Annotated in this window: 217 protein-coding genes, 5 tRNA genes, 1 pseudogene and 4 riboswitches (1 of these 227 cut by a window edge); of the genes and pseudogenes, 190 read left to right on the top strand and 33 right to left on the bottom strand. The window is 45.3% G+C overall.

Annotated features, from left to right (window positions below; all coding sequences use genetic code 11):
• A protein-coding gene (locus Tfer_RS00520) for an NAD(+) synthase (protein WP_052216420.1) crosses the window boundary here: on the top strand, positions 1-252 show its final stretch. 1,695 nt of this gene lie to the left of the window's left edge; the window shows 252 of its 1,947 coding nt (coding positions 1,696-1,947); its start codon lies off the left edge, out of view; it ends in the stop codon at positions 250-252.
• 139 nt (positions 253-391) lie between these two features.
• Here the strand turns inward: Tfer_RS00520 and Tfer_RS00525 are convergent.
• A tRNA-Leu gene (locus tag Tfer_RS00525) sits at positions 392-478 on the bottom strand.
• A gap of 162 nt (positions 479-640) precedes the next feature.
• Here Tfer_RS00525 and Tfer_RS16425 point away from each other — a divergent pair.
• Together Tfer_RS16425 and Tfer_RS00530 are read left to right on the top strand one after the other, a co-directional pair.
• Entirely contained in the window at positions 641-799 is a 159-nt protein-coding gene (locus tag Tfer_RS16425; RefSeq protein ID WP_157723941.1) for a hypothetical protein, read from the top strand.
• A gap of 252 nt (positions 800-1,051) precedes the next feature.
• Positions 1,052-1,315 carry a ferritin-like domain-containing protein gene (locus tag Tfer_RS00530; protein WP_013120037.1) on the top strand — a complete coding sequence of 88 codons (264 nt, stop codon included), beginning with the start codon at positions 1,052-1,054 and terminating at the stop codon, positions 1,313-1,315.
• 69 nt (positions 1,316-1,384) lie between these two features.
• On the opposite strand, the gene Tfer_RS00535 is transcribed toward Tfer_RS00530, so the two are convergent.
• The 3 genes from Tfer_RS00535 to Tfer_RS00545 all read right to left on the bottom strand — a co-directional run bounded on the left by Tfer_RS00535 (position 1,385) and on the right by Tfer_RS00545 (position 1,861).
• Positions 1,385-1,460 (bottom strand) — tRNA-Gln (locus tag Tfer_RS00535).
• 78 nt (positions 1,461-1,538) lie between these two features.
• A tRNA-Tyr gene (locus tag Tfer_RS00540) sits at positions 1,539-1,624 on the bottom strand.
• Positions 1,625-1,783: 159 nt separating this feature from the next.
• Positions 1,784-1,861, bottom strand: a tRNA-Asp gene (locus Tfer_RS00545).
• Between the two features lie 335 nt (positions 1,862-2,196).
• On the opposite strand from Tfer_RS00545, the gene Tfer_RS00550 reads away from it, so the two are divergent.
• From Tfer_RS00550 to Tfer_RS00620, 14 genes are all read left to right on the top strand, one after another.
• Positions 2,197-3,411 carry an LTA synthase family protein gene (locus Tfer_RS00550; protein WP_052216421.1) on the top strand — a complete coding sequence of 405 codons (1,215 nt, stop codon included), beginning with the start codon at positions 2,197-2,199 and terminating at the stop codon, positions 3,409-3,411.
• Positions 3,412-3,744: 333 nt separating this feature from the next.
• Positions 3,745-4,518, top strand: coding sequence for an ATP-binding protein (locus Tfer_RS00555; RefSeq protein WP_052216580.1), 774 nt, complete (start codon positions 3,745-3,747; stop codon positions 4,516-4,518).
• Positions 4,519-4,618: 100 nt separating this feature from the next.
• Entirely contained in the window at positions 4,619-6,637 is a 2,019-nt protein-coding gene (cooS, locus tag Tfer_RS00560; protein ID WP_052216422.1) for an anaerobic carbon-monoxide dehydrogenase catalytic subunit, read from the top strand.
• A 32-nt stretch (positions 6,638-6,669) separates the two neighbouring features.
• Positions 6,670-8,874, top strand: a complete 2,205-nt coding sequence (acsB, locus tag Tfer_RS00565) for an acetyl-CoA decarbonylase/synthase complex subunit alpha/beta (RefSeq protein WP_152908930.1) — start codon at positions 6,670-6,672, stop codon at positions 8,872-8,874.
• Between the two features lie 124 nt (positions 8,875-8,998).
• On the top strand, positions 8,999-10,327 hold the full coding sequence (gene acsC / locus Tfer_RS00570) for an acetyl-CoA decarbonylase/synthase complex subunit gamma (RefSeq protein ID WP_013120042.1): 1,329 nt from the start codon (positions 8,999-9,001) through the stop codon (positions 10,325-10,327).
• A 136-nt stretch (positions 10,328-10,463) separates the two neighbouring features.
• Entirely contained in the window at positions 10,464-11,408 is a 945-nt protein-coding gene (locus tag Tfer_RS00575; protein ID WP_052216582.1) for an acetyl-CoA decarbonylase/synthase complex subunit delta, read from the top strand.
• 28 nt (positions 11,409-11,436) lie between these two features.
• Positions 11,437-12,234, top strand: coding sequence for a methyltetrahydrofolate cobalamin methyltransferase (locus Tfer_RS00580; protein WP_013120044.1), 798 nt, complete (start codon positions 11,437-11,439; stop codon positions 12,232-12,234).
• 85 nt (positions 12,235-12,319) lie between these two features.
• Complete coding sequence (locus Tfer_RS00585; protein WP_052216423.1) at positions 12,320-14,002, top strand: CoB--CoM heterodisulfide reductase iron-sulfur subunit A family protein; 1,683 nt, start codon at positions 12,320-12,322, stop codon at positions 14,000-14,002.
• A 2-nt stretch (positions 14,003-14,004) separates the two neighbouring features.
• Positions 14,005-14,430, top strand: a complete 426-nt coding sequence (locus tag Tfer_RS00590) for a hydrogenase iron-sulfur subunit (protein ID WP_052216424.1) — start codon at positions 14,005-14,007, stop codon at positions 14,428-14,430.
• The gene (locus Tfer_RS00595) at positions 14,427-15,110 is read left to right on the top strand and encodes a methylenetetrahydrofolate reductase C-terminal domain-containing protein (protein WP_052216425.1); all 684 of its coding nucleotides are present in this window, start codon (positions 14,427-14,429) and stop codon (positions 15,108-15,110) included. Before Tfer_RS00590 ends, Tfer_RS00595 begins: the two co-directional genes overlap by 4 nt.
• Positions 15,094-16,014 (top strand): methylenetetrahydrofolate reductase, encoded by a 921-nt coding sequence (locus tag Tfer_RS00600; protein WP_052216426.1) that lies wholly within the window; start codon positions 15,094-15,096, stop codon positions 16,012-16,014. The genes Tfer_RS00595 and Tfer_RS00600 overlap by 17 nt, the downstream gene beginning before the upstream one ends.
• Before the next feature lie 27 nt (positions 16,015-16,041).
• Positions 16,042-17,082 carry an FAD-dependent oxidoreductase gene (locus tag Tfer_RS00605; RefSeq protein ID WP_052216427.1) on the top strand — a complete coding sequence of 347 codons (1,041 nt, stop codon included), beginning with the start codon at positions 16,042-16,044 and terminating at the stop codon, positions 17,080-17,082.
• A 475-nt stretch (positions 17,083-17,557) separates the two neighbouring features.
• Positions 17,558-17,977, top strand: a complete 420-nt coding sequence (locus tag Tfer_RS00615) for a zinc metalloprotease (RefSeq protein WP_052216428.1) — start codon at positions 17,558-17,560, stop codon at positions 17,975-17,977.
• A gap of 30 nt (positions 17,978-18,007) precedes the next feature.
• Positions 18,008-18,706 (top strand): HAD family hydrolase, encoded by a 699-nt coding sequence (locus tag Tfer_RS00620; protein ID WP_052216429.1) that lies wholly within the window; start codon positions 18,008-18,010, stop codon positions 18,704-18,706.
• Positions 18,707-18,718: 12 nt separating this feature from the next.
• Here the strand turns inward: Tfer_RS00620 and Tfer_RS00625 are convergent, their stop codons facing one another.
• The 3 genes from Tfer_RS00625 to Tfer_RS00635 form a co-directional block, all read right to left on the bottom strand.
• The gene (locus Tfer_RS00625) at positions 18,719-18,901 is read right to left on the bottom strand and encodes an H-type small acid-soluble spore protein (RefSeq protein ID WP_013120053.1); all 183 of its coding nucleotides are present in this window, start codon (positions 18,899-18,901) and stop codon (positions 18,719-18,721) included.
• Between the two features lie 126 nt (positions 18,902-19,027).
• Entirely contained in the window at positions 19,028-19,639 is a 612-nt protein-coding gene (locus Tfer_RS00630) for a DedA family protein (RefSeq protein ID WP_052216430.1), read from the bottom strand.
• Positions 19,640-19,663: 24 nt separating this feature from the next.
• A complete protein-coding gene (locus Tfer_RS00635; RefSeq protein WP_052216431.1) occupies positions 19,664-20,089 on the bottom strand; it encodes a hypothetical protein in 426 nt (141 codons plus the stop codon).
• Between the two features lie 147 nt (positions 20,090-20,236).
• Positions 20,237-20,344, top strand: a riboswitch (SAM riboswitch).
• Positions 20,345-20,483: 139 nt separating this feature from the next.
• Between Tfer_RS00635 and Tfer_RS00640 the strand changes: the two genes are divergently transcribed.
• Genes Tfer_RS00640 through Tfer_RS00650 form a run of 3 tightly spaced genes read left to right on the top strand, consistent with a single transcriptional unit; the run spans position 20,484 to position 22,895 of the window.
• Positions 20,484-21,680: a homocysteine biosynthesis protein gene (locus tag Tfer_RS00640; RefSeq protein WP_052216432.1), complete on the top strand. Its 1,197-nt coding sequence runs from the start codon at positions 20,484-20,486 to the stop codon at positions 21,678-21,680.
• Between the two features lie 46 nt (positions 21,681-21,726).
• Positions 21,727-22,140 carry an NIL domain-containing protein gene (locus Tfer_RS00645; protein WP_013120057.1) on the top strand — a complete coding sequence of 138 codons (414 nt, stop codon included), beginning with the start codon at positions 21,727-21,729 and terminating at the stop codon, positions 22,138-22,140.
• A gap of 14 nt (positions 22,141-22,154) precedes the next feature.
• Complete coding sequence (locus tag Tfer_RS00650) at positions 22,155-22,895, top strand: UPF0280 family protein (RefSeq protein WP_013120058.1); 741 nt, start codon at positions 22,155-22,157, stop codon at positions 22,893-22,895.
• Positions 22,896-22,933: 38 nt separating this feature from the next.
• Here the strand turns inward: Tfer_RS00650 and Tfer_RS00655 are convergent, their stop codons facing one another.
• Positions 22,934-24,031, bottom strand: coding sequence for a D-alanine--D-alanine ligase (locus tag Tfer_RS00655; protein WP_052216433.1), 1,098 nt, complete (start codon positions 24,029-24,031; stop codon positions 22,934-22,936).
• A gap of 245 nt (positions 24,032-24,276) precedes the next feature.
• Between Tfer_RS00655 and Tfer_RS00660 the strand changes: the two genes are divergently transcribed.
• The 13 genes from Tfer_RS00660 (at position 24,277) to Tfer_RS00720 (ending at position 35,027) form a co-directional block, all read left to right on the top strand.
• Positions 24,277-25,029, top strand: a complete 753-nt coding sequence (locus Tfer_RS00660; protein WP_013120060.1) for a YebC/PmpR family DNA-binding transcriptional regulator — start codon at positions 24,277-24,279, stop codon at positions 25,027-25,029.
• A gap of 81 nt (positions 25,030-25,110) precedes the next feature.
• Complete coding sequence (locus Tfer_RS00665) at positions 25,111-25,740, top strand: hypothetical protein (protein WP_013120061.1); 630 nt, start codon at positions 25,111-25,113, stop codon at positions 25,738-25,740.
• Positions 25,741-25,901: 161 nt separating this feature from the next.
• A complete protein-coding gene (locus tag Tfer_RS00670) occupies positions 25,902-26,093 on the top strand; it encodes an ATP-binding protein (protein ID WP_013120062.1) in 192 nt (63 codons plus the stop codon).
• A gap of 317 nt (positions 26,094-26,410) precedes the next feature.
• A complete protein-coding gene (gene ruvC, locus Tfer_RS00675) occupies positions 26,411-26,911 on the top strand; it encodes a crossover junction endodeoxyribonuclease RuvC (protein WP_052216434.1) in 501 nt (166 codons plus the stop codon).
• 15 nt (positions 26,912-26,926) lie between these two features.
• Positions 26,927-27,529 carry a Holliday junction branch migration protein RuvA gene (gene ruvA, locus Tfer_RS00680; RefSeq protein ID WP_013120064.1) on the top strand — a complete coding sequence of 201 codons (603 nt, stop codon included), beginning with the start codon at positions 26,927-26,929 and terminating at the stop codon, positions 27,527-27,529.
• A gap of 15 nt (positions 27,530-27,544) precedes the next feature.
• The gene (gene ruvB / locus Tfer_RS00685) at positions 27,545-28,573 is read left to right on the top strand and encodes a Holliday junction branch migration DNA helicase RuvB (RefSeq protein WP_052216435.1); all 1,029 of its coding nucleotides are present in this window, start codon (positions 27,545-27,547) and stop codon (positions 28,571-28,573) included.
• A 59-nt stretch (positions 28,574-28,632) separates the two neighbouring features.
• Complete coding sequence (locus tag Tfer_RS00690) at positions 28,633-29,160, top strand: epoxyqueuosine reductase QueH (protein ID WP_013120066.1); 528 nt, start codon at positions 28,633-28,635, stop codon at positions 29,158-29,160.
• 11 nt (positions 29,161-29,171) lie between these two features.
• Complete coding sequence (locus Tfer_RS00695; RefSeq protein ID WP_052216436.1) at positions 29,172-29,393, top strand: DUF2905 domain-containing protein; 222 nt, start codon at positions 29,172-29,174, stop codon at positions 29,391-29,393.
• Between the two features lie 74 nt (positions 29,394-29,467).
• Positions 29,468-30,226 carry an RNA polymerase sigma factor SigI gene (gene sigI / locus Tfer_RS00700; RefSeq protein ID WP_013120068.1) on the top strand — a complete coding sequence of 253 codons (759 nt, stop codon included), beginning with the start codon at positions 29,468-29,470 and terminating at the stop codon, positions 30,224-30,226.
• Positions 30,227-30,241: 15 nt separating this feature from the next.
• Complete coding sequence (locus Tfer_RS00705; RefSeq protein WP_052216437.1) at positions 30,242-31,402, top strand: anti-sigma factor domain-containing protein; 1,161 nt, start codon at positions 30,242-30,244, stop codon at positions 31,400-31,402.
• A gap of 133 nt (positions 31,403-31,535) precedes the next feature.
• A complete protein-coding gene (locus Tfer_RS00710; RefSeq protein WP_052216438.1) occupies positions 31,536-33,014 on the top strand; it encodes a SpoIID/LytB domain-containing protein in 1,479 nt (492 codons plus the stop codon).
• Between the two features lie 25 nt (positions 33,015-33,039).
• Positions 33,040-34,065: a tRNA preQ1(34) S-adenosylmethionine ribosyltransferase-isomerase QueA gene (gene queA / locus Tfer_RS00715; RefSeq protein ID WP_052216439.1), complete on the top strand. Its 1,026-nt coding sequence runs from the start codon at positions 33,040-33,042 to the stop codon at positions 34,063-34,065.
• A 17-nt stretch (positions 34,066-34,082) separates the two neighbouring features.
• Complete coding sequence (locus Tfer_RS00720) at positions 34,083-35,027, top strand: DMT family transporter (RefSeq protein WP_052216440.1); 945 nt, start codon at positions 34,083-34,085, stop codon at positions 35,025-35,027.
• 2 nt (positions 35,028-35,029) lie between these two features.
• Here Tfer_RS00720 and Tfer_RS00725 read toward each other — a convergent pair whose 3' ends face one another.
• Positions 35,030-35,950, bottom strand: coding sequence for a DMT family transporter (locus Tfer_RS00725; protein WP_052216441.1), 921 nt, complete (start codon positions 35,948-35,950; stop codon positions 35,030-35,032).
• Between the two features lie 222 nt (positions 35,951-36,172).
• On the opposite strand from Tfer_RS00725, the gene Tfer_RS00730 reads away from it, so the two are divergent.
• The 3 genes from Tfer_RS00730 (at position 36,173) to Tfer_RS00740 (ending at position 38,435) form a co-directional block, all read left to right on the top strand.
• Positions 36,173-36,958, top strand: a complete 786-nt coding sequence (locus Tfer_RS00730; RefSeq protein WP_052216442.1) for a basic amino acid ABC transporter substrate-binding protein — start codon at positions 36,173-36,175, stop codon at positions 36,956-36,958.
• An 87-nt stretch (positions 36,959-37,045) separates the two neighbouring features.
• Positions 37,046-37,732, top strand: coding sequence for an amino acid ABC transporter permease (locus Tfer_RS00735; RefSeq protein ID WP_052216443.1), 687 nt, complete (start codon positions 37,046-37,048; stop codon positions 37,730-37,732).
• The gene (locus tag Tfer_RS00740; RefSeq protein ID WP_052216444.1) at positions 37,716-38,435 is read left to right on the top strand and encodes an amino acid ABC transporter ATP-binding protein; all 720 of its coding nucleotides are present in this window, start codon (positions 37,716-37,718) and stop codon (positions 38,433-38,435) included. The genes Tfer_RS00735 and Tfer_RS00740 overlap by 17 nt, the downstream gene beginning before the upstream one ends.
• A gap of 49 nt (positions 38,436-38,484) precedes the next feature.
• Here the strand turns inward: Tfer_RS00740 and pduL are convergent, their stop codons facing one another.
• Entirely contained in the window at positions 38,485-39,723 is a 1,239-nt protein-coding gene (gene pduL / locus Tfer_RS00745) for a phosphate propanoyltransferase (RefSeq protein ID WP_052216445.1), read from the bottom strand.
• A 340-nt stretch (positions 39,724-40,063) separates the two neighbouring features.
• On the opposite strand from pduL, the gene Tfer_RS00750 reads away from it, so the two are divergent.
• The 15 genes from Tfer_RS00750 (at position 40,064) to Tfer_RS00820 (ending at position 58,513) form a co-directional block, all read left to right on the top strand.
• The gene (locus Tfer_RS00750) at positions 40,064-41,698 is read left to right on the top strand and encodes an ATP-binding protein (RefSeq protein WP_152908932.1); all 1,635 of its coding nucleotides are present in this window, start codon (positions 40,064-40,066) and stop codon (positions 41,696-41,698) included.
• A 13-nt stretch (positions 41,699-41,711) separates the two neighbouring features.
• Positions 41,712-42,410 carry a response regulator transcription factor gene (locus tag Tfer_RS00755; protein WP_013120079.1) on the top strand — a complete coding sequence of 233 codons (699 nt, stop codon included), beginning with the start codon at positions 41,712-41,714 and terminating at the stop codon, positions 42,408-42,410.
• Positions 42,411-42,547: 137 nt separating this feature from the next.
• On the top strand, positions 42,548-42,991 hold the full coding sequence (gene nrfH, locus Tfer_RS00760) for a cytochrome c nitrite reductase small subunit (protein ID WP_052216448.1): 444 nt from the start codon (positions 42,548-42,550) through the stop codon (positions 42,989-42,991).
• Between the two features lie 82 nt (positions 42,992-43,073).
• Positions 43,074-44,318: an ammonia-forming cytochrome c nitrite reductase subunit c552 gene (locus Tfer_RS00765; protein WP_052216450.1), complete on the top strand. Its 1,245-nt coding sequence runs from the start codon at positions 43,074-43,076 to the stop codon at positions 44,316-44,318.
• Positions 44,319-44,789: 471 nt separating this feature from the next.
• Positions 44,790-45,914, top strand: coding sequence for a tRNA guanosine(34) transglycosylase Tgt (tgt, locus tag Tfer_RS00770; RefSeq protein WP_013120083.1), 1,125 nt, complete (start codon positions 44,790-44,792; stop codon positions 45,912-45,914).
• A 70-nt stretch (positions 45,915-45,984) separates the two neighbouring features.
• Complete coding sequence (yajC, locus tag Tfer_RS00775) at positions 45,985-46,257, top strand: preprotein translocase subunit YajC (protein WP_013120084.1); 273 nt, start codon at positions 45,985-45,987, stop codon at positions 46,255-46,257.
• Between the two features lie 100 nt (positions 46,258-46,357).
• Positions 46,358-47,017, top strand: a complete 660-nt coding sequence (locus tag Tfer_RS00780) for an HD domain-containing protein (RefSeq protein WP_052216452.1) — start codon at positions 46,358-46,360, stop codon at positions 47,015-47,017.
• Positions 47,018-47,136: 119 nt separating this feature from the next.
• A complete protein-coding gene (secD, locus tag Tfer_RS00785; RefSeq protein WP_052216453.1) occupies positions 47,137-48,375 on the top strand; it encodes a protein translocase subunit SecD in 1,239 nt (412 codons plus the stop codon).
• A gap of 12 nt (positions 48,376-48,387) precedes the next feature.
• Positions 48,388-49,290, top strand: coding sequence for a protein translocase subunit SecF (gene secF, locus Tfer_RS00790; RefSeq protein ID WP_052216455.1), 903 nt, complete (start codon positions 48,388-48,390; stop codon positions 49,288-49,290).
• Positions 49,291-49,486: 196 nt separating this feature from the next.
• Positions 49,487-53,188 carry a single-stranded-DNA-specific exonuclease RecJ gene (gene recJ, locus Tfer_RS00795; RefSeq protein WP_052216456.1) on the top strand — a complete coding sequence of 1,234 codons (3,702 nt, stop codon included), beginning with the start codon at positions 49,487-49,489 and terminating at the stop codon, positions 53,186-53,188.
• Positions 53,189-53,257: 69 nt separating this feature from the next.
• On the top strand, positions 53,258-55,426 hold the full coding sequence (locus Tfer_RS00800) for a RelA/SpoT family protein (RefSeq protein WP_013120089.1): 2,169 nt from the start codon (positions 53,258-53,260) through the stop codon (positions 55,424-55,426).
• A gap of 416 nt (positions 55,427-55,842) precedes the next feature.
• On the top strand, positions 55,843-56,292 hold the full coding sequence (gene dtd / locus Tfer_RS00805; protein WP_052216457.1) for a D-aminoacyl-tRNA deacylase: 450 nt from the start codon (positions 55,843-55,845) through the stop codon (positions 56,290-56,292).
• A 51-nt stretch (positions 56,293-56,343) separates the two neighbouring features.
• A complete protein-coding gene (locus Tfer_RS00810; protein ID WP_052216458.1) occupies positions 56,344-56,964 on the top strand; it encodes an MBL fold metallo-hydrolase in 621 nt (206 codons plus the stop codon).
• Positions 56,965-57,106: 142 nt separating this feature from the next.
• On the top strand, positions 57,107-57,958 hold the full coding sequence (locus Tfer_RS00815) for a delta-lactam-biosynthetic de-N-acetylase (RefSeq protein ID WP_052216459.1): 852 nt from the start codon (positions 57,107-57,109) through the stop codon (positions 57,956-57,958).
• Positions 57,959-58,039: 81 nt separating this feature from the next.
• Positions 58,040-58,513, top strand: a complete 474-nt coding sequence (locus Tfer_RS00820; protein ID WP_052216460.1) for a hypothetical protein — start codon at positions 58,040-58,042, stop codon at positions 58,511-58,513.
• Positions 58,514-58,665: 152 nt separating this feature from the next.
• Here Tfer_RS00820 and Tfer_RS00825 read toward each other — a convergent pair.
• Positions 58,666-58,741: transfer RNA gene (locus Tfer_RS00825), tRNA-Trp, on the bottom strand.
• 83 nt (positions 58,742-58,824) lie between these two features.
• On the opposite strand from Tfer_RS00825, the gene Tfer_RS00830 reads away from it, so the two are divergent.
• From Tfer_RS00830 to Tfer_RS15770, 6 genes are all read left to right on the top strand, one after another.
• A complete protein-coding gene (locus Tfer_RS00830) occupies positions 58,825-59,658 on the top strand; it encodes a PHP domain-containing protein (RefSeq protein ID WP_052216461.1) in 834 nt (277 codons plus the stop codon).
• Between the two features lie 302 nt (positions 59,659-59,960).
• Complete coding sequence (locus Tfer_RS00835; protein ID WP_052216462.1) at positions 59,961-60,326, top strand: ion channel; 366 nt, start codon at positions 59,961-59,963, stop codon at positions 60,324-60,326.
• Positions 60,327-60,341: 15 nt separating this feature from the next.
• Positions 60,342-60,962, top strand: a complete 621-nt coding sequence (locus tag Tfer_RS00840) for a potassium channel family protein (RefSeq protein WP_282432029.1) — start codon at positions 60,342-60,344, stop codon at positions 60,960-60,962.
• 73 nt (positions 60,963-61,035) lie between these two features.
• Complete coding sequence (locus Tfer_RS00845; protein WP_052216464.1) at positions 61,036-61,602, top strand: GDSL-type esterase/lipase family protein; 567 nt, start codon at positions 61,036-61,038, stop codon at positions 61,600-61,602.
• Positions 61,603-61,670: 68 nt separating this feature from the next.
• On the top strand, positions 61,671-61,961 hold the full coding sequence (locus Tfer_RS00850) for a late competence development ComFB family protein (protein ID WP_052216465.1): 291 nt from the start codon (positions 61,671-61,673) through the stop codon (positions 61,959-61,961).
• A 68-nt stretch (positions 61,962-62,029) separates the two neighbouring features.
• Positions 62,030-62,197 carry a DUF2197 domain-containing protein gene (locus Tfer_RS15770; protein WP_013120098.1) on the top strand — a complete coding sequence of 56 codons (168 nt, stop codon included), beginning with the start codon at positions 62,030-62,032 and terminating at the stop codon, positions 62,195-62,197.
• Between the two features lie 282 nt (positions 62,198-62,479).
• On the opposite strand, the gene Tfer_RS00855 is transcribed toward Tfer_RS15770, so the two are convergent.
• A complete protein-coding gene (locus Tfer_RS00855) occupies positions 62,480-63,493 on the bottom strand; it encodes a LysM peptidoglycan-binding domain-containing protein (protein WP_052216466.1) in 1,014 nt (337 codons plus the stop codon).
• A 215-nt stretch (positions 63,494-63,708) separates the two neighbouring features.
• On the opposite strand from Tfer_RS00855, the gene Tfer_RS16255 reads away from it, so the two are divergent.
• On the top strand, positions 63,709-63,873 hold the full coding sequence (locus Tfer_RS16255) for a Flp family type IVb pilin (protein ID WP_152908933.1): 165 nt from the start codon (positions 63,709-63,711) through the stop codon (positions 63,871-63,873).
• Between the two features lie 81 nt (positions 63,874-63,954).
• Entirely contained in the window at positions 63,955-64,791 is an 837-nt protein-coding gene (locus Tfer_RS00860; protein ID WP_052216467.1) for a hypothetical protein, read from the top strand.
• A gap of 114 nt (positions 64,792-64,905) precedes the next feature.
• Here Tfer_RS00860 and Tfer_RS00865 read toward each other — a convergent pair whose 3' ends face one another.
• Complete coding sequence (locus Tfer_RS00865) at positions 64,906-65,340, bottom strand: YckD family protein (protein WP_052216468.1); 435 nt, start codon at positions 65,338-65,340, stop codon at positions 64,906-64,908.
• Between the two features lie 171 nt (positions 65,341-65,511).
• Here Tfer_RS00865 and Tfer_RS00870 point away from each other — a divergent pair, with 171 nt between their 5' ends.
• A complete protein-coding gene (locus Tfer_RS00870; RefSeq protein ID WP_013120103.1) occupies positions 65,512-66,204 on the top strand; it encodes a response regulator transcription factor in 693 nt (230 codons plus the stop codon).
• Between the two features lies 1 nt (position 66,205).
• Positions 66,206-68,002, top strand: coding sequence for an ATP-binding protein (locus Tfer_RS00875; protein ID WP_052216469.1), 1,797 nt, complete (start codon positions 66,206-66,208; stop codon positions 68,000-68,002).
• A 180-nt stretch (positions 68,003-68,182) separates the two neighbouring features.
• Here the strand turns inward: Tfer_RS00875 and Tfer_RS00880 are convergent, their stop codons facing one another.
• Positions 68,183-71,257 carry an FAD-binding and (Fe-S)-binding domain-containing protein gene (locus Tfer_RS00880; RefSeq protein WP_052216470.1) on the bottom strand — a complete coding sequence of 1,025 codons (3,075 nt, stop codon included), beginning with the start codon at positions 71,255-71,257 and terminating at the stop codon, positions 68,183-68,185.
• Positions 71,258-71,545: 288 nt separating this feature from the next.
• Between Tfer_RS00880 and Tfer_RS00885 the strand changes: the two genes are divergently transcribed.
• From Tfer_RS00885 to Tfer_RS00985, 20 genes are all read left to right on the top strand, one after another.
• Entirely contained in the window at positions 71,546-72,028 is a 483-nt protein-coding gene (locus tag Tfer_RS00885) for a hypothetical protein (RefSeq protein ID WP_052216471.1), read from the top strand.
• Between the two features lie 114 nt (positions 72,029-72,142).
• Positions 72,143-72,595: a hypothetical protein gene (locus Tfer_RS00890; RefSeq protein WP_052216472.1), complete on the top strand. Its 453-nt coding sequence runs from the start codon at positions 72,143-72,145 to the stop codon at positions 72,593-72,595.
• A 241-nt stretch (positions 72,596-72,836) separates the two neighbouring features.
• The gene (locus tag Tfer_RS00895) at positions 72,837-73,475 is read left to right on the top strand and encodes an energy-coupling factor ABC transporter permease (RefSeq protein ID WP_052216473.1); all 639 of its coding nucleotides are present in this window, start codon (positions 72,837-72,839) and stop codon (positions 73,473-73,475) included.
• Between the two features lie 11 nt (positions 73,476-73,486).
• Entirely contained in the window at positions 73,487-73,792 is a 306-nt protein-coding gene (locus Tfer_RS00900) for a PDGLE domain-containing protein (RefSeq protein ID WP_052216474.1), read from the top strand.
• 22 nt (positions 73,793-73,814) lie between these two features.
• Positions 73,815-74,234 (top strand): DUF3842 family protein, encoded by a 420-nt coding sequence (locus tag Tfer_RS00905; protein ID WP_013120110.1) that lies wholly within the window; start codon positions 73,815-73,817, stop codon positions 74,232-74,234.
• Between the two features lie 3 nt (positions 74,235-74,237).
• Positions 74,238-74,432 (top strand): CooT family nickel-binding protein, encoded by a 195-nt coding sequence (locus tag Tfer_RS00910; RefSeq protein WP_013120111.1) that lies wholly within the window; start codon positions 74,238-74,240, stop codon positions 74,430-74,432.
• A 468-nt stretch (positions 74,433-74,900) separates the two neighbouring features.
• Positions 74,901-76,487 carry an ABC transporter substrate-binding protein gene (locus tag Tfer_RS00920; RefSeq protein WP_013120112.1) on the top strand — a complete coding sequence of 529 codons (1,587 nt, stop codon included), beginning with the start codon at positions 74,901-74,903 and terminating at the stop codon, positions 76,485-76,487.
• Positions 76,488-76,525: 38 nt separating this feature from the next.
• A complete protein-coding gene (locus Tfer_RS00925; protein WP_152908934.1) occupies positions 76,526-78,112 on the top strand; it encodes an ABC transporter substrate-binding protein in 1,587 nt (528 codons plus the stop codon).
• Positions 78,112-79,089 carry an ABC transporter permease gene (locus Tfer_RS00930; protein ID WP_052216477.1) on the top strand — a complete coding sequence of 326 codons (978 nt, stop codon included), beginning with the start codon at positions 78,112-78,114 and terminating at the stop codon, positions 79,087-79,089. Before Tfer_RS00925 ends, Tfer_RS00930 begins: the two co-directional genes overlap by 1 nt.
• Positions 79,090-79,095: 6 nt before the next feature.
• Complete coding sequence (locus Tfer_RS00935) at positions 79,096-79,953, top strand: ABC transporter permease (protein WP_052216478.1); 858 nt, start codon at positions 79,096-79,098, stop codon at positions 79,951-79,953.
• The gene (locus tag Tfer_RS00940) at positions 79,923-80,957 is read left to right on the top strand and encodes an ABC transporter ATP-binding protein (protein WP_052216479.1); all 1,035 of its coding nucleotides are present in this window, start codon (positions 79,923-79,925) and stop codon (positions 80,955-80,957) included. Before Tfer_RS00935 ends, Tfer_RS00940 begins: the two co-directional genes overlap by 31 nt.
• The gene (locus Tfer_RS00945; RefSeq protein WP_052216480.1) at positions 80,950-81,951 is read left to right on the top strand and encodes an oligopeptide/dipeptide ABC transporter ATP-binding protein; all 1,002 of its coding nucleotides are present in this window, start codon (positions 80,950-80,952) and stop codon (positions 81,949-81,951) included. The genes Tfer_RS00940 and Tfer_RS00945 overlap by 8 nt, the downstream gene beginning before the upstream one ends.
• The gene (locus Tfer_RS00950) at positions 81,938-82,696 is read left to right on the top strand and encodes a class I SAM-dependent methyltransferase (protein ID WP_052216481.1); all 759 of its coding nucleotides are present in this window, start codon (positions 81,938-81,940) and stop codon (positions 82,694-82,696) included. The genes Tfer_RS00945 and Tfer_RS00950 overlap by 14 nt, the downstream gene beginning before the upstream one ends.
• A 225-nt stretch (positions 82,697-82,921) precedes the next feature.
• On the top strand, positions 82,922-83,473 hold the full coding sequence (locus tag Tfer_RS00955) for a formylmethanofuran dehydrogenase subunit E family protein (protein WP_052216482.1): 552 nt from the start codon (positions 82,922-82,924) through the stop codon (positions 83,471-83,473).
• 302 nt (positions 83,474-83,775) lie between these two features.
• Positions 83,776-84,348: a class I SAM-dependent methyltransferase gene (locus Tfer_RS00960; RefSeq protein WP_052216483.1), complete on the top strand. Its 573-nt coding sequence runs from the start codon at positions 83,776-83,778 to the stop codon at positions 84,346-84,348.
• Between the two features lie 40 nt (positions 84,349-84,388).
• Positions 84,389-85,000 carry an FmdE family protein gene (locus Tfer_RS00965; RefSeq protein WP_052216484.1) on the top strand — a complete coding sequence of 204 codons (612 nt, stop codon included), beginning with the start codon at positions 84,389-84,391 and terminating at the stop codon, positions 84,998-85,000.
• A gap of 14 nt (positions 85,001-85,014) precedes the next feature.
• Complete coding sequence (locus tag Tfer_RS00970; RefSeq protein WP_052216485.1) at positions 85,015-86,637, top strand: ABC transporter substrate-binding protein; 1,623 nt, start codon at positions 85,015-85,017, stop codon at positions 86,635-86,637.
• Positions 86,638-86,683: 46 nt separating this feature from the next.
• Positions 86,684-87,688, top strand: a complete 1,005-nt coding sequence (locus tag Tfer_RS00975; protein WP_052216486.1) for an ABC transporter permease — start codon at positions 86,684-86,686, stop codon at positions 87,686-87,688.
• Entirely contained in the window at positions 87,646-88,491 is an 846-nt protein-coding gene (locus tag Tfer_RS00980) for an ABC transporter permease (RefSeq protein ID WP_052216487.1), read from the top strand. The genes Tfer_RS00975 and Tfer_RS00980 overlap by 43 nt, the downstream gene beginning before the upstream one ends.
• Positions 88,484-90,163, top strand: coding sequence for an ABC transporter ATP-binding protein (locus Tfer_RS00985; protein ID WP_052216488.1), 1,680 nt, complete (start codon positions 88,484-88,486; stop codon positions 90,161-90,163). The genes Tfer_RS00980 and Tfer_RS00985 overlap by 8 nt, the downstream gene beginning before the upstream one ends.
• A gap of 77 nt (positions 90,164-90,240) precedes the next feature.
• On the opposite strand, the gene Tfer_RS00990 is transcribed toward Tfer_RS00985, so the two are convergent.
• Positions 90,241-90,474: a hypothetical protein gene (locus tag Tfer_RS00990; RefSeq protein WP_052216489.1), complete on the bottom strand. Its 234-nt coding sequence runs from the start codon at positions 90,472-90,474 to the stop codon at positions 90,241-90,243.
• A gap of 125 nt (positions 90,475-90,599) precedes the next feature.
• Here Tfer_RS00990 and Tfer_RS00995 point away from each other — a divergent pair, with 125 nt between their 5' ends.
• The 39 genes from Tfer_RS00995 (at position 90,600) to Tfer_RS01170 (ending at position 126,477) form a co-directional block, all read left to right on the top strand.
• On the top strand, positions 90,600-91,160 hold the full coding sequence (locus Tfer_RS00995; RefSeq protein ID WP_052216490.1) for a hypothetical protein: 561 nt from the start codon (positions 90,600-90,602) through the stop codon (positions 91,158-91,160).
• Between the two features lie 168 nt (positions 91,161-91,328).
• Positions 91,329-91,673 (top strand): DUF5320 domain-containing protein, encoded by a 345-nt coding sequence (locus Tfer_RS01000; protein WP_052216491.1) that lies wholly within the window; start codon positions 91,329-91,331, stop codon positions 91,671-91,673.
• 69 nt (positions 91,674-91,742) lie between these two features.
• Positions 91,743-91,913 carry a 4Fe-4S binding protein gene (locus Tfer_RS15775; RefSeq protein ID WP_083436693.1) on the top strand — a complete coding sequence of 57 codons (171 nt, stop codon included), beginning with the start codon at positions 91,743-91,745 and terminating at the stop codon, positions 91,911-91,913.
• Between the two features lie 112 nt (positions 91,914-92,025).
• Positions 92,026-93,363 carry an FAD-dependent oxidoreductase gene (locus Tfer_RS01005; protein WP_052216492.1) on the top strand — a complete coding sequence of 446 codons (1,338 nt, stop codon included), beginning with the start codon at positions 92,026-92,028 and terminating at the stop codon, positions 93,361-93,363.
• A gap of 283 nt (positions 93,364-93,646) precedes the next feature.
• Positions 93,647-94,120: a DUF134 domain-containing protein gene (locus Tfer_RS01010; protein ID WP_013120130.1), complete on the top strand. Its 474-nt coding sequence runs from the start codon at positions 93,647-93,649 to the stop codon at positions 94,118-94,120.
• A 12-nt stretch (positions 94,121-94,132) separates the two neighbouring features.
• Complete coding sequence (locus tag Tfer_RS01015) at positions 94,133-94,603, top strand: HAD family hydrolase (protein ID WP_052216493.1); 471 nt, start codon at positions 94,133-94,135, stop codon at positions 94,601-94,603.
• A 260-nt stretch (positions 94,604-94,863) separates the two neighbouring features.
• Positions 94,864-95,253, top strand: a complete 390-nt coding sequence (locus Tfer_RS15780; protein ID WP_242843532.1) for a zinc ribbon domain-containing protein — start codon at positions 94,864-94,866, stop codon at positions 95,251-95,253.
• 250 nt (positions 95,254-95,503) lie between these two features.
• Positions 95,504-95,687: riboswitch (cobalamin riboswitch) on the top strand.
• A gap of 130 nt (positions 95,688-95,817) precedes the next feature.
• Positions 95,818-95,949, top strand: coding sequence for a hypothetical protein (locus Tfer_RS17040; protein ID WP_282432030.1), 132 nt, complete (start codon positions 95,818-95,820; stop codon positions 95,947-95,949).
• A gap of 95 nt (positions 95,950-96,044) precedes the next feature.
• Entirely contained in the window at positions 96,045-99,575 is a 3,531-nt protein-coding gene (locus Tfer_RS01025) for an S-layer homology domain-containing protein (RefSeq protein ID WP_052216495.1), read from the top strand.
• Positions 99,576-99,659: 84 nt separating this feature from the next.
• The gene (locus Tfer_RS01030; protein WP_052216496.1) at positions 99,660-100,901 is read left to right on the top strand and encodes a DUF4430 domain-containing protein; all 1,242 of its coding nucleotides are present in this window, start codon (positions 99,660-99,662) and stop codon (positions 100,899-100,901) included.
• Positions 100,902-100,923: 22 nt separating this feature from the next.
• A complete protein-coding gene (locus Tfer_RS01035) occupies positions 100,924-102,288 on the top strand; it encodes a stalk domain-containing protein (RefSeq protein WP_052216497.1) in 1,365 nt (454 codons plus the stop codon).
• A gap of 43 nt (positions 102,289-102,331) precedes the next feature.
• Positions 102,332-103,261: an energy-coupling factor transporter transmembrane component T family protein gene (locus Tfer_RS01040; RefSeq protein ID WP_052216498.1), complete on the top strand. Its 930-nt coding sequence runs from the start codon at positions 102,332-102,334 to the stop codon at positions 103,259-103,261.
• A complete protein-coding gene (locus Tfer_RS01045; protein WP_242843530.1) occupies positions 103,225-104,952 on the top strand; it encodes an ABC transporter ATP-binding protein in 1,728 nt (575 codons plus the stop codon). The genes Tfer_RS01040 and Tfer_RS01045 overlap by 37 nt, the downstream gene beginning before the upstream one ends.
• A complete protein-coding gene (locus tag Tfer_RS01050; RefSeq protein WP_052216500.1) occupies positions 104,945-105,694 on the top strand; it encodes an ECF transporter S component in 750 nt (249 codons plus the stop codon). Before Tfer_RS01045 ends, Tfer_RS01050 begins: the two co-directional genes overlap by 8 nt.
• Complete coding sequence (locus Tfer_RS01055) at positions 105,694-106,779, top strand: adenosylcobinamide amidohydrolase (protein WP_052216501.1); 1,086 nt, start codon at positions 105,694-105,696, stop codon at positions 106,777-106,779. Before Tfer_RS01050 ends, Tfer_RS01055 begins: the two co-directional genes overlap by 1 nt.
• 92 nt (positions 106,780-106,871) lie before the next feature.
• Positions 106,872-107,057, top strand: a riboswitch (cobalamin riboswitch).
• Positions 107,058-107,439: 382 nt separating this feature from the next.
• The gene (locus Tfer_RS01060) at positions 107,440-108,186 is read left to right on the top strand and encodes an energy-coupling factor ABC transporter permease (RefSeq protein ID WP_052216502.1); all 747 of its coding nucleotides are present in this window, start codon (positions 107,440-107,442) and stop codon (positions 108,184-108,186) included.
• 1 nt (position 108,187) lies between these two features.
• Positions 108,188-108,475: an energy-coupling factor ABC transporter substrate-binding protein gene (locus Tfer_RS01065; RefSeq protein ID WP_052216503.1), complete on the top strand. Its 288-nt coding sequence runs from the start codon at positions 108,188-108,190 to the stop codon at positions 108,473-108,475.
• Positions 108,469-109,251, top strand: coding sequence for a cobalt ECF transporter T component CbiQ (gene cbiQ / locus Tfer_RS01070; RefSeq protein WP_052216504.1), 783 nt, complete (start codon positions 108,469-108,471; stop codon positions 109,249-109,251). Before Tfer_RS01065 ends, cbiQ begins: the two co-directional genes overlap by 7 nt.
• The gene (locus Tfer_RS01075) at positions 109,248-110,180 is read left to right on the top strand and encodes an energy-coupling factor ABC transporter ATP-binding protein (RefSeq protein WP_052216505.1); all 933 of its coding nucleotides are present in this window, start codon (positions 109,248-109,250) and stop codon (positions 110,178-110,180) included. Before cbiQ ends, Tfer_RS01075 begins: the two co-directional genes overlap by 4 nt.
• Positions 110,110-110,880, top strand: a complete 771-nt coding sequence (gene cobK / locus Tfer_RS01080) for a precorrin-6A reductase (protein ID WP_083436695.1) — start codon at positions 110,110-110,112, stop codon at positions 110,878-110,880. Before Tfer_RS01075 ends, cobK begins: the two co-directional genes overlap by 71 nt.
• 160 nt (positions 110,881-111,040) lie before the next feature.
• Entirely contained in the window at positions 111,041-111,217 is a 177-nt protein-coding gene (locus tag Tfer_RS16430; protein WP_013120148.1) for a hypothetical protein, read from the top strand.
• A gap of 113 nt (positions 111,218-111,330) precedes the next feature.
• Positions 111,331-111,939 (top strand): NAD(P)H-dependent oxidoreductase, encoded by a 609-nt coding sequence (locus Tfer_RS01085; protein WP_052216506.1) that lies wholly within the window; start codon positions 111,331-111,333, stop codon positions 111,937-111,939.
• Positions 111,940-112,228: 289 nt separating this feature from the next.
• Positions 112,229-112,444, top strand: coding sequence for a hypothetical protein (locus Tfer_RS01090; protein WP_052216507.1), 216 nt, complete (start codon positions 112,229-112,231; stop codon positions 112,442-112,444).
• 30 nt (positions 112,445-112,474) lie between these two features.
• The gene (locus tag Tfer_RS01095; RefSeq protein WP_052216508.1) at positions 112,475-113,827 is read left to right on the top strand and encodes an FAD-dependent oxidoreductase; all 1,353 of its coding nucleotides are present in this window, start codon (positions 112,475-112,477) and stop codon (positions 113,825-113,827) included.
• A gap of 211 nt (positions 113,828-114,038) precedes the next feature.
• Positions 114,039-114,227 (top strand): hypothetical protein, encoded by a 189-nt coding sequence (locus tag Tfer_RS01100; RefSeq protein WP_052216509.1) that lies wholly within the window; start codon positions 114,039-114,041, stop codon positions 114,225-114,227.
• 286 nt (positions 114,228-114,513) lie between these two features.
• The gene (locus Tfer_RS01105) at positions 114,514-115,434 is read left to right on the top strand and encodes a magnesium transporter CorA family protein (RefSeq protein WP_052216510.1); all 921 of its coding nucleotides are present in this window, start codon (positions 114,514-114,516) and stop codon (positions 115,432-115,434) included.
• Positions 115,435-115,592: 158 nt separating this feature from the next.
• Positions 115,593-115,850, top strand: coding sequence for a hypothetical protein (locus Tfer_RS01110; RefSeq protein WP_052216511.1), 258 nt, complete (start codon positions 115,593-115,595; stop codon positions 115,848-115,850).
• Positions 115,851-115,873: 23 nt separating this feature from the next.
• The gene (locus Tfer_RS01115) at positions 115,874-116,164 is read left to right on the top strand and encodes a hypothetical protein (protein WP_052216512.1); all 291 of its coding nucleotides are present in this window, start codon (positions 115,874-115,876) and stop codon (positions 116,162-116,164) included.
• A 147-nt stretch (positions 116,165-116,311) separates the two neighbouring features.
• Entirely contained in the window at positions 116,312-117,343 is a 1,032-nt protein-coding gene (gene recA / locus Tfer_RS01120) for a recombinase RecA (RefSeq protein WP_052216513.1), read from the top strand.
• A complete protein-coding gene (locus Tfer_RS01125; protein ID WP_052216514.1) occupies positions 117,336-117,809 on the top strand; it encodes a regulatory protein RecX in 474 nt (157 codons plus the stop codon). The genes recA and Tfer_RS01125 overlap by 8 nt, the downstream gene beginning before the upstream one ends.
• Before the next feature lie 370 nt (positions 117,810-118,179).
• Complete coding sequence (rny, locus tag Tfer_RS01130) at positions 118,180-119,703, top strand: ribonuclease Y (RefSeq protein ID WP_427916549.1); 1,524 nt, start codon at positions 118,180-118,182, stop codon at positions 119,701-119,703.
• 221 nt (positions 119,704-119,924) lie between these two features.
• Positions 119,925-120,446 carry a hypothetical protein gene (locus Tfer_RS01135; RefSeq protein ID WP_013120160.1) on the top strand — a complete coding sequence of 174 codons (522 nt, stop codon included), beginning with the start codon at positions 119,925-119,927 and terminating at the stop codon, positions 120,444-120,446.
• 44 nt (positions 120,447-120,490) lie between these two features.
• A complete protein-coding gene (locus Tfer_RS01140) occupies positions 120,491-121,270 on the top strand; it encodes a TIGR00282 family metallophosphoesterase (protein ID WP_052216515.1) in 780 nt (259 codons plus the stop codon).
• 145 nt (positions 121,271-121,415) lie between these two features.
• A complete protein-coding gene (gene spoVS / locus Tfer_RS01145; protein ID WP_041587715.1) occupies positions 121,416-121,676 on the top strand; it encodes a stage V sporulation protein SpoVS in 261 nt (86 codons plus the stop codon).
• Positions 121,677-121,803: 127 nt separating this feature from the next.
• Complete coding sequence (locus tag Tfer_RS01150; protein WP_242843531.1) at positions 121,804-122,790, top strand: dipeptidase; 987 nt, start codon at positions 121,804-121,806, stop codon at positions 122,788-122,790.
• 21 nt (positions 122,791-122,811) lie between these two features.
• On the top strand, positions 122,812-123,978 hold the full coding sequence (locus Tfer_RS01155) for an LL-diaminopimelate aminotransferase (protein WP_052216517.1): 1,167 nt from the start codon (positions 122,812-122,814) through the stop codon (positions 123,976-123,978).
• Positions 123,979-124,073: 95 nt separating this feature from the next.
• Positions 124,074-124,343, top strand: coding sequence for a translation initiation factor 2 (locus tag Tfer_RS01160; RefSeq protein WP_052216518.1), 270 nt, complete (start codon positions 124,074-124,076; stop codon positions 124,341-124,343).
• Positions 124,344-124,617: 274 nt separating this feature from the next.
• Positions 124,618-125,580, top strand: a complete 963-nt coding sequence (locus Tfer_RS01165; protein WP_052216519.1) for a LysM peptidoglycan-binding domain-containing protein — start codon at positions 124,618-124,620, stop codon at positions 125,578-125,580.
• A 204-nt stretch (positions 125,581-125,784) separates the two neighbouring features.
• Positions 125,785-126,477: a thermonuclease family protein gene (locus tag Tfer_RS01170; RefSeq protein WP_052216520.1), complete on the top strand. Its 693-nt coding sequence runs from the start codon at positions 125,785-125,787 to the stop codon at positions 126,475-126,477.
• Positions 126,478-126,493: 16 nt separating this feature from the next.
• Here the strand turns inward: Tfer_RS01170 and Tfer_RS01175 are convergent, their stop codons facing one another.
• On the bottom strand, positions 126,494-127,900 hold the full coding sequence (locus tag Tfer_RS01175; RefSeq protein WP_052216521.1) for an amino acid permease: 1,407 nt from the start codon (positions 127,898-127,900) through the stop codon (positions 126,494-126,496).
• 127 nt (positions 127,901-128,027) lie between these two features.
• The gene (locus Tfer_RS01180; protein WP_052216522.1) at positions 128,028-128,492 is read right to left on the bottom strand and encodes a hypothetical protein; all 465 of its coding nucleotides are present in this window, start codon (positions 128,490-128,492) and stop codon (positions 128,028-128,030) included.
• Positions 128,493-128,683: 191 nt separating this feature from the next.
• Between Tfer_RS01180 and Tfer_RS01185 the strand changes: the two genes are divergently transcribed.
• Complete coding sequence (locus Tfer_RS01185) at positions 128,684-129,724, top strand: ABC transporter substrate-binding protein (RefSeq protein WP_052216523.1); 1,041 nt, start codon at positions 128,684-128,686, stop codon at positions 129,722-129,724.
• A gap of 16 nt (positions 129,725-129,740) precedes the next feature.
• Complete coding sequence (gene dinB, locus Tfer_RS01190) at positions 129,741-130,913, top strand: DNA polymerase IV (RefSeq protein WP_083436696.1); 1,173 nt, start codon at positions 129,741-129,743, stop codon at positions 130,911-130,913.
• Here the strand turns inward: dinB and Tfer_RS01195 are convergent.
• The gene (locus tag Tfer_RS01195; RefSeq protein ID WP_200900993.1) at positions 130,884-131,831 is read right to left on the bottom strand and encodes a DMT family transporter; all 948 of its coding nucleotides are present in this window, start codon (positions 131,829-131,831) and stop codon (positions 130,884-130,886) included. The two genes, dinB and Tfer_RS01195, sit on opposite strands and share 30 nt — an antisense overlap.
• Positions 131,832-131,974: 143 nt before the next feature.
• Here Tfer_RS01195 and Tfer_RS01200 point away from each other — a divergent pair, with 143 nt between their 5' ends.
• Positions 131,975-132,229 (top strand): DUF4145 domain-containing protein, encoded by a 255-nt coding sequence (locus Tfer_RS01200; RefSeq protein WP_052216524.1) that lies wholly within the window; start codon positions 131,975-131,977, stop codon positions 132,227-132,229.
• A gap of 16 nt (positions 132,230-132,245) precedes the next feature.
• A pseudogene (locus Tfer_RS15785) lies at positions 132,246-132,947 on the top strand (DEAD/DEAH box helicase family protein); the annotation flags it as partial.
• Positions 132,948-132,995: 48 nt separating this feature from the next.
• On the opposite strand, the gene Tfer_RS01210 reads toward Tfer_RS15785, so the two are convergent.
• On the bottom strand, positions 132,996-133,532 hold the full coding sequence (locus Tfer_RS01210; RefSeq protein ID WP_052216526.1) for a hypothetical protein: 537 nt from the start codon (positions 133,530-133,532) through the stop codon (positions 132,996-132,998).
• 233 nt (positions 133,533-133,765) lie between these two features.
• Here Tfer_RS01210 and Tfer_RS17045 point away from each other — a divergent pair, with 233 nt between their 5' ends.
• A complete protein-coding gene (locus Tfer_RS17045; protein ID WP_282432032.1) occupies positions 133,766-133,900 on the top strand; it encodes a hypothetical protein in 135 nt (44 codons plus the stop codon).
• A 144-nt stretch (positions 133,901-134,044) separates the two neighbouring features.
• On the opposite strand, the gene Tfer_RS01215 is transcribed toward Tfer_RS17045, so the two are convergent.
• Positions 134,045-134,392, bottom strand: a complete 348-nt coding sequence (locus Tfer_RS01215; RefSeq protein ID WP_052216527.1) for a hypothetical protein — start codon at positions 134,390-134,392, stop codon at positions 134,045-134,047.
• Between the two features lie 260 nt (positions 134,393-134,652).
• On the opposite strand from Tfer_RS01215, the gene Tfer_RS01220 reads away from it, so the two are divergent.
• A complete protein-coding gene (locus tag Tfer_RS01220; protein WP_013120175.1) occupies positions 134,653-135,294 on the top strand; it encodes a LysE family translocator in 642 nt (213 codons plus the stop codon).
• A gap of 21 nt (positions 135,295-135,315) precedes the next feature.
• Here Tfer_RS01220 and Tfer_RS01225 read toward each other — a convergent pair whose 3' ends face one another.
• Complete coding sequence (locus Tfer_RS01225; RefSeq protein ID WP_052216528.1) at positions 135,316-136,548, bottom strand: ABC transporter permease; 1,233 nt, start codon at positions 136,546-136,548, stop codon at positions 135,316-135,318.
• Positions 136,549-137,217, bottom strand: coding sequence for an ABC transporter ATP-binding protein (locus Tfer_RS01230; RefSeq protein ID WP_052216529.1), 669 nt, complete (start codon positions 137,215-137,217; stop codon positions 136,549-136,551).
• 140 nt (positions 137,218-137,357) lie between these two features.
• Here Tfer_RS01230 and hypF point away from each other — a divergent pair, with 140 nt between their 5' ends.
• From hypF to Tfer_RS16435, 6 genes are all read left to right on the top strand, one after another.
• The gene (hypF, locus tag Tfer_RS01235; protein ID WP_052216530.1) at positions 137,358-139,649 is read left to right on the top strand and encodes a carbamoyltransferase HypF; all 2,292 of its coding nucleotides are present in this window, start codon (positions 137,358-137,360) and stop codon (positions 139,647-139,649) included.
• Positions 139,650-139,874 (top strand): HypC/HybG/HupF family hydrogenase formation chaperone, encoded by a 225-nt coding sequence (locus tag Tfer_RS01240; protein WP_013120179.1) that lies wholly within the window; start codon positions 139,650-139,652, stop codon positions 139,872-139,874.
• Positions 139,861-140,952 (top strand): hydrogenase formation protein HypD, encoded by a 1,092-nt coding sequence (hypD, locus tag Tfer_RS01245; RefSeq protein ID WP_052216531.1) that lies wholly within the window; start codon positions 139,861-139,863, stop codon positions 140,950-140,952. Before Tfer_RS01240 ends, hypD begins: the two co-directional genes overlap by 14 nt.
• Positions 140,953-140,955: 3 nt before the next feature.
• Complete coding sequence (gene hypE / locus Tfer_RS01250; protein WP_052216532.1) at positions 140,956-141,966, top strand: hydrogenase expression/formation protein HypE; 1,011 nt, start codon at positions 140,956-140,958, stop codon at positions 141,964-141,966.
• Positions 141,967-141,993: 27 nt separating this feature from the next.
• The gene (locus tag Tfer_RS01255) at positions 141,994-142,398 is read left to right on the top strand and encodes a DUF3842 family protein (RefSeq protein WP_013120182.1); all 405 of its coding nucleotides are present in this window, start codon (positions 141,994-141,996) and stop codon (positions 142,396-142,398) included.
• A 491-nt stretch (positions 142,399-142,889) separates the two neighbouring features.
• A complete protein-coding gene (locus tag Tfer_RS16435; RefSeq protein ID WP_160315506.1) occupies positions 142,890-143,051 on the top strand; it encodes a hypothetical protein in 162 nt (53 codons plus the stop codon).
• Between the two features lie 100 nt (positions 143,052-143,151).
• On the opposite strand, the gene Tfer_RS01260 is transcribed toward Tfer_RS16435, so the two are convergent.
• Complete coding sequence (locus Tfer_RS01260; protein ID WP_160315507.1) at positions 143,152-143,676, bottom strand: HDIG domain-containing metalloprotein; 525 nt, start codon at positions 143,674-143,676, stop codon at positions 143,152-143,154.
• Between the two features lie 164 nt (positions 143,677-143,840).
• Positions 143,841-144,018, top strand: a riboswitch (cobalamin riboswitch).
• A gap of 103 nt (positions 144,019-144,121) precedes the next feature.
• Between Tfer_RS01260 and cobU the strand changes: the two genes are divergently transcribed.
• The 11 genes from cobU (at position 144,122) to Tfer_RS01320 (ending at position 154,405) form a co-directional block, all read left to right on the top strand.
• Entirely contained in the window at positions 144,122-144,730 is a 609-nt protein-coding gene (cobU, locus tag Tfer_RS01270; protein ID WP_052216534.1) for a bifunctional adenosylcobinamide kinase/adenosylcobinamide-phosphate guanylyltransferase, read from the top strand.
• A 1-nt stretch (position 144,731) separates the two neighbouring features.
• Positions 144,732-146,270, top strand: coding sequence for a cobyric acid synthase (locus Tfer_RS01275; RefSeq protein WP_013120185.1), 1,539 nt, complete (start codon positions 144,732-144,734; stop codon positions 146,268-146,270).
• Between the two features lie 5 nt (positions 146,271-146,275).
• Positions 146,276-147,259, top strand: coding sequence for an adenosylcobinamide-phosphate synthase CbiB (gene cbiB, locus Tfer_RS01280; protein WP_052216535.1), 984 nt, complete (start codon positions 146,276-146,278; stop codon positions 147,257-147,259).
• Positions 147,256-148,650: a cobyrinic acid a,c-diamide synthase CobB gene (locus Tfer_RS01285; protein WP_052216536.1), complete on the top strand. Its 1,395-nt coding sequence runs from the start codon at positions 147,256-147,258 to the stop codon at positions 148,648-148,650. The genes cbiB and Tfer_RS01285 overlap by 4 nt, the downstream gene beginning before the upstream one ends.
• A complete protein-coding gene (locus tag Tfer_RS01290; protein ID WP_052216537.1) occupies positions 148,647-149,240 on the top strand; it encodes a cob(I)yrinic acid a,c-diamide adenosyltransferase in 594 nt (197 codons plus the stop codon). The genes Tfer_RS01285 and Tfer_RS01290 overlap by 4 nt, the downstream gene beginning before the upstream one ends.
• A gap of 29 nt (positions 149,241-149,269) precedes the next feature.
• A complete protein-coding gene (locus Tfer_RS01295) occupies positions 149,270-150,226 on the top strand; it encodes a GHMP family kinase ATP-binding protein (RefSeq protein ID WP_052216538.1) in 957 nt (318 codons plus the stop codon).
• Positions 150,163-151,254, top strand: coding sequence for a threonine-phosphate decarboxylase CobD (cobD, locus tag Tfer_RS01300; protein WP_052216539.1), 1,092 nt, complete (start codon positions 150,163-150,165; stop codon positions 151,252-151,254). The genes Tfer_RS01295 and cobD overlap by 64 nt, the downstream gene beginning before the upstream one ends.
• A 104-nt stretch (positions 151,255-151,358) precedes the next feature.
• Complete coding sequence (gene cobC / locus Tfer_RS01305; protein WP_052216540.1) at positions 151,359-151,976, top strand: alpha-ribazole phosphatase; 618 nt, start codon at positions 151,359-151,361, stop codon at positions 151,974-151,976.
• A 50-nt stretch (positions 151,977-152,026) separates the two neighbouring features.
• Positions 152,027-152,314, top strand: a complete 288-nt coding sequence (locus tag Tfer_RS01310) for a YkvA family protein (protein ID WP_052216541.1) — start codon at positions 152,027-152,029, stop codon at positions 152,312-152,314.
• A 17-nt stretch (positions 152,315-152,331) separates the two neighbouring features.
• Positions 152,332-154,032 carry an adenine deaminase gene (ade, locus tag Tfer_RS01315; protein WP_052216542.1) on the top strand — a complete coding sequence of 567 codons (1,701 nt, stop codon included), beginning with the start codon at positions 152,332-152,334 and terminating at the stop codon, positions 154,030-154,032.
• Positions 154,033-154,180: 148 nt separating this feature from the next.
• Positions 154,181-154,405, top strand: a complete 225-nt coding sequence (locus Tfer_RS01320; RefSeq protein ID WP_052216543.1) for a helix-turn-helix domain-containing protein — start codon at positions 154,181-154,183, stop codon at positions 154,403-154,405.
• Here Tfer_RS01320 and Tfer_RS01325 read toward each other — a convergent pair.
• A complete protein-coding gene (locus tag Tfer_RS01325; RefSeq protein WP_052216544.1) occupies positions 154,402-154,602 on the bottom strand; it encodes a hypothetical protein in 201 nt (66 codons plus the stop codon). The genes Tfer_RS01320 and Tfer_RS01325 overlap by 4 nt on opposite strands.
• Positions 154,603-154,691: 89 nt before the next feature.
• Between Tfer_RS01325 and Tfer_RS01330 the strand changes: the two genes are divergently transcribed.
• From Tfer_RS01330 to Tfer_RS01365, 9 genes are all read left to right on the top strand, one after another.
• The gene (locus tag Tfer_RS01330) at positions 154,692-155,084 is read left to right on the top strand and encodes an FxsA family protein (protein WP_052216545.1); all 393 of its coding nucleotides are present in this window, start codon (positions 154,692-154,694) and stop codon (positions 155,082-155,084) included.
• Positions 155,085-155,187: 103 nt separating this feature from the next.
• Positions 155,188-156,642: an IMP dehydrogenase gene (gene guaB / locus Tfer_RS01335; RefSeq protein WP_052216546.1), complete on the top strand. Its 1,455-nt coding sequence runs from the start codon at positions 155,188-155,190 to the stop codon at positions 156,640-156,642.
• Between the two features lie 83 nt (positions 156,643-156,725).
• Positions 156,726-157,022: a hypothetical protein gene (locus tag Tfer_RS01340; protein WP_052216547.1), complete on the top strand. Its 297-nt coding sequence runs from the start codon at positions 156,726-156,728 to the stop codon at positions 157,020-157,022.
• Positions 157,023-157,096: 74 nt separating this feature from the next.
• Positions 157,097-157,960, top strand: a complete 864-nt coding sequence (locus Tfer_RS01345; RefSeq protein ID WP_052216548.1) for an AAA family ATPase — start codon at positions 157,097-157,099, stop codon at positions 157,958-157,960.
• A 42-nt stretch (positions 157,961-158,002) separates the two neighbouring features.
• A complete protein-coding gene (locus Tfer_RS01350) occupies positions 158,003-159,418 on the top strand; it encodes a VWA domain-containing protein (protein WP_052216549.1) in 1,416 nt (471 codons plus the stop codon).
• 147 nt (positions 159,419-159,565) lie between these two features.
• Positions 159,566-159,724 (top strand): aspartyl-phosphate phosphatase Spo0E family protein, encoded by a 159-nt coding sequence (locus Tfer_RS15790; RefSeq protein ID WP_013120201.1) that lies wholly within the window; start codon positions 159,566-159,568, stop codon positions 159,722-159,724.
• 155 nt (positions 159,725-159,879) lie between these two features.
• On the top strand, positions 159,880-160,101 hold the full coding sequence (locus tag Tfer_RS01355) for a FeoA family protein (protein ID WP_013120202.1): 222 nt from the start codon (positions 159,880-159,882) through the stop codon (positions 160,099-160,101).
• A gap of 45 nt (positions 160,102-160,146) precedes the next feature.
• Complete coding sequence (gene feoB, locus Tfer_RS01360; protein WP_052216550.1) at positions 160,147-162,108, top strand: ferrous iron transport protein B; 1,962 nt, start codon at positions 160,147-160,149, stop codon at positions 162,106-162,108.
• 186 nt (positions 162,109-162,294) lie between these two features.
• Positions 162,295-162,726: a Fur family transcriptional regulator gene (locus tag Tfer_RS01365; protein WP_013120204.1), complete on the top strand. Its 432-nt coding sequence runs from the start codon at positions 162,295-162,297 to the stop codon at positions 162,724-162,726.
• Between the two features lie 4 nt (positions 162,727-162,730).
• On the opposite strand, the gene Tfer_RS01370 is transcribed toward Tfer_RS01365, so the two are convergent.
• Entirely contained in the window at positions 162,731-163,177 is a 447-nt protein-coding gene (locus Tfer_RS01370; protein ID WP_052216551.1) for a pyridoxamine 5'-phosphate oxidase family protein, read from the bottom strand.
• 278 nt (positions 163,178-163,455) lie between these two features.
• Between Tfer_RS01370 and Tfer_RS16685 the strand changes: the two genes are divergently transcribed.
• Positions 163,456-163,725 (top strand): ATP-binding cassette domain-containing protein, encoded by a 270-nt coding sequence (locus Tfer_RS16685; protein WP_052216552.1) that lies wholly within the window; start codon positions 163,456-163,458, stop codon positions 163,723-163,725.
• Here Tfer_RS16685 and Tfer_RS15795 read toward each other — a convergent pair.
• The gene (locus tag Tfer_RS15795; RefSeq protein ID WP_083436698.1) at positions 163,618-163,974 is read right to left on the bottom strand and encodes a sulfite exporter TauE/SafE family protein; all 357 of its coding nucleotides are present in this window, start codon (positions 163,972-163,974) and stop codon (positions 163,618-163,620) included. The genes Tfer_RS16685 and Tfer_RS15795 overlap by 108 nt on opposite strands.
• Positions 163,974-164,333, bottom strand: coding sequence for a sulfite exporter TauE/SafE family protein (locus Tfer_RS01380; protein WP_013120207.1), 360 nt, complete (start codon positions 164,331-164,333; stop codon positions 163,974-163,976). The genes Tfer_RS15795 and Tfer_RS01380 overlap by 1 nt, the downstream gene beginning before the upstream one ends.
• 124 nt (positions 164,334-164,457) lie before the next feature.
• Between Tfer_RS01380 and Tfer_RS17220 the strand changes: the two genes are divergently transcribed.
• The 6 genes from Tfer_RS17220 (at position 164,458) to Tfer_RS01410 (ending at position 170,418) form a co-directional block, all read left to right on the top strand.
• Positions 164,458-164,574: an RCKP-type rubredoxin-like domain-containing protein gene (locus Tfer_RS17220; RefSeq protein ID WP_041587722.1), complete on the top strand. Its 117-nt coding sequence runs from the start codon at positions 164,458-164,460 to the stop codon at positions 164,572-164,574.
• A 54-nt stretch (positions 164,575-164,628) separates the two neighbouring features.
• A complete protein-coding gene (locus tag Tfer_RS01390) occupies positions 164,629-165,738 on the top strand; it encodes an MGDG synthase family glycosyltransferase (protein ID WP_052216553.1) in 1,110 nt (369 codons plus the stop codon).
• A gap of 85 nt (positions 165,739-165,823) precedes the next feature.
• Positions 165,824-166,447 (top strand): DUF3786 domain-containing protein, encoded by a 624-nt coding sequence (locus Tfer_RS01395; protein ID WP_052216586.1) that lies wholly within the window; start codon positions 165,824-165,826, stop codon positions 166,445-166,447.
• A 96-nt stretch (positions 166,448-166,543) separates the two neighbouring features.
• Positions 166,544-167,680, top strand: coding sequence for a putative lipid II flippase FtsW (gene ftsW / locus Tfer_RS01400; protein WP_052216554.1), 1,137 nt, complete (start codon positions 166,544-166,546; stop codon positions 167,678-167,680).
• 98 nt (positions 167,681-167,778) lie between these two features.
• Entirely contained in the window at positions 167,779-169,866 is a 2,088-nt protein-coding gene (locus Tfer_RS01405) for an N-6 DNA methylase family protein (protein WP_052216555.1), read from the top strand.
• A gap of 9 nt (positions 169,867-169,875) precedes the next feature.
• Positions 169,876-170,418 (top strand): NUDIX domain-containing protein, encoded by a 543-nt coding sequence (locus tag Tfer_RS01410; protein ID WP_052216556.1) that lies wholly within the window; start codon positions 169,876-169,878, stop codon positions 170,416-170,418.
• Positions 170,419-170,516: 98 nt separating this feature from the next.
• On the opposite strand, the gene Tfer_RS17245 is transcribed toward Tfer_RS01410, so the two are convergent.
• Both Tfer_RS17245 and Tfer_RS01415 read right to left on the bottom strand, forming a co-directional pair.
• Entirely contained in the window at positions 170,517-170,621 is a 105-nt protein-coding gene (locus Tfer_RS17245; RefSeq protein ID WP_157723950.1) for a DUF1858 domain-containing protein, read from the bottom strand.
• A gap of 46 nt (positions 170,622-170,667) precedes the next feature.
• On the bottom strand, positions 170,668-170,850 hold the full coding sequence (locus tag Tfer_RS01415; RefSeq protein ID WP_013120215.1) for a small, acid-soluble spore protein, alpha/beta type: 183 nt from the start codon (positions 170,848-170,850) through the stop codon (positions 170,668-170,670).
• Positions 170,851-171,020: 170 nt separating this feature from the next.
• Between Tfer_RS01415 and Tfer_RS17050 the strand changes: the two genes are divergently transcribed.
• Positions 171,021-171,152, top strand: a complete 132-nt coding sequence (locus Tfer_RS17050; RefSeq protein WP_282432034.1) for a hypothetical protein — start codon at positions 171,021-171,023, stop codon at positions 171,150-171,152.
• Between the two features lie 87 nt (positions 171,153-171,239).
• Positions 171,240-171,419 carry a 4Fe-4S dicluster domain-containing protein gene (locus Tfer_RS01420; protein WP_013120217.1) on the top strand — a complete coding sequence of 60 codons (180 nt, stop codon included), beginning with the start codon at positions 171,240-171,242 and terminating at the stop codon, positions 171,417-171,419.
• A gap of 37 nt (positions 171,420-171,456) precedes the next feature.
• Here Tfer_RS01420 and minC read toward each other — a convergent pair whose 3' ends face one another.
• The gene (minC, locus tag Tfer_RS15805; protein ID WP_083436700.1) at positions 171,457-172,182 is read right to left on the bottom strand and encodes a septum site-determining protein MinC; all 726 of its coding nucleotides are present in this window, start codon (positions 172,180-172,182) and stop codon (positions 171,457-171,459) included.
• 209 nt (positions 172,183-172,391) lie between these two features.
• Positions 172,392-173,540, bottom strand: a complete 1,149-nt coding sequence (locus tag Tfer_RS01430) for a sensor domain-containing diguanylate cyclase (protein WP_052216557.1) — start codon at positions 173,538-173,540, stop codon at positions 172,392-172,394.
• Between the two features lie 103 nt (positions 173,541-173,643).
• Between Tfer_RS01430 and Tfer_RS01435 the strand changes: the two genes are divergently transcribed.
• The 5 genes from Tfer_RS01435 to Tfer_RS01455 all read left to right on the top strand — a co-directional run bounded on the left by Tfer_RS01435 (position 173,644) and on the right by Tfer_RS01455 (position 177,286).
• Complete coding sequence (locus Tfer_RS01435) at positions 173,644-174,060, top strand: hypothetical protein (protein WP_052216558.1); 417 nt, start codon at positions 173,644-173,646, stop codon at positions 174,058-174,060.
• A 143-nt stretch (positions 174,061-174,203) separates the two neighbouring features.
• Positions 174,204-174,464, top strand: coding sequence for a putative Se/S carrier protein (locus Tfer_RS01440; protein WP_013120221.1), 261 nt, complete (start codon positions 174,204-174,206; stop codon positions 174,462-174,464).
• Between the two features lie 144 nt (positions 174,465-174,608).
• Positions 174,609-175,298, top strand: coding sequence for a response regulator transcription factor (locus tag Tfer_RS01445; RefSeq protein WP_052216559.1), 690 nt, complete (start codon positions 174,609-174,611; stop codon positions 175,296-175,298).
• A complete protein-coding gene (locus tag Tfer_RS01450) occupies positions 175,295-176,716 on the top strand; it encodes a sensor histidine kinase (protein ID WP_052216560.1) in 1,422 nt (473 codons plus the stop codon). Before Tfer_RS01445 ends, Tfer_RS01450 begins: the two co-directional genes overlap by 4 nt.
• 72 nt (positions 176,717-176,788) lie before the next feature.
• Positions 176,789-177,286, top strand: coding sequence for a hypothetical protein (locus Tfer_RS01455; RefSeq protein WP_052216561.1), 498 nt, complete (start codon positions 176,789-176,791; stop codon positions 177,284-177,286).
• On the opposite strand, the gene iadA is transcribed toward Tfer_RS01455, so the two are convergent.
• Positions 177,283-178,476 (bottom strand): beta-aspartyl-peptidase, encoded by a 1,194-nt coding sequence (gene iadA, locus Tfer_RS01460; protein WP_052216562.1) that lies wholly within the window; start codon positions 178,474-178,476, stop codon positions 177,283-177,285. The two genes, Tfer_RS01455 and iadA, sit on opposite strands and share 4 nt — an antisense overlap.
• Positions 178,477-178,638: 162 nt before the next feature.
• Between iadA and Tfer_RS01465 the strand changes: the two genes are divergently transcribed.
• The 3 genes from Tfer_RS01465 (at position 178,639) to Tfer_RS01475 (ending at position 181,234) form a co-directional block, all read left to right on the top strand.
• Positions 178,639-179,037 carry a PilZ domain-containing protein gene (locus tag Tfer_RS01465; RefSeq protein ID WP_052216563.1) on the top strand — a complete coding sequence of 133 codons (399 nt, stop codon included), beginning with the start codon at positions 178,639-178,641 and terminating at the stop codon, positions 179,035-179,037.
• A 135-nt stretch (positions 179,038-179,172) separates the two neighbouring features.
• Positions 179,173-180,312 carry a DUF362 domain-containing protein gene (locus tag Tfer_RS01470; RefSeq protein WP_052216564.1) on the top strand — a complete coding sequence of 380 codons (1,140 nt, stop codon included), beginning with the start codon at positions 179,173-179,175 and terminating at the stop codon, positions 180,310-180,312.
• Between the two features lie 31 nt (positions 180,313-180,343).
• Positions 180,344-181,234 (top strand): damage-control phosphatase ARMT1 family protein, encoded by an 891-nt coding sequence (locus Tfer_RS01475; protein ID WP_052216565.1) that lies wholly within the window; start codon positions 180,344-180,346, stop codon positions 181,232-181,234.
• Positions 181,235-181,326: 92 nt separating this feature from the next.
• On the opposite strand, the gene Tfer_RS01480 is transcribed toward Tfer_RS01475, so the two are convergent.
• Positions 181,327-181,779 carry a DUF441 domain-containing protein gene (locus Tfer_RS01480; RefSeq protein WP_013120230.1) on the bottom strand — a complete coding sequence of 151 codons (453 nt, stop codon included), beginning with the start codon at positions 181,777-181,779 and terminating at the stop codon, positions 181,327-181,329.
• Positions 181,780-182,076: 297 nt separating this feature from the next.
• On the opposite strand from Tfer_RS01480, the gene rpsB reads away from it, so the two are divergent.
• From rpsB to Tfer_RS01585, 21 genes are all read left to right on the top strand, one after another.
• Positions 182,077-182,796 (top strand): 30S ribosomal protein S2, encoded by a 720-nt coding sequence (gene rpsB, locus Tfer_RS01485; protein WP_013120231.1) that lies wholly within the window; start codon positions 182,077-182,079, stop codon positions 182,794-182,796.
• A gap of 87 nt (positions 182,797-182,883) precedes the next feature.
• Positions 182,884-183,531, top strand: a complete 648-nt coding sequence (gene tsf, locus Tfer_RS01490; protein ID WP_013120232.1) for a translation elongation factor Ts — start codon at positions 182,884-182,886, stop codon at positions 183,529-183,531.
• Positions 183,532-183,684: 153 nt separating this feature from the next.
• Complete coding sequence (pyrH, locus tag Tfer_RS01495) at positions 183,685-184,425, top strand: UMP kinase (RefSeq protein WP_013120233.1); 741 nt, start codon at positions 183,685-183,687, stop codon at positions 184,423-184,425.
• Positions 184,406-184,963 (top strand): ribosome recycling factor, encoded by a 558-nt coding sequence (gene frr / locus Tfer_RS01500; protein WP_052216566.1) that lies wholly within the window; start codon positions 184,406-184,408, stop codon positions 184,961-184,963. The genes pyrH and frr overlap by 20 nt, the downstream gene beginning before the upstream one ends.
• Before the next feature lie 2 nt (positions 184,964-184,965).
• Positions 184,966-185,196: a hypothetical protein gene (locus tag Tfer_RS01505; protein WP_013120235.1), complete on the top strand. Its 231-nt coding sequence runs from the start codon at positions 184,966-184,968 to the stop codon at positions 185,194-185,196.
• A 5-nt stretch (positions 185,197-185,201) separates the two neighbouring features.
• Positions 185,202-185,366: a DUF362 domain-containing protein gene (locus tag Tfer_RS01510; protein ID WP_013120236.1), complete on the top strand. Its 165-nt coding sequence runs from the start codon at positions 185,202-185,204 to the stop codon at positions 185,364-185,366.
• A 68-nt stretch (positions 185,367-185,434) separates the two neighbouring features.
• On the top strand, positions 185,435-186,214 hold the full coding sequence (uppS, locus tag Tfer_RS01515; RefSeq protein WP_052216567.1) for an undecaprenyl pyrophosphate synthase: 780 nt from the start codon (positions 185,435-185,437) through the stop codon (positions 186,212-186,214).
• 20 nt (positions 186,215-186,234) lie between these two features.
• Entirely contained in the window at positions 186,235-187,023 is a 789-nt protein-coding gene (locus Tfer_RS01520) for a phosphatidate cytidylyltransferase (RefSeq protein WP_052216568.1), read from the top strand.
• An 11-nt stretch (positions 187,024-187,034) separates the two neighbouring features.
• Positions 187,035-188,102, top strand: a complete 1,068-nt coding sequence (ytvI, locus tag Tfer_RS01525) for a sporulation integral membrane protein YtvI (protein ID WP_052216569.1) — start codon at positions 187,035-187,037, stop codon at positions 188,100-188,102.
• Between the two features lie 29 nt (positions 188,103-188,131).
• Positions 188,132-189,277: a 1-deoxy-D-xylulose-5-phosphate reductoisomerase gene (locus Tfer_RS01530; RefSeq protein ID WP_052216570.1), complete on the top strand. Its 1,146-nt coding sequence runs from the start codon at positions 188,132-188,134 to the stop codon at positions 189,275-189,277.
• A gap of 33 nt (positions 189,278-189,310) precedes the next feature.
• Complete coding sequence (gene rseP / locus Tfer_RS01535; RefSeq protein ID WP_083436702.1) at positions 189,311-190,411, top strand: RIP metalloprotease RseP; 1,101 nt, start codon at positions 189,311-189,313, stop codon at positions 190,409-190,411.
• Between the two features lie 11 nt (positions 190,412-190,422).
• Positions 190,423-191,490 (top strand): flavodoxin-dependent (E)-4-hydroxy-3-methylbut-2-enyl-diphosphate synthase, encoded by a 1,068-nt coding sequence (gene ispG, locus Tfer_RS01540; RefSeq protein WP_013120242.1) that lies wholly within the window; start codon positions 190,423-190,425, stop codon positions 191,488-191,490.
• Positions 191,487-193,226 carry a proline--tRNA ligase gene (locus Tfer_RS01545; protein WP_052216571.1) on the top strand — a complete coding sequence of 580 codons (1,740 nt, stop codon included), beginning with the start codon at positions 191,487-191,489 and terminating at the stop codon, positions 193,224-193,226. Before ispG ends, Tfer_RS01545 begins: the two co-directional genes overlap by 4 nt.
• 59 nt (positions 193,227-193,285) lie before the next feature.
• Positions 193,286-193,915: a glycosyltransferase family 2 protein gene (locus tag Tfer_RS01550; protein WP_052216572.1), complete on the top strand. Its 630-nt coding sequence runs from the start codon at positions 193,286-193,288 to the stop codon at positions 193,913-193,915.
• A gap of 48 nt (positions 193,916-193,963) precedes the next feature.
• Complete coding sequence (locus Tfer_RS01555) at positions 193,964-194,635, top strand: MgtC/SapB family protein (protein ID WP_083436703.1); 672 nt, start codon at positions 193,964-193,966, stop codon at positions 194,633-194,635.
• A 43-nt stretch (positions 194,636-194,678) separates the two neighbouring features.
• On the top strand, positions 194,679-199,007 hold the full coding sequence (locus tag Tfer_RS01560; protein WP_083436709.1) for a PolC-type DNA polymerase III: 4,329 nt from the start codon (positions 194,679-194,681) through the stop codon (positions 199,005-199,007).
• Between the two features lie 195 nt (positions 199,008-199,202).
• Entirely contained in the window at positions 199,203-199,664 is a 462-nt protein-coding gene (rimP, locus tag Tfer_RS01565; protein WP_052216574.1) for a ribosome maturation factor RimP, read from the top strand.
• A 35-nt stretch (positions 199,665-199,699) separates the two neighbouring features.
• A complete protein-coding gene (nusA, locus tag Tfer_RS01570; RefSeq protein ID WP_052216575.1) occupies positions 199,700-201,307 on the top strand; it encodes a transcription termination factor NusA in 1,608 nt (535 codons plus the stop codon).
• Between the two features lie 62 nt (positions 201,308-201,369).
• Positions 201,370-201,651, top strand: a complete 282-nt coding sequence (gene rnpM, locus Tfer_RS01575) for an RNase P modulator RnpM (protein ID WP_052216576.1) — start codon at positions 201,370-201,372, stop codon at positions 201,649-201,651.
• Complete coding sequence (locus tag Tfer_RS01580; RefSeq protein WP_052216577.1) at positions 201,632-201,940, top strand: L7Ae/L30e/S12e/Gadd45 family ribosomal protein; 309 nt, start codon at positions 201,632-201,634, stop codon at positions 201,938-201,940. Before rnpM ends, Tfer_RS01580 begins: the two co-directional genes overlap by 20 nt.
• 39 nt (positions 201,941-201,979) lie before the next feature.
• Positions 201,980-202,406, top strand: a 427-nt coding sequence (locus Tfer_RS01585; RefSeq protein WP_200900994.1) for a translation initiation factor IF-2 N-terminal domain-containing protein, incomplete at its 3' end; no start/stop codon positions are given.

Genomic DNA, 202,406 nt, shown 5'->3' on the forward strand with positions numbered 1-202,406 from the left:
TATACAGTCAGGTTTGGCATGCATCCGAAAAAAGTACTTTTCCTGGCTGATTGTGCCTTTAAAGAGAAATATAGCCGGGAAGAAATAAAGAAATGGTTAAAGGTCTTTTATAATAGGTTTTTCAGCCAGCAATTTAAACGTTCATGTTTACCTGATGGGCCCAAGGTAGGGACTGTCAGCCTGTCACCGAGGGGCGACTGGCGTATGCCGAGTGATGCGGAAGTTCGCCTCTGGCTGGCAGAATTAGACTAATGGTGATACGGCCTCATCCGAACCTTCTGTAGTGCTGGTTACGACATAGTAACGGTCACTGCTATTCAAGGTGCAAAAACAAAAAACAGCCCATGATTTGGGCAACAAAAAAAGGGCTGCAAGCCCTTGTTTTTCTAAATGGTGCGGTCGAAGGGACTTGAACCCCCACAGGCCAATGCCCACTAGAACCTGAATCTAGCGCGTCTGCCAATTCCGCCACGACCGCGTTTGATACATAAACGATAATAGCACAAACGAAACAAAAAGTCAATATTAACGATGTCTGGTAAGTTCAACTTTTATCACTATTTTTTTCATGGACGAGAATTTTTTATGGTTCCTGTGGAAGACTAAGTTGGGAACACCAGTATTACAGGGAGGTGATAGCTTGGTCAGACGGGTTGTGGGCAGAATTAGCAGGGAGATGCAGAAAGAAAGTGTGGACTACAAAGGACCGAAAACTCAAACCGGAGCGAGGCTTCGTTCCAATCGAACGGTGAGGTCCCCCAGGTCATCAGGTATCGGGCCCTATTATAGAGACGAATGAATATAGTTGGGATAGAGCCAGGAGTATCCTGGTTAATATCGATAAAAAACAGGCTGTAGAACGGAGATTGCGGTTGGATGGCGCAACAAACAGTTTTCTCCTCTACGGCTTATTTTTTTGTAGGTATTTATGGAAGATAAAATAATCTTTGCGGTCTGATTGTTAATTTATAATTACCTTGGCCAAAAAGCACATTTAAGTTGAGGGATGCGTATACTAAGGAAGGGCGGGGTCCGGTTAGGAGGTTTTAATATGAGTTTTATAGAGGACTTGACCAGTTGCCTGCAGGAAGAAAACAATGCCGTTATCGATTACCTACACTTGGCTGCCAATGCGCCTGACGAGGTATCCAGAAGAGTTATTCTTCGCATTAGTAGGGAAAAACAACGACATGCCGATTTTCTTGCCTGGCTGTTAGAAGGTTGCGAAAAGAGCTGCGCGAAGGCTCAGGATGAAGATAAACAGGACAAAAATGCTCGTCCGAGGTCTAGGGTACAAAGAACTCTTAAAAAGTAATTTAATCACAAAGTTTAAAGAGCTACCATGACAAAAAAACAGGTCTTAAGACCTGTTTTTGTATTCTTATGGCTGGGGCGGCTGGACTCGAACCAACGCATGCGGGAGTCAAAGTCCCGTGCCTTACCAACTTGGCTACGCCCCAATGTGGAGTTATCAGTAAGCTGTAAGCTGTAAGCTGTAAGCACTGTTAACTACCAACTGTTAACTTTCAACTAATAAATGGTGGAGGGAGAAGGATTCGAACCTTCGAAGGCTGTGCCGGCAGATTTACAGTCTGCTCCCTTTGACCAACTCGGGCATCCCTCCGTGAATAGCAGTTGTTAGTTAACAGTTATTAGTTGGCAGTTATTAGTTAACAGTTATTAGTTAACAGTTATTAGTTGACAGTTATTAGTTGATAGTACTAACTATAAACTATTGACTGTTAACTGTAAACTGTAAACTGTTGACTGTTAACTAAAATACTGGCGGAGCAGACGGGATTCGAACCCGCGACCTCCGGCGTGACAGGCCGGCATCCTAGACCGACTAGACCACTGCTCCGCATTTTTGAGCCACGAAATTCATTATAATCAAATCTCCAGGGTTAGTCAAGCATCAATTATTATTTTTCTATGGCTGTTACCAATATACTGATCGCCGGTTACCGGTCACTGAAAAAAAGAGGTCCAGTGTGTAACACTGGACGGGGAGAGATAGAACTCACCAAAGCGGAGTATCTATAGTTTTAACGTTTCAGCAAAAAATATACATGGTAGAACAAAAAACTTTAAAAATTTTTTTAGGGCGTTTTGCACAAGTAATCTGGGAAAACTTTGCATACTTAAGGGACTGGCCTAATATATTATAGCGATGTACAAACGGGGAGGTTATCCGCAATGAAATTTCGCCAATTATCTTTTATAGTATTGATATGTTTTGCAATTAACCTAATTTTAGGCGGTACCGGCTATGCTGCTCATGAGGGCCAGTCACAAAAAAACGAAGATACGGAAAAAGTGCTCAAACATGTCTTTTTTATTATTTTAGAAGGAGTGTCCAGTAAAGATCTAAGATCGGCTTATACGCCAAACATATCAGGAATTGCCGCCAGCGGAATACAAGGGTCGGCCATTGGGGTTCTGCCGGAAACAACGGAAGCTTTTCTGGTGGCACTGTTAAAAGGACAAATGCCTGAAGTAAATACGGGTAATGCTATCAGGAATGACCAGTTAGCTGTTGGGTCATTGCCGGCTCTTCTGGATAGCAGCGGGAGAAGCTCTGTATTTATAGACGACGGCAGAAAAAGTTTTGATGCGCTTTTCAGAGGTTTAAAGCGGTACCGGGTAAAAGAACAAATAAATATAAAAGAAATTGACCAGGCAGTTGTGGATTTAGCCATAGATAAATTTAGTCAGAAGCACCCCTTTTTTATGGGCTTAATTTTGCCGGGCACAGAACTGACACGAAAAAGCCGTGATTCTACGACTAAGAAAACTATGGTCGCATTAAATAGAGCAGATGAACAAGTAGGTAAGCTCCTGCGGGAACTACGCAGCCAGGGATTATTTGAAAACAGTCTGATAGTCATTACAGGTTCGGCTACATATAATGACGCTGGGCAAGGGGATTGGACTATTGAAAACAATATGCTTCCTTTAATCATGACAGGGCCGGGGCTAAAAACAGGGATACAGGCTCCTCCGGCGAGAATTATTGATGTTGCTCCAACTGTTGCCTTATTGGTAGGAGTATATTTAAATCCGCATCCTGATGGGTTGGTCTTGTGGAATTTCTTACTAGCGGGAGAAGGATTTACGGAAGCCAATTTAATGAAGAAAAGATTGACGGAGCTTAGTTCTGCCCATATAGATTCGATAACTGAGATTTACAGGTTGAACCACGAAAAAGCCAGCATTAATATTGCCAAGGAGAGAATTAATAAAGAAAAGAGAGAGGTTGAAGATAAAATTAACAGAAAGCAGGAAGAAGTGAACAGGTTAAGATTCAAACTAAACGCATTTAAAATGACCGGCATAATGTTTCTTCTGGTTGTTGGAGCTGGTTACATTGTAGAATATTATATATTAAGAAGAAAATTTCTTATGTTTTAAAGGTGAGACTCTTACCAGATACCCCTCCGGGGTTTTTATTTTTCCGAAAGCGGTGGACATAGTGATTCTGTAAGGAAATGTGAACTAAATAACTTACATATTTTTTTACATGCGAGAAGGAATTTAGAATTTTCTGTCGAAATCCTCTTAGTATAACGCAAGAAATTACCTGAATAACGCAAAATTATCCCTTTAAATTTTCTTTACATCGAAGGAAGGAATTGAGTAAATTTTGTAGAAAAGTTAAAAATGTGTGAATATTTAAAAAAGACTAATCAATATATTTTTATGTACAATGTGTCCTATAATTTTCAGCATTGGGGTGAAGACATAATGAAAATAGCAATATCTGGAAAAGGCGGCGTGGGGAAGACAACTGTCGCATCAACTCTAGTCAGGCTTTTTGCCGAAACTCATAATACCGTTTTTGCCGTTGATGCAGATCCCGACGCTTGTTTGGCTGCAGCAGTCGGAATTGACGACGAGCAAATCGAATCTGTAAAGCCTTTGGTTGAACTAAAGGAAGTAATTGATGAAAGGATGGGAACAGGCGCTTTATATCCCATAAACCCAAAAGTGGACGATGTTCTGGATGATTATAGTATTCCATTGGGCAATATCAGGTTTTTGAGAATGGGCGCCATCAAGCAGGGTGGCTCTGCCTGTTACTGTCGGGAAAATAACTTTTTGAGCGCCGTTATGAGTGCGCTGTTACTTGATAAAGATGATGTCGTGGTGATGGACATGGGAGCCGGCATTGAACACCTCACCCGGGGGACGGCCAGAGGGGTTGATGTGATGCTGGTAGTGATTGAACCAAGTAAAAACAGTGTAAATACTGCCAAGACAGTGAAGCAACTGGCAAAAGATTTAGGAATCGAAAAAGTCAGGTTTATTGGAAATAAGATAAGGAACCAAAAAGAAAAGGAATTTGTTCTGAACCAATTCGATGCCGATGAAATACTGGGTTTTATACCTTTTGACGATGACGTTTGGGAAAGTTCCATGGATAAAGGGCCAGCTGCTGAACCCGGGGGGGAACTTCTCCGGAACATGAAAAAAATTAAAGAAAAACTATTACAGGAGGTGGCGAAAGGAAGGGATTAGGAGGACAAAAGGCGAATTACTTTCTTCATAACACTATTTATTTTTTTAATGTGTAGGGGTGAAGGGAAAGCCAAAAAAATTATTAAGGAGGTTAAAGTTAATGCCAAGATTTAGAGATTCAAAACACACCCATTTTCCGTCAGATGCTCCAAGAGTGTTTGAGCCTAAAAACGTAAAACGCTCAAAAGATCCTGCTGTTCTTGAAATGATTGAAAAGACGCAGGAAAAAGGCATTATTACCGCTTTTGATCGGGCTGTTGCCCAACAACCGCAATGCCAATTTGGATACAAAGGTACTTGCTGCCGGTTCTGTATGATGGGCCCCTGCCGGGTAACCGCTGATACAGGTCCGAAGAGCAAAGGTATTTGTGGCGCTGACGCCTGGACAATCGCTGCCCGGAGTACGGGTACAATGTTGTTAACCGGTACCGGTGCCCACTGTGAACATGCCCGCCATATTGCGGAAACTGTTTTGGAAGTGACGGAAGGAAAAGCTGCCGATTATAAGATTACTGATACCAAGAAGCTGCATAAAGTGGCTAAGCGTCAGGGTATTGAAACCGAAGGTAAGTCCGATACGGAAATTGCCAAAGAGCTGGCCGAACAGGCTCTTGATGATTTCCGTCTGCTTACCGGCGAAGGTGGCTGTAAGTTCTTCCTCAACACCGTTACTAAAGGCAGGGTTGAGAAGGCTGAAGCTTGCGGTATTGTACCGAACGGTATCCAGTCTGCTATGGCTGACTTGTTGGCTCAGGCTCATGTCGGACAGGATAACGACCCGGTAAACATTACTTTTAGCGCTCTGCGCTCTGCGTTGGCGGATTATACCGGAATGCATATAGGTACCGATTTCTCCGATATTCTGTTTGGGACTCCCGCCCCGGTTCTTTCTGAAGCTAACCTTGGTGTAATAGATAAAGATAAAGTTAACATCATTCTCCACGGTCATAACCCACTGTTAAGCGAAATGATTGTTGCGGCAGCCCGTGAACTTGAGGGAGAGGCAAAGGAAGCCGGTGCCGCCGGTATTCAGTTAGCCGGTATATGCTGTACCGGAAACGAAGTTCTGATGCGTCAGGGTGTACCTATCGCAACAGGCTTCAGTTCTCAGGAAATGGCTATTGCTACCGGTGCTGTAGATGCTATGGTTGTGGACGTTCAGTGTATCATGCCTGGTTTAACAACCATTGCCAAGTGCTTCCATACTCAAATCATAACTACGCAGTCAATTGCCAAGCTGCCCGGAACAGCCCATGTTCCGTTTAATGTTGAAACGGCTATGGAAGACGCCAAAGAAATAGTTCGGATGGCTATCGCAAACTTCAAGAACCGTGATCAAAGCCAGGTACACATTCCGAATGTTAAATACAAAGCCGCTGCCGGCTTCAGCTTAGAAGCAATTTACGATCTCTTTGCAACTATAAACCCTGAAAGACCCGTGAAGGTTCTTACCGATGCCATTCTGTCCGGACAACTGAAAGGTGTTGCCCTCTTTGCAGGTTGCAATAACCTGAAAGGTGTGCAGGACGAAAACCATACCGGTATTATCCTGGAACTCCTCAAAAACGATGTATTCGTAATTTCCACCGGGTGTGCAGCTCAATCTGCTGCTAGGTTCGGCATAATGGATCCTGATAAACGAGACGAGTTTGTTGGCGAAGGCCTGAAGGCATTCCTGAGCCAGTTTGACAACAAGGCTGGTCTGAAAGGTAAAGTGCCTGCCGTTCTCCACATGGGATCCTGTGTTGACAATACCAGGGCTTCGGACCTCCTGATGGATATGGCTAATGAATTAGGTGTAGACACTCCGAAGGTTCCGTTTGTGGCTTCTGCACCTGAAGCTATGTCCGGAAAAGCAGTTGCTATTGGATGCTGGGCGGTAACTCTGGGCCTGCCGACTCATGTTGGTGTACTGCCGCCGGTAGAAGGCAGCGACCTGTTCTTCAGTATTTGTACCCAGATTGCCAGCGACGTTTACGGCGGTTACTTCATCTTTGAAGTAGACCATAAAGTTGCTGCCGAAAAACTTCTCAGCGCATTAGAGTACAGGACCTGGAAACTTGGCGTCCACAAAGCTACTGCCGAGAAATTCGAAACCAGTCTGTGCCAGAATTACTAATGTAATTTCCCAAATCGAAAGGAGGAACACGAATGTCTGAAGAGTTGAACTTTGATCAAATATATGCGGACGCAGAAAAGGCTATGGAAGGCAAAGAGCCTATTAAAATGTACAGAAGAGCTTACAAGGGCGCTATCACCGCTGTAAGTTACGCTGAAATTCTCCTTACCCAGGCTATTAAAAAGTACGGGAAGGATCAGAAAATCGGTTATCCTAACACTGCTTATTTCGTACCTGTAATCCGCTGCTGGTGGGGAGACGAATGCACCACATTAGGCGACTTGGTTCCTGTCTTAAACAGAGCCAGAAATCAAATTACGGAAGATTTAACCTTTGAACAATACCGTCTGAACGGTATGTCCACCTGGATTGCTGCCGATATTATTGAAGTAGTACAATATATCGGTTATGATGAAAGCAATCCAAGGTTTCCTGCTCCTTGGACCGGATTTATCGGCGACCCGGTTGTACGTCAGTACGGTATTAAGATGGTTGACTGGACTATCCCCGGTGAAGCTGTTATCGTTGGCCGGGCCAAAGACAGCAAGGCTGCTGCCAAGATTGTTGCCGACCTGATGGGTAAAGGTTTAATGATCTTCCTCTGCGATGAAATTATCGAACAACTGCTGGAAGAAAATGTTAAGTTGGGTGTAGATTATATTGCTTACCCGTTGGGTAACTTCACTCAGGTAGTTCATGCAGCAAACTACGCTTTGCGGGCCGGTATGATGTTTGGTGGTATTAAGCCGGGCCTCACCGATGCTCAGAGAGATTACCAGAGACGTCGTATCTTAGCCTTTATTCTGTACCTTGGCGAGCATGACTTTGTTAAGGATGCTGCCTGTGCAGGGGCTATTTATACCGGTTTCCCCGTCATCACTGACCAGGAACTGCCAGAGGACGAGCAAATTCCTGATTGGTTTGTCTCTTGTCCCGATTACGATAAAATCGTGCAAACCGCTCTTGAGGTTCGTGGAGTTAAACTGACCAACATTGAGATAGACATTCCCATTAACCATGGTCCTGCCTTTGAGGGAGAAACAATCCGGAAGGGCGATATGTTCCTTGAAATGGGCGGCGGTCGGACTCCGAGCTTCGAATTAGTGCGTATGGCTGATGATACCATTGAAGATGGCAAAATCGAGCTTATCGGTCCCGATATCGATTCTTTGCCGCCGGAAGGTGGACGCCTGCCCATTGGTATCGTAGTTGATATTTACGGACGTAAGATGCAGCCTGACTTTGAGCCTGTTCTTGAGCGGCGCATCCACTACGGTATCAACTACGGTGAAGGTTTATGGCACGTTGCTCAGCGTGACCTGAACTGGATGCGGGTAAGTAAGGATGCTTATGCAAAAGGCTTCCGCCTGAAGCACCTGGGAGACCTGCTGTACGCCAAGTTTAAGGCAGAGTTTGCTTCGATTGTTGACCGGGTACAGGTTACCATTTATACCGATGAGCAAAAAGTTCTCGAAATGCGTGAAGTGGCCCGTGAATATTACCGGAAGCGTGACGCTCGTCTGAAAGAGCTCACTGACGAGGGTGTTGAGGAATTTTATTCCTGTACGCTTTGCCAGTCCTTTGCCCCGACCCACGTCTGCGTTGTTGCTCCTGAGCGGGTTGGTCTGTGTGGCGCTGTTAGCTGGCTAGATGCTAAGGCTGCTTATGAAATTGACCCGCACGGCGCAAACCAGCCTATTCTTAAAGGCGAATGTGAAGACGAAGTTAAAGGATCCTGGAAGTCCTTCAACGAATTTATTTATCAACACTCCCAGAGAACTGTAGAGAAGGTTAACTTCTACACCATTATGGAGAATCCGATGACTTCCTGTGGTTGTTTTGAAGTTATCCTGACCATGGTTCCTGAATGTAACGGCTTCATGGCAGTTAACCGTGAACACTCCGGTATGACTCCATGTGGTATGAACTTCTCGACTTTGGCCGGTACCTGCGGCGGTGGCGCTCAGTTGCCTGGCTTCATGGGTATAGGTAAAGCTTACTTTGGTTCCAGGAAGTTTATTAAGGCTGACGGTGGTTTGGCCCGTATCGTATGGATGCCGAAGGCTCTTAAAGAGCAGCTTCGTCCTATCCTCGAAGAGAGGGCTGAAGAGGACGGCCTTGGCAAGGATTTCGTAGATAAGATTGCCGATGAGACTGTCGGAGTAACCGGTGAAGAAATTCTGCCGTTCCTGGAGGAAAAAGGCCATCCGGCTCTTACCATGCCTCCGTTACTCTAAATGAGATGTAAAAATGGGTATGAGGATGCAAAAAAAGTTCTAGATTGATGTGGCCACTTACTGTGGTCACATCAATCAAGTTATAAATTAATTAAATTAATTATAAAAGAAAGGAGATTGGGGAATGGGTTTAACAGGTTTAGAAATTTTCAAACAACTACCCAAGAAGAATTGTAAGGAATGTGGCCAGCCAACTTGTTTAGCATTTGCTATGCAATTGGCTGCCGGTAAGGCAAGCTTGGACGCTTGTCCTTATGTAAGTGATGCTGCTAGGGAAGCATTGGATTCTGCTTCGGCTCCGCCTGTTGCTTTAATTAAAATAGGCGTTGGTGAAAAGGCAATCGAGCTCGGTAATGAAACCGTACTGTTCAGGCATGATAAGAGATTTGAACATCCTACCGCGATCACCATTCGGGTTAGCGACAACGAAGATGTAAAAGCTAAAGTGGAAAAGATCAATAAATTAGTATTTGACCGTGTTGGTCAAATTCATGAAGTTAGTATGGTTGCTATTACCAATGATTCCGGTGACGCAGCCAAGTTTGCGGAAGCCGTAAAAACAGCCCAGGATAATACTGCATATCCTTTAATGCTGGTAACTTCCGATGTTGCTGCCATGGAAAAAGCCCTTGAGGTTGCAGGAGCTAACAAGCCGCTGGTTTACGCTGCTGATGCCAACAACTATGAGGCTATGACCAATCTGGCCAAGAAGTATGAAGCTCCGCTGGTAGTTAAGGGAACCGACCTTAATAACCTGGCCGAAGTTGTTGAAAAAGTTGTTGCTCTTGGCTACAAAAACCTTATGCTGGATTCCGGCGCAACCGAGATTTCCAGAATGGTTGCTGACCAGGTTCAAATCAGAAGGTCTGCGCTGAAACTGTTCCGTCCTTTCGGTTATCCGACTGTTGCATTTGCAACCAATGATGACCCGATGATGGAAGCTATGAATGCAGCTACTTTGATTGCAAAGTATGCCGCTGTTGTAGTGGTTAACAGTGCTGAACCAGAACACATACTGCCTCTCATTACATTACGTTTGAACATATACACCGACCCGCAGAAACCGATTGCTGTGGAGTCCAAGATTTACGAAATCCTCAATCCGGGTCCTGATGCACCTGTACTTATCACAACAAACTTCTCACTCAGTTACTTCTGTGTTGCCGGTGATACTGAAGCTGCAAGAATGCCAGCTTATATTATCCCCGTTGATACTGACGGTATCTCCGTACTTACTGCTTGGGCTGCCGGTAAGTTTACTCCGGAAAGCATCGCTGATACCATTAAGAAACTTGGCATTATGGAAAAAGTTAATCACAACAAGATTATTATCCCTGGTGGCGTAGCGGTATTAAGTGGTAAGACTGCTGAACTGACCGGTTGCGAAGTAATTGTTGGACCTCGTGAGTCTGCCGGACTGCCTTCCTTCTTCAAACAAAGGTGGAATAAGTAGTAAAATAGCTTCTGGTTAAAATGGTCTTGACGCCGAATATTTAAAGAGAAAATTTGGCGCAAGAAATGTAACGGGAGAGATTTTGTTCGGAAACCGAGAGTATAAATTATTAAAAATGGCGAAAGGAGCGGGAGAAATGGCTGTAAATATAGTTAAGGAAAGATGGACCAGTAAGGTAGCAGAACTTACTATTGGTACTGGTCCGAATGCAGTTAAGGTTGGAGGTGAAACTACACTTCCATACCTGCAATTTGAAGGAGAATTACCAAATAAGTCTCTGGTAGCTTTGGAAGTTTTCGATATGGCACCCCAAGATTGGCCTGAATTATTAACATCCGCTTTTGCAGATGTACTTAACGACCCGGTTGCTTGGGCCAAAAAATGTGTGGAATTAGGCGCCGGCGCAGTAGCATTAAGATTGATGAGTGCTCATCCTGACTGGAAAAATGCTTCCGGTGAAGAGGTTGCTAAAACAGCTAAGGCTGTTGCCGATGCTATTGATGTACCTCTGATTGTTATCGGCTGCGGTGTGGAAGAAAAAGACGGCGAAATCCTTCCCGTTGTCGCAGACGCATTATCTGGCAAGGCTTGCCTGATTGGTTGCGTAACTCCTGAAAACTATAAGACCATTACAGCCGCTGCCATTGGTGCGGGACATAGCCTTATAGCTTCCTCTCCGTTGGACATTAACCTTGCCAAGCAGTTAAATATCCTGCTGAATGAAATGGCTATGCCGTTAGACAGGATTGCGATTGACCCGTTGGTTGGCGCTCTTGGATACGGTATTGAATATGCTTACTCCATTATGGAACGTGCCCGTATGGGAGCTCTTACCGGTGACAAGATGCTGGCTATGCCAATTTGCTCCTTCGTAGGTCAGGAAGCTTGGAAGAGCAAGGAAGCAAAAGATCCCGATGTTGCTGAGTGGGGTCCGATCCATGACCGCGCTATTCTGTGGGAAGCTATAACAGCATCTACTTTTGCTGTTGCCGGTAGTTCCATTATGATTATGCGCCATCCCGAGGCAATGAAACTCTTCTATGCTTGGGAAAACGAAATGAGGAAGTCCAACGCTTATTAATATAAAGAAAAAGGAGGCATGAAAATTAATGTTTGAAATTATCGGTGAAAGAATTAACGGTCTTTTCACAGACATTCGTGAGGCCATTGCCAACAAAGACCCGAAACCTATTCAGCAGTGGGCTGTAAAGCAGGCTGAGAAGGGCGCTGCCTGGTTGGACATTAATACCGGGCCTATTTCCAGTAAAGAGGAACAAGCTGAAGTAATGGAATGGTTAGTAAAGACTGCCCAGGAAGCCGTTGACCTTCCCTGTGCTATCGATACTACTAACCCCTTGGCTATGGAAGCAGGGCTCAAGGTTCATAAGGGTAAAGCCATGATTAACTCCACAACGGCAGAACAGGCTAAAATGGAAGTATTTTTTCCCATGGCAGCCAAATATAATGCGGCTCTGGTAGCACTGGCTATGAATGAGAAAGGTGTTCCCAAGAGCGCCGAAGACCGTACAGCGCTTGCTATGGAATTAGTTGCTATGGCTGATGCATACGGGATACCCTTCCAGGATCTGTACATAGATCCCCTTGTATTGCCTGTAAACGTTGCTCAGGAGCACGCTCCGGAAGCTTTGGAGGCTCTCCGCCAGGTTAAGCTTCTCTCCAACCCGGCTCCCAAAACCACTGTTGGCTTGAGCAACATTTCCCAGAAGGCTCCTAACCGTCCGCTGATCAACCGTACTTTCCTGGCTATGGCAATGGTCTGCGGTTTGGATTCCGCTATTATGGATGCTGATGATGATGACCTGGTAGATACCGCAGCTACTGCCAGCATCATTCTGAATCAGTCTATTTACTGCGATTCCTACCTTAAGATTTTTAGACAGAAATAGATAAAACTGTTACAAGATAATTTAGAGAGCTCCCTCTTAAGGGAGCTCTCTAAAATTAAGTTCTCTCTTTAGGAGGGGAGCTTAAATGGGGAACAAAGCAAGAGTGGGTGTTTTTCTCTGTGGCTGTAAGGAGGTTATTACCGATACTGTAAATTTTGGCCGGATAATTGCCGAAATTAAAAAGACTTCCTTCGTTCAGTACATACGGGAAAGCCAGCACCTTTGCGCCTGCCTTGAGGGTGAACTTATGGCTGCGGAAATTAAAAAATACCGATTAAACCGCATCGTTGTAGTTGGTTGTTCAGGTCCCCGGCAGGAGAAATTTTTTACATCTATTTTGGAGAAAGTTGGCCTTAATTTACATTTTTTTACTATGGTTAATCTGAGGGAAGAATGCAGTTTAGTACATCCGAAAAGCGTTCAGGCGACCGCAAAAGCGTTGCGGCAAGTAAAAAGGGGTATTGCCCGGTTAGTTAAAATGGATGAAGTATCTTGTGAAGTAGTTAAGGTTAACCGGACTGTCCTGATTATCGGCGGTGGGATAGCCGGAATAGAAACAGCTCTGGAAGTAGCGGCCAAGGGGTTAAAAGTGATTATTATAGAACGAGAAGAGTTTCCTGGCGGTAACCTAACAAAGATTAATTCAGTATATGGAATAGATTCAAAACCTTCTGAAATTTTGAAAGAAAAATTAGCTTTATTAAAGGCTAATTCTGACATAAATTTGATGACATCTACCAAAGTGATTGATATTGACGGTAATATTGGTAATTTCACTGTTTATCTGGAAAACGAGGGACAGGAATTTTCTGTTAAGGTTGGTTCCATTGTAGTGGCCACCGGGTTACAAACCATTTTCTGTTCCGTTAAGTATGGTTTAGGAATTGCCGATAATTTACTGGGGCTAGCGAAGTTAGAGCATTATTTATTACAGGGAAAAGATTTCACGAAAAAGAAAATATCTTTCGTTATTGGTAAAACGGGCGAAAATTTCAATTTACCTTTTATTGTGGCTCTGAAAAATGCCTTATATCTGAAGACGAGATTCGATGCAGAAATATATGTATTTTACTCTAATATTAAGGTTGCCGGCGATAACTGGGAGGCTTTATATACCGAAGCAAGGGATGCCGGAATCAGATTTTATAAATTTACAGAAAAGCTTAATATAACCGTTGATAACGGAGAAGTGACTATCAGTTATGAGGATCCTTTGCTGGCCGCTAAGATTCCCGGAAATTACAGGATTGTATGTGATCTTGCCATACTGCCTGAAGAAATTGTACCCTCGGACGGAACGGAAGAACTGGCCGGGATGCTGGACATCGAACTGGGGCCCGACTATTTTCTGGGGCCTGATAATGTTCATCTTTTTTCGGAGTATACAAGCAGGGAGGGCATATACCTGGCAGGCAGTTGTCAGAAGCCCAGCCTCCTTCCGGAAATTATGATACAGGCTAAAACAGTGGCTGCAGATATATATAAGAAATTGAGAACGGAAGAGGTTAAAGTTGAATATATGCAACCCTATGTAGATGCTTCAAAATGCGTGGTATGTCTAACCTGTTATCGCTGCTGTCCCCATAAAGCCATTACCATTGCATACGATCGGCAGTTCAATAACTTGTATAGATCTGCGGCACAGGTAAATCCTCTTGCTTGCCGGCGCTGCGGAATATGTGCTGCGGAGTGTCCGGCTAAAGCCATTCATTTACCCGGTTATACTGATTTGCAAATTTTGGCCCAACTGGATGCCCTGGAGGTCTAACTATGAATAACCAGAACAGCTTTGAGCCAAAACTTGTTGTTTTTTGTTGTGAGAATTCGGGTCTTTTGGCGGCGGAGCAGGCAGGTAAAATGCAGTTATGCTATCCTGACAGAGTAGATTTGATAAAATTGCCGTGCGCTGGAAAAATAGATGTTATATATTTTTTGAAGGCCTTGGAAAAAGGGGCTGACGGAGCTATTTTACTGGCGTGTCACCAGGAAAATTGTAGATTCCTTAAAGGCAATTCCCGAGCGGGTCAACGCGTTGTGCAGGTTAAAAAAATGCTTAAGGAAATCGGTATTGAAGAAGAACGGGTTGGCATTTATTATATCGCTGGAAATATGGGCCACGAGTTTGTAGAGATAGTCCGGGGAATGTATGACAGGCTTAGGGAGATGGGGCCAAATCCCGGGAAGGTGATAAAATGATTGTTGCCGAACGAAAACCCATTGAAGAAATTCTGAAAGTCGTTAACAGCCACGGGAAAGTATTGATTTTAGGATGTCGTGGTTGTGTTACAGTATGTTCAGCCGGCGGGGAAAAGGAAGTTAGCATTCTTGGTTCCCAGTTAAATCTGGCCTGTAACAAAGAAAAACGCCGTGTAGAGTTTTTTGAAAAGACTGTAGAGCGGCAGTGCGACTTTGAGTACCTGGCTGGTTTGCGGCATGAGGCGAAAGAAGCGGAGGCAATTCTGTCTATGGCCTGCGGAGTGGGTGTGCAGCTATGTGCCGAGTATTTCAGGAATAAACATGTTTATCCGGCTCTTAATACTAAATTTTTAGGTGCCAATATTGCTTTAGGTAAGTGGGAGGAAAGGTGTCAGGCATGCGGAGATTGCGTGTTGGGACAAACAGGCGGCATTTGCCCGGTTTCTCGTTGTTCGAAAAGCTTGTTTAACGGGCCTTGCGGTGGATCGCAGCATGGCAAGTGCGAAGTGGGGAAGGGCGAAATTGAATGTGGTTGGGCCCTGATTATAGAACGCCTTACCCGCTTGAGGAAACTGGATAACCTGAAGGAAATAATGGGCATGAAAAACTGGCGTTTTAGTCGTGATGGCGGCCCGAGAAAGCTGGTAAGGGAGGAATTATACCTTGAAGGCAGGAAGTAGACTGGAAAAGGTATTAAATGCCGGTCATTTTGCTGTTACCGGTGAAATAAATCCTCCCCAAAATGCCGAAGGCAAAGTCATTGCTCATCACGGCGAAATGCTCAGAGATTATTGTGATGCAATAAACCTTGCTGATAACCAAACTGCCGTGGTACGCCTATCCAGTATCGCTTCAGGCATTGTTTTACAGCAAATGGGCATCGAGCCGAACATTCATATTGTAGCCAGGGACAGGAACCGCATAGCTATCCAGAGTGATGTTCTGGGAGCGGCGGCTTTTGGGATTAAGAATGTTCTCTGCCTGTCCGGAGACCACCAGACCTTGGGTAACCATCCTACTGCTAAAAACGTCTATGATATAGATTCGATTCAGATGTTAAAAATGCTGGACGGCATGAGAAAAGGCTATTTTGCTAACGGTGAAGAAATTAAGGGCCCACGGCCGGAACTTTTCCTGGGCTGTGCAGCTAACCCTTTTGGCGATCCTTTTGAGTACCGTGTATTGCGCTTGGCCAAAAAGATTGAAGCAGGAGCAGATTTTGTACAAACCCAGAGTATTTTTGATATGGAAAGGTTTGAAAGATGGATGGAAATAGTCAGGGCTGCAGGGCTGCATAAAAAGGTTAAAATTCTGGCTGGGGTAACCCCTCTAAGGTCCTGGAAGGCCGCTGATTTTATCAAAAATAAGGTGGCCGGAATGATTGTTGACGACAGACTCATTGAACGGCTTAAGGCTGCGAAGGACCCACAGGAAGAAGGCATCAAGATATGCGTGGAGCAAATAAATTACCTGAAGACCATGGAAGGTATTGCCGGAGTGCACATAATGGCTGTTGCCTGGGAAGAAATTATTCCTGAGATTGTTAAGAGGGCCAACCTCTATCCAAGACCTCAAATAAATTAACCCTATGTTTGGCGGAGGAGAAATACTTTGCATAACAAACGAGTTCTTGTTATTGGCGGCGGTACCGCTGGGATGGCTGCTGCATTAGAAGCTGCCGACCAGGGACTTTTGGTATTTCTGGTAGAAAAAAATAGGGATATGGGCGGCTGGGCCTATACTTACTGTTGTAAAGCCACAGAAAAATGTAATAAGTGCGGGACCTGCTTGGTGCTGCAGTTAAAAGGACATGTTGAAAGACACCCACTGATTACCGTTTTTTGCAATAGCCATGTTATAGGAATGACCGGCAGGGCAGGAGCCTATACGGTGCAAATAGGAACAGAACAGGGGGAAATAAAACTTGACGTGGCTGCCATAATACTGGCTACCGGATTTAAACCTTTTAATGCAGCATTAAAAGGAGAGTTTCACTATGGCAAACACCCTAATGTAGTTACTGCACTGGAATTAGAGCAAACTTTAAGGACAAAAGGCTCAGTGGTACGAGCCTTTGGTGAAGTCAGAAAGATAGGGTTTATCCAGTGTGTCGGCAGCAGGGATTTGGCATTGGGCAATAACTATTGTTCCAGGGTGTGTTGCATGTATGCCGCCAAGCTGGCCAAACTCTTACGGGCGGAACTACCCCAAGCGGAAATATCGATTTTCTTTATGGATTTGCAGACCTTTGGTAAAGGGTTTGATGATTTCATTAAATCTTGCAGGTCAGATGACAAAATCCATTTTATCAGGGGAATTCCGGCCAAGATTTTCAGTTTCCCCTATGACAGGTTAACTGTAAGGTATGCTGATTCAATAACGGGTGAAGCTATTGAAGAAAAATTTGATATCATAATCCTTTCGTCGGCTATCTTGCCGGGTGAAGATACGGCAAAACTGGCCGAAATTTTTGGTCTGGAAACTGATGAACATGGTTTCTTTGCCGTGAACCCGTTAAATCCTGTTGCTACAAATAAAGAAGCGGTTTTTGTTGCCGGAACGTGCGAGTCTCCCAAAGATATACCGGGGAGTATTGAACAGGGAAAGGCAGCTGCCGGCGCTGTAGTTGATTTTCTTTGTTCCACATTATGAACAGCGAAACATTGTTCGCTTTATAGCCCAAATCACCGTCTCGATTGAATGGCCATCCATGGCTCACAGTCGCTCGGCCTTCCATGGCCTCTGCCGGTGATTTGGGCCATTCCGCTTACAAAGGTTTTTGGTACAAAATTTATGAACAGTTCGCCAACACCTTTGCTGAACTATTTTCCACAGGCTGCAGGCAATATATCTCGGCCTGTAATCGCTAATCCACTTTGGGTATGCAGATCTTACTGCCTATTTGGAGATTGCGGGGGTCCACATCAGGATTTGCCGCAAGAAGTTTTTTTAATGGAATATTCAATTTTTTGGCGATCAAGTATAATGTATCTCCGGGGCTAACCTCCCAGTAAATGCCGCTCGGGCAGGGCACAGAATGTTTAAATGGAAATTTGCGAAAACTTAACATGGACATCTTAATCTTCCCTTCTTTTTGTAATATTTTATGTTCCGGAGTGTGGCCAACGTGCATCATTTTGTTTATAATCTTATAATTATTGGGGCAGCCTTTGTTTTATTTTTAATAGGGTCAACCTTTTTACATGAGCTGTCTCACTATGTGGCCGCCAGGTTGGCGGGTTTTAAAATAGTTGGTTATCAGCTTTGGACAATTCCCTTCAAGCGCCGAGGATATGTTGATGTATTTATCAGCAGACATACTAAAAAGCTTATGCTGAAGAAAGGATTTATGCACGGTTCAGGTTTAATGGTACACCTCATCATTTTAATTATAGCTTTATTCGCTGCCTATCATAGCTCTGTAAGCTGGGGAAGAGCTGGATGGTTGACCGGCGCCTTTGTTAACGCTTATCTGTTTCTGCTTAACCTGATTCCCGAGGAATCTGACGGCCGGAAATTAATAGCCCTGTTTAAGGCCAGGGCATAAAACAAGGCATTGGAGGGGAGGTACTTTTCTTTGCAGGGGATTATATTTGATTTTGATGATACACTGGTTGAGACAACCATTTATTTTGACCAGGCCAAGGAAAAATTTGCGGCAAAAATGAAAGAACTGGGTTTTCCTATCCCAGAGGCGTTGGATACTTTAAACAAGTTTGATATTCGGAATGTTCTCAACTGCGGTGGGTTTTTAAAAGAATGTTTTCCTAAAGCATTGGTTGAAACATACGAGTATTACTGTTCTCTTCATAATTTGAAGGCCTGCCGAACAACGGCTGCTTGGCTGGAACAGCTTGGTTGGAAGGTATTTGATGCCCCTGTGGTTCTCATTGATGGAGCAGAGAAAGTGGTAAAGGAACTGGCACGTGATTATCGGCTGTTTTTGGCTACCAAAGGCGAACCGGAAACGCAGGTTAAACGCCTAAAGGCAACAGGGTTGGCGCAATATTTTGAAAAAGTTTATGTGGTTCCGGATAAAACTCCCGTCGAGTATAAGAGAATTGCGGCGGAAAACAGACTTGAACCTGCGCAGTCCTGGGTAGTGGGGAACAGTATGAAAGGTGATATTAACCCAGGCTTAAAGGTGGGGTTTAACTGTATTCATGTTTACCACCGACATACATGGGATTTTGAAGAAGAACCGCCAGTCGGGGACTTCGTATCTGTCCAAAGCCTTGAAGAGATACCAGATATTATAAAGAATGGCGAAAAATAAAACACAACCGTCCTAGTGTTTCTCTGTTAACTGCCGCACAGGGACGGTTTTTACAGGTTCCGCAAAAACATCGGAAGAAATCACTGCTGTTTGTTGTTCGGGATTTAAGCCTTCAATCCATACTGGGGCGCCGTTATACCTTACGTCAATCATTTCCGGTGAATTGACTATTTCTTCTGCGCGTTTATAATCCATAGTACCTCGTCTCCTTTTACATTTTTTATTACAATATTTGTTCTTATATTGCCACAGAGAAATATCTATTATTCATTTGTTCACCGGCTTAAGAATTGAGGATAAACTTTCACGCAGTAATCGCCATTAGCGCCAGCACCTTTTCTTTTTCAGGTAGTAGCCGATGAGAGTTATTGCAATGGCGATAATAATGAAAATATCTGCTTCATGGAACCAAAGGCGAATGCGCTCCCAGTGCTCTCCCATTTTGTACCCCGCATAGACCAGGGCCACGGACCATGGTAAAGAGCCAAGAAATGTATAAAGGAGAAATTTGGTAAAATTCATTTTGCCTATACCGCAGGGTAATGAGATAAAAGTGCGAATAATGGGGAGTAGCCGGGTAAAAAAGGCTGTGGCTTCGCCGTATTTGGCAAACCATGTTTCTGCTTTTTTTAGGTCTTGCGGGGAAATAAAAAAATACTTGCCAAACCTGGTGATAAAAGGACGTCCGCCAACCCGGCCCACCAGATAGGCCAGGGCAGAACCCGCTGTTCCGCCCATAGTTCCTGCTAATACGGTCCCCCAAAAGGATAGTTTTCCGGTGGAAACCAGGTAACCGCCGAAAGGTAATATAATTTCGCTGGGAATAGGTATACAGGCGCTTTCCAGGGCCATACCTATACCAATGCCCCAATAATGCATTTTGACAATGGCCAGAATGACTAATTTAAAAAAATCTGATAAAATTTCAGTCATTTGTGCCTCCTGGTTATATTGAATTTAGTCAACCGGGAATAGTTTGCCGTTAATTTTCGCTTTACGATACAAGACGTGTCTTTTCAGCGACTTCTGTAACTGGTCGAAATCGGGGTTTAAGTTAATCTGGCTGACACACCTTGCCCAGTAGTCTTCAAACGGGGTGAGGGCGCGGGCTAATGCGTAGTAAGCGTGGTGGCCTTTTTCCGTCAGCTTGATGGTTTTTCTGTCCATCAATTCTCCTTGTATAAGTTCTTCTATGATTGATTGCAGAGAAAAACTGTAAACTCCCGAAGCAGTGCGGATAAAATCGTAAAACCCAATATCGTGTTTTTCCAGATTATTGGCAGAGGCCAGGTACAGCAAAGTATGAATAGATTTAAAGGATGGGAAGTTAAATTGTGTAACCAACCGCATAATCAGGATGTGTTGAACTGTAAAATGTGCCATCTTACCCTCCGGATACGCTGTGCGGTAATAAAATCATTCTTTATTACTTAGATTAATATTAGCCCATATCCTCTTGAATTACAAAAAATGATTGACATTTAATATAATAGTTGCTAACATAAATTTAAAACAGCTAAATATTTTAGTCTCTTATCAAGAGAGGTGGAGGGACTGGCCCAATGAAACCCGGCAACAACGTCTGAAGAGACGGAATGTGCCAATTCCTGCAGAAGTTCGGCTTCTGGCAGATAAGAGGATGTATAACTGAAGTTATAACCTCTTTTTGACCAGAAAAGAGGTTTTTTATGTTTAGGGAATTTTGCTTTGAGGGAAAGTTTCCTTGAGGTTTTGATAGAAACTTTTGTTATTTTTCGCTAAATTAGGAGGGAAGGAAATGGGTATTAAGCGGACCTATGACGAGATTAATGAAAAAATAAAAGCCGGTAAGGTGGTAGTTGTTACAGCAGAGGAAGTTATTTCTATGGTTGAAGAGCAGGGCGTGCAGAAAGTAGCTGAGGAAGTGGATGTAGTTACTACAGGGACCTTTGGGCCCATGTGTTCTTCCGGAGCCTTTTTTAATTTTGGTCACCCGAAACCCAGGATTAAGATGCAGAAAGTTTGGATGAATGGAGTTCCTGCCTATACAGGTATTGCTGCAGTCGATGCATACCTGGGGGTAAACGAACTTCCAGAATATGATCCCCTGAACAGCAATCACCCGGGCGAATTTCGGTATGGCGGCGGACATGTTATTGAGGACCTGCTTCTGGGTAAGAAAATTAAATTTGAAGCTATCGGCTACGGTACTGATTGTTATCCCAGAAAAAAGATTGAGACTTATATAACCCTTGACGATATAAATGAAGCGACTCTTTTTAATCCGCGCAATGCTTACCAGAACTACAATTGTGCCGTAAACCTTTCTGATAGGACCATTTATACATATATGGGAGTTTTAAAGCCTAACCTGGGTAATGCCCATTACTGCAGCGCCGGTCAGCTTAGCCCTTTGTTAAATGACCCATACTACCGGACCATCGGTATTGGAACAAGAATTTTCCTTGGGGGCGGTATTGGCTATGTGGCCTGGCACGGTACTCAGCATAATCCCTGTGTGCCCCGTGGCGAAAATGGCGTGCCTTTGGGTGGAGCGGGGACCATCGCTGTCATTGGCGACCTGAAGCAAATGGATGCCCGCTGGCTAAGAGGTACGAGTTTCCTCGGTTATGGCTCTACTCTTACGGTGGGATTGGGTATTCCTATCCCCATACTTGATGAGGATATGCTGCGTTTTACGGCGGTGAAGGATGAGGACATTTTCTGTCCGATAGTGGACTATAGCGAAGCCTACCCACAGGGAACGGGAGAAATTCTCGGCCGGGTAAGTTACGCTCAGTTGAAGTCAGGCAAGATAGAAATCAACGGGAAAGAAGTCCCCACAGCGCCCCTTTCCAGTTATCCGAAAGCCCGGGAAATAGCTAATATTTTAAAAGACTGGATCAAACAGGGTAAATTTACTTTGACGGAGCCCGTGCAAAGCCTGCCGGGAGCAGATTCCGGCATCCAGTCCAAACCTTTGAAAGAAGTGTAGGCGTAGGCGCGGCGTTCGAATGTGAATTAGAAAGGAGTGCGGAAAATTGACAAAGAGGATAGTCCTGAGGTTTCCTTCTCAGATTGTAGATAAACCTTTATTGTACCATCTGGTCAAGGATTTCGGTTTGATGGTTAATGTGCTGAAAGCAAATGTTAACCCCCGTAAGGAAGGGTTTATGGTTATGGAACTATCGGGTGAAACATCCAGCTACGACCAGGGAATTGATTTTTTGAAAAAGCAGGGTGTTACCGTAGAAAAATTGGCGGAAGATATTGTCCGCGATGTTGACAGATGTACTCATTGTGGTCACTGCACCAGTTTATGCCCTGTGGGCGCCCTTTATATAATCAGGCCCTCCATGGAAGTGGCTTTTGATGAAGAAAAGTGCATAGTATGCGGTTTGTGTCTCAAGGCGTGCCCGGTGAAAGCTATCGAACTTAATTTTAACGGCAGGTAACAGGAAGGTAAATTATGTATGTAGACCGTACTTACCGTGAAACGTTTTCCGCCAAGGACCTGGTCCCATTCCGGGTCGTCATTAAGGATAGCGACATGATGATTTTGGTGGATAAGGAAAGTTATGTTCCCGAGTTGCCTAAAAAAGCCGAACAAATAACCAGGTTTTACCGCACCCAATTAGAAGATTACATTATGCGCGACCCCATTTTCAAAACAACTCTCGAACCGCATTTAGCTTATGAAGATGCGCCGCCCATAGCCTTGGAAATGGTAAAGGCGGGCAACTCCTGCGGAGTGGGCCCAATGGCAGCCGTGGCAGGAGCCATGGCCGAGCGGGTGGGCAGAGCCTTACTGAAGAAGGTAAAAGAAGTAATAGTTGAAAACGGTGGCGACTTGTTTTTATGTATTAAAAAGCCCAGAATCGTCGGAATATTTGCAGGTCAGTCGCCTTTTTCCGATAAGTTGGCCTTGAAAGTTTACCCTGGGGAAAGTCCCCTGGGCTTGTGTACTTCTTCGGGAACCGTTGGCCCATCCCTGAGTTTTGGTAAAGCTGATGCCGTGGTAATTGCTGCCCCTTCGGCGGCTTTGGCAGACGCTGCGGCCACTGCTGTCGGCAACCTGATCCAAACGAAAGACGATGTGGTAAAAGGCGTTGAAGCCGCCAAACGAATTAAAGGAGTAACCGGGGTTCTGGTGATAAAAGACGACCGGTTATCGGCCTGGGGAGATATAGAAATAGTGCCCAGGGCCTAACAAAGGGGCTGTCTCGACAGCCCCTTTTTGTGAGCGTGTTATTCGGAGTATACGGTTTTGTTTCTGTTTTTATCCTGATGACGTTCGATGGCCAGTTCAATTAGCCGGTCTAACAGCTTATCATAGGGTAGACCGGTGGCAGCCCATAATTTGGGGTACATGCTGATTTCTGTAAAACCGGGCAGGGTGTTAATCTCGTTGATTAAAATTTCCCCGGTATCCTTTTTTATAAAGAAGTCAACGCGGGAAAGCCCGGCTCCATCGATCGCCTTAAAGGCCTTGACGGCCAATTTTCTTACTTCGTTCATAGTTTTATCATCCAAAGGGGCCGGAATTTTCAATTCCGAAGTCCCGCTGATATATTTGGCCTCGTAGTCATAAAAGTCATTACAGGGGACAATTTCTCCGGCAATGGAGGCTTCCGGTTCGTCGTTGCCGAGAACGGCTACTTCAATTTCCCGGCCATTGATATTTTCTTCCACTACAACCTTGCGGTCGTAAAGACACGCCAGGTGCATGGCTTTTACAAGCTCATCCCTGTTGGCTGCTTTGGAAATACCTACACTGGAACCCAAATTTGCCGGTTTTACAAATACGGGATAACCGAGAGCGGTTTCTATTTTGTTGCATATAGGGTCTTGGTCTTTTTCCCATTCCTTGCGGAGAAATGTCAGGTATTTTCCCTGGGGAAGGTTATGTTGGGCAAACATGGCTTTCATCATGGCTTTGTCCATGCCTACCGAGGATGCGGCAACTCCACAGCCCACATAGGGGATATTGGCTAATTCCAAGAGTCCTTGCAGTGTGCCGTCTTCGCCGAAGGTACCGTGTAAAACCGGTAAAACCACATCCACAGATTCGCGGGTAAAGAAAATTTGGCCCGGCTCTTTTTCCTGTAAGTTAACCAGGTTATCCCCCGTGGGGTCGGCCAGGATGGCTGCTTCGCATTTGATGTTGCTGTCAAATGTATTAAGTGAGGATAGAATGTACCATTTTCCTTCCCGGGATATTTTTATGGGAATTATCTCATACTTTTCCTTGTTTAAAGCCTGCAAAACAGAATTGGCCGAGGCAAGGGATACTTCATGCTCGCCCGATTTACCGCCGAAAATTACTGCTACTCTGTTTTTTTTCATCGGATGACCTCCTTAATTTAATCCGCCGGTGAGCCACTGGTGTCTACAAGATATGATTTATTCAACAAGAGTCGGTTTATTCCTCTGTGGTTTCCTAAAATCACAAACTTTTCATCCAATATTAATTATATGATACAAAGGCTTTTGGCGGGAGGCGGAATGACATAATATATCTTTTTCCTTTGAAAGACAGGGTTTTTTATGCTAAAATAATTTCGGCTAATTCAGAAAGAGGAGGATTGGATATGGCCGGTCATTCTAAATGGGCTAACATTAAACATAGAAAAGCCAAGCAGGATGCTCAGAAAGGCAAAATTTTTACCAAGCTGGGTAAAGAATTAATTGTTGCTGTAAAGCAGGGCGGGGGTGACCCCGAAGCCAATCCCAGGTTGAAAGCGGTAATTCAGAAGTGCCGGGAAGCTAACATGCCCATGGACAATATTAACCGGACCATTGCCAAGGCTACCGGGGAATTGGCCGGTGTAAATTACGAGGAAATTGTCTATGAAGGCTATGGTCCCGGCGGTGTGGCCGTTCTGCTTAATGTCACTACCGATAACCGGAACAGGACAGCAGGAGAAATTCGCCACCTTTTCTCTAAACACGGGGGTAACTTGGGTGAATCGGGTTGTGTGGCCTGGATGTTTGAAAACAAGGGTTTAATTACCCTGAATAAAGAAGAAGTGACTATGGACGGAGACGATTTAATGCTGCTCGTGTTGGATGCCGGAGCGGAAGATATGAAAGAAGAGGACGATATGATAGAGATTATCACTGCTCCGGAAGACCTGCACAAGGTTAAAGAAGTCCTGACAGCCCAGGGGTTGAAACCTGAGGTAGCCGAGTTAACCATGCTGCCAAAGAGTACGGTGGCCGTACAAGGCGACGAAGCCGTAAAGATGATGAAATTGATGGATTTATTGGAAGACCATGATGATGTACAGGCAGTCTATGCCAACTTCGAGATTTCTGACGAGCAAATGGAAATGATCGGGTAGTTTGATTACTTCCTCATGAATAATTTCCCTCCTTTCTGGCAATACTTATTAGTCAACAAGAGTATTGAAAGGAGGGGTAAGATGAGGCAAGGGAGTTGGCAAAAGAAACTGGCTGTTGCGCTGGGGATTCTGTTTGTTTTAAGTTTTACAGCCTGTTATGCCTTTTTTGACGGATGGCTGCCGGGCATATATACTTCGGAGTCTGCAGCCAAAAAACCGGTGGAAAGGAAACCGCGTATCAAGGCCGATACCAGGATAGCCAAAGCGCTGGTTTTTGCGTGCAATGATAAAGTTTATACTACCATACCCACAACCAGCAAATATATAGGCATGGATTTTGAGGCCCTGGCGAAGGAGTTTCCCCCCGAAGAGGGTTGGGAAATAGATGATTCTGTGCCAAACGAACTTATTATTACCCGGCACGAAAACAAGGTCTGTCCTTATCATAGAGAATTCAGGCATTTAGGGATAGATGAAGGTTTCCTGGCCATTTATGAGGGCCCCCTTGGTTACAACGATAAGGTTTTGCAACGGGAAAACGTAGCCGTTTACCTGCTGCCTCCTGAAATCCAGGAAGACTTGAACATGGCAATGAATTATAACCAACAGGACCCCGATACCCAGGCCAGGTTAAAAAGCCAGTTGGAATTTGAAGATGAGAATAAATTGAGCGCCGTGCTGGAGAACTTTGATGAATATAAAGAAGAATAATAAATAGGGTTTGCGTTGCAAACCTTCCTTTAAACCCCCGAGCGAAGCGACGGGGTTTTGATTCTGTTAATATGAACTTTGTTATTGACAGTATATCGGGCAGAGTTTAAAATATGAATAGATACCCCAACGGGGTATAAAGATTGGGGAGGGAGATTCTGATGGACAACAGAAGAGCTGTAATTGATGCGGAGAAATGCGATAGATCGCCGTGGTGCCCGGTAAAAAGGGTGTGCCCGGCCAATGCCGTCGAACGGGAGGATGATAACGACCCGTATTTTGTGAATGCTTATTGCCAGGGTTGCGGTAAATGTGTCCAGTACTGCCCGAGACGTGCTGTTTCCATGGTTTAGTTAACAAATAGTTCCGCTCCAATATTTCTAAGCCAGTCTATTGGAGGGGTAGGTGGGCTCACCGCTACCCCACCCACCCCTCCATAAAAAACGGCGGATTGAACCGGAGCCCCGCTCCGGAAACGTTTACTTTCCCCGAATATTTTAGGTCGATAGCCTCAGAGGGTAAATGAGCTGTAATATACCCTCTTTTTTCTTTGCGGTAATATAAACCACTAATTATCTAGGCTACCAATATTATACTCGGTTTCCTTTTCTGTTGGGGGGAGGATAATGTTAGGAAGGTGTCGAAATAGGTTTTTAGGGAGGTTATGCATGTGTTGATATTAGGCGTGGACCCTGGAACAGCTATTACGGGCTATGGACTGGTCAGGGTTCAGGGTAACAAACTGGATGCCGTTTCTTACGGTTGTATCCGTACAGATGCAGGGTTGCCTTTACATCAAAGACTACAGAAAATTAATTCGGAAATATCCAGGTTAATAAGGGAGTTCAAGCCAACTCATTTTGCCATAGAAGAACTTTTTTTCAACAAAAACACACGTACGGCCCTTTCCGTGGGGCAGGCAAGAGGTGTGGCTTTATTGGCTGCCGCCAACGCCGGCCTGGAAATTGCAGAATACACGCCGCTGCAGGTGAAACAGGCAGTGGTTGGCTACGGGCGGGCTGATAAAAACCAGGTGCAGTACATGGTCAAAACAATTCTTTGTTTGCCGGAAATACCGAAACCTGATGATACTGCCGACGCTTTGGCTGTAGCAATTTGTCACAGCCATTTTTATAAGATGGAAGATATTTTCCTGATAAGGGGAAAATAAGATGAAGGGGAAAATATGATGATATCTTTTTTAAGAGGAGAACTGAATTATATTGGCGAAGACTACATAATCATTGATGTGCACGGGGTTGGATACAAGGTTTATGTTCCGGCGTCGTTTATCGGTAAACTCCCTGCCTGCGGCCAGCCGGTAACAGTATTTACCCATTTATATGTCCGGGAAGATGTTATGCAGCTATACGGTTTTCCGGATAGAGAAGAATTGGAGCTTTTTGAAGTTCTCCTCCAGGTTTCCGGAATAGGACCAAAGGTAGCTGTTTCCGTTCTTTCTGCTGTACCCGCCTCTTCTTTTAAGCAGGCTATTGTAAATGAACAGGTAGGAGTACTTACGCAGGTCCCGGGGATAGGTAAGAAAACAGCCCAGCGGATGATATTGGAATTAAAAGATAAATTAGGTAAATTGCCGGGAAGAGGTCAGGCCCCGCCTGTTTCTGCTAATTTTGCTCCCAACACCGAGGAGGCAGTTCAGGCCCTGATAGCTTTGGGCTATGCCCCCAATGAGGCCAGAAAGGCTGTCAACAAAGTAGTTAACACTCATCCTGAGCTGGGAGTGGAAGAGTCCATAAAGAAAGCCTTGCTGGAATTGGCCAGGTTCTAAATAAGGGGGAAAAGCATGGAAGAAAGAATCGTTTCCACCAAACCGAGAGAGGAAGATATGGAAGGGGATTACAGTCTAAGGCCCCGCAGAATTTCGGAATACATTGGCCAGCAAAAGGTCAAGGAAAATCTCCGGGTCTTTGTGGAGGCTGCCAAACAAAGGTCGGAATCGTTGGACCATGTGTTGCTTTTCGGGCCTCCCGGGCTGGGAAAAACAACTCTTGCGCATATTATTGCCAACGAAATGGGTGTCAATATAAGGATTACATCGGGACCGGCCATTGAAAGGCCCGGCGACCTGGCTGCCATTTTGACCAATTTAAGCCAGGGTGATATTTTATTTATAGATGAGATTCACCGTTTAAACCGAAGTGTGGAGGAAGTTCTTTACCCGGCTATGGAAGACTATGCCCTGGATATTATTATTGGTAAGGGCCCCAGCGCCCGGTCCTTACGCATTGACCTGCCCAAGTTTACCCTCATCGGGGCTACCACCAGGGCCGGTATGCTGACGTCACCTTTAAGAGATAGGTTCGGGGTTATTTTAAGGCTGGAATTTTATACTGCTGAGGAATTGATGGAAATAGTGCGGCGTGCGGCTGCCATATTGCAGGTAACCATTGATGACGAAGGCGCTTACGAAATAGCCCGCCGTTCCAGGGGTACCCCCAGGGTGGCCAACCGTTTGCTGAAACGGGTGCGGGATTTTGCCCAGGTAAAAGCCAACGGGCATGTTTCCAAGGAAGTTGCCGACATGGCGCTAAATTCGCTGGACGTTGATTTTTTGGGGCTCGACAGCATTGACCGTAGGTTGCTGACGACTATTATTGATAAATTTGGGGGCGGTCCTGTCGGCCTTGATACTTTAGCGGCTTCTATCGGTGAAGAAGCCGATACTATAGAAGATGTGGTGGAACCCTTTTTATTGCAGTTGGGATTCCTCAACCGGACCCCCAGGGGGCGACAGGCCACGCCATTAGCCTATAAGCATTTAGGCAGGACCTGTGCAGAGGAAGTGGCCAAGCAGACAGAATTATGGAGTTAGTAGTTTTAGATTGTATTGGTATATAATTTTAAGGAAAAAATAAGCTTTGGTGGTGTTGCATGAATATACTGTTACATATATGCTGCGGGCCCTGTTCCATATATCCGGTTAAAAAATTACGGGAGGAACAGCACCGGGTTAGGGGGTATTTTTATAATCCGAATATCCACCCTTATACGGAGTGGAAAAAACGGTTGGATACCCTTAAAGAGTATGCAGAAAAAATAGATTTGCCGTTAATAGTTGATGAAAATTATGAATTAGAAGACTTTTTACAACAAGTTGTATACCGGGAAAAAAACCGCTGCCGTATATGTTATTACATGCGGCTTTTGCGGGCGGCTAAAATAGCGAAAAAAGGCAAGTTTGATGCTTTTACCACTACTTTGCTGGTAAGTCCTTTTCAAAAACACGAAATGATCAAGGAGATTGGTGAAGAGGTTGCGGAGAAAACCGGTATACCTTTTTATTATCAGGACTTTCGGCCCGGGTTTAAGGAAGCCACGGCCGCGTCCAAAGAAATGCAGATGTACCGGCAGCAATATTGTGGATGTATTTTCAGTGAAAAGGAACGCTATTGCCGATAGGAGGTTTTTTTATGGAATTTGGAAATATGGGCCGCCTAATGATGCTGATTGGCGCATTTTTGCTTCTTTTTGGCGCTTTGATTACCTTTGGCAGCAGGTTTATTCCTTTTGGCAGACTACCCGGGGATATTTTTTATCAAAAAGGGAACTTTTCCTTCTATTTTCCCATCGTTACCAGTATAGTACTAAGTATCCTGTTAACATTGATTCTAAACTTGTTAGCAAGAAAATAAAATTTATTTTTTCAAACCCTTAAAAAAGAAATTACATTGCCGAAGACTATAATATCGGGGAGGTGTAAACCACCATGGGGTTTCTCTTCCGAAATTCTTCTGACAAGGGGGAAAGTTCCGATTATAAAACACTGGTCCGGGAAGCCAAAAACGGTAACCACTTTGCTCGGGAACGGTTAATCAAAAGGTACTCCCCATTTGTATTGAAGATAACCTCGAAAGTATGCGGCAGATTTGTGCATATGGGAGAGGATGACGAAGTAAGTATAGGTCTAATGGCTTTCAATGAAGCTATTGACTGTTATGATGATAATAAAAACATGTCTTTTCTCAGTTTTGCCGAGACGGTCATCAAACGAAGGCTGGTAGATTATTTCCGAAAGGAACAGCAAAACAAAAACGCGGTTCCTTTATCGAGTTTTGAAACTGAGGATGAAGACGAATCGGAGGGTACTCTTTACCACATAGAGGCAAAACGATCCCAGGAAGTTTATCAACAGGCATCTTTGGCTGCAGAAAGAAAAGAAGAAATATTTATTTATAACCAGAAACTGCAGGAATTTGGGTTAACCTTTGCGGAACTGGTAAAGATTTCACCGAAACACGAAGATGCCCGGGTGCGGGCTATAGAGGTGGCGCACCTGATTTCCAGGGATGAAGAAATAAAGGAATACCTGCTTAGAAAAAAAGAGCTGCCTTTGAAAACTATTGAACAAAGGGTCGATATAAGCAGAAAGACACTGGAAAGACAGCGTAAATACATAATTGCCGTGGCATTGATTTTAATCAATGATTTTGCGCATTTGAAACAGTATGTGGAAAAGGCTGTGTAGAAAGGAGGGGACATGATGAACAGAATGACGGGAGTTGTTTTGGAACAGGAAGGTACACATGTGATTGTATTGACTTCGACGGGTGAATTTAAGCGTATAAGGTGTCGGGGAAGGCTGCCGGAAATAGGCGAAGAAATATTCTTAAAAACCAATACGTATAGACCCTTTGTAACAAAATTTTCCTGGATTGCAGCTGCCGCCGCCATTCTGGTCTTGGCCCTGATGTCTCCTTTCGCTGCTATGGTAAATCAACCACCAGAAAAAGCTGTTGCCTGGATAACCGTTGATATAAATCCCAGCCTGGAGCTTACCATAAGCAACAGAGAACGTATAATCAGCGCCATTGGTCTTAACAATGACGGGCGGAAACTGCTGAAACGGGTTGACATTATAGGTATGAAACCTGAAGAAGCTCTCATTGCATTGACCGATGAGGCCACCAATATGGGTTATATCAAGCAGGCAAAGGAGAATAACGTGGTCATTTCGGTGGCCAGTGCCGATAAGGGTTTTAACAGCCAGGAACTTGAACAAAAACTGGTGGCAGCCACCCAGGACGTGCTGTCAGAGAAGCGAATGGCAGCAGTTGTACAGACTGTGAAGGTAACGCCGGAATTTCGTGAAAAAGCCAAAAAGAAAGAAATCTCTACTGGAAAATATGCGGTACTGATAGAAGCTGTTAATTCCGGTATATTGATCAGCGAAGATGAAATAAAAGACAACAGTATAACCGACGCTATCAAAAAGGCTGGTGGCAAACCGGAAGAAATATTGCAAAAAGCCCATGAAGAGAAAATAGAGCAATTGCCGGAAAAAGAAAAGAAATACTTGATGATTGCCGGCCGGATCGACAGAAACAGGAGCAGCAAGGAGGAGCAGGGTAAAGATAAACCTGCTGCAGCAGAAGACGGTAAAAATACCTCCGGAAATAATGAAGACCAGACACTTACGAAAGATAATCCTGCCCGGGAAAATGACACTGAAAAACCGGGTAACGAACAGGGGAACAGTGGCGCCAAACCGGCGGAACAAAATGAAAAGCCTGCTGCCGGCGGGCCGGGAACCCAGAAACCCGCTGATACCGGTAATTCGACGAATAATGATTCTCAACGGGAGACCAACACGACCATCATTATCGACAACAATACAAGAAACCGTGATAACAGCATGAATTAGGCCTAAGGAGCTGCTTAAATAGGGCAGCTCTTCGTTATTTATGTTTTTTCTAGGATTTTGCTAAAACAGGGAGGAAGGGCGTTGCTTTTTGTCGAACTCCTATTGGCAACAATTTTCCAAGAGGAGGACTGAAATGCTGCCGATGTCCAAGGCTCTAAAGTATGCCATCAAAAAAGGAACAATTGCTCTGGCCCTGATGTTATGTGCTTCATTCCTATCAGGAAATACCGGTTCTGCGGAAGCTGCGATACCGAAAACAATCAGGATAGGTGTTATTGCCAGTACAGGCAAAGCTGCTTATAAAAACGCCGGGATCGTTAAATTTACGGTGCAGGGAAATTACCAGGTCATAGATGCAGGCGCTTTGCCTCCATTGAATGTCTTGGGTGATATGGAAGAAGGCTCTTCGTGGCAGGTAGCTTACCTGACTACCGGAATTCAGGTTATCCGGGACGGACAGCCGTTAATCATTACGCCCGGGCCGATAGTCATACAGGAAAAATCCCATTCCGGCAGCAACCTGGTTGTTTTGCAGAGTTATACGCCTAACGGCAGTAGTGAAACAGCCATAAATAAAAGATACCGCGGGAACATGGAGTTTAAGCTCGGTTCCGGCTATTTAACTGGTATTAACGACTTGCCTTTGGAAGAATATTTATATGGTGTTGTACCTAGAGAAATGAGCAATAACTGGCCGATTGAAGCGCTGAAGGCGCAGGCCCTGGCGGCCAGAACTTATGCTGTTGTCAATTACAATAAAAGAATTGCTCTTGGTTTCAACCTGCTGGATACCCCCGATGATCAGGTTTACGGCGGCTATGACAGCGAGGGGGCGCAGGCTACTCAGGCTGTGCAGGAGACGCAGGGGGAAATTATCACTTACCGGGGGGAACCAATTTCTGCTGTTTACCATTCTAATAGCGGTGGACATACGGAAGATAACGAAAATGTCTGGTCCGGACCGGCGCTGCCTTACCTGAGAGGGAAACCGGACCCATATAGTCTGAAAGGCAAGTTTGGCAGTTGGACCTATGAAACTGTTGCTACGGGAACCGATGCTTTGGGCAGGCTTGGAGTGCAGGATAAGTTGCGGCAGATTGACCCCAATTTCGGTACGTTGGCAGACATTGAACTCATTAAGTACCCTTCCGGCCGGGTGAAAAAGATAGTAATTACTGATTCAATGGGTTATACTATTGAAAAAACGGGTAGTGAGTTTGGCAAGCTATTTAACCCAAGTTTTTATACTTATTTAAATGAGCAAAGTTTTATGTCCAACTTTTTCAGTGTGGAATTCCTGCAGCAAAATTCCTTGACAGTTGTGGATGCAGCGGGGAATACCAGGTCTGTAACAGGCCAGTCAGGCCTGATGGCAGTAAGCGGGGATGGGACAGTCAGTTCCCTGGACGGCGGTTCCGCAGGCGTTTATGGGACTGATGGAACCAACACTGTTAAGTTAACCGTCTTTCCTGAGCAGATTGTTTTCAAGGGCCACGGCTGGGGGCATGGAGTGGGTATGTCCCAGTGGGGCGCTTACCAGATGGCGAAAGAAGGAAAGACATATAGGGATATAATCACCTTTTATTATACCGGAGTGGAAATAAGCAAATAAATTATGCATAACAGAAAGGAATATTATGAAAGTCGCTGATTTCGATTTTGAACTGCCGGAAGAGCTTATCGCCCAGGAACCGGTTGAGCCAAGAGACCACTCACGGTTGCTGGTTGTGAACAGGGATAACGGGAATATCGAACATAAAAGGTTTTATAATTGTATCGATTATATAGAGCCGGGAGACGTGCTGGTGGTCAATAATACCAGGGTTCTTCCGGCCCGGTTGTTTGGGGAGAAAAAAGGCAGCGGTGCGAAAATCGAATTTGTCCTGCTAAAAAGGATTGACCGGGACAAGTGGGAGGTGCTGGTCAAGCCGGGTAAGCGGGTCAAGCCCGGTACCGTAATCTTCTTCGGCGGTGGATTACTGGAAGCCTTTGTTCTGCAAACTACGGAATCAGGGGGACGGTTAGTGGAATTTAGATACGAAGGTATTTTTGAAGAACTGCTGGACAGGTTTGGTCAGATGCCGTTGCCGCCTTATATTAAAAAGCAGCTCGATGATCGGGAACGTTATCAGACGGTCTATGCCAGGGCAAGCGGTTCCGCTGCCGCCCCTACGGCCGGACTCCATTTTACTGAGGAACTGTTAAAAAAAATGCATGAAAAGGGCGTAGTTATTGCCGAAGTTATGCTGCACGTGGGTCTGGGTACCTTTCGGCCTGTGAAGGTAGATAACGTGGAAGACCACCGGATGCATGCCGAGTATTATGAAATAAATGAAGAAACAGCTAACCTGATTAACAGACAGCGGGACCGGGGTCATAAAATTATCGCTGTCGGGACGACCAGTTGCCGGGCGCTGGAAACTGCTGCGGATTCTTCGGGTAATTTAAAACCTGGCTGCGGCTGGACAGATATATTTATTTATCCGGGGTACCGGTTTAAAGCCGTCGACAGGTTAATCACCAATTTTCACCTGCCCAGGTCAACACTGATTATGCTGGTCAGCGCTTTTGCGGGCAAGGATTTGATTATGAGGGCATATCAGGAGGCCATAGCCGAAAAATACAGGTTTTTCAGTTTTGGCGATGCCATGATGATTTTATGAAGAAGGAGAAATCTTCCATGACGAAAAAACGTTTTTGGCCTTTCGCGGCAATAACCTTGGTTATGATTTTCTGGGGGCTGTCCTTTTTAAGCATTAAGGTATCAGTTGCGGCCCTGGGTCCGATGAGCCTGGCCCTAAGCAGGTTTGCAATTGCTTCTTTGTTGTTGTTTACCTTTCTTAAAATCAGGGAACCCGGGACCAGATTGGAACGCAAGGATACTTTATTGATGGCAGTTTCCGGAATTATAGGTATCACCGTTTATTTCTTTTTTGAAAACAACGGAGTCAAGCTGACTGCCGCTTCTACTGCTTCGATTATAATCGGTACCATACCGCTGTTAACAATTCTGGCTGATTTTATTTTTTGCGGTAATCGGGTCACCTGGTCCAAAGGATTTGGCGTGGCCATGTCCGTTATCGGGGTATACCTGATAGTTAAAGAAAGTGGAGATTTAAGTTTTGCTTCCCGGCATTTTATCGGCAACCTGATGATGTTTGGCGCCGCTTTTTCCTGGGTATTTTATAGTTTGCTCACACGGCCGTTGGGCCAGCGTTATTCCCGTCTGGCTGTTACTACATACCAGACTTTATTCGGTACGGCTGCTATTGTGCCTTTTGCCTTGTTTGAAACTAATGAATGGGACGCCCTCAACTGGGTTGTGGTTGGCAACGTTCTTTTTCTAGGGTTTTTCTGCTCGGCACTGGGTTACTATTTTTACGTTTATGCCATGGGGGAACTGGGGGTAGATATTTCTTCCCTTTTTATTAACCTTATACCGGTTGTTACGGTAGTCAGTAGTTATTTTATTTTGGGAGAAAAAATAACCTCCACCCAGATGATTGGTGGAGGGATTATTGTTTTAGCCGTGTATTTTGCCGATTTGAGTAATTGGCTGAAAAAAGATGACCGGAGGAAACAAACAGGACAGAAAACTAATCCCATCGAAAACGTAAAAGCATAAGGTTATGTTTTAAGATTGTTTTCAGCCGCTTCTTCCGGAATCCTTTCGTTACTTTTTTCATGACCGCCCAGTTCTGCAGCTAACATTCCCGCCAGGATAAAAACTGCCCCGATTCCTTGTCGGAGGGTGAAAGATTCACCACCGATGAAATAAGCAAAAATAGCGGCAAAAACGGGTTCCATAGTAAAGATAATGGCGGTATGGGTAGGAGAGGTATACTTTTGGGTCCAGGTCTGTACAAAGAAGGCCAGGGCGGTAGCAAAAACTGCCGTGATCAAAATAGCGCGCCATACCTGTGCATTAAAAGCTTCCGCCGTTGGAGCTGTCTCTTTGATCAGAGCTGCAACAAAACTTGCTAATGCCACGGTACCGATTTGTACTGTGGCCAAAATAAAGGCATCGTGGTCCGGGGAATATTTTCCTACCAACAAAATATGCAGCGCATAAGAAAAGGCACAAAACAGCACCAGCAGATCACCGTAGTTAAAAGTAAGGGTGGCATTAATGGTCAGAAGCCCCAGTCCTACTGTTGCGCTGATAATGCCCAGGGCTGAAATTATGCCAGGGGGTTTCTTCTGAATAAAAGTAACAGTGACGGGGACAATGACAACGGATAAGCCGGTAATGAAACCCGCATTGGAAGCGGTGGTATACTGTAGGCCAAAGGTCTGGAAGGAGTATCCGGCAAAAAGCGCCAGGCCAATCAGGATACCTTTCCATAAAGTGGACCGAGTAGTTTGGACGATACGTTTATTGGTGATGAGCAACATTAATAAGGTGGCTATACCAAAGCGGATAGCCAGAAAATAAAAAGGCTCCACACGAGTGATGGCTTCTTTAACGGATACAAAAGTTGCCCCCCATACGGCGGTAACAAATACAAGGGCTAAATCTGCCAAAAGTTGGTTTTTTCTGCTGTTCATGTCTGCCTCCTTAGAAAAGTACGTATCCATTGTTGCATATTAGCTGCCATGTGTCAACAATCAGAGACAACAAGCTGGAAACTACTTCGGTGAAAATTTATGCTACGAAATTTCGAGAAAAAATAACACCGCAAGCAGGATTTTTGAGCTTTAGAACGAATTAGAATTAGCAATTTATTGTTGCAAGAAAATGAATTTTTTAAACAATGAAGGAGGCCTAATATGAAAAAGTACCTGAAAATTTTTGTCTTGAGTATCCTTGCGCTGAGTTTGCTTTTTGCTGTAGGATGCGGTACAAAAGCAACTACGGAAGAGGGCAAGGGGGAAGATGTAAAAACCTATAAAGTTGGTACCGATGCTGCTTACGCACCCTTTGAATCTGTTGACCCCAGCGGCAAAATTGTTGGTTTTGATATCGACGTATTAAGCGCTATAGCAGAAGCTGAAGGATTTAAAGTTGAATTTATCAATACCAAATGGGACGGTATTTTGGCCAACTTAGCCACGAATAAAATGGACATTATTGTTTCCGCAGTTACAATCGATGATGAACGTAAAAAAGAGGTTGATTTCAGTGACCCCTATTTTGAGTCAACCAATTACATTTTGGTTCCCAAAGATTCACCTATAAAATCTATGGTTGACCTAAAAGGGAAAAAAGTTGCCGTACAGCAGGGTACTACAGGTGATATGGCTATCACCAAGTTCCTTGGCAAGAATTACGATGGTATTAAGCGTTTCGGTGGCAATCCGGAAGCGTTTCTTGAGCTGAAGAATGGCCGGGTTGATGCTGCAGTTGCCGATTCAGGGGTTGTCGTAGAGTATGTAAAAGCCAATCCTGATCAAAACTTGAAGATTGTAAAAGACGAGAAGTTCCCGAAAGAATATTATGGTATCGCTGTTAAGAAAGGCAACACTGAACTTTTAGAGAAGATAAACAGTGGTTTAAAGAAGATTAAGGAAAACGGCGAATACGATAGGATTTATAAAAAATGGGGCTTTCAGTAGAATTAACACCTTTAGTTAATTATGATGGCGTGGTGCTTAGCCGGCATCACGCTGTTTTTGTGAAGATTGAAAGGAGAGCTTAGGGGAATGTTCACAATCGGAGCAATAAGATACGACATTATTATAGAATATTTGCCTATGTTGCTAAAGGTAGGAGTATTGACCACCCTTGAGCTGACCATTATTTCTGTTACGGTGGGCACAATCCTGGGATTGTTTATCAGCCTCCTGAGATTATCTAAATTTCGTCCTTTTTCTATTTTCGGATCTGTATATGTTGACTTTTTTCGGGGCACACCTTTGCTGGTACAGATCTTCATGATTCATTTTGCCATTTTGCCATTGATAATTCCCGGTCAATACCCAAACATTATTTCCGGTTTGGTAGCGTTAAGTCTCAACAGCGCTGCCTATGTTGCCGAGATTTTTCGGGCGGGTATTCAGTCTATTGACCGCGGGCAGATGGAAGCTGCCAGGTCATTAGGGATGACCCACGGTCAAGCAATGCGCTATGTAATTATTCCCCAGGCATTTAAGAGGGTTATTCCTGCCTTGGGTAACGAGTTTATAGCCATGTTAAAAGACTCATCGCTGGTTTCCGCAATTTCTGTACAGGAATTAGCTATGACAGGTACTATAATTGCCAATCGGACTTACCGGCCTTTCGAACCATGGATTGTTGTAGCTATTTTGTACCTGATTATGACATTGGCCCTTTCACAAATTGTAGCTTACCTGGAAAGGAGGTTTGGCAAGAGTGATACACGTTCGTAACCTCCACAAAAGTTTTGGTAAACTGGAAGTTTTAAAAGGGGTTAACTGCCATATCAGACCTAATGAGGTGGTAGTAGTCATTGGCCCCAGCGGGTCAGGCAAAAGCACCTTTTTAAGATGTCTTAACCTGCTGGAAGTGCCAACCAGCGGTGAAATAATTGTAGATGGCCATAATTTAACCGACCCGCATCTAAACATCAATAAAGTAAGGGAAGAAGTAGGGATGGTGTTTCAGCATTTCAACCTTTTTCCCCATATGACGGCGCTGCAAAATGTGGCTTTGGCCCTTGAAAAGGTACGGAAAATGTCTAAAGAACAGGCCGAGGCCATGGCTTTGGAAATGCTTGAGCGGGTAGGGTTGAAAGATAAGGCGTCCAATTATCCGGCCCAGTTATCAGGCGGCCAGCAGCAGAGGGTGGCCATCGCCAGGGCTTTAGCTATGAAGCCTAAAGTTATGCTTTTTGACGAACCGACTTCCGCTCTTGACCCGGAAATGGTCGGGGAAGTTTTGGCGGTAATGAAGGAATTAGCCCACCAGATGACAATGGTAGTAGTATCCCATGAGATGGGTTTTGCCCGGGAGGTAGGGGATAGGGTAATTTTCATGGATGAAGGGAAAATGCTGGAAGAGGGTACACCTCAACAGATATTTAACAATCCCCAGCACGAAAGAACAAAAGCATTCCTCAGTAAGATTTTATAATGACGAAAGACGAACGGGGCTGTCCCAATAAGAGGACAGCCCCGTTATTCTAACCTAAAACTTCAGCCAGGTCATGGAATGCTTTTTCCAGTGTTTTGGTGTTTAGGCTGGCATCAACCATTAAAGGCTTAAACATTAAAAGGACTTCTTCGGCAAATTTAAATTTCTCTTCTGGATAGAATTTAGTGTCAACAGGAATGGCGCCCAAATTGAGGAAGAAGGATTTCCTGTTGTCCATATCCTTACCGCAGGTTTTTCTTACCTCCAGTAAAACACCTTCTATATCGGGGTGTTCTTTTTCCAGTATTGATGTAACTTTATGATACAGGAAGCTACCGATACCCCTGTTGCGGAATTCCGGGGTAATGCCTATATTTTCAACATAACCGAGATTTGCATCAGCCAGGTAATAGAAGGTGGCAATCCCCACTACTTTGTCTTCGGCCAGCGCAGTTAACAGATAAAACTTATGGGGAGCGATCTTATTGGGATTGAGCAGCTTTTCCACAATCAGCCGCTGCATGGCATAAGGGTATTCAAAGACGTTGCGCAGTAGGCGCAGGCCTTCTTGGGTAGCATAATCATGCGGTTTTTTGCCCCGAATGAACTTGATATTGTCCACACCTAATTCGACGATGTTACCGTAATTATCTTTTATAATGATTTCTTTGTGCTTAATCATAGCCAGGTCGCCGGTGTCCACAAAAGCAGCGTTGGCTTCATCTGTATCGATATGAAATTCTGTTTCGCCCGTTTCGGTGATTCTTACCAGTACATCATGATAGCAGACGACTTTGGTGCCTTTAATTAACACACTGACTTTTTCCCTATCAGAGATTTCCAGCAAATCAGCTTTGCTTTTGGCCATGTGAATATGAGCGCGGGGAACAATGACGCCTTTTTCGATTATTACCGGTCCCCTGGGTCCCATAAGAACTACGCCGGGCGTGCCTTCCAAGTCTCCTGAATCTCTAATGACCGGCTCAACGCCAATTCTTACTGCATCTGTACGGCTTAGCTCTACCTGAGTCTCTTCCCGGGCCGGTCCAACAATACGCACCCGTTCCAATACGCCTTTTGAACCGATAACATTGACCGTTTCCTTGGCTGCAAAGTTTCCACGTTGGGCTAAGTCTTTGGCTACTGTAAGTTCATAGCCCGGTCCAAACAGTTTTTCTATATCCTGTTTGGATAAATGGACGTGGTGATTTGATACGCCAATGGGGACTAACCACTTATTTTCCTTTTTGAAATCTACTTTTCTAGGGTCAACTTGAAAGCTCAGCATTTTGTCCTGCCTCCCCCAATAAAGCAAATAAAATGTCTAAATTCCTGTACACATAAAAATTATAGCAGGCAAGGGGCTGGTAGGACAATGAGCTAATCTTTTCTGTTTCGGCATTTTTTGACACTTTTCGCTATATTTCACTTGATTTCACAGGTTTTCGTTTGTTCACAAATTCACAAATTGGCCGGAATTGTCTTAATTTATGGATTATTTTCTAAAATATTTCCTGGTTTCCTTAATTTTTAATAGTTAAAACGTACGATTTATTCGTTAACCGGCAGGAATCGACAATTGATATGGTTAAGTAAAATAAATATTATGGACAAAAGAAGTGGTATCTGTGGGAGCAAATACTAAAGTGGGCACAAAACTGGTCCGCAGCACCAGTCTGGTGTTGTTTTTCATGATGGGCATAGGCATTATATGGAATATATATAGCCAAACGAAACAAGCTCGTATAGAGCTGCTGGAACAGGGCCGTGTTTTGGCTGCTCAGGTTTTGGCTGTACGCAGAGTAATGGCTGAAAATCAACATAAAATCAATTACGACGCCCAGGGTCACTTTGAGTTTAAGCATCTGAACCCTGCGTCCGTTATCCAGCAGGTTGACAGGGTTTTTAATGCTTCCACGCGATACCGGATTCGCCAGGTGAGTCTGCACCCCAGGCTCTTGGAAAATAAACCCGATAGTTATGAAAGAGAACAGCTTTTGTTATTTGCGCGAAATAGGGACGCTAAGGAATCATGGGGAGAAACAGTTATTAACGGACAACGTTATTTCCGTTATATGGTGCCTCTGTACGTGGACTCGTCGTGCTTGCAGTGCCACGGTGAACCCCAGGGCGAATTGGATATCAGCGGCCATCCCAAAGAGGGGTATAAGGTCGGTGACCTGGCCGGTGCTCTTACCATCAGTATACCAATGGAATTGATGAAAGCAAATCTCAATAAGTCGATTCTGGAAAGTGTATTCCTTACTGTACTGATAGTCTTTTTCACTGCCTGCGTGATTACGTTCCTTACCAGGCGCTTTATCACGATACCTATCAGTAAGCTGACCGGTTTTGCTCAGGAGCTTGGTCGGGGTAACCTTACTGCGCAACCGGAATACTACAAAAGTTATGGTGAAATCAAGGAGCTAACAGAGCGGTTCACTGACATGGCCCATAAACTGCATGATATTTACGAACAGTTAGAAAGCAAAGTTGCTGAACGGACAGCGGAACTGGCGGCCGCTAACAAGGAATTGGCGGAAATAAGCCAGTATAAAACGGAATTTTTGGCAAATATGAGTCATGAACTGCGCACCCCACTGACAGCTATTTTAGCCTTTACGGAAGAATTGCTGACGAAAAGCATGGGAGAATTAAATGCGGAGCAAGAGGAGTATTTAAAAGATATAAGGGACAGCGGGCGGCAACTGCTGAATCTGATTAATGACTTACTTGACCTGTCGAAAATAGAATCAGGGAAAATGGCCCTTAATTTAACGGAGGTAAATGTAGGGAAAGCAGTCCGTGGGGTGGAAAAACTTTTACGGCCCCTGGCTCAGCAAAAGAATATAGAGATGCAGTCTGCCATAACGGGTACCAATATGATAATTGCTGATGAAGAAAAGGTCCGCCAGGTTATCCGCAATTTACTCGGTAATGCTATTAAGTTTACTCCCGCCGGCGGCCGCATTGAATTATATGTAAGAGATACTGACCGACCTGATGAAGGAGTCCTGTTGACCGTGAAAGATTCAGGCCCCGGAATTCCGGCAAAAGACCGCGCGCGTATTTTCGATTCCTTTTACCAGGGACACCGGGGACGGAACAAAGAATATGGCGGTACCGGTTTGGGCCTGGCGTTGGTGAAAAGAATTGTGGAAATGCATTTAGGGGAAATTACCCTGGAGTCGACAGAAGGCCAGGGTTCCGCTTTTACGGTATATCTTCCGGCTTATCCGCCGTATGATGATAACCTTGAATAAAGAGGTGGAGTGAATGGAAAGAAAGAAAATCCTCATTGCCGACGACGAACCGAAAATCTTAAAATTCCTGGCCGGTTTTTTACAACGGGAAGGTTTTGCAGTGGCCACCGCCGCTAACGGTTTTGATGCCCTGGCGGAATTTAACCGCTGGCAGCCGGATTTGCTGGTGCTTGACGTCATGATGCCAAAAATGGACGGTTATGAAGTATGTCGGAAAATACGTGAGCAGAGTAATGTCCCTATTATTTTTCTTACTGCCAAAAACGAGACCTTCGATAAAATTATGGGTTTAACATTAGGCAGTGACGATTACCTGACCAAACCTTTTGACAGCGCCGAGTTATTGCTCAGGATAAGGGCTATTTTGCGACGGGTGGCTGATAATAGCAGTGTTGAAAATAAAGATGTTATCAAAGTACCCGGTCTAGTGATAAACAGGGCAACCAGGACGGTGGAATTTGAGGGCAAGGAGATTGAACTGACACCAAAAGAGTTTGACCTGTTATGGTTGTTGGCCAGCCACCCGAATCAGGTCTTTACCCGCGACCAGTTGATATACCAGATATGGGATACGGAATACTGCGAAGACACCGGTATCGTCACCACACTGGTGAAAAGGTTGAGGGAAAAGATTGAACTTGATACAGCCAATCCCCGGTATATTAAAACAATCAGGGGAGTAGGGTACAAATTTGGCGTCAAACCTTGTTGATATTAGAAGGGCTGCCTAAAAGGCAGTCCTTTTGTTTTTGTCACAAAAATGTCATCCTAGCGTCATTTCAAAATCATTTTATCCCAATAGAATGAAGATAAAAGGGCGTAAGAATTTAGAAGAAAGGAGGGTCTGGTATGGAAAAAAGGGTTTCAAAAATAATTATTACAGTCGGTTTAATTGTGGGTATGATGAGTTTTCTTTTTGTTGTTACCGATGCGGCTATAAGTTATTCCGACAACCCGGAGTTTTGTATTAACTGCCATTCTATGGATGAAGCTTATATGACATACCAGCATTCAACCCACAAACAGTTTAAGTGCACTGATTGCCATGCTCCTCACTCTTACTTGGCAAAAGTTGCATTTAAGACCAAATCAGGATTGCGAGACCTTTATGTCACTACTTTGGGGGAGATTCCGCCGGTAATTAAAGCTACCGACAAAAGTAAGGAAATTATTAAAGAGAACTGTATCAGGTGCCATCTGTCCACGGTAGAAAACACAGAAATGGGCGAAGGGCGGTTTTGTAGCGACTGCCACCGACAGTTACCCCATAAAAAAGTTGAAAAAAATATTTAAAAATATAACTCTATAGAAGGTTGGAACGAACAGGAGAAGTTGCAGATTTTTAGTTACTAATTCAGGGAGGAAGGTGTTCAAAATGAAAAACAGCCGGTCAATAGGCCTGCTAATTATAGTTTTTTTGGCCTTATCAGTATTTGTTATCGGTTGTTCAGGTAATACCAAAGCAACCTCTGCCAAATCGAGCATTGGTGAAAACGAATTTGATCCTGCTGTCTGGGGTAAATATTATCCGCTGCAGTATGAAAGTTACCTGAAAAACAACGAAGGCGCCAAAACAGAGTTTGGCGGTTCGGTGAAAGAGTCCAAATTCATTGCCGAGCCGGAAATAGTAGAGCTTTTTAAAGGGTATGGATTTAGCAAGGAATATAATGAAGACCGCGGGCATACCTACGCTTTAAAGGACCTTTTAAACAGCAAACGGGTTGGCCCCAAGACGCCCGGGTCCTGTTTGTCATGTAAAACCCCAACTGCTCCTGTACTTATGCAGCAGATGGGAGCGGCTTATTATACCACCCCGGTAATAGAATTGGCTAAAAAAGCAAAGCATGCTATTGCCTGCGCTGACTGCCATGACCCTAAAACCATGCAACTCAGGGTAACCAGGCCCGCCTTCATCCAAGCCATGAAGGCCAGGGGAATAGATGTGAACAAGGCTTCGAAAAAGGAAATGCGCAGCTATGTTTGCGGGCAGTGCCATGTAGAATACTACTTCCAGACGGATACCAAGGAAGTTATATACCCGTGGGCAAACGGTATTGAACCGGCCCAAATTGAGGAATATTACGATAAAATAAACTTTTCTGATTGGGAACACCCCGATTCCAAGGCCAAAATGAGAAAAGTCCAGCATCCTGAGTTTGAAACATGGAGTACCGGTGTGCACGGCTCGGCCGGGGTAAGCTGTTCTGACTGCCACATGCCATACATGGTCAAGGACGGCAAAAAATACTCGTCTCATTGGTGGACCAGCCCCCTGAAAACTATTGATATATCATGTCAGGTATGCCACCAGCAGGATGCCAAATGGCTTAAAGAACGTGTGCATAATACCCAAATCAGAACTTTCAATATGCAGACCAGAGCAGCCAAGACCCTGGTACAGGCTCATGAGGCCATAAAAACGGCTTTTGCTAACCCGAAAGCAGATTTAAACAAACTGAAAAAAGCCCAGACAATGGTAGTTAAAGCGCAATGGTATTGGGATTGGGTAGCTGCTGAAAACAGCCGCGGTTTCCACAATCCAGTCCAGGCCCTTGATTCTCTTGGCCAGGCCATAGATTATGCCTACCAGGCCATTGAACTGGCCCGCAGTGCATATTAAAAACCGGTGGCTGGCAGGTATTCGGTCATAGAGATCAATCTCCGCAGTATTGCTTTACGCCGCCAGCCATGTACCCATGGCCCAGCCGAAAAACGTCTCAGAATTACTCCTTCGTATTCATGCCTGTAGTCATTGGCGCAATCATCCTGGTAGCTATAGCGCTACTGATTCATAACACGGGCGGGCAGAGAAGGTACCCGATGCGCAGAGGTGTTTCCGCAAGGGTTCCTGTTGCAGCAGAAGTAGGTATAGAAGGCCAGAGTAGATTTAACTTAAAGGAAAAGGATTTATAAAAAATGACATAAAGAGGAAACGGGCCGACAGAAGAAAATGTCGGCCAATTTTTTCGACGCCTGTAGCCCAAAGCAGTTTTATTTGCCCTGAAGGAAAAATTTTGATATAATGATGCAAGTGAATCATTTTAAATTGTCAAAGTTGAATATTTATAATACGGAAGAGGAGCAGTGCAGGTTGGCAGTAAAGTTTGAACTAATTAAAGAATGCAAACAGACGAAAGCGCGGTTAGGTAGACTGCATACGCCTCACGGAATTATCAACACACCTGTTTTTATGCCTGTGGGTACTCAGGCCACCGTAAAAACTATGACTCCCGAAGAATTAAAAGATATAGGGGCCGAGATTATCCTCAGCAATACATATCATCTTTACTTACGGCCGGGATCGAAACTAATCAGGGAAGCCGGAGGACTGCACAAGTTTATGAACTGGGACCGGCCTATCCTTACTGATAGCGGGGGGTTTCAGGTATTCAGCCTGGGTCCGTTGCGTAAAATTACGGAAGACGGCGTCGAATTCCGGTCCCACCTTGACGGATCCAAACATTTTATGACGCCGGAACTGGCCACAGAAGTGCAGATGGATTTAGGTTCTACCATCGCCATGGCTTTTGATGAATGCGCCCCTTATCCATGCACCTTTGAATATGCCAGGGAAGCATTGGAACGGACTACCCGTTGGGCTGAAAGGTGTAAGAAAGCCCACAACAGAATGGACCAGGCTCTTTTCGGTATTGTTCAGGGTGGGATGTACCGGGAGCTTAGGGAACAAAGTGCCCGGGAATTAGTTGAGCTGGATTTTCCGGGCTACGCTATTGGCGGGTTAAGCGTGGGGGAACCGAAACCTCTGATGTATGAAGTGCTGGACTATACCACACCTTTGCTGCCTGCCGATAAGCCCCGTTACCTGATGGGTGTCGGCTCGCCGGATTGCATAATCGAGGGAGTCATCAGGGGCGTTGACATGTTTGACTGTGTACTGCCGACCAGGATTGCCCGCAACGGCACAGCAATGACCAGCGGGGGCAAAGTCGTGATACGAAATGCGGTCTATGCCAGGGATTTTACACCCCTGGACCATGAATGTGATTGTTATACGTGCCGGAATTATAGCAGGGCCTACATAAGGCATCTTTTTAAAGCCGAAGAAATACTTGCTTTGAGATTAGTGACCATCCATAATTTATATTTTCTGCTCAGGCTCATGGAACACCTGCGCAAAGCCATTGCTGAAGACTGTGTGCCGGAGTTCAGAAAAAGGTTTTTTGAAAAATATGGGTACGATGGAGAAGAAATATAAAATCTTTAGAGGTTTTTTCCGCTTTTAAGCAGAATAAAGAGTTGAGACGAAAAACTAGGGAGGCGTGTAAATGAAAGATTTTGGACCAATACTTTATCTTATAGCCCTGTTAGCTATTTTTTATTTTATGATTATCAGACCCCAGCAACAGAGACAGAAAAAACACCAGCAGTTAATCAACAGCCTGCAGGAAAATACGGAGGTAACTACAATAGGCGGTATTCTGGGTACAATTGTTAAAGTAAAGGACAAGACCGTGATTTTAAAAATTGCTGATAACGTAAAAATAGAAATTCTAAAAACAGCCATTGCCTACCGCAATGACAAGGAAGAAAAGAAATAAAACAGTTGGCGTCGGGTCATGCCCGGGCCAACTGTTTTCGAATGTAAGGAGTATGCAAAGTATAGAATAAGATATATTCATTTGAAAAGGAGGACCGGGTTTGATTACACTTGCAGACGTAAAAAAGGATCCAGTGGTGGATACTTTTATCCGCAAGGGAAATGAATATTTAGGTGTCATGGGCTTTACGGAACATGGTTACAGGCATATTAATCTGATATCCAGCATTGCCCGGCATGTGCTGGAAAAACTAAATTATTCAAAGCGGGAAGCTGAATTAGCCGCGATAGCAGGTTACATGCATGATCTGGGGAATGTTATCAGCCGGTATGACCACGGGCAGTCAGGCGCCACCATAGCTTTTTATGTTTTAACCAGGATGGGCATGCCTCCCGATGAAGTAGCCACGATAATTTCTGCCATTGGCAACCACGAGGAAGAATATGGCCATCCCGTCAACAGCGTTGCGGCAGCCCTGATTCTGGCTGATAAGTCCGACGTGCATCGTTCCAGGGTAAGGAACCAGGACTTTGCCACTTTTGATATCCACGACCGGGTAAACTATGCGGTAGAGCATTCTTTTTTAAGGGTAAACACTGAAAAGCGGACAATTACCATGGAACTGACCATTGACATAGATATTGTACCTATCATGGAATATTTTGAAATATTTTTAAGCCGGATGATATTGTGCCGCAGGGCAGCGGATTTTCTGAATGCGAGTTTCGAGTTGGAGATTAACGGGGCCCGTTTGTTATAGATTCATTGACACATCTAATGAGCAGTTATATAATAGACCCTAGGGGTTTTCTGCCTCTGGGGTCTTTATATATGGTTTCCGTAATTTGTAAAAGGAGCCAAAGCGAGGGAGGTTAAACAATGCGAACCAAAAGTCTCATATCCCTGTTGTTAACGATTGCACTCATAGCTGTTTCAGGGTACCTATTAATTCATTTTAAAGTTTTCCAAAAGCACATTAATCTCGGACTTGACCTGCAAGGTGGTCTTCATGTGGTAATGGAGGCTGTTGACACTCCGGAGGCTCCGGTTACTGATGACTCCCTTGACAGGGTGAAGGCTGTCATTGAACGACGGGTTAATGAAACAGGGGTCAAAGAACCCATCATACAAAGAGAAGGAAAAAGAAGACTTATTGTGGAATTGGCCGGTATTAAAAACCCAGATGCGGCTATTGATTTAATCGGTAAAACAGCGGTTTTGCAGTTTAAAACATCCGACGGTAAGGTGGTAGTATCCGGCAGTGATCTGAAGGATGCTCAGGCGGCAAAAAACCCTACTACGGGAGAAATTTATGTAGCATTGGAATTTAACAAGGAAGGTACCAAAAAATTTGCCGACGTAACATCTGAACTGGTACAAAAATACAGTGAGAGCGACCCAAGGAGAAGAATCGGCATTTACCTTGACCAGCAACAACTGCAAAATCCTGTGGTCAGGGAGCCCATTCCTAATGGACGAGCCCAGATAAACGGCTATAACACACTGGAAGAAGCAGCCAAAATGGCAGTTCTCCTTCGCTCGGGTGCGCTTCCTGTGAAGATGGAAAAAGTTTATACCCAAACCGTTGGTCCTACCCTGGGCGCCGATTCCTTGGCTAAGTCCACTAAGGCCGGTATTGTTGGTATTATCGCCATTTTAATCTTTATGATTGCCTATTACCGGATACCGGGTCTGATTGCTAATGTGGCTCTTGCCGCTTATGCCTTGATAGTGTTAGGTCTTTTTGCTGCGTTGCAGGCTACCCTGACGCTGCCCGGCATTGCCGGATTCCTCTTGTCAATAGGGATGGCCGTAGATGCTAACATCATTATATTTGAACGGGTTAAAGAAGAGCTGCGGGAAGGCAACTCCCTGCGCCGGTCTATTGAATCCGGGTTTTCCAGGGCCTTCTGGACCGTATTCGATTCCAACGTAACTACGCTGATTGCCGCGGCTATCCTGTATTATTTCGGTACAGGCGCTATTCGCGGGTTTGCCATAACGTTAAGCATCGGTATTTTGGCGAGTATGTTTACGGCAATTACCCTGACCCGGTTCATGCTAAGAAACCTGGCCGATTCGAAACTCATAACCAACAAGAAATTATACGGTGCGTAGGGGGTGGCTCGGATGACACTGGATATTATCGGAAAAAGGAAAATCTGGTTCGCGATTTCATTAATTATTATATTGGCCGGTATTGCTTCAATGATCATCAAGACCTTTACTCTTGGAGCGCCCCTTAACCTGGGAATAGACTTTACCGGTGGCAACATTATTACTGTTTCCTTTACTAAAAACGTTTCTGTCTCCGATGTGAGACAGGCACTGGACAAACTAGACCTGGGTAACAGTGTTATTCAAAAGACGGCAACAGGGGAATTTATCATCAGGACTAAACCCTTGACCGACAAGGAATATAAACAGGTTCTGGATGCCTTCAAAAACGATGTGGCGCCTTATCAGGAAGGTAAACTGAGCCGCAATGAAGTGAAGCCTGTCATAGGAAAAGAACTGACTTTAAATGCTATTTGGGCTTTAGCTATTGCTTCGGTATTAATGGTGATTTACATCACTTTTCGGTTTGAATTTAAATTTGGTATTGCGGCTATTATAGCTTTGTTACATGACGTTTTTGTAACTATGGGTATCTTCTCCATCTTCTGGTGGGAAGTAGACAGCGCTTTTGTTGCCGCTATTCTGACCATCATTGGTTATTCCATCAATGATACCATCGTTATTTTTGACCGGATCAGGGAAAACCTGCACCGTAAGAAAAAGGACGAGAACTTTGAGGAACTGGTCAACAAAAGTATCATGCAGACCATGGCCAGGTCTATCAATACCGTTCTCACCGTTATTATCGTCCTGGTTGCTCTGTTGATTTTCGGAGGTTCTACAATCCGTTACTTCACGCTGGCTATGCTCATTGGTGTCATTAGTGGGGCCTATTCCTCAATATTTAACGCCAGCCCGTTATGGGTGGAATTTAAGTATTGGGAACAACGCCGGCGTAAATTGGCCAAGACCTAAAGCAAATCTAATAATGGCCCGACCGCACTGACCGTTAACCGGTCACGAGCGGCTGGGCTTTTTGTTTAACAAAAAAGGAATAACTAACCGGAAGTCGAAATCATTATAATGGAGTGTTTTTCCAAGAGAATAGCCTTTACGCTTCGCGCCGGCGAAGCATTTTTCTTAAGTCGATAGGTGAAATTGGGGAGGAAAAATGGAGCATTATAAAACGATCTGGTCTTTTCACAATAACAACACTTTTATCCAGGAACTTTTGGCCCGCCGGTTAGGTATTTCTAAAATAACGGCCCAAATTTTAGCTAACAGGGGCATCTGTTCTGTTGAGGAAGCCCGGACTTTCCTTTTCGGTTCTCTGGAAGACCTGTACGACCCCTTGCAGATGCACGGCATGGAGGAGGCAGTACAGCGAATAAAGCAGGCTATCAAAGAAAATCAGCGTATTTTGGTGTATGGTGACTACGATGTGGACGGCATAACCAGTACGGTATTACTGCTTGACACTCTTGAATTTCTGGGCGCTGCTTGTGACTTTTACATACCGCACCGGCTGACAGAAGGCTACGGGTTAAATATAAATAGCCTGAAAACGATTAAGGAACAAGGTTTCAATTTAGTTATTACTGTTGATTGTGGAATATCTTCCGCTGATGAAGTGTCCTGGGCCCGGGACAACGGATTGGAGATTATTATTACTGACCACCATGAGCCGCCGGAACATATCCCGCAGGCTTATGCCGTGATCAACCCCAAACAGGCCTGGTGTACATACCCTTTTAAAGAATTGGCCGGCGTGGGCGTGGCCTTTAAACTTGCCCAGGCGCTTTTACGGGCCCATGAAAAAGAATACTTGGCCCCCAAATTGCTGGACCTTGTAGCTTTAGGCACGGTAGCTGATATGGTTCCGCTAGTCGGGGAAAACAGGATTACTACTAAGCAGGGTCTGCAATTAATTAATGCCGGCCATCGGGAAGGACTGGCAGCCCTGATTGAGGTGGCCGGTCTGGCGGACCAAAGCATTGATTCTGAGCAGATTTCCTTTGCTCTTGCGCCCAGGCTAAATGCCGTGGGCAGAATTGACCATGCAGCTAAAGGTGTAAGGTTACTGCGGGAAAAAAACAGGGAAAAGGCTGTCAGTATCGCCAAAGCGCTGGACAGGGCCAACAAGGAAAGACAGGCCATTGAAAATCTTATTTTTACGGAGGCTGTGGAAATTATCGAAAGTAATAGTCTTTTAGACAACAAAGCGTTTGTTTTGGCTCGGCCTGACTGGCACCTGGGAATAGTCGGGATTGTTGCTTCCAAATTGGTTAACAGGTACTGTCGGCCGGTGATTTTGTTGTCTGTGAACGGCGAGGTTGCTAAAGGTTCAGCCAGAAGCATACCGGGCTTCAACTTGTTTGCGGCCCTGCAGTCGTGCGAGGCGTTTTTAAAGAAATATGGAGGCCACAGCCAAGCTGCCGGTTTAACTTTGAACGTTGATGATATTTCTGCTTTTACCGCTGCTTTCAATGAAATTGTAGATCAACAGATTACTGCAGAGCATATGGCCGAAACGCTCCCAATTGATGGAGAAATCTCTTTCAAGGATGTGACCTTTGATTTATATAACCAACTGGTGGCGTTGGAACCTTTCGGGTTTGGCAACCCGACGCCGCTCTTTGCTTGCCGTCAGGCGGATATTATTGATTGTCGGAAGGTCGGTAGCGATGGTAAGCACCTGAAAATGAAAATAATGAACGAAAAGCTGCTGATGGAAGCTATTGGTTTTAATTTATCGGCATGCAAAAATTCAATAAATTTCGCAGACAAAATAGATATAGTTTTTGAACTGAAGAAAAATGACTGGAACGGCAGGTCCAACCTGCAGTTAAACGTCAGGGCCATAAAACAGGCAGGTTCTCCCGACAATCCTTTTAGAGCCAGCTCCCCATCCGCAGAACAGGAGACGCCGAAAAGCTTTCTTGACGAGCTGTTTGACCATGCGGCAGAGTACCTTGTTGACGACTACTACCGCAATATTGGTGAAAAGGAAGAGTTTTATACTAAAGTTGTCGGTGTTAGTTTTGATAATAGGCAGGAAATTGTGGCCAGGCTGAGAGAAGGAGAAAAATTGTTCCTGGTCCGGGAACACAATAACCCGCATGACCCAAATGCAGTGCGGGTTGAAAACAGGAGCGGGGAACAGGTAGGATATCTCAATGCCCGTTTAGCCAAACATTTTGCGCCGTTGCTGGATAAAGGGGAACAATACCTGACCCTGGTTTCCAATGTAACCGGCGGACAGGATAAAAACTACGGGCTGAATATTATTATTCAAAAGGTTCAGGATAAATCTTTTGCTGAGAAACGGGCTATTCTTGCAGACATCAGGAAACGCCTAAAATCCTTGGACGAAAAAAAATTGTTGGAAGCTGTCCGGGGAGCACTCCTGGGGCCTTACCCCTATCGGGAGTCGCAGCTTGCGGCTTTGCAGAGCCTTTTGGAAGGTAACAATACCTTGGCTATTTTTGGAACGGGCAGAGGTAAATCCGCTGTCTTTCAATCCATGGCTGTGTATAAAGCTATTAAAGAAGATGCTCTGACTATCATAGTTTATCCTCTGCGCGCTCTGGTTAATGACCAATATGAAGCCATGTTAAACAAACTTTCAGCGCTGGGCATGCGCATTTATAAGGGCAACGGCACCCTCAGCGCCGGCGAAAGGGCGATGCTTTTTGCCGTATTGGAGGCCGGTGATATAGATATTTTGTTAACTACGCCTGAGTTTTTGTCTTTCCACATGGAAAAAATCTTGGCCATGCCCAAAAAAATAGGACTGTTTGTGGTGGACGAAAGCCATCATATCAGCATGTCTTCGTTGTCCCACCGGCCTGCATACAAACGTATTTCCCATATAGCGGAAGGCCTGGGCCGGCCTCTTACTCTTGCCGTTACCGCAACAGCCAACGATGAAGTTGCGCAGGAAATAATTGCTGTGCTGGCAATTAACCAAGTGGTCATCGACCCATATGTGAGGAAAAACTTACAGTTAATAGATAAACGAGGGATTGAGGATAAAAGCGCTTATATTAAACAGGTGCTGGCCACCGGCGGAAAAACGATTATCTATGTTAACAGCCGTCTGAAAGCTGTTGAACTGGCCCTGATGCTAAGGGAAGCTAATCCTCATCTAGCCGATAAAATTGCCTATTACCATGCCGGACTGAAGAATGAGCACCGGCATACAATTGAAAAAATGTTTAAGGAAGGCGAGCTTCTGGCTATTGTGGCAACTTCTGCCTTTGGTGAAGGAATTGACATCCCTGATGTACGGCATGTAGTATTGTACCACCTGAATTTCAATTTTACCGAGTTTAACCAGCAGAGCGGCCGGGCCGGTCGCGACGGGGGTACAAGCCATATTCACCTCCTTTGTGGGCCAAAGGATATCAGGATTAACGAATTTATCCTGGAATTGGCGGCGCCGGGGCGGGATTTTCTGGCTGCGCTTTATACAGCGCTGCAGCAGTTGAAAAATGATTGGGGAGAAATCAGGTTAACCAACAAAGAAATTGCTCACAAAATGGAAAAGGCGGGGATGCGCCTGGCCAAGGACAGTTCTGTATCCTGCGGTCTGGGCATACTGGAAGAATTAGGACTTATACGCCGGGAATCGGTCGGAAGAGAAAGGCAAATATTTGTCAACCCGCCGCCGGGAAATAAAATAAACCTGGAGAACTCGTTGCGATTTCTTGAGGGACAGGAAGAGAAAGCGGCTTTTCAGGAATTTCAGCAGGCGTTTTTTGACGCTTCATCAGAAGAACTGCTCAATCAGGTAAACCGGGCGATTTTTCCGAGTAAATATGCAACAAATTCCGGAATTGAAGGGCAGATGCTCAATAGCACATTGGGATAAATTTATGTTATAATAAATAATTAGGTAATCACGGCGAAAAGTGAACTCTCAGACGGAGATGATGGCTTTATGGGCCTGGATAAACTTTTGGCAAAAATAAAACAGTACAACCCTCAAGTTGATGAAAAATTTATTGAAGAAACATACAGGTTTGCGGAAAAGGCCCACGAAGGTCAGACCAGGATTTCGGGGGAACCTTACATTATACATCCGCTCAGTGTTGCGCACATTCTGGCTGATTTAGAACTGGATGTTGTTACCATCGCGGCCGGATTATTGCACGATGTCGTTGAAGACACGGATAGTCCTCTAGAAACCATTGAGGAGAAATTCGGAGTTGAAATTGCCCTGCTTGTTGACGGCGTTACCAAGTTAAGCCGTATTTCATATAAAAACAAGATGGAACAACAGGTTGAAAACCTGCGCAAAATGTTTTTGGCCATGGCTAAAGACATTCGGGTTATATTGATAAAATTGGCTGACCGCCTTCATAATATGCGCACACTCAAACATCTGGCGGAACCCAAGCAAAAGGAAATATCCGAAGAGACCCTTGAGATATTTGCGCCATTGGCCCACCGGCTCGGTATTTTCAAAATAAAGTGGGAACTTGAAGACCTGGCCCTCAGGTACCTGGAGCCTAAGAAATATTACGAACTGGTTGACGGTATTGCCCAAAAACGGGCAGAGCGGGAAGAATATATCGCCCGGGTGACCCAAATATTGGCGGAAAAGCTTGAAAACGTCGGGATAAAAGCCGATATCCAGGGCAGGCCGAAACATTTTTACAGTATTTATAAAAAAATGCTGGAGCAACAGAAGGAACTGGCAGAAATTTATGATTTACTGGCGGTACGGGTTATTGTCGATACAGTAAAAGACTGCTATGGCGCTCTCGGTATCATTCATACCCTTTGGAAGCCCATACCGGGGCGTTTCAAGGATTACATTGCCATGCCCAAGTCAAATATGTACCAGTCACTGCATACAACGGTTATCGGTCCGAACGGCGAACCTTTTGAAATTCAGATCCGGACCTGGGAAATGCACCGCACCGCCGAATACGGTATCGCGGCTCACTGGAGGTATAAAGAAGGTGGTGGCCGTGGCGATGAAGAATTCGAGAATAAGCTGGCCTGGTTGCGGCAATTGTTGGAATGGCAGAATGATATGCGTGACGCCAGGGAATTTATGGAGACTCTTAAGATAGACCTGTTTTCCGACGCAGTATTTGTATTCACTCCCAAAGGCGATGTTGTAGAACTGCCTGCCGGCGCAATACCTATAGACTTTGCTTACCGTATTCACACACAGGTAGGTCACCGCTGTATCGGCGCCAAAGTAAACGGCAAGATAGTGCCTCTTGATTATAAGCTGGCCAATGGCGATATAGTGGAAATATTGACGCAGAAGCAGGCAGCCGGGCCCAGCAGGGACTGGCTGAATATAGTAAAAACTTCGGAAGCCAGGAGTAAAATTCGGGCCTGGTTTAAAAAAGAAAAAAGAGAGGAAAATATCATCAAGGGGCGGGATGCCCTTGAAAAGGAAGTTAAAAAAGCAGGTTACGATGTAGCAGAATTTTTAAAGCCTGAAAGACTATCAGAGCTTCCGCGGAAATTTAATCTCGTCACCCTTGATGATTTATACGCCTCCCTGGGTAATGGGGTTTTTACTCCCCAGCAGGTTATAGCCAAACTGAAGGATGAACAGCAGAAGCAGGGTAAGAACGTCAAGATAGAGGAATTATTAAAGAAAGAGCATTCCAAAAAGAAGAAAGCGTCAAGCCAGGGGATTAAGGTAGAAGGGCAGCAGGATGTTATGATCCGCCTGGCCCGGTGCTGCAATCCTGTACCCGGCGACCCCATCATTGGCTATATTACCAGGGGACGGGGAGTTTCAGTGCACAGGAAAGACTGTCGAAACCTTGTCAACCACAGCCTGAGTGAAGGCGAACGGATGATTCAGGTTAGTTGGGACGATACAGACAGGGGTTCTTATCATGTGCATTTGGAAATATCAGCTATGGACCGGGCCGGTCTGCTTACAGATGTTATGCTCATTTTGTCTGAAATGAGAATAAGCGCTGATTGGGTGAATGCCCGGGGGACTAAAAACAAACAGGCTACCATTGATCTGGTGCTGGAAATCGGCAGCCTCGAGCAATTGGAAAACATTATGAGCAAAATTCGCCGCGTGAAAGATGTTTACGATGTTTGGCGGGTCACTCCAAAGGTTTAACCCGTGACCGGTAACCGGTAACCCGGTAACGGCTACTGTCACTATATGGTGGAAATCCAGCTATAAAGCATACTTTTTTAAACCACAGAGTCCACAGAGATTAAGTTTCAAAAGTTAAGTTTCCGGCTTCTCCGGTCATTGAATTTCAAATGCTTTCTTTGTTATTTTCCTGTTTACTCTTTTCTCAATGTTTCCTCAGTGTTCTTCGTGCCCTCTGTGGTGATTTTTTTAAAACTACAAAGTACGCCGAGGAAAAAGAAGATTTTAGTGTAATAAATTCTCTGTGGTAAACGATTTCCGCCCGTAGCTTCGGAGCAACGATTGTTTCACTACTAAAGTGGTAATCAAAAAATACATTGAAATCAACAGCCACGGGTTACCGGGGTTACCGGTAATAAAGAAGCAGGAGGAGAACTGTGAGAGCAGTAGTTCAAAGGGTTACGCATGGAAAAGTAACGGTTAATTCGGAAGTTGTCGGCGCAATAGGCCAAGGTTTAGTAGTATTATTGGGTGTCGGTAATGGCGATACTGTAGAAGATGCCCGGTATATGGCTGACAAAATTGTTAACTTACGCATTTTTGAAGATGCCGGCGGCAAGATGAACCTGTCCCTGCTGGATATTGCGGGAGAGGTCCTGGCCGTTTCACAATTTACTTTATACGGAGACTGCAGAAAGGGCAGAAGGCCGGGGTTTGCGGAGGCCGCTCCACCAGCGGAAGCAGAAAAACTTTATTTAAAATTTGTAGATTTCGTTCAGGGTTATGGGGTTAAGGTAGAGCAGGGAAGGTTTAGAACCCATATGGTAGTTGATATCCAAAATGACGGTCCGGTAACCCTGCTGCTGGACAGTAAAAAGAATTTTTAAAAACATTGACCGGGCCGATTGGCCGGAGACCACTGATTAAGGAGGACACATATGAATATCAAAAGTATGGCCGTGGGGCCTATGGGGGCAAATTGTTATATCGTCAACTGCGAGGAGACAAAAGAGGCGGCTGTCATTGATCCCGGCGGAGATGCTGCGAAAATTATATCTTACCTCAACAATCAGGGTTTACAGTTAAAATATATCATTAACACTCATGGGCATATAGACCATATCGCTGCCAATGAGGAGTTAAAGGAAAAGACAGGCGCTGAACTGCTGATACATACGCAGGATGCGGCTATGCTGGAAAACCCCAATTTGAATCTTTCGGCTTTTATGGGTGTGCCTGTTAGACAGCAGCCGGCAGACCGTTTGTTGAATGATGGTGACGAAATCGAGATAGGTAATGTAAAACTAAAGGTTATCCATACTCCTGGGCACACCAGGGGAGGTATCTGTCTCCTGGCCGGAGACGTAGTCTTTACCGGCGATACGCTTTTTGCCGGTTCCATTGGGAGAACCGATTTTCCCGGCGGTTCCTTTGACGAAATTATCAGGTCCATTAAGACCAAATTAATGACCCTACCCGACGATACGGAAGTGTACCCCGGGCATATGGGGAAATCCAGTATCGGGCAGGAGAAAAAGTATAATCCATTTCTTGCCTAATGCCCTTTTTGCATATTTTACGCAGAAAAATTATCAATAAACTTAATTTTCCTGCGTTAAATCCCCCTAAAATTGAACAGAATAGTCAATAGACCTAGCAGTTAAACAATTTTACACGGCAATGATAATAGGGGGAAATAAGATGCAGAAAAAAAATTTGGTCCTGATTATTGGGGTTCTGGCTTTTGGATTTATTTTGGGGTTAAATGTTCGCTGGTTTGACCAAAAGGAGTTTATTAATGAAAACCGTTTTTCCCTGCCAAATTCGGTACAACGGAAACCTGAACCGGTTTCACCTACCCAAAGGGTGCCCGAGGGTTGGGGGTTTGTAAAATCCCGGGACGGTAAAACACCGGAAATAACTGTTCGCCAAAAACAGTTGATTAAAAAATACGGTGCCCTTTTTGTCGGCAATACCGGCAAAAAACAGGTTACTCTGACTTTCGACATGGGTTACGAAAAAGAAGGATTAACTCCTGCTATGCTGGATACTCTGAAAAAACATAATGTTAAAGCCAGTTTCTTTGTTACTGCTCACTGGCTGAGATCAAATCGGGAGTTGGCTAAAAGAATGGTGGCCGAAGGCCATTTATTAGGCAATCATACCTGTTCCCACAAAAGCCTACCTACCCTCAGTGAAGAAAAAATAAAAGCCGAGATTCGCGGCTGGGAGAATGTGGCCAAAGAAGTAACAGGTAGCCTGCCAAAATATAAATACATGCGACCGCCGATGGGGGAATACAGTGAAAAAAGTCTCAGGGTAACTCAGGAACTAGGGTATACCACTGCTTTCTGGAGTATCGCTATGCGCGACTGGATGCCGATGGGAGGCGCCCATAAAGCTGTTGAGGGAGTGGTAAACTATCTGCACAATGGAGCAGTAGTTCTCCTCCATGGCAACTCCGAAGAGGTTGTCCAGGGGCTGGAACAAATTATTTTACAGACCAGGGCTAAGGGTTTTAAAATTGTTCCTATTTATGAAATAGATAAATAATGGTCTGTCTATGCTAGTCCCCCTATCTATAGTATAATAATTTAAAATAATTAGGTTTGCTTTATTACAGGGGAGAGGCTTATGTTGAGAAAAACATTGATTCTTACAATATTTTTCTGCTTCGTGTTTTTAATCGGATGTGGAAGCAGCCAGACTGCCAAAGATGTTGAGCAGGTTATCAACGATGCTTTTAAGGCCCGGGCGGAAGCTGTTTTTAAATATCAGGATAAACAGCCTTTAACAAAATATTTCAGTCCGGAAGCGCTGCAGCAGAGTAAAGGGTTGTTGGATTGGTCGCCAAAGGGACAGTGGGATAATGTCAAGGATTTAAAGTATTCCTATTCCATAAGAATAGAAAACTTAAAGATCAGCGGTAAACAGGCCAGGGCGGAAGTATACGAAACTGCGGTGGTGTCATGGGATTATATAGATCCGGGCAGAGTAAAAGGCACCGATTTTGCGAAAGAAGATGCTTGGGCCAACCGGCGCCATGACATAGTGGTAAACCAGGAACCCGACGGTCGTTGGGTTATTGTGCAAGATTTAATACGATAATGCTATAGGGCGCCTAAAAAGCGCCCTGTTTTGCTTAGGAGTTAAAATAACAGTTTTTTGGACAAACGGATTTTCATGGGTATGCATTAATGGTATAATGAAGTATCGAAAAATAAAAAAACACTGCAATAATTTGCAGTGTATGTTTTTTATGGCAGGGGAGACAGGACTCGAACCCGCAACCAACGGTTTTGGAGACCGCTACTCTACCAATTGAGCTACTCCCCTGTATCTTGTTGCATTAAATAGTATAACCAAAAAGATGGCATTCGTCAATAGAAAAACACTGACAAATCTTGGGGAGAAAACTGATGGCTGTTGATTTACACATTCATACCAGCGCTTCTGACGGAAATATCAGCCCTGCGGAGGTTGTTGACCTGGCGGTACAAGCAGGTCTAAAAACAATTGCTTTTGCCGACCATGAAAATACGGCCGGATATACTGCAGTGAAGGATATGGCAGAGGGTAAAGGACTGGAAATTATACCTGCCCTTGAGCTGCAGACCTGGCATAAAAACAAAGAAATCCATATTTTGGGATATTTTATTGATGTAAACGATATTAATTTTCAAAAACGCTTAACCGAACTGCGAAAGGATAAAAACCGGTGTGCCATGGCCATGGTGGAAAAAATTCGCCGTTGTGGTTTTGACATAGAATGGGATGAAGTAGAAAGACTTAGTTGTTTTGGCGGGCCTATATCAAAAGGGCATATCATGCAGGTTTTAAAATTAAAGGGCTACATTAAAACCAGGGAAGATGCCGCTAGGATATTGGGATTATATTTTAACCAGGAAGGAAAAGCCTACAGTTGTTATAATTTCCCTTCTGCCGAGGCGGTAGATTTAATTAAATCAGCAAGGGGAATTCCTATCCTGGCTCATCCGGGGTTAATAGGAGACGATAATCTGGTATTGGATCTCATTAAAATGGGCATATCGGGTCTGGAAGTGTATTATAATTATTTTGGGCCCAACAAGAATAACTATATAGCCAAATATGAGAAAATGGCTTTAGACCATGGTCTGCTGATGACAGGCGGAAGCGATTACCATGGTACCATTACTCCGGTGGTTTTGGGCGAGACAGAAATACCCGATGCGGTAGTAGCATCATTAAAAGAAAGTAAGAAGCTTTTTTAAGTGTTTGTTAAAAAAGGTATATTTTGGTTGAAAAAGGTATATAGAATACAAAAAAGTACGAGAATTTTGTTTCTGTTGCAGGAATTTATATCATTATGTAGAAATCTTTTAAGTGCATCGTCTATTTTAGCCCGCCTTCACCTTAAATTATTAAGGTGTTTGCCTTAAGCCCGTCTTAAGGCATATTTTTTTTGCTGAATAGAAGTTATTGAAGTAAGTTACATTAAAAAAGTCGAAATTGGTAAAATCTGAAGGAAATAGGACTGTGTGGGGAGAATACCTTTTTCAAAGAGGTGGCGTTTTTGAATCCGATAAAAAAGATTGTTTTTGCCCTGAGTACTATTCTTTTAATTATTATTACAGGTACCATCGGGTTTATGTACCTTGAAGGGTACAATATACTTGATGCTATTGCTGTCACGATAGCAACCCTGACCACCAGTACGGTGGGTTTCGGTAATTTGGTACCACATACCGTTTCCGGTAAAATCTTGACATTGATGATTATAACACTGGGAGTTAGTTTAGTTGCTTATGTTTTTGGCAGTGTGGTAGGTATTATACTGGAAGGACAATTAAAAAACATAGTGGGGCGAACAAAAATGCTAAAAAAGATTAGTTCTCTGGAAAACCATATAATCGTTTGCGGGGCCGGGCGGGTAGGATAGCACGTTATCAGTCGGTTGGTTAAGGAAGATGTCCCCTTTGTGGTAATTGACAAGAACCCGGAAATTATTGCCAAGTTAACGGCAGAGGGCATTTTGGCTATAGAAGGAGATGCTGCGGAAGACGAGGTATTGGAAAAAGTCGGGATCAAAAAAGCCAGGGGATTAATCACGGCTCTGCCCGGTGATGCAGACAATGTTTTTGTGTCATTGACCAGTAAAGAATTAAATCCGCACATTAAGGTTGTAGCCAGGGCGAATCATGTGGAATCTCAAAACAAGCTAATCAGAGCCGGGGCCGATAAAGTTATATCGCCGTCGGTTATAGGCGGCCGGAGAATGGCAATTTCCATGTTAAAACCGGTGAGCGTGGATTTTGTAGAAACCTTAATTCACCAGGGATTTGAGATAGAGATAGAAGAAATCGTACTTGGCAATAACTCACCTCTTGCGGGCAAATGCCTGAAGGAATCGGGTATTAAACAAAAGACCGGCGCTATGGTGGTTGCCATCAAGCGCGGTGAAGACATTATCAACAATCCATCAGCCGACGATGTTATCATGGGGGGAGACTTATTAATAGTTTTGGGTACCAGAAGTCAGTTGGCGGAATTGGAAGCAATGGCTTCGCCGCGCTGAGAAGATTATCTTATTTAACAACAACATGGACAAAAAACATCGACAAAAAACTTTTTCAAACGAGTGGTTGAAAATGAAACTGGTTTGCTTTGGCGACAGCATTACATACGGATTTCCTTATGGCCCAGACGCTTCCTGGGTTAAATACACGGGTGAACATATCGGTCTGGAAACTGTCAATGCCGGCGAAAATGGCGATACTTCGTTTGATCTGTTGCGCCGGGTGCAAAAAGATGTCATAATGGAAAACCCCAGCTATACCTTTATAATGATAGGAACTAATGACGCCGACCTGGGCTTGGACGTTACCGCATATGCACAAAATGTTGCTAAAATCGTAGAAATGCTTGAGGGAGCAAGCATTACCACGCTGATTGGCCTACCCATTCCTTCTGCTGATTCATATCTGGAAAAAAGACTGGCGCCCTACAGGAGTTTTCTTACTGGTTTCGCCTTGCAGAAAGGGTTGAGTTACCTGGATTTTAGCCCTGTTATGCTTGATAAAAATAATAGGTGCCGGACCGAGTATTACCTGGATGAGGTTCATCCCAGCGCAGACGGTTACCGTGCCATGGGAAAATTGGCCGTTGATTTTCTGAAAAAGGCCTTACGGTCGAGTAATGGAGAAATTACACCCTAAAAGAAGGATTTTTTACGTTTGTTGCTGAAATATATATAAAAAATACGATGCTGGATGGTGTTGTTGGGATGAAAAAATTAAATAACTATACGGAAACTGTGGTGGAACAGGTACTTAAAGAAATCCTGGCCGACAGGGATGATATCTGCAAGTGCGAAACTTGCCAGTTAGATATTATGGCCAAGGCTTTGAACAATCTGCCGCCGCAGTATTATGTTACCGACAGGGGCGAAGTCTTTTCCAAACTGCTGGCCTCTTACCTGGATACAAGAACAAAAGTGGTTACAGAAATTACGAAAGCCATCATGCAGGTTTCCCGACAACCACACCATGCTGCAAACGAAGTTGCTGACAAGTAAGAACAGAAATAGGATAGGCCTACATAAAATAATATAAGAGAGCGATTTTATTTGAGGGAGGGGTCAGGGTGGAAGTAAGGTGTATGATGTGCGGTAAAAAAGAAAGCATCGGCAAAGATCATGTTGAATATAATAAGTTATCCAAAAATCCGAAAGCTGTATATATCTGTACCCTCTGCATGGCTCGTACCTATCATGAAGCCAAAGAAGGCCAAAAACCCAACAAGCCAATGTAAGCCTTTGCGAATTCTTCTGTATGGTAAATTGACGAAATATTCAAAAATAACAGTTCGTCTAAAAGGGGGGAGAAGGTTGTTTACCAGTACACTTAGCGGATTGGTTTTTGGTGTCATTGTTACTTTTTTCTCACTTTTGGCTGTTTTGTTAATAGGGAGAGCGAATACAAAAAAGCTTAATTTTTAATTTTAAATATCCAACGCTTCGCTATAGAGCGAAGCTTTTTTTTGTGCATGTGATTTAAGAAATTAAAAATGGCAAAAACAATAAGTTGCAGCTTTTTACTCTTTTGGAATAATTAATACCTGACCTACATGCAGGGTATTTGGGTTGATTATTTTATTTTCCCGCATGATTTTATAAAAACTAAAGCCGGTACCATAGTACTTTTCGCTGATGGACCACAGGGAATCGCCTTTTTGTACAACATATGTGGCGCCGCCCTCCGGGGTAAAGGGTTTACCTGCAATGGAATCAGGCGGAACGGCAGACTCAGAAGGTATTTCGTGAGTAGACGATGAAGTGGTCCCTGGTTTTTCAGAAGATGCCTCGGAAGCTTTTTTATGGGTTAGTGTGGAGCTGTTGTCTGCTACCGGCAAAGATTTCCGGGACCCTGATTGACCTGCTTTCCTGGTTTCATCTGTGTTACTGGCGGTTATCCGGGGCCTTTCATCCTGAACAACATTATCTTCTCTTACTGGCTTTGTTAAGTCCCGGTACATGACGCTGAGCAAGCAGATGGTAAAAATAGCGGTAAAGGCTAAAATCTTTTTCAGGGCAAGTGGAATCCTACCCGGCCTGTCCTGTGGGATTGGTTTGTTTTCAATTGTATATGCAAGGTCATCGACGGCATTAATATGATTGTCAAAGGTTTCAGCGACGGGGCATTTAAGAAAGCCGGCGTTTTCATACCGGAAAGCATTGATGCTTTGCTGTGGCGTAGAAATTAGGAAGACCTGGTTAGGATCGGTAAAGAAACGCCGATGAATTTCTTTTTCTTTATCAGAAGGTGTTTCCTTTGTTGAGAATAGGTACCAACCTATTATTTTTTTGGCGGGGAAATCGGTGCTTTTTTGTTGGTACATATCTTTCCATAAGTTGGCCGAGAATTTCACTTCCTCAACAAAATCATGGGTTATTTTTGCTGCGATAAAATCTTCAGCACAAACTGTAACATACGCATCCTGCACAGAAATGTTACCGATTAAAATTCCTCCCTGAACAATCGTTTTGTCTTTAGGGGGAGTTTGGAGAAAAGTCTTCACCTTGGGGGACAACTCTATTCGTATATCCATCGGTTCCACCTCATTGTCAATAAAGTGAAAAAGTTTTCCAATCTTAAATAACTTGTTCGAGGAAGTGCTTTTTTTTCCTGCTAAATAGATGCAAAGAGCAATATTTAATTAATAAGCAAACAGTGAATATGATTAATATGCTTTGTTATAAAGAAGGATAAAAAGACAATTTGTAGAAATATAAAACAGATGAAATTGTCAGGGGGGCAGTGATTATGTTAACGGTTACCCGGTTTCTTGTTGAGGAAAACGGACAAAGTTTGACCGAATATGCCCTGGTATTAAGCCTTATAGTTGTTACAGTTGCAGCAGTTTTATTGTCTTTCGGTTTTCGCATTTCCAATCTGTTCAGTAATGCTTCCGCCCAAATTAACCAGTAAAACCTTTATGAGCCGGATTCCTTTGGAACCCGGCTTATTTTTAATGTTAATGAAAGCAGATTTTATTTGGGGGCAGCTTAAATGTCAATTCAGTATGTTATTGACAGGCCATGCAGGTTAAAAGAGGAAATCCCTTTGAAAGAAATCTTTAAATTAAGAAAAATTAAATCAATTTTAGATGTAGTTGACCAGAGTACCTTTATGCCTGTAAGTGAAACAAAACGTTTTATTGTTGACCATTTAGAGGATGGAGTAATCAAAACAGAATCCATTACCGTTGCCGCCATGCGCGAGTACATACTTCCCCTGCTTAAGTACAAAAATTTCTGCAACAAGTGCCCAGTCAATATTTTCCAGCGCGAATGCGGATGCTGTGGGGAAATTCAATTTCCTGTTGAAAAAGAAGTGGAGTATGTTTTATACCATACAGTTCGGTTGGTTATCGAAAACCACTGGGAGGACGCCGCCGGTTATTTTATCAAAGAATTAGCTTGCAAAGTTATTAATACCCAGCAGATAAAACAAATGCGTAAATGTTATACGGAACCGGTAGGCAGCGGGCAGAGATACCCTGTCTATTTCGAGCTATCCGAAGGAATAGAATATTCCTGGGGCGGTAAATGGATTTTTTGCAAAAATAATTTATCGACCGATGATATATTTCAATATGCCTTTTTTTCGGGAACATTGGGAGACCGGTCTCTGGTTATGCTGGCTTCTTTTTTCTCTTTATTTTACGATGTGGCCAAAATGGAACTGGATGATTTACGCCTGAAAGATAAAATAATGGCCAACCGCTTCTATAATGCTGTTTATGAGTTCCAGGATTATGCTGCTGCTTTGACCAAGGCTGCCAAAAACAACTACACCTTTACAGTGGTTTGTGAATACTCGCCAAATGGGGAACAACAATTTTGACCGCTGCGGAACAACGATTGTTTCACCACTACGGTGCTATAACGAAAAAGAACGAGGGATAACCTCGTTCTTTTTTTGTGCAAATCCTGTTTTGCTAAATAAGCTGTGATCAAATTAAAGCTGGTTGGTAGTGGGCGCCGGAGCAGATGGAGGATTGCCATAGTAAACACATCCGGCTCCGCCGCAGCCGTAGCCTCCACAGCCGAAACCTCCACCGAAACCTCTAACACCTCTGCCTCTGCCCATGCCAAGGCCAGGTACATAACCGCTTTCAATACGGGCGTTATGGTTTTGTTCCATCCACTGAATGCGGGCGTCAGCGTCTTCCTTGGTGATTTTGCCCATATCTACGTATTTTTGCAGCAACTCTTTCCTCAATTCCAGCATCTTATCCAGGATCGGTTTAACCTGCTCGACCTGCTCTTTGGTCAGGGCTCCCGGGTAAGTGGAGGTGGTGGGAGCAGGCGTGGTGTCGGCAAATGCCACCGGAACTATCATAGCTACTAAGAGTACGGCTGCAACAGCGATAAGCATTTTTCTGGCTGTCATTTTTGTCACCACCTTTCATGGGCTCAAGTTTTATTTCTGATTTGAGTATAACTCTTTAATTTGACAAATCTAGGACACAAATGTGAACTTATTGTGAACAAATGAAGTTTTTTTATTTTTCCCGGTTGAATCTGATATAATTTAATCAGACAAACTTTTGGAGGTGTAGGTATGAGCAAAATACTCGTTGCTGATGACGACCCGAACGTCATTGAGCTGTTAAAGATATACCTGCAAAAGGAAGGATACGAGGTATTTTTTGCTGAGAATGGCAGGGAGGCCGTGGATAAAGCCAACAGCACAAAACCTGATCTGATTGTATTAGATTTGATGATGCCGGAAATAGATGGGCTGGAAGTATGCCGGCAAATAAGGATGCATTCCAGAGTACCAATTATTATGCTGACGGCCAAGGACGAAGATATGGATAAAATCCTTGGCCTGGAAATGGGAGCCGATGATTATATAACGAAGCCCTTTAACCCAAGGGAAGTGGTAGCAAGAATCAAGGCTGTTTTGCGCAGGGTAAGCGATATTTCCACAGATTCCGGAAAACAGCAGGTACTGAAATATAACGGCCTGGAAATAAACATTATGGATTTTACCGTCAAACTCCAAGGCCGGGAGATTCCTTTTACCCCTAAGGAACTTGAGTTACTATGGTTGCTGGCCAGTAATCCCGGCCGGGTGTATACAAGGGAGCAACTGTTGGAAAAAGTGTGGGGCTATGACTATTTTGGTGACAGCAGGACAGTAGATACTCACATAAAAAGAATCAGAAAAAAAATTGGTTCCGCTGAAGAAAGCACATCTTTTGATATTAAGACCGTTTGGGGCGTGGGGTATAAATTTGAGGTGAGTTAAAGTGAGCAAGACTTTATTTAAAAAACTGATGGTTACTCACCTGGTGGTAATATTAATAAGTATTGCCGTATTGGGCGTTTTTTTGTCGCAGTTGATGAAAAACTATTTCCTGAATACGAAGGAGGACGAACTGACTACCAAGGGACAGGAAATCAGCAGTATTACCGCCCAATACCTGAAAGGAGAACTGAATGAGGATACAACCAGGTATATAATCAACAGCCTGGAACGATTTGTTGACGCCCGTGTATGGGTGGTTGACAAGAACGGACTTATCCGCATGGTTTCCCGGGGAAGCCAGTGTGGTCGGGGCCGGATGATGATGCGGCAGGGTTTTCAACTTCCACCCGAGGAAACAAACCGGGTACTTAACGGTGAAACGGTAAAACAGGTAGGGGAGTCCCCACATTTCACCGAGCCCATGGTATCTGTAGCTGTGCCTATTGTTGACCGTGCGGCCGGCAGGCATGAGGTTATCGGGGCTGTTTTTTTACATGCCCCGGTAACGGGAGTTACAGTCACTTTGCAAAAGGTCTATACTTTTCTTATTATCGCGACACTGGTAGCCGTTATATTGGCCGGGTTACTGGCCGTTTATTTGTCCAAGGCCATTTCCAATCCTTTACATCAAATAACGGCTGCTGCCCTGGCCATGGCCAAGGGCGATTACCAGACGCGCGTCAAAGTGCAGTCCAGTGATGAAGTGGGGGAACTGGCTGCATCTTTCAACTACATGGGTGACAAGCTTTCCGAAACCATAGATGCCCTACACCAGGAAAAAAGCAAAATAGAATCCCTCATCATGTCATTGGGGGAAGGTGTTATTGCCACAGACAGGACGGGAACTGTGGTACGTGTCAACACCATGGCCAGAAAACTGATGCAGTTTGCCGAGGACCCCATTGGCCGGAATATAAAGGAATGTTGTTCCGGTGGGGTCGCCGAAATTATTCAAAAGGTATTGGAAGAGGGAATCGGTAAATCGGCCACCTTAAAAAAAGAGAATATTACTGTCCTGGCCCTGGCTTCTCCTATCAAGGACAGTCGGGAAAATATTTCCGGCACCGTTTGCGTTCTGCAGGATATCAGTGAAGCCGAGAAACTTGAACAGATGCGTAAGGACTTTGTCAGTGATGTTTCCCATGAATTAAGAACTCCGTTAACTGCCATCCGGGGCTACAACGAAGCGTTGTCGGACGGTACTGTTGAAGATCCGGAAATCCGCCAAAAGTATCATAATATAATAAGGGAAGAGACCCAGCGGCTGGAGAGGTTAATTCACGATTTACTGGATTTAAGCCGCCTGCAATCGGGGAAAATATCCCTTGAACTGGAACCTCTTGATGTAGGAGCAGTTATTAGGAGCACTGTTGAAAAACTGGAGCCGCAGATTAATATCAAAGGCATTGCCGTAGAGCTGGATATTCCGCAGAATATCCCCTATATCATGGGTAATGAGGACCGGCTTGTTCAATTATTGATAATCCTTCTGGATAATGCTGTGCGTTATACCGACGCCGGTGGAAAGATTTTCGTTTCCGTAGGCGATGTGGGCCTCAAAGGTGTAGAAATAGCCATCACCGATACAGGCAAGGGGATACCCAAGGAAGATATCCCTTTCATCTGGGAGCGGTTCTATAAAGTGGATAAATCACGTACGCGGACAGGGGCCGGCACGGGCTTGGGCTTAGCCATAGCCAGGCAGATTGTGGAACTGCATCACGGGACTATCGAGGTAGAAAGTGAATTGGGCAGGGGGACCACGTTTAAAATAGTGTTTCCCCTGGCTGAATCATGATTTGTATTAATACAGCGCCAGTCAAATTAAAAAGCAATCAGAATGGCAGGAGGGCGTATTATTCCGGAGCAGGACTAAAATTGTCCTCCGGCCCGCGGTCCAAATAGTGGGAGCGGTTGCCGGAGGAGATTTCGTCCTTGGGCGGAAGTAATATACCCTCTTTTTTTTTAATTTGCTATATTACATAGCTTTCTTCATTGTTTTTGCGTTTTTCATATACTCGGTCATCTTCGGCGCCAGTTTGGGAGCTACCTGCGGCAGCATAGCCGGCATTATTTTCTCCATTACCTTAGGCAGCATAGTCGGGAGCTTTTCTTCCATCTGAACCGGCATATGCGGAATATACTGTTTCATCAATTCAAGCACTTTTGGCATAAGTTTTGGCATCATTTGCGGCAGTAGCATGGGCATCAGGGTAGGAATCATTTTTTCCATCATGGCCAGGGCCGGGCCTTGTACGGGGCCGGGCAGGGATTCCATACCCTTCATCATCGGTTGCATGGAAGAAGGCATTGCCGCCATGATTTCCGGCATCATATCGGCCATCATATCCACTATGCCATCGACGGTCATTATTTCCAGGGCTTTTTCGAAAACGCTCCACATGTACAGGGTGTATTCTGAACTGTCCTGGTATTCGTATCCCAAAGCCTCCAGGATGAAGTCGGTGAAATCAAGAATCGGCATGTCTTTGCCGGCATGTTTTGCGGAAGCACGCAGTTGTACTTCACAGCACGGACAGGTAGCTATCATGGCATCAGCTTTTACATCAACAGCTTCCTGTACCCGCATATCGCCAAGCTTATCTGCTACTGGCGGCGCGGCAATCCTGGTCAACACACTGCCGCAGCACAAAGCATCTTCACGGTGATGCTCCATTTCAACGAATTCAACGCCGGGAATTGATTTCAACACATTCCGTGGAGCGTCATAGATGCCGCTATGGCGTCCGATATGACAGGAATCGTGCCAGGTCAGCCGTTTATTGACCGGCTTTTTAAATTTCAGTTTACCCTCTTTAATCAGTTCTTCCGTTTTTTCAGAGATGTGTTTTAGTTTAAATTCATAAGGGTAACCGAGCTTTTTCGCCCAAATGGGATACTGGTGGGCAAAGGCCATATAACAGCCGGGGCAGGAAATAACAATTTCTTTGACCCCGCGTTTGAGCAACCCTTCAATGTTATTTCTGAAGATAAACTCAAAGGTGTCCAGTTTACCAGCCACCAGCATTGGCGTTCCGCAGCAGCCCTCGTCTTTGCCCAGAGTGGTAAATTCCACGCCGGCTTCTTTAAGGATTCTGGCAGCGCCTACCGCCGTATTTGTGGTAACCAGGGAGGCGGTGCAACCGGCCCAGTAAGCTATTTCAGCCTTATCCTTAATTTCGATATCTTTCGGTATCCACGCATCCCTTTCATTTCTCCGGCCGGCCCAGATGTTCAGGTCACTTTCCACGCTGGCAGCCATCATTTCAAAACCGTTATAGGTGGAGAAGCCCATGTCGTTAACCAGCATAGGCCTGAAGGCATCCCAAAGTTCCATAATGGGCAGGTTAACCTGACAAACAGGGTTGCAGCGTTTACAGGTAGTACACATAAGGAACATATCCACTGTTTTTTGGTCCAACTGCAGGTTTCCTTTCAGATATTCTCTCAGGATATACCACTTGCCCCGTGGTGTTGAGCTTTCCCAGCCAAAGCCCATGTTCAAGGTACAGGTATCCACACAGTACCCACACTGGGCGCAGGCAAAGGAAGCGCGCGCCATAACTTCGGCTAAACGTTTTTTTACTTTGGGTTTATCGCTTAAAAACTTTTCCGCAATGTTCAATAACGGTTCGGTGGCCCTGGCTGCTTTCATGGCAGTCCTCAGAAGAACGGGGTTGCCTGTGGAGGAAAGAACCTTACCGGGGTTAAAGATATTATCAGGGTCAACGGCTTTTTTATATGCTGACATTTTTTCGAATACATCTTTACCCAGGGCTTCTTCCGCTTCATCGGTAAAGTATAAACCGGTGGAGTAAGTGCGACCTCCGTGAGCCTTGGCAATCTCCATCATAACAAGAGATTTCGCAAAACCGATGTTGTAAGCGGCGGTCCTTTCATCACCGGTCAGGAAGGCTAACAGGGTAACGCTGTCTTTTTTTACCAGACTACCTTCGATGGAAATGCCTTCAAGTTTTTTACCCGCTTCCTCCACCACATCGGCGATGGTATCTAAAGGAATGATAGCCTCACTCGGTATCAGGGACGGGCCCAGGTTTTTCACGCGCATGGTATAGAAGCGCTCAGACCATTCATGTTGGGCTACCTTATCCGGCAGTATTTCTCCGCCTGAACTGTTAAGAATGGAAACAAGCTTGTCAGCTACCATGCTTTCTCGGGAACCAGGGTAGACGACCATAAGCAGGTGTTTGCCGTGTGGTGGGTGAGTAATTTCCCTGTTGTTTTCTGCATGAACGCCTTCAATGTTATATTGGGAGGCAGTTTCCACCGCATCGACTTTATTCTTAATGAAATCGGCTGTGGTAAAGCTGATATGCCACACAGGGAGGGAAGCCGCCGTAATTTCTTTAATGGTTGCCACTAACCGGCGGAAATCATCGAAGGCGGCGAGAATAAGTTTTTCTTCCGACAAGTCACGGACAGGGAGAGTAACTTCGACGATAAATCCGGTGATGCCCTCGGCCTGGTTAATTAGCGCAATTTCCTCGCCTTTAAATGTTTTTACCTCGCCGGAAGGGATGACCACTTTGGCTTCGACAATGTTATCACCGATAAATCCGTACTCGAAGCTGCCTATACCGGAGCCGCCCTGCGCGAGCCAGCCACCAACAGTGGCGCCGGGGGCGCTGGAAGGATAGAGCCTGAGGGAAAGGCCTTCTTTTTGCAGCTCTTGCTCAAGTTTTTCCCAGATTACGCCAGGTTGCACAGTAACGGTTTTCTTTTCCTTATTTATACCAAGAACCTTATTCATCCTGGTGAAGGCCACAACAATACCGCCCTTAATCGGGATAACTCCGCCGTAGCCGCTGGTAGCAGCGCCGCGGGGAACTAAAGGAATCTTCTTTTCCCGGGCGTAGCGAACCAACTCCACAATTTCTTCAGTTGAAACAGGTTGTACAACGGCATCGGCAGTTTTCAGGACCATCTTTTCGACTGCTGCGGGTAGGTTAGCCACGTCGTGGGAATAGAGCGTCCTTTCTACAAGATCGAAAGATACTCTTCCGGGAAAAATTTTTTCCAGCCTGCTTTTCATGAGAAAGACCTCCTTAAGTATGATCAAATATAACAATAAAAATTTATATACCATTACCCCCTTGGGGTATTTCTATTATAATGCAAATACAAAAAATATGCAACACTTTTAGAAAGGAAGATTTTATTCCCTTGACTTGATAAATAAAGTAAAAAAGAAATAAATACCAAAAATATTACTGTTAAGAAAAATTTGGTCTTGTTTTTAAGGAGAAGAGGAATAAGATGAAAAATGTCGAAAATAAGTCACTAATCAGTATAACAGTAGATTTGCTTTGGAGGGGTTTGATTGAAACAGACCAAGTTATTCAGCGCTATTGTTTTTCTTCTGGAGCTAGGTACTATGCTCTATTTTATTCCACTGTTGATTTACCTGGCTGAGTTCAGTTTCGGTATTCCGGCGATAGGTTTTCTGGTTGGTGTTTTAGCCATCGTTCACTATTATATTTACAGGTGGTATCATAACAGGGGTTCTTTGGTTTATTTCGGCTTATCCATCACCGGCGGCGCCCTTGCCGCAGCTCTGACCATGTTTTTTGACTTGTTTAAGAAGGTGTTTTTCCCGGCAATTTACCTCTCCGAGTACAGCCATATATTTTTGCCAAAGATCACTGTGACCGATGTTTCAGCAGTGTATTACTACTTCGTCTTTTTGACTGGCATTGTTTATGTGGCGGTTTTACGGATTATCCTTACGAAAATATGCGGGCTTTTGGGCGTGGAAAATTGCCCGATTAAAAAAATATGTGGTTCTGACCGCCAGGGCATTTAATACGCAAAGTTTAAGGAGAAATTTACGGAATTCGCAAATAAAGCGACAAATATCTGTCCCGGTTTGAATAACTTTCACCTTTCTACAAAAAATATTGGTTGGAAGGTGAATTGGATGGAGGATCGATTAATAGCAGGGGGAGTTGCCGGACTCGCCGGGTCTCTGGTAATGGTCGGGCTGGATTACCTGGTGAATTTGATCCCAGGTGTATCGACAAATCTGTTACTTGCTGCTTCTGCCATAGTTTCAACAGATGTTGAACTGGGCACTGTAACGGGAAATGTAACAGGGTTTATCATACATTTGATTTGTGGCTCCATCCTGGGAGTGATATTTATTTTTTTGTTGGAAATCACGAAATACCGTTTTGTCTTGCTGAAGGGATTTTTATTTGGTATTGGTGCATGGTTTATAGTATGTGGTATGATTGCCAGGTTGTTAAACCTACCCATCAAGGACAAGTTTATTGATAATCTTTTTATGCTGCTTATCCATATATCTTTTGGCCTGACCACTGCCTTTGTTATAAAAAATTACGTTAAATACAGTGTGCGGGAAACTGAATAAGTTTTCAAAAAATTTTTTAAATATCTTGCAGGACTTGATTATTTGTTGTAGAATTAAATACGTAAAGGGTAAAGTTCTTAGCACATGTTGCATTGATATGATTGCCAGGAAGGCAATTTTGCATGGGTGAAGAACAGACATTGTTGATACTGAACAGGAGGCCATGAAGGTCATTACCGGATGAACCGGTTAGATACTTTCGTGGCTTTTTTATTTATTAATCAACGGAGGTGTAGTTATTATGCATATTCCAGACGGGTTTCTGGATACCAAAACATGGCTAAGCGCTTATGCTATAAGCGGTGGCAGTCTTCTCTACTCGGCAAAAAAAGTCAAGGAAACTTTAAATGAACGGATGGTACCGAAAATGGGTGTTATGGCAGCGTTTATCTTTGCTGCCCAGATGGTCAATTTTCCTGTTGCGGGTGGAACATCAGGCCATTTAATCGGGGCGGCGCTGGCGGCTATTACTCTGGGACCTTGGGCAGCTACCCTGATAATGAGCGCAGTTCTGATTGTGCAATGTTTCTTTTTCCTGGACGGCGGAGTGACGGCACTGGGTGCCAATATTCTGCTGATGGGTATTGTAGCGCCCTGGGTGGCATATGGCCTTTACAGAATTATTGCCGGCGGCGCGCCGACAAAAACAAGGTTTTTAATTGCTTCTTTTGTGGCTTCGTGGGCTTCGACATTTGTTGCTTCTCTGGTGTGTACTGTCCTGCTGGCTCTTTCAGGAACCATACCCATGCAGGTCGGCTTGCCGGCGATGGCCGGGTGGCATGCGCTGATAGGTATAGGAGAAGGTATAATAACTACCGTTGTTTTGGGATACCTGACTCAGGTTAAAGCTGAGATAGTAAGCCAGACTGAAAGTGTGTGAGGTGAAAAGTTATGTCTAAGAAAATAATTATTGCCTTGTTGTTTGCTCTGGCGGTTGCTGCTTTTCTTTCACCTTTTGCTTCTTCCCATCCCGACGGTCTGGAAAGAGTGGCGCAAGACAAAGGTTTTTTGCATAAAGCTGAGGGGAAAGAAGTTATTCAGTCGCCGATGCCCGATTACACAGTGCCCTGGATAAGAAATGAAAAGATTTCCGGCAGCGCTGCCGGCGTTATCGGTACAATTTTGACTTTTGGCTTAATGTATGGGGTAGCTAAACTGGCAACCACAAGGAAGTTAAAAAATTCGAAAATAGAATAAAACAAGGGTAGGGAGGCCCTGGATGAAAATTGCTGTTATTGACGGACAAGGCGGGGGAATAGGCAGGGTATTAGTGGAAAAAATTCGCAAGGCCTTTGGCGATAAGGTTGAAATATGGGCTTTCGGTACCAATTCGGCTGCGACGGCGCTGATGTTGAAGGCAGGCGCCGACGAAGGCGCTACAGGTGAAAATGCCATCGTTAACAGCATGGGCAAAGTAGATATTATAGTCGGTACTGTGGCCATACTGGCGGCCAATTCAATGTTGGGTGAACTTACCCCGGCAATGGCAGCCGCTGTGGCCGACAGCAGTGCGGCTAAAGTATTGCTTCCTATTAACAGAGGGCGCATTACAATTGTCGGCGCAAAAACCGAACCCCTGCCCCATATGGCAGATTGTTTGGTCAAACAACTGCAGTCAATCATTGAAAAGGAGGTATGACCAATGTGTGAAGCCAATGCATATATAAGAACCAGGGATAATGAAGAATTGCTCTTATCTTCTGTAGACAAAGTGATACCCAATGGGGATGAGCTGCTGCTGGAAAATATTTTCGGTCAACGGAAGATAATTAAGGGAAAGATTGTGGAAATGGCTCTGGTTGATCACAAAATAATTATTGAGAAAACCGAACAGTAAGATGGCAAGATAATTGCTGTGAAAAAATTTGTGAAAAAATTATAGAAATGTGGAAGGATGGCCATGAAGGTTGTCTTGCGGAAAAGAAGCCGCACAGGCACTTTATGGTCATTTTGTTTTTGTCATAGATTTTCCGGTTTCCTTGGCAGGACCGGAATTAACCTCCTTAATAATATATTGTTTTTTTATACCTCCTTTCGATTGGCAGGGAGGATGCTGGCACTTCTCCCTGCCGGGGATCTTTTTTACCCAAGTTTTCCTAAAAACTATTTAAGCTGGAAATTATGTATAAAACCTCCAACGACTTTATTTGCTTGACAAGGAGGCATTTATGTCCTTCCTGTCGCTCCCCTTCTTTTTGAGATAAGTTTATTGAAAATTGAAAAAACTCAGCGGAGGTGATAGTACGTTATAAGGTATTTAGTCAATCCGGAATTAATAAAAGGTTAAGGAAAGGAGAAACCGGTAATGAAGATTATGAAAAGATCGTTGTCTTTGATTTTAGTGTTTGTTGTTTTGGTGGTAATTGCAGCCGGTTGCGGCAGCCAGGGAGGAAAAGAGGCATCTAAAACATCTGTTTCCGGTAAAACCTTAATATATGGCGCCGAATCGGAATTTGAAAAAATTAATCCCGTTTTGGATGACAGCCCGGTCGATACCATGATTTTCAGTGGTTTGACCAAGTTTGACGAAAACAACAGGCCTGTGCCGGATTTGGCTACCAGTTGGGATATTTCTTCCGATAATTTGACTTACACCTTTCACTTGAGGAAGGATGTCAAATGGCATGACGGCCAGCCTTTTACCGCAAACGATGTCAAGTTTACCATTGACAGTATCCTGAACCCAAAGAACAATTCTCTTATTAAAGAGCAGTTTGAAGAAATCAAGAGTGTGGACGTGATAGACAATTATACTGTGAAAATTTCGCTGAAAAAACCGTTTCCGCCTATCCTGGACAACCTTACGCGGGGGATAGTGCCAATCCACATTCTGTCCGGAAAGGATTTAAACAGTGTTGATTTTAATTCCGGTCCCATAGGAACCGGCCCCTTTAAGTTTGCGGAGTGGAAAAAAGGGGAGAGTTTTACACTACAGGCCAATACCGGTTATTATGGGGGAAAACCCAAGCTTGACAAAATTGTCATTAAATTTATTCCCGATATGAATGTGCGGGCGATACAGCTAGAGACCGGCGAAATTGATGTGGCTTTGCTAGAACCCCAGCAGTTAGCCCGGGTTGAAAAAAGCGAAAAAAACAAAGTTTATCTGATCCCCACGGCTGACTACAGGGCAATGATGTACAACTTCCGCAAACCCCTCTGGCAAGATGTAAAAGTTCGCCAAGCCATCAATTACGCTGTGAACAGGGACAATATCCTGCAAGGAGTATTGCTGGGTCACGGTAAGGTGGCATATGGACCTCTGCAGTTAAATTGGGCCAATAACGAGAATGTGGAAAAATACGGGTATAACCCGGAGAAAGCCAAAGCATTACTGGCTGAAGCCGGCTGGAAACCGGGACCGGACGGGATTTTGACAAAAAACGGGCAGAAATTTTCTTTCCGTTTGACTACTTTTAATAATGACCCCATCAGGGTTGCTATTGTCAATGCTTTAAGCACTGAATTGAAAAAGATTGGGGTCGAGGCCATTCCTGATCCCAGGGCCAGGGGGACCTTTAAGTGGCCGGAAGTGGATGCATTCCTGCTAGGTTGGGGAAGTCCCTTTGACCCTGATGACCATACATATAAGCTGTTCCACAGCAGCCAGATTGAAAACGGCTGGAACCTGGGCGCTTACAGGGATGCGGAAATTGACAGGTTGCTGGAAGAAGCCAGGACTACCCTGGACGAAAACAAGCGAAAAGAATTGTACGGCAAGTTCCAAAAGCGTTTGGCTGAAAACCCGCCCTATAACTTTTTGGTCTATCTGGATGCCGTGTGGGTAGTGAATAAAAATGTTACGGGCATAAAACCTAAAACCCTGGGCCATCATGGGGCCGGGTTCCTTTGGAACATCCAGGAGTGGGACAAAAATAACGGGCAACTATAAGCGCAAGCTTAATTATTAAGCGCTGGGAGGAGATAAAGGTGAAAATAAGAAGAGTGTTGGCCGCACTTATGGTATTAATGCTCGTGATGTTGACTGTTGCGGCTGCCGGATGCGCGGGTAAAAGTGAAAAAGCCGTTACCGGTAAACAGTCGGAAAACAAAGAAAAAGTGTTAGTTTACGGCGCGGAGTTTGAATATGACAAGGTCAATCCGGTACTGGCGACCACTAATGTTGATAACCTGATTTTTACCGGTCTGACCAAATTTAACGAAAAAAATGAAGTGATACCGGATTTAGCTGAGTCATGGAGTATTTCTTCCGATGGTCTTACATATACATTCAAATTGCGTAAAGATGTGAAGTGGCATGACGGACAACCTTTCAATGCCGGTGATGTCAAGTTTACCCTGGACACGATCCTGGACCCCAGAACAAATACTCCTGTGAAGTCTGAATTTGAACAGGTTAAAGAAGTCAAGGTCATAGATGATTATACTGTGGAACTGAAATTGGCCAAACCCTTCCCGCCGCTGCTGGACAAACTTAGTATAGGGATAGTACCAAAGCACCTGCTGGAAGGGAAGGATATTAACTCTGCCGATTTTAACAATAATCCTGTTGGCACAGGTCCCTTTAAATTTAAGGAATGGCAGAGGGGTAAAGCCTTTACGGTGGTAGCCAATGACAGTTTCTACAACGGCAGGCCCAAGTTGGATAAAGTAATCTTCAAGTTTTTGCCTGATCCCAACGTGCGGGCGCTGCAATTGGAAACCGGCGAAATCGACCTGGCCTACCTGGAACCGGACCAGCTTGAAAGAATGCAAAAGGTAGATAGAATTAAAGTTTATCAGGTACCAACCGCCGATTACCGGGTAATGATGTACAACATGAAAAGTCCGTTGTGGCAGGATGTCAGGGTGCGTAAGGCCGTAAATTATGCTATTGACCGCCAGGCCGTGCTTGATGGTATCCTGAAGGGCAAGGGACAGGTCGCGTATGGCCCTCTGCAATTAAGCTGGGCAAATAATCCTAATGTGACAAAGTATGATTACGACCTGAATAAGGCTAAAGTCCTGCTGGCCGAAGCGGGTTGGAAACCGGGGCCGGACGGCATCCTGGTGAAGAACGGTAAAAAGTTTGAGTTTAAAATTACCTGTCCGGTAACAGATCCGGTGAGGGTGAGCATTGCCAATGCCCTGGTTACCGAACTAAAGAAAATCGGTATCGCCGCCACTCCGGAACCGCTGGACTGGAGTGTTATTAAAATCCCAGAGTGTGAAGCATTTATCCTGGGCTGGGGCAGTCCGTTCGACCCCGATGACCATACCTATAAACTATTCCACTCCAGCCAGATTGCCAATGGCGGTAATAACCACATGTCTTACCGCAATCCCAAGGTTGATAAACTTCTTGAAGAAGCGAGGACGACAGTAGATAAAAATAAGCGTAAAGAACTGTACGGGCAGTTCCAGCAGGAACTGGCCAACGACCCACCTTACAACTTTATTGTATATCTGGATGCTCTGTATGGGGTTAATAAAAACATTACCGGAATCAAGACCCGTACCCTGGGCCATCATGGTGCCGGGTTCCTCTGGAACATCGAGGAGTGGGACAAACAATAATGGGACGGTATATCGTTTCCAGATTAACCGAGAGTATTATCGTGCTGTTTATCATCAGTATAGTGGCCTTTGGCCTGGTTCACCTGGCTCCCGGTGACCCGGCCATGGCCCTGTACGGGGACCAGGTGCAAAAGATGCGGCCGGCGGACTGGGAGCGGATCAGGGAAAACCTGGGTTTAAACCGGCCGTTGCCTGTCCAGTATTATAAATGGATTTTCAATGTGCTTAAAGGTGACATGGGCCGTTCTTTTATGACCGGCCGGGATGTTAAGACCATGCTATTGGAGCGGTTTCCGGGGACATTGCTGTTAAGCGCCACGGCGACGGTGATTATTATCGGCCTGACCCTGGTTGTCGGGATATATGCCGGTATGCGCCAGTATTCATTTTTTGATTATGCGAGTACAACAGTATCTTTTATCTTGATGTCGGTTCCGGGTTTCTGGTTTGCCATGATGCTGATACTGGTGTTCAGTGTCGGATTAAAATGGCTTCCTTCGTCAGGGATGACCTCTATCGGAACCAAATTCAGTATTCCCGATGTTTTGAAGCATTTAATCCTTCCGGCGGTGGTATTATCCTTTACCCATCTGGGCTACTATATCAGACTTTTAAGGGGCAGTGTGGCCGTTGCCAAAGAACAGGATTTTGTTACGGTGCTTAAGGCAAGAGGAATCAAAAACAGCGTAATTGTTGCCAGGCATATACTTCGCAATGCCATGATTCCCTTCGTTACCTACCTTGGTGTATCCATTTCCATCATGCTGGCCGGCTCTGTTGTAACAGAAGCAATTTTTGCCTGGCCGGGCCTGGGGATGTTGTCTGTGGAAGCCGCCAATAACAGGGATTACCCGGTTTTAATGGGTACAATCCTGTTCAGCGGCGCCCTGGTTGTAGGAGGCAGCCTTGTGGTCGACCTGTTCTGTGCCTGGCTGGACCCCCGGATTGCCCTGAAAACCAGGCCGGAAAGCAGGTGATGCGGTTTGTCAAAATATAAGACTGTAACAGTTATATCCTTTATGGTATTGATGGTAATGGCGATTATGGTAATCGGAGCCCCTTTATTTACCGCCAAGGATCCTACCGCGGTTGAACTGACAAAAACATTGAAACCGCCCGGACAGGGCAACTGGCTGGGGACCGATGAAATGGGCCGGGATATCTGGACCCGCCTGTTATACGGGGGGAGGGTGTCCCTGCTGGTGGGGGTGGCTTCTGTCGCTGTTTCCACTGTTCTCGGGGTTACGTACGGCGCCGTAAGCGGTTATGTTGGAGAATGGATTGACCGGGTGTTAATGAGGATTATTGATGCCCTGTTATGTTTACCCAGCATGTTGATTATGCTGGTAATCCAGTCTATGACCAAGCCATCCCTGACAAATGTGGTACTGGTAATCGGTTTTACCACCTGGATGCAGATGTCGAGATTGGTCAGGACAGAAGTATTGTCCCTGAAAGAAAGGGAATTTGTCCTGGCTGCCAAAGCCGCCGGTACCCCGGTTTGGAAAATTATCCTCCGCCACTTGGTACCCCATTGTTCGCCAACCATTATAGTTATGGCCACAGTGGGAGTGGGACATGCTATTCTTTCCGAAGCATCGCTCAGTTTCCTGGGCCTTGGTATCCCGCCCCATCAGCCTTCCTGGGGGAATATGCTTATCGGGGGGCAAAACCAGATCCTGGCCGGGGCCTGGTGGATTCCGGTTTTTCCAGGAGCGATGATAATATGCACGGTACTGGCTATCACCTTTGCCAGTGACGGGCTGCAGCACATGCTGTTGCCGATGAATGTAAAGGAAGGTGTCAATAAATGGCCAAAAATGTTAAAGAAGGCGGCTTGATAAAGGAAAGTCAAAATATCACGCCGATTTTAGAGGTAAATGGCCTGAGCACAAGTTTTTTAACGGCGATCGGAGAAATAAAAGCTGTCAGAGATGTTAGTTTTTCTCTCTATAAGGGAGAGGTTTTGGCTGTTGTCGGTGAAAGCGGCTGCGGCAAGAGCGTTACGGCCAGGTCTGTTTTACGGTTAATCGAACCCCCGGGATACATCAAAAGCGGGCAGGTTTTATTGAACGGGGTGAATTTGCTTAACCTGTCGGAAAATGAAATGCGCAGGATAAGGGGCGCTGAAATCAGCATGGTTTTTCAAGACCCTATGACTTCCTTTGACCCGGTATATACTGTAGGACAGCAGTTTACCGAAGCGCTGCTGGCACATAAGAGAATTTCCCGTTATGAAGCAAAACAGAAGGCTTTGCATATGTTATCCGCGGTAAGTCTGCGTGAGCCGGAACGGGTGTTTAAGTCATACCCCTTCCAGTTAAGTGGTGGCATGCGTCAACGGGTGATGATTGCCATTGCCTTGGCCATGGATCCCCAGGTTCTTATCGCCGATGAACCGACAACAGCGCTGGATGTTACAGTACAGTCCGGTATTTTGACTGAATTGCGGCGGTTAAACAAAGAAACCGGGTGTGCCATTATATTGATTACCCATGACCTAGGGGTTGTTGCCGAGTTGGCTGACCGGGTAGCGGTCATGTATGCCGGCCGGATTGTGGAGACTGGCAGTGTATATGACATTTTTGACCATGCCCAACACCCGTATACCAGGGCTTTACTGGCTTCAATCAACCCAGCGAAGGAGGACGGCTGGCTCATAACAATTCCCAGCCAGCCGCCCGACATGGCCGGTTTACCGCCGGGCTGTTCTTTTGCCGGGCGCTGCCCGGAAGCATCCGGCCTGTGTGTGCATAGTGAACCTAAACTATATCCGGAGACTTCGGAACACAGGGTTTCCTGTTGGCATACGCAAAGTGAAGAGAGGAAGATAGCCGGTGCTTGAATTACGTGACGTATACAAATACTATTCAGTGGGCAGAGGCTGGGTTTTTGGGCGGGAAAAGGTCAAAGCCGTGGACGGGGTTTCCCTCGCTGTAGCAAGTGGTGAAACACTGGGACTGGTGGGAGAAAGCGGCTGCGGCAAAAGTACCCTGGGTAGGGTGGCGCTATTGCTGGAACGGCCGGATTCAGGCCGGGTTTTCTTCGACGGCAGGGAACTGACCCGGTTATCTGGCAGGCAACTGCGCATGCACAGAAAAAATATGCAAATAGTATTGCAGGATTCTTTGTCATCATTTAATACCAGGTTTACCGTGGAAGAGATAGTCAGCGAACCTTTGCTTAATTATGAAAAATTAAACAAAGAAACTGCTCGGGAGAGAGTAAAAGAAGTTTTGCGAGCTGTCGAACTGGATGAAACTTTCCTGGACCGTTACCCCGGTGAATTAAGCGGCGGACAGCGGCAGCGGGTCGGCATCGCCAGGGCGCTGGTCCTAAATCCGCGCCTGATTATACTTGATGAGCCATTATCTTCTCTGGACGTGTCAGTACAGGCGCAAATTCTGAACCTGCTGAAGAAGCTGAAACTTAGTTATGGGCTGGCGTATCTTTTTATTTCTCATGACTTGAGGGCGGTGGAGTTTTTATCAGACCGGATAGCGGTAATGTACAGGGGCCGGGTGGTTGAGATTCTGCCCAAAAGAAGCATCAATATGCCAGTGCATCCGTATTCAAGGTTGTTGCTATCATCCGTTCCTGTTAAACATCCCCGTTTTAGAACCAACCAAAACATTTATGAGACGAACAAAGGTGAAGATGAAAACTCCCGGTTTCCGACTGACTGGCAGGATCCGGGTTGCACTTTCAGGTTTCGTTGTCCGCATGTTATTGAAAAGTGCAGTGATGAAAAACCTGAGTTGTTGCATATTAACGGGGAACAACAAGTTGCTTGTTTTAATATTTCCGTGGGAAGGAGGGTGGGCAATGGAGCTGACTGAGGCCAAGCGTTACATTGCCGAACAGTGGAATCACTGGTCCGTTTCTTATGATGAACAGTATGCCCATGGGGTAAAGAGCCATGCTGAAGTTGAGGCGTGGAAAAAGGTGCTGGCCACGGCGATAGGCACCACGCCGTGCCGGATTCTCGATGTGGGAACAGGCACCGGGTTTCTGGCCTTGCTTTTGGCCGAAATGGGGCATAACTGCACCGGTCTGGATATTTCGGCTAAAATGCTCGAACAGGCGAAAAAGAAAGGGTCAAACTTGAAAAACCGGCCGGTATTTGATTTCGGTGATGCCGAGGCGCTGCCTTTGCCTGATAACTGTATGGATGTAGTGGCAAATCGGCATTTACTGTGGACTTTGCCCGACCCCCAAAAAGCGCTTACAGAATGGTTAAGGGTGCTCAAACCTGGCGGTAAGCTGGTTGTCATTAACGGGGTATGGGGAAGTATAGGGCTGCCGGCAAAGGCAAGGAGACTGATAGGCAATATCATGATTATGCTTGCTGAGCGTCGTAACCCGTGGAAGGATGGTTATTCCAACGAAATAAAAGAGCAGTTGCCACTTTACGGCGATGTGCCGCCGGAAGAAATTATCAGGCTAATGCGGGAAGCAGGTGTCGAAGATGTGCAAATAGTTGATATGAGCAACGTTGAAAGGGCAGAAAATGCGGCTATGCCGCAGAGGTACAGAATAGCATATAGCCATAAGCGTTATTTGATAGTGGGCAAGAAAAAATAACCGAAACAATGGGACTATGGAGGAGGCGAAGGGGATTTCCGGCCTATTCGCCTATGACCTGGAGGAATTAGTGAAGGTTAACAATTGGCCATTTAAGACAATTTTGAATATAGAAGAAAACAAAAATTAGATTGATAAAGATTAGGACCATGAAGGTTTTAGTTCGGCTCACAGAAGTTGGGTTTGCCTGCAAGGTCCTTTTTGTAAAGACGGGAGGTGATTAAAATGTGTAATGCGGATTCCCTGACCATCGGCACTGTGCTGGTATCCCATGAACTTATGTGCTTGGTGCAGTATCACGGTCATCTCTGCCCGGAATTGGCTATCGGCTACCGGGTCAGTAAAATTGCCATGGCAGAACTGGGCATTACCAGGGAAAACTCGCTGAATTTTATTGCCGGGGCGGCTAATTCTACCAGCGCCGTTGACGCTATCCAGTACATGACCGGCTGTACCATTGGTAAACAGAGTTTTTTTATTGAAGATACTGGAAAACACGTATATTTCTTTGCCGGGAAACCACTGCATCCGGTGGACGGCAGGGGTTTAATAATCAAAATGAAGACTCCCGTTTATAACCCCCAGTTGCTAAACTATGAAATGACCAAAGATGTGGAAGCGCAATTGCAGGACCCGGCTAAACTACTACAGTACAGAGCGGCCATTGACGTGGCGATAAGAAAGATTCTAAATTGGCCTGATAAAAGGCTTTTTGATGTTTTTTATGCTAACTTAAACGGGGGAATATTGAAGCCGACGAAAAAATGGTATAATTAATGTTATGGGCATCGATGGAGCCCCGCAGGTTATGTAAAAGTTGACGGCTTTGAAAAGAAATGGTTTAGAAAATTCTAAAAAATTTTTAATCAAGAAGGAATTTGTAGAATTAAATAGAATAGGTATAAAAGGAATAAGGTATCAAGAAGATACCGTGTGATATTTAAAGTGACCGGTTACGACAAGACAGGCTCAATAGTCAGGATTTCAGGCCATGAAGGTCTTGCCCGAAACAGCGGGCAGATTTTCATGGTTTTTGTTTTGAAGGGGGGAATGTTTAAGGTGGAAAGGAGCTGACTTTTATGACAAAAGGAAAAGAGTATTTCGATAATATTGCGGTGTCCTGGGATGAAAAATTTAAGCCGGATGTGAATAAAATTGAGAAAATCCTAGATATAGCTAATATTCCTGATGGTTCTACTGTCCTCGATGTGGGAACAGGCACCGGAGTATTGGTTCCATTTCTGAATGTGGCTGGATGCCGGATAGATGCCGTCGATATTTCTGAAAAAATGCTTGAGGTTGCCCGGGCCAAATTTCCCGGTATGGCTAACTTTATTGTTGCCGACATGCAAAGTGCGGACCTACAAAAGAAATATGATGTTGTGATATGCCATAATGTCTATCCACATTTTAGCGATAAAGAACTTACCCTGAGGAATATATTTAAACATTTATTGACCGGCGGCAGGCTTTTAATTGCCCATTCCGCCAGCAGGAAGGAAGTTAACAGCCGTCACCAAGCTAACCGGGAGGTAAAGGATGATGTTTTGCCTCCTGTAACAGAACTTGCCGGGTTGGCGGAAAGATCCGGATATAAAACCATTTATACCGAAGACGCAGAAGTTTATGTTTATATGGGAGGCAAGGAGTAAAAAACGTTTAGAAACCAATAGTTGAAAGGAGCGGGTTTAAATGTGCAGAGAATTAACCCCATGGGAAAAGTGTGTGGAATTTCACGGGCATATCTGCCCCGGACTGGCGTTGGGTTTTAAGGCGGCGGTCATAGCTCTTAACGAACTTGGTGTTGCCAGGGCTGCCGATGAGGAATTGGTAACAATTGTGGAAAACGATGCCTGCGGCGTTGATGCTATCCAGGTTTTAACGGGCTGCACCATCGGCAAAGGGAACCTGATCTACCGGGATTATGGCAAACAGGTTTATACCTTTGGCAACAGGAAAACCGGCGAGGCGGTGCGGGTTTCTGTGAAACCCGATGTCATGGGACGCGACCCCGAGCACCGGAAATTGATGGACCTGGTCATGAAAGGCGAAGCAACTGATGAGGAATGTGACTGTTTTAAGGAAAAGCACCTGGAGAGGTCGCAAAAAATCCTGGAATTATCTGCTGAGGAGTTCTGCAAGGTGGAGAAGGTTAAACTCGACTTTCCCAAGAAAGCGCGCATATTTGACACAATCATTTGTGCTGAGTGTGGTGAAGGAGCCATGGAACCCCGCGTGCGGGTCAAAGACGGCAAGATGGTATGCCTGGAATGTGCGGGAGAAGAATACAGCAGAGGTTGGTAAAGGAGGTTTATCAGTTGTCAGCATGCGGATTATTTGTAAGGAAAAAATTATTTTTGCCGGTTTTGTTTGTTCTGATAACCGGTCTTATCTTTACCGGTTGCGGCAAAACAGCATCAACTGAAAAAGCGCAGACGGAAGGCATGCAAAGTGTCAGTTCACAGGACAAAATACCTGTTTACACTGTAGCTGACCCTACCGGAGACTGGGGCTATCCCACGCCTTACAGCCATTACCAGCGGGGTCCTGGGTATGTCAGGATGAGTTTTATCTTTGATACCCTTGTATGGAAAGACGAGAAGGGTTATATACCGGCCCTGGCTAAAAAATGGGAATATATCGAAGGAGAAAATGCCTATTACTTTGAGCTCAATGAAAAGGCGAAGTGGCATGACGGACAGAAATTCACCGCCAGGGATGTTGCTTTCACCTTTGATTATACCAGGGAACACCCTTATAACTGGGTTGACACTACCAAGATAGCCAGGGTTGAAATCATTGACGACTACAAGGTGAAGGTGTACCTCAAAGAAAAATATGCTCCTTTTTTAAATAATGTGGCCGGAACGCTGCCTATATTGCCGGAGCATATCTGGAAACAGGTCGAAAAACCTGAAGAGTTTCAGGGACCCGAGGCGGTAATAGGTACCGGACCTTTTAAACTGGCGGATTACAACAAAGAACAGGGGACTTACCTGTACGAGGCCAACCGTGACTATTATTTGGGCAGTCCGCGAGTGGAAAAACTTAAATTTGTTAAAGTCAGTAATGAAATGGCGGCGGCCGCTTTGGAGCGGGGGGAGGTTAATTTTGCTCAGATTCCGCCTGACCTGAAAGATGAGGTTGTCAGCAAAGGATTTTCGGTAATAAAAATAAAATATGACTGGGCCCTGAAACTGTTATTCAACCACCGAAAGGAACCTTTTTCGGCCAGGGAATTCCGGCAGGCCTTGGCTTATGCCATTGACCGTGAACAACTAGTAAAAACAACCAAGAGAGGGTATGCCCTGGCGGGTAAACCGGGACTCCTTTCCCCTGATTCGGAATGGTACAACCCCAATGTAAACAAATACGATTATAACCCGGAAAAAGTGAAGGAGCTTTTAAGTGGGCTTGGATATGAACTGAAAAACGGCTATTTCGTCAAAAACGGGCAGGAGTTGACCGTTGAGCTGCTGATCAGCCCCGACTACGAAAGAGACGGGCAGTTTATCAAACAGCAGTTGGAAAAAGTGGGAATCAAGGTTAATCTGAAAAGTCTGGAAGCCAAAACTCTTGACTCCATGGTGCAGGACTGGAAATTCGATATGGCCCTGTCCGGGCACGGAGGACTGAGGGGCGACGCCGAGATTTTAAACAAGGTGACCATAGGCAAAGGGGTTACCAGTATAAGATATACCGGCAGCAAGATTTTAACCGGTCTGCTGAAGGAACAGGTGGCGACGATGAATCCCGACCAACGCAAGGCAAAAGTGGAAAAAATCCAGGAGCTTTATGCGGAGGAAATGCCTGGTCTAACCCTGTATTATCCGGACTGGTATTATGGCCACGACGGAAAAATCAGGCTGTTTAACACAAAGAAAGGAATCGGTTTTGGAGTGCCCCTGCCGTTAAATAAATGGGCTTTTGTGCGCCGGTAGCGGCCGGGTGCAGGTAACGGTCGGACAGTAAAACCCGGAGGGGAAAATGTTTAAGTTAAAAGATGTGGTCAACTATTTGGTTGCTTTTTTCATCATTCTGTCGTTAAATTTCCTTCTTCCCCGGTTGATGCCGGGAGACCCTTTAACAGCTATTTACGGAGAGGAGGCCATGATTCAGATGACCCCGGAGTTGAAGGCGCGGCTGGTCGAGCGGTTTTCCCTCGACCGGCCCCTCGCGGGGCAATTTGGAGCATATTTGTTGTCGCTGTTGAAAGGAGACTTAGGCTATTCCTATTTTTATAATGCTCCGGTAACCAAAGTTATATTGGGAGCCCTTCCCTGGACTTTCCTTTTGGTAGGAACAGCAATAAGCATTTCGACAATTATCGGTACCCTGTTGGGGATAGAATCGGGCTGGCGGCGCGGCCAAAAGATTGACCGGGCCTTGCTTGCCGGAACCATGTTTTTGGACGGTTTACCCGATTTTTTTCTCGGGATGGTTTTTTTGATTCTGTTCGGGGTGGTTTGGGAAGTTTTCCCCCTTAATGGGGCCATGACTCCCTATGCCGGTTATGAGGGGATAACTCTTGTAGTTGATGTATTAAAACACCTTGTATTGCCTGCCCTTTCACTGACTCTGGTAAACCTGACCGGTTCTTATCTCCTGGCCAGAAACAGTATGGTAACCACCCTTGGTGAGGCTTTTATCCTTACCGCCAGGGCCAAAGGCTTAAATGATCAGGTGGTAAGATACCGGCATGCCGGAAGAAATTCCCTGCTGCCGGTAATTACCCATACGGGTATGCAGGTCGGCAGGATGCTGACCGGGGCTCTGTTTATCGAAACGGTTTTTTCCTACCCTGGGCTGGGGCTCTTGATTCAAAAAGCCCTGCAGACCAGGGATTATCCCCTTTTGCAGGGAGTTTTCCTTGTGGTAACAGTTTTTGTTTTAACAGCCAATTTTTCTGTTGATATGTTATATAAAAATATTGACCCGAGGTTAAAATCATGCACATTAAATACTGGCAGGAGATTAAATCCAACAACCTAGGCCGCCTTGGTCTGATTTTATTGACGCTGATAGTTGGCGCTGCTGTTTTTGCGCCTGTACTTGCTTCTTTTAATCCTACAGAACAGACAACGGCTTCTTTCCGGCCTCCTTCCAGGGAACACTGGCTGGGCACCAATGATGTCGGGCAGGACATTTTTGCGGGGCTGTTATATGGCGCTCGAACTTCCCTGCTGGTAGCCGTTACCGTAGCTTTTTTCTCTACGGCCATAAGTAGTGTTGTCGGGGCGACGGCGGGGTTTCTGGGCGGGTTTTACGAAAAAGTGGCAATGCGGGTGGTAGATGCCCTGCTGGTAATTCCCCCAATGCTAGTGGTTATCATAATAGCCGCTTATATCCAGCCAAGCTTGTGGTGCCTGATACTGTTGCTATCATTGCTTACCTGGCCCGGCGGCGCCAGGATTATCAGGTCCCAGACCCTGGTTTTAAAAGAAAAAGCCCATGTCCGGGCTGCCCGAACTTTTGGAGCCGGGCCGTTGTATATATTAAGACGCCATATTATTCCTGACCTCGGCCCTATACTTGTGGCCAACCTGGTTCAGGGAGCGCGGCGGGCCGTTTTTATGGAGGCAGGACTTTCCTTTTTGGGCGTCACGGACCCAACGACCGTAAGTTGGGGGAAAATGCTGTATCATGCATTAAAATACGTTTATCTTGATGTGTGGCAGTGGTGGCTTATACCGGTAGGGTTATCCCTGTCGGCGACTGTTATGGCTTTTACATTTATCGGTTATGCCCTGGAAGAGGCCATGGACCCGAGGTTGAGGAGGGGAAGGTATGCTTGAAATCAGAAATTTATCGGTAAGTTTTGGCCAGACCAGGGTTTTGAACAACATCAACCTGACCCTGACCAGGGGTGAATGCCTTGCCCTGATAGGGGAATCAGGCACAGGAAAAACCACTTTGGGCCGCAGCATTATCGGTCTCGGCGATGGGGAATGTACCGGTGAAATACTTTACCGGGGCCGTAACCTGCTTGGGTTGACTGAGAGGGAAATGTCTGAAATCAGATGGAATCAGATTGCCATGGTCTTTCAAAACGTAGAAAATGCCCTGAACCCTTTGTACACTATACTTGATCAGGTTATGGAGCCCATGGTGGAACACGGTTTGTATACCAGGCCGGAAGCAAAAATAAGAGCCGGGGAGTTATTAAAAAAGGTCGGGATTTCCCCTGACTTTCATTTCTTCTACCCGCACCAGTTAAGCGGTGGACAGAAGCAACGGGCGCTTATTGCCATGGCTCTGGCTAATGACCCGGAGCTGCTGATCATGGATGAGCCCACTTCTGCGCTGGACCCCATTACGAAGGCAGAGATTATTAAATTGTTGCAGCAAATTGGCCGGCAGCACACGATGCTGGTGATTACCCATGATTTTTCCACGGCAGCCACACTGGCCCAAAAAACTGCTGTTTTATATGGGGGCAGAATAGTGGAACTGGGTCCTACGGGCCTAATCCTGTCCAGCCCTAAACACCCGTATACCAGAGGACTGTTGCGTGCCTATCCGAATATGACCACTACCAAGGACTTGCAGGGTATTCCCGGCCGGCTTTCGCGGCCGAACAGGGGTTGCCCCTTTGCGCCGCGGTGCACCCAGAGTATGCCCGCATGCAGTCAGACATGCCCTGAGTTAATAGAAAACGGCGGGCGTATGGTGGCCTGTCATTTGGGGGGAATAGTTCCGCTGCTGGAAGTAAAAAATGTAGGTAAGTCTTTTGGCCGTCTGCGCGCAGTGGAAAAAATAAATTTTACCCTGTATGAGGGGGAAACGGTAGCCCTTGTTGGCGAAAGCGGATCGGGAAAAACGACGTTGGCCCGGATTATAACAGGCAGCAGTGAACCGTCAGAGGGGCTAATTTTTTTAAACGGCCGGCCGGTTGAGCGCCGCGGTAAAGATTTTTACCGGCAGGTACAAATGATTTACCAGAACCCCGCCGAATCCATAAGTCACCGGCAAACGGTCCTGGAAGCTGTGAGTGAACCGTTGGAGATACATGAAGTAGGTGACCGAATGGAGCGCAGGGAAAAGGTAAAACGCGTGCTGGAAGAAGTGGAGTTACCCGCTACGGAGGAGTTCCTGCTGACCTACCCGCACCACTTAAGCGGCGGCGAAGCTCAGCGGGTGGCTATTGCCAGGGCATTGATACTGGCTCCCAAATTACTCATAGCCGATGAGCCGACTTCGGCCCTGGATCCCAGTGTCCAGGCCAAGATACTGAAACTGCTCCTTAATCTCCAGGAAAAAAAGGGGCTAAGTTTGCTGTTTATTACCCATGATATTGCCCTGGCCCGGAAGGTGAGCGACCGGATTATTGTTCTCAGGGAGGGCAGGGTCGTGGAAGAAGGGCCTTCCCACCGTGTCACTTCTATGCCCAAACACCCGTATACCAGGAGCCTGTTGGCAGCCGCTCCCTCATTGGATGTTAAGGGAATGGTTTGCTTTGCAGTATAATGTTGAGAATTGTTCAACCGCATAGGTATTTTGTTTTGCGGGACCAGAGTAAGAAAAAAGAAGAGGAGAACCTCTTCTTACTGCAGGGTCATATTTCTTAATTCCGACAGTATCTGTTCGCCGTCTTTGATATGCTCCTGCAAATGATTGATCCGGTTCTGGTCACCGGTTTTTTGCAGTTCCTGCAGTTCCAACCTGTGGGCATCAAGGGAACCCAGAAGGTCATTATAAAGATTTATGGCTTCATCAAAATTTAGACCGCCTTGATTTTTCAACTGGTCGAATCGGTGTTTGATACTGGAGCAGCTCATAGTTTAACCTCCTTAAGATTGGTTTAGTTTACTTTTACTATAGCTTTTGCAAAAATAACAGGCTTATACCCGGAAATTTACCGGCGGCCTGCTCCGGCAATGAAAATGTGACTGGGGAGGTAATCATGCCATACGGAAACGAATTTGAGAAAAACAAAATGGTTGATTTCTGGGCGGAAGCCTGGGAACAGGCCGGGAATATCCGCTCAAAACAAAAGCAACCTGCCAAAGACCTGCAAAGAACGGTGGCAATGTGGAATAACCGGGCCGGCAGTTTTGCCAAAAACAGGGCCCTTGCTCCTGCATCCAATATGCTGGAGATAATTAAAGAAAGAGCCGAAAAAGAAGGGGTTTTCAATATTGCTTTCTTGCAGGAAAAGTTATGGCCAAAACTGTTTCAGGAAGCCTGGTCGGATCTCTCCATGGATATCATTTTTCCTTTTAACCTGGTCTATGCCATGGGATATTTTCCTTCACTAAAGTTTATTAACGCCAAATGGGTCAATGAAGAATCTGTGGAGGAAACGACCGGGAAACTAAGGGACTGGTTTGCCGGTTACACCGACATTACACCTGCAGTACTGGAAAGCTTACATGAATTTGTTGTAAATGAGTCTGTTAACGGTCTGGTGAAGGAAGAAGTGGAAACCAATATCGGTATGATGGTTTGGCAGGTACGAAGATAACTTTATTAGAAACCATTATAAACCCGAATTTTTTGTCGGACTTAAGTAAGCATAGAATTTTTTTGAGTTTTTATTTTGGGCATTTGACAAAAACCAGAAAAAGGAGTAATATAATAATGGGCATATGCCCTAAACAAATATGCTCGGATTAAGAAAGGGGGTATCAGTATGCCGGGTTTTGACGGTACAGGGCCGCTTGGTCAAGGTCCGGGAACAGGTGGCGGTTTCGGTTACTGCTCCTCGTCGGTGGGACAGGGTAACTATTCTGCTAGTTATGGCACCCTGTGCGGAGTAGGCCGGGGAGGAACTCCTTACGGCGGGGGACGCGGCCGTTGCTTTGGCGGAAGCCGGAGGTTCGGCGGTAAGCGGCTGCCGTCTGTATGGCGTAACCATGTTTCCGCACCGGTAAATGAAAAAGAATTTTTACAGGGTAGAATTAAGGCATTACAAGCTGAAATTGAAACTATTAATAAGAAGATTTCTGAACTAAATCAGGCAGAAGAAAATAAGTGATTATAATCATTTGTAGCATACACCGGGTAACAAGGTGGAGTATTTCGGAATGTGGGGGGAGATTTTAGTATGGCGGCTATTGTTGATGAAGAAAAATGTACGGGTTGTGCTTCGTGTGTGGAGGTATGTCCGGTAGGAGCGATTAGTGTGAATAGTGTGGCTCATGTTGACACAAATACATGTGTAGACTGTGGAACATGTGTTGATGAATGTCCCCACGGAGCAATTTCTATAGAGTAATCTGCTTAGTATAAAAACTTGTCAAGTGTTATTGCCTTCCGTAAATGATACGGAGGGCATTTTGGTTTAACTAGTTTAACTATTTGCCTAATTTTTGTAAGGGGGAAAAGATGTGGAAACTGAAATACTTGTGGTTGGCGGTAACGTAGCGGGGAGAGGGTTTGTGTCTTCAATATTAAAAATAAATCCGCAAACCCAAATTACATTGGTTCGCAGAGAAAACAAGGCGTTGGTTCCTTGCGGAATTCCGTATATCTTTGGAACTTTAAAGTTGCCGGATAATAATGCCGTTTCCGATGAAAGCATGGTGGAAAAGGGAGTTAACATATTAGTTGACGAAGTAACAGCAATTGATAAAGAGCGAAAATTAGCCGTAACAGCAAGTGGGGAAAAAATTATTTATAATAAACTTGTTCTGGCCACGGGTTCTTTACCGGTTGTTCCGGGAATTGGGGAAGGTGGTAATTTTAACAATATTTATTTTATTTTTAAGGATTTGGATTACCTTACCCTACTTAAGAATTATTTAAAAGAAAAGAAGAAGGTTGTAATTGTCGGCGGCGGGTTCATTGGTGTTGAGTTGGCGGAAGAGCTTTCAAAATTGATCGATGGCAGCATAACCATAGTGGAATGCGGTCCCACATGTCTTTGGCAGTCGTTTGACCTCGAGTTTGCACAAATGGTAGAAAAAATACTCTGCGAAATAGGTATTAAAATCTACAAATTGGAAACTGTCAAGAAATTCATTGGCCATAAAGGAAATGTAAAACAAATTGAGTTGACCGGTGGAGGCAAATTGGACGTTGATGCTGTGATTTTTGCTGCAGGAGTTTACCCCAATACAACATTGGGAAAGGCGATAGGTTTGCCTCTTGATAAATTCGGCGCCATTAAGGTGGACAAATATATGAGAGCAGATAAAGACATTTATGCTATCGGCGATTGTGCCTCAAAACAGGATTACTTTACAGGGGAGCCTGTTTCTGTAATGTTGGGGTCAATTGCTGCCACGGAAGCGAAAATTGCCGCTCATAACCTTTATAATTTGACCGGAATGTTTAGAAATGGGACATTAAGTATTGTTTTAACAAGTCTGAATGGAATTTCTTTCGGTTCGGTGGGGTTAACTGAGGGAAATGCCAGGGTGCGAGGATTTAACACAAAAATAGGATCAGTACAGGTTTATGATAGGCATCCCGCTTGCTTACCGGGGGCTGTAAAGCAAATAGTCAAGTTGGTCTTTGACAAGGAAACCGGGGTTATTTTAGGAGGGCAGGCCTGTGGCGGTCAATCGGTCGGTGAGTTGGTAAATATAATTGGTTTAGCTGTGCAAACCCGTATGACGGCATCACAAATTCTTGCTCTGCAAATGGGGACGCACCCTTTAATGACCCCGGGTCCAACAATGTATACTATCACCAATGCGGCAGAAAATTCATTGGTTAAATAAACTGGAGATATTATACGGCAGTGTGAAGAGGCCAATGTCAGAGTATTAGATAAGGTTCCCTTTGACAGGGAAGTAAATAAGTCACTTGCTGAAGGGATACCGGTAGTAAATTTCCCATAATATTGCGAGAATAGCTATCAGGGGGATTTGGGGCGAATTACAGATTTTTGATGATTTTAACTGTCTGGGATAAAATATAGTATTTTCTTCCGGGCAATTTTTTTTGTATAATAAGACTTGTATAATATAGAGCAAAGAAGCTCTATAGACGGGGGTTATAAAAGTGCCTAGACCAAGAAAATGGCGGAGAGTCGAATTTGTTCCCGGCGAGATATGTTTTGTTCCTGCTGGTAGGCCCAGGTGTGGTCTGGAGGAGGAGATCCTGAAGGTCGAAGAGATTGAGGCCATAAGGCTGAAAGATATTTTGAATCTCAATCAGGATGAGTGCGCTGCAAAGATGCAGATATCCCGCCAGACTTTTCAACGAATTTTGAGCGATGCCCGTACGAAAATAGCCACCGCCCTTATTCACGGGAAAGCTTTAAGGGTACAGGGCGGGGATTTTACCAGGAACATTTGTAGGGTTACGTGCCGGAATTGTGGAAAACAATGGGAAGAAAGTTACGAAAATTATCAAAAGGTTTTGGATAACGAGTGTCAGTGTCCATACTGTGGTTCCAAAGAAATCTTTTGTTGTAAGCGCAACAATGGGTTTTGCGTTAAAGGATGTCGGAAGTGGCGGGAAATGGAAAGGTAGCGTGGTGATTGGATGATTGAGATATCAATACCGGGTTACAGGAGTCTTATATTAGAAAATCTTGTCCTGGATTTCAACGGTACCCTTGCATTTGACGGTAAGCTTGCAAATACCACCGGAAAAATTATTAATGAACTGGCCGGAGTACTCAAAGTCTATATCTTAACGGCAGATACCTTTGGTACTGTTGCTTTGGAGTGTGCCGGTATCCAGGCGGAGGTTGTGATTATAGACCAGGAAAACGGCGGCTCGGATAAAGCGGCCTTTGTTGAAAAGATCGGTGCTTCCCGGACCGTTGCTGTCGGAAACGGGGTGAACGATGTCGCCATGCTGAGCAGGGCCGCTCTGGGTATTGCTGTTCTTGGGCCGGAGGGTTGTGCCGGCCAGGCTTTGGCACAGGCGGATATAGCAGTTAAAAATATAGATGAAGGATTAAGTTTGCTCTTGAATCCTAAAAGAATAACAGCAACTTTGCGTAAATAGACGGTGTCGGACTTATCGCAGAGAAGCCGTAATTTTATAAAAATCCGCCCCCGAAAACCTACCCCCTTGTGGGGTAGGATGAAGGGGGCCTTTTAAATCGCTTAAGTTAAACATATAAATCAAACCTTTGTTCTTGTGGTAAAATAAGGGTATGGAAAGAAAAATTAACCATTGCGTAGAGCAGGGGTTATTACATCGGTACTGCTGGCAATGTCAGCACTGAAACTATTCGTAAATATATCGGAGCCCCAAAGGTCTACATCGGCGACCCGCAGGGCGTAAGGAAACAGGAATGCGGCCGGCACCACAACCAACGGATGAGCCAGTGGAGCTTCGGCCGGCTGCGGGATCTTCTGGAATATAAGCTCAAGCGGCATGGCATCACCCTGGAGAAAATCGAAGAACGGGGCACCTCCGGCACATGCCCGATATGCAACAAGTATACGAAGCAAACTGGCCGGATTTACCGGTGCGGCAACAGGGAATGCGGTTTCAGCGGAGCGCACCGTGACGTAATAGGTGCTACGGGCATACTGGACTTAGCAGTAAACGGCCAGTTCACCCCGGGTCGTAGGTTGCCGGAGATGGTGTCTTACTCGCGGCCTGTGGTGTTAGTTCCGATGCGGAGCCATAAAAAGAAAGCCGCATAAAGACGTATCTACGCTGAGTAGTAGACGCCCATGGACCGGGCCATCCAGCGTCTGGGGTTAACTTGGGCGCCAGGATGTAGCGCATTGAGGGGGAGTAAGACCTGCCTTCAGACAGGCGTCTCCCGATGAGGTGCTAAGGACTGTCCGGGCGGACCCGGCTGCTTTTAAGAAGCCGCCGGGCTTGTCCCGGCGGAGGTTCACTCTAAATATTCTGGACAATGCGGACAATTTCATGCTATTATATCATCAAACAGAATATTATGGAATAAGTGGTCCTTCTTGAAAGGACATAATAGGGAAGCCGGTGCAAATCCGGCGCGGTCCCGCCACTGTAAGAGGAAATCACTTTGCAATATGCCACTGGGTTTAACCTGGGAAGGCGTAAAGTGGTGATGATCTCGAGCCAGGAAACCTGCTTATTCTGAACTCGCCGTAAGTACCCACGATGGATGGGAAGGGAGAGACTCAGGCTTTTTTGCCCTCTGCATCGTCGTGCGGAGGGCATGTTGTTTTTAAAAAGAAATATACAGGAATAGGTGTTTTACTCCGAGGGGTAAAACTTAAATGATTACGACCGTGTTGATTGCTTTAGACCGTGGAATGAATGTAAATTCAGACAGATTTACTTACATTCATGATGACCCGGCCTTAAAGCAGACGGCCTATTCTAATACACCGCAGGCTGTAGGGAGGTGATTAGATTAGGCCGTTTTTATTATCACTTCCCTGGTCTGGATAGACCGGGGATTTTTTAAATTGTTCTTGAAATTTAGGGAAAGGGGCTGGGAAGAATGGGAAAATATAAGTTAAAATTACGCCCGATTGCTCTGTGGGTAGCTATCTGTTTTCTTTTAAGCAATGTGATTACTATGAGCGTAATAAACCAGGCGGCAGCCGCGGAACAAACGGCTCTCTATTCGGCCGGTGAGATGGCCGGTAAGGCCGTAAAATTCATTAACCACAAATATAAATCCGGAGAAAGAATTGACGGGTATACCGCCTATGTGCTGACTTTGGCCGGGGAGGACCTGGCAGGTGAAAAGTGGACCAATAACGGCAAGACATTAAAAAGTGAAATAGAAAACCTGGCCGACCAGTTGGGGGACAGCAACAGTTTAATTTCATACATTATAGCCACTCAGAATACCGACGGCAGTTTTGGTCCTTATGCCAACGAGTACGGTACCAAAGTGCCCTTACAGGCTTTGGCAATGGTTAAAAATGACCTTACGGTCGGTACAGATGTCTATGGTCAGGTGCATGAGGCAATTGCCAAAGCCGTCAATTATTACAAGAACAAATACCGGAACGGAAATATGGCCTATAATGTTAACGGTTGGGATTTTGATTACCGGTGCGTGGAAGCGCTGGTCGCAGCCGGTGAGGACATTTCCACCGGTGAGTGGGTGTATAACGGGACCTCGCTTAAGGATGTCATAATAACGTCTGCCAACGCCGCTGCAGATAATGCTGCCGATTTGGATGCTGTACGCCTGGCCAAAGAACTTATCGCTTTAAACGCTGTTGATCCCTATTCGGTACATATTGATACCCTGGCTGCTGCCATTAGAAGTAAAGCATCAACTGTTGCTGACCAAGTTTACTTTGGCAACAATATTTATGACCATGTAACTGTCTTGACGGCCCTGGGGAAGACCGGTAAACTTGCCGGAATTGACCAGGCCAAAGCCCTTGAGTACCTTAATAATTTCAAACATGCTCACAGCAATAGTTGGGGCAGCCCGGCCGGGACGGCCTGGGGCGGATTTTCTCCCGAGGAAGCCGACCTGACGGCGCAGGTTATCACCGCCCTCATCTATTTTGACGGGGCTGACACGCCGGATAGTCCTGTTTACAGTGCCATTCAGGACGGCTTGACCTATCTTATGGACATCCAGGATGCCGATACGGCAGCCATACCCTCCCAGTGGGACAATACCTTTTCCACCGCCGAGACTTTAATTGCCTTAAAATCTCTTGGAAAAACGTACAATGACTATGCCGGTAATGATTCCCTTTGGATTAAAAAGTCCCGGACCAAAACCATCGCCCAGTGTTTACTGGCCGTAAATATGTGGAAAGATTCAGCCCGCCGGGACCGGCTGGCCAACCTCCTGATTAACAGGCAAAGGGCGGAAGAACCCGGTAAAGGTTCCTTTGATAACAGCGTTTACAGCGATATGTGGGCCTATATCGCCCTGGGCGAAGCGGGTAAGATCAACAGCGGAAGTTTTCATACCGAAAATGCCAAAGCATATATTTTATCCAAACAGAGCGTGGAGCAAGATGTTTACGGATCCTGGGGAGAGAAGTTCGGGGATACATACTATCCTGATGTTTTGTCCACCGCCCAGGCCATCCGGGCGCTCACTTACCTGCCTGACGCCGCGGTGGATGCCGGGATTCAGGCGGCTGTTGACAGGGGTGTTGCTTATCTGAAAGGGCTCCAGCAAGACGATGGCGGTGTTTACGTGTCGCCATGGGATGACCCTGCCGTGGATAACTCTGAACTTATTATAACCCTGCGCCAGCTCGGTAAAGACCCTGAAAGTACGGAGTGGACCAGGAACGTTGACGGCAAAAGGGTTAATCCGGTCGCATATCTGATGACGAAAACCATGAACGAAGACGGCAGTTTTGGGACATCGAGAAATGTTTTTGGAGCTGCCGAGGCCCTTTATGCATATGTTCTCCAGAGTGCTGCCGGTACAGAGGCCAGTGGCAGCAATAACAACAGCGCCAACAACAACAGCAGCAGTAGCAATAGCAATAGCAATCCGTCTGTTCCGTCTTCTCCAAATGAATACAGTGTCAGTATTGCGGTGGTTGGTAAAAACGGTGAACGTCTCTATGGCCCAGGCAGTGTCACGGTGAGCAAAAACGGCGAGTGGGGCCTGACGGCTCTGGGCGCTCTTCATGCCACCGGACTCAGCTATACAGAGGACAAGGGTTTTGTCAAAAGTATTGCCGGTCAGGCCAACAGCGGAGTGAACGGGTGGATGTACAGTGTCAATAATTCAGTACCCAGCGTGCTGGCCTGCGATAAAACCGTCAATGAAGGTGATCGTATCATCTGGTGGTACAGTACTGAGATGAACTCCAACGGTCCTTCCTGGGATAGCCTGTTTAAGAGTTCAACAACAGGACAGCCCCAGAATACTTCATTTGCAACACAGATTTCCGGTGAAGTTGGGACAGCGCTGGATAAACTGGCTGAAACGCTGGGGCTAAAAGGGGATACCGGAGAGTTAGGGCCCCTGAGTGAATCAGCCAAAGCCGTAGTTGTGGTGAACAGCGACAAACCCATAAGCCTGGCCGAAATAATTGCCCTGAAAAAGAGACTGGCGCAAAATACGGTGGAACTGTCCAAGAAAGCAGAGGCCAATCAAGGAACTACCATAACCGATACATTAGGCGAGGTGGGGATGAGTGTTCCGGCCAAAGCGCTTGACCGTGATACGGAAATAACTGTTAAAGAGATTACCATACCAGGCGCTGGCGGAATCAACGGTGCAGAGGCGCGTACTCCCGCAGGTTACCGGCCGGTATCGTCTGTTTATCAATTCGGACCCGATGGGACCAGTTTTAAGGTTCCGGCGACATTGGTTCTGAAAGTGGCAATCCCGCGCCTTACCAAACCGGAGAACCTGGCCCTGGCCTGGTACGACAAGGTTAACGGCGCATGGGTCGCTATCCCCGCGGTAGTGGATGCGGCAAACGGGCTGGTTGTGGCGAAAATTCGCCATTTTTCCGATTATGCCGTATTTGCCAAAGAGACAAAAAGGTCTTTTGCCGATGTAACTTCCACTTCTTATGACTGGGCGCGCCACAGTATTGAAACACTGGCGGGGGCCGGGATAGTCAATGGAGTTGATAAAGTCCGTTTTGCGCCGGCCCGCCCAATTACCAGGGCAGAATTGGTCAGCCTGCTGGTCAAAGCGCTGGCTCTGCCGAAAAAAACGGAGGATAAAGCGGTCTTTAACGATGTACCGGCCGGCGCCTGGTATGCTCAGGACATAGCCGCGGCTGTCCGGGCCGGGCTGATTAAGGGATTTGGCGACGGTACCTGCCGTCCGGACCGTCCTGTTACGCGCGAGGAACTGGCTGCCATTTTAGCGCAGGCGCTTAACCTGCAGACTTCTGGGAAGGAGTTACATTTCAACGACCAACGGGATATTTCGTCCTGGGCCAAAACAGGTGTGGCTGCTGCGGCGGCGCACGGCCTGGTAAAAGGTTTCCCCAACGGGGCATTCAGGCCTGCTGCTCCGGCGAGCAGGGCGGAATGCGCGGTAATGATTTATCGTATGCTTGAATCGGTGTAGGGGTTATGTGAATGCGGAAAATCTCGTTTACTCCTGGGTAAACGAGAGTAGAGAGCAGAATCAACTTCTCAGGAGGGGTAGACGGTGAAAAGTAGAGGGCTTTATTTACTGGGAATCCTGGTTATTTTACTGGGGTTGTTGGGGCCGATTGTTTATTCCGGTAGGCTTACCGGGCGGCAGGGGCCGTCAGATCCTGGGCAAGCTTTATCCGGCGGTATTAAAGACGGCAGCGCTTCATGTGATGCCGGCGGTGCCCGCAACGCCAGGATTATGCCCTATGATACCGGTTCGGGCGTTGTTAATGTTGATTCCGGTGATGTAAATGTTGGTTCCGGCGTTAAAAAAGCCGGGACAAAAAATACTGCCGGTTCGGCTGCGGAAAAAGGGCAGGTAACTGGCGCCGACTTGTCGGGCAAATTAACTATAAAGAAAGTACCGGAGAGTAATCCGCCGAAAAACGAGGCAGGCGTTCAACTATGGGTGACGGAGGATTTCGGCCGCCGTTCAATGTATGCGGAAACGGTCGGTTTCCGCCCCGGGGATGCGGTGCTGGACATCTTAAACCAAAATCTGAACATAGAAACAGCCAATGGGGGAACTTTTGTTAAATCCATCAACGGTGTGGCTTCCGGCTATACAGGTAAATCGGGCGGCAAGCGCACGAAAAAGGACTGGTTTTATTGGGTGAACGGGGTTATGGCTTCTGTCGGCGCCGACCAGTATATCCCTGGCCCGGGAGATGTCATCTGGTGGGATTACCATGATTGGAGCGGGACCATGTTTATTCCGGCAGTGATTGGGGCATACCCGGAGCCGTTTCTGCGCGGTTACAGCGGGAAAAACAAGGGGGCAGTAATCTTCTATGCCGACGGTTATGAAGACCAGGCGCAAAAAATAAAACGCGGACTGGAAAAATTTAGGGTAACGCCGGTAAGCGTGGCGCCTTTTAATGGGGAAGGAATCTCAAAAAGAAACGGACCGGCTATGGTGGTGGGTCCCTGGACTGTTCTAAAGCAGAGCGAAATACTGAACGGAATGAACGAAAGGGGTATAAAAAGCGGCCTATATGTTAATTTTTCAGATGATCGGTTTAACCTGCTGACACCTTCCGGTCAAATTGCCGGAGCCTGCGGGAAGGGCAGCGGCGCAATTGTGGCGGTTGGTGTAGGTAGCGGAGACGCAGGCGTGTTATGGTTGGTAACAGGGGTTGACCGCCAGGGTCTGGAAAATGCCGTGACTGTTTTGAGTGAACGCCCACAGGAAATAAAGTATTGCTTTGGCGCCGCCGTTGATTCGGGGAAGGTAATTCCTTTACCCATACAATAAAATCCAAAGGAGGTCAAAGGGTATGAAAAAGAAGTGGTTCTGTATGGCGCTGGTCTTGATTCTGCTGGCCGGCATTTTGTCTCCCATGGCAGCATATGCTGAGCCTGCTGCAGATAAAGGCCCAATTAAAACGGCAATGGATAAGGCCGCTGATTGGTTATGGCAAAAAGAGAAAAAAGAGGGCGGCCTATTGCCATGGAGTTATATTGCTTTGGCTGCGGCGGGGAGGGATTTGGGGAATACATCCGTGGGCCTGGCATGTGAAAAATTGTTTGCGAATCTTAAAGCAGGAGAGACAAACGATTACAGTACCCTTGTTTTAACCCTGTTTGCCGCAGGCCAGGACCCTTATAACTACAAAGGGCAAAACTTGGTGCAGAAACTCCGGGATGCCCGGCTCCCGAGCGGCAAGTATGCCGATAATGTGATTAACGGGGGAGAAGACCTGGTTAATGCCCATATATGGGCTGTCTTGGCTTTACACACGGCCGGCGCGAGCAGTAAAGAACAAGCAAAAGCGCTGCAGTGGCTGGTTAATCAACAACATGCCGACGGGTCTTTTTATTGGGATGCAGCCGACAGGGATACTGCCGATGTGGATTCAACCGGCATGGCTCTAATGGCTCTGGGCGCGCTGGGCGAAAAAAAGGACAGCCCGGTGATGCAAAAAGCCGTGGCTTACTTGAGAAGTGCGCAAAAAGATAGCGGCGGGTTCAATTCCTGGGGTACGGAAAACCCTGAGTCATGTAGCGTGGTTATCCAGGGATTGACTGCAGTCGGAGTTGACCCCACCGGACAGGAATGGTTGAAGTCCGGCGGAAACCCGGTAACCGCCCTCTTGAGTTTTCAACTGCCTGATGGTTCTTTTAGTCATCTAAAAGGCGGCGTCGCCAGTGAAATGGCTACCCAGCAGGCTTTAATGGCATTGGCAGACGTTTATTATGGGGATACCTTGTTTAACAGGCTCCGCTCACAGCCTTCCGCTGCCTTGCCGGAGCGGACCGTACGCTTTGAAGCCGGCAAAAAACAATATGTTGTTACTATTGGCGGGCAGCCGCAGAAGCATGAAACCGATGCCGCGCCTTTTACTCAAAACGGCCGCATTTATGTACCGGTGCGCTATCTGGCTTATGCCCTGGGGATACCTGAGAGTGGGGTTAACTGGGACAGTAAGTCCCGTACTATTACATTATCACTGAACGGCGCCTGCGTTAGGCTGGCCGTTGGCAGCCTTCTAATTTACACAAACAATGCCCCGCGTCAGATGGATGTGGCGCCGGTGCTGCGCCATGGCCGTACTTACCTTCCTGCCCGCTATGTAGCGGAGTCCTTTGGGTTCCGGGTAGACTGGGACCAGGCAGCCCAGGCCGTAATCATAACAAAATAAGTAAGGTATTTACGATTAAAATTTTAGCAGAGGTGGTTAATCCGTGTTTGACCAGTTGTTTTACCGGGAAAAAGGGCTTTTTTTGCAGAGTTTGCATTCGGTGGCCGCGCTAACTTATATAGCAGTATTATTTCTCCTGGCCTTTGTCTTTTCACACCCTTTCTACCTGGCTGGGCTCCTTCTCGTTACTGCGCTGGCCATTTGGGCTGCCGATGGATTAGAAGCATGGGAATCCTATTTAAAAGTTAGTTTGGGTATGATCGTCTTGATTATTATTGTCAATCCTCTTATGGTCCATGCCGGGGAAACCGTCCTTTGGTACGGCCCCAGGATTCCTGTTCTGGGGCGTTTGGTAATAACGCTGGAAGCCATCTGCTACGGGGCGGCGATGAGCGTGCGGCTGTTGGCTGTGATAAGCGTTTTCTGCCTATATAATCTCATTATGCATCCCGATAAAACATTACAATTATTTTCCCGCCTTGCTCATAAGTCCGGTTTGATTATATCCCTGGCTACCAGAATGTTTCCTGCTATGGTCAGAGATGTAAATAGTATCAGTGAAGTACAGCGGATGCGGGGAGTAGATTTTGCTTCGGGGAATTTGAAGGAAAAGATAAAAAAATACGCGTCCTTGCTCAATATCTTGCTCTTATCTTCTCTAGAGGGTTCTTTACAAATCGCGGAGGCCATGCAGGCAAGGGCTTTCGGCAGCGGGCCCCGTTCCAGCTACCGGCGGGAATTGTTCCGGCCGCGGGATTTGCTTTGCCTGTCAGGATGTGGTTTAGCGTTAACTTCCGGGCTATACGGTTTCTTCAAAGGTTATGGCACATATGAATATTATCCGCAACTGGGATATCTGATTGACGGAAGTATGAACTTGTTAGTTTTGGCCGTCTTGTTGATAGGTTTACTTGTTCCGGTTGCGTTAAGCTGGGGGTGGAAACATTGCCGCTATTTGAAATCAAAAATCTGATTTACTATTACCCTGACATTGAAAAGCCGGCTCTAAACAACATTAACCTGATTATTGAAGAAGGAGAGTTCCTGCTTGTAGCTGGCGGTTCAGGCTCGGGCAAGTCTTCCCTGGCGCGGGCGCTGGCCGGATTAATACCTGATTTTTACGGCGGAAAATTCGGGGGCAAGGTTTTGTTTCAAGGTAGGAACTTGCGTGAAATAGACCGGCGTAGTTTGGCCAGGGAAGTCGGTATTGTTTTTCAGGACCCCGAGAAACAGTTGGTAATGACCAGTGTGGAAGCTGAAATAGCTTTTGGTCTGGAAAATCTATCGCTGCCGCAGGATGAAATGTTCCGCCGGGTAGCCGAAGTGATGAGTTTTCTTGATTTATCGGCAGTGAAAGATGAGTTTACCGGCAATCTGTCGGGGGGTCAAAAACAGAGACTGGCTCTGGCTTCTGTCCTGGCTATGCAGCCGAAGGTACTAATCTTGGATGAGCCCACCTCACAGTTGGATCCGGTTGCTGCCGAGGAACTGCTTAATTTAGTTAAACGGTTAAATGAAGAAATGGGGTTAACGATTATTTTAATCGAACAACGCCTGGAAAGGTGTTTTCACGTGGCTGACCGGTTGATAATTATGGAATGCGGGGAAATATTAAAGGGCGGCCCGGCGGACGAGGTGGCCCGGTGGGAAGTAGAGAAATCCATTCCTTTTATCCCGCCGGTGGCAAAATTTTTTGCTTCTCTCGGCGCTTCCACCATACCGCTTACTGTTAAAGAGGGACGTAAGGCGTTAAAACCGTATTATTCAATGCCGGGGGCCCGGGCCAACCGGACAGCGTCTGCGCCCTTACCAAATAAGAGAGACTTAAAGGTTAGAAGCAAACCGGGACAAGAAAACAGAGAAAATACCATGGTTGAACTGAAAAATGTCTGGTTTACCTATCCGGGTGGCCGGGAGGCGCTGCGCAACGTCAACTGCCGCATTGAACAAAAGGAATTTGTAGTTATTCTGGGAGAGAATGCAGCCGGAAAATCTACTTTACTTAAACATGTGGCAGGATTGCTGAAACCGGGGCGCGGCAGCGTGTCGGTAATGGGCAGGGAGACCGGAAAAACACCGTTAGCGGAGTTGGCCCGGTATGTGGGCTACCTATCCCAAAACCCAAACGACTACCTGTTTCAGGATACAGTGGAGGAAGAACTGCTGTTTACTCTCAAGAATTTTGGGCTGTCAGATTTTGGGCGTATCGAGAATCTTTTAGATAAACTGAATTTATCTCACTATCGTACCGCCAACCCGAGGGATTTGAGCAGCGGTGAACGGCAGCGGGTTGCCCTGGCGGCAGTATTGGCATCGCGGCCGCTACTGCTCTTGCTGGATGAGCCTACCCGCGGCATTGACTATCGCCTGAAAAATGAATTGGGTGATTTGCTCTCGGAACTCAGGGAAGAAGGGATTACAATAATTATGGTTACGCATGATATCGAGTTTGCGGCGGAATACGCCGATCGCGTGATTTTGATGTTCGATGGCCGGGTAGTCAATACAGGGTCAAAACGCGAAGTTTTGGGAGGCTCGGTTTTTTATTCGCCCCAAATGAGCAGGCTGTTCAGAGGGACTGTTGACGGCATCCTCACAGTGGCCGAGGCTATTGAGGAAATGCGGGAATTGCAGGGCATGGTGCGGGATGGTACTCATGCGTGAAAGTGGGTTGAGATGGCGCTTCCCTTTATTTCTGTCAGTAGTGGCGGTGTTATTGATACTGAGTATACGGGGCGACAATTCTGTCTCCGGGCAGAATTGGGGCTTATTATCCGCTGAAATTGTAGCTGCGGCATTGGCGTTTTTATACTGGGACTTTGAAAAAAGTACTGCTTCATCCCGTGAAATAGCGGATATTGCCGTACTCGGCGCCATAGCCGCAGTGGGAAGGGTGCCTTTTGCGGTGCTGCCCAATGTTCAGCCGACTACGTTTATAGTTATAATCTCTGGTTTTGTGTTTGGGCCGCGGGCAGGGTTTATGACCGGCTCAACCGCCGCGATTGTGGCTAACCTTTTTCTGGGCCAGGGGCCGTGGACGCCGTGGCAGATGTTTGCATGGGGTCTGGCCGGAGCTACCGCGGGTGTGCTCAAGAGTTTCTATCCCCGTATAGGCCGCCGGGCCATGGTAATCTTTCATATTGCCTGGGGTTATTTGTTTGGTTGGATCATGAATCTGTGGTTCTGGACGGCCTTTATTTACCCGCTGAACTGGCAGTCATTTTTGGCCGCTTATGCCGCCAGTTTCTGGTTTGACACCTTCCATGCCTTGGGGAATGCCGTCTTTTATTTGCTTTTTGGGGCCGGTTTTACCAGGATTTTAACCCGTTTCCGCAGAAAGCTGGAGGCGAGTTATTTGCCTGAGACTCCGGCTCAACAAAAAAACAAGGCGCAAGGTGATATGTGATGCTAATTTATGAAACGAAAAGCGGGGAAAAAGTATACCGGATGGATAATACGATAATTGTTTTTTTCCCCGGCCCGCGCCTGGTTATAAGTACGTCCAGGATTAACGGCGGTATTCGGGAAGATCTTGAGGCAGTGTTTAATCACTGCCTGCCTCCGGAAAAGTGTCTTGTGAAAAATCTGCCCAATGGTAGCGCAGAACAGTATTTGGAACAATTGGCCGCTAAACTGCATTTACCCCCCAAACGTACCGCTGGTCTATTGACTGCTGCCAGAATGGAAAATATAGCCATAAAGGCAGCGGGTTTTCAACAGTTAGAGGTTACAGCCCTGGTAACTGCCGGAGTGGATGTTAACGGGGGCCGGGCCGGCGACCCGGCGGCCTACCACGAGGCGGACGGGCAGTATACTGTCCTGGGCGGGACCATAAATATTATACTTATCATAAATGGCAACCTGTCGCCTTATACTTTGGTGCGAACTGTTGTGACGGCTACTGAAGCGAAAACAGCCGCTTTACAGGAACTCATGGCGCCCAGCCGTTACTCCCGGGGTATTGCCACCGGTTCCGGCACTGACCAGATTATTGTGGTATCTAATCCATCAAGCCTATACAGGTATACAGATGCCGGAAAACACTCAAAATTAGGAGAGTTAATCGGGTCAGCCGTTAAAGATGCTGTCAAGGAAGCCTTGTATAAGGAGACCGGCCTCGGGCCGGAACGCCAGCGGAATTTCCTGGCGCGTTGGGCGAGATACGGGATTAAGGATGAGGATTTCTGGCAGGAAGCTCGGCGGGATGGGGCCATTCTGAGCCGGGAAATGTTCATCGAAAGACTAAACCGGTTGGCTGGGGAAGAACGGTTAGTAACTTTGGCTGCGGCTTTGATACATCTGCTGGACGAGTATACATGGGGATTGTTGTCTGCCGGGTTGGTAATGGAAATTGGAGAAAAGCTTATTCAATCGTTCGCCGGGAAAGTCTCGACCTGTAATAGGGTACATGATCCCCCTGACTATTTGAGCCGGTTGTTTATCGAATTGACGATAAAACTGTTGGATAGCAGTGCTGAGTTTAATTGTTAAGAACTGATTGAATCAGCATGATGACAGGTAACACGTTCGGAATACGAAAAGTTCTGGACAATGCGGACAATTTTATGTTATAATAACCTCAAACAGAATATTGTGGAATAAGTGGTCCTTATTAGAAGGACATAATAGGGAAGCCGGTTAGAATCCGGCGCGGTCCCGCCACTGTAGGAGGAAATCGTTCTGCATTATGCCACTGGGCGGTAGCCTGGGAAGGCGCAGAAACGGTGATGATCTCGAGCCAGGAAACCTGCTTATTCTGAACTCACCGGTAGTACCCACGATGGATGGGGAGGTTGAGAGTGCGAGCTGAGCTTGCTTTTTAACTCCTGTCCTGTAGTGGCAGGAGTTTTTTGATGTAACAATTTAATAATTCAAATAGGTGTTTTATCCCGAGGGATAAAACTTAAATGATAATAACTTTTTACATGGACGGGGAATGGAATTAAAATATACTTAATTTCATGATGACCCGGACTTGTAAAAGCGGCCTATTCTAGTTCACCGCGTCATTTCCGGGAGGTGGTTAGATTAGGCTTTGTTTAAAACGCTTTTCTCCCTGGCTGACGACCAGGGTTTTTCTTTGAAACTGAAAAAACATTTTGAATTGGTTAAAACTTATAAAGCATAATCTGAAAATGAGGAGTGATTTCTGTGAATCGTTACACGACACTCATATTAACGGGTTTATTTGCCTTAATTCTGTTCAGTGTGCCGGAATATGCTTATGCCATGCATATCATGGAAGGTTTTTTACCGGCTAAATGGTCCATATTCTGGTCAGTTCTGACGATACCTTTCCTGGTTAGGGGGCTTCGGACGATAAAAAAGAAGGTTGAAGATAACCCATCCTTGAAATTATTATTAGGTGTGGCTGGCGCATTTGCCTTTATACTTTCTGCCTTGAAAATGCCTTCCGTTACCGGGAGCAGTTCCCATCCAACTGGAGTGGGCCTGGGAGCGATACTTTTTGGGCCTACGGCAATGACCGTGATCGGCGTGATTGTTTTGCTGTTCCAGGCTATATTGCTGGCTCACGGCGGAATTACGACCCTTGGGGCAAATACTTTTTCCATGGCAGTGGCAGGTCCCTTCGTGGCCTACTGGATATTTAAATTGGGTAAAAAAATAGGCCTGCCCACCTGGCTGTCCGTTTTTCTTGCGGCTTTTGCCGGTGACCTGATTACATATGTGGTTACTTCAGTGCAGTTAGCAGCCGCTTTTCCTGCTGCCCAGGGTGGTGTAGCAACTTCCGTTGTAAAGTTTTTGAGCGTCTTTGCTGTAACTCAGTTACCGCTGGCTGTTAGTGAAGGAATTTTAACGGTGATTGTGTTTAACTTTTTGAAATCATATAATCAGCAGGAACTGAAAGAGTTGTCGGTAATAGGAGAGGAGGTATAAAATGAAGAGGAATGTTCTACTGTTATTGTTGGTAGTTGCGTTAGTTATTATACCTTTTGTTATAAATAAGGATGCGGAATTTGGCGGCGCTGACGGAAAAGCGGAGAAGGTTATTACTGAAATTCAACCCGATTACAAACCCTGGTTTTCCTCGGTATGGGAACCACCCAGCGGAGAAATTGAAAGCTTGCTCTTTGCTTTGCAGGCTGCGTTTGGCGCCGGATTTATAGGATATTATATAGGTTATGTGCGGGGTAAAAAAGCCGGGACGGAGAAGGTAAAATGTTAAATATTGATCAGTTGGCTTATTCTAACCGTTTAAGATACGTGCATCCTGTAGAAAAATTTATCTTCAGTATCGTCACCATGGGGCTTTGCCTGGCCTTTACTTCCATTCACCTCTACGCAGCAGTCGTGGTTTTAATGGGCTTCGGGGTATTGGCGTTGGCGCGAATACCTTGGCAGGTTTATCTAAGATTAATGCTGTTACCCGCCGGTTTTCTGTTTATAGGTGTGTTGACGGTGATAATAAGTGTAGGTGGTACCGGTTACGACTGGATTTACCGTTGGAATCTCGGACCCTTATCCTTGGGGATACGCCACACTGACCTGGTTTTGGGGTTAAATATTTTTGGAAAAGCGTTGGCTGCCGTATCCTGTCTGTATTTTTTATCTCTTACCACCCCAATGGTAGAAATGATTTCGGTGCTGAAGAGACTCAGGGTTCCGGCCTTATTCATTGAACTTATGGGATTGGTATACCGGTTCATTTTTGTGCTGATGGAAACGGCCCAAAAGATACATACCAGTCAATCATCCAGGTGCGGATATGCTACCTTGGCCACTTCTTACCGATCCACCAGCCAGCTTATATCATCTTTGTTTGCCAAGTCTTTTCAAAGGTCATCTATGCTTTTTACAGCATTGACGGCCAGGGGCTATACCGGCGACTTGCAGGTTTTGGAGCCGGAATTTAACTATTCCAAACGGAACATCGGTATGATAGTATTGATTGAACTTGGATTGCTTTTTACAGCCTTAATGTTTGGGGGCAGTGTGTTATGAACGAATATATTATCGAGGCAGAAGAACTGGAATTCACCTATCCTGACGGTACGCGGGCATTAAAAGGAGCCTCTCTTCGTATCAGGAGAGGGGCCAAAATTGCTTTGTTGGGGTCCAACGGCGCCGGAAAATCAACTTTGTTTCTTCATTTTAACGGTATTTTAAAACCCCAAAAAGGGAAGCTGCGTTTTAACGGAGTTGAAGTCAAGTACGACAAAAAATCGCTGTTGCAGTTGCGTAAAGATGTGGGGGTTGTTTTTCAGGACCCTGACACACAATTATTTTCCGCCAGTGTATACCAGGAAATATCTTTCGGGCCTTTAAACATGGGGCTGTCCAGGGAAACTGCCAGGGAAAAGGTCCTGCAGGCCATGGAGGATACGGGTATCAGTGAACTTAAAGATAAACCTACTCATTTCCTGAGTTACGGGCAAAAAAAGCGGGTATCCATAGCCGATGTGCTGGCTATGGACCCTAAAGTGATAATTGCCGACGAGCCGACCGTCTGGCTTGACCCTAAACACGCCAAACAGATAGAGTGCTTGTTCAGGGATATAAACGAAAAAGGAACAACTGTGATCATTTCTACCCACGATGTGGATTTGGCTTATGCATGGGCTGATTATATTTTCGTCATACACGAAGGGAAAATCATCGGTGAAGGGAATCCAGAAGACATATTTGCTGACGATATTTTAATCAGGAAAGCCGGACTTGAACGCCCCTGGATACTGGATATAACCGGTCTTTTGATAGAAAAGGGTTTCTTAACCAATAAAACGCCATATCCCCGCAATAAAAAGGAACTCATCAAAATGATCAACTGCACTAAATACCTGGGAGGGACAGAAAACCAATATGATCTTAGTACTTTCAGGGACGAAGGAAGGGACGCAAATTATATCCCAGTTGGCCGTACAAGGAAATGAGATTTATGCTGTGACAGCTACCGCCCACGGAACAAAAACTGCTTCCGGTATCCCTGGAGTCAAGGCTGTGGAACCCGCTATTTTGATAAATAATTTTTACCGGTTTTGTGCCGACAAAAAAATTTCGGTAATTATAGATGCCACCCACCCGTTTCCCGGTAATTTGTCTAAAATGGCTAAGGAAGTCTGCCAGCAGCAGGATCTACCTTATATCAGGCTTGTGCGGGAAGAAACGGATTTACCCGATCATCCTTTAATAAATCCTGTTTACTCATGGGAAGAAGCAGCCAGTAAGGCTGCTCAGTTTGGTGATACCATATTTCTTACAACAGGGAGCAATAACCTGGAAGGTTTTCTTGAAAATGAACATATTAAAGGGAAAAGGGTGGTAGTAAGGGTACTGCCCGACTGGAAAGTTATCCAGAAATGTCAAAACCTTGGCCTGACACCCAAGGATATTGTCGCCATGCAGGGGCCCTTTTCAAAAGAGATGAACAGGCAGCAGTTCAAGATGTATAACGCTTCGGTTATCATAACAAAAGACAGCGGCAAGGCAGGCGGGACAGATACCAAGGTTTCAGCTGCTTTGTCCCTGGGGCTGCCGGTAGTGGTAATTAAGCGTGAGCGGCAGAAAGAAAAATTTGAAGTAACCGACTATGACAGCCTTTATAAGTTGATGCAAAAACTTAAATTGCTTTAGAAAACCCGGGTTGGCCAGGTTACCTCTTGGCCAAAACGGGTTAAATTTTTTTCCTGGTTGGGAGCTTGTAGTATGTCCGGACAAATGCTATAATTTTCTAAAAGGAACGGGATAGTGCAAAAATATAGTCAATTAATTCCCGGTGAAAGGGGGAAACCTTATGTCGGATCAGGGAAAGTTGGCTGTTATCCTGGTTCTTATAATAGGCGCCTTGATGGTATTTACATATTTGACTTCTTCCCATAATAAAGATTTTGCCAAAGTATATACCGAATACAAACAGCGGGGTAAGCAGGAGCAGGTATCTCCTGATGATATTGCCAAGGGTTTCAAATAGGTGTGAAATAATTTAGCGCCGCTTAGCGGCGCTAAATTATTTTTTACTTCCTGTATATAAAACAGCACAAATATATATCCTAAAACCAGATATTAATGTGAAGGAGGAAGTATATGAAGGCGTTGATTGTGTTTGCCCATCCCAATCCCAACAGCTATAACGCCGCTGTTCTGGAAACGGTAAAAAAAGCCCTGGAGCAGCAGAAGGTGTCCTATGAAATCAAAGATCTCTACCGGATGAACTGGAATCCGCTGCTATCTACAGAAGACCTGCAAAAGGTTTACCAGGGCCAGGTTCCCGCGGATATAGCCGGGGAACAGGAAGCAGTGCGGCAGGCAGATACTCTGGTATTTATTTATCCCATCTGGTGGTTTGAACAGCCTGCTATTCTAAAAGGATGGATAGACAGGGTACTGTCCCACGGGTTTGCTTACAGGCAAACAGAACAGGGGATGGTTGAAGGACTGTTGAAAGGAAAATCGGCAATGGTTATAACTACTTCCGGCGCCGATGAAGAAAACATGAGGAAAAACGGTATCCTGGATGCGATAAATACCTGCATGGTTAACGGAACCTTAAAATTCTGCGGTTTTGAAAAAGTAGATTACAAAAACCTGTACGCGGTTCCGGCTGTCAGTGATGACAAGAGGAAACAGATGCTGCAGGAAGTATCTAAAATGGTAGCAGACCATATTGCTATGAAGATGGCCGACAAGGTTTAAGAAAATAAGTGATTAGCGGCTAATGGCCGGTGGATGGTGGTAACCACTGACCCTGGCCGCTATATTTTTGTTTTCAATTTACCACAGCGACCGCGGAGTACACAGAGGATTCACAGAGAAAAAATGTGTATGTTTTTTTAACAAAGATTTTTCCAAAAACTATTTTTCGTAAGGAAACAAATTAATGAACTAGCCAGCCACTGTAATATTAAATAACGGTTGAAACTTTAGTCCGATATGGTATTATGGAAATAATAAGAATTTTTCATATAGATGTTGGGGGGATTGGATGTTTTGGTTTACTTCCTGTCGCCGGAAAACCGTTAAGGAACTGCGCAAGAACCAGGGGTTAACGGCAAGGGAATTGGCTCAACGAATTAAATGCGAAACTACTGAAATATTGAAAATTGACGATATGAAACTCAAAGATGTTCCAGAACCGCTTTATTCCCAAATTGAGCCTATACTGACGGGGGAGGAAACGGATAAAATTCCGTGGTTATAAGCAAGGTGAAAAATAAAGGGGGATAAAGAAATGAGCAATGACCGGATTGTGGTAATTGGGGGAGTTGCGGCAGGAATGAGCGCTGCCGCCAAAGCAGCCCGGGTAAAACCTGATGCCCGGATTACAGTTTTTACAAACGAGATTTACATATCTTACGGAGCTTGTGGATTTCCTTATTTTTTGGCCGGAGAGATTGAAAATGAAGCGAAACTGGTGGCCAGGTCCATAGAACAGTTCAGGGCCCAGAATATAGATGTTCGTGTAGGCCACGAGGTTTTAAAGATTAACCCTGCCGACAAAAAGGTTTCCGTTAAGAAACTGGGGACTGTTGAAGAGGTGGATTATGATAAGCTTGTCATTGCAACGGGAGCGTCGCCGTTTATTCCACCGGTAGAGGGAGTAAATTTGAGAAATGTATTTGTTCTTAGAAATATGGGTCATGCCATGGAATTAAAAAACTATATTTCCCGCGAAAAACCGAAAAATGCGGTAATAGTCGGTGGCGGCTATATTGGATTGGAAATGGCGGAGATGCTGCTGAAGCTCGGCTGTAAGGTAGCAATCGTTGAATTAGCTCCTCAAATAGTCCCTAATATGGATGAAGATATGGCAGCTATTCTGAAGGAATATCTGGAGAAAAACGGGGTAGAGGTATTTACTGCTGAGAAGCTGATGAGGATAGAAGGTCGGGAAGCGGTAGAAAAGGTAGTAACCGATAAAAGGGAAATAGTTTCCGAGATGGTACTGTTAGCTGTTGGAACTGTGCCTAATTCCAAACTGGCTGAGGATGCCGGGATTGAACTGGGTATCAGGAATGCCATAAAAGTGAACACCAGGATGGAGACCAGTATTCCGGACATTTATGCTGCCGGCGATTGCGCCACAGTAAGACATCGCCTTACGGGTGAAGATGTTTATATTCCCCTGGGTACTACAGCAAATAAGCAGGGGCGTGTGGCCGGCGAAAATGCAGCCGGTGGAAATGCAGAATTTGCCGGGGTATTGGGTACAGGCATAGCAAAAGTAATGAACATGGAAATAGCGCGCACAGGGTTAAGCGCCAGAGAGCTGCAGCAGCACGGCATAGAATACGTTGAGACAGTTATCCTGGCCAGAACAAAGGCCGGATATTACCCGGGTAGTGAAAAAATATATATCAAATTAATAGCCGGCAAACAGGATGGAAAGCTATGGGGAGCCCAGATTGTAGGAGGAGCGGGGGCCGGAAAACGGATAGATGTATTTGCTGCATGTATGCACCTGGGCGCTACGGTGGATGCAGTACAGGACATGGATTTGGCTTATGCGCCGCCCTTTAGTCCAGTCTATGATGCTATACTGGTCGGTCTTGCAGATTTACAAAAAAAGTTAAAACGAGTATGAACTTTAGTCTATAAGTTAAAAAGTACTTGTAAGCTGTAGAAAGATATGATACAATAACCGTTAGAAATACCCAGTGGGGGTATGGGGGGTGTAAATAGTTATGGTAAAGGTTTCTGAAAATGCATACAAGGAAATAAAAAAAGAAGTGGAAAAAGCCAATGCTCCATTCGTACGGATAATCTTCAACGGATTTGGCTGAGGCGGACCCCAGTTGGGTTTGGCTTTGGACAAGTCAGCTAATGAAGGAGACAAAATTGTTGAGAACAATGGTATTAAGTATGTTATTGGCAAAGATATTATGAGATTTGCATCCAGTTTTTATATCGATTACCGAAGGAGCATATTTGGCGGCGGCTTCCGCGTTTTTGCCGGTCAGGGCAACAATTCTTCATGCTGCTAAAGTTTGGTGAAATAATTAAGGTTTAAAAAGGGGCGCAAGGTTTCCTTCCGATTAAGGTCTGTCTGTTCCAATTCCCGTTGCAGGGAATGATGAAGGCGTCAGGGATACCTTGGGCCCTTTAGACTGATAATTAAGATCAAGAGAACTCCAGCGGCGCTTATGCATACGTGGTAAATAAAGAAGCTAAACCTTACATATTTTTGGATTTACTGAAAAAGTACTAAAATAGAAACGATGAAAAGCTGCATAAAAAAGAGCTTTAAATATAATAAGCGCCGGTGATAATATGGTTGAAACAGTTTTGGAATCGAAAAAAAATAACTTTTTATGGCTGGACCTTGTGGAACCGACGGAGGAAGAATTGCAGGATGTGGCCGGCAGATTTGGCTTGCACACTACTTCCCTGGAGGACTGTCTGGACCCGATTCACCAGCCCAAGTTTGAAAAAGTACAAAACACCGTTTTCATCATCCTGCGGGCTTACGATACCAGAAGTAGGCTGCAGACAGACAGTATCCATAAAATAACCAGGAAGTTGGCCATATTTTTGGGTAACAACTTTATTATTACCGTACACAGGTCAGAGTTGGATTTTGTCAATGAACTGAAAGATGAGTGGAAAAACCGGTGTGCGCGAGATGAGAAATCTGAATCTAACCTGATCATCCTGTTGGGCCTGGTTAAAGGGGCGGTCTATTCTTATTCTTTAGCTTTTGAAAAGTTGGAAGAAGCTATCGAAGGATATGAAGGAAAAATATTTACCAATGATGATACACCGGTGAATATAAAAGAAATCCATGAATTCAGGAGCAAGGTATCGGCAATTCGCAGAGTATTGAGACAGTTATATGATGTAATACTGAAAATTGATGACTATACCGATGAATTTGCGCCGGTTTACCAGGATATCAGGGAACGGTTGGAGCGGTACCTGATGCTGACCGATGCCCTGCGCGAAGCCAGCAACGATATATTAAATACGCATATTTCCTTAGCGTCGCACAGGACCAATGAAGTAATAAGGGTATTAACCATTTTCTCAGTCTTCTTTTTACCCTTAACCTTTATTGTGGGAATTTACGGGATGAATTTCAAATATATGCCGGAACTAAAAACTACTTACGGTTATCCGTCAACCTGGCTGGTGATGGTTCTGATTACGGCAGGAATCTACACCTGGTTCAAACGCCGCGGTTGGCTCAAATAAAGCATATAACATTGGTAAAGCCGGGAATTCCCGGCTTTACCTCTGTTGTGGGGCTGCAATCACCGACCGGGAAAATGAACAAAAATATTTAGAGGAAAAAGGAAATTATTATCGAAAACATTTCCTTATCAGGAATTCTCTTGAAGGAAGTGGAAACGGTGAAAATATGTCCAAAGTGTTTGGCCGAATATGACGACAAAGAAGCGCCGGGAGAAAACGATTTCTGTATCGAGTGTTATGGAGAATGTGTAGATGCCCAACTAATTGACAAAAATGTTTTTATGAAAACCACCGGCGAAGAGGATTTGTGGCAAAAAAAAGAAAAACTTAAGGTTTCCCACCTTGCTGAACGTTCTAAAAAGGTCCTGATGAACAGAATCGAAAAACTGATCGTAGAAAAAAGAGGAATGCCTTAGAATACGGAAAGGAACATTGCCTGATGAGGATAATCTCAACCAACCAGGATGTTTATAAATTAGCCCTGTATTTATATGAGCTACTGATGAATCAGGGACTGACGAAAGCGGCAGGTATGCTGGAGGATGTTATTGAAGCATGCTGGGCTACTTCTACGGAGGCCTTGCAGAATCACGGACAGGCTTTTGCATATATTTTGCAAAATCATGCGGAGCAGTTGCCGGAGACCGTAAAAACGGCCGTTGAGGAAGCCGTAAAATTTATTGATGAATTACTGAACAAAAATAGCCATCGGAAATCGAACTTACTCTGAATGAGGTTCTGTAATGATTGTAAATATAAAAAGATAAAAGCAGGAAAAAGCAGGCCTTTAATTGAAAAATATGTTTGACAACCGTATAGCGCTAAATGTATAATTATTACAGTAAAATCGAACAAATGTTTGATAAGGAGGATTAACATGTCTGATAAATTAAAGGCCTTGGATATGGCGTTGAGCCAAATTGAAAAGCAGTTTGGTAAGGGTTCCATTATGAAGCTTGGCGAAGCATCAGCCAAAATGAACATTGAGGTTATCCCCACCGGGGCTCTTGCCCTGGATGTTGCATTAGGGGTGGGAGGGGTCCCCCGGGGCCGGGTTGTAGAAATATATGGGCCGGAATCTTCAGGTAAGACGACAGTTGCCTTACATATTATTGCTGAAGCGCAAAAACTTGGCGGAACGGCTGCCTTTATTGACGCGGAACACGCTCTGGACCCCTACTATGCAAGAAAATTAGGGGTAGACATAGACAATTTACTGGTATCCCAGCCTGATACCGGCGAGCAGGCTTTGGAGATTGCTGAAGCCCTGGTCAGAAGCGGCGCCATAGATGTTATTGTTGTTGACTCTGTTGCGGCGCTGGTACCGCGAGCAGAGATAGAAGGTGAAATGGGCGATGCCCATGTCGGCCTGCAGGCCCGGTTGATGTCCCAGGCCTTAAGAAAATTGACAGGCGCCATTAGCAAGTCTCGCACAACGGCAATATTTATCAACCAAATCAGAGAAAAAGTAGGCGTAATGTTTGGCAACCCGGAGACCACGCCAGGTGGGCGAGCCTTGAAATTTTACGCCAGTGTTAGGATGGAAGTAAGGAAAATTGAATCTTTAAAGCAGGGCGCAGATGTAATTGGCAGCCGGACCAGGGTTAAAGTAGTAAAGAATAAGGTTGCGCCGCCTTTTAAGCAGGCAGATTTTGATATCACCTATGGCGAGGGTATTTCCAGGGAAGGCAGTATTATTGACATGGCAACAGATTTAAATATTTTAAATAAGAGCGGCGCTTGGTATTCGTACAAGGACGAGAGACTGGGGCAGGGCAGGGAAAATGTTAAGGAATACTTGAAAGAGCATCCGGAAATTGCCAACGAAATTGAGGAAAAGATCAGGGAAAGTCTTGGTTTACACAAAAACCCTGAAGTTACAGATGAGGGCTCGGAAATAAATGGATGATATTTACAGCCGGGCCAAGGAATATGCTTTTAAGCTGTTGACTTTCCGCCCCAGGACAAAAAAAGAGATCGAGGATAAACTGGCCGGTAAAAACTACCCCACAGAAATTATCAGGCAGATAGTGCAAATGCTGGAAAATTACAACCTTGTTAATGATGAGGAATTTGCCGAACTTTGGATTCGTGACCGATGTAAGGTAAGGTCCTATGGGAGGTGGCGGATTAAGCATGAACTGGCCCTTAAAGGAATTGACAGGGCTTTGATTGATGAGCAGGTAAACAGGCTGATTTCCGATGAGGAAGAATTCGAAATGGCCAGGCGCCTGGTTGAAAAAAAGAGAAAAACCGGCAGGCTTAACAAAAGAAAAGTTTATGCTTTCCTCAGAAGGAGAGGATTTCCAAAGGAAATTGTCAATCATTTGTTGGCCGAATACGGGTGGGAAGAGGCCGAGAACCCTTGTGAATAAAGGTATCCCATCATCTTGACAGATAATCCAAAAAACTATAAAATAAATGATGGGAGAAACTAGAATTAGATTTTACTACCATTTTACGGGTTTTCTATATATGTTGGTAATATGCAACAGGTATAAAAGGACATGATTAAATTACAAATATACTTTACCAGAAGAATATGTGTAATTTGATGTCTGTACCCGTAACATAAGTGGTAGGAGGTCTTATTCGAACCGAGTTTCACTCGGTTCTTCTTATTATCTGGGAGATTGCGTTTTAAACAGGCCTTAAAACGTAATCTCCGGATGCAAACAAAAGTTAATCGAAAGATGAAGCCAAAATTTGAATGGGAGGTGAATTGACATTAACACGGAATTAGTTATAGTAATCGTCATGGTAGCTGCGGTTGTTTTCTTTGGAGCAGGGTATTTTCTTAGGAAGGCGCTGGCCGAAGCAAAAATTGCTTCTGCTGAAGAAGCTGCCAGAAAAATAATTGCTGAGGCCGAGAAAAACGCTGAGGCTAAGAAAAGAGAAGCCATTCTGGAGGCCAAGGAAGAAGTTCTCAAGTTTCGGAATGAAGTTGAAAAGGAAAACAAAGAGCGCAGAAACGAGCTGCAGCGCCTGGAAAGAAGGTTAATGCAGAAAGAGGAATACCTCGATAAAAAGACGGAATCTATTGAAAGAAAAGAGGAGTCTTTAAACCGTAAGGAAAGCCAGATAGATGCCATCAGGGCGCAGCTTGAGGAACTGCATAATAAGCAGGTAGCCGAATTGGAGCGTCTTTCCGGATTGACTTCAGAAGAAGCAAGAGAACTGTTGTTGGCCAATATTGAAGAGGAAATCAAGCACGAAGCTGCTATGATGATTAAGGAGGTCGAGACCCAGGCCAAAGAAGAGGGCGAGAAAAGAGCAAGGGATATTATTGCCCAAGCAATCCAGAGATGTGCTGCCGACCATGTGGCGGAAGTGACAGTTACGGTTGTATCTTTGCCCAATGATGAAATGAAGGGCCGGATTATCGGTCGTGAAGGCCGGAATATCAGGACCCTGGAAACATTAACGGGTATTGACCTGATAATTGATGATACGCCTGAAGCTGTTATCCTGTCCGGGTTTGATCCGGTAAGACGTGAGGTAGCGCGCATTGCCCTTGAGAAACTCATCCTTGACGGGCGTATTCACCCGGCAAGGATAGAGGAAATGGTAGAAAAGGCCCAAAAAGAAGTCGATGCCCAGATCAGGGAAACCGGTGAACAGGCAACTTTTGAAACCGGTGTACATGGGTTGCATCCCGAATTGGTTAAATTGTTGGGCAGGCTGAAGTTCAGAACAAGTTATGGCCAAAATGTTTTGAAACATTCCCTCGAAGTTTCTCATCTGGCCGGGTTGATGGCCGCTGAATTGGGCGCTGATGTTGCCTTGGCCAAGAGAGCCGGCTTGCTGCATGACATTGGTAAGGCAGTCGACCATGAAGTTGAGGGGCCGCATGTTACCATCGGTGCCGACCTGGTCAGGAAATATAAGGAGTCTTCCGAGGTAGTACATGCTGTTGCCGCTCACCATGGTGACGAAGAACCGCAGACTATCGAAGCTGTTTTGGTTCAGGCTGCTGATGCCATTTCTGCTGCCCGACCGGGAGCACGCAGAGAAACATTGGAATCATATATTAAACGTCTTGAAAAGCTTGAAAGTATAGCCAACGAATTTGAAGGTGTTGAAAAGTCATATGCTATTCAAGCCGGACGTGAAATAAGGGTTATGGTGAAACCCGAGAAGGTCGATGATTTGGCCGCCGTACGGCTTGTTAGAGATATTGTGAAAAGAATTGAGGAGGAACTCGATTATCCCGGCCAGATTAAGGTTATGGTGATAAGAGAGACCAGGGCTATCGAATATGCTAAATAGGAAACCAACGACCTCTTTTAAAGAGGTCGTTTCTAATTAATATTAAATATTTATTTATCTAGAAGAATATTGTATCCCATAAAAGTATTTACCCAAATTCTCCAAGAAATCTTGTTGCTATAAATTAGAACAGGAAAACTTAATGATTTCTTTTTTATTTGCAGGGTTTTCTGGTATGAAGAAAGAATTTATGATACAATAACTTTTGTGGGGTGAAATCTATGACTTGGAAGTATAAGCAGAAAGATAATGAGGTTACTGACAGTATTGGGCTTCTGATTTCAATTTTAGTGAGATATCCCGAGGTGGGTACTATTAATTACGACCCCAGAACTCAGGTTTTAAAGTTTACATTTATTTTTTCAACAAAACTGGATGAGAAGGAAATAAATAATTTCAACAAACTTATTCTTGAAGGAATAGAAACTTATAACCTGTTGGAGGGTAAAAAAGCAACCAAAACAGAAGTACATTTCCAATTTTGCGATAACTTTACGCTGCTGGAAATCTGTCGCGATGTCAACACCTTAACAAAGGAAGAATTATCATTAATTGTAGAACTGGTACATGATTATTTCAGCCAAGATCTTATTACGGAAACTAACGATTACATTATGGAAGAAGACCTATTGATGCAGGAAGAACTAATTGAACATATGCTGGAAAATTTAAAGACATCTACCCAGGAAAAGAACCTGATTGCTTTCCGTGAAGACGGGCGGGTCCTTGTTTTTAACAAGTAGAGAAGAATTGGGGAGCTTTCGGTAAGTAGCTAGGAGGATTTAGATTGCGATTATTGATGATCGGAGATATTGTTGGCCGACCGGGAAGAAAGGCGGTAAAGGAGACGTTGCCGGGTCTCAAAAAAGAATTGCAAGTTGACGTAGTAGTGGCCAACGGAGAAAACGCTGCCGGCGGCACCGGAATTACCCAGGACGTAGCGAACGAATTGTTTAACGCCGGGATAGATATTTTAACCATGGGTAACCATGTTTGGGATAAGAAAGATGTTTTCACTTTTATTGATAAAGAGAAAAGGATTGTACGGCCGGCAAATTACCCGGAGGGAACGCCGGGTTTAGGATATACGGTCTGCGAGATACAAAATACCAAAATAATTATAATTAATATTTCAGGCTTGGTATTTATGCCCAACTTACGCTGCCCTTTTAGGACAGTAGCAGAGATTCTCGAGGAAGCACAGGATATTACACCAAATATATTTGTTGATTTTCACGCAGAAGCCACCTCAGAAAAAATCGCCCTGGCTTGGTATTTAAACGGCAGAGTTACAGCCGTTTGCGGGACCCATACCCATGTACAAACAGCTGATGAAACCATCCTTCCGGATGGAACGGCCTATATTACCGATATAGGTATGACGGGACCTAAAAATTCGGTATTAGGTGTGAAGACCGATTTAGTCCTGCAAAAATTTTTAACTCAAATGCCGGTCAGGTTTGAAGTTGCCGACGGGCCTTACCAGTTTAACGCAGTAATTATAGAATTTGATGAATTATCCGGAAAAGCCAGAAATATCGAGAGAATATTTAATATCGAGGGTTAAAGGCAAGTTACTTTCTTAATTGTTGGAATATTAAAATAAAAGGTTAAAAATAATTCTTGAAAAAAGAGGAATTTTTTTGTAGTTAGCGAATATATGCTTTATAGAAATATCGGAAATAGATTCCACAATTAAGGAGGTTGCAATGATGGAAGTGTTGAAAGTTTCAGCAAAATCTAACCCAAATTCAGTTGCAGGAGCACTGGCCGGAGTTCTGCGGGAAAGAGGAGGTGCGGAGATCCAGGCTATTGGTGCGGGAGCTTTAAACCAAGCCGTGAAAGCAGTAGCTATCGCAAGAGGTTTTGTGGCGCCCAGTGGAGTAGACTTAATATGTATACCGGCATTTACAGACATTATTATTGACGGTGAGGAGCGTACCGCTATTAAACTGATTGTGGAACCCAGGTAATGTGGACGGCTAACTATGACTGATGATAACTTCATATGGCCCAGATAAACCTGTTTATTCTGCCTGAATAAACAGGTTTTTCCATCATATAATAGAATGGAATTTATATAATAGACAGGGGTGTTGTATGATGGGGGCCACATTGGAAGCCAAGGTTCGGGATTTCTTTATGAGCGGGTTTATCGCTGATGCTCATTGCGATACACTGCTGGACTTAGCACAGAACAAAAGAAGATTTATGGAAAAAAGCTCTACAGGGCATTTGGACTTCCCTCGTATGGAGGAAGGACGGGTTGCCCTGCAGTTTTTTGCTGCTTTTATCGGCAGCGAATATAAACCGGAACGCGCCTTAAAAAGGACTCTCCAGTTAATTGACGTTTTTTATAAAGAGGTACTGGCTAATGATAAGGAAATAGTTTTAGGCACTTCGTACCGCCAGATAAAAAGGGCTATTCAGAAAAAACAGCAAAAAGTTGCATTGTTAACAATTGAAGGCGGCGAAGCATTAGCCGGTGACTTACATGTTTTGCATGTTTTATACCGTTTAGGTGTGCGGGGTATTGGGCTGACATGGAATCAACGAAACGATATCGCCGATGGTGTTTGGGAGAGCACTTCCGGCGGCGGGTTGACAAACTTTGGTCGGCGGGTTGTGCGGGAAATGAATACATTGGGTATGATTGTTGACCTGGCGCATATTGCCGAAAAAGGATTCTGGGATACCTTGCAGGTATCAGAGAAACCCGTTATGGTTTCACATGCCAACTGTAGAAAGGTACATGATCACCCAAGGAATCTTTCCGACGAGCAAATAAAAGCCCTTGCCGATGCCGGTGGGGTGATTGGCTTAACTTTGGCCCCGGATTTTATCGGCAAAGAAAGAGACCTGGATTCATTTCTTGCCCATGTAGACCATGTCGCCGGCCTGGTGGGGACGAAATGCATTGCCATCGGATCTGATTACGACGGTATTGAAGAGACCCCGGCCGGACTGGAAGATGTCACTAAAATGCCCAACCTGGTAATTGCTCTGTTCAAGCGCGGCTATACTTTGGAAGAAGTAAAAAATATTATGGGACAAAATTTACTGGATTATCTTGCAAAAATTCTTTAAAAGAGTGGAGGAAAATTACGGATGGAAAGGGCCAGGCGGTTAGAAAACCTGACATCTGCTATTTTTGCTGAAATTGACTTATTAAAAGCCAAGGTAGCTAAAACCGGAAAGGAAATTATTAACCTGGGAATTGGCAGCCCGGACCAACCTCCGGCCAAACACGTACAGGAGGCCTTACTAAAGGGAGTACAAAATCTGAATAATTACGGTTATCCCACTTCCCGGGGCCTTTTTCTTTTGCGGGAAACAATAACCCATTGGTACAAAAAAAGATTTGGCGTAAGCATTGACCCGGAAAAGGAAACCCTGGTCTTAATGGGGTCCCAGGATGGGTTGGGTCACCTGCCTTTGGGGTACCTGGATGAAGGCGATATTGCCCTGGTTCCTGATCCGGGATACCCTGTATATGCTGCCGGTGTAAGATTAGCCGGGGGAAAAATTTACCCCATGCCTTTATTAAAGGAAAACGCTTTTCTTCCTGACCTTCAAGCTATACCTGAAGAGATAGCCCGGCAAGCAAAAATGATGATTTTGAACTATCCCAATAACCCGGTGGCAGCGGTAGCAAATTATGACTTTTTCCGTAGTGTGGTGGAATTTGCCAAGAAGTATGACATCCTGGTTTGCCATGATGTTGCTTATTCAGAACTGGCTTTTGACGGATACAAGCCGATGAGTTTCCTGGAAATACCGGGAGCGAAGGATATAGGCGTAGAATTTCATTCGGTTTCAAAAACTTATAACATGGCCGGTTGCCGTTTGGGATTCGTGGTAGGAAACGCCGAAGCCATAGATACTTTGGCTTGTATAAAATCCAATATAGATTACGGGGTTTTTTTGCCTGTGCAGGAAGCGGGGATAGCAGCACTGACGGGTCCCCAGGACATTGTTCGGCAAAATGTTGAGAACTACCGCCGGAGACGGGATTTGCTTATCGAAGGCTTGGCAAAAATAGGCTGGTATGTAGACAAGCCTCTGGCCACTATGTTTGTCTGGGCGCCACTGCCGGCAGACTATACATCTTCCGTTCAATTTGCCCGCCAATTGTTGGAGAAAACGGGTGTCGTTGTGGTTCCAGGAATAGCCTTCGGCGGTCAGGGAGAAGGGTATGTACGCATCGCCCTGGTTCAAGAGGAGGAGATTATCGCTAAAGCGGTGCAACTAATCGGTGAAAACTTTAAATTTTAAAAAACAGCAGGTTGGTAAACCTGCTGTTTTTTTATGAGTTAAGTCTAAATCTACCACCCGCGGCATATAATAGGCAAATAAAGGGTGGTGACAGAGTGAGCGAAATTAGAGATATGGCTTTGGAGAGAAGGATAAAAGAACTGGAAGAAAAAATCGAACAACTGCGTTTCAGCCGCCGTGTGCTAATGAACCTGGTTGAAAGAGTTGAACGGGAAAGGATGGAAGCGGTGACCCAACTGGAAAGATTGAATAAAAAATTACAGGCAGTAAATGCCAAATATGCTAGGAAATTATGGCATAAAAACAGACAGATTATTGAATTAGAGACAAAATTGTATAAAAAGAATCTGAATAACGTGCTATAGTGACAAGTTATCCACAATTTTATTCACATTTGCGTGCTAATTGTGAATAATCAGAAAATTAGATTTTAATTACATTTTTTTGACACGGTAGGCCTTCAGTGTGTACAAGCAGACACATAATTGCCTGTTATTTTGGTAGGAATTTACTTCAAAAAGAGGAAAAATAAAAAATTGCCCGAATTGATATAACATGGATGTGTTTGCCATATCAGGAAATTGTGGCAATGCTTAGTTTTTTGTAATAGAAAGTGCGAGTTCCGGAAGGAGGAAGAAAATGTTTATTAGTTACCGGAAAATGGCCCAGGGCATGGCAACTTTTGTTTTAGCTGCGGGTATTACGGTATTTGCTTTTACATCCGGCGATAAAGCAGTGAAGCAAGTTGATCCACCTAGAAAGAATGTTGCCTTAAAGGAGGATGTAGGCCAAAAAATAGGTGATAATTCCGACCGACAGAAATTAATTGCCGTCAAAAGTGGTCACCCCACAGTTAATGGGCCTACCAGTAGAGGGCGGGAAGCCAAACCGGCTGAAGATTTTAAATACCAGGTTCAAAGCGGGGATACGTTATATGACCTGGCCATTAAATATGGCGTTTCTATAGATGAAATTATGCTGGCCAACAAGATTACATCGGACAAGCTGTCGATTGGTCAGGAGCTTATTATCCCAGTATCCGGGAAGTATAAAAATCTAGCGGCTTTAAAAAGAGCTTCTGTAGAAAATTCTTACAGCAAAAAACAGGTAAGTTATAAAACTCCTCCTTCACGCAGCAGCATAAATAACATTAGAGCTGCGGAGATGAAAGTAAGCAGCATCAGAACAGGCGAGCTAATTCCCTGGAGCGAGGTGAACAACCTTTTCCCCCGAGGAGCCAAAGCAACAGTAATTGATGTTGATACCGGGCTTACTTTCAAGGTAAGGAGATTGCAGGGAACATACCATGCTGATTCAGAGCCTTTGACTGCAGAAGATACGGCTGTTCTGAAGCGATTATACGGTGGTCGGTGGAGTTGGACAAGGAGAGCAGTGGTAGTTTTGGTTAACGGAAAATACATAGCCGGTTCTATTAATGGTATGCCCCATGCAGAAGATTCTATTCCCGATAATAATTTTCCCGGACATATTTGTATTCATTTTAAAGACAGCAAGACACATGGCTCTTCTTATACAAAATCAGGCCGTCCTACAGTAGACCAGGATCACCAGGCGATGGTCCGTAAGGCGGCCGGAGAGTAGACATTTTTCCCGTATATTTTGTATACGGGTTTTTTAATATTTAGGATAACCTCAAAGCATGATTTGCGGATATCAACAAAAGTTGACTAAAGGTTTCGACAGAAACTTTTGTTCTTTTTATAAAAAGTAACAGGAATTAATATTAGCCAAAACGAATATACGAAATAAAAATCTCAACAATATAGCAAAAACAGGAGGAAGACATTGAAACGGTCAAACTGGTCATTTCGCCGCTATATTTTATACATAGTAGTTTTCTTGGCGCTTATTTGGGCGGAAAGTCTGGTTCATCCGAGGATTGCTCCAAAAGTTGATCCCAATGCCGGTAAGCCCTCTAATACTGCGGGAATAAACAAAGATGACGAAAAAAACCGGAGTTTATACAGGTTGCCACAAACGAAGGGTAAAACACGTGACTTTACATCTGAACAGGGCAACGGGGAACAAATAAGATTAATACCGGGTACGGTAACAAGGACGGTAGATGGCGATACTGTCTATGTCAGGCTGGTTTCCGGGGATGAAGAAAAGGTGCGGCTTACCGGGGTAAATACTCCCGAAATCCATCATCCCCAAAAAGGGGTGGAACCATATGGGCGTGAGGCTGCGGATTATACCAGGTCCCACTTGTCCGGGAAAAAGGTTTACTTGGAAACAGACATAAGTGAGCGGGACAAGTATGGTCGACTGTTGGCATATGTATGGATGGCCCGGCCATCCTCGACAACGGATAGCGAAATCAGGGCCAAAATGTTTAACGCCCGGCTTTTACTGGATGGTTATGGTCAACTGATGACCGTTCCGCCCAACGTAAAATATGCCGATTATTTTCAAAATTATCAGCGGGAAGCCCGTGAAAATAATTTAGGGCTCTGGGGTATAAAAGGTACATTTTGAACCCACCTGGCAAAAGCTATAGCTTTTTACCCAGAAGGTTTAATTTGGAAGCCAGCAGGTAGCCGACGCTGATCAGAATAATCGTTAACAGGGTTACAATCAAGCCTATCCTCTGGTGAGGGTTAAAGATACAGCCGATAATGGCAAAGAAGACCATACCTATGCCCAAATAGGATGAAAAGGGGTAGGCAAACATTTTAAATTTTAATTTCCCCAGCGATTTTTCGTAAGCGGGGCGATTTTTTATTTGTGCAGCGAAAACAAAAACCCAGTTTAAAATCATCATTATTCCGGCAGCGGTTGTAACCAGTTCAAATACAGAGTTTGGAAGAAGAAAAGATAAAACAACAGCAATGGCCAATCCGGTACAGCTTACAGCAAGAGACTTCACGGGCACGCTCTTTTTGTTCAGTTTTGCCAGCGATGGCGGCGCTTGACCGTCCTTGGCCAAAGATACCAGAACATAGGCAATGGAATATAGGGCACCGACCATGGTGGAAAAGGCAGCAGTTATGATAATTAAATTAAAGAGGGAACTAAAGTACGGAATATGAAAAGACGACAGGGCTGTAACGAAGGGACTTTGTGCGCCTGTTATGCTGTCCCAAGCCACAAAATAAAAAACAAACACAATTGATAAAAAATAGATTACAGTGAGAGCTAAAACAAGAATTGTGCTGGCCTTATACAGGTCTTCTTGGTTTTCCAGTTCATTGGCGGCAAAACCGATCACCCCTATACCTCCGAAAGAGAAAAGAACAAATAGCAAGGCTGACCACATACCCGAAAACCCATTGGGAAACAACCGGTGGAACGAGAAAATGTTATGTGATGCCGTTTGTCCGGCCGGGGGCAAAACGGGAATGATTTTCAGGAAAACCAGGACGCCAAAAAAGATAAAACTGACCAGGGTGGTTATTTTTATTATGCCAAAAATGGATTCCGCTTTGCCAAAATTCTTGGCGCCCGTAATGTTTATTGCCAAAGCCAGCACGGAATAAATAATGGAAAAAACCCACAAGGGCACATGGGGAAACCAATACTTGGTAAAAACTGAGAGGGCGGTAATTTCGCTGGACATTGTAAAAACACCGCCAATCCAATACATCCAGCCGCAGACAAAACCTACACCGCGGCCTAATGCTTTTCTGGTATAGTGGCGAAAGGAGCCGGGGTTTGGGTCATTTACGGACATTTCTGCCAGGGCTGCGAAGGAGAGATAAGATAACAGTCCGCCTACCAAGTAAGCAATCAATACAGACGGGCCGGCAAGATTAATTGCGACTCCGCTGCCTAAGAAAAAACCGGCGCCGACAATAGACCCCATGCCGATAAGGGTCAAATGCCACCACTTCAGTTTACCTCTGTTTTTCTTTTCCTGGTGGTATTGGACCGTTTGCAGTACCAGGTGATGGTATTTCATGAGCAGTACCAGCTCCTTTATACATTCGATATTATAATAATTTGCTAAAATCTACGAATAATAATTGGAAAAAATCACCGATTGCTCATCGGTGATTTTAGATAGCCGGATATATAAGCGATTCTTTTTAGGGGTTTTTGAAAAGCGGCAGGACGCCACAACTTACCTTTCTGTTGACGGTAACGTCGCCGGAGAACACTCCGAAGATTACGATTTTCTGGCCGTTAGGACAGACAATGGTGAATGCTCCTACCCAGGTATTCGGTACTACCTGGCTCGCCACCAGAGTAAGAACGCAGTTTTTGGTTGCGGTGTTTGTATCGAAGTTTATTAACGTGACTTTTTTGAATACGGCTTCTACGTTTTCAATTCCGCCAAATTTAAAAGTACGGACAAAGACCGGCGTATTTGAGCTAAAGCTAAATCTTTGCAGCAAGCCGAATTTCCTTGGAAACTGTACGGTGCCGCTGACAGTGCCAACGGGTGAGAAAAGCTGGCAGGAAACGTTGGCCGAAATTGTAGCTTTGGTACCTTTCTTATTATCAATGGAACCGTTAACAATTCCGTCACTGGGTAATACGATTTTAGCCATTTAGATTCCCTCCCTTTGGTTACATAATATGATTGATGTTAACAGAAAGTGATATGGAAAAGAGGTTACAAAGTTTTTATAACTGTTTTGCATGACCCTATAGAAAAAATATATAGCGCTTTTATTCCGGTCGATTTCAAATTAAAATTAAAGGGTATTTTAAAATTAAAATATCTGGGGGTTGATGTAATTTGCGTAAAAAAGCCATAGCATCAGTGTTAGTGTTGTGTATGTTTATCATTGCAGGGTGTTCAACAGCAAGAAACAGAGATGCCGGTATTGGCGGTAATGCAAAAATTCCTCCTAAAATCAGGATATCGCTGCAATACGGAATCGGTTACGCACCACTTCAGATAATGAAGGAAAAAAAGCTATTGGAAAAGTATCTGCCCGGTGTTAAAGTTGAGTGGAAGCAAATGGGTACAGGAGGGGTTATCAGGGAAGCCCTGGTAAAAGGTGACCTGGATGTAGGATTTATGGGAATTCCACCATACCTGGTAGCGTGGGATAAAGGAGTAGACTGGAAAATCGCTGTAGCCTTGGCCAGTTCTCCGCAAGGGCTGCAAACCAACAAAAAGACTGTAAATTCTTTAAAGGATTTGGGAAAAAACGATAAAATAGCTGTTCCCATACCAGGTAGTGTCCAGCATATTTTGTTGGCCATGGCTGCCGAAAAGGAACTGGGTGATGCCAAAGCATTAGACAAAAATCTTATTTCCATGACCCATCCGGACGGGGCTACCGCGCTTATAAGTGAAGCAGCTATAAGTGCGCATTTTACTTCTCCACCTTATTTGTTTAAAGAACTGAAAGCAAAAAACATAAAACAGATTGTGGACGCCGAAAAAGCCTTTGGCGGGGAACACTCGTTCCTGGTAGGGGTAACAACCAAAAAATTCCACGATGAATACCCGCTGGCCTATGCGGCATTTTGTGCTGCTGTAAACGATGCCATATACTTTGTCAATAATAATACGAGGGAAGCGGCCAAGATACTTGCTCCCGAGTACAAATTATCAGAGGAAGAGACATATAAATACCTGACATGGCCCGGAACAAACTATACCTCCACTCCTTACGGGCTTATGGGTTTTGCTCAATTCATGCAAAAATATGGTTACATCCGTAAAGTTCCTAAAGACCTGAACGAAATTGCCTGGGAAAACGTTGTCTCTGCTATCGGCAAAAAAGCAGGAAATAAGTCCGTACTGGAGAAGGCCCAGTACCGTTAAAACGGGGTGGCTTCACTTGTGTGACATTTTATTGGTAGATATGAATTCCTTTTATGCTTCAGTCCACCAGGCTCTTGATGCGGCCCTCCGGGGCAAGCCGGTGATAGTTTGCGGGGATCCCGACAAGCGCCACGGGATTGTATTGGCTGCATCATATGAAGCAAAAAAGTACGGTGTGAAGACGGCCATGCCCAGGTGGGCAGCCCAAAAACTTGTCCCAGATGCCATATTCATAAAACCTGAACATAACAAGTACGCGGAGTTTTCCGGACGAATCATGACCATTTTGCGGGACTTTTCACCCCTGGTAGAGCCTGCTTCTATAGACGAAGCCTTTGTTGACGTATCAGGGTGCAGGATTTTTGGTGACAGCATTGAAATAGCCAAACAGATAAAAAACAGAATCCGTGAAGAAGTAGGCGTGCTTTGTTCTGTGGGCATCGGTCCCAACAAGCTGCTGGCCAAAATGGCCGCTGAACTTAAAAAGCCGGACGGCCTGACGTTGCTGACGGAAAAAGATGTTCCCCATAAACTATGGCCCTTGCCGGTCGGCGAATTATACGGGGTAGGCCCAAAAACCGAGAAAAGGTTGCGTGCGCTTGGCATCAAGACCATAGGAGACCTGGCCAATTACCCGGTAAGCTGCCTGGAGGAACGCTTTGGGACCACCGGGCGGACTTTACATATGTCGGCCAACGGAATCAGTTATAGCTCCGTCAATCCTCACGCCTGCGAAGAAACCAAATCAATCGGTAACCAGCTTACTCTGAGCCGGGACTGTACAGCGGCTGAAATAAGGCCTGTCATTATGGACCTGGCGGAAAAAGTGGGTTACAGGGTACGGCTGGGGGAATATGTCTATAAAACTGTTGTGGTTACAGTCAGAGACACCAAGTTTCGTAATCATTCCTGGTCTAAAACGTTTTTGGAGCACACAGATACTACAGAAGACATTTTTAACACGGCTATGAAGCTGCTAGCCGCAAATTGGCCTCAAAATAAAAAAATCAGGTTAGTGGGTGTAAGTGCCACTAACCTCGAGAAAAAAACCTTTGAACAGATGGACTTGTTTTGTGAAAAAGAGAAACTGCGCAGGCTGAACCAGGTTTGTGACGAAATAAAGAAGCGTTTTGGTCACGCAAGTGTAAAAAGAGGCATATCACTGGCGAAGACCAGTATGAAAATTTGACTGGATTTCTCTGGCAGGGGGTGTCCGGCTGCTTCTGGTAAATATGTAAATACCGATAAGGATTACTGTCCCCCCAAAAATTTGCCTGGGTGTAGGTATTTCGGCCAGAAATACAAATGCCCATATAATGGCCCCAATGGGTTCACCAAGTACACTTACGGCAATCACCGAAGCCGGAAGGTAACGAAGAGCCCAGTTAAACGAGGTATGGCCGAGGATAGTGCATACCACTGCCAGGGCCAGGAAAAGCAACCAATCTTTTAATGAGTACGGGAAAAAAGGAGTCCTTGAAACAAGACTGATGAGCACAAGGGTCAGGGAAGCGCTGCCGTAAGTAACGAAAGTATAGGCTGAAAGGCTTACCATAGATCGTAATCGTCGGCCTATGATTAGGTAACCCGATACCAAAACAGCAGCGGCGAGGGCCAGGACATCACCGAAAAGGGCATCAGCGCCTACCCGGAAATCCGATGCCCCAACTATGACGCTTCCGGTGAGGGCCAGGGCGCCACCCAGCATTGCTCTGGCGGTAATCTTTTCTCTGAAGAAAAGATAAGAGCCTAACACGACAAAAACAGGCTGGGTGGTAACCAGTACCGTTGAGCTGGCCACACTGGTATATTTCAGGGAAGTGAACCAGGTGAAAAAATGCATGGCCAGAAAAATGCCGCTGGCGGCAGCCAGGAGGACTTCACGCCGTGACATGCTCGCCAGATGGGAACGCTTTACTGTAACTGTAAAGGGTGCCAGGATGAGGAAAGTAAACAAAAGCCGGTAAGTCGCTATCACTAAAGAGGGGGCAGAAGACAATTTCACGAAAAGAGAAGAAAATGATACAGCTAAAACCCCTACCAGCACCGCCAGGTAGGGGTTTATTAAAGGCTTGTCTGTAGTTGTATCATGCATTAACTTTCGCATAACAATTCTCCTATGTAGTTTTTTTAGTAACTTTATTATAACATGAATTTGTCTGTGACCGAACAGATAACTTATCTTTTGTTTATCAGGGGCCTTGATAAGGTAAAACCAAAAGAGAAAAGGAGGCCTGACCACTGATACACATGGATATAAATAGCCCGGCCACCTGTGCCATTCTGGCCAGGCGGGCCCTGGAGCTGGCGGTGAAGTGGGTTTATAGTGCCGACAGTTGCTTGAAGGTCCCCTACCAGGACAACCTCTCCAGCCTGGTCCACGACCGTACTTTCCTGGATATCCTGGAGCCGAAACTGTTTCCTTTGATTAAATATGTCATCAAACTGGGCAATATGGCCGCTCATACCGGCAATAAAATAACCCGGGAAGAAGCCGTGCTCTAAAGCAGTCTGTGAAGCGGATGGGCGGAAGTTATTTACAGTCGGGCACTTTGACCTGATTATCATAGACGAGTCCCACCGGAGTATCTATAAGAAATACCAGGCCATTTTTGACTACTTTGATGCCCTCTGATAGGCTTAACCGCTACCCCAAAGGATGACATAGACAAGAATACTTACCATGTCTTTGACTTGGGAAATAACATCCCCACTTATGCCTATGAATACGGGGAGGCGGTGGGTGATGGGTTCCTGGTGCCCTATTATACTGTGGAAACGGGCCTCAAATTCATGGAGGAAGGCATTTACTATGATAATTTGAGCGAAGAAGAAAAAGAGCAGTATGAGGAAAAGATGCCGCAAATAGCCGTTTCTGTTGATATGCTGGATACGGGGATAGATGTGCCGGAAGTGGTCAACTTGGCATTTTTCAAGAAGGTCAGGTCCAAGGCCAAGTTCTGGCAAATGATCGGGCGGGGGACCAGGTTGTGCAAAGACCTTTTCGGCCCCGGCATGGATAAATTTTAACATAAAAGTAGACCTGGTCAAAGAACTGCAGCATCTGGACTACCAGAAAGAACGTTATATAAATTATCGTAACAGGCTTATTTGGGAATTGGTTGGCGAAATAAACAGGTTGAATAAAGACAGTTTTGTGGTGAAGCAACATCTGAAATACATAGATAAATTTGGCGCCCCTAAAGCATGGAATTGTTTAGGTACTAAATGATTGTTACGCAACAGAAGTCCTGGGGGCTTAATCCCACTGTTATTTACGTTTATAATAAATTTTTTTCAGCAGAGCCGGCTTAAAAGCCATCCGGCCATGAGTTGACGAATTGGCAAGTTCATTATCTGGTTCAAATAACCGGATGTAAGCGAATGTATTCAAGAAATGCCACGTAAGATAAATTAAAAACGGTACTATAACCTGACCATAGTTCCATTTGAAAATACCTAAATTGGCCAGGACATTGGAGAACAGTACACTGTACATTGCAGATATAACGGGAAAAATGTAGACCCATGGTTTTGTCTGGGGTATGGTATAAAAATATAATACGAAATAGATTGTCCATGCTATGGGCGGAAAAAAGGGGATCCCAAGTATCCCAAAGGGACCAAAATTTATATAACCGCCTATTTTTAATAAATGTGTTACGACAAGAATAATTAGCGTATCAAATACCCCGCCACAAAGTATCGCAAAATAAGCTAACCGTCGGATGTCTTTTTTGGGAACAACCGTTATGGCAATTAGCCCTATAATTGCGGTGTATATCGGGTAAATAAAATGTTTCGGCATGCCGCTTCACCTCAAATAATAGATTAGTTCAATGAGCACTGTATTTAAGAATTAAATATATCATAGTTTAGTTTTTCAGATTTTCTGGATAATATTTATTTTTTTGTATTGCCGGATGAGATGAGCAGCAGCCTTAATACGGAAGGTGGGTGGGGTGACCCGGCTACCCCGGAGCTTTGTGCTGCAAAAGCTTGCCAGGAAAACAAATAGCCGCTGTGGAGTAAAACAATAAGTTGCGACTTGGTGGAGGGCGGATAGACAGCGTTAACGACAGTGAAGGCTTGAAATCGCTGTTTCCGGCACGGACGCCGGAAACCCGGCCACGAGCCATGGACGGCGATTTGGCCGGGTTCAGCGATTTCAACTGAACGGAGTTTACATTGTCTCCGCCCGTAACCTCGGAGCAACGTGTGTTTTACCTACACAGCGGCAATATGTCCTCCCTTTTTTTTGATTTCGTCTTTGAGCGGAGGAACCATTTGTCCCTGTTCGTGACAAGTAAGTTTTTCGGCTTATTTTTTTATTAATGACATACATGGTTCCAAATGCCAGGAAGTTGGATAATTAAACAGTTTGGTATAATATCCTGCTTCAAATACAGTACCTTTTTGAACAGGCCATGGAGAATATAAGACCCGCTTTATCATAAGGCGAAAACCCGACCATCCGTTTTCAGAAAGTTTTTCTATAACTTTAACGATGGTTACCATACCGAATTTTTCTTTATAGACATAGTAACTGCCAACCTGTACCTGGTCTGGGTCGACAAGTTCTCCCGGCTGTCTTAAACCATGTATAAACCAACCGTCTTTAACCTGCTTATCAATAGCTGTTTCGGACTTTCCTGTAATAATATTCATCATGTCTCCTCATTCCGGTTGCTAAATTTATGAGTGGAACCAATGAAAAAGAGCCCTGGTCGGCTCTGTAAGGTTACACACTCTTATTATTTTAATGGAGACGGTTCTGTTTATCAATATAAAATTTTGAAAAATAAAATTTTATAATAACAAACATAAGTTTATACTACTGAAGGGATTGACGGTAAACTGTCGAATACATAAAAAATTGTTATTTCATAAACAACAATCTGTAAACTAATAAGGTTTGGGTGTAAACTATGGCTGGACAGTTTTTTATTAAGGGAATCGGTGTGGGTGTTGCTATTGCTGCACCGGTAGGACCTGTGGCTTTATTGTGCATACAGCGGACACTGAAGGAGGGACGGCTTGCCGGTTTTGTTTCCGGTCTGGGAGCAGCTACCGCCGATACTTTTTACGGCTGGTTGGCAGGTTTCGGTCTTACTTTTGTGGGAAGGTTCATGGTGGAACACCAGGCTTGGATTCATGTTTTGGGCGGCCTGTTTCTCTGCTTTATGGGTTTCCGGACATTCAATGCTGCTCCGGCTGCAGCGGAAGAATCGCTGAAAGGCAGCGGCCTCTTGCGGGCTTATATCTCCACTTTACTGGTAACGCTGACCAATCCTGCGACGATTTTGGCTTTTGCCGGCATATTTGCCGGTGTAGGTTTGACCAGAAGCGGAACGACTTACTCTGCGGTAGGTGTTTTAGTGGCGGGAGTTTTCCTGGGTTCTGCGCTGTGGTGGCTTTTTTTGAGTTACGGGGTCAGTGTTGTCAGACACGGCATTGATACGTCCCTGATGAAATGGATTAACCGGGTGGCCGGAATAATGATTATAGTTTTTGGAGTAGTTGCCCTGCTCACCTACAGGACTACAGCCGGTATGAACATGCTCAGGTAAAAAGTGGTAGCAACCATTTCTTTATTCATTTCTCAAGGCTTCTATAGGGTCCAGTTTTGCCGCTTTGGTAGCGGGGTAAACACCAAAAAAGACCCCAACCAGCAAGGCAAACAGCAGAGCTATAATTACTGCCGGAACCGATAAGGCCGTCTGAATGGCGGGGAAAATCGATGGCAGCATTCTGGCCCCTCCGATACCTGCCAGGGTGCCAATAATACCGCCGATTATACTGAGGAATATGGCTTCAATCAAAAACTGCACTAATATGTCCCGGCGGCTGGCCCCAATGGCCTTGCGCACTCCGATTTCCCTGGTACGCTCAGCGACAGAAACCAGCATGATATTCATAATTCCAATGCCGCCGACCAAAAGGGAAATGGCTGCAATTCCACCCAAACCGGCTGTTAGGATACCTAAAATTTTATTTATGACCGTCAGCATATCCTGCTGTTTAAGGACGGTAAATTCTACAGCCTTATGGGATTTCAGCAGGGTTTTTCTAATAATGTTTTCTGCCGGCTTTACCTCTTTGGCAGAATTGGCCTGGGCAATGATCTGGCTGACATGCTTATCTTCTGCCCGATCAATAATTTCAGTGATGGGCAGGAAAATTTTAACGTTAATATTTTCTTCGTGGGGCCCCATATTTTCCGGTTTTTTATAACTTAACACCCCAACTACTTTATATTCCTTACCGTTTAACTTAAAAAACCTACCTACGGAATTTTTGCCGCCGAAAATTTCTTTATTGGCCTGGTGTCCAATTACAGCTACTCTTTTTTTATTTTCGCGTTCTTTTTTAGAAATGAACCTTCCCCAACGTAAGTCGGGCTGATTGATTTTAAAAAAGTCTTCGTCTACCCCGGTAGTGGAAACGTAAATTCTCATTTTATCAAGCCAGTCAATGCCTCCGTACATGGCTGTGGCCGCAGCGATATGTTTTTTGTTTTTCAGAGCCAGTACATCATCGTAAGTAAGCGTGCTTTTCTGCCCAAATCCGCCTGACCTAACCCCCAGCTTACTTTCAACGGCTTTCTGCGGGCCAATTTCAATTTTCCCGGGGAATACATAAAGCAGGTTTGCGCCCAAAGATTCTACCTGCGAAGTAACCTGGTGCTTTACACCTTCGCCTATGGATGTGAGCATGATGACTGAAAAAATGCCTATAATGATGCCCAGCATAGTGAGAAAACTGCGCAATTTATTATGAAACAATGATTTGAAGCTGCTGCGAAAGGTCTCTCTAATTCTCATTTAGGCTTCCTCCACAATGCCGTCTTTTATGTTTAAAATCCGGTTGGCTTCCCTGGCAATATTTAAGTCATGGGTAACTATAATTACTGTTTTTCCTTTCCTGTTTAAATCCTTAAAAATATCCAGAACTTCGCGACCGGTTTTCGAGTCCAGGCTGCCCGTGGGTTCATCTGCTAAAATGACAGAAGGCGAATTTATGATAGCTCGCGCAATAGCTACCCGCTGTTTTTGGCCACCGGACAACTGGTTCGGTTTATACTTCAACCTGTTTTCTAATCCCAGGGCAGACAAGGCTTCTTTTGCCTTTTCCTTTACTTTTCTTGGCGGTTCATTGCCGTAAAGACCGGCCAGTTCAACATTTTCCAGGGCAGTGTATTGGGGTAGCAGATTAAAGGACTGGAAGACAAATCCAATATGCTTATTTCTTATTTTGGCCAGCATTCTGTCATTCAGTTTGCCGGTATCCTGTCCGGCCAACAGGTATTTTCCCCTGGTGGGCCGGTCCAGGCAGCCAATAATATTCATTAAAGTCGTTTTTCCTGAACCGGAAGGGCCGATAATAGCCACGAATTCGCCGTCACTTACGGTTAAGTTGACATTTTTTAAAACTTCGGTAATTTCATCGCCATTTTTGTAACTTTTATGGAGGGATTCTATTGCAATGCCCATTCGACAATCTCCCAATTAACAGTTATAGTTGCAACTTGGTTTTATTTTCGGCATAAAACATCCAAAATAAACTGTAAAAATATCATTTTCGTTATGGTATAATAAAAAGAACGTGGTTCGAAAAAGAAGGTGGGCGCCAATTGCGGAAACGTTACACAATAACAGTAAACGGAATTGTACAGGGAGTCGGCTTCCGTCCTTTTGTTTATAAATTAGCGGAACGGTACGGCCTGTCCGGTGAAGTGGCCAACACAACCCAGGGCGTGATTATTGATATTGAAGGTGAGGACAAAGACATTGACAACTTTATGGAGCAAATAAAATACTACCCGCCACCGCTGGCCGATGTACAAAAAGTTGATAAGAGGGAGAGGGAACTGAAGGGTTGTTCTTCTTTTGTCATTAAACACAGCCAGGGAGAAGAAGAAAAACAAACCTTGATTTCGCCTGACGTGGCCATATGCGATGACTGCCTGGCGGAGTTGTTTAACCCGTCAGACCGGAGGTACCTTTACCCTTTTATCAACTGTACCAACTGCGGTCCCAGGTTCACGATTATAGAGGACGTTCCCTACGACCGGCCGAAAACAACGATGAAGTGTTTTCCCATGTGCGCACAATGCCTGGATGAATACGAAAACCCGGCTGACCGCCGTTTTCACGCTCAGCCTAATGCCTGCCCGGCGTGCGGACCCCAGGTTTTTCTTACAGATAGGCGCGGCGAAGTTCTGCCTGTGGATGACCCTATCCGAGAGACGGCTGAACTTCTTCTCCGGGGACACATTATTGCCATCAAAGGCCTCGGTGGTTACCACCTGGCCTGTGACGCTAAAAACGAACAGGCGGTCAGGGAACTGAGGTCCAGAAAGTATCGTGAGGACAAGCCTTTTGCGGTGATGTTTAAGGACGTGGACAGTGCATTTTCTTACTGCCACATTTCTGTCAGCGAAGAACGCCTGTTAAAGAGCATAAAGAGACCAATTGTACTTTTAAAGAAAAAAAAGGAATCCTATGACCTGGCTTACCAGGTGGCGCCGGAAAACGACTTTCTAGGGGTACTGCTGCCATATACACCGCTCCATTATATACTTTTTAAATATTTTACCGGCCCGCTGGTAATGACCAGCGCCAATGTAAGCGACGAACCTATTGCTTACAAGGACCGGGACGCACTGGAACGTCTGGCGGAAATTGCCGACTATTTCCTGATGCATAACCGGGAAATCCGGCACCGTTGTGACGATTCGGTGACGCGGATATTCCGGAACAGGGAATACCTGATTAGAAGGTCAAGGGGTTATGCTCCGCGGCCCATCTTATTGCAGAAACAATGCAAACAAATTCTGGCCTGCGGCGCTGAACAGAAGAACACTTTTTGTTTGACAAAAGGGTCTTATGCCTTTGTCAGTCACCATATAGGGGATCTGGAAAACCTGGAAACCCTGGAATCCTTTACGGAAGGGATAGAATTATATAAAAGACTGTTTGCTGTCGAGCCCGAAATAATTGCCTATGACCTGCACCCGGAGTACCTGTCGACAAAATACGCCTTGCAACAGGACCACCCGAAAAAGATAGGCATTCAACACCACCATGCCCATATTGCAAGCTGTATGGCCGAGCACAATTTAACAGGCCCGGTCATCGGGGTCGCCTTTGACGGGACCGGCTACGGGACCGACGGCAGGATATGGGGCGGCGAATTTCTGGTGGCAGATTTAAAGGATTTCCGCAGAGTGGCGCACCTCGACTACCTGCCCATGCCGGGCGGGGCTAAAGCCATCAGGGAACCATGGCGGATGGCAGCCAGCTATCTGCTGCAATTATTTAAGCCGGCAGACCTGGAAAAAGAAAGTTTACCCATGGTTAAAAAGTGCGGCATAGAGCGGGTGACCATGCTGGGGGAGTTGATTGATAAACAAATAAACTCGCCGCTGACTTCCAGTATGGGCAGGCTGTTCGATGCCGTTTCAGCCTTACTTGGTATCAGGGAGACAGTAAATTACGAAGGCCAGGGGGCCGTGGAATTGGAACAAAAGGCCCGTCTCTGGTATAATAAGGATAGCAGTTTATCATATCAGGTTCAGTTCAAATCCGACCCTGAAGGTTGGATAATTGATCAGCTAACGGTCATTTTACAAGTTCTTGACGACCTGAAAAGCGGACGGGCTTTGGAGGAAATTGCCTACAGGTTTCATCTCGGCGTAGCTGAGCTGATTGTACAAACCTGTGTGAAAATAAGGGATAGGTTCAATATTTCGGACATCTGCCTGGGTGGAGGCGTATTTCAGAATCTCCTGCTCCTGGAAATGACTTTGGACCGATTGACCGGGCAGGGATTTAAAACTTATATTCACAGGCAGGTCCCCACCAATGACGGAGGAATTGCCCTAGGTCAGGCCGTAATTGCAAACGAAAGGAGTGGTAATTAAATGTGTTTAGCCGTACCAGGTCAAATAATAGCAAGGAATGATTTCACTGCGGAAGTGAAATTGGCCGGAGTCGTGCGGGAAATAAGCCTTGAGCTGGTCCCGGAAGCCCAGGTGGGAGACTATGTGCTTGTTCATGCCGGTTTTGCTATTCAGGTTATCGATGAAGAAGAGGCCAAAAAGACTTTAGAGATTTTCAAGGAGCTGCTGGAGCATGAAGTATCTTAAAGAATTTCGGGACAGTGATGTTGCCCAGGCTTTTATCCGCAAAATCAGAGACATATCAAAAAAAGACGTTAAACTTATGGAGGTTTGCGGCACGCATACGGTATCTATTTTCCGGCACGGCATCCGTGATGTGCTGCCGCCTAATATAAAGCTCATTTCGGGACCGGGCTGTCCTGTTTGCGTTACTCCAAACAGGCAAATCGACGAAGCCCTGGAACTCTGTAAAATACCCGGTTTAATTATGACCACCTTTGGGGATATGATGAAGGTTCCCGGTTCTTATTCCAGTTTAGCCAAGGAAAAGGCTAGAGGAACCGATATACGGATTGTATATTCTACCATGGATGCTGTGAAACTGGCTCAGGAAAACCCCACTAGAGAAGTGGTCTTTTTTGGCATCGGCTTCGAGACCACGTCGCCGACCATTGCCGCGGCAGTTCTGGCTGCGGAGCGTTTGGGGCTCAGGAACTTTTCTGTTGTCGGCGCCCAAAAACTAATTCCGGAGGCCATCAGGGCTTTGCTAGATTCCAACGAAATAGGCATCAACGGATTTATTTGCCCCGGCCATGTAAGTTCTATACTGGGCGTTGAACCTTACCGTTTTATTTGCGAAGAATATCATGTGCCGGCGGTAATCGTTGGTTTTGAACCTCTGGACATGCTGCAGGGGATTTACATGCTGGTCAAACAGATTGAGGCCGGGGAAGCCAAAGTGGAAATTCAGTATACCCGCGGGGTTCCTGAACACGGCAATCCCCGTGCCCGCGAACTGTTGTTTAAAGTGTTCGAAATATCCGATGCCGAATGGCGGGGTATCGGACATATACCCGGTACCGGGCTGAAGTTTAGACGGGAATACGCCAAGTATGATGCAATAGCCAAATTTAACATCAAAGTAGAAAATGCCAGAGAGCACCCTGGCTGTATCTGCGGCGAGGTCCTGCGCGGCGTAAAAGTTCCTTACGAATGTAAGCTTTTCGGAAAAGCCTGTGTGCCGGAAAATCCTGTTGGCGCCTGCATGGTTTCCACGGAGGGAACCTGCGCCACCTATTACAAATACGGAACGAGGGAGGGCTAGAAATTGAAATATGATAAGGTGCTGCTGGCCCATGGCAGCGGCGGCAAATTATCCCATGATCTGGTGCGGGAAGTTTTTCTACCGGCCTTTGGAAATAAAGCCCTGAACCGACTTGATGACCGGGCGGAAGTATCAGTTCCGGGGACAAGGCTGGCATTCAGCACTGATTCCTTTGTGGTCAACCCCATTTTCTTTGCGGGGGGAGATATCGGCAAACTGGCCGTTTGCGGGACTGTCAACGACCTAGCCATGGGTGGCGCCCAGCCCCTTTATTTAAGCGTAGGTTTTATTATAGAAGAAGGCCTGGAAATGGACATTCTGAAAAAAATAGTGGCCTCCATGCAGGCAGCGGCCAGAGAAGCCGGCGTTGACATAGTCACCGGCGACACAAAAGTGGTGGAAAAAGGCTCTGCCGATAAGCTCTTTATTAACACGGCCGGTATTGGTATCGTGGAAGAAGGCATCCATATTTCGGGACATAACGCCAAACCGGGGGACAAGGTTATTATCAACGGGTTTATCGGCGACCACGGTATGGCCGTAATGGCGGAGCGGCAGGGTCTAAGTTTTCAGTCCGGGATTGCCAGCGATTGTGCCCCGCTGAATAAGCTGGTGGCCAAGATGCTGGAAGTAACAAGAGATATCAGGGTTCTCCGGGACCCGACAAGGGGCGGCGTGGCCACAACCCTAAACGAGATTGCCGGGCAAAGCAGTGTAGGTATAGTACTGCATGAAAAAGAACTGCCCATTCGTGACGAGGTTATGGCGGCCTGTGAGTTTTTGGGGTTTGACCCCCTTTATGTGGCCAACGAAGGTAAATTGCTGGCGATTGTGCCGGCAGAAAAAGCTGAAGATATACTGGCAGTCATGCAAGGTGAAAAATACGGAGAAAATGCCGCCATTATCGGCGAAGTTGTCAGCGACCATCCGGGAAAGGTAGTGCTAAAAACAGCCGTTGGCGGCAGGAGGATTGTTGATATGTTGGTTGGGGAGCAGTTACCGAGAATTTGCTGATCTCCGGCCCGGGGAAGGTGAATCACCATGAGGATAGCCGTCATCGACGGGCAAGGCGGCGGATTCGGGAAATATATAGTGGAACGCTTACGCAAAGAGCTTCCGGAAGAAACAGAAATAATTGCCCTGGGAACCAATGCCATGGCTACCTCGGCAATGCTAAAAGCAGGGGCTAACGAAGGCGCTTCGGGAGAAAACGCTATTGTTTGTAACGCCAACAAAGTAGATTTAATTATCGGGACCATTTCCATAATTGTAGCCAATTCCATGCTGGGAGAGCTGACTCCGCGCATGGCTGAGGCAATAGCATCGAGTCCTGCCCCCAAGCTGCTGCTGCCTGTTAACAGAGCGGGCATAGAAGTGGTCGGCGCCGAAGAAGGTCCTTTACCCCACCTGCTAGACCGGCTAATGGCCAGGTTAAAAAACCGGTGATCGGAACAACCTTCTTACTTAACCCAGTTCCCCGTCAAGTAACGTTGACCGGTGTTTAACTGGCTGAAATCAGTAGGAAGGTATGGTTGGGTGTTTTGCAGGTTTACCTTTCGTGCAGCTTAAATTTTAAGTCCGTTAGTTTTATGGAGAGGTGGGTGGGGTTCTCCGCAACCAAGGAGCTTTATGCTGCAAACCCTGGCCAGGCAGGCAGTGTTCCCGAACTCGATGGCTCAAGTTGCATTTCTCGAAAGCCAGGCCGCCTCCCGTCCAGCCACTCAACTTAACTTGAGTGCATGACTTCCCGGCGGCCTTCGCCATCTTCAAACATGCGGGAACTCCCTGCCCGCCTGGCTGCGGTTTTGCGGGCGCAGTCGCTCCTTAACGGTAGCCCGAGAACCCCACCCCTCCTCGTTGCAAGTAGGCCTTGCATGGTGAAACAACCATCGCTTTAAGGATAAAAGAAGATACCGCTATGGAGGTCAAACAATAAGTTGCGACTTGGTGAAGGGTGGGTAGACAGTGTTAACGACAGTGAGGGCTTGAAATCACTGTTTCCGGCACGGACGCCGGAAACCCGGCCGCAAGTCAGGATGACGATTCGGCCGGGTTCAGTGATTTCAACCGAACGGAGTTTACACTGTCTCCGCCCGTAACCTTGAAGCAACGGTTGCTTGGCCTCCATAGCGGTTTGAGAACCACCTGGCAAGGTTTTGCAGCACAAAATAAACTGGGGTATAGGTTACTTGAAGGAGACTAGTTCAGTTCATCGGCTTCTCTGATAATATTGATAATTGGGTCGGTACTGTTTTCAGCGTGGTGATACAGGATAAGTCGGACCAGCCTGCTATCCAACCCTGCCTTTTCGGCCAGGTCTGCGCCTAATTTGGCATGGTTTTTGGCCACATACATGGTATAGAGAAATTTATTAACTCCGGCTATGGTATGCGGAGGTTTCCATGTGCCGATAAATAAAAACCTGCCCAGCAAAACATAAAAAACTTTATAGAACTTGGTTATTTTGACCAGGCTTTTACCTATGTCATGCAGCAGGGCGCCTTTAACTGCATGTTGCTTTTCGGTGGCAGAAAGGTTATAAGACTGAGCCAAGCGCAGAACTGTTCTGGCTGTGTTAATACTGTGTGAAGCCGTTACAGCATCAAGCCGGTCAAAAAGGGACTTTTCCACAGGATTAAGAAAATCTGATGTAAAAGCTTCATCAGCAGGGGTAATTTCTGCCTTACATGCTGCAACAAATTGCCTTATTCTGCGCCACATCATTTTCACATCCTCTATCCAGAATGAATATAGCATTAAAGGCCATAGGCTATACAGAATGAGTATAGCATTAAAGGCCATAGGCGGCAATCATATTGTTTTTTCAAAAAAATTTTTGAAGAAGGAATTGCTTGCATTTTGTAGAATAAAAAAATAATAATAACAATTTTAACAAGGTTGCCTTCAGAAATTTTCCGGGGAATCAGGTGACAATCCTGAGCGGTCTCCGCCACTGTAACCGGGGAGGGCCCTTGCATATGCCACTTATTTTGCGCAAATAGGGAAGGCGCAAGGAACTCTGAAGATCCGGGAGCCAGGATACCCGACTGGAGGTGAACACAATACCTTCGCGAGAAAGGGATTGGGTTCGATATTGGCGGGCTTTTTGCCTGTATTAGCGGACTTAATCCTCATGCTTATTGAGGATTAATTTTTTTGGAGGAACGATATGACAAAAAATGAAGCGCAGGGAGAGATCATACTTGTAACGGGCGGTACCAGAAGCGGGAAAAGCCAGTTTGCTGAAGCCCTGGTTGCCGGATTAGGCAAACCGGTCGTTTACATAGCTACAGCGCTGGTAAAGGACCCGGAAATGGAAATGCGCGTGAAAATCCACCGTGCAAGGCGTCCGGCATCATGGCTAAATGTAGAAGAACCCTTTAACGTAGCAGATGCCGTCCGGCGCGAAGGGAAGCCTGGAAATGTGATTTTGCTTGACTGTCTGACCTTCTTATTAGTCAATCTCATGTTCCGGCAGGAACTGCCGGAACATGAGGAAGAATTTAAAGCAGAAGAGGAAAGAATGCTCCGGCAGATATCTGAAATTGTTGCCGCTGCCAGGGAGACAGGTACAACGCTGGTAGTAGTTTCCAACGAATCTGGTTTGGGATTGATACCTGCCGACAGGTTATCCCGCAAATACCAGGAAATTGTAGGCAGGGCCAACCAGATTATGGCTGGAGCAGCAGACCGGGTATATCTGGTGATTGCCGGGATACCGGTGGAAATAAAAGAAATGGGCAAAAAAATATTAAATGAGATTGGGAGAGTAGATTGATATGGCTAAATGTATTATGTTTCAGGGAACAGGTTCCCACGTTGGTAAAAGCGTGTTGGTGGCAGCTTTATGTCGGATATTTTTACAGGATGGTTACAAAGTTGCTCCCTTCAAATCACAAAACATGGCTCTTAACTCATACGTGACCAAAGACGGAGGCGAAATGGGACGGGCCCAGGTAGTCCAGGCCGAGGCTGCCGGGCTGGAGCCCAGTGTGCTCATGAACCCTGTCCTCTTGAAACCTACCGGGCAGGCCACCTCGCAGGTCATCGTTTTAGGCAAACCTGTGGGTAACATGTCGGCCCAGGAATACCACCGGTCCTACAACATGACAGCGCTGGGAGTCATTGAAGAATCCTTAAATAAACTGAAGGAGCAGTTTGACATCATTGTTATAGAGGGGGCCGGCAGCCCGGCGGAAGTCAACCTGCAGGACACAGAAATAGTCAACATGAGGATTGCCCGTATGGCCGACTGTCCTGTGTTGCTGGTAGCCGACATTGATAAAGGCGGAGCTCTGGCTTCCGTAGTCGGCACCCTGGAGCTGCTGGATCCTGATGACCGCAAAAGGGTAGCGGGAATAGTGATAAATAAGTTCAGAGGGGACGTAAAACTGTTCCAACCGGCTGTTGATTTCCTGGAAAAGAAAACAGGGATACCCGTTGTGGGAATAGTTCCCTACTTTACAGGGTTCCGTGTCCAAGAAGAAGACACAATACCGGAAGATACTCTGGAGGCCGGTTTAAAAGAATTGCCGAATAAGATAGACGTTGTGGTTATTCAGCTTCCCCATATCTCCAATTTTACCGATTTTGACCCTTTGGAGGACGAACCTGACGTGCACTTGCGTTACGTGGGCAAGGCCGATAAATTCGGTGATCCGGACCTGGTTATTATTCCCGGCAGCAAGAACACTATTCAGGACCTGGTATTTCTGGAAAAAACGGGATTAGCCCAGAAAATAATCGAGTCCAGGAAAAAAGGCAAGCCGGTCATCGGAATTTGCGGCGGTTTTCAGATCCTGGGCAAAGAACTTCATGACCCGCTACATACCGAGTCGGAAATTGAATCACTGAAGGGCCTTGGCTTGCTGAATATGGTGACAGTATTTGAACCGGAGAAAATCACCACTCAAGTCCAGGCTGAAGTTTTGGGCCACGGCTGTTTCATGGAGGGTTTGACCGGTCAAAAAGTAACTGGATACGAAATCCACATGGGCAGGTCTACTATAGGGGAAGGTATCCTGCCGGCTTTCCGCATATTTGAACGCTCCACACGGGAAACCAATGTGTTGGACGGAGCAGTCAGCGAAGACGGACGGGTTTTCGGCACCTATATCCACGGGATTTTTGACAATGACGCATTTCGCAGGCATGTAATAAACCTGATCAGAGAGGAAAAAGGCTGGGAACCATTGGTGGAAGATGAAGTTCTTACAGTAAAGGAACAGCGTGAGCGTGATTTTAACAAACTGGCCGATGTGGTACGGGCCAGTATGAACATAGACCTTATTTACAAGATTATGGGCCTGGAGGCTTAATTGCGATGGTACTGCAGATTTGGGTGGCCTATCTCCTGGACTTAATCTTTGGTGACCCTACTATCATCCCTCATCCGGTGGTCATTATCGGCAAAACTATAGACAAAGCGGAAGCTATTTTGCGGCGCTGGGTATCTCCGGTCTTGGGGGATAAAAGGGCAGGTTTTTTGCTTACCCTCTTTATTGTAGGAGGAACCTATGGTATAACAGAACTGGTCTTATGGGCTGCCCGTTCCCTTCATCCCTTTCTGGCAGCGCCGGTGCAGGTCTTCCTGATCTTTAGCTGCTTGTCCGTCAAGACTTTGTATAAAGTAGCCAGGCAAGTTTTTGACGAGTTGGTCAGCAAAAACATGCCCAAAGCCAGGGAGATGGTGGGCTGGCTGGTGAGCCGGGACACCCAGAACATGGACGAAGCGGAAGTAACCAGAGCCGCTGTGGAAAGTGTGGCCGAAAATTTTGTGGACGGTATTCTATCACCGCTTTTCTACGCCTTCCTGGGGGGGGCCCCCCTGGCCCTTGCGTATAAAGCGATTAACACCCTGGACTCCATGGTGGGATATAAAAACGAAAAATACATCAATTTCGGTTGGGTCTCGGCCAAGCTGGATGACCTGGTTAACTATATTCCGGCGCGCATCAGTGGCTACCTTCTGATAGCGGTAGCATTCCTGACCAGACGCAACGCCAAAAAAGCCTTTTATATCATGCACCGCGATGCCGCCAGTCACCCCAGCCCTAACGGGGGTATTCCGGAATCAGTCATCAGCGGGGCGCTGGGCATCAGGCTGGGAGGTTTTAATGTATATGGGGGAGAAAAATCCTTCCGCGCCTATATGGGCGACCCTCTTTATCCTTTAGAACCCAGAAAAATACTGGAAGCTCTGGAAATGATCATTATCGGGTCATTCCTGGCTCTGGTAATAGGTTCTGCCGTTTATTTTCTAATGGAGCAAATCATTCACACATTCGCGAAAGGAAACCTGTTATGAAAGCACCAAGAATACTCATTGCCGGAACCCATAGCGGCTCCGGCAAAACCACAATTACAACAGCCATTATGGGCCTGTTAAAGAAAAAAGGCTATAAAGTAAACCCTTTTAAAGTTGGGCCCGATTATATAGACCCCAGTTACCATGCGGTGGCAACGGGAAACCCGGGGCGGAACCTGGACTGCTGGATGCTCAGCCAAGACAAGGTCTATGAATTGTTCTGCCGCACGGCGCAGCAGGGCGGTATCAATGTAATCGAAGGGGTCATGGGGTTGTTCGACGGGGCCAGTGGTATTGACGATGCCGGAAGTTCGGCCCAGATAGCGAAACTTACCAATACCCCGGTACTCCTGGTAGTTGATGTCCGTTCGACGGCCCGGAGCGCTGCCGCAGTCGTATTGGGATTTCAAAAATTTGATCCGGCCTTAAATATTGCCGGTGTTATCCTGAACCGGGTGGGTAGCGACCGGCACCTAGGACTGGTTTCCGAAGCTATCGAAAAATACTGCCGGGTCCCTATTGTTGGGGCTATCAGGAAAAACGAACTACTGGAACTTCCTTCCAGGCACCTGGGGCTAATTCCCACGGGAGAAGGGCGACAACTGCCGGAAAAAATAGATTGTCTGGTGGATATAATAGAACAGGACATTGACCTGGAAAAATTGCTTACTGTTGCCGGGTCAGCTCCTGAACTGCAACTGCCGGAGAAACCACGTCTCTTTCCTGAAATTTCGGGCAAAACAAGAGTGCGCCTCGGTATTGCCAGGGACGAAGCCTTTTCATTCTACTACCAGGACAGCCTGGATATCTTAAGCCATCTGGGCGCTGAATTGATACCTTTCAGCCCGATGCGTGATGAAAGACTGCCTGCTGACCTGCATGGCCTGTATATAGGCGGCGGTTATCCGGAAATTTACCTGGAAGAACTGGCAGACAACAAAAATATGTTAAAAGAAATCAAGGAATTCGGCCTATCCGGAAAACCTGTATATGCTGAGTGCGGCGGTTTTATGTATCTGTCGGATGGTATCACCACTGCTGAAGGGGTGCATTACCCCCTGGTGGGCTTAGTTCCCGGCATCAGCGTAATGAAACCCAAGCTGGTTAGCCTCGGGTACGTTACAGCCTATTGTGCTGCGGACAATCTCCTGGGGCCGGCAGGAACAACGTTAAAAGGGCACGAATTTCATTATTCCGAATTAGATTGTGAAAAACACATGGAAAAACCTGCCTATCGGGTAATTCGCAACCGCTCTGGGGAACAGGTGCTATCGGGGTATGCCGATGGGAATATTTTAGCCAGTTATATTCATGTTCATTTTGCTACCAACACCGAAGCAGCGAAAAGTTTTTTGGAAAAATGCCGGCTGGCAGGAGGGAATAGTGTATGACAGATAATAATGAACTGGGTCTCGTTCAGGTTTACGCAGGTAACGGAAAAGGTAAAACTACAGCAGCGCTCGGACTTGCATTCCGCGCCGTCGGCCATGGTTATAAGGTTTGTATAATTCAGTTTTTAAAAGGGAGCAGTTATGCCGGGGAATTATCCACCTGTGCCAAACTGTTTCCCTACGTGCAAATATACCAGTTTGGCATCGGCTGCAAATATAGCGCTTTAATCCGTCAGGGTATGGAAAAATGCCGCGGCTGCGGTGAATGTTTCATAAAAAGCCGTGGACCTTCCCGCGAAGACCGGGAACTGGCCCAAAAGGCTCTGCAGTTTACTTGGGAGGTCATGCAGAAAGAGGAATGCCACCTGCTCATTCTGGACGAAATTGGGAATGCCTTAAGGTACAACCTGGTCTCCGAAGATCAGGTCCTGGAACTCATTGAAAAAAAGCCTGCTCATATGGAATTAGTGCTCACTGGCCGCGGGATTCCGGAGAAAATTATTGATGCTGCTGATTTGGTTACAGAAATGAAAGCAATCAAACACCCAATCAACAAGGGTGTTACGAGCCGCCGCGGTATAGAATACTAGAAAAATGTATCGCTCTTAGGAGGAAGACTATGAAATATATGGCCAGGGCTCCCGGTACGTGCGGTGAGCTGATTCAAGGATTGTGGAACGGAGTCAATTTCCTTGTCACATGTCCTATAAACATGTATTCAACGGCTGTTGTCGAGTTATCTCCGGACATGGATGAACTTATCCTTCCGGCAGGCCGCGAAAAAACAGCCGCCGCTGTCAGAAAATTGCTTTCCTCGGTGGAAGCCGACGGCATAGGCGGTTATGTACATATTACATCTGATTTGCCTGCAGGAAAGGGAATGGCCAGCAGTACCGCTGATATTACGGCTGCCTGTGTGGCAGTGGCCCAGGCCCTGGGCAAAAAAGTGCCTGCCGGCGAGATAGCCCGGATTGCTTTGTCGGTAGAGCCTACCGATGGGTTGATGTTTCCCGGCATAGTGGCTTTTGATCATTTACGGGGTAAAATATGCAGACCAATGGCAGGAGTCCCTGATTTGGACATTTTAATCATAGACCCGGGCGGTATAGTGGATACCAATGAATTTAATGCCCGGTTAAACCTGAAGTTTCTCAACCGCATCAACGAACGGACCGTTATGCAGGCTTTAGAACAACTGGAATGGGCTCTGGCCCAGGGCGACCTGAAAATGGTCGGTGCATGCGCCACTACCAGCGCCTATGCCAATCAAAAGATACTGGAAAAGCCGCTCCTGGCGGAACTGCATAAAGTGTGTACCGATTTCGGCGGCGTGGGCGTAAATGTGGCTCATAGCGGGACGGTTATCGGGATGCTTTTTGAACGAAGGAACAGCGTTGATTGGGAAAAACTGAAAAACACAGTTTTGTCCCTCTTTGACGTTCAGGTTATGGGACCGGTCCGGGTTATTCAAGGCGGCGCCGAAATTTGGGTCGAAAGGGAAGGAGAAGGCTTATGGCAACCCTACCACATATGCATGGAGGAAACCTGCGAGCAGCAGCAGAAAAGTATGGAATAGCCATCAGTGATTTAATCGATTTCAGCGCTAATATCAACCCTCTTGGTCCCAGCACCAAGGCCCTGGAGGCTATCCGGAACAGTTTGGACCGGGTTGCCCATTACCCGGACCCGGATTGTTTGGAATTAAGACGGGCGTTGGCAGAATATATCAGACTCCCATTAGAGAACATCATAATGGGCAACGGGGCAGTGGAACTGATATTTATATTAATGCACGTACTGAAGCCCCAGGCAGTTTTGATTCCGGCGCCCACCTTCGGCGAATATGAAGCAGCCGCCATATCGGCAGGCTGTCAAATAAAGTCTCTTCCGTTAAACAGGGAAGAGAATTTTCTTTTAAATGTGGACCAGGTGGTGAACACATTGAAAAATGTGGACGCAGTTTTTATCTGCAACCCCAATAACCCCACCGGCCAGCTTACTGGACGGGCAGAACTGGAATATATTATCAGGGAAGCCCGCAAGAAAAATGTCTGGGTTATCGTTGATGAAGCCTTTATTGATTTTCTGGCCGAAAAAACTTTATATTCCGTGATGGACCTGATAAAGAGGTATGAAAACCTTTTTATTTTGTATTCTCTGACCAAGTTTCATGCCCTGCCGGGCCTGCGACTGGGCGCCGGTTTGGGCAATAGGTCCCTGGTCAGTAAAATGATGTCCCATAAAGACCCCTGGAATGTAAATGTTTTGGCCCAGATAGCAGGTGTTGCCTCGCTGAAGGATGAAAAATACATGCAGGATACTGTAAATATGGTGCAGAAGGAAAAACTATACCTGTATGAACAACTAAAAAAAATAGCGGGACTGCATCCTTATCCTCCATCGGCCAATTACGTCTTTGTGGATGTAAGCAAAACAGGCCGGACATCTACAGAAATTACTGAAATGATGGGCAAAAAAGGTATTCTGGTCCGGGATTGCAGCAGTTATAAGAATCTCGGTTGCGGGTATATCAGGGTAGCGGTTAGAAAAAGGGATGATAACAACATGCTGCTACAGGCCTTGCCGGAAACGGTAAATTTGTAATGTCATTCCATACTTCAGGCAGGACAGGGTGGCAGATACAGAGAATATATATTTGTCGAAACATTGCGAGGGTATGTTTATCAGGACGGGAAAGGAAATTGCTTATGGACGATATGGTAAGGATTTATCTGGTCAGGCACGGTGAGACCAATTGGAATAAATCTTTAAAATACCAGGGACATAAAGATGTGCCTTTAAACGACGAAGGAAAAAAACAAGCCGAAAAAATCGGTCTCAGGCTGGCTAAGGAAAAAATTGATGCTGTTTATTCCAGCGATTTGTCGAGGGCCCGGGAAACGGCAGCGGCTATTGCCAGACACCATAATAAGCAGGTTATTACCTTACGGGAATTCCGGGAAACCAATTTTGGCTGTTGGGAGGGGTTGACTTACGTCGAAATAGTCGCAGCCTACGAAGAGGTGATGCTGAACTGGCGGAAAAACCCGTGGCAAACAAAAATTCCCGGCGGCGAATGTCTGGAAGAGGTGGTTAACCGGACCAACGGCATGTTCTGGCAACTGGTGGAAAAGCATGCCGGGGAGAACATTGTTATAGTGGCTCACGGTGGTACTAACCGCACCATCATTGCCGGAATTTTAGGTATGGATTTTAACGATTACTGGAAGTTAAAACAGGATAATGTATGTCTGAATATAATAGAAGTTTTCCCGGAAAAACGGGCTATTTTATGCGCTTTAAACGATACCAGCCACCTGTTTTAAAGAGTATCATTTTATCGTGGCCGGCGTAAAATGATACAGGAGGTGTTATTATGCCGTGGTTAGACTCCTCTGTCACGCGGCGCCTAAAAATTTTACTCAACATCCCCAAATCGGCGCCACTGGTCTGGCATCTGATATGGGATAAAAGGGTGGAGTGGTGGAAAAAAGCGCTTTTTGTCGGTGGTCCGTTGGTTTATTTTTTCTTGCCGGTGGACTTTATTAACGACTTTGTGCCTTTTTTTGGTCAGCTTGACGACTTAACGGTGTTGTTTCTTATGCTGGAAAGGTTCATAGCCAGTGTGCCTGATTACATAATTCGTGAATACTGGCAAAAATAAGCAAGAGGGGACAAGACATGCGCAGACAGGCTTTTTTAAAGGTTGCCCGGGGCGAAAAAGAAGCGGACATGCTTCTGAAAAACTGCCGGCAGGTCAACGTTTTTACCGGAAACATTGAAAAAACATCAATAGCCTTTTATGACGGCCTGGTTGTCGGCGCCGGTGATTATGAAGCCCGCGAAATCATAGACCTGGGCGGCCGATACGTGGCACCGGGGTTAATTGACGGCCATATACATATCGAAAGTTCTATGTTGCCACCTGCCGAATTTGCCAGGGCGGTACTTCCTTTTGGAACAACAGCAGTGGTAACCGACCCCCATGAAATTGCCAATGTCATGGGCATAGAGGGAATAAAATTTATGATTGAATCAGGCAAAAAATCCCTCATTGATATTTACGTTATGCTGCCCTCATGTGTGCCGGCCACTTACCTGGAAACCTCAGGCGCTGAGCTTACGGCTGATGAAATGAAGCCGCTTTTAAACAACACCAGAGTACTGGGTCTGGGGGAAATGATGAACTATCCGGGAGTTATTTCGGGTGAACCGGAGGTGTTAAAAAAATTACGGGCCGCTGCCGGACGTGTGATAGACGGCCATGCCCCCGGAGTTTCAGGGAAACAGTTAAACGCTTATGCCGGTATGGGCATAAGGTCTGACCACGAATGTACTACACTGGAAGAGGCCAGGGAAAAACTGGCCCGCGGCATGCATATTATGATTAGGCTGGGTTCAACCGCCAAAAACATGGAACAACTGCTGCCGCTGGTGAACAACTGGACAGCCCGTTATTGTATGTTTGTCACCGACGACCTGCCACCCAACGAAATTTTGAGCAGGGGTCATCTGAACTACCTGTTGAAAAAAGCAGTACGCAAAGGATTAGACCCGGTTACAGCCATCTCGCTGGTAACCATTAACCCTGCCCGGTATTTCGGACTGGCAGGTCATGGCGCCGTTGCGCCGGGTTATAAAGCTGACCTGGTAGTTTTTGAGGACCTGGTAGAGTTTAAGGTGGACAAAGTTTACAAAAACGGGAAGCTGGTAGCCCAGCAAGGTAAAACCATGGAACCCGTACAAATGAGTATGACCACCTTTAATCGACTACCTGTAAATCTGGATAAACACCGGTTAAAAATAAAGGCAGCAGGAGGTATTGCTAAAGTTATAGGGGTGGTACCGGGACAGATTTTTACAGAAAAACGTATCCTGGCGGTCAAGGTTGACAAGGGCGAGATTGTTCCGGATGTCAGCAGGGACATTCTGAAAATTTGTGTCGTGGAACGCCATAAAGGAACCGGCCATGTCGGGGTAGGACTGGTTCAGGGATTTGGTCTTAAAGAAGGCGCCCTGGCCGGCAGTGTTGCCCACGACAGCCACAATATCATTGTTGTAGGATGTAATGATGAGGATATTTATACAGCCATTACCAGGGTTGCTGACATGGGCGGAGGACAGGTGGTAGTGCATAACGGCCAGATCAAAGCGGAATTACCATTACCAATTGCAGGGCTTATGTCAGATTTGAGGGTGGAAGAAGTTGCCGCCAGACAGCAAAATTTAAATAGGGAAGCGGCTAACCTTGGCTGCCATTTGGATGCGCCCTTTATGACTCTTTCTTTTATGGCGCTGCCAGTAATTCCGGAACTGAAAATAACGGACAAGGGTATCGTCGATGTACGACAATTTGATATAGTTTCCCTATTCGGCAAGTAAAACCCCGACAATTATCGACATAGTGTTTTTGGTAAACTATAAGTGCGGATTATTGTTTTTTTTCTCCCTATATGCTGATGCAGTTATTATAACCGGGTTATTTGGTTAAAATAACTGGTAAATAAGGCAGAAGGGAGATTTATTTACGATGGAAGAATTTATTCGCAGTAGGGTGCCTTGGAGCGCAGGGCCAAGTCTCATAGAGATGACCGATGAGGTCGGGATTGATTTTGATAGTTTCATAGACGGATTGGCCCAAAACAAATCGGACATAGAAATGGCCGAGGAATTCGGGGTTACGGAAAAAACAATTTATTATCTGAGAAATCAATTTGAACGAAAGGGGCTGGGTTCAACAATTGGACAAGACTAAAAGTCTTTGTCCACATTATTGACCCAACCCCAACTTTCTATTGGCTCGTCTGCCGCAGTCTTTTCTTCTTCCGGTTCTTCCGGTATATCCCGTTCAATTCCATAAATCATATTGGAGGAATAAACGGGATGTTCATAGAAGAAAAAGGAGTAGTTGCAGGGAATTTTATTGTTTTCTTGCTCACCGATATTTTTCATAAAATTCGACGCTCCCATTGTTTTTTCGATAGTGTGCCCTCGATTGTTCATTAATATTTATACTTTAAAACTGTCTCCGGAGGAAAAGAATGTCACGGTTGTTTCTTTTATTTATAACTGTCCCGGTACTGGAAATACTAATTTACATCGAACTAAGCCGCATAACGGGTATCGGAGTTACCTTTGCCCTCATTTTCGGTACAGGTTTGATTGGGGCTTTCCTGGCCAAAAGGGAAGGACTGCAGGTTATCCGGGCCATTCGCAGGGAACTGGAATATGGCCAGGTACCTGGCAATCATCTATTGGACGGCCTGTTGGTCCTGGTAGGCGGTATATTGCTGATTACACCGGGCTTACTGACAGACATTACCGGATTTCTTTTTCTACTTCCTCCCACCCGCAAGATGGTCAGGGAATTTTTAAAGAAAAAAATCAGAAAATGGATTGATAACGGACAAATCCGGTTTTATATGTGGAGATAACTATTTTTGTCGAAAAAAGTTTTTTTGGCTGTAGAAGTAATTACCAATTTGTGATATAATAATCAAATATTAAATTTATAGACTAGGGGAAAGGGGAACGGCAATGAGGGAAGAAAGAATAGTAAAAGAAGGTTTAACCTTTGACGATGTCCTGTTAATTCCGGCCAAGTCGGAAGTACTGCCCAAGGATGTTGATACCTCTACATACCTGACAAAAAAAATCAAACTCAATATCCCGTTAATGAGCGCCGGGATGGATACGGTTACTGAATCCAGGCTGGCTATTGCTATTGCCCGGGAAGGCGGTATAGGTATCATTCATAAAAACATGTCCATCGACCAGCAGGCTCTGGAAGTGGACAGGGTGAAAAGGTCTGAACACGGGGTTATAACCGATCCTATCTATCTTTCACCGGAAAACTCCATCAGGGAAGCCTTAAGCCTCATGGAAAGGTATAGAATTTCCGGCGTGCCCATTACGGTTAATAATAAACTGGTAGGTATTCTCACTAACCGGGATTTACGTTTTGTGGAAAATTATGACCGGCCCATTGGTGAAGTAATGACCAGGGAAAACCTTATCACTGCTCCTGTAGGGACTACCCTGGAAGAGGCTAAAGCCATCCTGCAGAAACATAAAGTGGAAAAACTTCCTATTGTGGATGAAAACTTTAACCTTAAAGGTTTAATTACCATTAAAGATATAGAAAAAGCTCGCCGTTATCCCAATTCGGCAAAAGACCACAAAGGCAGGCTGGTCGTTGGCGCGGCTGTAGGTGTTACCAAAGATATGATGGACAGAGTCAGCGCACTGGTGGATGCCAAAGTAGATGTAATAACCGTCGATACCGCTCACGGCCATTCCCGGGGCGTACTGGATGCCGTATACATGATTAAAAAGAAATACCCTGATGTGGATGTCATTGCCGGCAACGTGGCCACGGCCGAGGCCACAGTGGACTTGATAAAGGCCGGAGCGGACTGTATCAAGGTAGGTATTGGTCCCGGTTCTATATGCACCACCAGGGTGGTCGCCGGCATTGGTGTACCCCAGATCACCGCTATCATGGACTGCGCGGAAGAAGCTGAAAAGCACGGTATACCTATCATTGCTGACGGTGGTATTAAGTATTCAGGAGATATTGTGAAAGCCATTGCCGCCGGCGCCAATGTGGTTATGATTGGCAGTCTCTTTGCCGGAACGGAGGAAAGCCCGGGAGATATTGAAATTTACCAGGGTAGAAGCTTTAAGGTTTACCGGGGCATGGGCTCTTTAGGCGCCATGAAGGCCGGCAGTAAGGACAGGTATTTCCAAGAAGACGAGAAAAAACTGGTGCCGGAAGGCATTGAAGGGCGCGTTCCCTATAAGGGGCCTCTTTCGGAAACGGTTTACCAATTGATAGGCGGTTTGCGTGCAGGAATGGGTTACTGCGGTACTCCCAACATTGAGGCTCTTCGTAAAAATACCAAATTTATGCGTATTACCACGGCCGGTCTCAAGGAAAGTCATCCCCATGACGTGCAAATTACGAAAGAAGCGCCTAACTATAGTTTGTAACTGCGCAATTAATTGGCATGTCATCCTGGTAAATGTTATAATAGTACTGAACTTCAGTTTTGGTGAGGGGGTTTTGGTTCAAATTGATCACCAGAGAAACTATCAAGAAAGTGTTGGAGGATTACCTATCCGGCCATATATCCACGGAAGAAGTTTCCCAGTGGGCTTATGAAATGATTGCTGACAATGTGGAAACAAGCGACGAATTGGTTACGGAGGTTCTATATAATCTGGTTAGTTATCATAATGTGGGGCTGATTTTTGATATGTACCGCCCGAGCAGGGAAAAATTGGAGTATCTCATGCACTGGCTGGACGGTGACCAGGATTGCGATTGGAACCTGTATACTTCGATTTTTGATCCTTCCAAGCTTTCATAAATTTTAATAATACCCCACTAACTTTGTGTTAGTGGGTTTTTAGTGAGAACTTGCCTAAGTGAGGTAAACTTACCATGTTTAAAACAGTTAATGATGTGATGGAACGCCTATCTGAAGTAAATTACCTTGTTGATGAAAAACTGGCCACATCGGTTTTTCTGGCCGTTCAATTAAATAAGCCGTTGCTGGTAGAAGGGCCGGCCGGTGTTGGCAAGACTGAACTGGCCAAGGCAGTTGCGTCTGCCTTGCAAACTGATTTGATTCGGTTACAATGTTATGAGGGATTGGATGAATCAAAGGCCCTTTTTGAATGGAACTACCAGAAGCAACTGCTTAGAATACAAGCGAATCACCTGACGGACAGGTCATGGGAAGATACGAAAAAGAGCATTTTTTCCGAGGAATTTTGCCTGCCACGGCCGCTGTTAAAAGCCATCCAGGCGCCGAAAACCGTTGTCCTGTTAATTGACGAGTTGGATAAGAGCGACGAGGAATTTGAAAGCTTTCTTCTGGAAGTCCTGTCTGATTATCAGGTTTCCATTCCGGAGATGGGAACGATAAAAGCCCGGTCAATACCTATTGTTGTTCTCACCAGCAATAACTACAGGGATTTCAGTGATGCCCTGAAACGCCGCTGCATACATGTTTATATCGATTACCCCTCCTTTGAAAGGGAACTGGCCATAGTCCGCCTTAAAGTGCCAGGCATTTCTCAGGACCTCGCCAAAGAAATAGTACATTTTGTCCAGGCCCTGCGCAAAATCCCTTTGAAAAAAGCTCCCAGCATCAGCGAAACCCTAGACTGGGCCAGAACCATGATCTTGATGGGCGTTAAAAATCTGGACGCCAGAACAGTGGAAAATACAATTAATTTGTTAATCAAGTACCAACAGGATGTGGAAAAGATACAGGATCGTATTTTCGGTCTCCTTGGTTAAAAAAATTTTAGCGTACAAGGATGCTGTTTGGGGAAGGTTGGCATGGAGGAGCAAATTTTATATTTTTGCAGATTGCTGCGGAAAGCTGGGATAAAGGTTTCTGTTTCAGAAGTAAATGATTGCCTGAAAGGGTTAAGGTTAACGGGACTGAGCAAGCCGGTTTTTTATCAAACGTTAAAATCTACCCTTGTCAAGGACCATGCCTTTTCTAGGACCTTTGACAAGCTTTTTGCCATCTTTTTTGAGCGATTACTGATGCTGCCTGAAAACGAAGCCGGCGCTCATCGCGGTTATGGCGAAATTGCCCGCCAGCGCAGGGAATTAATGGCTACCGAAAATTTTGCAGAAAACTTCTTTACCCATGCCGGAACAGGGCAGGGAGCGGGTGACAGCGGGAGTTATAAAGATGTTTTTGTCCATCTGATTAGGCTTGGCGACCATAGTCTGTACCGGGCATACATAGATAAAGGGCTTAAAAGCCTATGTGACTTGCAACAGGAAAGCATTATTGATATTGATGAGTTGGTGAGAAAGGTCAAAGTTTATCTTGAGTGGAACATGGGCATAAATCAGTTGGAGAAAGAAGCTGAGAAAGCGGGCGGAGATTTGTGGTGGGTATGGCAGGCCCGGCTGACCGAATTGGAGGAAGAACTCAGGCAGGCTCTGGAGGAAAAACTTATCGCTCGTTTTGGCGAAAAGGCGTTAACAGTTGTGTTGGAAAGGGAAAACCTGAATACATTAGATTTTTTTCTATTGAGTGAAAACCAGGTTGAGGAAATGCACAAAAAAATCTCCCGCTTGGGCCATCAGTTAGCCAGCAGGGCAAAATTCCGGAAAAAAGCTGCCAAAAAGGGAACTGTAGCTCTGCAGAGGACTATTCGCAAATCAATGTCCACCGGTGGAGTGCCGATTAAGCCCGCCTATCGGGATACAGTTCCTGCCAGGCCCGAGTTTTGGGTACTTTGTGACGTATCAGGCTCTGTCAAACGGTTCAGTGAATTTATGCTGCAGTTGATGTACTCTATCCAGAGCCGGTTTTTGCACGTACGGTCCTTTGTTTTTGTTGATACTATCGCTGAAGCTACCGCATGTTTTCAAAACAGGGAAATAAACGAAGCGATAAAGGAAATGTATAATAGCCTGAAATTTTCAAAAACGGGTTTTTCGGATTACGGAGAGGTTTTCCGGGAGCTGTATGAAAATTATAGCGAACAGCTTAACAGAAAGGTGACTTTACTGATTATTGGCGACAGCCGCAACAATTACCGGCCTCATCAGTCAGAATATCTACAAAAGTTAAAAGACCGGGTGAAAACTATCATTTGGTTAAACCCTGAACGGGCAGAGGTCTGGGATTCCGAAGACAGCATTATGAAAACCTATGCTCCTTTTTGCAAAAGGGTCTTGGAATGTAGAAATCTGGAGCAGCTAAGTAGGATTGCCAGGAAAATACTGTAGCCGCTGGTAAGATACTTGGAAAACAAAATTCGACAGTAAACAGGAATCTTTTCGGTTATAGCAAGGTTTTGAATCCAATAGAATATAACAAAAATGAGTTAAACGTGACCGGCTACAGGAGATTTAACCGGCAGGAGGGAACAGGCCATGGATAAAATACGCCTGGAAACAGAGATAAAAAGGTTGCAGGATAAACTGGCATTACTTGCGGCCATAAAAAACTTCAGCTTTTCTGACCCTGAAGTTTACGCGTGTAGCTGCAGAATAGACAACCTTATAGTTGAGTATATGAAGGCTAATTGTTAAAAAAGTATTAAATCTGCTTTCCCGATGGTTGTAGCTTATTGACAACAGTAGAATCATGATATATATTTGTAATTGAGAATCAATATCAATGGATTTTATTTTTTGCATCTCCATTGAGAATGATTATCAATCACAACCTATGGGAGGCGGCTGCTATGAATCTGGATATGTGCAAAAAAGGGCAAACCATTAAAATTAAATTCATTAAAGATGCTCTGGTCAGGGCGCAAGCCATCAGGTTTGGTATCGCGGAAGGAGAAATTGTGAGGTGTGAAGAGGTAATTCCCGCCGGCCCTGTTGTAGTCAGCAAAAAGAACCAGGAAATTGCTATCGGCAGGAAATTAGCTCGGAACATCGATGTAGAACTGGTCAGCTAAAATATACGTCCAAAAACCATCGCGACAGTCGAAGGAGTGATTGCTATGCATTGTCATGATTCAGGTCTCAAAATAGAAATTCCGTCAGACGCGAAAAAAATTGTCCTGGCTGGCAATCCCAACGTGGGCAAATCGGTCTTTTTCAATGCCTTAACAGGCATGTATGTGGATGTTTCCAATTATCCGGGAACAACTTTGGAAATTTCCCACGGTAAATTCGGTAACGATGTAGTTATTGACACACCCGGAGTATACGGTATCTCATCTTTTAACGACGAAGAAAGGATTGCCCGGGATATTATTCTTAATGCCGATGTGGTTATCAACATAGTGGATGCCGTACACCTTGAACGAGATTTGTTCCTGACTCAGCAGATTATAGATACGGGTGTGCCCGTAGTAGTAGCCTTGAACATGCTGGACGAAGCTGAAAGACAGGGGCGGAAAATAGATGTTGACCTGCTCAGCGATCTGCTGGGAGTCCCTGTTATTCCCACGGTAGCCACGGAAAAGATCGGCCTGGAGGAGCTGAAAAAGAAAATATGCTGCGCCCGGCAAGGAAACATTGACCATGAGCTGCAAAAACAACTGAATACACTTGTTGACAGGGTAGGCAGCCAGGGCGAAGCTTTACTTATTCTTGAAGGAGACCCAATTATTGCAGAAAGGCATGGTATTGCGCCGGGAGATAAAAGAGAAAAGCTTTACATTAAAAGGCGTGAAAGAGTTAACGACATTGTCAGCCATGTTGTCAGTGAATCCAATAAAGGAGCATCATTTTCCACCATTTTGGGCAGATTGATGATCAGGCCCTGGACAGGCATTCCGCTCCTCATACTGGCTCTGTGGGGAATGTATGAGTTAATTGGTGTTTTTATTGCCGGGACGGTAGTTGGATTTACGGAAGAAACTGTCATGCAGGGCATGTACGAACCTTTTATCAGGGGTTTGGTTTCGAAAATTTTCAGTGAGCAGTCAGTTATAGGTACTTTATTAATTGGAGAATTCGGTGTGCTGACCATGACAGTAACATATATACTTGGCCTCCTGTTACCACTTGTGGTCGGATTTTATCTGGTTTTATCAGCTTTTGAGGATTCCGGTTACCTGCCTCGCATTGCTACTCTGACTGACCGTATATTAAGCGGCATCGGTCTAAATGGAAGGGCCGTTATACCCATTATTCTGGGTTTTGGTTGTGTTACGATGGCGACCATTACTACCCGTTTGCTGGGTTCCGACAGGGAACGCAGAATCGCCATTTTCCTGCTGGCCATGGCTATACCGTGTTCGGCCCAGTTAGCTGTAGTTGTCAGTATGCTGGCGGGGATGCCTGCAGCTTATGTAGGGGTTTACGTTGCCGCAATTCTGACTTTGCTGGTTACTGTAGGAACGATCATGAACCGTGTTTTGCCGGGAAGATCAAGCGAATTCTTAATTGATCTGCCTCCGCTGCGGGTGCCCAGGTTGAATAATGTTGTTACCAAAACAGTGACCAAATCTTATATGTTTTTGAAAGAAGCCACGCCTCTCTTTGCATTAGGCGCCTTAATTATTGGTATCCTAAACGTGACAGGTATATTACGGGTTTTGCAAGGGCTTTTATCACCCCTTACAGTGGGATGGTTAGGCCTGCCTAAGGAAGCTGCCAATGCTTTTATCATGGGTTTTGTGCGCCGGGATTTCGGCGCTGCCGGTTTAGCAAGTTTAGACCTTTCTCCGTCCCAGACGATAGTGGCCCTAATCACCATTACAATATTTGTGCCCTGCATAGCTTCAGCTATGGTTATTTTTAAAGAACGTGGCAAAAAAGAAGCTGCCATAACCTGGATAACCATTCTGGGGATTGCCTTCTTTGTTGGCGGAATAGTCAATCAGTTGTTTAAGTTATTCAGCGGTCCCAAGGCCTTTGTTAGCGGTGGCAGTATTATCCTTGTTTTCCTGGCAGTAATGGCAATTGTGTCTGTGGCCAACAAAATAATTCCTTCAAAAACCTTAGAAACTTAGTGTAAAGGAATGTTGCCTATGCATGGAGAAAACATTAAAGTAACCTGCCCGAATTGTAAAATTCTTATTTCAGATTCAAAAACAACCAGATGTCCCCGCTGCAATACCCTGCTTATCCAGCCGGGGTGCAAGGGGAACTGTTCGCAGTGCCTGATTAAAGAAAAATGTTCTTGAGGTGGTTTGCCGATGACTCATACTATGGAAGATATAGCCAAAAAACTGGCGGAAAAAGATTACAAACTGACCCCGCAACGGAAAACCATAGTGGAGGTCTTTCGGGCCAATCCGGACCGTCATTTAAGCGCCGAGGATGTTTATGGGATCGTAAAAGCAACGGATCCGGAAATAGGTATGGCCACTATATACCGTACTTTAGACCTGCTGTATGAACTTGATGTTCTGCAGCGGATGGACTTTGGCGACGGGCGTAGCAGGTATGAATTAGCGCAGAATGAAGTTCACCATCACCATCACCTTATTTGTACCAGGTGCGGCAGGGTGTTAGAATTTGAGGATGATTTGCTGGAGTCATTGGAAGAAGCCATCGCCAGGAAAAGCAACTTCAAAATAACGGACCATCACCTCAAGTTTTACGGGTACTGTGAAAAATGCCGGTAGAGCACTAGAACTTTAGTTCGTCGAACATGGTCCGGAAAAACTGCGCTGTTTTGGCTGACCGGTGTAAAGTACGGACTCCCTGGACAACTACAACTGTCGGAGTGGTATCGCTTTTTACTTCTTCCACATTGAATTCAACCATTACCATGGCAGCGTTGCCTTCCATAGGTTCTCTGACAATTCTGGCAGTGCCTTTAATACCTAGCGCAATGTCCGGACCTTCCAGCACAGTAATAAAGGCTTTCCCGTTTATTTTAATGTTTTGCGTAGTTTGGTGGCCTTTCATAAGGGCCATACGGACAGTTTTATTATCTTTAGCAGTTAACAGGTGCACGGGCAGGGCATGAGGGTACCCGTCTTCCGAGATGGTAGATACTATAACCGTGGTTGCTTCCTGTTTAAACAGTTCAAACAGCTCAGGCGGCAATGAATCCCCGATGATTTTGCTCATTCTATAACCCCTCCCAGGTTATATATTGCAGGTGAATTGTATTCCCAATATTCCATATAATTTTATTATAAAGTTATAGTTACAAGAATGGGAGGTATTTTTGGAAAAAAGACCGGATTTTCGACCATCATTTTGGATGGCTGTTTTTCAGAACCGCCGGGACGAAAAGGGGAAGAAACCCGACAATAGGATGGTAAATACCTTATAATAAGCGAAAAATCCGGTGAATAGTTGAATAGCTATTCCGCAAAATGTGATGTGGGCAGGGGTAGTTTGATATGGATGTGGTAATCCAAACAGTTAACTTAAACAAGAAATTTGACCGGGAAATCCTGAAAAACATTAATTTCACCCTGAAAAAAGGGCAAACACTGGGCCTGATCGGCAAAAATGGGGCCGGCAAAACAACACTGATAAAAATAATACTTTATAAAATCTGTTCAATGCACTTTTTTCCGGTTGAGTATTTCGTACAACCCCATAATAATGAGGAAAAAGCCGAAAACTTGGCGAAGATGTTGGGCCGATATATAGTGCGCGAGATATGAGCCTCCCACGGCTCCAATAACGCTGGTGACGGCCAGTGAAAAAGCCAGTCTTGTATCTACGTTTCCGTGTCTGTAATGGGTAATGACAGCCACGAGGGAAGTGGGGAGGAAAGAAGCCAAGGATATGCCCTGGGCCATGTGCTGGCTAAAGTTCATAGTGATGATTAATGCGGGGACTAACAGTGTGCCGCCTCCTAAGGCCAGACCGCTGATAACCCCGCATACCAGGCCAAGCAGGACAAGCGCCATCACATGACCATCCTTATTCCTGCGGCAAGAATAAAAGCGCCGAATATTTTTTTCAGCGATGCCGCCGGTATATAATTCATCAATCTGGCGCCCAGGTAACCGCCTATCATGCCACCAATGGCAACCTGTAGAGCAAGATAGATATCCATACTTCCGTTTATTCTGTAAACAAACGAACTTACTAAAGCCGTTGGCAGGATAATGGCCAGAGAAGTCCCGTGCGCTTTGTGTTGACTTACGCCCATGAGCGCAACCATGGCCGGAATAAGAATCGTTCCGCCACCGATGCCCAATAACCCGTTGATTACCCCTGTCAATATACCCACTACTGGTATCATTATCCCATGTGCTATCCGCAAAATTGTTCCCTCCTGATTTACCGACAAATTCATTTTGCCACATTGTCAAAGATTTATTCTAAGTTTGAAAAAGAGGTGAAAGTTGGATTATAATATAGATATATTTAGTAATGGAGGCGATACTATGGCTATTTGGAAATGTGCAAATTGTGGAGCTATCCGCGAAGGCAGGTGTAAACCTAGGAAATGTGCCGAGTGCGGTGCATCCGACAGTTTTAAAAAAGAAGAGGAAAAGAAGTAACGGTGACGTCTGTCACCGTTTTCCAATATAGATAGGGGCGGGAGGTACTGAGGGATGCGTTTCCTGTTTTTTTCTGTTTCTATTGGTGCCGGACATGACCTGGCTGCCCTGGGGTTAATGGCTGAAATTAAAAACCGGTTTCCAGGCGCTGAAACAATGTTGGTAAATACCTTTGATTATATTAACCCTACCCTTAATAAGGTCATAGTAGGCAGTTATATGGAGTCGTTGAAATTCAGCCCCAAAATATGGGGAAAATTATATGCGCAAGCCGAAGAGGGTGATCAGTTTATAGATTTGCGGCAAATTCTCCACGGACTCTGGTCCAGCAAGCTGGAAAAATTGGTTGACTCTTTTGCACCTGATGCTGTTATCTGTACCCATGCTTTTCCGGCCGGTATGCTGTCCATGCTTAAAGGCAGAGGACTGCTAGACGTGCCTTTATTGGCTATTTTGACCGATTATACCGTCCATAGCTTCTGGCTGCATGACCACATTGATACTTATATTATTCCTACCGAAGAACTGAAATACCTGTTTATCAGGCATGGAATAAAGGCCGAAAAGATAAAGGCCTTTGGTATCCCGGTGCGGCCGGAATTTTCTCAACTGCCCTCCAAAGAAGAGGCCAGAACGTCAATGCAATTGGAGAACAAGACTACTTTTCTCGTCATGGGCGGCGGGCTGGGCCTGGGAGATGTAAAAAATATAATTGTCGAACTTGGTAACTCTGATTTGGACATCAATATTATAGCTGTAGCCGGTAAAAACCATAAACTGCAAACAGCTCTTGACCTTTTGCAGACCAAGGCGAATTTGAAAGTTTTCGGATTTACTGAAGAGATTCCCAGATTAATGGCCGCCAGTGACGTGATAGTGACCAAGCCCGGCGGACTGACCACGGCAGAAGTTTTAGCCACCGGGATCCCGATGGTTATAATGTCCCCGTTACCGGGCCAGGAGGAGAGGAACACGGAGTTTTTGTTGAACTGTGGCGTGGCGGTAAAGGTCAGAAAACTGGATCTATTAATTCCCACTGTCAAACAATTGCTTGAAAACCCGGTAAAAATCAAACAGGTTAAGGAAATGTGCCGGGTGTTGGGCAGGCCAAAGGCAGCTGCCGATACGGTAGATTACCTGTTAAACCTGGTAGAAAGTAAATAAAATGTGCCAACTGTAAAAAGGATTTCAAACATAGTAAGGAGAAATAAGAATATTATGAAAATTAGCCCAAATTGAGGTGAGCATTGTGGCCAATTATAATTTGCAAGCCGCTTATGAGGTGGCAGTGGACAAGCTGGGTAAAAAAAGTCCCCGGGAGATTGCTGTGAACAGTGATACATTATATGATGAAGCAACAAACACTTTTAAGGTAAAATATATCAATGAAGATTATCTGGTTACCTATCCTGACGGCAAGATTAAATTTGCTGATAAAGACGGGGAAATCCCGTTAAACGTGCAAATCCTTATACTGCATTACCTTGTTACGGCAAACGGTGCGCCTTTGCAGAACAGGCTCATTTCTTTTAAGGAACTGCCTGACGGCGCTATTTATATTGAACCTTTTACCAGAAGGGCAGTTAGCCCCATGCTCAGCGCCTTTGGAAAAAATCCTGAAGCTTTTGCTGAACTAGCTGAAAAAATTGGTGGGCAAAGAAAGTCACTGGGTGATGTCAGCGTTACTATTCATGTTTTTCCCAGGGTACCGATTACGTATGTAATTTGGGCTGCGGATGATGAATTTCCCGCATCCGGCAATATTCTTTTTGACGCCTCTGCATGTCATTACCTACCAACAGAAGATTATGCCCTGGTATCCAGCCTGGTTGTTTATCAGTTGTGCGGTATGTTCAAACAGAGGCAGAGTTAATTTTATTTTTTCTTAGATTTTTGTAGCTATCTACGAGGAATTATTTTAATTTTGTTGAATTAATTAGCATAGCATAATACAGTCTGAGGGGTATATATGAAAAGGAGAAGTGTTGACTGGTACATCTTAATTCCCGTGCTTCTTCTCGTGAGTACCGGTTTAATTATGGTGCTTAGCGCCAGTTCGGCTTTTGCTTCGGCTAAATTCGGCAAACCCTTTTTATTTTTTTACAAGCAAGCAATTTGGAGCTGCTTAAGTATATGCGGTCTTATCTTTGCAGCCAATTTTGAATACAAGAGGCTAAAAAGATTGGTAGGTCCCGCTTTGTTTATAACCTTGTTATTGCTGGTCCTGCTGCTAATTCCGGGTGTTGCTGACACCAGAAATGGCGCCAACAGCTGGCTGCAGTTGGGCCCGGTATCCTTTCAGCCCTCGGAATTAGTAAAATTGTGCACTATTTTGATTTTGGCCAGGGTCCTGGCCAATAAGCAGGATAAAATTTCTTTCTTTCAGGAAGGTTTACTGCCGCCTATTTTTATTATTGGCGTGATTTGCGTCCTGATTGTACTGGAGAAAGACCTTGGAACTACGATGGCTTTGGCTTTTACTTCTTTTGTTATGCTTTTTGCGGCCGGGGCCCGGTTATCTCACTTGACTCCGCTGGCGTTGACGGGCGCTGTGCTGGCCAGTGCGGCAGTTTTTAGTGAGAAATACCGTTTAGCCAGATTTATTGCTTTTATGAACCCGTATGCAGATCCCCGGGGTACCGGCTATCAAATAATCCAGTCCCTGTATGCTATAGGATCGGGCGGCGTGATGGGTGTCGGACTAGGGCACAGCAAGCAAAAGTTCCTGTACCTGCCTGAATCTTATACCGACTTCATTTATAGTGTCCTGGCAGAAGAACTTGGGTTTATCGGCGGTTTATTTATTATTATTTTATTTATCATAATATTGGTTCGGGGCCTGCGCATCGCATACAATATTGGCGATTCCTTCGGCAGCCTGTTAGCCATCGGTATTACTTCCATGATTACCGTTGAAGCAATTATGAATATTTCCGTTGCCACCGGTTCTATGCCGGTAACAGGGATTACACTGCCGTTTATAAGTTACGGTGGATCATCATTGTTTTTTAAAATGGTTGGCGTGGGAATACTTTTAAATATATCGAAGTACTGTCCGGAAAAACAAGCAGCGGTCAAGGAAACAGATGTTTTAACCGATTATTAGCTATAATTAGAGGAGAAGGCTGCCCTTAGTAGGTAGCCTTTGCTTTTAATATCCAGTAAAATTAGTTTAGTTCTTTTAATTTCAAATGGAGAAAAACAATGCGAAAACAACTTGATTTCAACATTAATCAAGAACGAAAAGAAGTTTTTGCGATAATTAATTATCTGGAAGAACGGCTAAGGGGACATGTCGGTTATGAGACTGTAACTATGGACTTCCTTGAAGAACTGGTTATTCGAGCGGTTACTTACCGGCATTTTTCCCGGCATAAATTAACAGACGTTATCTTGCCCGGAAAACTGTCATATATGGAAGCTTGCCCTGTCCCGGAAAATCTTATGGATAGTATTGCAATGGAAGTGGTGGAAAAATTTTCCTGGAAGTGGGACGATTATCTCACCAAACATGAGTTTCCTGTGATCTTGGGTTTGATTCACGAGTGTTTTCTCGAAAAGAAAAATCAACGGAAGCCAACAGGCATATATTATACTCCAGAGCCGGTTGTACATTACATGGTAAATAGAACCCTGCAAGCTTTTTTCGCAGACCTGTTGAACAAGATCAGGAAGGACAGGGCTGATTATAGGATTTTGCAGGAACATTTAACCAAGCTAAAAAATCATGCTGTAATTGACCCGGCCTGTGGTTCGGGCGCCTTTCTGGTCTATATTTTTCGGCAATATCTGAAATTTTATCAGCAACTGGGAGAGATATTTTTATCTGCCACTCCTCTGTCCGGTGAAGTGAGGCAGGGAAATGTAGTTGTTCCCGAAAATCTTTCCTCTCATATAATGGATAATCATATTAGAGGAATAGATGTTGACCCTGATGCTGTGCGTCTGACCAGGCTGGCCCTTTACTATTACGGTATCAACCATTGCGCCGGAGATTTTAAAGGTTTTTTAAAAAGTCTGGAAGTCGCGGTGCAATGGTCCAATACACTTGAAATCAGCCCAGAAAGAAGAGTCAAATATGACCTGGTAATCGGTAATCCGCCTTACATCGCTAACAAAAGCATTCCTGCAGGACTCAAGAAAAATATAAGGAAGCTTTTTTCCACAGCCACTGGCCAGTTTGATTCTATCGTTCCTTTTATGGAATTTGGCATCAAGTCTTTAAAACCCGGCGGGATATTAAGTTATATAGTGAGCAACAAATTTATGGTGGCCGATTATGGTATAGAATTGAGAAGGTTAATGCTTAAGGAAACTACATTGAAAAAACTTGTTGATGTATCTTCGCAAAAAATCTTTGCTGACGCATCGATTTACCCTGTAATTCTGATTCTCGAGAACCGGGTGCCGGGGAAAAATTCCGTCGTTACTATTATTGACGGAATTGTTCTGCCGGGGAAAAACAAAATAGAAGAGCAAAACCCGAATACCATTCCCCAGGATTTTTTTCTGAACTTGGGCCCATCCCTGATCAGTACCGGCATTTCCCGGGAAATTTTGCCGGTCATTGAAAAAATTAACGCCTGGCCCGGCCGGCTCAATACAAAAGATATCCATTGTGGAATTGCAAGAGCAGGTTTCGGTAAACATATTACCAGTAAACCTGATAAAAAAACAGAATGGTTTCGGATTCTTTTGGCTGGGGACATTAATAATTACAGAGTAAAGGAATCCGATAAATTTATCAGTGCAGTTCATGTCAGTAAACAACAGAATAAATTGTTTAGAGAAATAAAACTGGTTGTTCCTGGCATTGCCCGCAGATTAAAAGCCGCCATTGATTTTCAAGGCAGGGCTGCAGGCAGGGTATATTTTATCCCGTTGGCCGGTAACGGATACAATGTTGATAAACTCTACTACCTATTGGCATTGCTGAATTCAGCGGTCCTTGAATTTTATTACCGGGTACTTTACTGGCCTGTACACCTGGCCGGCGGTTACATGCGGATTAACAGCACCTACCTGGTCACTTTACCCATACCCTATTGGGAAACCGGAGAACCGGAACGCAGGCCTGATGTAAGAAAGGTCATTGATATGGCCAAAGAAATTACTCAATGTGCCGACGATAAACTAACTGCCTTGGCTTCAGAACTGGACCGTTATGTTTTCGGAATATATGGTCTCGACCATATGGATGCGCAAAAAATCCTGAATTTCCTTGAGGCAACTGCTGGACGTAGAAGTCAAAAATTTACGCGAGGTGACAGGAGAAGACAGAAACTTAAATGAGGTGAAAAGATGAGGGAAAAACTATTGCACTCCGATATTAAATTCAGGGGTAAGGTGCTTGAATTTAGACTGGATACGGTTGAGCTGGTCAACGGCAAAACGGCCACCAGAGAACTGGTAATTCATCCTGGCGCCGTCAGCATTGTCGCCCTGGACGGTGAAAAAATAATCATAGTCAAACAATACAGGCATCCAGTCGGTGAAATCCTCTGGGAAATCCCGGCTGGAAAATTGGACCCCGGGGAAGAGCCGTTGCATTGTGCCCAAAGAGAATTATACGAGGAAACCGGGTGTAGAGCCATGGATTGGAAACATTTAAGCACTTTTTATACTACGCCCGGTTTCAGTAACGAAATTATGCACCTGTACCTGGCTACCGGGTTGGTCCAGGAGGAGCAGTCATTAGACGAGGACGAATTTCTGAGCGTCGAAAAGGTCTCTTGGCAAGAAGCTATGTCGATGATTGCCCGTGGTGAAATCAAAGATGCCAAGTCAATTGTGGGGATTTGCCTAACTTACGCTGTAAAGACCGGAAGAACCGTCCAGTCTTAGGACGGTTCTTCCAGTTTCTGCAGTTCATTCATCAGATCATCTAAATTGACTCCGTGGCCTCGGGCAGCCTGCCCAAGGGTTTCATAGGCAACACCGCCTCATCCGATGCAGCGCATGCCGTATTTCATGAAGATACGTGCTGATTCCGGGTGTTTCATGAGAATATCTCTTATCACCGTATTTTCCGTTATCACTTTTATCACCTCGGATTTAATTGCGCCGGGAGGTGGCAACCTCCCGGCAGGTGCGCTATTGTAAGGTATTTTCAGCCATCATGCGCTCGGCTTTCTCTATGGCTAACCGGACCAGGTTTCCGCAGTTTCTGCTGGATACTTCGCCCCAACCACTTGTGCGGACCGTGTCATAAACGCCTAACTCTTTGGCCAACTCGTACTTCAGAGTATCGGACATCAGACCACGTCTTCTGGCCACAAAATTACCTCCTTTTTAATGCGCACCCGTTATTATTGTTTTAAAAATGAAATAATAATATGAATAATAAAAGCTATAAGTTTTTGGTATCTTGGCGGAAGAAGGTTAAATAAAATGTAGTTTTTCGTGGAATACTTTAAATAAAGCAATTAATGATTGGAGGATTAATAATGAATAAACTAAACGAAATGCATATAGCTGAACTAAAAGATAGCGAAGTAGCAGAACTGCAGAAGTTTGAAAAAAGTTTAAACAATATGCACCAGGGAGAAGAACTTTACGTACTGGTTTTGCGGCAATAACCCAAAGTGTTTCCAAGGGTCCGGCATAAACCTCTGACTATCATAATAAACTGTTACCACAAGAAAAAAAGGATAGGAGGGGGCTATATGGGGCCTAAAATTAATGCGGACCTTTGTGCAGGGTGTGGCAACTGTGTGGACGTATGTCCGGCAGATGTATTTGTGTTAAAAGACGGTAAAGCCCAAGCCGAAAATGAGGGCAATTGCCTGGAATGCGGGGCTTGCGCCGAGGAATGTCCACCCCAGGCAATAAATTTGGAAGAATAGAGAATATTAAAAAGGCTGCCCTTTCAGGCAGCCTTATTTATGCAATAACTTCCCAGTAATTTTTTTGCGACCGGTATGGTTCGATAATCATCTGGTTGCCCGAAAGCCTGGCCAACTCCGGTTGGGTAGCCCTGGTGTCCTTTTCCGGCGGGCGGGTAATTTTATCGGCGATTCTAAGTTGGGTCGGTTCCAGACGATAGGCCAGTATAATAGCATTTTCATTTCCGGCAGCGCCGGCATGGGCAATCCCACGTAAAACACCCATCACAATAATATCCCCACCGGCGCAAATTTCCGCTCCGGGATTAACATCGCCCAAAACCACTAGGTTGCCGTGATAATGCAGTTTTTGTCCTGAACGCAGGTTACGATGAATAAGTAGGGTATCTTCAAGCAAAGCAGAATTTCTGTTCACCGGTAACGGGGAATCGGTAGTTTGGAAACCCCGGCTGTGTAAACCGGCCGCTGATTCCTGCAGAGCAGCCCTGACCTGGTTGGAAACGTTATTTGTTTCCGGTGGCCATGGTATAGCCGGAGCATGAATCATACCATGGCTACAACAAAGCTGTTCCAGTTCAGAAAAGATGGAGGGATCATATCTTTCACCGGCAAATATTTTAAACTTGGCATTTTTAAAAAATCCCGGGCTGGCTAAAATTTTCGCTTCTAGATCAGCTTTTATGGTGCCAAGTTCTGTTTCAGGGTCAATGCAGATTACTAATCCGTTTATCGTTCCTTTAATATTAACGCTTTCTTTTTTCATTTTAACCCCCTGATGAGTTTTTTAGTGCTGCCGTGTCACTGCATGTTTCGACTTAAAGCAAGAAATTCCCTGCAATTTTTATACATATTTACATATATATCAACTCTTTATTCCAGAAAGATTTCTGTAGATGAGCCAAAAATTTTCCGCTGCATATCAAGTTTTGGGGAAAAATTACGATATATTTTTTGGTGACTTGTTAGAAATTCTTAATAGTTATTCTTTGGTAAGTACTTTTCATATTCCGTTTCCAGGTTGGCATCGTAACCACAAACCCGGTTCCGCCCTGTATTTTTGGCATAATATAGGCTACAATCAGCCCGGTGAATCAGCATGGTTTTGTTTATGTCAGGGGTATATTCGGCCACACCGACGCTGACCGTAACCGGGCTTTTAAATATACCTCTGCGGTCATTGGCGGTGGTTTCTTCAATTTTAGCCCTGATACGCTCGGCAATCCTTTCGGCAATTTTCTGGGTACAATTGGGGAATATAATGGCAAATTCCTCGCCGCCGTAGCGGCAGACCGTATCTTCCGAACGGACATTGCTTTTCAGGATTTTGCTGATTTCGTGTAAAACCTGATCGCCGTATAAGTGTCCGTAAGTATCGTTGACTTTTTTAAAAAAATCGATATCCAGTATAATTAGTGATAAAGCCGTACCGTTGGCCGCTGCTTTGTTGATTTCTTCATCAAGTTTCTGCTGAAAATATCTGAAGTTAAACAGGTTCGTACAGGGGTCTATGGTAGCCTGCTCTTTCATAGCATTAAAAAGCTGGGCATTGCTGATTGCAATAGAAGCCTGACTGGCCAGCGCATTTACAAGGGCAATTTTATCCGGGGTCAAACTTTTGTTTTGATACATGGAATGAATATTTACAAATCCTATGACTTTGTTCCGGGAAACGAGAGGTACACTCATCAGCAGGGGAATGTACAAGTTGTTTTCTGGCCCGAAAAAGGAAGGACTTTTTTTCTCCATAACTTCTTTGAAAGGGCCCGTATTGATTCTGGCATAATAAATATAAAAGTTTTCTATATCTTTCGGGTCGAGGCCATAACTTTCTGCTATACGCAACGTTTTATCCTCCTCGTTTACCAGCGCTATGGACACGCCCTGGGTATTGACCAGCGTGGTCATCACCTGGAGAATGAGGGGAAGAATTTCCTGCAATTCAAAAGTTGATGTTAGAGCCGTATTTATTTCCCGGAACAATTTGGCTTCGAATTCAGTGCGTTCCAGTTTGTTCTTTACTGCTTTTAATTCGTTCTGCAGGGCGTTAAACCGCGCAAGAAGGCCTGTAGCCCTTTTAAATAAACCCCTGGCCTTTTGTTTTTTACTGCCGGTCGCGGTCAACGAGAATCACCCCTAATCAAAAACCTTGTTTCTATATATTTCTACAATATCCTGAAATAACCTCTTAAATCAGAGATAATTTCCTTTGGCAGGTGCAAAAATTATGGGAGAAATTATGGAGAAAAAATTCATTGTCAGGGCCGACCTGTACGGTATAATTGCTTCAAATGAAAAACAGAGTTTTTGGCTGCCCAAAGTCCGGGGTTTGCTGTATTTTGATGACCACTTTCTGCATTTTAAAGGGAAGCAGGAGCATGATGAGTTTAAATTAGGTTTTTTGAAAATAATCAAAGTAAAAATGGTTTCTTTGAATCCTGTGAAAAATCAATGGATTTCCGGTTTTTTTGGTTCGCCGTTTTTTTTATTACTCTGGAACCCTTTCTGGAACCGGTGGGTTCTCAATATAACCTATCTGGACGAAACAGGACAACCGATGGAGGTATTTTTTAAATTAAAAACAAAAGGTTTCACTGTCACCACCTTACAACTTTTAAAAAGCTACCTGGAGGCAAATAAATAATTGTTATCGTCAAATACCCATTTAATAAAAATAATTTATTAACACCATAAAGGACCATACACAGGCCTTCTTGAATACTATAATAAAAAAGTGAGTTACTGTACATACTGCAAGTTATACGACAATTCGAGAAGGTGAAACCTATGCTTCAGGATATCTTTAACCTTACTGAATTTTGTGTCATAACATTTCCTAATACACAGTCGGCGCTGCAGGCGGAAAAAATTCTCACTGAGGAAGGAGCGGAATTTGTCCTTATTCCTACGCCCAGAGAAATCTCGGCCAGTTGCGGGCTGGCGGTTAAATGCTCCCGCAGTAACAGTGAACGGTACCTGCAGATTTTGAAAGCCAAGAGGGTTCCCTGCGGGGACACACATTACTTCAACAGACCGCCACGCCGCTAAATTTATTGAAAAACTCCCGGTAACGGGAGTTTTTTTGTGCCGGAGTTAATTCGGCCCTGGCTATATTTTCTTATACTTTAAAAAAGGGTTTTGTCGTTTTTATAAGAAATTATTTTCATTAATAAGCTTGGCAAAGGTGATCGTATGAAACAGAAGATTCTGGTTGTGGATGACGACCCAAATATCTGTGAGCTGCTGGTTGTTTACCTGGAAGAAGATTTCCGGGTCAAGACTGTTTTTGACGGCAATAATCTGGAACAGGTGATCTCTGAATACCGGCCTGACCTAATTTTGCTTGATGTGATGCTGCCGGGAAAAAACGGATTCGACATTTGCCGAGAAATCCGGGACAAGTATGAAATACCGATTATATTTCTTTCTGCCAAGGGGGAGGAAATTGACAAGGTATTAGGCCTGGAATTCGGGGCCGATGATTACATAACCAAACCTTTCAGCCCGCGGGAAATGGTGGCCAGGGTGAAGGCTGTTCTCCGCAGGGCCCAGAACCGCAGCGGCAAAAAACGGGACGAACTTATTTTTCCCCACCTGGTTATCGATTTGGAAGCCCGGACGGTACAGGTTAATAACAGCTATGTAGATCTGACCCCCAAGGAATTTGATATCCTTGTTTTAATGGCCCGGCACAACGGGAAAGTCTTTACCCGTGAAGAAATACTGAACCGGATCTGGGGTTACGATTTCGCCGGAGAAACCCGGGCCGTTGATTCACATATCAAGAGGATCAGGCAAAAGATTGAAAAAATTCCCGGAGCTCCGGAATACTTGCACACGGTTTGGGGCCTGGGGTACAGGTTTGAGGTGCCGGAAAATTGATAGGTGATAAGCTGTTCAAAAAGATGATTGGTACCTATGTGGTTATTATATTGGCCAGTTTCACAGTACTTGGATTTTTAATGACGATCCTGCTTACTAATTATTTCAATTACAACAAACGTTCCGAATTGATTGTCAAAGGTGCGGATATAGCCGAGCTTATCAGGCCTATTTTATTGGAAAATAAAGACCCAACTGATCTGGTCGCCTGGTTGAACAGAGCAGACCGCAATCTTGGGACAGAAGTGTGGGTCATCCGTCCCAACGGCACGGTAATTACAGCCTCGGCTCATCAGTGGCGCCATGAAGGCGACCGGATAAACGAAGAAGAAATCAGGGAACTCCAGAAGGGCAACGTTGCCATTAGAGAAGGGCAGTCACAATTTTATTCAGAACCCGTGATCTGGGTAACGACACCGATAAAAAACGGCAATGAAGTAATTGGCGGAGTAATTCTTTATTCCCCTGTAATAGGCATCACCGAAACGCTGAAAAAAACCTGGCTTTTGTTTATCTACGCTGCCTTTGCAACTTTGCTGTTTTCGGTGCTGGTGGGCTATTTCTTCTCCAAAAGCGTTTTTGCACCACTGGAAGAAATGGATTGGATCGCCCGTAAAATTGCGAATGGAGATTTCAGCGAACGCCTGGAAATAGTTTCCGCAGACGAAATCGGGACCCTGGGCAGGTCAATTAACTATATGGCCGATAAACTGGAAAAGCTTGAAAAAACCAGACGCGAATTTTTGGCCAATGTTTCTCATGACCTCCGTACTCCCTTGACTTCCATTCTGGGATTCGTTGAGGCCCTGCAGGACAATAAGGATAAGAATCCTGAAACAAGGGCCCGCTTTTTAGATATCCTTCATTCCGAAACCTCCCGGTTAATAAGATTAGTCAACGACCTGCTGGATTTTACAAAAATTGAAGAAGGGGTCCTGGAATTGAATAAGCAACCCGTAGATATTGCTGAACTGGCCGGCAAAACGCTGGCTAAATATCAGCCCATACTGAAAGAGAAGGGAATCAGGACTTCTTTTGAATCAAGCGGAAATGCAATAGCCCTTGTGGACAGCGACAGGCTGGAACAGGTATTGACAAACCTCATGGATAATGCCGTGCGGTATGCCAGGAATCGAATTGTATTAAAGGTTTCGCAGGAAACCCAAGAGATCGGAATTACCCTCAGCGATGACGGGCCAGGCATTCCCGGGGAGGATCTACCGTATATCTGGGACCGTTTTTACAAGGTCGATAAATCAAGGGCCAAGGGGGCCGGTGGTACCGGTTTGGGTCTGGCTATTGTAAAAAGATTAGTTGACGCCCATAATGGGTCCATTGATATAGAAAGTCAGCCAGGTAAAGGAACAACTTTTATAATAAAACTGCCTGCAGGCGGGAAAAATTTATCCGGCACGTAATTCAGTTCCTAAAGTATAAGTATAAAAGAAGCAGCAAGGTGAAAAGATATAGCCTGAACGGAGGCGTTTTTTATGAAGGTATGGAAAGTTCTTTTCAACCTGTTGCTGATATGCTTTATTCTTTTATCTGTCACCGGTTGTTCCTTCAGTGTAGGTTCTCCGCAGCGGAAACCGGAAATAAGTAGGGAAGACGTCAAGGGCATGGTAAAAGAGGAAGTCAATTCGGGCCAAACCAAAAGACTGGTCGAAAACGCAGTGGCCAAACAGCAGATGGAAGATCTGTTAAAGTCGCCGGAGGCCATGAAACTGCTTCAACAGGCCGTAATGGAAAGCTTTGCCGCTCCTAAAGTAGGAAAAGAATTACAGAAAAATATGAGTGCCACACTGCAAACCCCGGAAATTCAGAAGCTTTTTCAGGAGCATATCCAAAAAGCCCTGACTACACCGGAAGTACAAAAAAGCCTGCGTAACATGGTCCAGCAATCTATTATGCAAATAGTACAGGGCCAGGGTGGTGGCGGCGGTGGTGCCGGTGGCGGCGGTGGTGCCGGTGGTGGCGGTGGAACTTAGGAGGTTGTCTGGAAGGCAGCCTCTTTAAAATACCCTTTTTCCAGGGCTTGGCCGCATTGAACCATTACTTTGCCCCCGGCAATTACTGTATCAATATTTAAGTCCTTATCTAACAGGACCAGGTCGGCATCATAACCAACTTTGACTTTCCCTTTACCGGCAAGTTTTAACAGGGCTGCTACATTGCAGGTAATCAGTGAAATGGCCTCTGGAAAGGATAAAATGTTTTGTTTGATTAATTCGCGCACATCCTTCCATAATACTTCCACCGATCCCACCGAGATGGACTCCATGTTGCCGGCGGAGTCGAAATGTGGCAGACTGCCGTTGCCGTCCGAACTTACTGTAATCTGTTTAAGATTGACCTTTGCGTCTATCAGGTATTTTACCGCCTGTACCACGTGCAGGACCCTGGGCCCGTCATCCCTGGGATTGATGCCTGCTGTCAGATCAATATAGCCGCCCTTTAAAGCATAGTCTATAGCCTGGTAAAAGAGCCTGTCCAACCTGTTTGTATGAGTTGGGTTAAACTGAGTAATTGGCAGATCGGTATTATTTATCACATCAAATAATAACTGTAGTCCTTTTTTTCCTTCCCCTACATGAACGTGTACTATGCCGGCTTTGCCGCTCAGAATACCTCCAACCCTGGCTTCCGCTCCAAGTTTAGCCAGCATTTCCAGGGTTGGTTGAGCGGAGCGGTGATCAGAAATAGCGATTTCCCCGCAGCCGATAACCTTATCAATTAAAACCAGGTCGCTTCTCAAACTGTCAGTAAAAGTTCTGGTCGGTATCTCGTAGGCCCCGGTGTAAATATAAGTGGAAATTCCTTCCTGTTCCAGGCCTCGTGCTTTTGCCAGCAAACCGGCCACACTCCTGCTGACCCCATCTACTCCCAACAGGCCAACTACTGTGGTAATGCCATTGGTGGTCAACTGGTGGAGCTTGATTTCCGGTGTCCTGCTGGCCGGGCCGGCCTCGCCGCCTCCACCGGCAATATGGACATGCTGGTCTATGAAACCAGGTACAACATACATATTATCGGCGGCAATTATCTTTGTTTCCAGCGGCAGTCCCGATACATTTATCAGGGCGCCTATATGAATGATTTTCCCGGCGCAGATAAGGATATCCACCTTGCCCATGTCTTCCGGAGCGAACAGGTGGCCGTTTCTGATTACCGTAAACATAAGCTACCTCCGTCTGTGGTTATCCAAATCTTCAGCATGGTATTATTGTAGGCGAATTTAAAGAAAATTATTTAAATTCTGCAAAAAGCTCTGGAAATTTTCCGCCGGTTTATGTAAAATAAAATTAACAATAACAATATTTTACTGTTCTGGGTGATGATAATGCTTGTTGACAAAAGTAAAACCGTGTATCCCAGGCGTTACTTCAGAATCCCGGCAGACATGTCTGTGGAATTTAATATAATGAGATTTCAAAAAAGAGATGTCAAACACCTGATGGATAAAAAGGGGTTCGGACAATGCCGTGACCTGGGTGAGGATGGCCTGAGCTTCGTTTCTCAGTTGAAATTGCCGATAGGTATGGTTTTGCGGGTTACTTTGCATTTACCGCACCTTGGCGATGAACGTGTGCTGGCCCGTGTTGTCAGGTGTGAACCTGTCATGGAAGGAAACCTTATTGCCGTACAGTTTTTCAATATAAACGACCGGCGCCGGGAAAAAGTGAGGGCCTATATCGCGGAAGAAACAAAAAAACAATATAAGTTCCTGAATCATTTATAACATTTTGTGCCTGGCAGGGCACTTTTTTGTTTGCTTCCTGATTCCTAACTGGTATACTGAAGATGGATAAAGGTATAAGTCTTGTCCAAACAGTGGAAAAATATTGACTGGTAAATTTGCGATAAAGGAGCATTCATGTTGGAACAGGTAGTCTTATGGAAATGCGGCGACTACGACCCAGAACTTTTGAAAGAAGCCCTTAAACGATGTTTTACCTTGCTGGGGGGCCTTGATAAATTTGTCAGGTCCGGCCAGACCGTTTTCTTAAAACTGAATTTGTTGATGAAAAAGAAACCGGAAGATGCCGTCACAACACACCCGGCCGTCGTGGAGGCCATGGTACGCCTGTTGCAGGAACGCGGCGCCACGGTCATTATCGGGGACAGTCCCGGGGGGCCTTATAATCAAATGGCTTTAAAAGCCGTTTACAGAACAGCCGGAATTGAGGAAGTGGCCCGTAAAACCGGTGCTACTCTGAACTTCAACACCCAGGAAATTGATGTACCTTACCCGGAAGGTAAAATTATCAAACGTTTTACCCTGATTAAGCCCCTTGTCGATGCAGACATTTACATATCCTTGTCCAAGCTGAAAACACATATGATGACTAAATTTACAGGCGCTGTGAAAGTTAATTTCGGGGCCATTCCCGGCATGCTGAAGGCAGAATACCATTTTAAAATGCCCAGGGTAATGGATTTTTCTGAGATGCTGCTTGATTTAACGGAGTGTCTAAAACCTACCCTGAATATCATGGACGCCATAGTTGGTATGGAAGGTAAGGGCCCTTCAGCAGGGACCCCTAAGAAGGTAGGCGCCCTTTTGGTCAGTACCAGCGCGCCGGCCCTTGATGTGGTGGCGGCTGCCCTGGCGGGCATAGAACCTGTTTCTATACCAACTGTTAAAGCGGCAGAAAACAGGGGTCTTCCGGCTTCCATAAACCAAGTGGAACTTATGGGCTATAAACTTACCGATTTTAATATTCAGCCCTTTGCTCTCCCTGACTATACGGGCGAAGCCAGATTTCCAATTCCCGATCTTCTGAACAGGTTTCTGGAATCGTGGCTTAAACCAAAGCCGGTTTTCATGGAAGATCAATGTATCTTCTGCCGGGAATGCATAAATAACTGCCCGCCAAAAGCTTTAAGCGCGGGAAATAAAGCGCCGGAAATAGACTTAAACAAGTGTATCCGTTGTTTTTGCTGCCAGGAATTATGCCCCCGCAAGGCCGTGGATATAAAGAAATCACCCTTAGCCAGGTTACTGTTTAAGTAACTTTATAATTTCATGAAAAGGAGAGAAGACCTTGTTAGTTTCGGCAGAATGTATCCCGTGCTATTTGCAGCAGGCTATAAATACTTTGGAAAAAGGAGAAGTACCCAGGGCAAAATGGAATGAATTACTCAAGCGGCTGCTCCCTTTGATCAGTTCCCTGCCTGATGATAAAACACCGGCGGAAAATTCAACGTTGGTAATTCACCGGCTGGCGGAAATGCTTGGTGGTAATGACCCGTTTTTCAAGGCCAAAGAGGAATCAAACAAACGGGCCCTTTCTTATATTAAAGACCTCAGGGGGACTATTGCCGGGTCTGAAGACCCCTTGTTTACAGCCCTAAAAATTTCGGTGGCCGGCAATGTGGTCGATCTGGGCCTTTTTGATGACTTTGACTTGACTCAGGCCCTGGAAGATGCGCTTAAATTTGATTTTACCATTAACGACTATGACCGGTTTAAACAGGATATTGCCAAGGCTGAAACAGTATTAATTATCGGGGATAACAGCGGCGAAATTGTCTTTGACAGGCTTTTAGCCGAACAATTAAGGGCAATGCATAAAGAAGTTTTTTATGGGGTAAAGGGCGGATTCATCCTTAATGACGCCACAATCCAAGACGCCAACACAGCCGGGCTCCCGGAGGTTGCCCGTGTGATCACCAATGGCAATAGTTACCTGGGCACAGTAGAAAAATACTGCAGTGAGGAATTTTTAACGGTTTTCCAAAATGCCGATACGGTCATCAGTAAAGGACAAGCTAATTACGAATCCCTGGAAGGCACAGTTCTGGCAGGGGAAAAAACCTATTTTCTTTTGAAGGCCAAATGTCCACTGGTGGCCAAGCACCTGGGTGTCAGATATGGTGCTATTGTGTTTAAGAGAAATGCGGTGGACAGTGAACAGTTGACAGTTAACAGTTAACAGTGAACAGTGAACAGTTAGCGTAAATTTTTTAAACCGCAGAATCCACAGAGGGCCCAGAGAAATATTTAAGCGGTTTCACCATCACAGTATTATTTAAATAATTTAATAATGTTTACAAAGAGAGCCGTTATCCCGGCGGCCATCAGGGGGCCAACGGGAATACCTCTGAAAAAGACGATGCCGATTATTGACCCCACTACCAGGCCAACCATTAGTTCCGGATCCATTTTCAGCAAATTAAGACCCTGGCCGTTCATATAGGTGGCGATGGCGCCGCCCAGGATGGCTAGGATTCCCGAAATGGTGATAAAACTATTAGATATATCTTTTATAGATACCTGGCCGGTAGCAAAAGGTACCAAAACGGAAATGGTTAGAAATAAAAGGCCTAATTCCAGGCCTCTGCGTTCCAGAACAGGGAAAAACTGGTGGAGGTTAAAGAGTTTTAGAACCAGTAAAATACATGCTGCCGTCGCGATAATATTGGACCTACCAAGGATGCCTATCAGGATCAGGGTAACCAGAAGGGCTTCCCCCCACATAAATTAAGTCCCCCTTGAATTATATCCTTACCATATAACCTATGAACTCATTTTAACTTATGCGCCTCTAACAAATGATATTCTATTCTTAGCTTTGAACGACCAACCCACCGCCGTTGTATAAAAATTACCAGTCCGAGCTATAATATTGTTGCACCGGGTGGCATTTTATGATAAAATAACCAATGGTGTTAAATACACACGTCTCCTTGATTTACGCCGCGGTGCCGGGTCTCCGGTCCGGCGTAGAAATGAAAGAGGCGGAGGATTAAAACCAGTTGAGAGGAGGTGAACCTTGTGGCCGTTATTTCTATGAAACAACTGCTGGAGGCCGGGGTTCATTTTGGTCATCAGACCAGGCGTTGGAATCCCAAAATGGCTCAATACATCTTTACTGACAGGAACGGTATCTACATAATTGACCTACAAAAAACAGTAAAGATGGTAGAAATTGCTTATGAGTTTATTAAAAATACTGTTGCCGAGGGAAAAACAATTCTGTTTGTCGGCACCAAGAAACAGGCGCAGGAAGCAGTTAAAGAAGAGGCTGAACGTTGCGGTATGTTCTATGTCAATCAACGTTGGCTGGGTGGTATGTTAACCAATTTCCACACCATCCGCAAACGTATCAACCGTCTTCAGGAACTGGAGAAAATGGAAGTTGACGGAACCTTTGAAGTCCTGCCCAAGAAGGAAGTAGCTGCGCTCCAGCATGAAAAGGAAAAACTGCAAAAGTTTTTGGGCGGTATCAAGGATATGAAGGAACTACCCGGCGCTCTGTTTGTAATCGACCCTCGTAAAGAGCGTATCGCTGTAGCCGAAGCCAGAAAACTTGGCATACCTATCGTAGCTATCGTTGATACCAACTGTGACCCTGACGAAATTGACTATGTCATACCCGGAAATGACGATGCTATTAGAGCAGTTAAGCTGTTGACGAGCAAAATGGCTGATGCTGTTTTGGAAGGCAATCAGGGCCAGGATGTAGTCGATGAGGAAACAGCCGCTGCGGAATAAAGGTAAGGGTGACCGTTTAGGGGGAGATCCCTAACCGTCACCCTTATTTAATATATTTGCCTTTTTAAAAATAAGGAGGTCTTTTGCATGATTACAGCTGCAATGGTAAAAGAATTGCGTGAAATTACCAACGCCGGAATGATGGACTGCAAAAAGGCTTTAATGGAAACCAACGGTGATATGGAAAAAGCGATCGAGTACCTGAGAGAAAAAGGCTTGGCCGCTGCAGCCAAAAAGGCCGGCAGGATTGCTGCAGAAGGTATTGTTGATTCCTATATTCATGCCGGAGGAAAAATTGGCGTATTGGTAGAAGTAAACTGTGAAACTGATTTCGTGGCCAAGACAGATGAATTCAAGAGCTTTGTGCGAGATGTGGCAATGCAGATTGCTGCTGCCAAACCCGAATATGTGCGTAGAGAAGAAGTGCCTGAAGAAATTGTTCAGAAGGAAAAAGAAATTCTTAGGGCACAGGCATTAAATGAAGGCAAACCGGAAGCTATCGTAGACAAAATGGTTAACGGCAGGATTGAGAAGTTCTTTAAAGAAGTTTGCCTCATGGAGCAGCCGTTCATTAAGGACCCTGACTTAACTATTGAACAACTTTTAAATGAAAAAGTAGCTAAAATAGGCGAAAAAATCTCTATTCGCAGGTTTGTGCGCTATGAAATGGGCGAAGGTCTTGAAAAGAGACAGGATAACTTTGCAGAAGAAGTTGCTGCCCAAATGAAAAAATAAGGATGGACGAAAAAGGGAACACGTTGAGGGCTTGGGAACTCTTGCAAACACAATGTTGTTCTCTTTTTTTCAAAAAATATAATTTCCCGAAAAAGGATTTTTGAGCAATGTGTAGAAAATAAATCTGCATATAGGCGGGAGGGCTATAATTTCATGGAACAACCCAAATATAGACGCATTGTGCTTAAGTTGAGCGGCGAGGCGCTGGCAGGCCAGCAGAAATTTGGTATCGACCCGGATGTGGTCAATTCCATTGCTGAGCAGGTCAAAGAGATCAGTTTGCTTGGTGTGGAAGTGGCCATTGTCGTTGGCGCAGGAAATATCTGGCGCGGTATTGCCGGCAGCAGTAAAGGAATGGATAGGGCAACCGCAGATTATATGGGCATGCTGGCGACTGTCATCAACTCAATGGCCTTGTTGGATGCCCTCGAAAAAATCGGGGTTGATACACGGGTCTTAACGGCTATTGAAATGCGGGAAGTAGCGGAGCCCTATATCCGCCGCCGAGCTATCAGGCATTTGGAAAAGAAAAGGGTCGTCATTTTCGGCGCCGGAACGGGAAATCCCTATTTTTCTACCGATACGGCTGCTGCTTTGCGGGCCGCAGAAATTGAAGCTGATGTTATTCTTATGGCTAAACAGGTAGATGGCGTCTATGACAGTGATCCCATGAAAAATCCGAACGCCAAAAAATTTTACGAACTTGGTTATATTGACGTACTTAACAAAGGCCTGGGGGTTATGGATTCCACCGCTACCTCCCTGTGCATGGACAATAAAATACCGATTATAGTTTTTAACCTGAATGTACGAGGCAATATCAAAAAAGTAGTTATGGGAGAAAATATAGGTACTTATGTCGGGGGTGAATTAAATGGTCAAAGACATAATTAATGAGGCAGAAGACCGGATGAAGAAAGCTGTTGAAGCATTGAGGAAAGACCTGGCCACCTTGAGAACCGGTCGGGCAACTCCGGCTTTACTGGAAAAAATTCAGGTAGATTATTATGGAGTACCAACCCCGATTAACCAAATGGCCAAGGTATCTGCTCCCGAACCCCGTTTGTTGGTAATTCAGCCATGGGATAAAAGTGTGTTGGGAGAAATCGAAAAGGCTATTATGAAATCAGATTTGGGGTTAACCCCGAACAATGACGGAACAGTGATTCGTCTGAATATTCCGCAACTTACTCAGGAGCGCCGGGCTGAACTGGTAAAAATCTGCAAGAAAAAGGCGGAAGACGGTCGGGTGGCTATCAGAAACATTCGACGGGATGCTAATGACCAGCTTAAAGAATTTGAAAAATCTGGCGATATATCTGAAGATGATAACAGGCGAGGGCAGGAAGAAATACAGAAGCTGACCGATAAATATATAAAAGAGGTAGACCAGTTACTGGAACATAAAGAACAGGAAATTATGGAGGTCTAGTCTTGCACGGAGGCACTGCGAAGGATTTGCCTGACCTTATAGGATTCGATATTAACGAAGCTTTGGAGACTTTGGACCGGTTGGGTTACAAAGTTAAAGAAGTGCAAGTAACGAAACCTATTTTTGCAACAGAGCCAATTGGGGGAGCTAAGGTGGTGCGCCTCAAACCAGTTGGGGACAATCTACTCCAGGTTGTTGTTGCATACCAGGATTATCTGAAAGGAGGTGCTTAGAAGCTATGGCATACAAAATTACCGATGAGTGTGTAGCTTGTGGTACTTGTTTAGACACCTGTCCTAACGGTGCTATTGAGGAAGGTGATATCTACAAGATCACCGACGCATGCGCTGACTGCGGCGCTTGCGCTGAAGCTTGCCCGACAGGAGCCATTGTAGAAGAGTAGTCTTCAAACCCCCTCCTTTCCGAGGGGGTTTGTTTTAGCCATATAATTCCTAAGGAGGCACTATGTGTATGGGTTTTTGGAACAAAATTTTTGGCAAATCTCGACCGAACCCGGCGGAAGAAAAAGAACTGCTAGCTGCTATTGATATGAACAAACTTCCCATGCATATTGCCATAATTATGGATGGCAACGGACGCTGGGCAGCCCGCAGAGGGTTGCCGCGGGCTGCCGGGCACCGGGCAGGTGTAGAGTCGCTAAGGGATATCGTGAAAACCTGTTCCTCCTTGGGAATTAAATACTTAACCGTTTATGCTTTTTCTACCGAAAATTGGAAGCGACCGCAGGAAGAAGTTAATATTTTAATGGATTTGCTGGTAGAATATTTGGGCAAAGAGATGCGGGAACTGCATCAGAACAATGTTAAAGTGAGAGCTATTGGCCGGATAGAAGAGCTTCCTGCCAGCGCTCAAAAGGCTCTGTCGGATGCCTTTGAGCTGACCGGTAATAATTCAGGCTTGACCCTTACCCTGGCTTTAAACTACGGTGGGCGTCTGGAAATAGTGGAAGCTGTACAAAAGATTGCGGGTGAGGTCCTGAAGGGAAAACTGGATCTTAAGGCAATCGATGAAAAAGTGGTTAACGAGCATTTGTATACCGTTGGAATGCCGGAACCGGACCTGGTCATTAGGCCTTCAGGGGAACTGCGGATTAGTAATTTTCTGCTGTGGCAGATAGCTTACTCTGAACTGTGGTATTCGCCGGTTTTGTGGCCCAGCTTTAGAAAGGTACATTTGCTGCAGGCGATTATTGATTTTCAAAAACGCCAGCGCAGGTTTGGTGGATTATAAGAAAGTTAAGAGGTATAATTATGTTACTTTACCGGGTTTTAAGTGCTGTTATCGGAATACCCATATTGCTTTTTTCTGTATGGCTGGGTGGTTGGTACCTGGCTGCTGTAATAACGGTTTTAGCGGTAATTGGCGTATTGGAATTTGCCAGAATTGCCGAGGGTATGCAGGTCAAAGTCTGGGTACCCGGAATGTTGATAGGAGTTATTTTATTCATCCTTTCAGTTTTGTTTCCTAAAAAAATTAAGCTGGCACTGGTTGTTACCATAATTATTTGGGTCTTTTTATGCCGGACTGTTATCGGAACTCGTTTTAACATATTAAACGGCGCCCTATCCCTGACAGGGACAATTTATCTTGGTTGGTTACTAAGCCACATTCTGTTATTGCGTGCGTTGGAATTCGGTTTTTATTTGGTTTTATTTGTTTTTATGGCCACGTGGTTTACAGATACAATGGCTTATTTTGTTGGCTCGGGGATAGGCCGGCACAAGCTGGCCCCTACCATCAGCCCCAAAAAAACAATTGAGGGGGCTGTTGGTGGGCTAATTGGCAGCACTCTGGCCGGACTTTTGATGTCATTTTTTTTAAAAGAAGTTCCCATGATACACTTGCTGGTTATTGGATTCTTGGCCGGTATTGTGGGGCAGGCAGGCGACCTGGTTGAATCGGCTATGAAACGAAAAGCAGGGGTCAAAGATTCCGGAAACCTCATACCGGGGCACGGGGGAGTACTTGACCGTTTCGACAGCATGTTATTTACTGCGCCCTTGGTATACTATTATGTTCAGTTGTTTATAATAAATTGAGGTGACTTTTTTTGAAACACCTGATAAAAAATCTTTTTGTCATCCTGATTATAGTTTCAGGCACATACCTGTTTTACCGGTACATATTACCGTATATTGTACCTTTTGTTATTGCCGGCGTATTGACTGTTTTTATTGAGCCGCTGGTGCGCCTGCTGCAGTCCAAAGCAAAACTGCCAAGAGCGCCGGCGGTGATAATATCATTGATACTGATCATTGGTTTGACAGGTACTTTATTGACTCTGTTTGTTGCTCGGCTGGTTGCAGAGTTAATAGAGTTTTCTTCTTCCTTGCCCATGTATACGGAAATGCTGGCTAAAAACATCGTTCATTTACGGGCAACTGCCGAAAGTTTTTATTTCAGCCTACCGGCTAGCCTGCTGGAGTTTATTGCCAACAATATGGGGACAATCGAAAAAAACATTGGCGCTTATTTGACCCAATTGCAGGCTTTTACTAAGGAAATGTTGAACCAATTTATTATTCTTGTTTCTTCCGTCCCGGGAATTTTGGTGATAATTTTTGTCAGCCTGATTGCCACTTTTTTTATGGCCAAGGACCGCCGGGTTATTATAGGGTTTTGGCTGCGTATAATGCCTGAACCTTGGGGGTCAAAGACCATTCAGGTTTTAAAGGATGTGAGTGCGGCCCTTTTCGGGTACGCCAGGGCCCAGTTAATTTTAATAAGTATAACTTTTTTCAATTCATTAATTGGGCTGGCTATTATTGATGCGCCATATATCCTTTTGATGGCGGCAATGATCGGGGTTTTTGATCTGATTCCGGTGTTAGGTCCGGGTACTGTTTATATACCCTGGATCATATGGGAAATAATTAATAATAATGTTGTATTTGCTGTAAAACTGGGTGTGGTTTATATTATAATAGTAATTATCAGGCAGGTATTGGAAGCTAAAGTGGTGGCCAATGCGATGGGTTTACACCCTTTAGCGACTTTAATTTCCATCTACGTTGGTCTGCAGATTTTCGGTCCCCTGGGACTTGTTTTGGGACCTTTGTTTTTGATAGGATTGAAAGCGCTGGCCAAAGCGGGTATTGTTGATTGGCCTTCAGGATAAAATACTACATACGTGGGGAGAAAAAAACGGTGAAAAATATTGCTATTATAGGAAGTACCGGTTCTATAGGCACCCAAACACTGGAAGTCATAGATTTATTTCCAGATCATTTTAATGTAGTTGCCCTGGCGGCCGGTTCCAACACGGAGCTGCTGGCAGAGCAGGCGGCCAGGTACAGGCCCCAACTGGTTTGCATAGGCCAAAAAGATCTTTATCATGACCTGAAAGAAAAAATAGGGCATCTGGAATGTAAAGTTACCGCTGGCCCGGAGGGGCTGGTGGAAGTTGCTACCTTTAGCAAAGCAGATGTAGTGGTTACATCTATTACAGGCGCTTTAGGGCTTGTTCCGACGGTAGAAGCTATAAAATCCGGCAAAAATATTGCCCTGGCTAATAAGGAAACTCTGGTTGCTGCCGGGGATATCGTGATGGCTTTGGCCCATGAATACGGGGTGAAGATACTGCCAGTCGACAGTGAACATTCCGCCATCTTTCAGTGCCTGAACGGGGAAGATAACCGGCGAATCAGGAAATTAATCCTTACGGCGTCGGGGGGGCCTTTCCGGGGAAAAAACCGGTCGCAGCTTGTTCATATCGGTCCGGAAGATGCCTTGCGTCATCCTAACTGGTGCATGGGCGCTAAAATTACTGTTGATTCCGCTACTTTAATGAATAAAGGGCTTGAGGTTATCGAAGCCAAGTGGTTGTTTGGCGTGGATTTATCCAACATTGACGTGGTCATTCATCCCCAGAGTGTAATCCATTCGATGGTCGAGTTTGTCGATGGTTCCATAATCGCACAGTTAGGACTGCCGGATATGAAGTTACCTATTCAGTATGCCTTAACTTATCCGCAGCGCGAACCTAATAATTTTCCCCGGCTTAATTTGAGCCAAATCAGAAACTTAACCTTTGAAGAACCGGACAGGCAGACTTTTTCCTGCTTGGATATAGCCTTTGCGGCGGCTAGGAAAGGAGGAACCATGCCGGCGGTAATGAATGCAGCCAATGAAGAGGCAGTGGCGCTCTTTTTAAAGAAAAAGATAAAGTTCCTCGATATTCCGAATATAATTCTCAAGGTAATGGAAAGACACCGGTTGATAGAAAAGCCGCAGTTAAGCCAGATTCTGGAATGTGATGCCTGGGCCAGACAGGAAGTTTACACGTTGCTGTAAGCGACATTTTTGACAGCAAGGAAGGTGGGATTTATGTTAGAGTCTTTTTTGCATACTGTTATTTACACAATATTACCGGCTATAGTTGTTTTCGGCATGATGATTATTTTTCACGAGTTGGGCCATTTTTTGGTGGCCAAGTTGATGGGGGTGCAGGTTTTCGAATTTTCTATCGGCTTCGGACCCAGAATATATCGGTTTGTTAAGGGCGAAACTTTCTACACTTTAAGGTCACTTCCTTTGGGCGGTTTTGTCCGCATGGCCGGTATGGATGCGGAAGAGGATAACCGAGAGATGGAAAAACGGAAAGAACTATGTGCTGAGAAGGGCGTTGATTTCGATTTCTGCGTTGATCCCGAACGGAGTTTTAACAACAAAGGAGCGCTCCAGAGGATTGCTGTAATTGCAGCAGGTCCACTGATGAATTTTGTTTTAGCCGTATTTCTTTATGCGATTATGTATGCTTATATTGGGTTGCCGGTAAACGTAATTAAGGAAGTATCTCCCGGAAAACCTGCTGCCGCAGCAGGGATCAAACCAGGGGACAAGGTGGTGGCTGTTAATAATAAGCCCGTCCGAACCTGGGAGGGTCTGGTGGACGTAATTCATAACAGCGCCAATAAAAAAGTGACCCTGACAGTCGAAAGAGACAATCGCCGACAGTCTTTTACCGTTGTGCCGGAGTTAGACAAAACAAATAAAATCGGTCTCATTGGCATAGCGCCTGTTATAGAGAGACCGGGTATACTGAAATCCATAAGTTTGGGTACTGTCCATACCTACAGGGTTCTTGCACTGACCTTTGATTTTCTCGGTAAAATGTTTGCTAAGCAGGTGCCTGTTGAGTTGAGCGGTCCAGTCCGAATCACTATGGAATTGGGTAAGGCGGCGGAGATGGGCATTATGCCGCTTATTCAACTGGCAGGATTTCTCAGTATCCAGATAGGGCTGTTCAATTTGTTCCCCATTCCTGCCCTTGACGGCAGCAGGATTATCTTCCTGGGTATAGAAGGATTAAGGGGGCGTCCTGTCGATCCTTCCAAGGAAAACTTTATCCACCTGGTGGGGTTAAGCCTCCTTCTGCTGTTGATGGTGGTTATAACTTATAAAGATATTTTACACATAATCGGCTAGGGGGTGGGGATTTGCAGCGGAGGAAAACCAGGCAGATTTTTATCGGCAATGTGCCCGTTGGCGGGGACGCTCCTGTTGTGGTACAGTCCATGACCAATAGCGATACGAGGAATGTTCCCGGCACCCTGGATCAGATTCGGCGGCTGGCGGAGGCCGGGTGTGAAATTGTCAGGGTTGCCGTACCTGATGATGAAGCCGCCCAGTCTTTAAAAGAGATTACCCGGCAGTCACCGCTGCCGGTAATTGCTGATATTCACTTCGATTACCGTTTGGCATTAAAAGCTATGGACAACGGTGTCGCCGGGCTCCGGCTGAATCCGGGAAACATAGGGGGCCGCGAAAAGGTGCGGGCCGTTGTAAATGAAGCCAAAGGGCGGAAAATTCCTATCAGGATAGGGGTCAATGCCGGGTCGCTGGAAAAAAAGATTATCGAAAAGTATGGTGGTATTACAGCAGAGGGTATGGTGGAAAGCGCCCTCAACCACGTACATATACTGGAGGATTTGGATTTTTACGATATAAAAATATCTTTAAAGACTTTTGAGATTCCCTTGCTTATTCAAGCTTACCGGATGATGGCTGAGCAGGTGGATTACCCCTTACACATAGGGGTAACGGAGGCCGGTACCATAAGAACGGGAACTATTCGTTCAGCAGTGGGCATAGGCGCCCTGCTCAGTATGGGCATTGGCGATACGGTACGGGTATCTTTAACGGGCGACCCTGTGGAAGAAGTATGGGTTGCTTATGAAATATTAAAGAGTCTGCATCTTAGAGAACGCGGGCCTACAATTGTATCATGTCCGACCTGTGGCCGGACCCAGATAGATCTTATACCCCTGGCAGAAGAAGTGGAGAAGAGACTGCATAGCCTGGACAGGCCTCTAAAGGTGGCTATTATGGGTTGTGTGGTAAACGGTCCGGGTGAAGCAAGGGAAGCTGATATCGGGATTGCCGGCGGTCGGGGAGTGGGAATACTGTTCCGTAAAGGCGAAATAATTAAAAGGGTTAAAGAAGAAAACCTCCTGGATGAACTTATGGAGGAAATTAAAAATATGTGTAGGGAGGAGAAGGAATGAGGGCATCAGAGATTCTTGCGCCAACCCTGCGTGAAGTTCCGGCTGAAGCAGAAGTTATCAGCCATATTTTAATGTTGAGAGCGGGTTTCATCAGGAAGTCCGCATCGGGTATTTATACATATTTGCCATTAGCCAATCGGGTCATTAAAAAAGTATCCCAGATTGTAAGGGAGGAGATGGACAGAAAAGGGGGTCAGGAATTAATACTGCCTATTATGCAGCCTGCAGAATTGTGGCAGGAATCGGGGAGATGGGATGTATACGGAGACGAACTTTTCCGGTTAAAAGACCGCCATGGGCGTTCTTTTGCCCTTGGTCCGACGCATGAAGAGATTATCACTGACCTGGTTCGCAACGAGATTCGGTCATACAAGCAAATGCCCATGCTTCTTTACCAGATACAAAACAAATACCGCGATGAGCGGCGGCCGCGTTTTGGCTTGATGCGCGGTCGGGAATTTATCATGAAAGACTTGTATTCCTTCGACCGCGATGAGGCGGGTCTGGACGAGAGTTATAACAAGATGTTCGATGCTTACACCCGCGTATTCAGCCGTTGTGGTTTAAAGTTTCGTCCCGTAGAGGCCGATTCCGGCGCCATAGGCGGGAGTTCCACCCACGAATTTATGGTGCTTGCAGAATCTGGCGAAGCGGCCATAGTTTATTGTACGGAATGTGAATATGCGGCCAACGTGGAAAAAGCAGAAGCCTGCTCTGTTGACACAGTTACACCGATGGACATGTTTCCTATGGAAGAAGTGGCTACGCCTAATGCGAGAACTATAGAAGAGGTTACGGCCATGCTGGGAGTAGGTCCGGAAAACCTGATTAAGACCCTGATCTATGAAACAGAAAAAGAAGAAGTGGTAGCTCTGGTCAGGGGAGACCGTGAAGTTAACGAGATCAAGCTGTTGAATGTTCTGGGGGCTCTGCATCTTGACCTGGCCGGCAGCGAGACCGTACAGAGAATAACAGGAGCCGAAGTGGGCTTTGCCGGGCCGGTAGGCTTGAAGAACGTCACTATTATAGCTGACCATGAAGTGATGAAAATGGTCAATGCTGTGGCGGGCGCAAACAAAACAGGTTATCATCTGAAAAACGTCAAACCCGGCAGAGATTTCAAGCCTGATATGGAAGCCGATATCCGTATTGTGCAGGCCGGTGAGCCGTGCCCCAGATGTAACGGCACCTTAGCCATGGCAAGAGGGATAGAGGTTGGCCAAATATTTAAACTCGGTACCAAATACAGCAAGGCGTTGGGGGCCAAATTTCTTGACGAAAACGGGAAGGAACAGTACATCGTTATGGGCTGTTACGGGATAGGAATTACCAGAACTGTGGCGGCGGCCATAGAGCAGAACCATGATCAGGATGGGATTATCTGGCCTATGTCCATAGCGCCGTTCCAGGTAATAGTAGTTCCCGTAAGTGCCAAATCTTCTGAACAGGTGGAACTGGCCGAAAGGATTTACTCTCAGCTACTTGAGGCCGGGATAGAAGTCATTATTGACGACAGAAGCGAACGGCCCGGTGTGAAGTTTAAGGATGCCGATTTAATTGGCTACCCGATCCGGGTAACTGTTGGGAATAAGGCTGTTGACGAAGGCAGGGTAGAGGTCCGCCTGCGCAAGACCGGCGACACCAGGGACCTGCCTGTAGAGGAAGTTGTCACTTATGTAAAAAATCTGGTGGACGAAGAAATGAAAAGACTCAATTCATACCGCATAGAAGAATAAGCAGGGCATATCCAGTCTAATATATACCTGATACCGAATATTCAGGAGGTTAGGTATATATGGACGTGGCGGCAGTTATCCCTGCTTTCAACGAAGAAAAAACCATAGCCCAGGTGGTCAAAACGGTCAGGGAAGTTCCCCTGGTGAAGGAAATCATCGTGGTAAATGACGGGTCAACAGACAATACAGGAAGAATTGCCGAAGAGGCAGGGGCCCGGGTTATTGACCTGCGCAGCAACGTGGGTAAAGGCGGCGCCATGGCTGTCGGTGTGCGTTCAACGCAGGCCGGCATAATTCTTTTTTTGGATGCCGATTTGATTGGTTTGCAGCCTTCCCATGTTTATGACCTGATTAACCCTGTTTTGCAGGGTGAGACGGAAATGACCATTGGAGTTTTTGATGAAGGAAGATTTGCTACCGATTTGGCCCAGTTTCTCACCCCGTATTTGAGTGGTCAACGGGCGGTGAAAAGAGAAATTTTTGAAACGGTCTCCGGGCTGGATCTTTCGCGTTTTGGGGTTGAAATAGCCCTGACCCGTTTTGTAAAATCTGCAGGAATTTCCTTCAAGGAAGTAGAATTAAAACAAATGTCGCATTTGATGAAGGAAGAAAAACTGGGATTAATTAAAGGCTTTAAAGCCAGGATGAAAATGTATTGGGAAATTGCCAAGTGTGTTGGTCGTAATTAAATACTTAAGAATTGGCCTCATGCAATGGGCAAATACGGAGGGCGCCGGATGACATTTACAGAATACGATGTGGTTATGCGCATAGTATTGTCTTGTGTACTGGGCGGCCTGATCGGCCTTGAACGGGAAAGTTTAAATAAATCTGCCGGTTTTAGGACCCATATTTTGGTTTGTGTCGGTTCCGCCTTAATTATGATAGTTTCGCAGGAGATATATTTTCAGTACAGACATGATACGCCTATGGATCCGGCGCGAATAGCAGCTCAGGTGGTAAGCGGCATTGGTTTTTTGGGCGCCGGTACGATTATGCGGGAAGGAGCCACCGTTAAGGGTCTTACTACTGCCGCCACTCTTTGGGTGGTGGCAGGGGTAGGTCTGGCAGTCGGCGCCGGAGTTTATTTTGGGGCTCTGGTTACTACGGGAGTAGTCTTTTTAGCCCTGATTTACCTCGGAAAAGTTGAGAGACTGATGGCCGGGGTAAGCCATTATCAGTCCCTGCTACTGACCATTGATAACCGACCGGGACAGTTGGGAAGGATAGGCTGTTTCCTGGGTGACCACGGAGTAAATATCCATAATATTCAGCTTAAACAGTTAAAGGAAGGTCACCAGATCTTAATGGAAGTAGATGTGATTATGCCTCATGACCTGGACATGCAGGAATTGATGCATATGCTTGCCGATGTGCCGGGGGTACACCAGGTATCACACAATGATTAAATTGCCTTACAAAAGAGACAAAAAGATTCGGGGAGGATGTTTAGTGCCAACGGGTCGTGTGCATGGCGTGAAAAGGACACAAGCAAAAAACCTGTTTGATTTTATTGCCGAAGCTGATTTACCCGATGAAGTAAAAAAAGTTCTTTTGCAGGCTTCCGTTGCCAAGGTGGAAATAAGCAACGCAAAAAAGATGTGGCGTATTCACCTGACACTTCCGGAAATTGTAGAAACTAAACATTTAAAAGTCCTGGAACAACTGATTGCGCGAGAAATTCCACAATTAAGTAAAGTGGAATTTGCAATCAGTTTTAATTTGCCTGTCAGGGACCTAAAAAGCTTAATGCAGCAGTATTGGTCGCCAATGGTTGAAGAAATAACGGATCGCCACCCTATTCTCAACGGTTGGTTAAGAGAAGCGCGGTGGGAAGTTGACGATGATTTACTGCGCATTTTTGTAGGCGGACAGGTCGGTTTGGAAATATGTGAACAGAAAAAAATCGGCTACACAATTGCCGCAAACATATTAAAAAAATTTGGTCTGGAAGTTAAAGTATCATTGGAGCTGGACAACGATGCCGATCCTTTGCCGCAGGATTGGTTGGAAGAAGAGGAAACCTTAAAGGCCCGGTTCCGGGAGCAAATAAAAATTCTGGCTTTCGCCGAGAAAAATGAAAAGATGTCCGGAGACAATGAAAAGAAGCCGGCAGCTTCTGGTGAAATTCTGTTTGGAAAAGCTATCCGTGGAGAACCGATACCGATCAAAGACATCCAGGATGAAGAAAAAAACGTGGTCATTGTTGGGCGGGTATTTAACCTGGAAACCAGAGAGTTGCGCAGTGGGCGGCGTTTGGTAACATTTGACATTACCGACCTGACTGACTCCATCACGGTAAAATGTTTCGAGGATGAAAAAAGCGGACAGTTTTTGGGCGATGTCCTGAAAAAAAATATGTGGGTGAAGTTACAGGGTACGGTACAGTATGACCGCTATTCACACGAACTGATACTGTTGGTGCGGGATGTCAATAAAGCAGAAGCTGTGGTCCGCATGGATAACGCCGAAGAAAAAAGAGTTGAACTGCACTTGCATACCAAGATGAGCGCTATGGATGGACTGACGGATGTAAAAGATCTGGTTACCAGATTGGGCGAGTGGGGACATGCAGCCGTTGCTATAACTGACCACGGCGTGGTACAGGCTTTTCCAGAGGCTTATGAAGCGGCCCAGAAATCTAATGTCAAAATTATTTACGGCATTGAAGCCTATTTGATAGAAGACGGAGCGCCGATTATCATAAATCCCCGTGAAGAAGCGGTAAAGGACGCTACATACGTGGTATTTGACCTGGAAACCACAGGTTTTTCTCCTGTCACGGATGAAATAATTGAAATTGGCGCCGTTAAAATCCATGGTAATAAAATTCTGGACAGGTTCAGCGCCTTTGTTTGTCCCGTCCGGGAGATTCCACCTGAGGTTCAGGAACTTACAGGCATAACTAACAACATGGTAAGTGATGCGCCGCCAATTGCAGAGGTACTGCCCAAGTTTATAGATTTTGTTGGTGATGCGGTTTTGGTCGCTCACAACGCCCAGTTTGATACCGGGTTTCTCAGGGCAAATATGGAGAAAATTTTAAACAGGACATTGGCGCAGCCGGTACTGGATACTTTGGGACTGGCCCGTGGTCTTTTTCCCGACATGAAAAACCATAAATTAAAGACCCTGGCCAAGGAATTTAACGTAAAGCTGGAAAGCCATCACCGGGCGGTGGACGATGCGGAGGCAACGGCCCAGCTTTTAATAAAATTTCTGGAAAGGCTGGTAGAGCACAATATTGACACCCTGGGACAGATTAATTCTCTGATAGGCAATATAAACATCGATCAGCTGCGTTCCCATCACGTGATCATTTTGGTGAAAAACCAGCAGGGTCTAAAAAACCTGTACCAACTTGTTACCGATTCCCATTTGAAGTATTACCACAGGCATCCGCGGATACCTAAAAGCGAGTTAATAAAAAAACGCGAAGGATTAATCATTGGTTCGGCCTGTGAAGCCGGAGAACTGTTTCGGGCCCTGCTCGATAATGCGCCCCAGGAACGTTTGGAAGAGATCGCCGGGTTTTATGACTACCTGGAAATACAGCCTGTTGGCAATAATGAGTTTTTGCTCAGGGAAGGCCGGGTAAATTCTTATGATGAATTGAGGGAACTGAACAGGAAAATTTTTGAGCTGGGCCGCAAAATTGGCCGGCCCGTGGTAGCCACAGGCGATGTACATTTTTTGGACCCTGAAGACGCCGTATACCGTGCTGTATTATTAGCCGGGAAAGGCTTCGAAGATGCGGACAACCAAGCGCCCCTATATCTGAAAACAACGGAAGAAATGTTGGAAGAATTCAGTTACCTGGGTTTGGAAAATGCCAGGGAAGTTGTCATTGAAAACCCGGTTCGTATAGCGGAGTCAATTGATTCGATCAAGCCGATGCCTGATGACTTCTTTCCACCGAAAATAGAGGGCGCCGAAGAGCAGATAATTGAACTTACGATTTCAACGGCTAAAAAAATATACGGAGACCCTTTGCCGGATATTGTCCAGCAGAGAGTGGATAAGGAACTCAATTCCATAATTACCAATGGTTTTGCTGTTTTGTACCTGATTGCTCACAAACTGGTAAAGAAATCCAACGAGGATGGCTATCTGGTTGGTTCACGGGGTTCTGTTGGTTCTTCTTTTGTGGCCACTATGACAGGGATTACAGAAGTTAACCCCTTACCCCCCCATTATGTATGCAGAAACTGTAAGTACAGTGAGTTTGTTACCGACGGCTCTTACGGCAGCGGGGCTGATATGCCGGATAAGGACTGCCCTGTATGCGGTAAACCTTTGAAAAAGGATGGCCATGACATTCCCTTCGAAGTCTTCTTGGGCTTTAAAGGGGATAAGGTACCTGATATAGACCTTAACTTTTCGGGGGAATATCAGCCCAGAGCACACAAATTTACGGAAGAACTCTTCGGTAAAGGGTATGTTTTCAGGGCGGGGACAACGGGTACTATTGCTGACAAAACCGCTTTTGGTTTTGTTAAAAATTATCTGGAAGAGAGAAAAATCATCAAACGTAATGCTGAAATCACCAGGCTGGCATCGGGCTGTACGGGGGTTAAGAGAACTACCGGCCAGCATCCTGGCGGAGTCATGGTTGTACCACGGGATATGGATGTGCACGATTTCACTCCTCTGCAGTTCCCGGCCGACGACAAGACATCGGGAGTCATCACAACTCATTTTGATTACCATTCTATTTCCGGTCGGATAGTCAAACTAGATATCCTCGGCCATGATGACCCTACGGTTATAAAGATGCTGGAGGATTTAACAGGAGTGGATGCCAAGACCATTCCTCTCGATGAACCGAGGGTTTTGCAGTTATTTTCCGGTACGGAATCATTGGGTGTAACGCCTGATGATATCCGTTCCAATGTTGGTACATATGGCATTCCCGAGTTTGGTACCAAGTTTGTCCGGCAGATGCTAGAGGATACACGTCCCAAAACTTTTTCCGAACTGGTGCGGATTTCGGGTTTTTCCCACGGTACCGACGTTTGGCTTAATAATGCCCAGGATTTAATCAGAAGCGGGACCTGTACTCTTTCGGAAGCCATATCCACACGGGACGACATTATGGTATATTTAATTTACAAGGGCCTTGAACCCAGCCGCGCCTTTAAAATCATGGAAGGTGTGCGGAAGGGCAAAGGGGTGAAGCCTGAGGATGAGGAATACATGCGGGAAAACAATGTGCCTGAATGGTATATCGATTCCTGCAAAAAAATAAAATACATGTTCCCGAAAGCTCATGCGGTAGCTTATGTGATGATGGCATTTCGGATTGCTTATTTCAAGGTATATTATCCCGAAGCTTTTTATGCCACCTATTTTACGGTCAGAGCAGATGAATTTGATGCTGATATCATATGCCGCGGCAAAGAAGCAGTATTAAACAAAATCAGGGAAATTGAAAATAAAGGCAATGAAGCGTCTGCCAAGGAAAAGAACCTGCTTACCATCCTGGAAGTAGCGCTGGAAATGTATGTCCGGGGGATAAAGATAAGGCCTGTTAGTTTGGTTGAATCCACGGCTACCAGGTTCCTGATCACGGAAGATGGTTTGCTGCCTCCTTTTGCCGCTCTGCAGGGCGTGGGGGAAGCTGCAGCCCGCAGTATAGAAAGGGCCCGGGACGAGGCCAAGTTTACCTCTATCGAAGATTTACGCACCAGGGCCAGAATAAGTAAAACGGTGGTCGAGGTTTTGCAGAATCACGGATGCCTGCGCAACTTGCCTGAAACAGACCAGTTGGCTTTGTTCTAACGTGGACTTGCCAATGCATACATTTTATGGTATAATAAAAAAGACTTAGCTGATTGGAGAACTGATTTTTCGCGAATCAGAGTGGGTTGAGCCCACTCTTTCATATTTCTTTTGGAAAATTACCGCTATGGAATGATCCTTTATGGGATAAGATAACTATTAAATACACATTTCACGGGTAAGGAGTGTAAAAAATTGGCAAAAAGTAAAATTGAAGATCTTGTAACGGAGTTGGCGGTGCCTATAGTAGAGAATGCCGGGATGGAATTGGTGGATGTGGAATATGTAAAAGAAGGCGCTCATTGGTATTTAAGGGTTTTTATTGATAAACCCCAGGGGGTAAGTCTGGATGACTGTCAGATGATTGCCCAGAGACTGGATCCGCTGTTAGATGAAAAGGACCCTATACCACATGAATACATGTTGGAGGTATCTTCCCCGGGGCTGGACCGGCCACTTAAGAAACCTGCAGACTTTGCAAGGTATGCCGGGCGCAAGGTGAAAGTTTCTACGTATGCTCCCATTGACGGAAAGAAAGAATTTATAGGGGAACTGAAAGGACTTATCGACAACGAAGTAGTCATCGGGATATCTGGTACGGATAAAGCGTTACCGCTGGATAAGGTCTCTTCCGTCAGGTTGGAGATAGAATTTTAAAAAAGTTCAATTGAATAAGGAGGTTTAGTAAACAAATGAATACGGAGTTCATCGAGGCCCTTGAAGAACTGGAAAGAGAGAAGGGCATTGCCATTGACGTTCTTCTGGAGGCCTTAGAAGCGGCGCTGATTTCTGCTTACAAAAGGAATTTTGGTTCAGCACAGAATGTACGAGTAGATATTGATCGGGAAACCGGAGAAATTAAAGTATTTGCCCGGAAAACCGTGGTCGAAAAAGTAGAAGACGACCGGCTGGAAATTTCTCTGGAGGAGGCCCAAAAGCGTGATCCCAGGTACGAGCTGGGTGATATTGTGGAAATTGAGGTTACCCCCAGGGATTTCGGCCGTATTGCAGCCCAGACGGCCAAACAGGTGGTTGTACAGAGAATCAGGGAAGCAGAACGGGGCATTATCTACGAAGAGTTTTCTAACCGGGAAGGCGACATTGTTACAGGTATAGTCCAGCGGCAGGATCCCAAAAATGTCTATGTGGACCTTGGGAAGACGGAGGCTATTCTGGCTCCCAGCGAGCAGATAGCCGGTGAAGAATACCGCCATGGCGACCGGATAAAAACCTACATAGTAGAGGTCAAAAAGACAACCAAGGGTCCCCAGATATTGGTATCCCGAACTCACCCGGGACTGTTGAAACGGCTATTTGAACTGGAAGTTCCGGAAATCCATGATGGAGTAGTAGAATTAAAATCTGTGGCCAGGGAAGCGGGCGCTCGTTCTAAAATAGCCGTTTACTCCAAGGATGAAAATGTTGACCCCGTAGGAGCATGCGTGGGTCCCAAGGGTATGCGGGTACAGACAATAGTGAACGAATTAAAGGGAGAAAAAATCGATATAGTCAAATGGAGTCCTGACCCTGCCAGGTTTGTTGCAAATGCTCTGAGCCCTGCAAAGGTACTGGATGTGAAGGTAAATGAAGCCGAAAAAATTGCCCGGGTTATTGTTCCTGATTATCAATTATCTCTAGCTATCGGTAAAGAGGGCCAAAATGCCAGGTTAGCTGCGAAATTAACCGGCTGGAAAATAGATATAAAAAGCGAATCACAAATGGCAGAAATGGCTGACAATGATGACTTGTTTGAGGAAAACGACGATATCACACTTGACAATCAGGACTATGCCGGGGAAGAATATTATGAAGATGAATATAACGGGGAATATGCCGAAGGAGAATACGATTACGACCAGGAAGACGGCGAATACCTTGGATATGAGGAAGGATATGACGAAAACGCCGGGTATGAGCAGGGGTATGAAGAATACGATGAAAACTATCCGGATGAATATGACTATACTGAAAGCTATGATGCCGATAACGATAATGAGGCAAACTATGAAGAAAACTACGAGAACCAAGACCAATGGCATGATGGTGAAATTGCGGAAGAACATGATGACGATAACACAGATATCGCTGCCTGTGATGAAGAAATAGTGACAGAAGAGGAGACCAAAGAGGCAAAAAAGACTAAAAAGAAAAAGAAGGGCAAGAAGGATAAAGACCCGGATTTCGAAGCTGAAGAAGATGATTTACCCGTGAAAAAGAAGCCCAGGAAAAAGAAAAAGGCGAAAAAGGACCTGGACTTTGAAGAAGAATTATACGATGATTATGACGATTATGATGATTAAACCGGCGAGCCTGTGAAAATGAACAAGGCTTCGAAAAAGAAATCTTAATGGGTGATGTTGATATGGCCAAAAAAATTCCCTTGCGCATGTGTGTTGGGTGCCAGGAAATGAAACCTAAAAAGGAACTGGTGCGTATTGTAAGAACACCGGAGGAAAAATTTGAGATAGACCCTACGGGTAAAAAATCCGGCAGGGGAGCGTACATCTGTCCTACGGGCGAGTGCCTGCAGAAAGCCATAAAAGGGAAAAGGCTGGAAAAGGCTTTTAAACAACCAATATCACAGGAGATTTATGATGCCCTGAAAAAAAACCTGGAGTTACGCCATGACACAAAAAGCTTATGATATGCTGGGCTTAGCCCAAAGGGCAGGTAAGTTAATATCGGGAGAAGCTGCGGTGGAAGCTAATTTACATAAAGGCAAAGGGAAACTGGTTATTTTGGCAAATGATGCGTCAGCCAGGACAAAAAACAAATTTATTCAATTAGCCGGATTGATGGGAGTACAACATATAATTGCCGGAGATAAAATGCGGTTCGGAATATCTCTCGGTAAATCTCCCAGGTCTGTTTTATGCATAACTGACGAGGGGTTTGCCCGACGAATAAAGGAATTATTTTCAAGTAATTTGTAATAGACATTTACGGGTGCCCACTATTTCGGGGGTGAATGTATGGCAAAGATGCGAGTGTACGAATTGGCTAAAGAGTTAGGACTGGAAAGTAAACAACTGATTGCCTTTTTGTCCCGTCTAGGGATTCAGGTAAAAAATCATATGAGCGCCCTGGAAGACGAAGAGGTGGCTAAGGTAAGAGCTGCGGCAGCAGGGAAAAAGGAAAAGAATGAGCAGACTGATACCGCGGCAGAGGCACCTAAAAAGGTTGAGGCTGTGGCTATAAAAGACAGAGAAAAGCAGGGCAACCAGAGGCCGCAGCCGGTAGGTCAGAAGCCGGCGGGTCAGGGGCCGCGGCCGGTAGGGCAGAGACCGCCGGGCCAGGCAGCGAGACCAGAAGGTAAAAGGCCGGCAGGTCAGGGGATGCGGTCGGCGGGCCAGAGGCCGGCAGGTCAGAGGCCGGCGGGTCAGAGGCCAGCAGGTCAGA

It is taken from the genome of Thermincola ferriacetica (assembly GCF_001263415.1).
Classification (GTDB): domain Bacteria; phylum Bacillota; class Thermincolia; order Thermincolales; family Thermincolaceae; genus Thermincola; species Thermincola ferriacetica.

Excerpts from the sequence above, each read along its gene's own strand:
- Tfer_RS00530 (WP_013120037.1), top strand. The coding sequence starts at position 1,052 with ATGAGTTTTATAGAGGACTTGACCAGTTGCCTGCAGGAAGAAAACAAT.
- Tfer_RS00550 (WP_052216421.1), top strand. The coding sequence starts at position 2,197 with ATGAAATTTCGCCAATTATCTTTTATAGTATTGATATGTTTTGCAATT.
- Tfer_RS00555 (WP_052216580.1), top strand. The coding sequence starts at position 3,745 with ATGAAAATAGCAATATCTGGAAAAGGCGGCGTGGGGAAGACAACTGTC.
- cooS (WP_052216422.1), top strand. The coding sequence starts at position 4,619 with ATGCCAAGATTTAGAGATTCAAAACACACCCATTTTCCGTCAGATGCT.
- acsB (WP_152908930.1), top strand. The coding sequence starts at position 6,670 with ATGTCTGAAGAGTTGAACTTTGATCAAATATATGCGGACGCAGAAAAG.
- acsC (WP_013120042.1), top strand. The coding sequence starts at position 8,999 with ATGGGTTTAACAGGTTTAGAAATTTTCAAACAACTACCCAAGAAGAAT.
- Tfer_RS00575 (WP_052216582.1), top strand. The coding sequence starts at position 10,464 with ATGGCTGTAAATATAGTTAAGGAAAGATGGACCAGTAAGGTAGCAGAA.
- Tfer_RS00580 (WP_013120044.1), top strand. The coding sequence starts at position 11,437 with ATGTTTGAAATTATCGGTGAAAGAATTAACGGTCTTTTCACAGACATT.
- Tfer_RS00585 (WP_052216423.1), top strand. The coding sequence starts at position 12,320 with ATGGGGAACAAAGCAAGAGTGGGTGTTTTTCTCTGTGGCTGTAAGGAG.
- Tfer_RS00590 (WP_052216424.1), top strand. The coding sequence starts at position 14,005 with ATGAATAACCAGAACAGCTTTGAGCCAAAACTTGTTGTTTTTTGTTGT.
- Tfer_RS00595 (WP_052216425.1), top strand. The coding sequence starts at position 14,427 with ATGATTGTTGCCGAACGAAAACCCATTGAAGAAATTCTGAAAGTCGTT.
- Tfer_RS00625 (WP_013120053.1), bottom strand. The coding sequence starts at position 18,901 with ATGGATTATAAACGCGCAGAAGAAATAGTCAATTCACCGGAAATGATT.
- Tfer_RS00630 (WP_052216430.1), bottom strand. The coding sequence starts at position 19,639 with ATGACTGAAATTTTATCAGATTTTTTTAAATTAGTCATTCTGGCCATT.
- Tfer_RS00635 (WP_052216431.1), bottom strand. The coding sequence starts at position 20,089 with ATGGCACATTTTACAGTTCAACACATCCTGATTATGCGGTTGGTTACA.
- Tfer_RS00640 (WP_052216432.1), top strand. The coding sequence starts at position 20,484 with ATGGGTATTAAGCGGACCTATGACGAGATTAATGAAAAAATAAAAGCC.
- Tfer_RS00650 (WP_013120058.1), top strand. The coding sequence starts at position 22,155 with ATGTATGTAGACCGTACTTACCGTGAAACGTTTTCCGCCAAGGACCTG.
- Tfer_RS00655 (WP_052216433.1), bottom strand. The coding sequence starts at position 24,031 with ATGAAAAAAAACAGAGTAGCAGTAATTTTCGGCGGTAAATCGGGCGAG.
- Tfer_RS00660 (WP_013120060.1), top strand. The coding sequence starts at position 24,277 with ATGGCCGGTCATTCTAAATGGGCTAACATTAAACATAGAAAAGCCAAG.
- Tfer_RS00665 (WP_013120061.1), top strand. The coding sequence starts at position 25,111 with ATGAGGCAAGGGAGTTGGCAAAAGAAACTGGCTGTTGCGCTGGGGATT.
- Tfer_RS00670 (WP_013120062.1), top strand. The coding sequence starts at position 25,902 with ATGGACAACAGAAGAGCTGTAATTGATGCGGAGAAATGCGATAGATCG.
- ruvA (WP_013120064.1), top strand. The coding sequence starts at position 26,927 with ATGATGATATCTTTTTTAAGAGGAGAACTGAATTATATTGGCGAAGAC.
- ruvB (WP_052216435.1), top strand. The coding sequence starts at position 27,545 with ATGGAAGAAAGAATCGTTTCCACCAAACCGAGAGAGGAAGATATGGAA.
- Tfer_RS00690 (WP_013120066.1), top strand. The coding sequence starts at position 28,633 with ATGAATATACTGTTACATATATGCTGCGGGCCCTGTTCCATATATCCG.
- Tfer_RS00695 (WP_052216436.1), top strand. The coding sequence starts at position 29,172 with ATGGAATTTGGAAATATGGGCCGCCTAATGATGCTGATTGGCGCATTT.
- sigI (WP_013120068.1), top strand. The coding sequence starts at position 29,468 with ATGGGGTTTCTCTTCCGAAATTCTTCTGACAAGGGGGAAAGTTCCGAT.
- Tfer_RS00705 (WP_052216437.1), top strand. The coding sequence starts at position 30,242 with ATGAACAGAATGACGGGAGTTGTTTTGGAACAGGAAGGTACACATGTG.
- Tfer_RS00710 (WP_052216438.1), top strand. The coding sequence starts at position 31,536 with ATGCTGCCGATGTCCAAGGCTCTAAAGTATGCCATCAAAAAAGGAACA.
- queA (WP_052216439.1), top strand. The coding sequence starts at position 33,040 with ATGAAAGTCGCTGATTTCGATTTTGAACTGCCGGAAGAGCTTATCGCC.
- Tfer_RS00720 (WP_052216440.1), top strand. The coding sequence starts at position 34,083 with ATGACGAAAAAACGTTTTTGGCCTTTCGCGGCAATAACCTTGGTTATG.
- Tfer_RS00725 (WP_052216441.1), bottom strand. The coding sequence starts at position 35,950 with ATGAACAGCAGAAAAAACCAACTTTTGGCAGATTTAGCCCTTGTATTT.
- Tfer_RS00730 (WP_052216442.1), top strand. The coding sequence starts at position 36,173 with ATGAAAAAGTACCTGAAAATTTTTGTCTTGAGTATCCTTGCGCTGAGT.
- Tfer_RS00735 (WP_052216443.1), top strand. The coding sequence starts at position 37,046 with ATGTTCACAATCGGAGCAATAAGATACGACATTATTATAGAATATTTG.
- pduL (WP_052216445.1), bottom strand. The coding sequence starts at position 39,723 with ATGCTGAGCTTTCAAGTTGACCCTAGAAAAGTAGATTTCAAAAAGGAA.
- Tfer_RS00755 (WP_013120079.1), top strand. The coding sequence starts at position 41,712 with ATGGAAAGAAAGAAAATCCTCATTGCCGACGACGAACCGAAAATCTTA.
- nrfH (WP_052216448.1), top strand. The coding sequence starts at position 42,548 with ATGGAAAAAAGGGTTTCAAAAATAATTATTACAGTCGGTTTAATTGTG.
- Tfer_RS00765 (WP_052216450.1), top strand. The coding sequence starts at position 43,074 with ATGAAAAACAGCCGGTCAATAGGCCTGCTAATTATAGTTTTTTTGGCC.
- yajC (WP_013120084.1), top strand. The coding sequence starts at position 45,985 with ATGAAAGATTTTGGACCAATACTTTATCTTATAGCCCTGTTAGCTATT.
- secD (WP_052216453.1), top strand. The coding sequence starts at position 47,137 with ATGCGAACCAAAAGTCTCATATCCCTGTTGTTAACGATTGCACTCATA.
- secF (WP_052216455.1), top strand. The coding sequence starts at position 48,388 with ATGACACTGGATATTATCGGAAAAAGGAAAATCTGGTTCGCGATTTCA.
- recJ (WP_052216456.1), top strand. The coding sequence starts at position 49,487 with ATGGAGCATTATAAAACGATCTGGTCTTTTCACAATAACAACACTTTT.
- Tfer_RS00800 (WP_013120089.1), top strand. The coding sequence starts at position 53,258 with ATGGGCCTGGATAAACTTTTGGCAAAAATAAAACAGTACAACCCTCAA.
- Tfer_RS00810 (WP_052216458.1), top strand. The coding sequence starts at position 56,344 with ATGAATATCAAAAGTATGGCCGTGGGGCCTATGGGGGCAAATTGTTAT.
- Tfer_RS00815 (WP_052216459.1), top strand. The coding sequence starts at position 57,107 with ATGCAGAAAAAAAATTTGGTCCTGATTATTGGGGTTCTGGCTTTTGGA.
- Tfer_RS00820 (WP_052216460.1), top strand. The coding sequence starts at position 58,040 with ATGTTGAGAAAAACATTGATTCTTACAATATTTTTCTGCTTCGTGTTT.
- Tfer_RS00830 (WP_052216461.1), top strand. The coding sequence starts at position 58,825 with ATGGCTGTTGATTTACACATTCATACCAGCGCTTCTGACGGAAATATC.
- Tfer_RS00845 (WP_052216464.1), top strand. The coding sequence starts at position 61,036 with ATGAAACTGGTTTGCTTTGGCGACAGCATTACATACGGATTTCCTTAT.
- Tfer_RS00850 (WP_052216465.1), top strand. The coding sequence starts at position 61,671 with ATGAAAAAATTAAATAACTATACGGAAACTGTGGTGGAACAGGTACTT.
- Tfer_RS00855 (WP_052216466.1), bottom strand. The coding sequence starts at position 63,493 with ATGGATATACGAATAGAGTTGTCCCCCAAGGTGAAGACTTTTCTCCAA.
- Tfer_RS16255 (WP_152908933.1), top strand. The coding sequence starts at position 63,709 with ATGTTAACGGTTACCCGGTTTCTTGTTGAGGAAAACGGACAAAGTTTG.
- Tfer_RS00860 (WP_052216467.1), top strand. The coding sequence starts at position 63,955 with ATGTCAATTCAGTATGTTATTGACAGGCCATGCAGGTTAAAAGAGGAA.
- Tfer_RS00865 (WP_052216468.1), bottom strand. The coding sequence starts at position 65,340 with ATGACAGCCAGAAAAATGCTTATCGCTGTTGCAGCCGTACTCTTAGTA.
- Tfer_RS00870 (WP_013120103.1), top strand. The coding sequence starts at position 65,512 with ATGAGCAAAATACTCGTTGCTGATGACGACCCGAACGTCATTGAGCTG.
- Tfer_RS00880 (WP_052216470.1), bottom strand. The coding sequence starts at position 71,257 with ATGAAAAGCAGGCTGGAAAAAATTTTTCCCGGAAGAGTATCTTTCGAT.
- Tfer_RS00890 (WP_052216472.1), top strand. The coding sequence starts at position 72,143 with ATGGAGGATCGATTAATAGCAGGGGGAGTTGCCGGACTCGCCGGGTCT.
- Tfer_RS00895 (WP_052216473.1), top strand. The coding sequence starts at position 72,837 with ATGCATATTCCAGACGGGTTTCTGGATACCAAAACATGGCTAAGCGCT.
- Tfer_RS00900 (WP_052216474.1), top strand. The coding sequence starts at position 73,487 with ATGTCTAAGAAAATAATTATTGCCTTGTTGTTTGCTCTGGCGGTTGCT.
- Tfer_RS00905 (WP_013120110.1), top strand. The coding sequence starts at position 73,815 with ATGAAAATTGCTGTTATTGACGGACAAGGCGGGGGAATAGGCAGGGTA.
- Tfer_RS00910 (WP_013120111.1), top strand. The coding sequence starts at position 74,238 with ATGTGTGAAGCCAATGCATATATAAGAACCAGGGATAATGAAGAATTG.
- Tfer_RS00920 (WP_013120112.1), top strand. The coding sequence starts at position 74,901 with ATGAAGATTATGAAAAGATCGTTGTCTTTGATTTTAGTGTTTGTTGTT.
- Tfer_RS00930 (WP_052216477.1), top strand. The coding sequence starts at position 78,112 with ATGGGACGGTATATCGTTTCCAGATTAACCGAGAGTATTATCGTGCTG.
- Tfer_RS00940 (WP_052216479.1), top strand. The coding sequence starts at position 79,923 with ATGGCCAAAAATGTTAAAGAAGGCGGCTTGATAAAGGAAAGTCAAAAT.
- Tfer_RS00950 (WP_052216481.1), top strand. The coding sequence starts at position 81,938 with ATGGAGCTGACTGAGGCCAAGCGTTACATTGCCGAACAGTGGAATCAC.
- Tfer_RS00955 (WP_052216482.1), top strand. The coding sequence starts at position 82,922 with ATGTGTAATGCGGATTCCCTGACCATCGGCACTGTGCTGGTATCCCAT.
- Tfer_RS00960 (WP_052216483.1), top strand. The coding sequence starts at position 83,776 with ATGACAAAAGGAAAAGAGTATTTCGATAATATTGCGGTGTCCTGGGAT.
- Tfer_RS00965 (WP_052216484.1), top strand. The coding sequence starts at position 84,389 with ATGTGCAGAGAATTAACCCCATGGGAAAAGTGTGTGGAATTTCACGGG.
- Tfer_RS00975 (WP_052216486.1), top strand. The coding sequence starts at position 86,684 with ATGTTTAAGTTAAAAGATGTGGTCAACTATTTGGTTGCTTTTTTCATC.
- Tfer_RS00980 (WP_052216487.1), top strand. The coding sequence starts at position 87,646 with ATGCACATTAAATACTGGCAGGAGATTAAATCCAACAACCTAGGCCGC.
- Tfer_RS00985 (WP_052216488.1), top strand. The coding sequence starts at position 88,484 with ATGCTTGAAATCAGAAATTTATCGGTAAGTTTTGGCCAGACCAGGGTT.
- Tfer_RS00990 (WP_052216489.1), bottom strand. The coding sequence starts at position 90,474 with ATGAGCTGCTCCAGTATCAAACACCGATTCGACCAGTTGAAAAATCAA.
- Tfer_RS00995 (WP_052216490.1), top strand. The coding sequence starts at position 90,600 with ATGCCATACGGAAACGAATTTGAGAAAAACAAAATGGTTGATTTCTGG.
- Tfer_RS01000 (WP_052216491.1), top strand. The coding sequence starts at position 91,329 with ATGCCGGGTTTTGACGGTACAGGGCCGCTTGGTCAAGGTCCGGGAACA.
- Tfer_RS15775 (WP_083436693.1), top strand. The coding sequence starts at position 91,743 with ATGGCGGCTATTGTTGATGAAGAAAAATGTACGGGTTGTGCTTCGTGT.
- Tfer_RS01015 (WP_052216493.1), top strand. The coding sequence starts at position 94,133 with ATGATTGAGATATCAATACCGGGTTACAGGAGTCTTATATTAGAAAAT.
- Tfer_RS17040 (WP_282432030.1), top strand. The coding sequence starts at position 95,818 with ATGATTACGACCGTGTTGATTGCTTTAGACCGTGGAATGAATGTAAAT.
- Tfer_RS01025 (WP_052216495.1), top strand. The coding sequence starts at position 96,045 with ATGGGAAAATATAAGTTAAAATTACGCCCGATTGCTCTGTGGGTAGCT.
- Tfer_RS01035 (WP_052216497.1), top strand. The coding sequence starts at position 100,924 with ATGAAAAAGAAGTGGTTCTGTATGGCGCTGGTCTTGATTCTGCTGGCC.
- Tfer_RS01050 (WP_052216500.1), top strand. The coding sequence starts at position 104,945 with ATGCGTGAAAGTGGGTTGAGATGGCGCTTCCCTTTATTTCTGTCAGTA.
- Tfer_RS01055 (WP_052216501.1), top strand. The coding sequence starts at position 105,694 with ATGCTAATTTATGAAACGAAAAGCGGGGAAAAAGTATACCGGATGGAT.
- Tfer_RS01065 (WP_052216503.1), top strand. The coding sequence starts at position 108,188 with ATGAAGAGGAATGTTCTACTGTTATTGTTGGTAGTTGCGTTAGTTATT.
- cbiQ (WP_052216504.1), top strand. The coding sequence starts at position 108,469 with ATGTTAAATATTGATCAGTTGGCTTATTCTAACCGTTTAAGATACGTG.
- Tfer_RS01075 (WP_052216505.1), top strand. The coding sequence starts at position 109,248 with ATGAACGAATATATTATCGAGGCAGAAGAACTGGAATTCACCTATCCT.
- cobK (WP_083436695.1), top strand. The coding sequence starts at position 110,110 with ATGATCTTAGTACTTTCAGGGACGAAGGAAGGGACGCAAATTATATCC.
- Tfer_RS16430 (WP_013120148.1), top strand. The coding sequence starts at position 111,041 with ATGTCGGATCAGGGAAAGTTGGCTGTTATCCTGGTTCTTATAATAGGC.
- Tfer_RS01085 (WP_052216506.1), top strand. The coding sequence starts at position 111,331 with ATGAAGGCGTTGATTGTGTTTGCCCATCCCAATCCCAACAGCTATAAC.
- Tfer_RS01090 (WP_052216507.1), top strand. The coding sequence starts at position 112,229 with ATGTTTTGGTTTACTTCCTGTCGCCGGAAAACCGTTAAGGAACTGCGC.
- Tfer_RS01095 (WP_052216508.1), top strand. The coding sequence starts at position 112,475 with ATGAGCAATGACCGGATTGTGGTAATTGGGGGAGTTGCGGCAGGAATG.
- Tfer_RS01105 (WP_052216510.1), top strand. The coding sequence starts at position 114,514 with ATGGTTGAAACAGTTTTGGAATCGAAAAAAAATAACTTTTTATGGCTG.
- Tfer_RS01115 (WP_052216512.1), top strand. The coding sequence starts at position 115,874 with ATGAGGATAATCTCAACCAACCAGGATGTTTATAAATTAGCCCTGTAT.
- recA (WP_052216513.1), top strand. The coding sequence starts at position 116,312 with ATGTCTGATAAATTAAAGGCCTTGGATATGGCGTTGAGCCAAATTGAA.
- Tfer_RS01125 (WP_052216514.1), top strand. The coding sequence starts at position 117,336 with ATGGATGATATTTACAGCCGGGCCAAGGAATATGCTTTTAAGCTGTTG.
- Tfer_RS01135 (WP_013120160.1), top strand. The coding sequence starts at position 119,925 with ATGACTTGGAAGTATAAGCAGAAAGATAATGAGGTTACTGACAGTATT.
- spoVS (WP_041587715.1), top strand. The coding sequence starts at position 121,416 with ATGGAAGTGTTGAAAGTTTCAGCAAAATCTAACCCAAATTCAGTTGCA.
- Tfer_RS01150 (WP_242843531.1), top strand. The coding sequence starts at position 121,804 with ATGATGGGGGCCACATTGGAAGCCAAGGTTCGGGATTTCTTTATGAGC.
- Tfer_RS01155 (WP_052216517.1), top strand. The coding sequence starts at position 122,812 with ATGGAAAGGGCCAGGCGGTTAGAAAACCTGACATCTGCTATTTTTGCT.
- Tfer_RS01165 (WP_052216519.1), top strand. The coding sequence starts at position 124,618 with ATGTTTATTAGTTACCGGAAAATGGCCCAGGGCATGGCAACTTTTGTT.
- Tfer_RS01175 (WP_052216521.1), bottom strand. The coding sequence starts at position 127,900 with ATGAAATACCATCACCTGGTACTGCAAACGGTCCAATACCACCAGGAA.
- Tfer_RS01180 (WP_052216522.1), bottom strand. The coding sequence starts at position 128,492 with ATGGCTAAAATCGTATTACCCAGTGACGGAATTGTTAACGGTTCCATT.
- Tfer_RS01195 (WP_200900993.1), bottom strand. The coding sequence starts at position 131,831 with ATGCGAAAGTTAATGCATGATACAACTACAGACAAGCCTTTAATAAAC.
- Tfer_RS01200 (WP_052216524.1), top strand. The coding sequence starts at position 131,975 with ATGGATATAAATAGCCCGGCCACCTGTGCCATTCTGGCCAGGCGGGCC.
- Tfer_RS01210 (WP_052216526.1), bottom strand. The coding sequence starts at position 133,532 with ATGCCGAAACATTTTATTTACCCGATATACACCGCAATTATAGGGCTA.
- Tfer_RS01215 (WP_052216527.1), bottom strand. The coding sequence starts at position 134,392 with ATGAATATTATTACAGGAAAGTCCGAAACAGCTATTGATAAGCAGGTT.
- Tfer_RS01220 (WP_013120175.1), top strand. The coding sequence starts at position 134,653 with ATGGCTGGACAGTTTTTTATTAAGGGAATCGGTGTGGGTGTTGCTATT.
- Tfer_RS01225 (WP_052216528.1), bottom strand. The coding sequence starts at position 136,548 with ATGAGAATTAGAGAGACCTTTCGCAGCAGCTTCAAATCATTGTTTCAT.
- Tfer_RS01230 (WP_052216529.1), bottom strand. The coding sequence starts at position 137,217 with ATGGGCATTGCAATAGAATCCCTCCATAAAAGTTACAAAAATGGCGAT.
- Tfer_RS01240 (WP_013120179.1), top strand. The coding sequence starts at position 139,650 with ATGTGTTTAGCCGTACCAGGTCAAATAATAGCAAGGAATGATTTCACT.
- hypD (WP_052216531.1), top strand. The coding sequence starts at position 139,861 with ATGAAGTATCTTAAAGAATTTCGGGACAGTGATGTTGCCCAGGCTTTT.
- Tfer_RS01255 (WP_013120182.1), top strand. The coding sequence starts at position 141,994 with ATGAGGATAGCCGTCATCGACGGGCAAGGCGGCGGATTCGGGAAATAT.
- Tfer_RS01260 (WP_160315507.1), bottom strand. The coding sequence starts at position 143,676 with ATGATGTGGCGCAGAATAAGGCAATTTGTTGCAGCATGTAAGGCAGAA.
- cobU (WP_052216534.1), top strand. The coding sequence starts at position 144,122 with ATGACAAAAAATGAAGCGCAGGGAGAGATCATACTTGTAACGGGCGGT.
- Tfer_RS01275 (WP_013120185.1), top strand. The coding sequence starts at position 144,732 with ATGGCTAAATGTATTATGTTTCAGGGAACAGGTTCCCACGTTGGTAAA.
- cbiB (WP_052216535.1), top strand. The coding sequence starts at position 146,276 with ATGGTACTGCAGATTTGGGTGGCCTATCTCCTGGACTTAATCTTTGGT.
- Tfer_RS01285 (WP_052216536.1), top strand. The coding sequence starts at position 147,256 with ATGAAAGCACCAAGAATACTCATTGCCGGAACCCATAGCGGCTCCGGC.
- Tfer_RS01290 (WP_052216537.1), top strand. The coding sequence starts at position 148,647 with ATGACAGATAATAATGAACTGGGTCTCGTTCAGGTTTACGCAGGTAAC.
- Tfer_RS01295 (WP_052216538.1), top strand. The coding sequence starts at position 149,270 with ATGAAATATATGGCCAGGGCTCCCGGTACGTGCGGTGAGCTGATTCAA.
- cobD (WP_052216539.1), top strand. The coding sequence starts at position 150,163 with ATGGCAACCCTACCACATATGCATGGAGGAAACCTGCGAGCAGCAGCA.
- cobC (WP_052216540.1), top strand. The coding sequence starts at position 151,359 with ATGGACGATATGGTAAGGATTTATCTGGTCAGGCACGGTGAGACCAAT.
- Tfer_RS01310 (WP_052216541.1), top strand. The coding sequence starts at position 152,027 with ATGCCGTGGTTAGACTCCTCTGTCACGCGGCGCCTAAAAATTTTACTC.
- ade (WP_052216542.1), top strand. The coding sequence starts at position 152,332 with ATGCGCAGACAGGCTTTTTTAAAGGTTGCCCGGGGCGAAAAAGAAGCG.
- Tfer_RS01320 (WP_052216543.1), top strand. The coding sequence starts at position 154,181 with ATGGAAGAATTTATTCGCAGTAGGGTGCCTTGGAGCGCAGGGCCAAGT.
- Tfer_RS01325 (WP_052216544.1), bottom strand. The coding sequence starts at position 154,602 with ATGAAAAATATCGGTGAGCAAGAAAACAATAAAATTCCCTGCAACTAC.
- Tfer_RS01330 (WP_052216545.1), top strand. The coding sequence starts at position 154,692 with ATGTCACGGTTGTTTCTTTTATTTATAACTGTCCCGGTACTGGAAATA.
- guaB (WP_052216546.1), top strand. The coding sequence starts at position 155,188 with ATGAGGGAAGAAAGAATAGTAAAAGAAGGTTTAACCTTTGACGATGTC.
- Tfer_RS01345 (WP_052216548.1), top strand. The coding sequence starts at position 157,097 with ATGTTTAAAACAGTTAATGATGTGATGGAACGCCTATCTGAAGTAAAT.
- Tfer_RS01350 (WP_052216549.1), top strand. The coding sequence starts at position 158,003 with ATGGAGGAGCAAATTTTATATTTTTGCAGATTGCTGCGGAAAGCTGGG.
- Tfer_RS15790 (WP_013120201.1), top strand. The coding sequence starts at position 159,566 with ATGGATAAAATACGCCTGGAAACAGAGATAAAAAGGTTGCAGGATAAA.
- Tfer_RS01355 (WP_013120202.1), top strand. The coding sequence starts at position 159,880 with ATGAATCTGGATATGTGCAAAAAAGGGCAAACCATTAAAATTAAATTC.
- feoB (WP_052216550.1), top strand. The coding sequence starts at position 160,147 with ATGCATTGTCATGATTCAGGTCTCAAAATAGAAATTCCGTCAGACGCG.
- Tfer_RS01365 (WP_013120204.1), top strand. The coding sequence starts at position 162,295 with ATGACTCATACTATGGAAGATATAGCCAAAAAACTGGCGGAAAAAGAT.
- Tfer_RS01370 (WP_052216551.1), bottom strand. The coding sequence starts at position 163,177 with ATGAGCAAAATCATCGGGGATTCATTGCCGCCTGAGCTGTTTGAACTG.
- Tfer_RS16685 (WP_052216552.1), top strand. The coding sequence starts at position 163,456 with ATGGATGTGGTAATCCAAACAGTTAACTTAAACAAGAAATTTGACCGG.
- Tfer_RS15795 (WP_083436698.1), bottom strand. The coding sequence starts at position 163,974 with ATGGCGCTTGTCCTGCTTGGCCTGGTATGCGGGGTTATCAGCGGTCTG.
- Tfer_RS17220 (WP_041587722.1), top strand. The coding sequence starts at position 164,458 with ATGGCTATTTGGAAATGTGCAAATTGTGGAGCTATCCGCGAAGGCAGG.
- Tfer_RS01390 (WP_052216553.1), top strand. The coding sequence starts at position 164,629 with ATGCGTTTCCTGTTTTTTTCTGTTTCTATTGGTGCCGGACATGACCTG.
- ftsW (WP_052216554.1), top strand. The coding sequence starts at position 166,544 with ATGAAAAGGAGAAGTGTTGACTGGTACATCTTAATTCCCGTGCTTCTT.
- Tfer_RS01405 (WP_052216555.1), top strand. The coding sequence starts at position 167,779 with ATGCGAAAACAACTTGATTTCAACATTAATCAAGAACGAAAAGAAGTT.
- Tfer_RS01410 (WP_052216556.1), top strand. The coding sequence starts at position 169,876 with ATGAGGGAAAAACTATTGCACTCCGATATTAAATTCAGGGGTAAGGTG.
- Tfer_RS17050 (WP_282432034.1), top strand. The coding sequence starts at position 171,021 with ATGAATAAACTAAACGAAATGCATATAGCTGAACTAAAAGATAGCGAA.
- Tfer_RS01420 (WP_013120217.1), top strand. The coding sequence starts at position 171,240 with ATGGGGCCTAAAATTAATGCGGACCTTTGTGCAGGGTGTGGCAACTGT.
- minC (WP_083436700.1), bottom strand. The coding sequence starts at position 172,182 with ATGAAAAAAGAAAGCGTTAATATTAAAGGAACGATAAACGGATTAGTA.
- Tfer_RS01435 (WP_052216558.1), top strand. The coding sequence starts at position 173,644 with ATGGGAGAAATTATGGAGAAAAAATTCATTGTCAGGGCCGACCTGTAC.
- Tfer_RS01440 (WP_013120221.1), top strand. The coding sequence starts at position 174,204 with ATGCTTCAGGATATCTTTAACCTTACTGAATTTTGTGTCATAACATTT.
- Tfer_RS01445 (WP_052216559.1), top strand. The coding sequence starts at position 174,609 with ATGAAACAGAAGATTCTGGTTGTGGATGACGACCCAAATATCTGTGAG.
- Tfer_RS01455 (WP_052216561.1), top strand. The coding sequence starts at position 176,789 with ATGAAGGTATGGAAAGTTCTTTTCAACCTGTTGCTGATATGCTTTATT.
- iadA (WP_052216562.1), bottom strand. The coding sequence starts at position 178,476 with ATGTTTACGGTAATCAGAAACGGCCACCTGTTCGCTCCGGAAGACATG.
- Tfer_RS01465 (WP_052216563.1), top strand. The coding sequence starts at position 178,639 with ATGCTTGTTGACAAAAGTAAAACCGTGTATCCCAGGCGTTACTTCAGA.
- Tfer_RS01470 (WP_052216564.1), top strand. The coding sequence starts at position 179,173 with ATGTTGGAACAGGTAGTCTTATGGAAATGCGGCGACTACGACCCAGAA.
- Tfer_RS01480 (WP_013120230.1), bottom strand. The coding sequence starts at position 181,779 with ATGTGGGGGGAAGCCCTTCTGGTTACCCTGATCCTGATAGGCATCCTT.
- tsf (WP_013120232.1), top strand. The coding sequence starts at position 182,884 with ATGATTACAGCTGCAATGGTAAAAGAATTGCGTGAAATTACCAACGCC.
- pyrH (WP_013120233.1), top strand. The coding sequence starts at position 183,685 with ATGGAACAACCCAAATATAGACGCATTGTGCTTAAGTTGAGCGGCGAG.
- frr (WP_052216566.1), top strand. The coding sequence starts at position 184,406 with ATGGTCAAAGACATAATTAATGAGGCAGAAGACCGGATGAAGAAAGCT.
- Tfer_RS01510 (WP_013120236.1), top strand. The coding sequence starts at position 185,202 with ATGGCATACAAAATTACCGATGAGTGTGTAGCTTGTGGTACTTGTTTA.
- uppS (WP_052216567.1), top strand. The coding sequence starts at position 185,435 with ATGGGTTTTTGGAACAAAATTTTTGGCAAATCTCGACCGAACCCGGCG.
- Tfer_RS01520 (WP_052216568.1), top strand. The coding sequence starts at position 186,235 with ATGTTACTTTACCGGGTTTTAAGTGCTGTTATCGGAATACCCATATTG.
- rseP (WP_083436702.1), top strand. The coding sequence starts at position 189,311 with ATGTTAGAGTCTTTTTTGCATACTGTTATTTACACAATATTACCGGCT.
- Tfer_RS01545 (WP_052216571.1), top strand. The coding sequence starts at position 191,487 with ATGAGGGCATCAGAGATTCTTGCGCCAACCCTGCGTGAAGTTCCGGCT.
- Tfer_RS01550 (WP_052216572.1), top strand. The coding sequence starts at position 193,286 with ATGGACGTGGCGGCAGTTATCCCTGCTTTCAACGAAGAAAAAACCATA.
- Tfer_RS01555 (WP_083436703.1), top strand. The coding sequence starts at position 193,964 with ATGACATTTACAGAATACGATGTGGTTATGCGCATAGTATTGTCTTGT.
- nusA (WP_052216575.1), top strand. The coding sequence starts at position 199,700 with ATGAATACGGAGTTCATCGAGGCCCTTGAAGAACTGGAAAGAGAGAAG.
- rnpM (WP_052216576.1), top strand. The coding sequence starts at position 201,370 with ATGGCCAAAAAAATTCCCTTGCGCATGTGTGTTGGGTGCCAGGAAATG.
- Tfer_RS01580 (WP_052216577.1), top strand. The coding sequence starts at position 201,632 with ATGACACAAAAAGCTTATGATATGCTGGGCTTAGCCCAAAGGGCAGGT.